Annotated in this window: 227 protein-coding genes, 1 pseudogene and 1 riboswitch (2 of these 229 cut by a window edge); of the genes and pseudogenes, 131 read left to right on the top strand and 97 right to left on the bottom strand. The window is 71.3% G+C overall.

The genetic code is table 11. From position 1 onward, the window contains the following. Both LXN57_RS09360 and LXN57_RS09355 read left to right on the top strand, forming a co-directional pair. On the top strand, window positions 1–109 hold the 3' portion of the coding sequence (locus LXN57_RS09360) for a carbohydrate ABC transporter permease (RefSeq protein ID WP_251797618.1). The gene continues 851 nt to the left of window position 1, outside the view; 109 of the gene's 960 nt are visible here — the last part of the coding sequence; the start codon falls outside the window, past its left edge; its stop codon occupies window positions 107–109. Further along, entirely contained in the window at window positions 106–990 is an 885-nt protein-coding gene (locus LXN57_RS09355; RefSeq protein WP_251797617.1) for a carbohydrate ABC transporter permease, read from the top strand. Before LXN57_RS09360 ends, LXN57_RS09355 begins: the two co-directional genes overlap by 4 nt. A 126-nt stretch (window positions 991–1,116) precedes the next feature. Here LXN57_RS09355 and LXN57_RS09350 read toward each other — a convergent pair whose 3' ends face one another. Together LXN57_RS09350 and LXN57_RS09345 are read right to left on the bottom strand one after the other, a co-directional pair. Beyond that, on the bottom strand, window positions 1,117–3,714 hold the full coding sequence (locus LXN57_RS09350) for an HD domain-containing protein (protein WP_251797616.1): 2,598 nt from the start codon (window positions 3,712–3,714) through the stop codon (window positions 1,117–1,119). A 258-nt stretch (window positions 3,715–3,972) separates the two neighbouring features. Next, window positions 3,973–4,833, bottom strand: coding sequence for a UbiA prenyltransferase family protein (locus LXN57_RS09345; protein ID WP_251797615.1), 861 nt, complete (start codon window positions 4,831–4,833; stop codon window positions 3,973–3,975). A gap of 50 nt (window positions 4,834–4,883) precedes the next feature. Here LXN57_RS09345 and LXN57_RS09340 point away from each other — a divergent pair, with 50 nt between their 5' ends. Beyond that, window positions 4,884–5,786 (top strand): serine hydrolase domain-containing protein, encoded by a 903-nt coding sequence (locus LXN57_RS09340; protein WP_251797614.1) that lies wholly within the window; start codon window positions 4,884–4,886, stop codon window positions 5,784–5,786. A gap of 14 nt (window positions 5,787–5,800) precedes the next feature. Next, window positions 5,801–6,292: a GNAT family N-acetyltransferase gene (locus LXN57_RS09335; RefSeq protein ID WP_251797648.1), complete on the top strand. Its 492-nt coding sequence runs from the start codon at window positions 5,801–5,803 to the stop codon at window positions 6,290–6,292. A gap of 255 nt (window positions 6,293–6,547) precedes the next feature. Here LXN57_RS09335 and LXN57_RS09330 read toward each other — a convergent pair whose 3' ends face one another. Continuing rightward, on the bottom strand, window positions 6,548–6,916 hold the full coding sequence (locus LXN57_RS09330) for an FKBP-type peptidyl-prolyl cis-trans isomerase (RefSeq protein WP_251797613.1): 369 nt from the start codon (window positions 6,914–6,916) through the stop codon (window positions 6,548–6,550). A gap of 110 nt (window positions 6,917–7,026) precedes the next feature. Here LXN57_RS09330 and LXN57_RS09325 point away from each other — a divergent pair, with 110 nt between their 5' ends. The 5 genes from LXN57_RS09325 to LXN57_RS09305 all read left to right on the top strand — a co-directional run bounded on the left by LXN57_RS09325 (window position 7,027) and on the right by LXN57_RS09305 (window position 11,102). Then, window positions 7,027–7,917: a lytic polysaccharide monooxygenase gene (locus tag LXN57_RS09325; protein WP_251797612.1), complete on the top strand. Its 891-nt coding sequence runs from the start codon at window positions 7,027–7,029 to the stop codon at window positions 7,915–7,917. A gap of 118 nt (window positions 7,918–8,035) precedes the next feature. Next, on the top strand, window positions 8,036–8,275 hold the full coding sequence (locus LXN57_RS09320) for a hypothetical protein (protein WP_251797611.1): 240 nt from the start codon (window positions 8,036–8,038) through the stop codon (window positions 8,273–8,275). An 11-nt stretch (window positions 8,276–8,286) separates the two neighbouring features. Further along, complete coding sequence (locus LXN57_RS09315) at window positions 8,287–9,681, top strand: DUF4331 domain-containing protein (protein WP_251797610.1); 1,395 nt, start codon at window positions 8,287–8,289, stop codon at window positions 9,679–9,681. Continuing rightward, window positions 9,678–10,058 carry a phospholipase gene (locus tag LXN57_RS09310; protein ID WP_251797609.1) on the top strand — a complete coding sequence of 127 codons (381 nt, stop codon included), beginning with the start codon at window positions 9,678–9,680 and terminating at the stop codon, window positions 10,056–10,058. The genes LXN57_RS09315 and LXN57_RS09310 overlap by 4 nt, the downstream gene beginning before the upstream one ends. A 27-nt stretch (window positions 10,059–10,085) precedes the next feature. Continuing rightward, window positions 10,086–11,102, top strand: coding sequence for an AraC family transcriptional regulator (locus tag LXN57_RS09305; RefSeq protein WP_251797608.1), 1,017 nt, complete (start codon window positions 10,086–10,088; stop codon window positions 11,100–11,102). Window positions 11,103–11,146: 44 nt separating this feature from the next. Here the strand turns inward: LXN57_RS09305 and glgC are convergent, their stop codons facing one another. Next, window positions 11,147–12,379 carry a glucose-1-phosphate adenylyltransferase gene (gene glgC, locus LXN57_RS09300; protein WP_251797607.1) on the bottom strand — a complete coding sequence of 411 codons (1,233 nt, stop codon included), beginning with the start codon at window positions 12,377–12,379 and terminating at the stop codon, window positions 11,147–11,149. 185 nt (window positions 12,380–12,564) lie between these two features. On the opposite strand from glgC, the gene glgA reads away from it, so the two are divergent. Next, window positions 12,565–13,764 (top strand): glycogen synthase, encoded by a 1,200-nt coding sequence (glgA, locus tag LXN57_RS09295; protein WP_251797606.1) that lies wholly within the window; start codon window positions 12,565–12,567, stop codon window positions 13,762–13,764. On the opposite strand, the gene LXN57_RS09290 is transcribed toward glgA, so the two are convergent. Continuing rightward, entirely contained in the window at window positions 13,709–14,689 is a 981-nt protein-coding gene (locus tag LXN57_RS09290) for an NAD(P)/FAD-dependent oxidoreductase (RefSeq protein WP_251797605.1), read from the bottom strand. The two genes, glgA and LXN57_RS09290, sit on opposite strands and share 56 nt — an antisense overlap. Before the next feature lie 349 nt (window positions 14,690–15,038). On the opposite strand from LXN57_RS09290, the gene LXN57_RS09285 reads away from it, so the two are divergent. Next, the gene (locus LXN57_RS09285) at window positions 15,039–16,658 is read left to right on the top strand and encodes a glycoside hydrolase family 10-like protein (protein WP_251797604.1); all 1,620 of its coding nucleotides are present in this window, start codon (window positions 15,039–15,041) and stop codon (window positions 16,656–16,658) included. A 75-nt stretch (window positions 16,659–16,733) separates the two neighbouring features. On the opposite strand, the gene LXN57_RS09280 is transcribed toward LXN57_RS09285, so the two are convergent. After that, the gene (locus LXN57_RS09280; protein ID WP_251797603.1) at window positions 16,734–17,636 is read right to left on the bottom strand and encodes an SDR family NAD(P)-dependent oxidoreductase; all 903 of its coding nucleotides are present in this window, start codon (window positions 17,634–17,636) and stop codon (window positions 16,734–16,736) included. Window positions 17,637–17,696: 60 nt separating this feature from the next. Here LXN57_RS09280 and LXN57_RS09275 point away from each other — a divergent pair, with 60 nt between their 5' ends. Beyond that, the gene (locus LXN57_RS09275; protein WP_251797602.1) at window positions 17,697–18,614 is read left to right on the top strand and encodes an AraC family transcriptional regulator; all 918 of its coding nucleotides are present in this window, start codon (window positions 17,697–17,699) and stop codon (window positions 18,612–18,614) included. 40 nt (window positions 18,615–18,654) lie between these two features. Here the strand turns inward: LXN57_RS09275 and LXN57_RS09270 are convergent, their stop codons facing one another. Further along, entirely contained in the window at window positions 18,655–19,026 is a 372-nt protein-coding gene (locus LXN57_RS09270; RefSeq protein ID WP_251797601.1) for a VOC family protein, read from the bottom strand. A 175-nt stretch (window positions 19,027–19,201) separates the two neighbouring features. Between LXN57_RS09270 and LXN57_RS09265 the strand changes: the two genes are divergently transcribed. Then, window positions 19,202–19,801, top strand: a complete 600-nt coding sequence (locus LXN57_RS09265; protein WP_251797600.1) for a TMEM175 family protein — start codon at window positions 19,202–19,204, stop codon at window positions 19,799–19,801. Window positions 19,802–19,946: 145 nt separating this feature from the next. On the opposite strand, the gene LXN57_RS09260 is transcribed toward LXN57_RS09265, so the two are convergent. Further along, entirely contained in the window at window positions 19,947–20,831 is an 885-nt protein-coding gene (locus tag LXN57_RS09260; protein ID WP_251797599.1) for a hypothetical protein, read from the bottom strand. 132 nt (window positions 20,832–20,963) lie between these two features. Here LXN57_RS09260 and LXN57_RS09255 point away from each other — a divergent pair, with 132 nt between their 5' ends. From LXN57_RS09255 to LXN57_RS09245, 3 genes are read left to right on the top strand one after another with little or no spacing between them, the layout of a single operon-like run. After that, window positions 20,964–23,294: a PEP/pyruvate-binding domain-containing protein gene (locus tag LXN57_RS09255; protein ID WP_251797598.1), complete on the top strand. Its 2,331-nt coding sequence runs from the start codon at window positions 20,964–20,966 to the stop codon at window positions 23,292–23,294. Continuing rightward, window positions 23,291–23,899: a hypothetical protein gene (locus LXN57_RS09250; RefSeq protein WP_251797597.1), complete on the top strand. Its 609-nt coding sequence runs from the start codon at window positions 23,291–23,293 to the stop codon at window positions 23,897–23,899. Before LXN57_RS09255 ends, LXN57_RS09250 begins: the two co-directional genes overlap by 4 nt. A 4-nt stretch (window positions 23,900–23,903) precedes the next feature. Further along, entirely contained in the window at window positions 23,904–24,581 is a 678-nt protein-coding gene (locus tag LXN57_RS09245; protein WP_251797596.1) for a TetR/AcrR family transcriptional regulator, read from the top strand. Between the two features lie 128 nt (window positions 24,582–24,709). On the opposite strand, the gene LXN57_RS09240 is transcribed toward LXN57_RS09245, so the two are convergent. Then, the gene (locus LXN57_RS09240; RefSeq protein WP_251797595.1) at window positions 24,710–25,606 is read right to left on the bottom strand and encodes a helix-turn-helix transcriptional regulator; all 897 of its coding nucleotides are present in this window, start codon (window positions 25,604–25,606) and stop codon (window positions 24,710–24,712) included. 202 nt (window positions 25,607–25,808) lie between these two features. Between LXN57_RS09240 and LXN57_RS09235 the strand changes: the two genes are divergently transcribed. The 8 genes from LXN57_RS09235 to LXN57_RS09200 all read left to right on the top strand — a co-directional run bounded on the left by LXN57_RS09235 (window position 25,809) and on the right by LXN57_RS09200 (window position 34,444). Further along, window positions 25,809–28,742, top strand: a complete 2,934-nt coding sequence (locus LXN57_RS09235; protein ID WP_251797594.1) for a family 78 glycoside hydrolase catalytic domain — start codon at window positions 25,809–25,811, stop codon at window positions 28,740–28,742. Window positions 28,743–28,761: 19 nt separating this feature from the next. Further along, window positions 28,762–30,087, top strand: coding sequence for an ABC transporter substrate-binding protein (locus tag LXN57_RS09230; RefSeq protein ID WP_251797593.1), 1,326 nt, complete (start codon window positions 28,762–28,764; stop codon window positions 30,085–30,087). A 2-nt stretch (window positions 30,088–30,089) separates the two neighbouring features. Then, the gene (locus LXN57_RS09225; protein WP_251797592.1) at window positions 30,090–30,998 is read left to right on the top strand and encodes a carbohydrate ABC transporter permease; all 909 of its coding nucleotides are present in this window, start codon (window positions 30,090–30,092) and stop codon (window positions 30,996–30,998) included. Beyond that, window positions 30,995–31,846 (top strand): carbohydrate ABC transporter permease, encoded by an 852-nt coding sequence (locus LXN57_RS09220; RefSeq protein ID WP_251797591.1) that lies wholly within the window; start codon window positions 30,995–30,997, stop codon window positions 31,844–31,846. The genes LXN57_RS09225 and LXN57_RS09220 overlap by 4 nt, the downstream gene beginning before the upstream one ends. Window positions 31,847–31,907: 61 nt before the next feature. Further along, the gene (locus LXN57_RS09215) at window positions 31,908–32,870 is read left to right on the top strand and encodes a zinc-dependent alcohol dehydrogenase (RefSeq protein ID WP_251797590.1); all 963 of its coding nucleotides are present in this window, start codon (window positions 31,908–31,910) and stop codon (window positions 32,868–32,870) included. 178 nt (window positions 32,871–33,048) lie between these two features. Next, window positions 33,049–33,498 carry an HNH endonuclease gene (locus LXN57_RS09210; RefSeq protein ID WP_251797589.1) on the top strand — a complete coding sequence of 150 codons (450 nt, stop codon included), beginning with the start codon at window positions 33,049–33,051 and terminating at the stop codon, window positions 33,496–33,498. Between the two features lie 103 nt (window positions 33,499–33,601). Continuing rightward, complete coding sequence (locus LXN57_RS09205; RefSeq protein WP_251797588.1) at window positions 33,602–34,108, top strand: hypothetical protein; 507 nt, start codon at window positions 33,602–33,604, stop codon at window positions 34,106–34,108. Window positions 34,109–34,144: 36 nt separating this feature from the next. Then, window positions 34,145–34,444: a DUF1905 domain-containing protein gene (locus LXN57_RS09200; protein ID WP_251797587.1), complete on the top strand. Its 300-nt coding sequence runs from the start codon at window positions 34,145–34,147 to the stop codon at window positions 34,442–34,444. 122 nt (window positions 34,445–34,566) lie between these two features. Here LXN57_RS09200 and LXN57_RS09195 read toward each other — a convergent pair whose 3' ends face one another. Both LXN57_RS09195 and LXN57_RS09190 read right to left on the bottom strand, forming a co-directional pair. Next, window positions 34,567–34,767 carry a hypothetical protein gene (locus LXN57_RS09195; protein WP_251797586.1) on the bottom strand — a complete coding sequence of 67 codons (201 nt, stop codon included), beginning with the start codon at window positions 34,765–34,767 and terminating at the stop codon, window positions 34,567–34,569. Window positions 34,768–34,854: 87 nt separating this feature from the next. Further along, on the bottom strand, window positions 34,855–35,199 hold the full coding sequence (locus LXN57_RS09190) for a MerR family transcriptional regulator (RefSeq protein ID WP_251797585.1): 345 nt from the start codon (window positions 35,197–35,199) through the stop codon (window positions 34,855–34,857). 51 nt (window positions 35,200–35,250) lie between these two features. On the opposite strand from LXN57_RS09190, the gene LXN57_RS09185 reads away from it, so the two are divergent. The 3 genes from LXN57_RS09185 (at window position 35,251) to LXN57_RS09175 (ending at window position 42,292) form a co-directional block, all read left to right on the top strand. Then, window positions 35,251–36,246 (top strand): oxidoreductase, encoded by a 996-nt coding sequence (locus tag LXN57_RS09185; protein ID WP_251797584.1) that lies wholly within the window; start codon window positions 35,251–35,253, stop codon window positions 36,244–36,246. Window positions 36,247–36,287: 41 nt separating this feature from the next. Continuing rightward, window positions 36,288–40,841 carry a PDDEXK-like endonuclease domain-containing protein gene (locus tag LXN57_RS09180; RefSeq protein WP_251797583.1) on the top strand — a complete coding sequence of 1,518 codons (4,554 nt, stop codon included), beginning with the start codon at window positions 36,288–36,290 and terminating at the stop codon, window positions 40,839–40,841. Window positions 40,842–40,903: 62 nt separating this feature from the next. Then, complete coding sequence (locus LXN57_RS09175; RefSeq protein WP_251797582.1) at window positions 40,904–42,292, top strand: WD40 repeat domain-containing protein; 1,389 nt, start codon at window positions 40,904–40,906, stop codon at window positions 42,290–42,292. A gap of 17 nt (window positions 42,293–42,309) precedes the next feature. Here the strand turns inward: LXN57_RS09175 and LXN57_RS09170 are convergent, their stop codons facing one another. Genes LXN57_RS09170 through LXN57_RS09155 form a run of 4 tightly spaced genes read right to left on the bottom strand, consistent with a single transcriptional unit; the run spans window position 42,310 to window position 45,032 of the window. Further along, window positions 42,310–42,930 (bottom strand): L-threonylcarbamoyladenylate synthase, encoded by a 621-nt coding sequence (locus LXN57_RS09170; RefSeq protein ID WP_251797581.1) that lies wholly within the window; start codon window positions 42,928–42,930, stop codon window positions 42,310–42,312. 9 nt (window positions 42,931–42,939) lie between these two features. Continuing rightward, window positions 42,940–43,101 carry a hypothetical protein gene (locus tag LXN57_RS09165; RefSeq protein WP_251797580.1) on the bottom strand — a complete coding sequence of 54 codons (162 nt, stop codon included), beginning with the start codon at window positions 43,099–43,101 and terminating at the stop codon, window positions 42,940–42,942. Between the two features lie 57 nt (window positions 43,102–43,158). Next, window positions 43,159–43,959 carry an arylamine N-acetyltransferase family protein gene (locus LXN57_RS09160; RefSeq protein ID WP_251797579.1) on the bottom strand — a complete coding sequence of 267 codons (801 nt, stop codon included), beginning with the start codon at window positions 43,957–43,959 and terminating at the stop codon, window positions 43,159–43,161. A gap of 2 nt (window positions 43,960–43,961) precedes the next feature. After that, the gene (locus LXN57_RS09155) at window positions 43,962–45,032 is read right to left on the bottom strand and encodes a LacI family DNA-binding transcriptional regulator (RefSeq protein WP_251797578.1); all 1,071 of its coding nucleotides are present in this window, start codon (window positions 45,030–45,032) and stop codon (window positions 43,962–43,964) included. 73 nt (window positions 45,033–45,105) lie between these two features. Between LXN57_RS09155 and LXN57_RS09150 the strand changes: the two genes are divergently transcribed. From LXN57_RS09150 to LXN57_RS09140, 3 genes are read left to right on the top strand one after another with little or no spacing between them, the layout of a single operon-like run. Continuing rightward, the gene (locus LXN57_RS09150) at window positions 45,106–45,663 is read left to right on the top strand and encodes a GNAT family N-acetyltransferase (RefSeq protein WP_251797577.1); all 558 of its coding nucleotides are present in this window, start codon (window positions 45,106–45,108) and stop codon (window positions 45,661–45,663) included. A gap of 12 nt (window positions 45,664–45,675) precedes the next feature. Further along, window positions 45,676–45,909: a hypothetical protein gene (locus tag LXN57_RS09145; RefSeq protein WP_251797576.1), complete on the top strand. Its 234-nt coding sequence runs from the start codon at window positions 45,676–45,678 to the stop codon at window positions 45,907–45,909. A gap of 23 nt (window positions 45,910–45,932) precedes the next feature. After that, window positions 45,933–46,436, top strand: coding sequence for a DUF1707 SHOCT-like domain-containing protein (locus LXN57_RS09140; protein ID WP_251797575.1), 504 nt, complete (start codon window positions 45,933–45,935; stop codon window positions 46,434–46,436). On the opposite strand, the gene LXN57_RS09135 is transcribed toward LXN57_RS09140, so the two are convergent. Next, on the bottom strand, window positions 46,437–47,858 hold the full coding sequence (locus LXN57_RS09135; RefSeq protein ID WP_251797574.1) for a peptide MFS transporter: 1,422 nt from the start codon (window positions 47,856–47,858) through the stop codon (window positions 46,437–46,439). A 58-nt stretch (window positions 47,859–47,916) separates the two neighbouring features. Here LXN57_RS09135 and LXN57_RS09130 point away from each other — a divergent pair, with 58 nt between their 5' ends. From LXN57_RS09130 to LXN57_RS09115, 4 genes are all read left to right on the top strand, one after another. After that, entirely contained in the window at window positions 47,917–49,344 is a 1,428-nt protein-coding gene (locus LXN57_RS09130; RefSeq protein WP_251797573.1) for an NAD-dependent succinate-semialdehyde dehydrogenase, read from the top strand. Next, a complete protein-coding gene (locus LXN57_RS09125) occupies window positions 49,341–50,033 on the top strand; it encodes a class I SAM-dependent DNA methyltransferase (protein WP_251797572.1) in 693 nt (230 codons plus the stop codon). The genes LXN57_RS09130 and LXN57_RS09125 overlap by 4 nt, the downstream gene beginning before the upstream one ends. Window positions 50,034–50,074: 41 nt before the next feature. Further along, window positions 50,075–50,674: a mycothiol-dependent nitroreductase Rv2466c family protein gene (locus LXN57_RS09120; RefSeq protein ID WP_251797571.1), complete on the top strand. Its 600-nt coding sequence runs from the start codon at window positions 50,075–50,077 to the stop codon at window positions 50,672–50,674. A gap of 410 nt (window positions 50,675–51,084) precedes the next feature. Next, window positions 51,085–52,242 (top strand): sugar ABC transporter substrate-binding protein, encoded by a 1,158-nt coding sequence (locus LXN57_RS09115; RefSeq protein WP_251797570.1) that lies wholly within the window; start codon window positions 51,085–51,087, stop codon window positions 52,240–52,242. Between the two features lie 24 nt (window positions 52,243–52,266). Here LXN57_RS09115 and LXN57_RS09110 read toward each other — a convergent pair whose 3' ends face one another. The 4 genes from LXN57_RS09110 to LXN57_RS09095 form a co-directional block, all read right to left on the bottom strand. Beyond that, window positions 52,267–54,495 carry a hypothetical protein gene (locus tag LXN57_RS09110; RefSeq protein ID WP_251797569.1) on the bottom strand — a complete coding sequence of 743 codons (2,229 nt, stop codon included), beginning with the start codon at window positions 54,493–54,495 and terminating at the stop codon, window positions 52,267–52,269. A gap of 83 nt (window positions 54,496–54,578) precedes the next feature. Beyond that, complete coding sequence (locus LXN57_RS09105) at window positions 54,579–54,902, bottom strand: putative quinol monooxygenase (protein ID WP_251797568.1); 324 nt, start codon at window positions 54,900–54,902, stop codon at window positions 54,579–54,581. 48 nt (window positions 54,903–54,950) lie between these two features. Next, complete coding sequence (locus tag LXN57_RS09100) at window positions 54,951–55,088, bottom strand: hypothetical protein (protein WP_251797567.1); 138 nt, start codon at window positions 55,086–55,088, stop codon at window positions 54,951–54,953. Between the two features lie 49 nt (window positions 55,089–55,137). Next, window positions 55,138–57,261 (bottom strand): MMPL family transporter, encoded by a 2,124-nt coding sequence (locus LXN57_RS09095; RefSeq protein ID WP_251797566.1) that lies wholly within the window; start codon window positions 57,259–57,261, stop codon window positions 55,138–55,140. Window positions 57,262–57,449: 188 nt separating this feature from the next. Here LXN57_RS09095 and LXN57_RS09090 point away from each other — a divergent pair, with 188 nt between their 5' ends. The 5 genes from LXN57_RS09090 (at window position 57,450) to LXN57_RS09070 (ending at window position 61,230) form a co-directional block, all read left to right on the top strand. Further along, a complete protein-coding gene (locus LXN57_RS09090) occupies window positions 57,450–57,713 on the top strand; it encodes a hypothetical protein (RefSeq protein WP_221379478.1) in 264 nt (87 codons plus the stop codon). Window positions 57,714–57,728: 15 nt separating this feature from the next. After that, a complete protein-coding gene (gene smpB / locus LXN57_RS09085; RefSeq protein WP_251797565.1) occupies window positions 57,729–58,214 on the top strand; it encodes an SsrA-binding protein SmpB in 486 nt (161 codons plus the stop codon). 7 nt (window positions 58,215–58,221) lie between these two features. Further along, window positions 58,222–59,250, top strand: a complete 1,029-nt coding sequence (locus LXN57_RS09080; protein ID WP_438872852.1) for an LLM class flavin-dependent oxidoreductase — start codon at window positions 58,222–58,224, stop codon at window positions 59,248–59,250. A gap of 25 nt (window positions 59,251–59,275) precedes the next feature. Next, entirely contained in the window at window positions 59,276–60,352 is a 1,077-nt protein-coding gene (locus LXN57_RS09075; protein WP_251797563.1) for a 5'-methylthioadenosine/S-adenosylhomocysteine nucleosidase family protein, read from the top strand. A gap of 110 nt (window positions 60,353–60,462) precedes the next feature. Further along, window positions 60,463–61,230, top strand: coding sequence for a class I SAM-dependent methyltransferase (locus LXN57_RS09070; RefSeq protein WP_251797562.1), 768 nt, complete (start codon window positions 60,463–60,465; stop codon window positions 61,228–61,230). Window positions 61,231–61,270: 40 nt separating this feature from the next. Here LXN57_RS09070 and LXN57_RS09065 read toward each other — a convergent pair whose 3' ends face one another. Then, window positions 61,271–62,353 (bottom strand): cellulose binding domain-containing protein, encoded by a 1,083-nt coding sequence (locus LXN57_RS09065; RefSeq protein ID WP_251797561.1) that lies wholly within the window; start codon window positions 62,351–62,353, stop codon window positions 61,271–61,273. A gap of 202 nt (window positions 62,354–62,555) precedes the next feature. On the opposite strand from LXN57_RS09065, the gene LXN57_RS09060 reads away from it, so the two are divergent. Continuing rightward, the gene (locus tag LXN57_RS09060) at window positions 62,556–64,700 is read left to right on the top strand and encodes a rhamnogalacturonan lyase family protein (RefSeq protein ID WP_251797647.1); all 2,145 of its coding nucleotides are present in this window, start codon (window positions 62,556–62,558) and stop codon (window positions 64,698–64,700) included. Between the two features lie 318 nt (window positions 64,701–65,018). Here the strand turns inward: LXN57_RS09060 and LXN57_RS09055 are convergent, their stop codons facing one another. After that, the gene (locus LXN57_RS09055) at window positions 65,019–65,864 is read right to left on the bottom strand and encodes a phosphotransferase (RefSeq protein ID WP_251797560.1); all 846 of its coding nucleotides are present in this window, start codon (window positions 65,862–65,864) and stop codon (window positions 65,019–65,021) included. Window positions 65,865–65,929: 65 nt separating this feature from the next. After that, window positions 65,930–66,385, bottom strand: coding sequence for a glycine-rich domain-containing protein (locus LXN57_RS09050; RefSeq protein WP_251797559.1), 456 nt, complete (start codon window positions 66,383–66,385; stop codon window positions 65,930–65,932). A gap of 47 nt (window positions 66,386–66,432) precedes the next feature. Between LXN57_RS09050 and LXN57_RS09045 the strand changes: the two genes are divergently transcribed. Then, window positions 66,433–66,630: a hypothetical protein gene (locus LXN57_RS09045; RefSeq protein ID WP_251797558.1), complete on the top strand. Its 198-nt coding sequence runs from the start codon at window positions 66,433–66,435 to the stop codon at window positions 66,628–66,630. Window positions 66,631–66,939: 309 nt separating this feature from the next. After that, the gene (locus LXN57_RS09040; RefSeq protein ID WP_308206604.1) at window positions 66,940–67,314 is read left to right on the top strand and encodes a VOC family protein; all 375 of its coding nucleotides are present in this window, start codon (window positions 66,940–66,942) and stop codon (window positions 67,312–67,314) included. Window positions 67,315–67,348: 34 nt separating this feature from the next. On the opposite strand, the gene LXN57_RS09035 is transcribed toward LXN57_RS09040, so the two are convergent. The 3 genes from LXN57_RS09035 to LXN57_RS09025 all read right to left on the bottom strand — a co-directional run bounded on the left by LXN57_RS09035 (window position 67,349) and on the right by LXN57_RS09025 (window position 71,403). Beyond that, window positions 67,349–68,740, bottom strand: coding sequence for a (Fe-S)-binding protein (locus LXN57_RS09035; protein ID WP_251797557.1), 1,392 nt, complete (start codon window positions 68,738–68,740; stop codon window positions 67,349–67,351). After that, complete coding sequence (locus tag LXN57_RS09030; protein ID WP_251797556.1) at window positions 68,740–69,858, bottom strand: FAD-binding oxidoreductase; 1,119 nt, start codon at window positions 69,856–69,858, stop codon at window positions 68,740–68,742. The genes LXN57_RS09035 and LXN57_RS09030 overlap by 1 nt, the downstream gene beginning before the upstream one ends. A gap of 96 nt (window positions 69,859–69,954) precedes the next feature. Continuing rightward, window positions 69,955–71,403 carry an FAD-linked oxidase C-terminal domain-containing protein gene (locus LXN57_RS09025; RefSeq protein WP_251797555.1) on the bottom strand — a complete coding sequence of 483 codons (1,449 nt, stop codon included), beginning with the start codon at window positions 71,401–71,403 and terminating at the stop codon, window positions 69,955–69,957. A gap of 142 nt (window positions 71,404–71,545) precedes the next feature. Here LXN57_RS09025 and LXN57_RS09020 point away from each other — a divergent pair, with 142 nt between their 5' ends. Then, window positions 71,546–72,241 (top strand): hypothetical protein, encoded by a 696-nt coding sequence (locus LXN57_RS09020; protein ID WP_251797554.1) that lies wholly within the window; start codon window positions 71,546–71,548, stop codon window positions 72,239–72,241. A 173-nt stretch (window positions 72,242–72,414) separates the two neighbouring features. Here LXN57_RS09020 and LXN57_RS09015 read toward each other — a convergent pair whose 3' ends face one another. Then, window positions 72,415–73,590 carry a cytochrome P450 gene (locus tag LXN57_RS09015; protein WP_438872851.1) on the bottom strand — a complete coding sequence of 392 codons (1,176 nt, stop codon included), beginning with the start codon at window positions 73,588–73,590 and terminating at the stop codon, window positions 72,415–72,417. A 242-nt stretch (window positions 73,591–73,832) separates the two neighbouring features. On the opposite strand from LXN57_RS09015, the gene LXN57_RS09010 reads away from it, so the two are divergent. Further along, window positions 73,833–74,243 carry a helix-turn-helix domain-containing protein gene (locus tag LXN57_RS09010; RefSeq protein ID WP_221379466.1) on the top strand — a complete coding sequence of 137 codons (411 nt, stop codon included), beginning with the start codon at window positions 73,833–73,835 and terminating at the stop codon, window positions 74,241–74,243. Here LXN57_RS09010 and LXN57_RS09005 read toward each other — a convergent pair. Both LXN57_RS09005 and LXN57_RS09000 read right to left on the bottom strand, forming a co-directional pair. Then, the gene (locus tag LXN57_RS09005) at window positions 74,176–75,249 is read right to left on the bottom strand and encodes an MAB_1171c family putative transporter (protein WP_251797553.1); all 1,074 of its coding nucleotides are present in this window, start codon (window positions 75,247–75,249) and stop codon (window positions 74,176–74,178) included. The genes LXN57_RS09010 and LXN57_RS09005 overlap by 68 nt on opposite strands. Further along, on the bottom strand, window positions 75,246–75,713 hold the full coding sequence (locus tag LXN57_RS09000; protein ID WP_251797552.1) for a hypothetical protein: 468 nt from the start codon (window positions 75,711–75,713) through the stop codon (window positions 75,246–75,248). Before LXN57_RS09000 ends, LXN57_RS09005 begins: the two co-directional genes overlap by 4 nt. Window positions 75,714–75,903: 190 nt before the next feature. Between LXN57_RS09000 and ppdK the strand changes: the two genes are divergently transcribed. Beyond that, window positions 75,904–78,594, top strand: a complete 2,691-nt coding sequence (gene ppdK, locus LXN57_RS08995; RefSeq protein ID WP_251797551.1) for a pyruvate, phosphate dikinase — start codon at window positions 75,904–75,906, stop codon at window positions 78,592–78,594. Window positions 78,595–78,742: 148 nt separating this feature from the next. Beyond that, window positions 78,743–79,153 (top strand): VOC family protein, encoded by a 411-nt coding sequence (locus tag LXN57_RS08990; RefSeq protein WP_251797550.1) that lies wholly within the window; start codon window positions 78,743–78,745, stop codon window positions 79,151–79,153. 42 nt (window positions 79,154–79,195) lie between these two features. Here the strand turns inward: LXN57_RS08990 and LXN57_RS08985 are convergent, their stop codons facing one another. From LXN57_RS08985 to LXN57_RS08970, 4 genes are all read right to left on the bottom strand, one after another. Then, window positions 79,196–79,579, bottom strand: coding sequence for a DUF732 domain-containing protein (locus tag LXN57_RS08985; protein ID WP_251797549.1), 384 nt, complete (start codon window positions 79,577–79,579; stop codon window positions 79,196–79,198). 216 nt (window positions 79,580–79,795) lie between these two features. Continuing rightward, a complete protein-coding gene (recQ, locus tag LXN57_RS08980; RefSeq protein WP_251797548.1) occupies window positions 79,796–81,832 on the bottom strand; it encodes a DNA helicase RecQ in 2,037 nt (678 codons plus the stop codon). Window positions 81,833–81,931: 99 nt separating this feature from the next. Beyond that, window positions 81,932–83,833 (bottom strand): SpoIIE family protein phosphatase, encoded by a 1,902-nt coding sequence (locus LXN57_RS08975; protein ID WP_251797547.1) that lies wholly within the window; start codon window positions 83,831–83,833, stop codon window positions 81,932–81,934. A 33-nt stretch (window positions 83,834–83,866) separates the two neighbouring features. Next, window positions 83,867–84,508, bottom strand: a complete 642-nt coding sequence (locus tag LXN57_RS08970; RefSeq protein WP_251797546.1) for a GTP cyclohydrolase II — start codon at window positions 84,506–84,508, stop codon at window positions 83,867–83,869. A gap of 158 nt (window positions 84,509–84,666) precedes the next feature. Between LXN57_RS08970 and LXN57_RS08965 the strand changes: the two genes are divergently transcribed. Then, the gene (locus tag LXN57_RS08965) at window positions 84,667–85,359 is read left to right on the top strand and encodes a RibD family protein (protein WP_251797545.1); all 693 of its coding nucleotides are present in this window, start codon (window positions 84,667–84,669) and stop codon (window positions 85,357–85,359) included. A gap of 78 nt (window positions 85,360–85,437) precedes the next feature. On the opposite strand, the gene LXN57_RS08960 is transcribed toward LXN57_RS08965, so the two are convergent. From LXN57_RS08960 to LXN57_RS08940, 5 genes are all read right to left on the bottom strand, one after another. Further along, on the bottom strand, window positions 85,438–86,517 hold the full coding sequence (locus LXN57_RS08960) for a lysylphosphatidylglycerol synthase transmembrane domain-containing protein (protein WP_251797544.1): 1,080 nt from the start codon (window positions 86,515–86,517) through the stop codon (window positions 85,438–85,440). 61 nt (window positions 86,518–86,578) lie between these two features. Continuing rightward, a complete protein-coding gene (locus tag LXN57_RS08955) occupies window positions 86,579–87,346 on the bottom strand; it encodes a class I SAM-dependent methyltransferase (RefSeq protein ID WP_251797543.1) in 768 nt (255 codons plus the stop codon). Next, window positions 87,343–88,488 (bottom strand): glycosyltransferase family 4 protein, encoded by a 1,146-nt coding sequence (locus tag LXN57_RS08950; protein WP_438872857.1) that lies wholly within the window; start codon window positions 88,486–88,488, stop codon window positions 87,343–87,345. Before LXN57_RS08950 ends, LXN57_RS08955 begins: the two co-directional genes overlap by 4 nt. 83 nt (window positions 88,489–88,571) lie before the next feature. Continuing rightward, window positions 88,572–88,970 (bottom strand): 6-pyruvoyl trahydropterin synthase family protein, encoded by a 399-nt coding sequence (locus tag LXN57_RS08945; RefSeq protein WP_251797541.1) that lies wholly within the window; start codon window positions 88,968–88,970, stop codon window positions 88,572–88,574. A gap of 3 nt (window positions 88,971–88,973) precedes the next feature. Beyond that, entirely contained in the window at window positions 88,974–89,948 is a 975-nt protein-coding gene (locus LXN57_RS08940) for a zinc-dependent alcohol dehydrogenase (RefSeq protein ID WP_251797540.1), read from the bottom strand. 102 nt (window positions 89,949–90,050) lie between these two features. On the opposite strand from LXN57_RS08940, the gene LXN57_RS08935 reads away from it, so the two are divergent. Beyond that, window positions 90,051–90,821 carry a CDP-alcohol phosphatidyltransferase family protein gene (locus tag LXN57_RS08935; RefSeq protein ID WP_251797539.1) on the top strand — a complete coding sequence of 257 codons (771 nt, stop codon included), beginning with the start codon at window positions 90,051–90,053 and terminating at the stop codon, window positions 90,819–90,821. A gap of 271 nt (window positions 90,822–91,092) precedes the next feature. On the opposite strand, the gene LXN57_RS08930 is transcribed toward LXN57_RS08935, so the two are convergent. Then, complete coding sequence (locus tag LXN57_RS08930; protein ID WP_251797538.1) at window positions 91,093–91,977, bottom strand: ABC transporter substrate-binding protein; 885 nt, start codon at window positions 91,975–91,977, stop codon at window positions 91,093–91,095. A gap of 347 nt (window positions 91,978–92,324) precedes the next feature. On the opposite strand from LXN57_RS08930, the gene LXN57_RS08925 reads away from it, so the two are divergent. Then, the gene (locus tag LXN57_RS08925) at window positions 92,325–92,915 is read left to right on the top strand and encodes an HAAS signaling domain-containing protein (protein WP_251797537.1); all 591 of its coding nucleotides are present in this window, start codon (window positions 92,325–92,327) and stop codon (window positions 92,913–92,915) included. A 198-nt stretch (window positions 92,916–93,113) separates the two neighbouring features. On the opposite strand, the gene LXN57_RS08920 is transcribed toward LXN57_RS08925, so the two are convergent. Continuing rightward, window positions 93,114–93,977: an alpha/beta fold hydrolase gene (locus tag LXN57_RS08920; protein ID WP_251797536.1), complete on the bottom strand. Its 864-nt coding sequence runs from the start codon at window positions 93,975–93,977 to the stop codon at window positions 93,114–93,116. Between the two features lie 140 nt (window positions 93,978–94,117). Here LXN57_RS08920 and LXN57_RS08915 point away from each other — a divergent pair, with 140 nt between their 5' ends. Next, window positions 94,118–94,384 carry a hypothetical protein gene (locus LXN57_RS08915; RefSeq protein ID WP_251797535.1) on the top strand — a complete coding sequence of 89 codons (267 nt, stop codon included), beginning with the start codon at window positions 94,118–94,120 and terminating at the stop codon, window positions 94,382–94,384. A gap of 198 nt (window positions 94,385–94,582) precedes the next feature. Here the strand turns inward: LXN57_RS08915 and LXN57_RS08910 are convergent, their stop codons facing one another. Together LXN57_RS08910 and LXN57_RS08905 are read right to left on the bottom strand one after the other, a co-directional pair. Next, window positions 94,583–94,945 (bottom strand): hypothetical protein, encoded by a 363-nt coding sequence (locus LXN57_RS08910; RefSeq protein WP_251797534.1) that lies wholly within the window; start codon window positions 94,943–94,945, stop codon window positions 94,583–94,585. A gap of 58 nt (window positions 94,946–95,003) precedes the next feature. Continuing rightward, a complete protein-coding gene (locus tag LXN57_RS08905) occupies window positions 95,004–95,777 on the bottom strand; it encodes an alpha/beta hydrolase (RefSeq protein WP_251797533.1) in 774 nt (257 codons plus the stop codon). 53 nt (window positions 95,778–95,830) lie between these two features. Here LXN57_RS08905 and LXN57_RS08900 point away from each other — a divergent pair, with 53 nt between their 5' ends. The 12 genes from LXN57_RS08900 to LXN57_RS08845 all read left to right on the top strand — a co-directional run bounded on the left by LXN57_RS08900 (window position 95,831) and on the right by LXN57_RS08845 (window position 106,913). After that, entirely contained in the window at window positions 95,831–96,595 is a 765-nt protein-coding gene (locus LXN57_RS08900) for an alpha/beta hydrolase family protein (RefSeq protein ID WP_251797532.1), read from the top strand. Window positions 96,596–96,773: 178 nt separating this feature from the next. Continuing rightward, on the top strand, window positions 96,774–96,983 hold the full coding sequence (locus LXN57_RS08895) for a hypothetical protein (protein WP_251797531.1): 210 nt from the start codon (window positions 96,774–96,776) through the stop codon (window positions 96,981–96,983). Window positions 96,984–97,032: 49 nt separating this feature from the next. Further along, window positions 97,033–97,341 carry an ArsR/SmtB family transcription factor gene (locus tag LXN57_RS08890; RefSeq protein ID WP_251797530.1) on the top strand — a complete coding sequence of 103 codons (309 nt, stop codon included), beginning with the start codon at window positions 97,033–97,035 and terminating at the stop codon, window positions 97,339–97,341. After that, the gene (locus LXN57_RS08885) at window positions 97,338–97,862 is read left to right on the top strand and encodes an SRPBCC family protein (RefSeq protein WP_251797529.1); all 525 of its coding nucleotides are present in this window, start codon (window positions 97,338–97,340) and stop codon (window positions 97,860–97,862) included. Before LXN57_RS08890 ends, LXN57_RS08885 begins: the two co-directional genes overlap by 4 nt. A gap of 38 nt (window positions 97,863–97,900) precedes the next feature. Further along, window positions 97,901–98,392 (top strand): SigE family RNA polymerase sigma factor, encoded by a 492-nt coding sequence (locus LXN57_RS08880; protein ID WP_251797528.1) that lies wholly within the window; start codon window positions 97,901–97,903, stop codon window positions 98,390–98,392. Then, on the top strand, window positions 98,389–99,630 hold the full coding sequence (locus LXN57_RS08875) for a hypothetical protein (RefSeq protein ID WP_251797527.1): 1,242 nt from the start codon (window positions 98,389–98,391) through the stop codon (window positions 99,628–99,630). The genes LXN57_RS08880 and LXN57_RS08875 overlap by 4 nt, the downstream gene beginning before the upstream one ends. 33 nt (window positions 99,631–99,663) lie before the next feature. Beyond that, window positions 99,664–101,226 (top strand): gluconokinase, encoded by a 1,563-nt coding sequence (locus tag LXN57_RS08870; RefSeq protein ID WP_251797526.1) that lies wholly within the window; start codon window positions 99,664–99,666, stop codon window positions 101,224–101,226. A gap of 66 nt (window positions 101,227–101,292) precedes the next feature. Then, window positions 101,293–101,418: riboswitch (cobalamin riboswitch) on the top strand. Between the two features lie 57 nt (window positions 101,419–101,475). Next, window positions 101,476–103,725 (top strand): VWA domain-containing protein, encoded by a 2,250-nt coding sequence (locus tag LXN57_RS08865; RefSeq protein ID WP_251797525.1) that lies wholly within the window; start codon window positions 101,476–101,478, stop codon window positions 103,723–103,725. Continuing rightward, window positions 103,725–104,324 carry a cob(I)yrinic acid a,c-diamide adenosyltransferase gene (cobO, locus tag LXN57_RS08860; RefSeq protein ID WP_251797524.1) on the top strand — a complete coding sequence of 200 codons (600 nt, stop codon included), beginning with the start codon at window positions 103,725–103,727 and terminating at the stop codon, window positions 104,322–104,324. Before LXN57_RS08865 ends, cobO begins: the two co-directional genes overlap by 1 nt. Continuing rightward, window positions 104,318–105,667: a cobyrinic acid a,c-diamide synthase CobB gene (locus LXN57_RS08855; RefSeq protein WP_251797523.1), complete on the top strand. Its 1,350-nt coding sequence runs from the start codon at window positions 104,318–104,320 to the stop codon at window positions 105,665–105,667. Before cobO ends, LXN57_RS08855 begins: the two co-directional genes overlap by 7 nt. 25 nt (window positions 105,668–105,692) lie before the next feature. Beyond that, a complete protein-coding gene (locus LXN57_RS08850; protein ID WP_251797522.1) occupies window positions 105,693–106,091 on the top strand; it encodes a cobalamin biosynthesis protein in 399 nt (132 codons plus the stop codon). 27 nt (window positions 106,092–106,118) lie between these two features. Further along, window positions 106,119–106,913 carry an alpha/beta fold hydrolase gene (locus LXN57_RS08845; RefSeq protein WP_251797521.1) on the top strand — a complete coding sequence of 265 codons (795 nt, stop codon included), beginning with the start codon at window positions 106,119–106,121 and terminating at the stop codon, window positions 106,911–106,913. Between the two features lie 16 nt (window positions 106,914–106,929). Here the strand turns inward: LXN57_RS08845 and LXN57_RS08840 are convergent, their stop codons facing one another. After that, window positions 106,930–108,408: a glutamate-cysteine ligase family protein gene (locus LXN57_RS08840; protein WP_251797520.1), complete on the bottom strand. Its 1,479-nt coding sequence runs from the start codon at window positions 108,406–108,408 to the stop codon at window positions 106,930–106,932. 206 nt (window positions 108,409–108,614) lie between these two features. On the opposite strand from LXN57_RS08840, the gene LXN57_RS08835 reads away from it, so the two are divergent. Next, window positions 108,615–109,940 carry a GDSL-type esterase/lipase family protein gene (locus LXN57_RS08835; RefSeq protein WP_251797519.1) on the top strand — a complete coding sequence of 442 codons (1,326 nt, stop codon included), beginning with the start codon at window positions 108,615–108,617 and terminating at the stop codon, window positions 109,938–109,940. Here the strand turns inward: LXN57_RS08835 and LXN57_RS08830 are convergent. Beyond that, the gene (locus LXN57_RS08830) at window positions 109,937–110,458 is read right to left on the bottom strand and encodes a hypothetical protein (RefSeq protein ID WP_251797518.1); all 522 of its coding nucleotides are present in this window, start codon (window positions 110,456–110,458) and stop codon (window positions 109,937–109,939) included. The genes LXN57_RS08835 and LXN57_RS08830 overlap by 4 nt on opposite strands. A gap of 221 nt (window positions 110,459–110,679) precedes the next feature. Here LXN57_RS08830 and LXN57_RS08825 point away from each other — a divergent pair, with 221 nt between their 5' ends. After that, window positions 110,680–113,136 (top strand): hypothetical protein, encoded by a 2,457-nt coding sequence (locus tag LXN57_RS08825; RefSeq protein WP_251797517.1) that lies wholly within the window; start codon window positions 110,680–110,682, stop codon window positions 113,134–113,136. A 165-nt stretch (window positions 113,137–113,301) separates the two neighbouring features. Continuing rightward, window positions 113,302–114,450, top strand: coding sequence for a SigB/SigF/SigG family RNA polymerase sigma factor (locus LXN57_RS08820; protein WP_438872856.1), 1,149 nt, complete (start codon window positions 113,302–113,304; stop codon window positions 114,448–114,450). A gap of 13 nt (window positions 114,451–114,463) precedes the next feature. On the opposite strand, the gene LXN57_RS08815 is transcribed toward LXN57_RS08820, so the two are convergent. The 3 genes from LXN57_RS08815 to LXN57_RS08805 form a co-directional block, all read right to left on the bottom strand. Beyond that, entirely contained in the window at window positions 114,464–115,198 is a 735-nt protein-coding gene (locus tag LXN57_RS08815; RefSeq protein ID WP_251797515.1) for an ATP-binding protein, read from the bottom strand. Window positions 115,199–115,278: 80 nt separating this feature from the next. Further along, complete coding sequence (locus LXN57_RS08810; RefSeq protein WP_251797514.1) at window positions 115,279–117,144, bottom strand: CheR family methyltransferase; 1,866 nt, start codon at window positions 117,142–117,144, stop codon at window positions 115,279–115,281. A gap of 50 nt (window positions 117,145–117,194) precedes the next feature. Further along, window positions 117,195–117,935, bottom strand: a complete 741-nt coding sequence (locus LXN57_RS08805) for an ATP-binding protein (RefSeq protein WP_251797513.1) — start codon at window positions 117,933–117,935, stop codon at window positions 117,195–117,197. Between the two features lie 120 nt (window positions 117,936–118,055). Between LXN57_RS08805 and secA2 the strand changes: the two genes are divergently transcribed. From secA2 to LXN57_RS08780, 5 genes are all read left to right on the top strand, one after another. Next, window positions 118,056–120,347, top strand: a complete 2,292-nt coding sequence (secA2, locus tag LXN57_RS08800; RefSeq protein ID WP_251797512.1) for an accessory Sec system translocase SecA2 — start codon at window positions 118,056–118,058, stop codon at window positions 120,345–120,347. A gap of 376 nt (window positions 120,348–120,723) precedes the next feature. Continuing rightward, the gene (locus tag LXN57_RS08795) at window positions 120,724–121,320 is read left to right on the top strand and encodes a winged helix-turn-helix domain-containing protein (RefSeq protein WP_251797511.1); all 597 of its coding nucleotides are present in this window, start codon (window positions 120,724–120,726) and stop codon (window positions 121,318–121,320) included. A 9-nt stretch (window positions 121,321–121,329) separates the two neighbouring features. After that, complete coding sequence (locus LXN57_RS08790) at window positions 121,330–121,962, top strand: nucleoside/nucleotide kinase family protein (RefSeq protein WP_251797510.1); 633 nt, start codon at window positions 121,330–121,332, stop codon at window positions 121,960–121,962. A 164-nt stretch (window positions 121,963–122,126) separates the two neighbouring features. Next, entirely contained in the window at window positions 122,127–122,543 is a 417-nt protein-coding gene (locus LXN57_RS08785; protein ID WP_251797509.1) for a TraR/DksA family transcriptional regulator, read from the top strand. Window positions 122,544–122,621: 78 nt separating this feature from the next. Beyond that, complete coding sequence (locus tag LXN57_RS08780) at window positions 122,622–123,491, top strand: DUF72 domain-containing protein (protein ID WP_251797508.1); 870 nt, start codon at window positions 122,622–122,624, stop codon at window positions 123,489–123,491. Between the two features lie 3 nt (window positions 123,492–123,494). On the opposite strand, the gene LXN57_RS08775 is transcribed toward LXN57_RS08780, so the two are convergent. Next, on the bottom strand, window positions 123,495–124,286 hold the full coding sequence (locus LXN57_RS08775) for an aminotransferase class IV (protein WP_251797507.1): 792 nt from the start codon (window positions 124,284–124,286) through the stop codon (window positions 123,495–123,497). Beyond that, complete coding sequence (locus LXN57_RS08770) at window positions 124,268–125,062, bottom strand: DUF72 domain-containing protein (RefSeq protein ID WP_251797506.1); 795 nt, start codon at window positions 125,060–125,062, stop codon at window positions 124,268–124,270. Before LXN57_RS08770 ends, LXN57_RS08775 begins: the two co-directional genes overlap by 19 nt. Window positions 125,063–125,151: 89 nt before the next feature. Here LXN57_RS08770 and LXN57_RS08765 point away from each other — a divergent pair, with 89 nt between their 5' ends. Next, window positions 125,152–125,403: a BatC protein gene (locus LXN57_RS08765; RefSeq protein ID WP_221379418.1), complete on the top strand. Its 252-nt coding sequence runs from the start codon at window positions 125,152–125,154 to the stop codon at window positions 125,401–125,403. Window positions 125,404–125,405: 2 nt separating this feature from the next. After that, window positions 125,406–126,656 carry a cupin domain-containing protein gene (locus LXN57_RS08760; RefSeq protein WP_251797505.1) on the top strand — a complete coding sequence of 417 codons (1,251 nt, stop codon included), beginning with the start codon at window positions 125,406–125,408 and terminating at the stop codon, window positions 126,654–126,656. Here LXN57_RS08760 and LXN57_RS08755 read toward each other — a convergent pair. The 7 genes from LXN57_RS08755 to LXN57_RS08725 all read right to left on the bottom strand — a co-directional run bounded on the left by LXN57_RS08755 (window position 126,653) and on the right by LXN57_RS08725 (window position 133,373). Next, a complete protein-coding gene (locus LXN57_RS08755) occupies window positions 126,653–127,357 on the bottom strand; it encodes a hypothetical protein (protein WP_251797504.1) in 705 nt (234 codons plus the stop codon). The two genes, LXN57_RS08760 and LXN57_RS08755, sit on opposite strands and share 4 nt — an antisense overlap. Next, window positions 127,357–129,984, bottom strand: a complete 2,628-nt coding sequence (locus tag LXN57_RS08750) for an FtsK/SpoIIIE domain-containing protein (RefSeq protein WP_251797503.1) — start codon at window positions 129,982–129,984, stop codon at window positions 127,357–127,359. The genes LXN57_RS08755 and LXN57_RS08750 overlap by 1 nt, the downstream gene beginning before the upstream one ends. A 33-nt stretch (window positions 129,985–130,017) precedes the next feature. After that, the gene (locus LXN57_RS08745) at window positions 130,018–130,905 is read right to left on the bottom strand and encodes a hypothetical protein (RefSeq protein ID WP_251797502.1); all 888 of its coding nucleotides are present in this window, start codon (window positions 130,903–130,905) and stop codon (window positions 130,018–130,020) included. A 4-nt stretch (window positions 130,906–130,909) separates the two neighbouring features. Further along, the gene (locus LXN57_RS08740; protein ID WP_251797501.1) at window positions 130,910–131,170 is read right to left on the bottom strand and encodes a hypothetical protein; all 261 of its coding nucleotides are present in this window, start codon (window positions 131,168–131,170) and stop codon (window positions 130,910–130,912) included. A gap of 250 nt (window positions 131,171–131,420) precedes the next feature. Continuing rightward, window positions 131,421–132,629 (bottom strand): MFS transporter, encoded by a 1,209-nt coding sequence (locus LXN57_RS08735; RefSeq protein ID WP_251797500.1) that lies wholly within the window; start codon window positions 132,627–132,629, stop codon window positions 131,421–131,423. Between the two features lie 150 nt (window positions 132,630–132,779). Further along, window positions 132,780–132,962 carry a hypothetical protein gene (locus LXN57_RS08730; protein WP_251797499.1) on the bottom strand — a complete coding sequence of 61 codons (183 nt, stop codon included), beginning with the start codon at window positions 132,960–132,962 and terminating at the stop codon, window positions 132,780–132,782. Between the two features lie 30 nt (window positions 132,963–132,992). Further along, window positions 132,993–133,373, bottom strand: a complete 381-nt coding sequence (locus tag LXN57_RS08725; RefSeq protein WP_251797498.1) for an NYN domain-containing protein — start codon at window positions 133,371–133,373, stop codon at window positions 132,993–132,995. 137 nt (window positions 133,374–133,510) lie between these two features. On the opposite strand from LXN57_RS08725, the gene LXN57_RS08720 reads away from it, so the two are divergent. Further along, window positions 133,511–136,054 carry an ATP-dependent Clp protease ATP-binding subunit gene (locus LXN57_RS08720; RefSeq protein WP_251797497.1) on the top strand — a complete coding sequence of 848 codons (2,544 nt, stop codon included), beginning with the start codon at window positions 133,511–133,513 and terminating at the stop codon, window positions 136,052–136,054. Between the two features lie 45 nt (window positions 136,055–136,099). On the opposite strand, the gene LXN57_RS08715 is transcribed toward LXN57_RS08720, so the two are convergent. After that, window positions 136,100–137,089 carry a LysR family transcriptional regulator gene (locus LXN57_RS08715; protein ID WP_251797496.1) on the bottom strand — a complete coding sequence of 330 codons (990 nt, stop codon included), beginning with the start codon at window positions 137,087–137,089 and terminating at the stop codon, window positions 136,100–136,102. 100 nt (window positions 137,090–137,189) lie between these two features. Beyond that, window positions 137,190–137,777 (bottom strand): hemerythrin domain-containing protein, encoded by a 588-nt coding sequence (locus tag LXN57_RS08710; protein WP_308206603.1) that lies wholly within the window; start codon window positions 137,775–137,777, stop codon window positions 137,190–137,192. Between the two features lie 69 nt (window positions 137,778–137,846). Between LXN57_RS08710 and LXN57_RS08705 the strand changes: the two genes are divergently transcribed. Next, the gene (locus tag LXN57_RS08705) at window positions 137,847–139,154 is read left to right on the top strand and encodes a M20/M25/M40 family metallo-hydrolase (protein ID WP_251797495.1); all 1,308 of its coding nucleotides are present in this window, start codon (window positions 137,847–137,849) and stop codon (window positions 139,152–139,154) included. 22 nt (window positions 139,155–139,176) lie between these two features. Next, window positions 139,177–139,851: a hypothetical protein gene (locus tag LXN57_RS08700; RefSeq protein WP_221379406.1), complete on the top strand. Its 675-nt coding sequence runs from the start codon at window positions 139,177–139,179 to the stop codon at window positions 139,849–139,851. Window positions 139,852–139,900: 49 nt separating this feature from the next. Here the strand turns inward: LXN57_RS08700 and LXN57_RS08695 are convergent, their stop codons facing one another. Next, entirely contained in the window at window positions 139,901–140,092 is a 192-nt protein-coding gene (locus LXN57_RS08695; RefSeq protein ID WP_221379405.1) for a DUF5703 family protein, read from the bottom strand. A 172-nt stretch (window positions 140,093–140,264) separates the two neighbouring features. Next, window positions 140,265–141,260, bottom strand: a complete 996-nt coding sequence (locus tag LXN57_RS08690) for an aldo/keto reductase (protein ID WP_251797494.1) — start codon at window positions 141,258–141,260, stop codon at window positions 140,265–140,267. Between the two features lie 136 nt (window positions 141,261–141,396). On the opposite strand from LXN57_RS08690, the gene LXN57_RS08685 reads away from it, so the two are divergent. The 6 genes from LXN57_RS08685 (at window position 141,397) to LXN57_RS08660 (ending at window position 146,552) form a co-directional block, all read left to right on the top strand. Continuing rightward, the gene (locus tag LXN57_RS08685) at window positions 141,397–142,449 is read left to right on the top strand and encodes an LLM class F420-dependent oxidoreductase (RefSeq protein ID WP_221379400.1); all 1,053 of its coding nucleotides are present in this window, start codon (window positions 141,397–141,399) and stop codon (window positions 142,447–142,449) included. Then, entirely contained in the window at window positions 142,449–143,132 is a 684-nt protein-coding gene (locus LXN57_RS08680) for a histidine phosphatase family protein (protein WP_251797493.1), read from the top strand. Before LXN57_RS08685 ends, LXN57_RS08680 begins: the two co-directional genes overlap by 1 nt. A gap of 109 nt (window positions 143,133–143,241) precedes the next feature. After that, window positions 143,242–143,847 carry a DUF3090 domain-containing protein gene (locus LXN57_RS08675; RefSeq protein ID WP_221379398.1) on the top strand — a complete coding sequence of 202 codons (606 nt, stop codon included), beginning with the start codon at window positions 143,242–143,244 and terminating at the stop codon, window positions 143,845–143,847. Next, window positions 143,844–144,659: an SCO1664 family protein gene (locus tag LXN57_RS08670; RefSeq protein WP_438872850.1), complete on the top strand. Its 816-nt coding sequence runs from the start codon at window positions 143,844–143,846 to the stop codon at window positions 144,657–144,659. Before LXN57_RS08675 ends, LXN57_RS08670 begins: the two co-directional genes overlap by 4 nt. A gap of 52 nt (window positions 144,660–144,711) precedes the next feature. Next, on the top strand, window positions 144,712–145,950 hold the full coding sequence (gene mshC, locus LXN57_RS08665) for a cysteine--1-D-myo-inosityl 2-amino-2-deoxy-alpha-D-glucopyranoside ligase (protein WP_251797492.1): 1,239 nt from the start codon (window positions 144,712–144,714) through the stop codon (window positions 145,948–145,950). Window positions 145,951–146,249: 299 nt separating this feature from the next. Continuing rightward, window positions 146,250–146,552 (top strand): hypothetical protein, encoded by a 303-nt coding sequence (locus LXN57_RS08660; protein ID WP_251797491.1) that lies wholly within the window; start codon window positions 146,250–146,252, stop codon window positions 146,550–146,552. Window positions 146,553–146,705: 153 nt separating this feature from the next. On the opposite strand, the gene LXN57_RS08655 is transcribed toward LXN57_RS08660, so the two are convergent. Together LXN57_RS08655 and LXN57_RS08650 are read right to left on the bottom strand one after the other, a co-directional pair. After that, the gene (locus tag LXN57_RS08655; RefSeq protein ID WP_251797490.1) at window positions 146,706–147,497 is read right to left on the bottom strand and encodes a GntR family transcriptional regulator; all 792 of its coding nucleotides are present in this window, start codon (window positions 147,495–147,497) and stop codon (window positions 146,706–146,708) included. Between the two features lie 370 nt (window positions 147,498–147,867). Further along, window positions 147,868–148,356, bottom strand: a complete 489-nt coding sequence (locus tag LXN57_RS08650; protein WP_251797489.1) for a nitroreductase/quinone reductase family protein — start codon at window positions 148,354–148,356, stop codon at window positions 147,868–147,870. 115 nt (window positions 148,357–148,471) lie between these two features. Between LXN57_RS08650 and LXN57_RS08645 the strand changes: the two genes are divergently transcribed. Next, window positions 148,472–148,903, top strand: a complete 432-nt coding sequence (locus LXN57_RS08645) for a MarR family winged helix-turn-helix transcriptional regulator (protein WP_251797488.1) — start codon at window positions 148,472–148,474, stop codon at window positions 148,901–148,903. A 94-nt stretch (window positions 148,904–148,997) separates the two neighbouring features. Here LXN57_RS08645 and LXN57_RS08640 read toward each other — a convergent pair whose 3' ends face one another. Continuing rightward, a complete protein-coding gene (locus LXN57_RS08640) occupies window positions 148,998–149,867 on the bottom strand; it encodes a PAC2 family protein (RefSeq protein WP_221379392.1) in 870 nt (289 codons plus the stop codon). Between the two features lie 10 nt (window positions 149,868–149,877). Continuing rightward, window positions 149,878–150,471, bottom strand: coding sequence for a hypoxanthine phosphoribosyltransferase (gene hpt, locus LXN57_RS08635; protein WP_251797487.1), 594 nt, complete (start codon window positions 150,469–150,471; stop codon window positions 149,878–149,880). A gap of 110 nt (window positions 150,472–150,581) precedes the next feature. On the opposite strand from hpt, the gene LXN57_RS08630 reads away from it, so the two are divergent. Continuing rightward, a complete protein-coding gene (locus LXN57_RS08630; protein WP_251797486.1) occupies window positions 150,582–151,394 on the top strand; it encodes a CDP-alcohol phosphatidyltransferase family protein in 813 nt (270 codons plus the stop codon). Between the two features lie 11 nt (window positions 151,395–151,405). On the opposite strand, the gene LXN57_RS08625 is transcribed toward LXN57_RS08630, so the two are convergent. After that, a complete protein-coding gene (locus tag LXN57_RS08625; protein WP_251797485.1) occupies window positions 151,406–151,840 on the bottom strand; it encodes a GNAT family N-acetyltransferase in 435 nt (144 codons plus the stop codon). A 48-nt stretch (window positions 151,841–151,888) separates the two neighbouring features. Between LXN57_RS08625 and LXN57_RS08620 the strand changes: the two genes are divergently transcribed. From LXN57_RS08620 to LXN57_RS08610, 3 genes are read left to right on the top strand one after another with little or no spacing between them, the layout of a single operon-like run. Beyond that, a complete protein-coding gene (locus LXN57_RS08620) occupies window positions 151,889–152,440 on the top strand; it encodes a hypothetical protein (RefSeq protein ID WP_251797484.1) in 552 nt (183 codons plus the stop codon). A gap of 43 nt (window positions 152,441–152,483) precedes the next feature. Continuing rightward, window positions 152,484–153,485, top strand: a complete 1,002-nt coding sequence (locus LXN57_RS08615) for a helix-turn-helix domain-containing protein (protein ID WP_251797483.1) — start codon at window positions 152,484–152,486, stop codon at window positions 153,483–153,485. Beyond that, the gene (locus tag LXN57_RS08610; RefSeq protein ID WP_251797482.1) at window positions 153,482–154,201 is read left to right on the top strand and encodes an SDR family oxidoreductase; all 720 of its coding nucleotides are present in this window, start codon (window positions 153,482–153,484) and stop codon (window positions 154,199–154,201) included. Before LXN57_RS08615 ends, LXN57_RS08610 begins: the two co-directional genes overlap by 4 nt. A gap of 23 nt (window positions 154,202–154,224) precedes the next feature. Here LXN57_RS08610 and LXN57_RS08605 read toward each other — a convergent pair whose 3' ends face one another. Together LXN57_RS08605 and LXN57_RS08600 are read right to left on the bottom strand one after the other, a co-directional pair. Beyond that, complete coding sequence (locus LXN57_RS08605; RefSeq protein ID WP_251797481.1) at window positions 154,225–154,494, bottom strand: YggT family protein; 270 nt, start codon at window positions 154,492–154,494, stop codon at window positions 154,225–154,227. Between the two features lie 47 nt (window positions 154,495–154,541). After that, the gene (locus tag LXN57_RS08600) at window positions 154,542–154,727 is read right to left on the bottom strand and encodes a hypothetical protein (protein ID WP_251797480.1); all 186 of its coding nucleotides are present in this window, start codon (window positions 154,725–154,727) and stop codon (window positions 154,542–154,544) included. A gap of 92 nt (window positions 154,728–154,819) precedes the next feature. On the opposite strand from LXN57_RS08600, the gene LXN57_RS08595 reads away from it, so the two are divergent. Together LXN57_RS08595 and LXN57_RS08590 are read left to right on the top strand one after the other, a co-directional pair. Next, complete coding sequence (locus tag LXN57_RS08595) at window positions 154,820–155,302, top strand: NADPH-dependent FMN reductase (RefSeq protein WP_251797479.1); 483 nt, start codon at window positions 154,820–154,822, stop codon at window positions 155,300–155,302. A gap of 18 nt (window positions 155,303–155,320) precedes the next feature. After that, a complete protein-coding gene (locus LXN57_RS08590) occupies window positions 155,321–156,097 on the top strand; it encodes a class I SAM-dependent methyltransferase (protein ID WP_251797478.1) in 777 nt (258 codons plus the stop codon). Here LXN57_RS08590 and LXN57_RS08585 read toward each other — a convergent pair. After that, window positions 156,094–156,834 (bottom strand): YqjF family protein, encoded by a 741-nt coding sequence (locus tag LXN57_RS08585; protein WP_251797642.1) that lies wholly within the window; start codon window positions 156,832–156,834, stop codon window positions 156,094–156,096. The two genes, LXN57_RS08590 and LXN57_RS08585, sit on opposite strands and share 4 nt — an antisense overlap. 203 nt (window positions 156,835–157,037) lie before the next feature. Here LXN57_RS08585 and LXN57_RS08580 point away from each other — a divergent pair, with 203 nt between their 5' ends. Then, entirely contained in the window at window positions 157,038–157,697 is a 660-nt protein-coding gene (locus LXN57_RS08580; protein WP_251797477.1) for an HAD family hydrolase, read from the top strand. On the opposite strand, the gene LXN57_RS08575 is transcribed toward LXN57_RS08580, so the two are convergent. The 3 genes from LXN57_RS08575 to LXN57_RS08565 all read right to left on the bottom strand — a co-directional run bounded on the left by LXN57_RS08575 (window position 157,694) and on the right by LXN57_RS08565 (window position 159,241). Next, window positions 157,694–157,837 carry a hypothetical protein gene (locus tag LXN57_RS08575; protein ID WP_251797476.1) on the bottom strand — a complete coding sequence of 48 codons (144 nt, stop codon included), beginning with the start codon at window positions 157,835–157,837 and terminating at the stop codon, window positions 157,694–157,696. The genes LXN57_RS08580 and LXN57_RS08575 overlap by 4 nt on opposite strands. 1 nt (window position 157,838) lies before the next feature. Then, on the bottom strand, window positions 157,839–158,651 hold the full coding sequence (locus tag LXN57_RS08570) for a DUF4097 family beta strand repeat-containing protein (RefSeq protein ID WP_251797475.1): 813 nt from the start codon (window positions 158,649–158,651) through the stop codon (window positions 157,839–157,841). 71 nt (window positions 158,652–158,722) lie between these two features. Further along, a complete protein-coding gene (locus LXN57_RS08565) occupies window positions 158,723–159,241 on the bottom strand; it encodes a hypothetical protein (RefSeq protein ID WP_251797474.1) in 519 nt (172 codons plus the stop codon). Window positions 159,242–159,442: 201 nt separating this feature from the next. Here LXN57_RS08565 and LXN57_RS08560 point away from each other — a divergent pair, with 201 nt between their 5' ends. Together LXN57_RS08560 and LXN57_RS08555 are read left to right on the top strand one after the other, a co-directional pair. Continuing rightward, the gene (locus tag LXN57_RS08560) at window positions 159,443–160,180 is read left to right on the top strand and encodes an ABC transporter ATP-binding protein (protein ID WP_221379377.1); all 738 of its coding nucleotides are present in this window, start codon (window positions 159,443–159,445) and stop codon (window positions 160,178–160,180) included. After that, window positions 160,180–162,708, top strand: coding sequence for an ABC transporter permease (locus LXN57_RS08555; protein WP_251797473.1), 2,529 nt, complete (start codon window positions 160,180–160,182; stop codon window positions 162,706–162,708). Before LXN57_RS08560 ends, LXN57_RS08555 begins: the two co-directional genes overlap by 1 nt. Before the next feature lie 57 nt (window positions 162,709–162,765). Here the strand turns inward: LXN57_RS08555 and LXN57_RS08550 are convergent, their stop codons facing one another. Further along, window positions 162,766–163,470, bottom strand: coding sequence for a response regulator (locus LXN57_RS08550; RefSeq protein ID WP_251797472.1), 705 nt, complete (start codon window positions 163,468–163,470; stop codon window positions 162,766–162,768). A gap of 47 nt (window positions 163,471–163,517) precedes the next feature. Continuing rightward, window positions 163,518–164,495 carry a RecB family exonuclease gene (locus LXN57_RS08545; protein ID WP_251797471.1) on the bottom strand — a complete coding sequence of 326 codons (978 nt, stop codon included), beginning with the start codon at window positions 164,493–164,495 and terminating at the stop codon, window positions 163,518–163,520. Between the two features lie 153 nt (window positions 164,496–164,648). On the opposite strand from LXN57_RS08545, the gene LXN57_RS08540 reads away from it, so the two are divergent. From LXN57_RS08540 to LXN57_RS08490, 11 genes are all read left to right on the top strand, one after another. Then, window positions 164,649–165,758, top strand: coding sequence for a site-2 protease family protein (locus tag LXN57_RS08540; protein ID WP_438872855.1), 1,110 nt, complete (start codon window positions 164,649–164,651; stop codon window positions 165,756–165,758). Continuing rightward, a complete protein-coding gene (locus LXN57_RS08535; protein WP_251797470.1) occupies window positions 165,758–166,735 on the top strand; it encodes a tRNA (adenine-N1)-methyltransferase in 978 nt (325 codons plus the stop codon). The genes LXN57_RS08540 and LXN57_RS08535 overlap by 1 nt, the downstream gene beginning before the upstream one ends. Before the next feature lie 93 nt (window positions 166,736–166,828). Next, complete coding sequence (locus LXN57_RS08530) at window positions 166,829–167,419, top strand: hypothetical protein (RefSeq protein WP_221379373.1); 591 nt, start codon at window positions 166,829–166,831, stop codon at window positions 167,417–167,419. Window positions 167,420–167,800: 381 nt separating this feature from the next. Then, window positions 167,801–169,582 (top strand): proteasome ATPase, encoded by a 1,782-nt coding sequence (gene arc, locus LXN57_RS08525; protein ID WP_221379372.1) that lies wholly within the window; start codon window positions 167,801–167,803, stop codon window positions 169,580–169,582. Between the two features lie 60 nt (window positions 169,583–169,642). After that, complete coding sequence (locus LXN57_RS08520) at window positions 169,643–170,866, top strand: acyltransferase family protein (RefSeq protein ID WP_251797469.1); 1,224 nt, start codon at window positions 169,643–169,645, stop codon at window positions 170,864–170,866. A gap of 47 nt (window positions 170,867–170,913) precedes the next feature. Next, window positions 170,914–172,431: a depupylase/deamidase Dop gene (gene dop / locus LXN57_RS08515; RefSeq protein ID WP_369077272.1), complete on the top strand. Its 1,518-nt coding sequence runs from the start codon at window positions 170,914–170,916 to the stop codon at window positions 172,429–172,431. A gap of 80 nt (window positions 172,432–172,511) precedes the next feature. Continuing rightward, window positions 172,512–172,727 carry a ubiquitin-like protein Pup gene (locus LXN57_RS08510; protein WP_215787104.1) on the top strand — a complete coding sequence of 72 codons (216 nt, stop codon included), beginning with the start codon at window positions 172,512–172,514 and terminating at the stop codon, window positions 172,725–172,727. 12 nt (window positions 172,728–172,739) lie between these two features. Further along, a complete protein-coding gene (locus LXN57_RS08505) occupies window positions 172,740–173,426 on the top strand; it encodes an endonuclease VII domain-containing protein (protein WP_251797468.1) in 687 nt (228 codons plus the stop codon). Continuing rightward, window positions 173,345–174,184 (top strand): proteasome subunit beta, encoded by an 840-nt coding sequence (prcB, locus tag LXN57_RS08500; protein WP_251797467.1) that lies wholly within the window; start codon window positions 173,345–173,347, stop codon window positions 174,182–174,184. Before LXN57_RS08505 ends, prcB begins: the two co-directional genes overlap by 82 nt. Window positions 174,185–174,238: 54 nt before the next feature. Then, window positions 174,239–175,105 (top strand): proteasome subunit alpha, encoded by an 867-nt coding sequence (prcA, locus tag LXN57_RS08495; protein WP_251797466.1) that lies wholly within the window; start codon window positions 174,239–174,241, stop codon window positions 175,103–175,105. Between the two features lie 35 nt (window positions 175,106–175,140). Then, the gene (locus tag LXN57_RS08490; protein WP_251797465.1) at window positions 175,141–175,863 is read left to right on the top strand and encodes a TspO-related membrane protein; all 723 of its coding nucleotides are present in this window, start codon (window positions 175,141–175,143) and stop codon (window positions 175,861–175,863) included. Window positions 175,864–175,884: 21 nt separating this feature from the next. On the opposite strand, the gene LXN57_RS08485 is transcribed toward LXN57_RS08490, so the two are convergent. Beyond that, the gene (locus LXN57_RS08485; protein WP_251797464.1) at window positions 175,885–176,313 is read right to left on the bottom strand and encodes a GDP-mannose 4,6-dehydratase; all 429 of its coding nucleotides are present in this window, start codon (window positions 176,311–176,313) and stop codon (window positions 175,885–175,887) included. Between the two features lie 64 nt (window positions 176,314–176,377). Between LXN57_RS08485 and pafA the strand changes: the two genes are divergently transcribed. Then, on the top strand, window positions 176,378–177,736 hold the full coding sequence (gene pafA, locus LXN57_RS08480; protein ID WP_127503492.1) for a Pup--protein ligase: 1,359 nt from the start codon (window positions 176,378–176,380) through the stop codon (window positions 177,734–177,736). Between the two features lie 49 nt (window positions 177,737–177,785). Here the strand turns inward: pafA and LXN57_RS08475 are convergent, their stop codons facing one another. From LXN57_RS08475 to LXN57_RS08460, 4 genes are read right to left on the bottom strand one after another with little or no spacing between them, the layout of a single operon-like run. Continuing rightward, complete coding sequence (locus tag LXN57_RS08475; protein WP_251797651.1) at window positions 177,786–178,196, bottom strand: VOC family protein; 411 nt, start codon at window positions 178,194–178,196, stop codon at window positions 177,786–177,788. A gap of 4 nt (window positions 178,197–178,200) precedes the next feature. Continuing rightward, on the bottom strand, window positions 178,201–178,704 hold the full coding sequence (locus tag LXN57_RS08470) for an SAM-dependent methyltransferase (RefSeq protein WP_251797463.1): 504 nt from the start codon (window positions 178,702–178,704) through the stop codon (window positions 178,201–178,203). A 16-nt stretch (window positions 178,705–178,720) separates the two neighbouring features. Further along, on the bottom strand, window positions 178,721–179,038 hold the full coding sequence (locus LXN57_RS08465; RefSeq protein WP_251797462.1) for a hypothetical protein: 318 nt from the start codon (window positions 179,036–179,038) through the stop codon (window positions 178,721–178,723). Window positions 179,039–179,061: 23 nt separating this feature from the next. Continuing rightward, window positions 179,062–179,268: a hypothetical protein gene (locus tag LXN57_RS08460; protein WP_251797461.1), complete on the bottom strand. Its 207-nt coding sequence runs from the start codon at window positions 179,266–179,268 to the stop codon at window positions 179,062–179,064. Window positions 179,269–179,330: 62 nt separating this feature from the next. Between LXN57_RS08460 and LXN57_RS08455 the strand changes: the two genes are divergently transcribed. Then, window positions 179,331–179,972: an O-methyltransferase gene (locus tag LXN57_RS08455; RefSeq protein ID WP_251797460.1), complete on the top strand. Its 642-nt coding sequence runs from the start codon at window positions 179,331–179,333 to the stop codon at window positions 179,970–179,972. Between the two features lie 21 nt (window positions 179,973–179,993). Here the strand turns inward: LXN57_RS08455 and LXN57_RS08450 are convergent, their stop codons facing one another. Further along, window positions 179,994–181,073 (bottom strand): DUF3866 family protein, encoded by a 1,080-nt coding sequence (locus LXN57_RS08450; RefSeq protein WP_251797459.1) that lies wholly within the window; start codon window positions 181,071–181,073, stop codon window positions 179,994–179,996. A gap of 10 nt (window positions 181,074–181,083) precedes the next feature. Continuing rightward, window positions 181,084–182,082: a cation diffusion facilitator family transporter gene (locus LXN57_RS08445; RefSeq protein WP_438872854.1), complete on the bottom strand. Its 999-nt coding sequence runs from the start codon at window positions 182,080–182,082 to the stop codon at window positions 181,084–181,086. A 134-nt stretch (window positions 182,083–182,216) separates the two neighbouring features. Between LXN57_RS08445 and LXN57_RS08440 the strand changes: the two genes are divergently transcribed. The 8 genes from LXN57_RS08440 to LXN57_RS08405 all read left to right on the top strand — a co-directional run bounded on the left by LXN57_RS08440 (window position 182,217) and on the right by LXN57_RS08405 (window position 188,748). Then, window positions 182,217–183,197, top strand: coding sequence for a helix-turn-helix transcriptional regulator (locus tag LXN57_RS08440; protein ID WP_251797458.1), 981 nt, complete (start codon window positions 182,217–182,219; stop codon window positions 183,195–183,197). After that, window positions 183,194–184,153, top strand: a complete 960-nt coding sequence (locus LXN57_RS08435) for a helix-turn-helix transcriptional regulator (RefSeq protein WP_251797457.1) — start codon at window positions 183,194–183,196, stop codon at window positions 184,151–184,153. The genes LXN57_RS08440 and LXN57_RS08435 overlap by 4 nt, the downstream gene beginning before the upstream one ends. A 15-nt stretch (window positions 184,154–184,168) precedes the next feature. Beyond that, window positions 184,169–184,399 carry a hypothetical protein gene (locus LXN57_RS08430; RefSeq protein ID WP_251797638.1) on the top strand — a complete coding sequence of 77 codons (231 nt, stop codon included), beginning with the start codon at window positions 184,169–184,171 and terminating at the stop codon, window positions 184,397–184,399. 134 nt (window positions 184,400–184,533) lie between these two features. Further along, the gene (tatA, locus tag LXN57_RS08425) at window positions 184,534–184,863 is read left to right on the top strand and encodes a Sec-independent protein translocase subunit TatA (protein WP_251797456.1); all 330 of its coding nucleotides are present in this window, start codon (window positions 184,534–184,536) and stop codon (window positions 184,861–184,863) included. A gap of 9 nt (window positions 184,864–184,872) precedes the next feature. Further along, complete coding sequence (tatC, locus tag LXN57_RS08420) at window positions 184,873–185,835, top strand: twin-arginine translocase subunit TatC (protein WP_251797455.1); 963 nt, start codon at window positions 184,873–184,875, stop codon at window positions 185,833–185,835. A 30-nt stretch (window positions 185,836–185,865) separates the two neighbouring features. After that, on the top strand, window positions 185,866–186,786 hold the full coding sequence (locus tag LXN57_RS08415; RefSeq protein ID WP_251797454.1) for a diacylglycerol/lipid kinase family protein: 921 nt from the start codon (window positions 185,866–185,868) through the stop codon (window positions 186,784–186,786). Between the two features lie 42 nt (window positions 186,787–186,828). Next, window positions 186,829–187,038 (top strand): hypothetical protein, encoded by a 210-nt coding sequence (locus LXN57_RS08410; RefSeq protein ID WP_251797453.1) that lies wholly within the window; start codon window positions 186,829–186,831, stop codon window positions 187,036–187,038. A 66-nt stretch (window positions 187,039–187,104) separates the two neighbouring features. After that, window positions 187,105–188,748 carry an alkaline phosphatase D family protein gene (locus tag LXN57_RS08405; protein ID WP_251797452.1) on the top strand — a complete coding sequence of 548 codons (1,644 nt, stop codon included), beginning with the start codon at window positions 187,105–187,107 and terminating at the stop codon, window positions 188,746–188,748. A gap of 4 nt (window positions 188,749–188,752) precedes the next feature. Here the strand turns inward: LXN57_RS08405 and LXN57_RS08400 are convergent, their stop codons facing one another. Then, on the bottom strand, window positions 188,753–189,085 hold the full coding sequence (locus tag LXN57_RS08400) for a winged helix-turn-helix transcriptional regulator (RefSeq protein ID WP_221379350.1): 333 nt from the start codon (window positions 189,083–189,085) through the stop codon (window positions 188,753–188,755). 73 nt (window positions 189,086–189,158) lie between these two features. Between LXN57_RS08400 and LXN57_RS08395 the strand changes: the two genes are divergently transcribed. After that, the gene (locus LXN57_RS08395) at window positions 189,159–189,644 is read left to right on the top strand and encodes a group II truncated hemoglobin (RefSeq protein ID WP_251797451.1); all 486 of its coding nucleotides are present in this window, start codon (window positions 189,159–189,161) and stop codon (window positions 189,642–189,644) included. On the opposite strand, the gene LXN57_RS08390 is transcribed toward LXN57_RS08395, so the two are convergent. Then, window positions 189,636–190,376 carry an HAD family hydrolase gene (locus LXN57_RS08390; RefSeq protein WP_251797450.1) on the bottom strand — a complete coding sequence of 247 codons (741 nt, stop codon included), beginning with the start codon at window positions 190,374–190,376 and terminating at the stop codon, window positions 189,636–189,638. The genes LXN57_RS08395 and LXN57_RS08390 overlap by 9 nt on opposite strands. 64 nt (window positions 190,377–190,440) lie before the next feature. Between LXN57_RS08390 and LXN57_RS08385 the strand changes: the two genes are divergently transcribed. From LXN57_RS08385 to LXN57_RS08375, 3 genes are all read left to right on the top strand, one after another. Further along, window positions 190,441–193,191 carry a DEAD/DEAH box helicase gene (locus LXN57_RS08385; RefSeq protein WP_251797449.1) on the top strand — a complete coding sequence of 917 codons (2,751 nt, stop codon included), beginning with the start codon at window positions 190,441–190,443 and terminating at the stop codon, window positions 193,189–193,191. Window positions 193,192–193,273: 82 nt separating this feature from the next. Next, window positions 193,274–193,615 (top strand): YciI family protein, encoded by a 342-nt coding sequence (locus LXN57_RS08380; RefSeq protein WP_251797448.1) that lies wholly within the window; start codon window positions 193,274–193,276, stop codon window positions 193,613–193,615. Then, entirely contained in the window at window positions 193,612–194,862 is a 1,251-nt protein-coding gene (locus LXN57_RS08375) for an RNA polymerase sigma factor (RefSeq protein WP_251797447.1), read from the top strand. The genes LXN57_RS08380 and LXN57_RS08375 overlap by 4 nt, the downstream gene beginning before the upstream one ends. 464 nt (window positions 194,863–195,326) lie before the next feature. On the opposite strand, the gene LXN57_RS08370 is transcribed toward LXN57_RS08375, so the two are convergent. Continuing rightward, complete coding sequence (locus tag LXN57_RS08370; RefSeq protein WP_251797446.1) at window positions 195,327–196,544, bottom strand: MFS transporter; 1,218 nt, start codon at window positions 196,542–196,544, stop codon at window positions 195,327–195,329. Further along, entirely contained in the window at window positions 196,541–197,116 is a 576-nt protein-coding gene (locus LXN57_RS08365) for a winged helix-turn-helix domain-containing protein (RefSeq protein WP_251797445.1), read from the bottom strand. Before LXN57_RS08365 ends, LXN57_RS08370 begins: the two co-directional genes overlap by 4 nt. Window positions 197,117–197,267: 151 nt before the next feature. On the opposite strand from LXN57_RS08365, the gene LXN57_RS08360 reads away from it, so the two are divergent. Genes LXN57_RS08360 through LXN57_RS08350 form a run of 3 tightly spaced genes read left to right on the top strand, consistent with a single transcriptional unit; the run spans window position 197,268 to window position 198,941 of the window. Continuing rightward, window positions 197,268–197,918: a hypothetical protein gene (locus LXN57_RS08360; protein ID WP_251797444.1), complete on the top strand. Its 651-nt coding sequence runs from the start codon at window positions 197,268–197,270 to the stop codon at window positions 197,916–197,918. A gap of 10 nt (window positions 197,919–197,928) precedes the next feature. Then, window positions 197,929–198,411 (top strand): GNAT family N-acetyltransferase, encoded by a 483-nt coding sequence (locus tag LXN57_RS08355; RefSeq protein WP_251797443.1) that lies wholly within the window; start codon window positions 197,929–197,931, stop codon window positions 198,409–198,411. Then, window positions 198,408–198,941, top strand: a complete 534-nt coding sequence (locus LXN57_RS08350) for a nucleotidyltransferase domain-containing protein (RefSeq protein WP_251797442.1) — start codon at window positions 198,408–198,410, stop codon at window positions 198,939–198,941. The genes LXN57_RS08355 and LXN57_RS08350 overlap by 4 nt, the downstream gene beginning before the upstream one ends. Here LXN57_RS08350 and LXN57_RS08345 read toward each other — a convergent pair. Further along, entirely contained in the window at window positions 198,917–199,438 is a 522-nt protein-coding gene (locus LXN57_RS08345) for a GNAT family N-acetyltransferase (protein ID WP_438872853.1), read from the bottom strand. The two genes, LXN57_RS08350 and LXN57_RS08345, sit on opposite strands and share 25 nt — an antisense overlap. A 35-nt stretch (window positions 199,439–199,473) precedes the next feature. Between LXN57_RS08345 and LXN57_RS08340 the strand changes: the two genes are divergently transcribed. Further along, window positions 199,474–200,469: an NADP-dependent oxidoreductase gene (locus LXN57_RS08340; RefSeq protein ID WP_251797440.1), complete on the top strand. Its 996-nt coding sequence runs from the start codon at window positions 199,474–199,476 to the stop codon at window positions 200,467–200,469. A 232-nt stretch (window positions 200,470–200,701) separates the two neighbouring features. After that, window positions 200,702–201,439 carry a class I SAM-dependent methyltransferase gene (locus tag LXN57_RS08335; RefSeq protein ID WP_251797439.1) on the top strand — a complete coding sequence of 246 codons (738 nt, stop codon included), beginning with the start codon at window positions 200,702–200,704 and terminating at the stop codon, window positions 201,437–201,439. A gap of 273 nt (window positions 201,440–201,712) precedes the next feature. Here the strand turns inward: LXN57_RS08335 and LXN57_RS08330 are convergent, their stop codons facing one another. The 8 genes from LXN57_RS08330 to LXN57_RS08295 form a co-directional block, all read right to left on the bottom strand. Next, a complete protein-coding gene (locus LXN57_RS08330; protein ID WP_251797438.1) occupies window positions 201,713–203,233 on the bottom strand; it encodes a class I SAM-dependent methyltransferase in 1,521 nt (506 codons plus the stop codon). Between the two features lie 244 nt (window positions 203,234–203,477). After that, entirely contained in the window at window positions 203,478–203,912 is a 435-nt protein-coding gene (locus LXN57_RS08325) for a DUF8189 domain-containing protein (protein ID WP_507185026.1), read from the bottom strand. Window positions 203,913–203,964: 52 nt separating this feature from the next. Continuing rightward, entirely contained in the window at window positions 203,965–204,558 is a 594-nt protein-coding gene (locus LXN57_RS08320) for a bifunctional 4-hydroxy-2-oxoglutarate aldolase/2-dehydro-3-deoxy-phosphogluconate aldolase (protein WP_251797436.1), read from the bottom strand. Beyond that, complete coding sequence (locus LXN57_RS08315) at window positions 204,555–205,643, bottom strand: sugar kinase (protein WP_251797435.1); 1,089 nt, start codon at window positions 205,641–205,643, stop codon at window positions 204,555–204,557. The genes LXN57_RS08320 and LXN57_RS08315 overlap by 4 nt, the downstream gene beginning before the upstream one ends. Continuing rightward, window positions 205,643–206,479 carry a hypothetical protein gene (locus tag LXN57_RS08310; RefSeq protein ID WP_251797434.1) on the bottom strand — a complete coding sequence of 279 codons (837 nt, stop codon included), beginning with the start codon at window positions 206,477–206,479 and terminating at the stop codon, window positions 205,643–205,645. The genes LXN57_RS08315 and LXN57_RS08310 overlap by 1 nt, the downstream gene beginning before the upstream one ends. Beyond that, window positions 206,473–207,621: a galactonate dehydratase gene (gene dgoD, locus LXN57_RS08305; RefSeq protein WP_251797433.1), complete on the bottom strand. Its 1,149-nt coding sequence runs from the start codon at window positions 207,619–207,621 to the stop codon at window positions 206,473–206,475. Before dgoD ends, LXN57_RS08310 begins: the two co-directional genes overlap by 7 nt. Next, on the bottom strand, window positions 207,602–208,333 hold the full coding sequence (locus LXN57_RS08300; protein WP_251797432.1) for a FadR/GntR family transcriptional regulator: 732 nt from the start codon (window positions 208,331–208,333) through the stop codon (window positions 207,602–207,604). The genes dgoD and LXN57_RS08300 overlap by 20 nt, the downstream gene beginning before the upstream one ends. 40 nt (window positions 208,334–208,373) lie before the next feature. Next, complete coding sequence (locus tag LXN57_RS08295) at window positions 208,374–209,123, bottom strand: SDR family NAD(P)-dependent oxidoreductase (RefSeq protein WP_251797431.1); 750 nt, start codon at window positions 209,121–209,123, stop codon at window positions 208,374–208,376. A gap of 101 nt (window positions 209,124–209,224) precedes the next feature. Here LXN57_RS08295 and LXN57_RS08290 point away from each other — a divergent pair, with 101 nt between their 5' ends. The 7 genes and pseudogenes from LXN57_RS08290 to LXN57_RS08260 all read left to right on the top strand — a co-directional run. Beyond that, complete coding sequence (locus LXN57_RS08290; RefSeq protein WP_251797430.1) at window positions 209,225–210,505, top strand: ABC transporter substrate-binding protein; 1,281 nt, start codon at window positions 209,225–209,227, stop codon at window positions 210,503–210,505. Window positions 210,506–210,552: 47 nt separating this feature from the next. Beyond that, window positions 210,553–211,401: a carbohydrate ABC transporter permease gene (locus LXN57_RS08285; protein ID WP_251797429.1), complete on the top strand. Its 849-nt coding sequence runs from the start codon at window positions 210,553–210,555 to the stop codon at window positions 211,399–211,401. A gap of 28 nt (window positions 211,402–211,429) precedes the next feature. Further along, a complete protein-coding gene (locus LXN57_RS08280; protein ID WP_251797428.1) occupies window positions 211,430–212,308 on the top strand; it encodes a carbohydrate ABC transporter permease in 879 nt (292 codons plus the stop codon). Window positions 212,309–212,322: 14 nt separating this feature from the next. After that, on the top strand, window positions 212,323–213,519 hold the full coding sequence (locus LXN57_RS08275; RefSeq protein ID WP_251797427.1) for a cellulase-like family protein: 1,197 nt from the start codon (window positions 212,323–212,325) through the stop codon (window positions 213,517–213,519). Between the two features lie 11 nt (window positions 213,520–213,530). Then, window positions 213,531–215,627: an alpha-galactosidase gene (locus tag LXN57_RS08270; protein WP_251797426.1), complete on the top strand. Its 2,097-nt coding sequence runs from the start codon at window positions 213,531–213,533 to the stop codon at window positions 215,625–215,627. Between the two features lie 161 nt (window positions 215,628–215,788). After that, entirely contained in the window at window positions 215,789–216,895 is a 1,107-nt protein-coding gene (locus LXN57_RS08265) for a sensor histidine kinase (protein WP_251797425.1), read from the top strand. Between the two features lie 113 nt (window positions 216,896–217,008). Next, window positions 217,009–218,268, top strand: a pseudogene (locus LXN57_RS08260) (M14 family metallopeptidase); the annotation flags it as partial. A gap of 44 nt (window positions 218,269–218,312) precedes the next feature. On the opposite strand, the gene LXN57_RS08255 reads toward LXN57_RS08260, so the two are convergent. Then, window positions 218,313–218,774 carry a VOC family protein gene (locus LXN57_RS08255; RefSeq protein WP_251797424.1) on the bottom strand — a complete coding sequence of 154 codons (462 nt, stop codon included), beginning with the start codon at window positions 218,772–218,774 and terminating at the stop codon, window positions 218,313–218,315. Beyond that, a complete protein-coding gene (locus LXN57_RS08250) occupies window positions 218,771–219,298 on the bottom strand; it encodes a DinB family protein (protein WP_251797423.1) in 528 nt (175 codons plus the stop codon). The genes LXN57_RS08255 and LXN57_RS08250 overlap by 4 nt, the downstream gene beginning before the upstream one ends. 41 nt (window positions 219,299–219,339) lie before the next feature. On the opposite strand from LXN57_RS08250, the gene LXN57_RS08245 reads away from it, so the two are divergent. After that, window positions 219,340–220,290 carry a helix-turn-helix transcriptional regulator gene (locus LXN57_RS08245; protein ID WP_251797422.1) on the top strand — a complete coding sequence of 317 codons (951 nt, stop codon included), beginning with the start codon at window positions 219,340–219,342 and terminating at the stop codon, window positions 220,288–220,290. Window positions 220,291–220,318: 28 nt separating this feature from the next. Continuing rightward, window positions 220,319–221,065 carry a PIG-L deacetylase family protein gene (locus LXN57_RS08240; RefSeq protein WP_251797421.1) on the top strand — a complete coding sequence of 249 codons (747 nt, stop codon included), beginning with the start codon at window positions 220,319–220,321 and terminating at the stop codon, window positions 221,063–221,065. Window positions 221,066–221,160: 95 nt separating this feature from the next. Here the strand turns inward: LXN57_RS08240 and LXN57_RS08235 are convergent, their stop codons facing one another. Together LXN57_RS08235 and LXN57_RS08230 are read right to left on the bottom strand one after the other, a co-directional pair. Continuing rightward, window positions 221,161–221,796 (bottom strand): cupin domain-containing protein, encoded by a 636-nt coding sequence (locus LXN57_RS08235; RefSeq protein ID WP_251797420.1) that lies wholly within the window; start codon window positions 221,794–221,796, stop codon window positions 221,161–221,163. 389 nt (window positions 221,797–222,185) lie between these two features. After that, complete coding sequence (locus LXN57_RS08230) at window positions 222,186–222,770, bottom strand: TetR family transcriptional regulator (protein WP_251797419.1); 585 nt, start codon at window positions 222,768–222,770, stop codon at window positions 222,186–222,188. 64 nt (window positions 222,771–222,834) lie between these two features. Here LXN57_RS08230 and LXN57_RS08225 point away from each other — a divergent pair, with 64 nt between their 5' ends. Then, window positions 222,835–223,558: the 5' portion of an SDR family NAD(P)-dependent oxidoreductase gene (locus LXN57_RS08225; protein WP_251797418.1), read on the top strand. The gene runs 71 nt beyond the window's last position; the window shows 724 of its 795 coding nt (coding positions 1–724); the start codon lies at window positions 222,835–222,837; its stop codon lies off the right edge, out of view.

The following is a 223,558-nucleotide window of genomic DNA, read 5'->3' as shown; positions in this document are numbered from 1 at the left end:
CGGGCGGGCGTCCGCGGCCGCCGTGGTGGTCGTGATCGGCACCATCATCATCGCGACGTTCGCCCTGCGTACGGTCTCGTCGCTCTTCAAGCAGGAGGCCGGCCGATGAGCATCACCGACACCGCACCGGTTCCGGCCGCCCACGACGAACGCGGCCGCCCGGTCAAGAAGCGCCGCGAGGGCGCGAACGTCTGGCTGTCCCTGCTCGCCTGGATCGTCGGCATCCTGTTCGTGCTGCCCGTCGTCTGGATGGTCCTGACCTCGTTCCACTCCGAGTCCAACGCGGCCACCAACCCGCCCTCGGTCTTCGCCCCGCTGACCCTGGAGGGCTACCGCGAGTTCTTCTCCGGCGGCGCCAGCCCGTGGCCGCCCCTGCTCAACTCCCTGACCGCGAGCGTCATCTCGACCCTGATCGTGCTGCTGCTGTCCCTGCCCGCCGCCTACGCGCTGAGCATCAAGCCGGTCAAGAAGTGGACCGACGTCCTGTTCTTCTTCCTGTCCACCAAGATGCTCCCGGTCGTGGCGGGCCTGCTGCCGTTGTACCTGTTCGCCCAGAACACCGGCCTGCTCGACAACATCTGGCTGCTGATCCTCTTCTACACCTCGATGAACCTGCCCATCGCCGTGTGGATGATGCGCTCGTTCCTGTCCGAGGTGCCCGTCGAGATGCTCGAGGCCGCCCAGATGGACGGGGCCAACCTGACCAAGACCCTGCGCTCGGTCATCGCTCCCGTCGTCACCCCCGGCATCGCCGCCACCGCGCTGATCTGCTTCATCTTCAGCTGGAACGAGCTCCTGTTCGCCCGCGTGCTCACGGCCACGGTCGCGGAGACGGCCCCCGTCTTCCTGACCAGCTTCGTCACCAGCCAGGGCCTGTTCCTGGCCCAGCTCTGCGCGGCCGCCTTCGTGGTCAGCCTGCCCGTCCTGGTGGCCGGTTTCGCCGCCCAGGACAAGCTGGTGCAGGGGCTGTCCCTGGGCTCGGTGAAGTAAAAGCGTCAACTCCGCCCCCGATGAAAGGTGGCCGGTCCATTGCCGGGACCGGCCACCCATCTGTCTCCGGGCTTCTTGCAACCCCTGACGATAGCTGGCGCGAATCCGGTCGTCGGGCAGCGCATCTTATAGACCGTTGATCGGTTGAGGACGTTGCAGGCGAATCATCTCGACTTTCTCGGAGCCGCCCCCGACGACGGGAACGTCACAGCGGGCGTCGCGGCCGTCCTCCAGATGCAGAGGCTCCATGAGCTCCAACAGCTCGGGGATGTCGATCCCCCATTCCTCGGAGATTGCCCGTACGACCAGGCCGACAGATCCAAAATTGCCGGAGTCGTACCACCACGCGCGTGAGTTCCACCCGGTCTCCGCCAGCTCGATGTCGGCAAATCGGTCGTCCTTCGGTGACGGAAGCACCTCTTCCGGAAATTGCCAATCTGGATAGAGGCTCAGTATCAGGCAGTTTTCGCTGAACAGAAGCTCCTGGTGCCCGAACGAAATGAACCACGGTTTGTTCCTATCGCGAAAATGCACGTGGAATGATTCGCCGACAAGAAATATGAGGTCACGGCCGGCCACCCACTGGTGGATGGCCGGAACGTCCAACTCGCCGGTGGCTGTCAGCGCGCAGGGGAGCCGCTCGGCCTTGGCGCCCAGCGCTCTCGCCACTCCGCCAAGAATTTCTCTCGAGAAGGGGTCCGTCTCGTCGAGCAGTTCTGCTTGTGATTCTGCCCAAGCAGTCAATCGCTCCGCGTCGATGTCGGGAAAAGCCCGCAAGCGGTCCGCGGTGAGTGGGCGTCCCGAAAATACTCCGACCGACTGCTGTAGCGTTCCTGAGCGAAGACCGCCGACGTATATGTGTGAAACGCAATTCATGTACCAGCCGGATCCTTCAAGAGCCTCCCAGTTGGATGCCATCATCGCGCGCCCCGCGATGCGGCCGTCCTCGTCCCGTAACAAGCGGGCGCGCTGCAGGAAACGCTTGCAGAACACATCAAGGGCAAGCCGCCGTTTGTAACTGTCGTCCGGTTGCCGGTAGACGCGGTCGAAGAGTTCGGTTTCGGAGATGACCACCCAATCGTCGGCCGACACCAAGCGCACAGGCCTCGCGTCGTCCGGCCCTTGGACATCAATGTTCACGCGGGACAGTGCGCACAGCGGTAGCACCAGTGCGTGCAGATGCTCGGTGTGACTGAGCCGTCGGCTGTTGTTTCTGAACAGTCCTTTGACGGAGCGGGGGTCCACTCGAAGGCGAGCGGTGACCACAGTGCCTGCACTGCGTAACCGCTCGTTTGGCTCCGCCGTCCGTAGCAGCGGACGGACGGCAAGCCCGTCGGTGAACTCCAGGACGTGTGTGTCCCGCGGTGCCTCATCCAGGGCGAGGCTGTACACGCTGACCTCGTCCGCAACCATGAAGACCGCGAAGAATCCGATGCCGAACCGGCCGATCGGCTCGAAACCAGCCAGCTCCGGATGTTCGGTGAGCGTGTCCGCCGATCGCCACCTCGAATTTCCGAAGTCGGTCAGCGACGACACCAGCGTTTCGGGGCGCATACCGATGCCTTGATCAATGACTGTGAGCAACCACCCAGCCGGCTCCTGGGACAGGCCGATGGTGACAGTTCCGGGTGTCGTTGCCTCCCGGGATGCCCTGGCCAGAGTCGCATCGCTGGCGTTCGCGACCAGTTCCCGGAGCGCGATGTCAGGCCGATTGCCGTAGAGCTTGTCACCCCCAAGATTGCCGACCACCTTGCCGACGTCGGTGACCCGAATCCGAGCATCAACAGGATGCCAGCGGTCGGTCTGCAGGTAGTCCGCAAGCCGGTCGGGTGCGTCCGCGCCGGCCACCGAGCGCACCGGAAATCGAGGCCGGCCGAGGTCCGCGAAGAGTGCGTCGACCCGTCGCAATTCGGTGTCGACCATCTTGATCGTGTCGTAGGCGAGCCACCAGGCCGCTGCCTCATTGCTCGTGAACCGACGGGTGGAGGTGTAGACGAGCCTGTCGTCCTGAACGTAAGGACGCATGAGGCGTTCTTGGAAGCTCCAATGTTCCGCTGCAGTGCCGGAAGGGCGTCGGAAAGCCCGGACCAAGCTCGGAGCTCGTCTGCTGTCGATGTGCGCAGCGTCCGCGAGCCGCAGAATACAGGCGATCTTGAGTTTGTCGACCGTCCACTCGCGGGGATGATCGGGCCGGGATCCCTTCGGGCCGTCGAACTCGCGCAAATTTGCCACATCCCACCAGTGGCTCTCCGCGATCTCGCCGATCATGGCTCCGTAGTCGAGTCGGAAGCCAAGGTCCGGAAGAAGGTAGAACGGACTTCCGTCCGACGCCATGAACGATGTCCGCAGTAGTTCCGGCGCGCGTTCGGCGTGGCGGCGACGTAGTACTTCGACCAAGGCCTCCTCCCCGGCCCGTTTGGCTCTCGGCTCGGCGTCGGTCGCGGGCTCTAGCTCCGAGATTCGTTCCTCGGCCAAGGCGAGCAGGCCGGCGTAGGCGGGATCGGACCTCACCTGCTCCGCGCCGTCCGGATACGCGCAAAGTCCCATCCCCAGGTCATGCATGAGGAACGCGCCACCGAGCACAAAGGCCTCGGCCGGATTGATCTTGAATTCGTCTCCGCAGATGATCGAGGCCGTGTCCCACAGAGCGTCGATGTGTTCGATCGAATGGTTGGTGAACATGGGCATTGAGAGGACGATCTCGTTCGCAAGGGGAACGATCATCTCTCGAAACTGCCGGTACGCATCTCGGAGCTTTTCCCGTTGCCCATGCCACGGATCATCTGGTACCTCGCCCAGAGTTCTACGCCACAGCGGGGTCGTCTCGAATGAGTTCTGTGTGAAGGCGTCGGGCAACGCAACTCCTCGTCAGTCACGGGGAGACCAACCTTATTGGACCGACGGGATGGGGGCGACTTCCACTTGGTCGATGTTCGGCACCAAGCGGCCATCACGATGAACGACTATGTGATCGTGTTTCGGTCACCCAGTTGTGGCGAGGGCGAAGCCGGCTGTCGGGATGGCGAAGAACAGGGACAGGACGGCCAGGCGGGGGATCGTGGGGCGGCGGGTCAGGATCGCGTACGCGGTCAGGAGCACGGGGATCGTCAGGAGCTGGCCGGTCAGCGTTGTGCGGGGGACTACCACGTCGGCGGCGGCGCAGGCCAGGCTGAGGGCCAGGGCGCCGGCCCACAGGGTGAGGCCGGTGCGGTACGTCGTACGGGCTCCGAAGCGTACGGCGAAGGTCCGGTCTCCCGCGCCCTCGTCGGCCGGCAGGTCGGTGACTGTGGTCGACACGTAGAGGGCGGCCGCGAAGAGCAGGCCGATCAGACCCAACTGCCAGGGGAAGTGCCACGGGTCGCGGGTGATCGACCAGCCCGCGGCCGGAGAGACGACGCCGACGACCAGCGCGTTCACGGTGACATCCCAGCCCGGGCGGGTCTTCAGGCGCAGCGGGGGAGCGCTGTACGCCCAGCCCAGCAGCAGCATGCCGGCCACGCCGAGCACGAACAGCGGGCCGACCAGGATGGCGGCGACCAGGCAGGCCAGGGCGCTGCGGCGGTACCAGGACCGCAGCGTGGCCTCGTTGACGGCGCCGGTGACCAGGGGCGCGGTCGACTTGCGGGGGTTGGCGCGGTCGCTGGCCAGGTCGTGGAGGTCATTCTGGGCGAGCACGGCGCCCCAGACCAGCGGGCCCAGCACAAGCAACGCGACCAGCGCGCGAGGCAGGTCGGCGGGGAGCCATTGCCCCTCGGCAAGCACCGTGCCGAGATGGGCGGGCACCCACGACACGGGCCAGAACCAGGGCCGCGACACGGCGACCACAAGGGTGGCGGCTGTCATGACCGGATCCTCGGCCGTCGCCGCTGACAGGGCGCTGAGAACATGTCCCCATGAGGCATCGCGTGGAACGGACGGCGTCGCTGCTCGGGCACAAGCGGGACCGGGTGGTCGTGGCCGCGATTGCCGGGGACACCGTGGAGATCGCCGGGGACGCGGACGCGGTCCACGAGATCGGCTCGCTCACCAAGGTGTTCACGGCGCTGGCCCTGAGCCGCCTGACCCTCGACGGGGTCGTCGGGCTCGACGAGCCGCTGGCCGATCTGCTTCCGTCCGCGCCGCCCCGGATCCAGCTCCAAGAGTTGGCCACGCACACGTCCGGGCTGCCCCGCCTGCCGACGGGCATGCTGCTGTCGGCGCTGCTGAACCCCGGACAGCCCGACCCGTACGCCCGTTGTGATGCCGACTTCCTCGAGGCGGCCCTCAGGCGTACGCGATTGAAGGCTTCTCGCTTCCGCTACTCGAACTTCGGCGCCGGGCTGCTCGGGCTGGCCCTGTCCCGGCGGACCGGCCTCGGGTACGACGACCTGCTGCGGCCGCCCGGCCTGAAGTCCACCGGTCTCAGCGTGACGCCGATCCAGGGGCACAACGCTCGTGGCAAGCCCGTACCGCCGTGGCATCTGGCCGACCTGGCCGGGGCCGGCGGGCTGCGCTCGACCGCCGCCGACCTGGTGACGTTCCTGCGCGCCCAGCTCGCCGCCGAGGACGAGGCCATCCGGTTCACCCGCTCGGTGCGGCACGACATCAACCCGTACGCGTGGGCGCATCTCGGCTGGATGGGCCGGCGCCTCCCCGGTGGTCGTGAGCAGCTGTGGCACAACGGTGGCACCGGCGGCTTCTGCTCGTTCGCGGGCCTGGAACCGGCACGCGGCGTGGCCGTGGTGGCGCTGACCGACACGGCGCGCCTGATGGACCGCCCCGCCCTCGAACTCCTCACCGCGATGGGGGAAGACTGAGTAACGTGCGCATCGTGCAGATCCGGCAGTTCACCGAGTCCGACTGGCCCCAGGTGTGGGAGATCGTCAGGTCCGTGGTCCGCGCGGCCGACACGTTCACCTACGACCCGGCGATGACCGAACGCGAAGCCCGCGCGACCTGGCTCGAGTCCCCACCGGGCGAGACAGTGGTAGCCCTCGACGGCGACGAGGTGCTGGGCACGGCCAAGGTCGGAACGAACCGCCCCGGCCCGGGCGCCCACGTGGCCACGGCCAGCTTCATGGTCGCCCCCGTCAGCCGCGGCCGGGGCGTCGGCACCGCGCTGCTGCGCTACGCGCTCGAATGGGCCCGCCACAACAAGTACGCGGGCATGCAGTTCAACGCCGTCGCCGAGTCCAACCGGACCGCAGTCGACCTCTACCTGCGCGAGGGCTTCACCATCGTCGGCACCGTCCCCGGCGCCTTCGCCCACCCCACCCAGGGCCGCGTCGGCCTGCACATCATGTACGCCCACCTGTCCCACTGAAACGACCGTGCTCCACCGCTACGGCCGCGACCCTGATCGCCCGGGCCGCAGCCGCCGATTTCCCCTTCGACGGCCGCTGGACAGACTTCCGTCCCGACCCCGCCTGGCCCCCGCTCGCGCTGCCATCCACCTGGGACGCCCCGCACCTCGCTTGACCCGCAGCGGCTGGGCCGCTTACCTCGCGGCGCACGTGTCACCGCGGCGCTGCCCGGAAGCAACGCCGCGGCGGATGTCACGCGCTTATGGCCAAGCGGGTCACTGCACGCCGAGGAGATCGACCACGAAGATCAAGGTCTCGTTCGGCTTGATCACGCCGGGGGCGCCCTGGGTGCCGTAGCCCAGGTGCGGCGGGATGGTCAGCTTGCGGCGGCCGCCGACCTTCATGCCCACCACGCCCTGGTCCCAGCCGCCGATGACCCGGCCGCCGCCGAGCGGGAAGGCGAAGGGCTCGCCACGGTTGTAGGAGGCGTCGAACTCGCGACCGGTCGAGTGCGCCACGCCCACGTAGTGGACGCTGACGTTCTGGCCGGGCGTCGCCTCGGGCCCCTCGCCGACGGTGATGTCCTCGATCACCAGATCGGCCGGAGGCGCGCCCTCGATCGGACCGACGTCGGGCTTGTCCATGGGAACTCCATTCGTTGACTTCTCGAGCCCCGCCATGCAATCACACGGCTCGTCACACCCGGTGGCGGACGTGCTGAACGACTCACGCGAGTTATCCGTATTGCACGGACGTGAGGATTCATCGTCTGGCCGCGGCGGCACTGGCAGTGACCGCCGCCGCCGCGCTCGCGCCGGCCCGGGCCGAGGCGCACGGGTCGCCGACCACGCCGATCAGCCGCACCACGGCGTGCGCGTCGGGCGGTCAGCGGACGGACAGCGCGGCGTGCGAGGCGGCTCGGAAGGCCAACGGCCGCAGCTTCGGTACGTTCGACAACCTGCGCATCGCCGCCGTGAACGGTAAGGATCGCCAGGTCGTGCCGGACGGGAAGCTGTGCAGCGGCGGCCTGGCCGCGTTCCGGGGCCTCGACCTGCCGCGCGACGACTTCCCGGCCACCAAGGTCACGGCGGGCCGGACGCTGACGATCCGCTACCGGGCCACGATCCCGCACGCCGGCGAGTTCAGGATCTTTCTGACCAAGCCCACGTACGACCCCAGCCGGCGCCTCACCTGGGCCGACCTCGGCAGCAAGCCGCTCGCGGCGGTCACCGACCCCGCGCTCGAGGACGGCGCGTACGAGTTGAAGGCGAAGCTCCCGCAGCGGGCCGGCCGCCACATCCTCTACATCGTGTGGGAGACGTCGAGCACGCCCGACACCTACTACTCGTGCTCGGATCTGTCCTTTCCGGCGGCCGGAAAACCGGCAGTCGTGACAAAAGCCGCAAAACCTCCGAAAACGAAGGCCACGACGAGTGCGGCCCCCGCGATCGTCAAGGCGACCTCGAAGCCCTCCGCGGCGACGACCTCGCCGGCGCCGGTGCCGCAAGCCATCCAACCGGTGAGTGACAACAGCCAGGTCACGCTGGGTCATTGGGTTGTCGCCGGAGCCCTGGTTGTGGGCGTCGGCGCAGCGGTCTGGGCAGGCCTCGGCGGAATTCTTCGGAGACGACGCGAAAACCGTTGAACCGCAACGGTTCGCGCCTCGTACTGATGGGCGTCGACATCGCAAGCAGGTCCGTTTCTCCCCCCAAGGAAACACGAAAGGCCGAGCAATGAGGCGAGTTCGTTACGGTCACCAAGGAGTGAACCGCCGTCGCGTCCTGGCGATCGCCGCCACGGCGGGTGTCGGTGTCTCGGTGGCCGGCGTGGCCGGTCTGAGCCTGGCCGGCGAGTCCGCGGAAGCCCCCAAGGGCGCCGGGCCGCTGGTGTTGTCGCTGCGTGATGCCGAGAAGGGCACGTTCGACGTCTTCGTCGGCGGCTCCAAGAGCACGCTCACCGACAAGAAGCTCGCCGCCAAGCTGCTCAAGTCGGCACAGGGCTGAGGGAGAGAACCATGTCATCACATCGTGAAGCTCCCGAGATCAGCAAGGATCCGGTGGCCGACAGCTCCGACCTGTACGCGTTCGTCAGCCCGGACGACCCGGACACCGTGACGATCATCGCGAACTACGTGCCGCTCCAGCTCCCGTCGAGCGGCCCGAACTTCTTCGAGTTCGGCGACGACGTCCTCTACGAGATCCACATCGACTCGAACGGCGACGCCCGGCCCGACCTGACCTATCAGTTCCGGTTCCGCACGGAACTGCGCAACGAGAAGACGTTCCTCTACAACACCGGGCCGATCGACGCGCTGGACAGCGAGAACTGGAACCGGCGCCAATTCTTCTCGGTGACCAAGGTCGACGCGTACGGCAAGAGCACCGTACTGGCCAAGAAGTTGCCCTGCCCGCCGTGCAACGTCGGCAAGCTGTCGATCCCCGACTACGACGGTCTCGCCGCCGACGCGGTGGCCAAGTTGAAGACGGGCGAGAAGGTCTTCGCCGGCCAGCGCGCCGACGCGTTCTTCGTCGACCTGGGCGCCATCTTCGACCTGGGCACGCTGCGCCCCTTCCAGGACAAGCACCTGGTCGGGCAGACGCTGTTCAACTACGCGGGCAAGGCGGTCAACGCGACCGACAAGCTCAACGTGCACAGCATCGCGATCCAGGTGCCGCTCTCGGCCGTACGCCGGGACGGCAAGAAGAAGGTGCGCGGGCGCGACCCCGAGGCCGTGATCGGCGTGTGGACGTCCGCCAGCCGGCGCCAGGTGCAGGTGCGCAACGGCGACAAGAAGAACGACGACGTCGTGGTCGGTCCCCAGGTGCAGGTCTCCCGCCTCGGCAACCCGCTGTTCAACGAGGTCATCGTGCCGATGGCCGAGAAGGACAAGTGGAACAGCCTGCCCCCGGCCGAGGACAAGCGGTTCGCCCAGTTCGTCGAGAAGCCCGAGCTGCAGACCCTGCTGCCGGTGCTCTATCCCGGGTTGTTCGACAAACTGGCCGCCCGCGACAAGGAGGACAAGCCCCGCGCCGACCTGGTCGCGATCCTGCTGACCGGCATCCCGGACGGGATCATCGAGAACTTCCAGAACAACACCGGCGAGGTGCAGGCCGACATGCTGCGGCTCAACACCGCGGTGCCGCCCGCGAAGGAGCCGAGCAAGTTCGGCATCCTCGGCGGCGACCTGGCCGGCTTCCCGAACGGGCGCCGCATCGCCGACGACGTGGTGTCGATCTCGATCCGGGCCATCGCGGGCGTGACTCTGCCGCTGGTCGAGAAGGACTTCGAGCCGGACGCCGCGGCCGCGCTGGTCGAGCAGGGCCTGAGCATCAAGGACGCGAGCGCCGGCCTGCTCAAGAAGTTCCCCTACCTGGGTACGCCCTTCGACGGATTCGGCAACCCCTCATGACAGACACGCACGAGCGCACACCTGGGCACACGCACGAGCACGCCGACCACTCCTGGCACAGCATGACCCCGTCCGGCCAGGGTACGGTCATGCTGAACATCGGCGCCGGGATCGGTGCGCTGATCATCAACACCCCGGGCGGCATGCACGGCCGGGAGATCGAGGTCAGCCCGGTCGAAGACCCTTCCCGCCGTACGCACGCGGCAGTGCGCGCCCGCTACGTGTGGGGCGGCGTGTGCTTCAGCGTGGTGCTCGACAGCCTGCCCGAGGGCCGCTACACCGTCTGGGACGACCCGGCCACGCCGATGGGCGAGGTCGAGGTGCCGGGCGGGGCGGTCGCCGAGTTCACCTGGCCGGTGGCTTCCCTCGTGGCGTAGGCGGCGCGCGGGTCTACCCTGGACGCCATGGCCGGCGTCCCACTGACGACTCGTCCGGGCACTCCCGGAGCAGACGCGCCCGTCCATTTCTCGCTGACCACGGCCGATGTGGACGAGGCACGGGCCTTCTGCCGCCGCATGTTCTACGGACCGTTGCGGGTGGACCCGGTCGGTGACCGCACCGGGTTCGCCTTCCACGGTGATGTGGTGTCGCTGGGCCCGATCACGGTCGGCGAGATCAGCTACGGCAGCGACATCCACCTCACCATCGCCGACCTCGAGACGTCTTACCACGTCCTGGCGCCGCTGTCCGGCACGCTCCGGTCGTGGCACCGGGGCGCGGCGGTGCTGGCCGACCAGACCCGGGCCGCGGTCTACCGCCCGGTCGGCGACATCGCGCTCGACTGGCCGGGCACCTGCCGGCTGCTGAGCGTCAAGGTCGAACGGGCCGCCCTCGAGCGTGAGCTGGACGCGGCCCTCGACCAGCAGATCGTCAGCCCGCTGCTGCTGGGCGACAGCTTCAACCTGCTCGAGGCGCCGGGGCGTACGTGGGTGTCGCTGGTGCGGTTGTTCTTCGGGGAACTGATGCGCGGGCAGGGCCTGGCCGCGCAGCCGCGGATGGCCGGCCGCTGGCGCGACATGGTGGTCAGCGGCCTGGCGCTGACGGTCGAGCATCCGTACGGCGAAGAGCCGGCCGGCATGCGGGGCCCCAACCGGCCGCGGACGGTCAAGCGCACGCTGGACGCCATGCACGCCGAGCCGTGGCGTCCGTTCACCGCCACCGACCTGGCCGGGATCGCCGGCGTCGGCGTGCGAGTGCTGCAAGAGTCGTTCCGCCAGCACGTGGGCATGTCGCCGCTGACCTACCTGCGGCGATTACGGCTCGACGGGGTGCACGCCGAACTGTCGCGTTCGGACCCGTGGCAGGTGAACGTGTCCGAGGTGGCCTACCGCTGGGGATTCACCCACCTCGGACGGTTCGCCGGCGCCTACCGGGACAGATACGGCGTCTCCCCGTCCCAGACCCTGCGCGAACGGCGCTGACCGCTCCCGGTCCGGCCACCCCGGCCGCCACACCTGAACCGGAATCAGAGCTCTACTTTTTGGCCCTTGCCGATCACGACGACCCCGTTGTCCGAGACCGTGTAGAGCTTGCGGTCGCGATCGAGGTCGACACCGATCTGGGCGCCCTCGGGCACGATGACGTTCTTGTCGAGGATCGCGTTGCGGATGACCGCGCGCCGGCCCACCTTCACGCCTTCCATCAGCACCGAACCCTCGACGTGGGCCCACGAGTTGACCCGCACGTTGGGCGAGATCACCGAACGTTCGACGAGCGCGCCCGACACCACGACCCCGGGCGAGATCATCGACTCGATGGAGCGGCCCTGCCGGTCGTCGAAGCCGTGCACGAACTTGGCCGGCGGCCACGAACCGTAGTTCGTGAAGATCGGCCAGTCGTGGTTGTAGAGGTTGAAGATCGGCTCGGTGGCGATGAGGTCCATGTGGGCCTCGTAGAACGAGTCGAGCGTTCCCACGTCGCGCCAGTAACCGCGGTCGCGGTCGCTGCTGCCCGGCACCAGGTTGTCGCGGAAGTCGTAGACGTTGGCCTCGCCCCGCTCGACGAGCATGGGGATGATGTTGCCGCCCATGTCGTGCTTGCTGTCGGGGTCCTGCGCGTCCTTGGTGACCGCCTCGCACAGCGCCCGCGTGGTGAAGATGTAGTTGCCCATCGACGCGTAGATCTCGTCGGGGGCGTCGGGCAGGCCGTCGACCTCTTTCGGCTTCTCGCGGAAGGCCTTGATGCGCTTGCCGTCCTCGGCCACGTCGATGACGCCGAACTGGTCGGACATCGACTTGGGCTGCCGGATGCCGGCCACCGTGACCGAGGCGCCCGAGGCGATGTGGTCGTTGACCATCTGCTTCGGGTCCATGCGGTAGATGTGGTCGGCGCCGAACACGATCACGTAGTCGGGCGACTCGTCGTTGATCAGGTTGAGGCTCTGGTAGATGGCGTCGGCCGAGCCGGCGAACCACCGCGGGCCCAGCCGCTGCTGGGCGGGCACCGGCGTGACGTAGTTGCCGAGCAGGGTCGACATGCGCCACGTCTTGGAGATGTGCCGGTCGAGCGAATGGGATTTGTACTGGGTCAGGACGACCATCTTGAGATAACCGCCGTTGGCAAGATTCGACAGCACGAAGTCGATCATGCGGTAGATGCCGCCGAACGGGACGCCGGGCTTTGCCCGGTCCGCCGTCAGGGGCATCAGGCGCTTACCCTCACCACCGGCCAGAACGATCGCAAGCACCTTGACAGCCATGGAAGGACGCTAACTTTCCGCCAGCCGGAGCGCCAGCCGAAGAAGGGAACTCGCCGTGGTCATCGCGGCGACGGCCAGGCTATCTGATCTTGCCTCCCGGGCGCGAGGGAAGTCTCGTTCCTCAAGGCGAGGGAAGTGCCTGCTCCCCGAGGGCGAGGGAACGGATCAAGGTTTAGGCTGCGGGCGTGACCGAGAGACTGCGCGTGGACCTCATCAGCCGGGAATACCCGCCGGAGGTGTACGGCGGCGCCGGGGTGCACCTGGAATACCTCACCCGCGACCTCCGTGCCCTGGCCGACGTGCGGGTGCACTGCTTCGGCGCGCCGCGCGACGAGCCCGGCGTCACCGCCTATCCGGAACCGGCCGAGCTGGCCGGGGCGAACGCCGCGTTGCGCACCATGGGCGTCGACCTCGAGATCGCGGCCGGCGCCGAGGGCACCGACATCGTGCACAGCCACACCTGGTACGCCAACTTCGCCGGGCACACGGCCAAGCTTCTGTACGGTGTTCCGCACGTCGTCACCACGCACAGTCTCGAGCCGCTGCGGCCGTGGAAGGCCGAGCAGCTCGGCGGCGGTTACGCCCTGTCGTCGTTCTGCGAGCGGGTCGCGATCGAGAACGCCGACGCGGTCATCGCCGTGTCCGGCGGCATGAAGCGGGACGTGCTGACCGCGTACCCGTCGGTCGACCCCGACAAGATCCAGGTCGTCTACAACGGCATCGACACCGAGCTCTACGCGCCCAACCGCGGCGCCGACGTCATCGAGCGCCTCGGCATCGACCTGAACCGGCCCAGCGTGGTCTTCGTCGGCCGCATCACGCGCCAGAAGGGCCTGCCCTACCTGCTGCGCGCCTGCCGCACGCTGCCCCCCGAGACCCAGATCGTGCTGCTCGCGGGCGCGCCCGACACCAAAGAGATCGCGGCCGAGGTCGAGGCGCTGGCCGACGAGCTGCGCGCCGCCCGCGACGAGCACGGCGTCGTCTGGGTGCAGGAGATGCTGCCCAAGCACGAGGTCATCCAGGTGCTCACGCACGCCACCGTCTTCGTCTGCCCGTCCGTCTACGAGCCCATGGGCATCGTCAACCTCGAGGCGATGGCCTGCGAGACGGCGGTCGTGGCCACGGCCACCGGCGGCATCCCCGAGGTGGTGGCCGACGGCGAGACCGGCCTGCTGGTGCCGATCGAGCAGGTCCAGGACGGCACGGGCACCCCGGTCGACCCCGACAAGTTCGTCGCCGACCTCGCGGCGGGCATGACCGAGCTGATCCAGGACCCGGCCCGCGCCCGCGAGATGGGCCTGGCCGGCCGCCGCCGCGCGGTCGAGAAGTTCAGCTGGTCGCGGATCGCCGAGGAGACGATGGCGGTCTACCGCTCCGTGCTCTGAGAATGTCCTCGGCCACGGCCCGGCCGCTCAGCCAGGCGGTCTGCACGCGCGGGCGGCCGAAGACATCGCCGCACAGATAGACGTTCCCGCTGCGGGCGAAGTCGCCCGGCAGCGGGCGCGGTTGGGCGTACGGCCACAGGCGGTACGCCGTTTCCGGCGCCTCCTCGATGCCGAGCACCCCGTTGACGGCCGTCACCATGGCGTCGCGTGCCCCGCCACGACCCACCTGCGGCCTCTCGCCCCGCGCGATCCCGCCTTGCGCGAGACGAGACGTCTCGTCTCGCGAGAGCCGGGAGGCCTCGTCGCGGGCGAATTGTGGTGTTGAGTGGGCCACCAGCACGGGCGCCCGGTCGCCGCGCCGGTCGCCGTCGTCGCAGATGGTGGCGACCGCGGGGTGGTCGTTGACGAACATGCCGCCGAAGTCGTCCCATGAGCGGCGGGGATAGGTGAGCACGGCCGTCAGCACCGGATCCCACGACTGGTCACGGGCCGCGGGCAGGTCGGCGATCCTCAGCGCCTCCGGACCGGGCATGGCCAGCACCACGTACTCGGCCTCGGGCAGCTCGGTGACCTCGGTGCCGTACGTGATGTCGACCCCGGCGGCCAGGCTGTGCGCCAAGCTGCGCAGGCCCGCCGGCGCCGACCAGCGCATCGGGCCCGGGCCTTGCTGGCCGCGGAACGTGTCGGTCCACGGCCGGGCCAGGCCCTCGATGCGCCAACTCTGCAGCCGGCCCTGGAACGAGGCGTCGTCGGCGGTCACATGGGCCGCGCCGACGTCGGCGAACCGGCCGTCGAGAAACACGCTGGCGAGGCGCCCTCCCGGTTCGCCGCTGCGCTCCAGCACCCGCGCCGGCACCCCGGCGTCGCCCAGTTCGCGAGCGCAGGCCAGCCCGGCGATCCCCGCTCCCACCACGACGACCGTCACCCGGACGACTCTACGACCGCGCGTCGTGATCCGGGCGCTCTCCCGGCGACCGCGGTGTGAGGGCTTCTCCGGGTGCTGGGTGGTGCCGGGCTCTTCCGGCGACGAGCGGTGTGAGGGCTTCTCTGGGTGGTGCCGGGCTCTTCCGGCGACGAGCGGTGTGAGGGCTTCTCCGGGTGCTGGATGGTGCCTGGGCTCCTCCGGCGACGAGCGCCGCCTGGGCTTGTCCGATGATCGGTCGTGCCGGCGCTTCCGCGGCGACGAGCGGGGTCAGGACCTTCCCTGCGATTCGTGGTGCCGGGGCATCTACGGTGATTCGTCGGGATCGGGGCGGCAAGGCACACTGGTCCCCATGCTCCGCGTCCCTCGCCCGTCCGTACGGCTGACTCTCGTCGTTGTTTCGGTGTTCTTCGCGACCTCGGTCCTGGGCGTCAGCCTGCTGCGGGCGGCCAACTATCGGCCCGGCGCGACGGCCGGTGCGCCTTGGCCGTCGGCGTCGCCGTCAGCGGCGCCCGGCGTCGAGGGCCGGTGCGGCACGGTGCCGATCAAGGCCGTCCGTCAGCTGCGGGGCATGTGGCTGACCACGGTCACCAACATCGACTTCCCGAGCCGCCGGGGGCTGACCCAGGCCCAGGTCAAGGCGGAATACCAGCGCTGGCTCGACCTGGCCGTGGCCCAGCGCCACAACGCGATCTTCGTGCACGTTCGGCCCAGCGGCGACGCGTTCTGGCCCTCGGCGTACGCACCCTGGTCGGAATGGCTGACCGGCAAGCGTGACGGCAAGTCGCCCGGGTGGGATCCGCTCGACTACATGGTTCGCGAGGCGCACGCCCGCAACCTCGAGTTCCACGCCTGGTTCAACCCCTACCGCGGCACCCAGCCCGGCCCGGTCGGGCCCGGCGCCGACTTCGCCAAGCTCGCGCCCAACCACCCGCTGCTGAAGCACCGCGACTGGGCCATCTCGTATCCGGCGGGCAGGAACGGCCGGCTCTACTTCGACCCCGGCATCCCCGAGGCGCGCAAGTTCGTCGAGGACGCGATGCTCGAGGCGGTGCAAAAGTACGACATCGACGGCGTGCACTTCGACGACTTCTTCTACCCCTACCCGCAGGCCGGCCAGGACTTCCCGGACGACGCCAGTTTCGCCCGTCACGGCGCCGGCAAGTCGCGGGCCCAGTGGCGGCGCGACAATGTGGACACGCTGGTCCGCGAGATGCACGAACGGATCCAGCAGCTCAAGCCGTGGGTCAAGTTCGGGATCAGCCCGTTCGGCATCTGGCGCAACAAGACCAGCGACCCGGCCGGCTCCGACAGCAAGGGACTCGAGGCGTACGACGCCATCTACGCCGACACCCGCAAATGGGTGCAGCAGGGCTGGGTCGACTACATCGTGCCCCAGCTCTACTGGCACCTCGGCTTCGAGAAGGCCGACTACACCAAGCTGTTGCCGTGGTGGACGGCGCTCACCAAGGGCACGGACGTGCAGCTCTACATCGGGATGGCCGATTACCGGATCGGCGAGGACGGCGCGTGGAGCGACCCGGGCCAGCTCGACCGGCAGATGACGCTGAACGAGAAGAGCGGCGGCGTCCAGGGGCAGGTGCACTTCAGCGCCAAGCAGATCCGCGCCGACCGCCTGGGCGCCGTGACGCGGTACAAGAACAAGCACTACGCGTCGCCGGCGCTGGTGCCCCGGATGGCCCGGCTGCCCGCCGCCCCGCCCGCGGCGCCTCGCCTGGTCGCGGCGGCCCGCTCCGGCGCGGCGATGAAGTTCGAGGCGTCCGCGTCCGGCGCCACCAGCTGGGCGCTGTACCGGGTCAGTGGCGACTCCGCGGCGCTGGTGGCCACGGGCCGGGCCGGCTCCGAGGTCATCGACCCGGCGGCGCCCGCCGGCCCGGCCACCTACTGCCTCAGCGGACTCGACCGCTCGGGCAACGAGGGGCCGGTGAGCCCGCCGATCGCCGCTTCCTGAGCCCTCCAGCCGGCACTCACCGCCCAGCGGGCCGCGAATGTGCCGTGCCGGCCGTGGTCGATCAGCTGCGGTCAATCAGCCTTGGCCGGCCGGGGGTCGGTGGGAATCGACGGCTGCTTCGGCCATCTTCCAGAGGCGGTCGGCGGCGGCCGGGTCGACGGACCACTCGGCAACCCCGGCCATCGGCTCCGGACCACCCGGCACGACCTCGGCCTCCTGGTTGTCCTGGTCGAAGTAGCGGCCGGTGACACCTCCCAGCAGCGGGGACGCGGCCAGCATGACCTCGGCGGCGGCGCCCTGCTCCGGGGTCTTGTAGCCGTCGGGGTGGATCAGGTCGCCGTCCTCGTCCATCGCGCCCAGCGCCCGCATGGTCGCCCGGTCGATGTGGCGCTGCAGGTTGGTGTGGATGCTGCCGGGCGCGAGGGCGTTGGCCGAGACCGCGCCGAGATGCCGGCTGATGCCCACCGCGAGCAGGACGACCGCGGACTTCGACTGGCTGTAGGCCGTCCACGGGTCGTAGGGGCGCCGCTCGAAGTGCGGGTCGTCGAGGTCGACGCCGGCGCGGAGCTGGGCCCCGGAACTCACCAGGACCACGCGCGCGCCCGGCGTGTAGTGCTCGCGCAGGCCGGTGATCAGCGCGAAGTGGCCGAGGAAGTTGGTCGCGAGCTGCAGCTCCCAGCCGTTGGCGGCCGTGCGGCGCTCGGGCACGGCCATGATGCCGGCGTTGGCGATGACCGCGTCGACCGGCCCCCTCCAGCCGGCGGTGCAGGCGCGGACCGAGTCGAGGTCGGCCAGGTCGAGCTCGCTGCGGGTCGGGGCGACGACCTCGGCGCCCGCGTCCCGCAGCGCGTCGGCGGCGGCGCGGCCGAGCCCCGAACCGCCCCCGGTGATCAGAATGCGCCGACCGGTCAGGTCGATTCCGGCGAGCACCTCGGCGGCGGTGGACCGGGCGGTGAACGGCGTGTGGATCCTTGTCATGGCTACCACTGTGCGGCGGTCCACGTGGATCCTGAATGGTTCAGAGTCCAGGATAGTTGCGTGACAGTCCAGACGGATCCGCTCGACGACGTCCTCGCCCTCGTTGGCGCCACCAGCAGCCTGTCGGCGGGCCTGGTGGCCGGCGGCGAGTGGGCGGTGGCCTTCGAGCCGCCTCCGGCGGTCAAGTTCAATGCCGTACGCCGGGGGAGCTGCCTGCTGCTGGCCGACGGCAACGTCTTCGAGCTGCGGACCGGCGACTGCTTCCTGCTGACCCGCCCGGTGGCGTTCACGCTGGCCAGCGGCCCGGACGTGACCCCCGAACCGGCGCGGCCGCTCTTCGTGGCGGCCGGCGAGGACGGCACAGCCCGGGCCGGCCAGGGCGACGACGTGTTCCTCATCGGCGGCCGGTTCGGCTTCGGCGAGCGTGCCCAGGAACTGCTGCTCGACGCGCTGCCCCCGGTCGTGCACGTGCCCGGGGGCAACACGGCGGCGGCCGCGGTGCGGTGGGCGCTGGAACAGATCGACGCCGAGCTGCGTGACCGTCCACCCGCGTCGACGCTGCTCACCGAACACCTGGCTCTGGTCATGCTGATCCACCTGCTGCGCCTGCACCTGGCGGCCGCGCCCCCGGCCGCGGGCTGGCTGGCCGGCCTGGCCGACCCGGTGGTCGGCGCCGCCCTGCGGGCGATGCACGGCAAGCCCGCGTACGCCTGGACGGTGGCCGACCTGGCCGCGGCGGCCGCAGTCTCGCGCTCGACCCTGGCCGCCCGCTTCAAACAGGTGGTCGGGCAGGGCCCGCTCGACTACCTGACCCAGTGGCGCATCGAACTGGCCGGGGCCCGCCTGCGCAATGGCGACCACACCGTGGCCACGATCGCCCGCGAGGTCGGCTACGGCTCGGAAAGCGCTTTGAGCACAGCCTTCAAGCGCGTGACCGGCCAATCGCCCCGCGCCTACCGAGCCTCCCGCCCCGCCTGAGGACTGTGCCGACCGCGTGGCCCGCCACGCCGCGGCACCGTCAGCCGTTGGGGCGCGTTTCCATCGCCTGGAGCGACCAGTTGTTGCCGTCGGGGTCGCGGAAGTAGACGAAGTTGCCCCAGGCCTGCTTGTCGACGTCGCTGGCCTCCACGCCCGCCTCGACCAGGCGGGCGCGGGCGGCCTCGGCATCCGCCACGACGCACTGGATCTCTTGCGTGCCGGGCGTCTTCTCGGTGATGCCCTCGCCGATGACGATGGAGCACGCCGAGCCCGGCGGCGTGAGTTGCACGAACCGCAGGCCCGGCTGTACGAGATGGTCGTGGTCGGCGTTGAAGCCCACGCGCTCGTAGAAGGCCTTCGCGCGGTCGACGTCGGTGACGGGCACGGGGATGAGCTCGATCTTCATGTCCATGGCCTCACGGTAGGCCGTGAGTACGACACTTCCCGGGGTCGTCGAGCGTGATTCGGTGGGCCCGGCCGCCGTGGCGCTCTGGTCGGGAGGTTTGTGACTTCGGGTTCGTCACAGTTCCGGGGGCTGTCCGGTCTTGCCGGACGAAGCAGGCCATCGGAGGAGGAAGGCGGTCGCGATGCGTACCAGTCGGCTCGAGGCGTTCAGTGACGGCGTGCTCGCCATCATCATCACCATCATGGTGCTGGAGTTGAAGATCCCGGAGAGTCACGATCTGTCCGGCCTCCTGCACGACACCGCCGACGGGTTGCTGACCTATCTGCTGAGCTTCGTCTGGATCGGCATCTACTGGGTCAACCACCACCACATGTTCCACCTCGTGCGGCGGGTCGGGGGCGGCGTGCTGTGGGCCAACCTGGCGCTGCTGTTCACGCTCTCGCTGCTCCCGTTCACCACGGCCTGGATGGACGAGTCGGGCTTCGCGCGTACGCCGGTCGTCGTCTACGGACTCGACCTGACCGCCGCGGCACTCGCCTACCTCGTCCTGCAGAAATTGATCATCCAGCAGCAGGGACCGGAGTCACCGCTGCGGCAGGCCGTGGGCGGCGACCTCAAGGGCAAGATCTCGCCGTTCTTCTACCTGGCCGGCATCCTTACCGCTCTGCTGGTCGACCGAGCCGCGATCGCCGTGGCGTTCTTCGCCGCCTGCGCCCTGCTGTGGTTCATCCCGGACCGCCGCATCGACCGCGTAGCCCGGGAGCTGGAGCCGGTGGACTAATTGCGGCGCCCGCCGCGGGGCGCGGTCAGTGCGGGGCGGCAGCCCTGGCGGGCCGGACCGGACTCAGTCCGTTCCGGCCCGCGATCGATTCCGTCGTCCCCCGCGACGTCGTCGCGGCCGGAATCGAACGGCTCCCCGAGAGGAGTCATCGGTTTCCCTTGAACTGCGCGCAGCCCTTCTCGTCGGGCAGCAGCGGCCGGAAGGTGATCAGGTATTTCGCACCGTCGGCGGTCCACGGGGTCAGCTGGTTGGCCTTCTTGGCCGCGGTCAGCACCTTGTCGGCGTCGGCGCCGCTCACCACCACGCAGCCGATCTTGAAGGCGGGGTTGAGGTAGTCACCGGGCAGGGCCGGGCCAGGCCAGGCGATCTCGGGCTGGGCCGGCTGTTCGGCGCCCTGCTTGACGTACGGGCGGGCCAGCACGGCCAGGGACTCGGCCGCGTAGGGGCCGGTCTCGCTCGGGTCGCCGCCCGCCGCGAGGTCGGTGAGCTTGTCGACGTAGGCGGCCAGCGCGGCCCGTGCCGCCTCCTGCGGGGCGGTGAGCATCGGGTCGTCGGCCTGGGCCTCGTTGAGCGCCTCGACCGCGACCGACTGGGTGCCCTGGGCGGTGTTGACGGTGACCCGGGTGGTGGGCGCGTCGGCCACATTGGGGCGTCCGAAGTCGGTGCCCGGGCGTACGCCGGCGTCGGTGGCCTCTTTCCGCAGCTGCTGCACCTTGTCGGGGCCGATCTTGACCACCTGGAGGTTGGGCAGCGCGGGCCCGGGATAGATGGCGGGCACCGGGCCCTCGGTGATCATGCGACCGTCGGCGTAGACGCTGATCGCCGGCAGGGTGCCGACAGTGCGGTCCGGCGGCACGAAGCCACCGGACGACTCCACCCGTACGACAAGTTCGTCTCCGCCCTGGGGATAGGGGGAGGCGCTTTCCCGGGAGTCCGGCGCGCCCGCGCCGGTGGCGCTGGGCTGCGCGCAGGCGGCGAGCAGGAACAGGGGAACGGCGGCGGCCATCAGGGTGCCGCGGAGACGAGTCATGCCCCTTCAGACGATTTGGGGCCGTCTGCGGTTCCGGCCCCGGGCGGAATTTCGCCCTTCCCGCCTTCGCATTGCAGTCGTATTGCCAACCAGGTAGCATGCATTGCAGTCGTATTGTTTCCGGGAGGGGCGATGCCGATCTTTGACCTGCACGACGTCTCGGCCGCTGCGGTCGACCGGGTCGGTGGCAAGGCCGCGGCCCTGGGCGAACTGCTCCGCGCCGGCGAGCGGGTGCCGCCCGGCTTCTGCCTCACGGCCGAGGCCGGCCCCCTGCCCGTAGGCGAGATCATTGCGGCGTACGAGCGATTGGGCGGGGGAGCGGTGGCCGTGCGATCGAGCGCCACGGTCGAGGACGCTCCCGACGCCAGCTACGCCGGCATGTTCGACACGGTTCTCGACGTCCACGGTCCCGAAGCCCTGCTCGCCGCGGTCGAGACGTGCCGCGCGTCCGCGTCCAACGCCCGGGTGAGGGCCTACGGCCAGGGCGAGATCCGCATGGGCGTCGTCATCCAGCGCATGACCGCTGCCGAACGGGCGGGTGTGCTGTTCACCGCGAACCCCCTGACCGGGCGCCGCACCGAGATGCTGGTGGAATCGGCCGAGGGCAACGGCTCCACGGTCGTCGACGGCCGGCACGACGTCGATCGCCGGCTGGTCGGGCAGGACGACCCGTTGTGGGCCGTGGGGCAGCGGCTCCAGGCGCTCTTCGGCTCGCCGCAAGATGTCGAATGGGCGATCGACGAGCACGGCGAGCTGTGGATCCTCCAGTCCCGGCCGATCACCACCCTCTTCCCGCCGCCCCCGCCGGCCGACGGCCCGCCCCGGGTCTACCTGGAATTCGGGCACGTCCAGGGCATGCTTCAGCCGGTTACGCCGATGGGCATGAACACGCTCCAAGAGCTGATCAAGGCGATGCTGGCGCCGCTCGGGCTGCGGGTCGAGATCGTCGACATCGGCGGCCGGCTCTACGGCGACCTCAGCGACCTCGTCCGCGACCCGGTCGCCCGGCGGCGGCTGGTCCCGCTCATGGCGGTCGACTTCGGCCCGCGCGCCCAGGCCGTGATGCGCCACGTGCTCGACGACCCGCGGTTCGCACCCCGGAAGGGCCCGCGGAAGAAGCGGGACGGCGGGCTGCCGCCGATCGGCCGGGCCGTTCGCGGCATTCTCGGCGCCCTGGCCAACCCCGACCGGGCCCGTGCCCGCCTCGACGAGGCGGTCGAGCGCATCCGCCTCTCCTCGCGCGGTGACGCCGGCACCCCGACCACCGAGGAGCGACTGCGGCTCGTGCGCGAGCACGACCAGAGCGACAGCCCCGACGCGATCATCTGGCCCATCGTGGCCGGCATGCTGGCCAGTGCCCTCCCGCCGCGCCTGCTCGGCGACGTCGCGCGGCCGGGCGAGATCCACGCCGTGCTGGGCGGCATGCCGCACAACGTCACGATCGAGATGGATCTGGCTCTCTGGCGCCTTGCCCGGGACGCCGGCAGCCTCGACGACATCGACCTCGGCGATTTCCTCGACAGATACGGGCATCGCGCGGCGGCCGAGGTCGATCTCGGTGTCCCGCGCTGGTCGGAAGATCCGACCCCGGTGCGGGCGGCCCTGGCCAACCTGATGCGGGTCACCGACCCCGAGCAGGCGCCCGACCGCCGCTTCGCCCGTGCCGCCGAACGAGCCGAGGCCACGCTGCTCGAGCTGGGCGCGCGGGCCCGGCGGCACCGTCCGGTGCGCGGCCGGCTGGCGATCTTTCTGCTGGGCCGGGCCCGGCGGCTGGCCGGTCTGCGCGAGACCGGCAAGTTCGCGGGCCTCTACCGGCTGGCCGAGATGCGCCGGCACCTGCTGGCCGTCGGCGCCGATCTGACAGCGGCGGGGGTCCTGTCCCGGCCCGGCGACATCATGTTCCTGACCCTCGACGAGGCCGACAACGCGGCGCGGACTGCCCGCACGCTCCGGACCGGCGACGCCTTCGACGGTGATCCGGGCAGCGGCCACCGGCAGCTGATCGCCGACCGTCGTGCCGAGTACGACCGCGAGTCGCGGCGCCGATCGGTGCCCGTGGCGCTGCTGTCCGACGGCACCGACATCGAGGCTGTGCTGCCGAGTGCGGACGACCCCGGCGCGCTCCGAGGCGTGGGGGCGTCGGCCGGCCGCGCGACCGGGCCGGTCCGCGTCGTGCACGATCCGGCCACCGCCCGCCTCGAACCCGGCGAGGTGCTGGTCACCTCGACGACCGACCCCGGCTGGACGCCGCTGTTCCTCACCGCCTCGGCGCTCGTCACCGAGACCGGCGCCGTCATGGCGCACGGGCCCACGGTCGCCCGCGAATACGGCATCCCGGCCGTCATCTGCGTGCCCGGCGCCACCCGCCACCTCCGCACCGGCCAGATCGTCACCGTCGACGCCGCGGCTGGCACCGTCACCGTCGTCAGCGACGTCGCCGCCGTCGTGCAGGGATCGTCATGAGCGTTCTGCGGCGCGCTGCCGCGGCTGAGGCCGCCACCTGGCGCAATCTGGCCCTCTGGGTGAGCCGGCGGCCGGTCGAGCGGCACGGGGGCGAGCCCTTCGGGTATCTCGGGGTGGTCAAGCCGATCCTGGGCGTCTTCCTCGGCTTGTCGGTCGTGGAGATCCCGGTGCTCGACCTGATCGTCAAACATGTGATCCCGTGGGGGCCGGCCCGCTTGATCATGCTGGCGATCAGCGTGTGGGGCCTGCTGTGGATGATCGGGTTTCTGGGCGGCCTGACCCGCAATCCGCACCTGGTCGTGGCCGAAGGGCTGCGCATCCGGATGGGGCCGGGCATCGACATCACCGTGCCGTGGGCCGACGTCGCCTCGATCAGCAAGCGCTACCGGTCGTTGCCGTCCAGCAAGGCGGTGCAGCACGAGGACGGCGCGCTGCACATCGTGGTCGGCAGCCAGACCAGCATCGACGTGCGCCTGCGGCGGCCGCTCACCTTCGAGCTGCCCCGCGGGCGAAGCGACCCGGTCGATGAGGTACGTCTGTACGCCGACGACTCGGACGGCCTGGTGCGGTCCGCCCGGGCCCACCTCGAGGCGTACGCGGAGTGACATCATGCCCAAAAAGGTCGATCATGACGAGCGCCGCCGGCTCATCGCCGACGCCCTGATGCGGGTGGCCGCCGAGCAGGGCCTGGAAGCGGTCAGCCTGCGGCACGTGGCGGCGGCCGCCGGTGTCTCGGCCGGGATGGTGCAGCATTACTTCCGCACCAAGGACGAGATGATGTCGTTCGCCCTGTCCGCGGTGAGTGAGCGCAGCGAGGCGCGGGTCCAGGCCGCGGTGAGCGCGCTCGGCGCCGACCCGCCGCCCCGGCAGCTGCTGCGCACGATGATCGCCGCGCTGCTGCCGCTCGACGAAGCGACCCGCGAGGACGGCCGGGTCGCGCTGGCGTTCCTGGCCTACACGGCGGTGCGTCCGGCGGCGTCGGCCGAGCTGCACCCGACCACGGCCGAGTTCGTCCACTTCATCGCGAGTCGACTGCCGAGCGGCGAACCACACCAGGCGGCCGGTCTGCTGGCGCTGATGGAGGGTTTGGGCGTCTACCTGCTCGGCGGTCAATACGAAGCCGAGCAGGCGCTGGACGCCCTGGACGCGCAGCTCGACCTGCTGTTCGGGACGGTCCCGGGCGGTCGGGCCGGCGCATCGGGCTGGGAGGTCCGCACCGGCTTCGCGTCCGGCGGCGCACCGCTGGTCGAGGTCGGGGAAGAGTCCGAGGGGGTGGAACGGGCATAGCCGCTGGCCGCTGTCGGTGCGGCGCGCCCCGCTGGTGGAGGGCGCGGGTGCGTTCGAGGGGAGCGGGCGTTCGCTGGTGGCACGGGGCAGCGGCCTCGGGGGCCGGTTTCTTGCCGAGCGGGGCGGGGTCAGTGCTTTACGGCTCGGGTGAAGCGGGTGCGGTAGACCGACGCGCTCAGGCCGTAGTGGGACTTGAAGCGGCGGGCGAAGTAGTTCTGGTCGGGCCAGCCCACGGACTCGCCTATGCGGTTGATGGGCTGGTCGGTGTGGAGGAGGCGGGCGGCGGCCAGCTCCACGCGGAAGCGGGAGAGGTAGGCCATGGGAGGCAGGCCCGTGGCGGCCTTGAACAGGCGGACCAGGTAGCCGGGGGCGAGGTGGAGTTCGGCGGCCAGCTCGGTCAGGGTCCAGCTGTGGGCGGGGCGGTCCTCCATCTTGTGCATGGCGTCGAGGACGGCGGGGTGGATGCCGGCTGAGCCTCCGGTGATCTGGTCGGTTTCGGCCACGACGCGGGCCAGGCCACTGAGGAACAGCATCAGACGGCCCACCAGGTCGCCTCGGTAGTCGCCCGGGGGCAGGGTGCGCAGTTTCTGCAGGCCGTCCAGATGTTCCAGGCAGCCGGTCAGGGCGTCGTCGTGCAGGCGGGTGTGCAGGATTCCGCGACGCTGGCCGGTGTACGGGCCTGTCCAGAGAAGGTGGCCCAGCTGCGGGTCCTGCCTGGTCCAGGCGAGTTCGCGCTGGAGCAGCTCGGTGGAGAAGCAGCAGTTGTACAGATCGAGGCGGCGGCAGTTCTCGTAGCCGTGCCAGACGCCGGGGCGCAGCAGGATGGCGTCGCCCACGTGCAGCTCGCGGTGGCCGGCCAGACTGTGGTGGACGCCGGTGCCGGACATGACCACGGCGATCTCGACGAAGCTGTGCGTGTGCACGGGATGAGTGTCCTCGTGCAGGTAGTGGCCGGCGTACGCCACCGACCCGTCGATGAAGTGCAGCAGCGTCCGGGTGTTCTCGACCGGCGGGTCTTCGGTCATGCCCCACCGTAGGCCCCAGGTGAATTTCGTGCTACCTCCGGTTCATCACGGGCTATGTCGTGGGCCACACCGACCCAGAGGATCGGGTCACGGCGAAACGTTCTCGCCACGAAAACGAAACATCGGATCGCCTTCCCGTCGCATCGGTTCTTGAATCGTTTCACCGACGTCAGGCGATGCGTAACGCCCGCACAGGAGTGACATGCCGGACATCGCCCCACCCACCGCCCTCCGCTTCGAGCACCAGCCCGCCCCTGTGCTCGGCCTCGGCACCGCCACCCCGCGCCTCTCCTGGCAGGTGCCGGCCGCCCCGGACGCCTACACCCAGACCCGCTACGAAATCGAGGTCACCCGCCCCGCCCGGCCCGCCGGCCAGGCTGGCAGCGAGCGGGGCGCCAAGGTGGGGGACGTCGCCGGCCAGGCTGGCAGCGAGCGCGGCGCTGAGGTGGGCGACATCGTCGGCCAGGCTGGCAGCGGGCGCGGCGCCGAGGCAGGGCGGGAGGTGCGGGTATTCGCGGTCGCGTCGGGTGAGCAGGTGCTGGTGCCCTGGCCGGGAGCGCCGCTCGCGTCGCGGGAGGCTGCCGCCGTACGGGTGCGGGTCGGGGACGCGCAGGGCTGGAGCGACTGGAGCGAGGCGGCGACGGTGGAGACCGGGCTGCTGGAGCGGGGCGACTGGACTGCCCGTTTCGTGAGCCCGCGCGAGATCGGGGCGTGGGGCAGCCCGTCGCCGATTCTCACCGGCACGATCGAGCTGCCGGCGGGCGTCGTCAAGGGCCGGCTGTACGCCACCGCGCACGGGCTCTACGAGGCGAGGCTCAACGGCACGCGGGTCGGGGACGAGCAGCTCGCGCCGGGATGGACCGCCTACCAGCACCGGCTGCGCTACCGGTCCCACGACGTCACCACGCTGCTGACCGACGGCGTCAACCGGCTCGAGGTGCAGCTCGGCAACGGGTGGTTCCGCGGCTACCTCGGCTTCCGCGATCAGCACAGCCTCTACGGCGACCGCCTGGCGCTGCTCGCCCAGCTCGAGGTCGAGACGGCCGGCGGCCGGGTGCTCACCCTCGCCACCGACGGCTCCTGGACGGCCCGCGAGGGCGCTGTCGTCAGCGATGACATCTACAACGGTCAGCGCACCGACCTGCGCCGCGAGCTGGGGCCCGAGTCCACGGTCGACGTGCTCGACGCGGATCTCGGCCTGCTTGTCGCGCCCGACGGCCCGCACGTCCGCGTCACCGACGTGCTGCCGGCCGTCGAGGTGTTCACCTCGCCGTCGGGCCGGACGCTCGTCGACTTCGGCCAGAACCTGGTCGGCTGGGTCCGCCTCACCGCCCGGGGCGGACAGGAAGGCGACGTCATCCGGCTGCGGCACGCCGAGGTGCTCGAGGACGGCGAGCTGGGCGTACGACCGCTGCGCGAGGCCAAGGCCACGGACGAGTGGATCCTGAGGAACGCGGACGAGGTCGTTCTCGAACCGGGTCTGACGTTCCACGGATTCCGGTACGCCGAGGTCACCGGCGTCGAGAATCTGCGGCGTGAGGACATCGTGGCCGTCGTCGTCGGCTCCGGCCTGCGGCGTACCGGCTGGTTCTGTTCGTCGCACGAGCTGCTCGACCGCTTCCACGAGAACGTCGTCTGGGGCATGCGGGGCAACTTCGTCGACGTGCCTACCGACTGCCCGCAGCGCGACGAGCGCCTCGGCTGGACCGGTGACATCCAGGTCTTCTCACCGACCGCGTCGTTCCTGTTCGACTCGGCCGGCTTCCTCACCAGCTGGCTGGCCGACCTGGCCGCCGAGCAGCAGAAGGACGGCTCGGTGCCGCACGTCGTCCCGGACGTGATCCGCCAGCCCGGCCCGGCCGCCGCGGCCTGGGGCGACGCCGCCGCGATCGTGCCCTGGGTGGTCTATCAGCGCACCGGCGACGCCGGCCTGCTCGAGCGTCAGCTGCCCAGCATGCGGGCCTGGGTCGACCGGATCGCCGGGCTCGCGGGCGACGGCCTGCTCTGGGCGGGCGGCTTCCAGTTCGGCGACTGGCTCGACCCGGCCGCCCCGCCCGAGGACCCGTTCCGGGCCAAGGCCGACCCGGACGTGGTCGCCACCGCCCACCTGGCCCGCTCGGCCGAGATCGTGGCCCGGGCCGCCGAGGCGGTCGGGGACGGCGACGTGGCCCGCGAGTACGGCGAACTCGCCGAGCGGGTGCGGGCCGCGTTCGCCCGCGAGTACGTGACCGACGGCGGCCGGGTGCTCAGCGACGCTCCCACCGCGTACGCACTCGCCCTGCAGTGGGCCCTGCTGCCCACGGCCGGGCAGCGCAAGCTCGCGGGGGAGCGGCTGGCCGACCTGGTTCGCGCGGCCGGGTTCCGGATCAGCACCGGCTTCGTCGGCACACCGCTGATGACCGACGCGCTGGCCGACGCCGGGCACCCGGAGCTGGCGTACCGGCTGCTGTTGCAGACCGGCGTGCCGAGCTGGCTCTACCCGGTGACGATGGGCGCGACCACGGTCTGGGAGCGCTGGGACAGCATGCTCCCGGACGGCTCGATCAACCCGGGCCAGATGACCTCGTTCAACCACTACGCGCTCGGGGCGGTGGCGGACTGGCTGCACCGGCGTGTGGCCGGGCTGGCGCCCGGCGAACCCGGTTACCGCCGGATCGACGTGCGCCCCCAGCCCGGCCGGCGGCTCACCCATGCCGCTGCGAAGCACCTCACTCCGTACGGCGAGGCCTCGGTGTCCTGGCGTCGCGACGGCGGTGAGCTGCGGCTCGAGGTGGTGGTGCCGGTCGGTGCGACCGCCTCGGTGCTCCTGCCGGGGTGGAGCGAGCCGATCGACGTACGGCATGGCCGGCACGACTGGGCCGTCGAGGACCCGTACGCCTCCGAAGCCGCCCTGCCCGCCGAGCCGAGCATCCGGCAGCTGATGGACCACGCACCCACCTGGGACAAGCTCGTCGCCACGGCGCGCGAGGCGGGCGTCGCGACCGGCGAGGCCGACCTGGCCGACCGGCTCGCGCGCTACCTGGACGCACCCGCGACCGGCTTCGCCGACGCCGCCACCGCGCACGGCTTCATTCCCGGCGGCGACCAGCTCGCCGCCCGGCTGACCGCGCTTCTCTCCCCCTCTTCCGATCGATAAAAAGCAAGGGAGTCCCTCCATGACACGACGCCGCACACCACACCGCATAGCGCTAGCCGTGTTCTCCGCCGGCACCCTGGTCCTCGGCGCGTGCAGCGCCGGCAGCCTGGGCAGCAGCGAGGACGAAGGCGGTGGCGGCAAGGTCGCACTGTCCTTCCTGACCGACAACCAGCCCGAGACGGTCAAGATGGCGGAGGGCCTGGCCAAGGACTTCACGGCCAAGAATCCCGACATCACGGTGAACGTCGAGACGCGGCCGCAGGGCACCGAGGGCGACAACATCGTCAAGACCCGGCTCTCGACCGGCGACATGACCGACATGTTCATGTACAACTCGGGCTCGCTGATGCAGGCGCTGGCGCCGCAGAAGAACCTCACCCCGGTGGACGACTTCGCCGGTCAGCTCGACGAGAACTTCAAGAAGGCGGTCGGCTCGGACGGCAAGATCTACGGCGTCCCGTTCGGCAACTACATGGCCGGCGCGATCCTGTACAACAAGGAGGTGTACGACAAGAACGGGCTCCAGGTCCCGGCGACCTGGGACGAGTTCCAGGCCAACAACGCCAAGCTCAAGGCGGCCGGCGTCGACCCGGTCATCCAGACCTACGGCGAGACCTGGACCTCGCAGCTGTTCATCCTCGGCGACTACCACAACGTCGAGGCGGCCAGCCCGGGCTGGGCCGAGCAGTACACCAAGAACCAGGCCAAGTACGCGACGACGCCCGCCGCCAAGGCCGGCTTCGACCACCTGCAGCAGGTGCACGACGCCGGGTACGTGAACAAGGACTTCGCCTCGGCCAAGCTCACCGACGGCCTGAACAAGCTGGCCAAGGGACAGGGCGCGCAGTACCCGATCCTGTCGGCCATGGTCAGCCAGCTCATCGCCGACAACCCCGGCAGCGAGAACAAGATCGGCCTGTTCGCCATCCCGGGCGCCGACGCCGCCAAGAACGGCCTGACCGTGTGGGCGCCGAACGGGCTGTACATCCCGACCAGCACCACCGGTGACAAGCTGGAGGCGGCCAAGAAGTTCCTCGGCTTCGTGGCCGGCCCCGACGGCTGCGCCTCGATGGGCAAGGCGACCACCCCGACCGGCCCGTACGCGGTCACCGGCTGCAAGCTGCCCGACTCGGTGCCGCAGGCCGTCAAGGACATGCAGACCTACATCGACAAGCAGGGCGCGTCCAGCCTGGCGCTGGAGTTCCTCTCCCCGGTCAAGGGCCCGGCGCTCGAGCAGATCTGCGTCGAGGTCGGCTCCGGCATCCGCAAGGCCGACGCCGCCGCCAAGCTCTACGACGAGGACGTGAAGAAGCAGGCTCAGCAGCTGGGACTCGAGGGTTGGTAAGCGTGGAGGCCCGGCCGCGCACCAGCGTGGCCGGGCCGGCCCTCGCCGCCGGGCGCAGGCGGAGCCCGTACCCCTCCTGGTTCTACCTGCCGGCCGCCATCGTGTACGCGGTGCTGTTCCTGGTGCCGACCGTGACGTCGTTCTACTTCAGCCTGACCCGCTGGAGCATCTTCGACTCCCAGTTCATCGGGTTCGACAACTACGTCACGTTCTTCCGGGAGCCGGCGCTGGTCTCCGGCCTGTGGCACACCGTGGTCTACGCGGTGATCACCTCGGGGCTCAAGGTCGTGCTCGGCCTGGGCCTGGCCGTGCTGCTCACCTCGCAGATCATCGGCCGCGGCTACCTGCGCTCGGTGGTGTTCTTCCCGGTCCTGGTCAGCACGATCGGCGTCGGCCTGACCTTCACGATCCTCCTCGACCCGGAGGAGGGGCTGGTCAACGAGTCGCTGGCGCTGATCGGCATCCAGGGGCCGGGCTGGCTCACCGACCCCAGCTTCGCCCTGGTGTCGGTCGCCCTGGTCGACGTGTGGAAGGGCGTGGGCCTGGCCACGCTCATCTACATCGCCGGCATCGTGTCGATCCCCCAGGAGTACTTCGAGGCGGCCCGCGTCGACGGCGCCACCGCCTGGCAGAACTTCCGGAAGATCGTGCTGCCGCTGGCCCGCCCGGCGACGTTCACGGTCATCCTGCTGTCGCTGATCGGCGGCCTGCGCTCGTTCGACCTGGTCTGGGCCATGACCCGCGGCGGTCCCGGCTTCACGTCCGACGTGATCGCCTCGGTGATCTACAAGCAGTACCAGGCCGGCTTCTACGGCCTGTCGACGGCCGGCAACGTGGTGCTGTTCCTGCTGGTGACGGCGATCATCTTCCCGCTGTCGCGGTACCTGAACTCCAAGGAGGTGGACCTGTGACCGCCGCTGCCGGGGTGAGCCGGAAGCCGCGCAAGAACCTCGTGCTCAGCGTGGTGGCGATCCTGCTGTCCGTCGTGGTCTTCCTGGTGCCGTTCGCCTTCATCGTGCTGACCGCGGTGAAGAGCCGGCAGGAGGCCTCGCGACTCGACTTCTCGTGGCCGACGCAGTTCCACTTCGTGCAGAACTTCGTGGACGTGGTGCAGGCCCGCGACTACATGCTGATCATCGCCTTCATCAACAGCACGATCCTCACCGTGGCCTCGGTGGCGATCCTGGTGGTGCTGTCGGCGATGGTGGCCTTCGTGCTGCAGCGCCGCCGCACCCGGTGGACCGGCCTGGTCAACTTCCTGGTCCTCTCGGGTCTGATCATTCCGCCGGCCGTCGTGCCGACGATCTGGGTGCTGCAGAAGCTCGGGCTCTTCCGGACGATGCCCGGGCTCATCCTGATCGAGGTCGCGTTCGGCCTGTCGTTCTGCATCCTGCTGTTCCGGGCGTTCATCGCCACGATCCCGCGCGAGCTCGACGAGGCGGCGATCATCGACGGCGCCGGGCCGATGCGGCTGTTCTTCCGGGTGATCCTGCCGCTGCTGCGGTCGGTGATCATCACGGTCGTCGTCGTGCAGTCGGTGACGGTCTTCAACGACTTCGTCAACCCGCTGTACTTCCTGCCGGGCGACCAGAACGCCACCGTCCAGCTGACGCTCTACAACTTCTCGAGCGCCTACTCGACCCAGTACAACCTGCTCTTCATGGACATCCTGCTGATCACCATCCCGCCACTGATCATGTTCCTGTTCTTCAACAAGCGCATCGTCGCCGGCATGACGGCGGGCGCGGTCAAGGGGTAGGGGAGAGACTGGGGGTCGCGCTGTTGCCTCAGCGCGGCCCCCTCTTCGCGCGGAGGTCTGCATGCTCGTGTCCCGTCTTCATGCCGTCGGCGACGTGCGGCTGCACGACGAACCCACGCCGTCCGGCGACGGCGCCCTGGTCGAGGTGACCTCGGTCGGGATCTGCGGGTCGGATCTGCACTGGTTCACCGAGGGTGGCATCGGCGACGCCGTGCCGGCGAAACCGCTGGTGCTGGGGCACGAGATGGCCGGCGTCATCCGGGGCGGGCCCGACGACGGCGTACGGGTGGCGATCGACCCGGCCATCCCGTGCCACCACTGCGAGCCGTGCCTGTCCGGGTGGCCCAACCTGTGCCTGAACGTCGTCTTCGCCGGGCACAAGGCGGCGGACGGCGGCCTGCGCCAATACCTGACCTGGCCGGCCGATCGGCTGTTCCGGCTGCCCGACTCGCTCTCCGACGACGACGGCGCGATGCTGGAGCCGCTGGGGGTAGCGCTGCACGCGTACGACCTGGGGCATGTCCGGATGGCTTCCTCGGTGGCCGTCGTCGGATGCGGCCCGATCGGTCTGCTGCTGGTGCAACTGGCCTTCCGGGGCGGCGCGACCCGGGTGCTGGCAGCCGAACCGCTGCCGCACCGGCTGGCCGCGGCCAGCCGGCTGGGCGCGGCGCCGATCGAGGCGGAGGCCGCGGCCGACGTGGTCTTCGAGGTCTCGGGCTCGCCCTCGGCGGTGGAGGCGGCGCTGCGGGTGGCCCGGCCGGGCGCCCGGGTCGTGCTGGTCGGCATCCCCGACGGCGACACGACCACGTTCAGCGCGTCGATCGCCCGCCGCAAGGGGCTGACCCTGGTCACGGCCCGCCGGATGGGCGAGGTCTATCCGCGGGCGATCGCGCTGGCCGAGCAGAAACTGGTCGACCTGAGGTCGGTGGTGTCCGACGTCTTCCCGCTCAGCGCGGTGTCCGACGCGTTCGGGACGGCGGCCGCCCGTACGGGCTTGAAGGTGGTTGTCCACCCCAACGGTTAATCCATTGTCCTGGCGGCGGGCCGGACCCTACCGTAGAGATCACCAACTGGTCGGGAAACAGGGGAGAAGGATGCTCTTTCTCATGTCGTGCGGTGGCGTGGCCGCCGCGCGCCCCGACCACATATCCGGGTGACGCCGTGGGCGCTTCCCGGACGTACGTCGACAGGGAGGTGACCCGGTGAGTGATGTGCTGGTGCTGAACGCCGATCTGGGGCCGCTGCACCGGGTGAGCCTGCGGCACGCCGTCCGCATGCTCGTGCGGCAGGTGGCCGAGGTGCACGAGGCCCGCCCCGACGGCGTCATCGGTGTCTGGCCGGTGCCGACCGTCGTATGCCTGGTGACGTACGTCGTGACCCGCTGGCGCCACAGCCGGGGCCCGTCGTGGTCGCGCGCCGGCGTGCTGGCCCGCGACGGCCGGCGCTGCGCCTACTGTGGCCGCGCGGCCTCCACCATCGACCACGTGCTGCCCCGCTCGCGCGGCGGCGCCAACAGCTGGCCCAACACCGTGGCCGCCTGCTACGCGTGCAACCAGCGCAAGGGCAACCGCACCCCGGCCGAGGCCCGCATGCCGCTACGCGCCCACCCGGTCACCCCGACCTGGGTGTCGTTCGCCCATCACCGCTCCTGACGCCCATCACTCCTGAGGAACACGCTGATGGCTATAGCTCCTGGCTATGGTGTGCGCGAGAAGAATAGTTCTGCCCTCGCTCGGCGGCCGCCAGGCTCGACGCATGGATACGCATGTGCGGCTCGGTGTCGACATCGGGCGGGTCATCATCGACGGTGGTGGGCCGGGTGGGGGCGACACCCAGTTCTTCAGTGGGGACACGGCTCGGATGCTGGCTACTCCGGCCGTACCGGGAGCTTTGGAGACCTTGGCCCGGCTGGTGCCTCGCTTCGAGGAGGTGTGGCTGATCTCGAAGTGCGGCGAGCGGGTGCAGCGCAACACGTTGCAGTGGCTCGACCATCAGGAGTTCGCCGCCCGCACCGGGATCCCGCGCGGCAACGTGCGGTTCTGCCGGCGGCGGCCCGACAAGGCCGTCCACTGTGCGGAGCTGGGGATCACGCACTTCGTCGACGACAAACTCGACGTGCATCAGGCTCTGCGCGGCATCGTGGGGCACCGCTACCTGTTCGGGCCGCAGCGCTCTCCGGCCCCGGGCTGGCTGGTGCACACGCCGGCCTGGCGTGACGTGGAACGGCATATGACGCTGAGCGTGGCGCTTCGGCAGGCTTGACCGGGCAATGTCGTACCCCCGTGCCATGCTCTGGCGGTGGTGGTCGACTTCGAGAGCGAACTGTGGTTGTGGGAAGCGCGCAAGACCGAGAGCTGGACCTTCGTCAGCTTGCCGGTCGAGGCGTCCGACGAGATCCGCGACCGGACGGACGGGCTGCGCCGCGGTTTCGGTTCGGTGCGCGTCAAGGCCTCGATCGGCACCAGCCACTGGCTGACGTCGATCTTCCCCGGTGGTGACGGCGCCTACGTCCTGCCGGTCAAGCGAGCCATCCGCACGGCGCAGAAGCTCGAGGTCGGCGACGTAGCCGCTGTGTCCGTCGAACTGGTCGACCTGTGATGACTTCGGCCGGTGATGACTTCGGCCTGTGACACTTCGGCCTGTGACACTTCGGCCTGTGATGACGCAGTAGCCCCGGTGCACGCTGGCGCAGCGCACCGGGGCGGCTTGCGGCGGCCGTACTACCAGCGGCGGCGCTTCTTGTAGTGGCCGTGGTGGCGGTAGTGGCCGTGATGCTTGTAGTGGCCGTGGTGGCCGTAGCTGGGCGGCGGCCCATAGGCGCCGTGGCCGTAGCCGCCGGGCTGCTGGTAACCGTGATGGCCCCGCTTCTGCAGCTTCGACGCGATCAGCGACATCAGCAGTCTCTTGACGGAACCGCTCAAAGTGGCCTCCTCTACTGGTGACTACCACGGTAGGTGATTAAGTCCAGCACAGCCTGTGACCTGCCTGGCGGTTTGCTGAGACCGGGGCTACCGCACGCGGTATTCCTCGACCAGACCGGCCAGGATGTCCCTCGTACGGTGCAGGTCCTTGATCTGTTTGTGCACCCGATCGAGCTCGGACGTCAGGCGGTCGGCCAGCCACGGCGTCCGGATGGCCTCGTTGCTGATGCAGGGAAGCACGTCGTGGATGGCCGCGCTGTTCAGGCCGGCCGACAACAGCGACTGGATCAGCGAGACCCGCTCGACGGCCGTCGCCGGATAGTGCCGTTGCCCGCCGCCGCTGCGTGTGCTGGCCAGCAGGCCCTGTTCCTCGTAGTACCGCAACGACCGGGCGCTGGCGCCGGTCGCCGCGGACAGATCGCCGATACGCATTCTCGAAAGGTGCTTGACCCTCACACGGATGTCAAGTTTTACCGTGTCGGTATGACCACCACAACCGCCCTGATCGAGCCGGTCACCCTGGCCGGCCTGCCGCTGACCAGCCCGTTCGTCATGGCCCCGATGACGCGCGAGCACTCGCCGGGCGGCGTGCCGACCGCGGAGGTCGCCGCCTACTACCGCCGCCGCGCCGCCAACGGCGTGGGCCTGATCATCACCGAGGGCGTGCTCGTCGACCACCCCAGCGCCGGCCACCAGCGCGACGTCCCGCGGCTCACCGAGGGCGCGGCCGAGGCCGGATGGCGCCACGTGACCGCCGAGGTGCACGCGGCCGGCGGCCGGATCGCCGCCCAGCTGTGGCACCTGGGCAGCCTCTTCGAAGGCGACGCGTGGACACCGCGGACGATGTCGGGCGGCGACTTCGGCGTGCTGTTGCGCGCGTACGCCGAGGCCGCGCGCGTCGCCGTGCGGGCCGGCTTCGACGCGATCGAGGTGCACGCTGCCCACGGCTACCTGCTCGACGAGTTCCTCTGGCCGGTGACCAACCCGGGCGGCCGCCACCGCGACTTCCCGGCCCAGGTGGTGCGGGCCGTCCGGGCCGAGATCCCCGCGTGCATGCCGCTGATCGTCCGGTTCTCGCAGTTCAAGGAGCGCGACTACAGCGCCCGCATCGCCGAGACGCCGCACGAGCTGGGCACGATTCTCGAGGGCTTCCGGGCGGCGGGCGCCGACGTGCTGCACGCCTCGCAGCGCCGCTTCTGGGAGCCCGTGTTCGACGGCAGCGACCGGAACCTGGCCGGCTGGGCCAAGCACCTCACCGGCCTGCCGTCGATCACCGTCGGCTCGATCGGCCTCACCCGTGACTTCGCCCGCTCCGACCGGATGCGCGAGCTCCTCGACCGGCGGGCCCGCGGCGAGTACGACCTGATGGCGCTGGGCCGGGTGCTGCTGGGCAACCCGGCCTGGGTGAAGCTGGCCGAGGCGGGCCGCCTCGACGAGATCAACGACTACCGCAAGGAGGATGAGGAGCAGTACTCCTGAACTCCAGCGGGACCAGTGCTCGGCTTGGTGCAATTGTCGCCATGGGGGCAGAAACGCCGAGAGCGGCCGTACGTGCCTGGCGTGACGGCCTGGTCAACCTCGACGCCGCCAACCGGCTGCTGAACCACCGTCCGTCCGCGGCCGGCAGCCTGGCCATCACCGGCCCGGCCGTCCCGGAGGTCGTCGCGGCCCTGCGCGAAGGGCGGCCGTACGGCTTCCTGCCGGCCGGCGCCAAGCCTGCGCCCGGGAGCCTGTTCCGCACCGGGCTGGCGGCGGTTCCGCTCGGCACGACCCTGCGCCGCCTGCTGCGCCGGTCCCGGCAGGACTTCCTCGACCGGGGCGTGGTGACGCTGCACCTGGCCGTGGGGGCGCTGCACTGGCGGGGCGAGGAGGACACGCCGTACACCAGCCCGGTGTTGCTGCTGCCGGTCGAGCTGGTGGCGCGGGCGCCCGGGGAGGTGCCCCAGCTGCGCCTCCGTGACGACGAACCGGTCGTGAATCCGGCGCTGATCCTGCGGTTGCGCCGGATGGGGATCAGGGTGCCGGGGTTCGCCGACGGGGATGCGCCGGACGTGCGGGCGTATCTGGAGGAGCTGCGCTCGACGGTCAGCAACCTGGACTGGTCCGCGGACGAGAGCCTGGTTCTGTCGTGCTTCAGCTTTCACAAGGAGGCGATGTATCGCGATCTGCTCGACAACGAGTCGCGGATCGTGCGTCATCCGCTGGTGGCGGCGCTCGCCGGCGATCCGGGCGTAGCGCCGGTTCGGGACGTCGACGAAGTTGGCACCAACGCGGGCGGCGATGCCTGTGGACAACGGGTTGATGGCTCTTTCGGCGGCGTAAAATCGGCCACCACCGCCCCCTCCCACAGTGGGCGGGTCGTGTCCAGTCCGGCCGACCTCGAACTGCCGCTCGTTCTCGATGCGGATGCCACCCAGCGGGCCTGTGTGGAGGCGGCGGTCGCGGGGCGCAGCTTTGTGCTCGACGGGCCTCCCGGCACGGGGAAGTCGCAGACGATCGCCAACATGATCGGCTGCTTGATGCATGCGGGGAAGCGCGTCCTCTTCGTGTCGGAGAAGGCGGCCGCTCTCGAGGTCGTGCGTAACCGGCTGGCGGCGGTGGGACTCGATCCGTACCTGCTGGAACTGCACAGCCACAAGGCGACCCGCAAAGAGGTGGCCCACGCGCTGGCCGAGTCGGTCGATGCGAAGGCCCCGCCTGCGGCAGCGGGGCTGGTCGACCGGGTGCGGCTCGAGGAGCTGCGAGGGCGCCTGGACGGCTGTGCCCGGGCGATGAACGAGCGCCGCGAGCCGCTGGGCCGCACACTCCACGAGGCGCTGGGGGAGTGCGCCCGGCTGGGGGATCTGCCGGCCGCGCCGATGCCGCCGGCCGTCGTGGAGGGGCTCGATCCGGAGCGCCTGAGGCGGATGCTGGACGCCGCCGACGAGCTGGCCCGATGCCGCCGGGCGGCCGCCGACGACTTCGCCTGGCGGGATGTCGTGGCGACGCAACCGATGCACGACACGATTCACCGGGCCCGGGCGGCTCTGCGGGCGTTCGAAGAGGCGATCCGGCCGTACGAGGACATCGCGCCGGCGTACGGCCTGAGTCTCCCGGCCGACGCCGGAGCGCTCGCCGCCCTGGTCACGCACGCGGCGAACCGGCCCGCCACGGTGCCCGACGAGTGGCTGACCGCGCCCGCCCCGGACGCGATCGATCGCGCCGACGAGCAGCTCCGGAGTTTCGCCGACGCTGCCCGGCAGGTGCGGGAAGCGGCCGGCGTCGAGTGGGACGAGCTGCCCGAAGCGCACCCGCCCAACCTCGAGCAGTCCACCCTGACTGCCGCCGCCGCTGAAGCCGCGGCCCGCCGTCACACCGTGGAGGCGGACGCCCTCGACGACATGCTGCGGGAGGCGGGTCCGCTCGCCGTCCGGCTCGGCCTGCCCGAGGTGATCACGTTCGCCGACCTGGCCCGGTTCGCCGCCGTCGCCGAGCCGGCGGCCCGCGCCAACCGGCCCGAGCCGTTCTGGTTCGGGCCGGGCGTGCTGACCGGGGTCGCCGAGGCGGCTGCCGTGCTACGCCGGTGCGCCGAGGCGGTGGCCACGACCGGGGCCGAGTGCCGCCGGTGGTTCCTCGACGCGATCGTCGACCAGCCCGTGGAGCAGCTGGCCGACCGGCTCACCCATGAGCACCGTGGCCTGCGCAAGCTGCTGCCCGCGTACCGCCGTGACTGGGATACCGTCGCCGGGTTCGCCCTGCCCACGGTGTCACCGGCCGACGCCGTCGCCCACCTCGGCGCGGCTGTGGCCTGGCAGCGGGCGCTGCGGGAGCGGGCGGCGGCCGAACGGCGGCACGCTCCGCTGCTCGGCCGCTACCGGCGGGGCGAGCCGGCGGTCGAGGACGCCCTGCGGACCGCGGCCGACCTGATCCGGCTCAGCCCGCCCGGCGCCCTGCCCGCCGCGGCCGACCTGATCTGCCGTACGGCGCCCGATCCGGCCCTGGTGCGGCTTGCTCCGCAGGCCCGCATCGTCGCCGAGTGGGAGCCGCCGACGGAGACTCTGAGCTCCGCCGCAGCCCGTCGCCGGGCCGCCGTCGGGCCGCTCTCCAAGGCCGCCGAGGCCCTCGACGCCTTCGACCGGGTGCTCGGTCGCCACGTCGATCTGGCCGAGGCCGCCCACCTGGCCCGGCTGCGCAGCACCGCCGTCTTCCACGCGACCGACGTCGACGCCGACGCGATCGCCTGGGCGCGGGAAGCACGGGGGAAGCCGCTCATCGACGGTGACGGCCGAGCGCTCACCGAGTGCGTCGGCGCCTGGCAGGAGGCCCGCGATGCCGTGGCCGCGGCCTTCGCGTCGCCCCGCGAGATCGACGGCGACCTGCTGGCGCGGCTGCTCGACGACCCGCACGGGCAGCAGGAACGACTCGGCTACGACCACGCGCGCAGCCTGCTCCCCGACGAGACCGCCGACTTCTGCCGGGAGCTGCCGGCCGAGCAGATCCGGCCGGTGGTCGAGCGTGCTCTGTGGACAGCGTGGGCCGATGCCGTGCTGCGCGACGACGAGCGCCTGCGCCCGGTCGACGGCCTCGAGCGCGACCGCCTGGTCGAGGAGTTCCGCGTCCTGGACGCCGCCCTGGCCGTCGAGGCGCCCGCCGTCATCAGCGCCGCCGTCGAGGCCCGCCGGCCGGATCGGCCGGACGAGGTCGCCCTGCTGCGGCGCGAGGGCCGCAAGCAGAACCGCCACCTTCCCGTACGCGACCTGATCGGCCAGGCCCGCGAGACCGTCCAGGCCGCCAAGCCGTGTTTCCTGATGTCCCCGCTCGCGGTCAGCCAGTACCTGCCGCCCGACCTCACCTTCGACGTCGTCGTCTTCGACGAGGCGTCCCAGCTCGCGCCGGCCGACGCGATCAACTGCGTCTACCGGGCCGATGCGATGATCGCGGCGGGCGACGACCGCCAGCTGCCGCCGACCTCGTTCTTCTCGACCCGGGCCGACCGCGACGACGGCACCGACGTCAACGACTTCCAGTCGGTGCTGGAGCTGGCCGAGGCCTGCGGCGCCTTCCCCGGACTCGGCCTGGGCCGGCACTACCGCAGTCGGCACGAGGCGCTGATCGCCTTCGCCAACCACCGTTTCTACCAGGGCCGGCTGCTCACCTTTCCGAGCGCCGGCGCCGATCCGGAGACCGGCGTCGAACTGGTGCCGGCGGCCGGCGTCTACCGCCGCGGCGGCGCCCGGGACAACCCGGTCGAGGCGGAGGCGGTGGCCGGGCGGATCATCTCGTGCCTGACCACCCGGCCCGAGCTGTCGCTGGGCGTGGTCACGTTCTCGGTGGCGCAGGCGGAGGCGATCGAGGCGGCCGTCGAGCGGGCGGCGGCCCGCCATCCGGGGCTGGAACGATTCCTCGACGGGGACCGGCTCACCGGCTTCTTCGTGAAGAGCCTCGAGTCGGTGCAGGGCGACGAGCGCGACGTGATGATCTTCTCGATCGGGTACGGCCGCGACGAGCGGGGACGGGTCAGCAGCAACTTCGGCGCCCTCAACCAGCCCAACGGCTGGCGGCGGCTCAACGTGGCGATCACCCGGGCCCGGCGCCGCGTCGAGATCATCTCGTCGATCCGGTCGCGCGACATCCCGGAATCGGCCAACCCGGGCGTACGGCATCTCGCCGCCTACCTGGATTTTGCCGAGCGCGGCCTGGCCGCCGCCCCGGCCCCGGCCGCGGCCGCCGACCCGTTCGTGTCCTCAGTGCTCGAGACGGTGCGGTCGTGGGGGTACGAGGCGAACGCCGGCGTGGGCGGTCAGGGGTACCGGTTGGACATCGGCGTGCGGCATCCGACGCCGGGCCACGGCTACGTGCTCGGCGTCGAGTGCGACGGCCCGTTCTACGGCTCGATGGGCGCGGCCCGCGACCGGGACCGGCTCACCGCCGCCGTGCTCACCGGGCTCGGCTGGCGGTTGCACCGCCTGTGGGGAACGGCGTGGCACCACGACCGGGCGGGTGAGGAGGAGCGGTTGCGCAGGGCGATCACCGCAGCGATGGGGTCGCTGCCCGGCCGCCGCCCGGGTCTGCTGAGACTTCAACCGGCCGGCTGACCGACCGCTAAGGACCGACTACGGTATTGACTCATTGCTGCGGGGTGTCCAGCATATGTCGCGTGAAAGCAGGGAGCGCTCCGGCGCCGGCCGCGCCGGTCAACTGCGTTGCCTTCCGGGCCGACGGCCGGCGGCTGGCGAGCGGTGCCCAGGCGGGCACGGTGACCGTGTGGGAGACCAGCGACCCTGCCCGTCCCGTGACCCTGACCGAATTTGCCCATCAGTCGGCCGTGCTGGCCGCGTCCTGGAACCCGGGCGCGTCCGATCTGCTGGCCACCGGCTCGGCCGACGGCACGGCCGCGGTGTGGCGGGTCGTCGACGACCGCCCGCCCCACCTCATGAAGGTCCTCGGCGGTCACCCGGCCGCGGTCACCGGCGTCTCGTGGATGCCCGACGGCCAGCACCTGCTCTGCCTGCTGGCCGACGGGCGGGCGGCCGTGTGGCAGGCGTTCGGGGAGACGTACCTGGGCGAGATCGACGACTGTCTGCGCCTCGACGTGAGCGCGAGCGGCCTGGTGGCCACCGTCGGCGCGAGCGGCTTCGTCGCCGTCCGCGACCTGGCTCAGGACAGATCCCCGCTGGCCGGCCGGGCCGCTCCCGCCGTCGAGGCCTGCGCGTGGTCGCCCGACTCGTCGACCCTGGCCCTGGCCCGCCGCGACGGCGCGATCGAGCTGCGCAACGCCCATCTCGACCCGATCCGCACCCTGCGCGCGGGCGACGCGCCGCTGCGCTCGGTCACCTGGTCGGCCGACGGGCGGCATGTGCTGGCGGGCGCGTACGACGGAGCGGTCTTCGCCATCGACCCGTCGAGCCGTCCGGTGTGGCGGCTGACCGACCCGACGATCCGCACCTGCTCGCTCGCCGTGGGCGGGCCGGTGCTGGCCACGGCCACCTTCGCGACCCGGCCCTACCTGCTCGACGGCACCTCCGGCGTACCGCTGACGCCCGGGCTGTCGCTGCCCGCGTTGCCCGCGCCGACCCGGCCGTTCCGCAACGGCGTGCTGGCTGCCGAGGGGCGGGTCGTCACGGCCGGCCCGCCCGGCAACCGGTCGGTGGTCGTCGAGCACGACCTGCGCGTCGGCGCCATCGACGCGCTGGGCGACCGGGTCATCGCGTCGGCCGCCCACCAGGCCGTGCGGGTGGCCCGCCTCGACCCGGTGGGCTTCGAGGTGGAACGCGGCATCACGCTGCGCGCGCCTGAGCCCGTACGCACGGTGGCCCTGCTCGGCACGGCCGAGAGCACGGTCGTGGTCGCCGCGTCGTACGAGTTCCGGCTCTTCTCGTGGACCGTCGACTGGACCGGCCCGCCGGTCGGCCCGACGCTCGCCGGCGAGTTCGGCGCGGGCATCGCGTCTCTGCAACGCCTCGACGAGCATCGCCTGACCGCCACCGACCACCGCGGTGAACTGGTCATCCTCGCCCTGGGCGCGGACGGCGCGCTCTCGAGCTGACCGCTGGAACCGGCTGACTACTCGAACCGGGCCGGGTCGCCCGCGCCCACGCGCAGGATCTCGGGCCCGCCCTCGGACAGGTCGACCACGGTCGTGGGCTCGACACCGCCCTCACCCGAGTCGACCACCGCGTCGACCACGTGGTCGAGCGTCTCCTTGATCTCCCAGCCCATCGTCATCGGCTCGTCCTGACCGGGCAGCAGCAGGGTGGTCGACAGCAGCGGCTCACCCAGCTCGGCCAGGATCGCCTGGGCCACGACGTGGTCGGGGATGCGCGCGCCGACGGTCTTCTTCTTCGGGTGCAGCAGCCGCCGCGGCACCTCCTTGGTGGCGGGCAGGATGAACGTGTACGGGCCCGGGGTCGCCGACTTCACCGCGCGGAAGGCCGCGTTGTTGATCTGCACGAACTGGCCCAGCTGGGCGAAGTCGCGGCACATCAGCGTGAAGTGGTGCCGGTCGTCCAGATGCCGGATCTCGCGGATCCGGTCGAGGCCGGCCTTGCTGCCCATCCGGCACCCCAGCGCGAACAGCGAGTCGGTCGGGTAGGCGATCACCCCGTCGCCCCGGACGATGTCGACCACCTGACGGATGGAACGCGCCTGCGGGTTGTCCGGGTGCACGTCGAAGTACTTCGCCACCAGCGCAGCCTAGTGAGTCGGCTCTCCGAAGGCGTGCACAACCGCCGCCATGTCCGCCTCGGCGTGACCGGAGATGGCCGCCGCGGCGTACAGGTCGCGGCAGACGTCCAGCAGCGGCAGCAGGTCCGCGTCCACCCCGTGCCCCGCGGCGAAGTGAAACCCCACGGTCATGCGGCTACCGTAGAGCCGCCGCCCCGCTCGCGAGGCAGCCAATTCGTGGCTCGTGGCTCACAGCGTCGCGGTCAGCATGCGCACCTCGGCCGGCTCGAGCCGCAACGCGAACTCGGTGCGAAGCGCGGACGCGAAATCCTGGTCGCTCAACGTCTCGCGCCGTGCGGGCCGCCCCGGCCGCTCGACGCTGTACTCGCGGCCGATCAGACTGTGCACCGCGCCCGCGTTCTTGCGCATCACGATGCAGCGCTGGGTGAACGGCGACCGCGGGTTGGTCGACGTGTCGTAGTTGGCCACCTCGACGTCCACCGGGTACTGCGGCTCCTCGGTGAACGTCTGCACGGTGCGCCACGTGCTCTCGGCCCCCTCGCGCAGCCGCCACGCCCCGTCCGGCCCGACCACCAGCTCGTACTCCCAGGCGCCCTGCCGACGGCGCTGCCCGGCCGCGAGGGGGAGTGGTTCGAGCAGCCCGCTGCCGAAGCCCACGTCGGCCAGCCACACCTCGTCGCCGGCGGCCACCCGCAGCGTCATGTGCGAGCGCGGCCGCGGCTCCTCCAGCGGATCGCCGGTGCGGGCGAGCAGCCTGTCCACCCGGAAGCCGATCGCCTGCAGGACAGCGCCGAACAGGGTGGCGTGCTCGTAGCAGTAGCCGCCCCGGCCCCGCTGCACCAGCTTCTGTTCGACGGCGGCGAGGGTGACGTCGATCGGGCGGCCCAGCATCACGTCGAGATTCTCGAAGCGGATCGCGGCCACGTGCGCGCGGTGCAGGCGGTTCAGTGTCGCCGCATCCGGACGCACCGGCGCCGTCTCGCCGATGCGCTCGAGGTAGGCGTCGAGGTCGACCTCATCGGACCACATCGTCACTCTCCCAGCCGTACGGAGGGGGCCGGCCCGGTGCTGCGGCGGACGACCAGCTCGGTCGGCAGGGTGATCCGCCCCCGTTCCGAGTCCGGGTCGACCAGCATGCGTCCCATCAGAAAGCCCTTCCGGTGTACGGGCTGACGCACCGTGGTGAGGCCGAGCTCGGCCGCCACCGGCTGGTCGTCGAACCCGGTGAGCGAGAGCCCGGCCCCCAGCCAGAGACCGCGCTCGCGAGCCACCCCGGCGACGGCCGCGGCCAGCACGTCGCTGTCGGCGGCGATGGCCGTCGGCCTTTCCGACCCCCGCAGCACAGCCCGGGCCGCCACCTGCCCCGCGAGCGCGGAGTTGCTGCCCCCGCTGATCACCCGCAGCCGGGTATCGGCCGGCAACGACTCGCGCAGCCCGGTCAGGCGTAGCCGCGAGTACGGGAAGAGCGGCGTCTGTTCGGTCACCTCGACCACCCGCCCCGGCTCGTGCGGCGTGGCTACCAGGGCCACGATGTCCCGGTGCCCGAGCCCGGCCAGGTGCCGGCCCACATCCCGCCCGGCCTGCCGGTCGTCGATCACCACCGACGGCCCGGCGGCGGTCTCGTTCGAGCGCACCAGGGGGATGCCGCGCTCGGCCAGCACCCGGACGGCCGGGTGGTCGTCGTCGAGCCCGTCGGCCACCGCGCCGTCGATCATCGCGCGGTGCACCGCGTCGACCGACCGCCGCACCTGGTCGGGCGCCATGCCCGCGCTCACCTCGCCGAACGGGATGAACATCAGGCTCGTCCGGCTCGGCTCCAGCGCCTCGGCCAGGCCCGCGAGCATGGCCGTCACGTACGGGTCGGTGAACGCGTACGTCAGCCCGGTCGTGAAGATGACGCCGACGGCGCCCGTCCGCCCGGTTCGCAACGAGCGGCCCTTGGCGTCCGGACCCGCGTAACCCAGTTCCCCGGCCACCGCCAGCACCCGCGTCCGGGCCTCGGCCGAGACCCGGTCGGGCCGGCTGAACGCGTACGACACGGTGGCCGTCGACACCCCCGCCGCTTCCGCCACCGACCGCAGGGTCGGCTTCCGCACACCCATCGTTCCTCCCCGTGTTAATCGATTAACACCATGCGCCTGGACCTGGACCCTGTCAAGCGGGTTGGATCGGGGAGTGACTCTCACTCATCGACTGGCGACGCCGGATGATCTCGGCGCGCTCCGGGCACTGGTCGACCTCGCGATCGCCGAGCTGCTGAAGGGATTTCTCACCGACGAGCAGATCCGCAGCAGCGCGGCCATCATGGGGCTCGACACCCAGCTGATCGACGACCGGACGTACTTCGTGATCGAGTCCGACGGCGTGCTCGCCGGGTGCGGCGGGTGGAGCCGGCGGGCCACGCTCTACGGCGGCGACCACTCCGCGACCCGCGACACCTCCCTGCTCGACCCCGCGAAGGACCCGGCCAAGGTGCGGGCCATGTACACCCACCCCGCCTTCACCCGCCGCGGGGTCGGCCGCCTGATCCTGGGCCTGTGCGAGCGGGCCGCCGCGGCCGAGGGCTACACCCGGCTCGAGTTGATGGCCACGCTGTCCGGCGAGCCGCTCTACCGCAGCTACGGCTTCCAGGAGGTGGAACGGATCGAGGACGACCGCGGCGGCGCCCCGGTCCCCATCGTGCGGATGGTTCGCACCATCCGAAACGAGCCCGGCGTGCACAGTGGACCGTGAGATGCTGCGGGCATGCCCGTCTCGGTGAACCTGGACGCCCTGCTCGACGAGCCCTTCCGTGACCTACCGCTGGCCGACCTGGTCAACGCCCCCGTGGCCGCCCTCTCCGGCGTCAGCGACGAGGAGGCCGAGGGCCTGCGCCTGGCCTTCGGCATAGCCACCATCGGCGACCTGGCCGCCAACGACTTCGTCCGCGCCGCCACCGCCATCGCCCGACTGGCCGAGGCCTCCGTCCCCCCGACGTAGCCGGCCGCCGCTACGCTGTGGCCGTGACGGTGGCGGGGTACGACGTACCGGATGATCGCAGCCCGGATGATCGCAGCCCCATGCCCGACCGGCTGATCGGCACTCCGGAAAGGGCGTCGGCCCGGCAGGCGCTGCAAGCGCATCTGGCCGAGAAGCGGCTCGACCCGGCTGAGTACGAGCGGCGCCTCGAAGCCACGAGCCTGGCCCGCACCCAGTCCGAGCTGCTGCGGGTCTTCGCCGACCTGCCGCTCCCGCATCCCCAGCTGCCGCCCGAAACCGCGCCACCGGTCGCCGCCCCGGATGACGAGCCGCCGGCGGTCTTCTTCGCCGGCTGCCTCACCCTCGGCCTCGGCCTGCCGGTGGCGGTGGTGCTGGGTTTCGCGTACGGCATCTGGTGGTCCCTCGCCGTGCCGGTCGTCGTCACCGTCGCGATGGCCTACATCGAGCACCTCCGCACGCCCCGCCCGCCGCAGCGCAACGAGCCGCAGGGCGACGAGCCGCGCGGGCCGCAGGGCGACGAGGCGTAGTCACTTCACGCCGCCCATCAGGCGGCGCAGCATCGGGGCCAGGGCCAGCAGGGCGGCGCCGAGCACGATGGCGATCGCGCCCAGGGCGCCGAAGTACAGCACCTCGTTGTCCTCGCTGTAGTAGCCGGCCAGGGTGCCGGACAGCGCCGTGCCCAGGGCGACCGACAGGAAGAACAGGGCGACCATCTGGGTGCGGAAGGCTTCCGGCGCCAGCTTGGTGGCGAGCGACAACCCGACCGGGGAGAGCAGCAGCTCGGCGATCGTGAAGACGAGCAGAATGCCGGTCAGCCCCAGCAGGGGCACGCTCGCGGTTCCCGCGAACGGCAGGAAGAGCAGGAACGCCACGCCCATGACGGCGGTGCCGGCGGCGAACTTCACCGGGGTCGAGGGCTGGCGGTCGCCGAGCCGGGTCCAGATCGCGGCGAAGACGCCGGACAGGATGATGATGAAGACCGGGTTGATCGACTGGACCCACGAGACGGGCATCTCCCAGCCGAACAGGTCGCGGTCGAGCCGCTTGTCCGAATAGATCGTCACCACCGTGAACTGCTGCTGGTAGAGCGACCAGAACGCGGCGCTGGCGATGAACATCGGGATGAAGGCCAGCACCCGGTTGCGCTCCAGGCCGGTGATCCGGCGGCTGGCCAGGATCACCACGAAATAGGTGACCGCGGCCAGGATGCTCAGCGCCACCACGATGTTCGACAGCCAGTCGGCCCGGACCACCCCGGTCAGGGCGAGCACCACCACGAGCGCGACCACCAGGGCGGCCACGCCGAACACCAGCGGGCGACGGGCGGCGGGCAGGGGGTTCGCGATCTCGTGCGTCTCGGGCGGCAGGCCGCGCCGGCCGAACGCGTACTGGGTCAGACCGATCGCCATGCCCACCGCGGCCAGGGCGAAGCCCCAGTGGAAGCCGGCCTCGGACTGCAGCAGCCCGGTCAGCAGCGGCCCGGCGAAGGCGCCCAGGTTGATGCCCAGGTAGAAGATCGAGAATCCGGCGTCGCGGCGCTCGTCGCCCGGCTCGTAGAGCAGGCCGACGATGGTGGTCGCGGTCGCCTTGACGCCGCCGCTGCCCAGCGCCACCAGCACCAGGCCGGCCGCCACGCCGGGGATGCCGGGGATCAGCGCCAGCGCGATGTGGCCGGCCATCACCAGCACAGCGCTGCCGAACAGCACCCGTTCCGGCCCGAAGAGCCGGTCGGACAGCCAGGCGCCGATCACCGTGGCGAGATAGACCGATCCGCCGTACGCGCCCACGATGCTCGTCGCCGTGGCCTCGTCGATGCCCAGACCGCCACGGTCGGCCTCGTAGTAGAGGTAGATGAGCAGGATGCCCTGCATGCCGTAGAACGAGAACCGTTCCCACAGCTCCACGCCGAAGACGGTGGCCAGCTGCCGTGGCTGCCCGAAGAAGGTCATGCCGCGCCGCTTACCCACAACCGTGGCGCCGAAAAGCGACCTGGACCATGCTGGAAGCGTGGAAACTGAACTCTTCATCGGCGGTAAGTGGGTTCCCGCGTCGTCCGGGAGCCGTTTCGACGTGCTCGACCCCGCGAGCGGCGAGGTGATCGCCTCGGTCGCGGACGGCGGCGAGAGCGACGCCGTCGCGGCGGTGGACGCGGCGGCGGAGGCCGGCCCGGCCTGGGCCGCCACCCCTCCCCGCGTACGGGGGGAAGCCCTGCGCCGGGCCTGGGAGCTGATGACCGAGCGGGCCGACGAGCTGGCCAAGCTGATCAGCCTGGAGAACGGCAAGGCCCTGGTCGATGCCAAGGGCGAGGTCACGTACGCGGCCGAGTTCTTCCGGTGGTTCGCCGAAGAGGCCGTCCGCGGCGCCGGCGAGCTCGCGACCGCTCCCTCGGGCGCCAACCGCATCCTGGTCACGCGGCAGCCGGTCGGCGTGTGCGTCTTGGTCACGCCGTGGAATTTCCCGGCCGCGATGGCCACCCGCAAGATCGGCCCGGCGCTGGCCGCGGGCTGCACGGTCGTGCTCAAGCCGGCCAGCGACACCCCGCTGACCGCCCTGGCCATGGCGGCGATCCTGGCCGAGGCCGGGGTGCCCTCGGGCGTCGTCAACGTGCTGCCGTCGCGCAGCTCGGGCAAGGTCGTCGGGCGGATGCTGAAGGACCCGCGGGTGCGCAAGCTGTCGTTCACCGGTTCCACCGAGGTCGGCCGGCTGCTGCTCGCCCAGGCCGCCGAGGGCGTCGTGAACACGTCGATGGAGCTGGGCGGCAACGCGCCGTTCCTGGTCTTCGCGGACGCCGATCTGGACGCGGCCATCGAGGGCGCGATGATCGCCAAGATGCGCAACGGCGGCGAGGCCTGCACGGCGGCCAACCGGTTCTACGTCGAGGCGCCGGTCGCGGCCGACTTCTCGCAGCGGCTCGCCGCGCGCATGTCGCAGCTGCGGGTGGGTCCCGGCACCGAGGAGTCGACGCAGGTCGGCCCGCTGGTCAACGAGGACACCGTGGCCAAGGTCGACTCGCTCGTCAAGGGCGCGCTCGAGGCGGGAGCCAAGGCCGAGACCGGTGGCAGCCGTCCCGAGGGGGCCGGCTTCTACTACCCGCCGACCGTGCTGACCGGCGTCGCGCCCGACTCGGCGATCCTCCGCGAGGAGATCTTCGGCCCGGTCGCCCCGATCGTCACGTTCACCGGCGAGGACGAGGCCGTGCGGCTGGCCAACGACACCGAGTACGGCCTGGTGGCGTACGTCTACACCGGCGACCTGGCCCGCGGGCTGCGGGTCAGCGAGGCGATCGAGGCCGGCATGGTGGGCCTCAACCGGGGGCTGGTCAGCGACCCGGCGGCGCCGTTCGGCGGGGTGAAGCAGAGCGGCATCGGCCGGGAGGGCGGGCACGAGGGTCTGCTCGAATACCTGGAGTCGAAGTACATCGCCGTCAACTGGTGACGGCCTTGTTCTCGCCCCGGGGTCCCTCGCTGCGCGAACTGTGCGTGCAGGCGCTGTCATCGGTCGAGCGCGGCTACGACCTGCTCGCTCCCAAGTTCGACCACACCCCGTTCCGTACGCCCGACAGCATCCTCGACGCCACGGCCGAGGCGCTGTCGGGCCTCGGCCCGTTCGACGCGGGACTGGACGTCTGCTGCGGCACCGGCGCCGGCATGTCCGTGCTCGCGCCCCGGTGTGAGCGGATCACCGGCGTCGACTTCAGCGCCGGCATGCTCGCGCAGGCCCGGGCGGCGCAGCCGGCGGCCACCTTTGTGCGGGCCGACGCGCGGGCGCTCCCGTTCGCCGAGGGCTTCGACCTCGCCGTCTCCTTCGGCGCGCTGGGCCACTTCCTGCCGGCCGAGCGGCCCGCCCTCTTCGCGGGGGTGTGGCGCGCGCTGCGGCCGGGCGGGTTGTTCGCGCTGGCCGTCGGCGAGCCGCCGCCGGTGCTGTCGGTCTCGCACTGGGCCACGGTCGGCTTCGACCTGGCCATGCGGGTGCGCAACGCGGTGTGGCGCCCGCCGTTCGTCATGTACTACCGGGCCAGCCCGCTGCCCGCGGTCGTCGCCGACCTGACGGCGGCCGGCTTCACCGTGAGCACCGTTCCGGGGCTCGTGCTGGCTCGCAAATTGGCCCACTCGGATCACCCCTGATTGGTGTCCGGCTCGGGCCGATCGCCTCGTACCGTGGAGACGTGACGAAAGTTGATTTCTATTTCGATCCCGCCTGCCCGTTCGCCTGGATCAGTTCCCGCTGGATCCTCGAGGTCGAGAAGCAGCGCGACCTCGATCTGCGCTTCCACGTGATGAGCCTGTACGTCCTGAACGAGGGCCGCGACCTGCCCGAGTGGTACCGCGACCTGGTCGACCGTTCGCTGGGCACGGTCCGGGTGGTCACCGCCGCCGCCCAGCAGCACGGCGATCAGGTGCTGCGCGACCTCTACACCGCCCTCGGCACCCGCATCCACAACCACGACAACAAGGACTTCGAGCAGGTCGTACGCGAGGCTCTGGCCGAGGTGGGCCTGCCGGCGAGCCTGGCCGGCGCGGCCACCAGCACCGAGTACGACGAGGCGCTGCGCAAGAGCCACCACGAGGGCATGGACCCGGTCGGCGACGACGTCGGCACCCCGACCATTCACATCGACGGCGTCGCGTTCTTCGGCCCGGTGCTCAGCAGCATTCCGCGCGGCGACCAGGCAGCGAAGATCTTCGACGGCGCCGTGGCGCTGGCCGGCTACCCCGACTTCTTCGAGTTGAAGCGGACCCGCACCGGCGAGCTGAACTTCACCTGACCTCGGCGCGACGCCGGCACGGCGCCGTTCGTGGCGGCGTCCGGCTCCGGTCGCCGCCACACCGTCCGGATCGTTCTGCCCGGCTGCGCGAGGCCGGGGCCCGCCGTTGTGGCAAGCAATGTCGTCCTGACGGCCGCCCGGGTGGCACGACCGTACAGATTCGAATCGTCTCTTTCGCTGCCGGTCGGCGGCGGCCGGGCCGGCGGGTACCCTCGCCGACGAAGGTTGACCAGGCAAGATCGCCAGGTTGTGCACAGTCTGTGATGCCAGTGTGCTCACGGACGGGAAATGAACTATTTTTCTTCCCGGTGCCGTACCCCTGTCGGGCGCGCCCGGGTCTGCCTGATACTTGGTCGGCCCTTCGCCAGGGCCGGACAGGTCGAGTTTCATCGGAGAGGACGACCCACCAAATGCGCAAGAAACTGTTGGCTATCGCCGCCGTCGGCCTGATGGCGACGGCCACCATGACTGCGTGTGATGACTCCGGTGATTCGGGTGACACGGGTAGTGGCAGCGGCAACACCTCGTCGGGGAACGGCAAGGCCCGCGTCGGCGTGATCCTGCCCGACACCGAGAGCTCGACCCGCTGGAAGAACGAGGACCCGAAGTACCTCAAGGCCGCGTTCGACGAGGCGAAGGTGCCGGTCGAGATCGTGAACGCCCAGGGCGACCGGGCCAAGTTCGTCCAGATCGCCGAGTCGATGGTCAACAGTGGCGTCAAGGTGCTGATCATCGCCAACCTCGACTCGATCAGCGGCAAGGCCGCCCTCGAGAAGGCCCGGGCCAAGAAGGTCCCGACGATCGACTACGACCGCCTCACCCTGAACGGCGGGGCCGACTACTACGTCAGCTTCGACAACAACAAGGTCGGCAGTCTGCAGGCATACGGCCTGATCAAGTGCCTGGAGTCCAAGGGCGTCCAGAACCCGGTCATCGCGCAGCTCAACGGCTCGCCGTCGGACAACAACGCCCACCTCTTCAAGGAGGGCTACGACGTGCCGCTGAACGAGAAGTACGACGCGGCCGAGTTCACCAAGGGCCCCGACCAGTGGGTGGAGGACTGGGACCCGGACAACGCCACCAAGATCTTCGAGCAGATGCTGTCGCAGGCGCCGAACATCCGCGGTGTGCTCGCGGCCAACGACGGCATCGGCGACGCCGTCATCAAGGTGCTGCGCAAGAAGAAGCTGAACGGCATCGTCCCGGTCACCGGGCAGGACGCGACCGTCGAGGGCCTGCAGAACCTGCTGACCGGTGAGCAGTGCATGACGGTCTACAAGGCCACCAAGCTCGAGGCGGTCAACGCGGCCAACCTCGCCGTCAAGCTCTTCAACAACGAGAAGCCGACGGTCTCGAACACTCTGAAGGACCCCGAGTCGGGCGCGTACGTGCCGTTCGTGAGCCTGCCGCCCGAGGCGATCACCCTCGAGAACATCAACAAGGTCGTCGCCGAGGACAAGTACATCCCGCAGGCCACCCTGTGCAAGGGCAAGTACCTGGCGCTCTGCAAGCAGCACGAGGTCGGCACGTTCGTCAAGGCCGACAAGGACGAGGACCAGGACCGCTGAGCCGCCGTCACCTGCTCCTGTTCCCTAGCGCCAGGAGCAGGTGACGTCCCGGTACGGGGGAGCGGCCACCGCGATCGCCTGGCCCCCGGTGAGGCTGCGCCGGATCGTCTCGCCGCGGTTCAGCGTCTTGCCCGCCCACGTCCAGCGGGTCTCGGTGGTCCGCGCGCCGACGATCGCGCCGGTGGCCGGATCCCGGTCGAAGACCGAGCCCGCCTCGACGAGCTCGGGCCGGCCGTCGTGGTCGAGGTCCGAGCAGCCGAGGCCGGCCGTGCGGACCAGCGAGGACGCGGTGGTGAACTCGTTGTCGACCAGCACCAGGCCCGCTGCCTCGAGCGAGAGCAGCCGCAACGCCGAGCCGGTCCGGAGCACCACCTCCTCGCCGGCCTGACCGTCGAGGTCGAGCTCGCCCGCCGGAACCGGCTTCTCGTTCCGCCCGTACGGCAGCGCGAGGTCGAAGACCCGGCCGGCCGTGAGAACCGCCCGCGCCGTCCAGCTCCCGGCCCGCTGATAGACCAGCAGGGTGTCCGTCCGGCCGTCGCCGTCGAGGTCGGCCCGCGCCGAGCTGCGGCACCCGGCGTCGGCCGGGACGAACGCGCCGCCCAGGTCGGGCCGGCACTCGCCCGGTCCCATCGCGCCCACCCGCGTCGCCTCGTCCGACGGGAAGCCGCCGGCCGGCAGGTCGTGGGTGAGTGACGTCCAGGTGCCGTCCAGGGCGATGCACAGCCGGTGGTCCCGGCCGCCCGCGGCGGTCTGCCGCACGATGCCGACGTCCTCGGGCGGCAGGCCCAGGTCGGTCAGCCGGGCCGGATAGGTGAGCAGGTCGGGGTCGGCCAGGCCGTAGACGTAGCCGTCGCGGGCGGTCTCGTCGCACGGCCAGCGCAGCGGCGGCGTGGTGACCAGGGCGGCCACGGCTCCGGTGACCCGCCGGCCGGAGAGCGTCGTGTTCGACCACACGAGACCGGCCGGGGGCAACGCCTCCGGCAGCGCGTCCCGCAGCGCGGCCGCGTACAGCCTCTCCTGGGTCGCCACCACCGAGGCCGGGATGGCGCCCCCGGGCTCGTTGAGGGCCTTGCGGGGGATCACCGGGCTGCGCTCGGCGACGACGCGCCAGCCGGCGTCGTCGCCGTCGTTCCCCCGCCCGGCGACCGCGGCGGGCAGGCCGCGGATCGCTGTCAGCACGGCCTGGTTCATGCCGTCACGGTTCTGCCGGGCCAGCTTCTCGTCGGTGACGGCCACCGCGCCGGGCAGGATCCGCTCGGTCGCCAGCGCCCCGGTCACGCACGCGAGCACCTGGTTCTCGCGGGCCAGGGCGGCCGCGGGCAGGGCGAGCACGCACCGTACGGCCTGCACCGTCACCGCGGCCGGGACGAACGCACGGCTCATGACCTCGACGACGTACTCGGCGACGGTGACGTCGAGGCCGGTGCGGGTGACGAAGTCGATCGTGCGGTAGCCGCCCGGCAGCGACAGGTCGATCGTGCCCTTGCCGGGCAGGAACGTGTGGTCGCGGTCGGCCTCGGCCACCCCGCGCCAGACCGCGCCGGCCAGGCTCGGTCCGCCCGGCTGGGCGATCGTCATCGGCGGGTAGTCCCCGAGCTCGGCGAACTGGCCGGACGCGCGGTTGCTGGCCACCCGCAGCAGGGCCGGCCGGTCGGCGGCGCCCGCGGCCACGCAGGTCTTCACGGCGCCGCCCTCGGCCCGGGCGGTCCAACGGTCGGAGCGGGTGGTGCCGCACTCGGGGTCGGCGGCGTCGTACGCGCCGGCGCCCGCCGACAGGCCGGGGCCCGGGACCCTCGTCCGACCGGCCGACAGGATCGAGAGATGCCCGACGATCGTGCTGATCGTGCCGTTCGCCGGGTCGACCATGCCACCCTGACCGGTCCACACCCCGTCCTCGCCGCGCGACACCACCGTGGTCAGGCCGTCGCCGTCGCCCGCGGGGCCGCGCAGCGGGAGCCGGAGGGTGGCCGACGTCAGCAGGCGCGCGTCGCCGAGTTCGATGTCGACCGGCTCGGTGAGCCAGGTGAGCCCGTGCGGCGCCGCGATGCTGGGCCGGGGGACGACGCGGACCTCGGTGTCCTCGCTCAACGCGCCGGGCGCGAACCGCACGGAGACACCCTCGTCGGTGGTGACCGTGCCGCCACGCGTCGCGCTGACCTGGACGGCCGTCACCGGCGAGCGGAGCGTCCACACAACGACGCCGCCGACCGCCAGCAGCACGGCCGCCACCACCGCGGCCAGGGCCACACGCACGAATCTCCTCCTGGGTCCCGGGGGACCCACGGTAGGAAGAGCGCTCAACCGCGGTGAACCTCCGGTCGGGCACGACCGTGCGCCTATTCGACGGCGAGCTCCCCCAGTTCGGACCAATCATCCTGATCAACAGTCTGACTCACGATCTTGGGAGTGGCTCGCAGGTACTGTGGCAGGTCCCGCTGTGCCTGCTTGAAGTGGGCCGACCCGACGTGGGCGGCGCCCGCGTCACCGTCCCGGAACGCCTCCACCAGCACGTACTCGGTCGGGTCGTCGAGGCTGCGGGACCAGTCGAACCACAGGCAGCCCGGCTCGCCCCGCGTCGCCGTGGTGAACGGGCCGGCGATCTCGGGCCAGCGGTCCGCGAACTCGGGCCTGATCGGGAACTTGGCGGTAATGAAGATCATGTCGGGGTCCCTCTCGCGCGATCAGTCGACGGTCTTCCACCATCTCTATCAGGGCCGCAGGCTGGGGTGATGAACAAGGGCACCGGGGTTCTGCAGTCCGTCGAACGGGCCCTGCGCGAAGTCGAGCACCGGAACGTCGTCGATCGAGGGTCGCTTGCCATAGGAGTGAACACGGACAGCCGTCATCGGCTATGCCTCCTCAGTTCGGACGTGATGAGGATGCGCGGCCGGAGGCTCAGTGCGTAAGTTCGGGTTCAGATGACGACAACGGCGTTCCGGGCTGGTCGCCCGGTTCGTCGAGCTTGTGGCTCAGCCGGCTCGGCCACCACATCCAGCGGCCGACGTCGAGGTTGAGCGCGGTCACCAGCACCGAGCGGACGATCAGCGTGTCGAGCAGGACGCCGAACGCCACCGCGAAGCCGATCTGCACGAAGGCGACCAGCGGCAGGCTGGCCAGCGCGGCGAACGTGCCGGCGAGCACGATGCCGGCCGAGGTGATCACGCCGCCGGTCGCGGCCAGGCCGATCAGGGCGCCGCGCCGGGTGCCGTGGGTCGCCGCCTCCTCCCGTACCCGGGTCATCAGGAAGATGTTGTAGTCGATGCCCAGGGCGACCAGGAAGACGAAGACGAACAGCGGGAACGACGTGTCCTCGGCCGGGAAGTCGAGCAGGTGCCGGAAGACGAGCACGCTGACGCCCAGCGCCGCCGCGAAGGAGAGCACGACCGTGCCGATGAGGATCAGCGGCGCCACCACCGCCCGCAGCAAGAGGCCGAGGATCACCAGCACGACCAGCAGGACGAGCGGGATGATGAGCCGGTTGTCGTGGTCGTTGGCCGTGTTGATGTCGAGCAGGATCGCCGTGCCGCCGCCGACCTTCGCGTCCGCGCCCGGGATGGCGTGCAGAGCGTCTCGGGCCCGCTCGACCGTCTCTTGCGCCGCCCTGCTGTCGGGCGCACTGGCCAGCGTGCCGTCGATGAGCGCCAGATTCCCGCGTACGACCGGCTCGGCGACCTCGCTGATGCCGGGCACCGCGGCCAGGCCCCGGCTGACCTCAGTCGCGCTCGCCGCGTTGGCGATCACCGTCACGGGCTGACCGCCGCCGGCCGGGAAGTGCCGGGCCAGGGCCTCTTCGGCGACCGTCGAGGGCTGCTCGGTGGTGAACTGGTCGGCCTGGCTGAGCCCGGTCGCGTTGAGCTGCAACAGCCCCAGCGCCATCGCGCCGAGCACGACCGCCGTGGTGATCCACACCCGCCGCGGCCGGCGGGCGATGCGGCCGCCGAGCCGGGCCCAGAGGCCGGTGGCGGTGGGCTCGGGCGTGCCGAACCGGGGACGCACCGGCCAGAACAGCCAGCGGCCGAAGACGACCAGCAACGCCGGCAGCAGGGTGACCATCGCGGCCAGTCCGACCACGATGCCGAGCGCGGCGACCGGGCCCAGCCCGGCGGTCGAGTTGAGCTCGGCCAGGGTCAGGCACGTCATGCCGATCGCCACGGTGGCCGCGCTCGCGATGATGGCCGGGCCCGCGCGGTGCAGGGCGAATTGCATCGCCTCGTGTCTGTCCTTGTGGCGGCGCAACTCCTCGCGGTAGCGCGCGACCAGCAGCAGGGCATAGTCGGTGCCGGCGCCGAAGACGAGCACCGTGAGGATGCCCGCGCTCTGCGCGTTGACCGTCAGCCCGGCGTGCTCGGCCAGCAGATAGATCAGCGCCTGGGAGGCGGCCAGGGCCACGCCCGCGGTCAGGATGGGCAGCAGCCAGAGCACCGGGCTGCGATACGTGATGAGCAGGATGATCGCGACGACGGTGAGCGTCGTGTAGAGCAGGGTGCCGTCGATGCCGGCGAAGGCGCCGGCCGAGTCGGCCGCGACGGCGACCGGGCCGGCCAGGTAGACGTCGAGGCCGGCGGGCGCGCCCTCCTCGGCGGTGTTCTTGACACCCTCGGCGATGTCGGGCAGGGCCTCCCAGCCGTCGCTGTCGATCCGGATGGGGACGATGATCTCGAGGGCCGCCTTGTCCGGCGACTCGATCGGACCGGCGATCTGGCCGCTGACCCCCTCGGTGCCGGCCAGGGCCCGCGCGTCGTCGGCGGCCGCGGCGCGGTCGGCGCCGGTGAGGCCGCCCGTACGCTCGTAGACGACGATGGCCGGCGCGATGTCGTCCGGCTGGAACTGCCGTTGCAGCTCGGCCACCTGGGTCGACTCGGCGCCGCCGGGCAGCCAGGCCGAGTTGTCGTTCTCCTGCACCTCGCCGAGCTTGCCGGCCAGCGGCCCGGCCAGGCCCAGCACGACGACCCACAACGCGAGCACGACCCACTTCGACCAGCGGCCGCAGACCAGCCTCGCCACCCCACCCGTAGCCATGCGTTCCCCCCGAACGTGGTGTCAGACTGGCGGAGCGTAAGCCCGGACGTGAGGTCACCTGAATCCTACTCAGGGTGATTTCAGGGTGACCCCTGACACGTTCCGTCCACAATGGCCGAGGATGGCAGGGAACGTCCCTTGGGCCGCTCAGGTCGCGGGGGCCAAGGTCATTTCGGCATAATCCACTGGTGACCAATTGGGAATACGCGCGGCTCGAATACCGCGCCGCGGGCACGCTCGGCGCCGACCGGTTCATGGACTGGACGGCCACCTTCCACCACCCCGGCGGTACCCTGCGCTGGGGCACCGACGAGCGCTTCGACGATCTGCGCCACCTCAACCGGGCCGGCGCGGCGGGCTGGCAGGCGTTCGATCGCGCCGCCATGCACGTCCACAACGAGCCCCACCGGCTGAGCAGCGTCACTTATTCGATGCGGCGGCCGGTGCCGTAAAGCTATCGTTCCTGCGTGAGCAGGGAGACCGGACGCAAGATGATCGCCTCGAACAAGAAGGCGCGGCACGACTACGCGATCCTCCGCACGTACGAGGCGGGTCTCGTGCTGGCCGGCACCGAGGTGAAGTCGCTGCGCGAGGGCCGCGCGTCGCTCGTCGACGCGTTCGCCGGCGAGCACGAGGGCGAGATCATGCTCTACGGGCTGCACATCGCGGAGTACGGCTACGGCAGCTGGACCAACCACGCGCCGCGCCGCACCCGCAAGCTCCTGCTGCACAAGTCCGAGATCCTGAAGATCCTGGCCCAGCTGCGCGACGGCAACGGGCTCACCCTGGTGCCGCTCTCGATGTACTTCAACGAGGGCTGGGCCAAGGTCGAGCTCGGGATGGCGCGCGGCCTCAAGTCGTACGACAAGAGGCAGGTGCTGGCCGAGCGCGACGCCCGGAACGAGATCGCGCGCGAGATGGGCCGCCGGTTGAAGGGCCGGCCGGCTCGGTAGAGTGATCATGGTGGAATTCGGACTCGACACCTTCGGCGACGTCACCGTCGACGAACACGGCCAGAAGCTTCCGTACGCGCAGGTGATCCGCAACGTCGTCGAGCAGGCCGTGCTGGCCGAGCGGGTCGGCGTCGACGGGTTCGGCCTCGGCGAGCACCACCGCGACGACTTCGCGGTCTCCGCACCCGAGATCGTGCTCGCCGCCATCGCCGCCCGCACCGAGCGCATCCGGCTCGGCACCGCGGTCACCGTGCTCAGCTCCGACGACCCCGTGCGCGTCTTCGAGCGTTTCGCCACGCTCGACGCCGTGTCGCACGGCCGCGCCGAGATCATCCTGGGCCGGGGCTCGTTCACCGAGTCGTTCCCGCTGTTCGGCTTCGACCTGCACGACTACGAGCGGCTGTTCGAGGAGAAGGCCGACCTCATGGTCAAGCTGCTCGACGAGGGCCCGGTGAGCTGGGAGGGAACGGTCCGCCCGCCGCTGAACGGCCTGCAGGCCTACCCGAAGACCGAGTCCGGGCGCATCCGCACCTGGATCGGCGTCGGCGGCAGCCCCGAGTCGGTGGTCCGGGCCGCGCGCCACGGTCTGCCGCTGGTCCTCGCGATCATCGGCGGCGAGCCGGTGCGCTTCGCGCCGTACGTGGAGCTCTACCAGCGCGCCCTCGAGGAGTTCGAGCAGCCGTCGCAGCCCGTGGCCGCGCATTGCCCCGGTTTCGTCGCCGAGACCGACGAGGAAGCGGTCGAGACGCTCTGGCCGCACGCCCGCACCATGCTCAACCGGATCGGCCGCGAACGGGGCTGGCCGCCGCTGAGCCGCGACCGCTTCGAGAACGACGTCCGCGACGGCGCGTGGCACGTCGGCTCGCCCGAGACGGTGGCCCAGAAGGTCGCGCACACCATCAAGCACCTCGGCATCCAGCGCTTCGACCTGAAGTACTCCGCCGGCACCCTGCCGCACGACAAGATGCTGACCGCGATCGAGCTGTACGGCACGAAGGTCGTTCCCCGCGTGAAGGAGCTCCTCGCCGAGGCCTGATCGCGGCCGCCGGTATCGTGGCGGCATGGCGTACGTCGATGTGCTGATCATTGCGGCGCTGAAGGAAGAGTTCGACGCCGCACGGGCCGCGGCCGGCGTCGCGTGGACTCCGCACGAGGCGGACGGCGGTGATCCGTACGTTCGTGGCGATTACCGCTGTGCCGATGGACGGGTCCTGTCGGTTGCGCTGGCCCGGCCCGTCCGCATGGGCGGCCGCAGCGCCGGGCCGCTCGCGACCAGCCTGACCGGTGAACTGCGGCCGGGCTGTCTGGCGATGTCCGGGGTGTGCGCGGGCAACCCGTCCGTGGTGGCGCTGGGCGACGTGGTCGTCGCCGAAGTGGCGTACGAGCACGACGAGGGCAAGCAGACGCCGGCGGGCTTCACGCCGGATCACCGGCAGTACCGGCTGGACGCCGACTGGTTCCGGGCGGCGCAGGAATTCGACCCGGCCGGGCTGCCGAGTCACGGCGTGGCCACCGAACAGGAGTCCCGGCTCTGGTTCCTCGAGCGGCTGATGGCCGGGCAGAATCCGAGGGAGCATCCGGCGCGCGGCCGCTACTTCCCGCCCGGCGCCTGGCCGGCCCGCCTGTCGGCGATGGAGTCGGAAGGCCTGGTCGGATGGGCTCAGGACAGCCTGGCCCTCACGGATCGGGGCCGATCGGTCATCACTCGGGCGCTCTACGACGACGTGGACGGTCCCGGCACACTGCCGTACGCGGTGGTGGCCGGGCCGGTCGCCAGCGGCAGCGCCGTCGTCGGTGACGGCGCGACCTGGTCCAGGCTGAAGGCGTCAGGCGTACGCACGGTGGCCGGCCTCGACATGGAGGCGGCCACCATCGCCACCGTGGCCGAGGCCCAGAAGACGCCGCGGTGGCTGGTCGTCAAGGGCGTCGTGGACCACGCCGACGCCGACAAGGACGACCGCTACCGGCGGTTCGCCGCCCGGGCGTCCGCGGAGGTGCTGTTCGCCCTGCTCGATCGGCTGGCCGCCCGAGCCGAGACGCGCCACGATCCACCGGCGGGCCGGTACGTCGTCCATGCCCAGGACGTACGCGGCCTGGTGATCGGTGACGGCAACGTGCAACACAACACCTTCACCTGACGCCGCCTTCGCCCGGGCATGGGCTTCTCGCGACGATTCGCGGAAACCGGCAGACCGGCGGGTCCGCCACCGGACTGCCGCCCGGTGGCTCGGCGGTGTCTGCTGGGGTGATGAGCGAGCACACGTACGCCCTCTCGGCGGACGCCGCCGAGTTCTACGAAAGCACCTTCGTCCCCGCGCTCTTCGCCGGTCTGGCCCGTCGCCTGATCGAGGCGGTCGCGCCGGACATCGAGGAGTCGATGCTGGACGTGGCCTGCGGCACCGGCGTCGTGGCGCGTGCCTCGACGGCCGGGCGAGTGATCGGGCTCGACCGCAATCCCGCGATGCTGACGGTGGCCCGGCGCGAGCGGCCCACCCTGAACTGGTGCGTGGGCGATGCCTCGGCCCTGCCCTTCGCCGACAACGCGTTCGATGTGGTGGTGTCGCAGGCGGCGCTGATGTACTTCGCCGACGGGGTGGCCGCGCTGCGCGAGATGGCCCGGGTGGGCGGGCGGCTGGGCCTGCAGGTGCCGGGCCGGCTCGCGGCGAGCCCGGGCTACGTGGCGCTGGCCGAGCTGGTCGCCCGCCACGCCGTCCCGTCGGCGAGCGAGGTGATCGCGGGCTACTTCGCGGCCGGCGACCCCGACCGGCTGTCCGCGCAGTGCGAGGAGGCAGGCTGGCGGATCGACCACCTCACCACGTGGACGAGCGCCACCCGCCTGCCCACCATGGACGCGTTCATCAAGGCCGAGCTTCTTCCCCTGGCCGGCCATGTGGACGACCAGGCCCGCCGGCGCATCGTCGCCGACAGCCGGCAGGCTCTGGAGCCTTTCGTGACCCCGGAAGGCGAGGTAGCCGCACCGCTCGAGATCCAGCTGGTGGTCGGCCGAAGCCGATGAACTGGTCGGCCGCTGGAACAGACGCTGGATCCAGCTGCGGTCAGCCGAGGGCGGCGGAGAGAGCCGGGTACCAGCGGTTGGCGATCTTCGCGTTGCCGGCGTCGTTGGGGTGGACTCCGTCGTACGTGTCGGTGGCGGGGACGAACCCGGTGAACTGGTCGGCGACTGTGATCGGGGAGGTGGCTGTCGAGAGGCCGGCGGCCCAGGCCGGGATGGCCGCGTTCAGGTCGACCACGCGCTGGGCGCAGTCGGCGCAGTTCGAGGCGTTCATGGGGATGATCTGGGCGACCAGGATCCTCATGGCCGGGTTGGACGCCCGCATCTGGCCGACCATGCGGGTGAACGCGGCCAGGATCGTCGACGGGGGCAGGTTGTTCCAGACGTCGTTCGTGCCGAAGTGCATGAGGACGATGTCGGGGTCGGTGGCCGCGAGCCAGCCCACGAGCTGGTTCTGGTTGGCGACGTTCGTGGCGAGGAAGCCGCCGTGGCCCTCGTTATCCCCGTCGTACGGGAAACCGCAGCCCTGGCCGGGCAGGGTGCCCACGAAGTCGACCCGGGCGGCGGGCAATTTCTGCCAGAGCAGGGCCCGCCAGCAGCCGGGGGAGCCGGTGATCGAGTCACCCAGCGCCATGATTTTGACGGGGGAGCCGGCCGGTGGCGTGGTTGGGGGAGTGGTCGCCGGTGGTGTGGTGCTCGGCGGGGGCGTGCTCGGCGTCGGGCCGTTGCACACGGCGCCGTTGAGGGCGAACGCTGTGGGGATCGGGTTGCTGCCGGTCGAGGAGCCGTTGAAGCCGAAGGACACCGTCCCGTTGGTCGCCAGCGCGCCGTTCCACGAGGCGTTGCGTACGGTGACCGCCGCCCCGGACTGGGTTGCCGCGCCGTTCCAGAGCTGGGTGACCGTCTGGCCCGCGCCGAACGAGAACGTCAAGGTCCACGCGGCCAGCGGGTCGCCCAGGTTGGTGATGTCGACGGCGGCGCCGAAGCCACCCGGCCAGGAACTCGAGACGGCGTAGCGGACCTGGCAGCCGGCGGCGGCCGAAGCCGGGCCCGCGGCGGCGACGGCGACGGAGCCGGCCGCGAGGGCGGTCGCAGCAACGAGAACGGTCAACCTTCGTCTGGGCATCGGGCGCTCCGGCGGGGGGATCGATGAAAGTGGATGAAGGCACTATCCCATGGGAGCGCTCCCAATCCAACCTTGACCGAAACGTCGCGATACTCCACCCTGGGAACGCTCCCATTCATGTCCCTCGATCTAAGGACCGCTCGTGGCCAGAAGAGGAAAGATCGCGGCCGTCCTCGCCGTCGTCACTGCCGGTGCGGGCGTCATGGTGGCGACCCGGGCCGATGCCGCCGCCGGCTGCCAGGTGCGCTACGCCGTCACGAACTCCTGGCCCGGCGGCTTCGGCGCCACCGTCGACGTGACCAACCTGGGCGACCCGCTCAACGGCTGGACGCTGGGCTTCGCCCTGCCCGGGGGTCAGACGATCACGTCGTTGTGGAACGGCGCGGTCACCCAGTCCGGTTCGGCCGTGACGGTGCGCGACGCCGGCTGGAACGCCGCGCTCGCCACGAACGGCACGGCCGGATTCGGCTTCAACGCCAACGGCGACGCCGCCACACCGGGAACGTTCACTTTGAACGGCGTCGCGTGCACGGGAGCGACACAGCCGACCACGCCGCCGCCCACCACGACACCGCCCCCGACTACGACGCCCCCGACCACGACGCCACCGACCACGACGCCGCCGCCCACTACGCCGCCGCCGACCACGACGGCGCCCGCCGATGGCAAGCAGCGCGAACGCCTCGACCGCGGCGTGATCAGCGTTCGTTCGGGCTCGGCCAACCTGGTCAGCTGGCGCTGGCTGGCCACCGATCCGGCCGGGATCGGCTTCAACGTCTACCGCGGCGCCACCAAGGTCAACGGATCGCCGCTGACGACGTCGACCAACTACCTGGACGCCGGTGCGGCCGCCAACGCCGCGTACACCGTACGCGCCGTACTGAACGGGGTTGAGCAGGCGGCCGACGGCCCGTCCCTGACCTTCGGCAACGGCTATCTCGACGTCCCGATCCAGAATCCCAACAGCTCCCTGTACGCCGCGAACGACGCCTCCACCGGCGACCTCGACGGCGACGGCCGGCTCGACCTGGTGCTCAAGTGGGAGCCGTTGAACGCCAAGGACAACTCGCAGTCCGGCGTCACCGATCCGGTGTACGTCGACGCGTACAAACTCGACGGGACCCGGCTCTGGCGCGTCAACCTCGGCCGCAACATCCGGGCCGGGGCGCATTACACCCAGTTCCAGGTGTACGACTACGACGGCGACGGCCGGGCCGAGGTGGCCATGAAGACGGCCGACGCCACCGTGTCCGGCACCGGCCAGGTGATCGGCACCTCGAGCGCCGACCACCGCAACTCCTCGGGCTACGTGCTCAGCGGCCCCGAATACCTGACGATGTTCGACGGCCGCACCGGCGCCGCGCTGTCCACCGTGAACTACGAGCCGGCCCGCGGCACGGTCAGCAGCTGGGGCGACTCGTACGGCAACCGGGTCGACCGCTTCCTGGCCGGCACCGCCTACCTCGACGGCAGCCGGCCCAGCCTGATCATGGCGCGCGGCTACTACACCCGCAGCGTGATCGTCGCCTGGGATTTCCGCAACGGCGCGCTGACCCGTCGCTGGACGTTCGACAGCAACAGCTCCACCAACAGCGGCACCGCCGGGCAGGGCAACCACCAGCTCTCGGTGGCCGACGTCGACCGGGACGGCCGCGACGAGATCGTGTACGGCTCCCTGGCGATCGACGACAACGGCGCGAAGCTCTGGAACACCGGGCACGGCCACGGCGACGCCCTGCACGTCGGTGATCTCGACCCGTCCCGTACGGGCCTCGAGGTCTTCAAGGTCGACGAGGACGCCAGCAAGCCGTCGTCGTGGTTCGCCGACGCCCGCACGGGTCAGATCCTGTGGAGCACCCCGGCCAGCGGCGACAACGGACGCGGCGTCTCGGCCGACATCTGGGCCGGCAGCCCCGGCGCGGAGAGCTGGTCGTCGGCGGTCGACGGCGTGCGCGGCCCGTCCGGCTCGGTGGTGTCGAGCCGCAAGCCGAGCTCGGCCAACTTCGTGATCTGGTGGGACGGCGACCCCCAGCGCGAACTGCTCGACCAGACCCGCATCGACAAGTACGGCACATCGTCCGACACCCGCCTGCTCACCGCGAGCGGCGTCCACTCCAACAACGGCACCAAGGCAACCCCGTCACTGAGCGGCGACCTGCTCGGCGACTGGCGCGAGGAGGTCATCTGGCCGACCGCGGACAACACCGCCCTGCGCATCTACTCGACCCCGATCCAGACCGACCGCCGCGTGCTCACGCTGCTGCACGACATCCAGTACCGCGAGGCCCTGGCCTGGCAAAACACCGCCTACAACCAGCCACCCCACCCCAGTACAGCAATTTCGTAGATCGTTCACCGGCTGGGGCGGTCTGGGCGGTCCGGGCCGTCGGCCCCTCCGGGCCGCAGGCACGCGCCCGCCGGGAGCAGGTTCGACTACAAACCGCGGCGATGTTCAGAAGTCGGCGACACGGCCGAATGTTCACAAGACCGTCACGCCGGCCGGGCCGGTCATCGACCCCGCCTGCTCTACCGGGTCCCGCAGAACACCGGCCGCAAAGGCGAGCCGAAAAGCCTCACCGATGACTACTTCGCCGCCCCAACTCGACGCGTGTCATACCGCGTGGGTGTCCACGCGTGCGACAACTTCCAGCACGGCAGGTTTTGCTTACTGCATACGCGCAGGACTCGGCACCGATCGGGGCCTATAGCGTTGTAGGAGGCGGTGCTGTAACCACGCGTCGCTTGCTGTAGCCATCTCGGCCAGATGAGGCGCATCAGTGCTGTTGTCGCGTAGCCGGCGTGACAGCTTGGCCAGGGCGGCGGCGAACGCATCGACGGCGTCGGGGTTGGCGTGGGCCCAGGTCGGCAGCTGGGCGGCCCAGGATTCGGCCTGGGTAGGGGAGTGCCCGGCGCGGATGAGCCGGACCAGCATGCGGGCAGTGTCGAGCCAGACCGCACCCCGGCACGGCATGGACCAGTCCACCACCTGCGCACGGCCGTCGGTGATCAGGAAGTTGTTGTGGGTCATGTCGGTGTGCAGCAGGGTGTCTCCGTCGACCAGAGAGGGGTCGAGCAGACGTCCCCAGCGAGCGGTGGCTGGTTGAATGTTGACCGGTGGACATGGCGTGAGTGCCGCAGCCATGCGGGTCAGGGTGGCGGCGACGACAGGTAAGTCCGGCGAGCCGGGCCGCAGGTCCGCGCACACGCCAGGGGCGTGATCGAAGACGGCGACCAACCACCCTGCCGTTTCGGCATGCCAGCGCAGCCTGGGGGCCAGGTCGCCGGGCAGGTGCTGGTTGAGGCGAATCTCGTTGCGCAGGAAGCCAACCCGGTCGGTGTCAAGCTGAGCGCCTTTGCAAAATAACCGGCCGACGTCGTGGACGCCGAGAGTCGCTGCGAAATCGCCGATTGAGCCGGCGCTCGCGTCGTGGACGTGCTCGATCGGGCCACATCGGGCGGTGATCGCGTCGCGTACCGCTGCGGGGAGCTGTTCCCACTGCTGCCGGGCCATGACGCTCTCCGTCCACACGTTGGTGCCGGGGACCAGCGTACGGTCCCGGCACCAACGTGTGCGGATCAGCGGGTCGGGCTGTCGGTGCATCCGGCATGGCACTGGGTGCACTTGCTGCTGCAGTCGGCCGCTCGATGCCAGAGTTCGGCGTCGAGAGCGAACCCGGCCGCGCGGATCGCGGTCACGGTGTCCGTGAGGGTGGTCGGGATGGTCGGCGGGGTACCGCCCTGGTCGTTGGGGTCGTCGTCGGGGACGTGGTGGATGAACCGGCCGGCCACCCGCTCGCAGAACGCGGCGTAGTCGACGGTGTAGAGGATGAAGGTGTGCCAGCCGATGTCGACCAGCTCGGACGGGCCGAGCGGCTGGGTCGCGGTGGCACTGGTGCCGAGGAAAGCGAGCGCCTGGTCGAGGATCCGATGCGGCATTCCGTCGTCGAGGTCCGGGTGTTCGGTAGTGATCCGGCGAGTCAGCCGGTCGAACAGGTCGGGGGCGACCAGGGTGCGGCCCTGGACGAGGCGCAACCGGGCCGATCCGGCCCCTGATCTACACCCAACCCTCACCCGGCATCATGACCTCGCAACACCACATTTTCCGTGCAGACCGCGCCGAACACATCGGCGATCCCGAGGACGCCTTCGAAAGCGACCGGATCGACTGGATTCCCCTCGACGACATCCGCAGCTTGATCGACAAGCAGCACATCGTGGCCGGCACTACCCTCGTCGCCCTGCTCCTGGTCCTGACCGACCGCGAGCGGCGAACCTGAGAGTCCAGCCACCATCCCTCGCAGATTCGAGTCTTCGGGTCCGCAGCTCCACAGACTGCGATGGCGCCGAGCGCAAGCCCATGAGAGTCGCCGAGGCCCGTATCACTCTCGGCGTAGCCGCCGCCCGAGCCGGAGATCTCGGCGAAGCCGTCGCCTCCGGCCAACAGGCACTCGACGGCGAACGGAAATCCCTGCCATCCCTGACCATGGCTGCGCTGCGGTTCGGAATGACCTCTCCTCTGTATCATTCCTCAGCGACACGTCCGGCGTCGTCGAACGTCAATGCGTGCCTCCCATTAGTCTCTGACCATGATTCTTCGACACCTGACGGTCGACAGCTCCGAGCCGTACGAGCTGGCCCGTTTCTGGAGCGAGGTCACCGGCTGGCCGCTGAGCGACGAGGACGTGCCCGGCGACGACGAGGTGCTGGTGGAGGCTCCTTCGCCCGTGCCCGGCCTGCTGTTCATTCGCGTGCCTGAGGCCAAGTCCGCGAAGAACCGCCTGCACATCGACTGGGTGCCCGACGAGCGCACCCGCGACGAGGAGGTCGACCGGCTCACCGCTCTCGGCGCCAAGCTCTTCGAGGACCACCGCACCCGTGAGGGCATGGGCTGGGTGACAATGCAGGACCCCGAGGGCAACGAATTCTGCATCGAACGCAGCACGATCGAGCGCAACGCCTGAGCCAGCGCGGGCACGCGCTTCGCGCAGGACTCGGTCAGGAGCGCAGCGCGGCGGCGCCGAGGTTGCGGATCGAGGCGTCCAGGACCTGGGCGGTGTGGGCCATCGCCATCGTGGCGCCCTGGCGGTTGAGGGCGGCGGTCACCTGCATCATGCAGCCGGGGTTGGCCGTAACGAGCAGGTCGGCGCCGGTGGCGAGGACGTCGGCGGCCTTGCGGTCGCCGAGTTCGGCCGCGGGGACGGGGTTGAGGATGTTCCAGATGCCGGCCGAGCCGCAGCACAGCTCGGGGTCGGCGATCTCGCGCAGCCTCAGCTCGGGAATGCCGCGCAGCAGCGCACGCGGCTGGGCGCGGATGCCCTGGGCGTGACCGAGGTGGCAGGCGTCGTGGTAGGCCACCGTCAGCGGCAGCGGGTGGCGCTGGGCGACCGGGCCCAGGGCGTCCAGCAGCTCCGCGAGGTCGCGCACCTTCGCGGCGAAGGCTGCGGCCCGCACCTTGTACACAGGGTCGTCGGCCAGCAGCTCGCCGTACTCCTTCAGTGAGGAGCCGCAGCCGGCCGCGTTGACCACGAAGTAGTCCATCCCGGTGTGCTCGAACGTGTCGATCAGGCGGCGGGCGAAGCCGAGCGCCTCCTCCCGGCGTCCGTTGTGGACGCTCAGGGCGCCGCAACAGCCCTGGCCGGGCGGGATCACGACCTCGCAGCCCTCCGCGGCGAGGATGCGTACGGTCGCGGAGTTGACCTCGGGGAAGAAGGCGCCCTGCACACACCCGGTCAGCATGCCGACGACCGCGCGCCGGGCGCCGCGGGCGGGCACCCGGCGCGGCGGGCGCGGGACCTTGTGCAGGCGCGGCGCGAGCGATTCGAGGGTGGTCAGCGTCGGGCCCAGCCTCTCGAGCAGGCCGCTGCGAGCCACGAGCCGCTGCAGACCCGATTTCTGGTACGCCCGCAGGGGGCCCCGCAGCAGGCGGAGCCGGCGCGGGTACGGGAAGAGCGCGAAGATGGCCCGCCGCAGCAGGGCGTCGCCGCGGTCGCGGGTGAAGCGCCGCTCGACCTGGGCCCGCGTGTCCTCGATGAGGCGGTCGTACCGCACGCCCGACGGGCACGCGGTCACACACGACATGCAGCCCAGGCACTTGTCGAAGTGTTCGACCATCGAACCGCTCAGCGGCTCGCCGTTGACGCCCTCGTTCATCAGATAGATGCGGCCGCGCGGCGAGTCGGCCTCGGCGCCCCACAACACGTACGTCGGGCAGGCCGGCAGGCAGAAGCCGCAGTGCACACAGTCGGCGATCAGGTCGGCCCGGGGCGGATGATGATCGTCGAAGGCCCGCCCGTCATCAACCGGCCCGAGCACGTCACGCGGCGCCCCGCCGGCGCCCCGGGCGTTCCCGTCGTCGGCTGGGCCGGTGCCCCAGGTGGCGTCGACCATCAGATGCCTCCCACGAAGCGTCCCGGCGCGAACCGGTGCTCCGGATCGAACTGATCCTTGATCCGGCGCATCACCGCCAGCCCCGGCACCGGACCCCACATGTCGAGGATGTCGCGCACCTCGGCCGGCGCGGTCAGCACGACGGCATGCCCGCCGCCGCGCACGCATTGGGCCCGCAGCCGTTCGACCTCGGTGATGTCGCGCGCCGCGGCATAGAGCACCCCGGCGCCGGCCGATCCGCGCAGCGCCGACCCCAGCCCGACGAGCGCCGGCACCTTCGAGAGCGGCACCGACAGCTTCATCCCGATCTCGTCGGCCGCCCACGGGTCGCGGCCCCACCATCCGGGCGCGGCCTCGCTGACCTCGCCGGCCAGCAACTTCTCGATCAGGGCCGACCTTTCCCGTACGCCGGCGGGCGTGCCCTCGAGCAGCACGGTCAGCTCGCCCGTGGCGGTGTCGAGCTCGATCGCGGTCGGCGCGACCTGCGCGGCGAGGATCGCGGGCACGGCCTGGGCCGGGGCGGTCGAGCGCACGTACACGGAAGCCGCCGGCCGCGGATGCAGGCGGAACACGCACTCGGTGATCAGCCCGAGCGTGCCGTACGACCCGGTGTAGAGCTTGCCGAGGTCGTAGCCGGCGACGTTCTTGACCACCTTGCCACCCGCCTTGGCGACCACCCCGTCGGGCCGGACGACCGTGATGCCGATCAGAAGGTCGCGTGCCGTGCCGTATTGCAGCCGCCGCGGCCCGCTGGCGGCGGTCGCCACCACCCCGCCGGCCGTCGCCCCGGCCGGCGCGTCCAGTGCCAGCTGCTGGTCGCCGAGCGCGAGATCGCCGAGCGGGGTGCCCGCCCGGAGCACCGTGATCAGGTCGCCCGCCGCGTGCTCGACGACGCCGGCCAGCCGCCGCGTGTCGATGATCAGGTCGAGCGAGCGCGGGGGCGGGCCCCAGTGCACCTTGGTGCCGCCACCCCGCACCACCACCGCCAGGCCCCGGGAAGCGGCCACCACCGCCGCCGCCTCGCCGGTCGAGGCCGGCGTGGCGACCAGCCGGGCCGGCATCCCGCCGACGTGGTCGTCATCGCAGGCGGGCCGAGTCAGCTCATCGAGCGCGCCCATCAGAGGACCACCCCCCGAGGGGCAGAAGCTGCGAGCGCGCCCATCAAAAGACCACAACCCGCAGAACAGGAACGGCGGCAACGGCGAGCGCACCCATCAGAAGACCTCCACGCCCGGGAAGCGCGCGGCGATGTCGCTGCCCGGCCGCTCGCCACACAGCCGCGGCGTGGGGAAGATCTTGCCGGGGTTGGCCAGGTGGGCCGGGTCGAACGCGCAGCGCACCAGCTGCATCGTCTCGAGGTCGTCGTCGCTGTACATGCGGGGCATGTATTTCGCCTTGTCCATGCCGACGCCGTGCTCGCCGGTGATCGAGCCGCCGTACTCGACGCAGAGGTCGATGATCGCGCCCGAGACCGTCTCGGCCCGCTCGGCCTCGCCGTCGACCCGGGCGTCGAACAGCACCAGCGGGTGCAGGTTGCCGTCGCCCGCGTGGAAGACGTTCGCCACTCGTACGCCGTGGGAGGAAGCCACCTCGCCGATGCGCCGCAGCACCTCGGGCAACGCCGTCCGCGGGATCACGCCGTCCTGCACGATGTAGTCGGGGCTGATGCGGCCCACGGCGGCGAAGGCGGACTTGCGGCCCTTCCAGAACAGGGCCCGCTCGGCGTCGTCGGCCGCGATGCGGATCTCGAACGCACCCTCGCCGCGACACAACGACGTGACCTCGGTGAACTGGGCCTCGACCTCGGCCGACGGCCCGTCGAGCTCGACGATCAGCACGGCCGCCGCGCCCGGCGGATAGCCGCAGGCGACCGCCGCCTCGGCCGCCTCGATGGCGAGCGCGTCCATCATCTCGATCGCGGCCGGCACGACGCCGGCCGCGATGATCGCCGAGGTGGCCGCGCCGGCGGCGTCGATGCTGGGGAAGGCTGCGAGCAGCGTGCGCACCGATTCGGGCAGCCTGGTCAGGCGCACGGTCACCTCGGTGGCGACGCCGAGGGTGCCCTCGGAGCCGACGAACGCGCCGATCAGGTCGTAGCCCGGCGGGTCGGGCGCCCGGCCGCCGAGCCGCACCAGGTCGCCGTCGGGGGTCACGATCTGCAGGCCGGTGACGTGGTTGGTGGTGAAGCCGTACTTGAGGCAGTGCGCGCCGCCCGAGTTCTCGGCGACGTTGCCGCCGATCGAGCAGATCTGCTGGCTGGACGGGTCGGGCGCGTAGTAGTAGCCGTGCGGGGCGGCGGCCCGGGTGACCTGGAGGTTGATGACGCCGGGCTCGACCACGGCCCGCTCGTCGGCCGGCGCGATCTCGACGATGCGGCGCATCTGGGCCGTGACGATCAGGACGCCCTCGGCATGCGGCAGGGCGCCGCCGGACAGCCCGGTGCCGGAGCCGCGGGCGACGAACGGCACCCCGGCTTCGGCGCAGGCCCGGACCACGGTGGCGACCTGACCGGCGGTGTGCGGCAGCACGACCAGGGCGGGGATGACCTTGTAGTGAGCGAGGCCGTCGCACTCGTAGGTGCGCAGTTCCTGCCGGTCGGTCACGACCTGCTCGGAGCCCAGGTCGGAGCGCAGCCGCCGGGCGAGCGCGCCGATGTCTGCCATGCGACCCTCCTCGCCGTTCACCTCGGGGACAACCTATCCCGAGGGTCCGACATTCGTCACCGAGAGTCTCCCGCCCTGTGCCGGTGGGTAGTAGTTCCGGCACCGCCGCCGGCCCCGCTCACCGGTCTGGGAGGATGGCCCGATGTTCGTGACCGGAAGAGTCGCCCGACTGGCCGCGATGACGGTTTGTGCCCTGCTCACGGCGGCCGGCTGCTCGTCGGACGACGAGCCCTCGCCGGAGCCGACCGGGCTGATCGACGTCACCACGATGCGGGGCGCGCTGCTCCAGGCGGCCGAGATCGGGCCGGCCTGGCAACCGCCGGCCCAGAGCCCCGACACCACCAAGCTGGTGAGCATCTGCGGCGGCACGACAGCCGCCCCGAGCGTGCCGCCCGGCGGCGACGTGGTGGCGTCGTCCTTCGTGGACGAGGGACAGAAGGGCGCGCAGACGCTCGACCAGACAGCGCTGGTCTTCGGCGACGTGACGCTGGCGGCGGCCGCGCAGACGGCGTTGCGGGCCGTCGCCGACGGCTGTGAGCCCAAGCTGTCGGTCCCGGCCACGGTCAACGACAACAAGGCGGAACCGGCGTACACCGAAACCGTCGAGATCAAAACGTTGGACGAGGGCGGGTGGAAGGGCTTCGTGGTGATCCGGCACAAGACGTACGACAAGGCCCACCCCGGCTCGGCGGACACCGCCGTCGCCGTCCTGAACAGCCGAAACGTCGTTCTGGTGGACCAGTACGCGCTCTACCGCCTCGGCGCCTCCAGCGCCGCCTCGAGCTTCGACGCCGACTGGCAGAAGCTCGTCGGCACCGTCGTGCAACGTGTCGGATAGCCGGGCGGGATAGACACGACGGCCTGCTGTCGTCTAGTGTTCCGAGTGCGCCGTTGCGAGTTCTTCCCCCGTGGAATTCGCAGCGGCGTCTTACTGTGCCGATCCGATTACTGCGCTGGCCCGATTACTGCGCTGATCCGTTTAGTGTGCTGGTCCGCATTGAGTGCCGGGGCTCATCTCGTCGAGACCGGCAGGGCGTCGAAGCCGCGGATCGTGAGGCTGTTCCGCCGCGCGGCCCCCTCCGTCCGCCGCAGACCCGGCAGCCGCTCGAAGAGCCGCGGAAAAGCGATCTGCGCCTCGAGCCGGGCCATCGGCGCCCCGAGGCAGTAGTGCATGCCCCCGCCGAACGAGAGCGACGCGTTGTCGGCCCGGCGGAGATCGAGCCGGTCGGGGTCGGTGAAGCGGCGGGGGTCGCGGTTGGCGGCGCCCGTGTACGCCACGATCCGCTGCCCCGGTTCCAGGCTCACTCCGGCGACAGTGGACGGCTCCAGCACGGTACGGTCGATGTTCTGCACCGGCGAGTCGAAGCGCAGCAGTTCCTCGACGGCGGCCGCCGGGTCGGCGAGCAGCGCATCCCGCTGCCCCGGGTGGTCGAGCAGCGCCGCCAGCCCGTTCGAGAGCAGGTTGGTGGTGGTCTCGAAGCCGGCCGCGAACAGCAGCCCGGCCATCGTCAGCAACTCGTCGGAGGTGAGCCGGTCGCCCGCCTCCTCGTGTTCCACCATGGCACTCATCAGGTCGCCGCGCGGGTGCCGGCGCCGCTCGGCGGCCAGCTCGCCCAGATAGTCGCGGACCGCCTGGGCCGCCGGATCGGCCTTCAGCAGCACCTCCGGCGTGATCTCGTCGAGCACCGCCGACCAGTCCTGCACCAGATGCTGGAACTGGGCGCGGTCGGCCTCGGGCACGCCCAAAAGCTCGCTGATCACGTTGCAGGGCAGGGGAAAGGCGAACGCCGAGACGAAGTCGGCGGCGCCCGCGGCGGCCATCGTCTCGATCATGTTGTCGATCATGCGGGTGGTGGCCGGTCGCAGCTCCTGCACCCGGCGGCCGGTGAACCCGGAGCTGACCAGCCGCCGCAGCCGGGTGTGGTCGGGCGGGTTGATGCCGAGCAGGCTGGTGAAGTAGCCGTAGAGGGCCGGGTGCTCGGCCCAGTCGGCCAGGCCCAGGTGCGGCAGCAGCTCGACCGGCATCTTGCCGAGCTTGTGATCACGGGAGACGGACTGGCACTCGGCGAACCGGGTCACGATCAAGGTGCCGTCGGCGTCACGCAGCACGGGGCCCAGCTCGCGGAGCCGCGCGTAGTGGCCGTAGGGGTCCTCGCGTCCCACCATGGTGGTGAGCTCGTCCAACACGGACGTAACTTCGCGACCTTCCACAATGCTCGCCACAGCTTGGACGATACAAGTTCGCGGCTGCGAGCAGTACAAGGCGACTTCTCGCAGCCCTTGAGCAGCGGGATCCGGTGTTCTAGGCTTCATCGGGTCCGTCAACGTCAGTTTATGGCGCCGGCATCGGGGGATGTGCATGGACGAGAGGCTCGCGTCCCTGCTCATGGCGTCGTAGGCTGCGGGGTGACCAACGGGGAGGGGGGCGGGTGGGCGCCTTCTCCATCGCCGGCCGCTTGGACAGATTGTTCAAACAGCTGCGGCCCGAGCCGAGTTACATGGCCGTGGCTGAGGCCGTCCGGTCCGAGCAGGGTGTGTCGATCTCGCACACCTACATCTGGCAGCTCCGCACCGGGCGGCGCGACAACCCGACGATCCAGCATCTGACCGCGCTGGCGACCTACTTCGGCGTGCCCGTCGCGTACTTCATCGACGACGACCACACGACCCGCATCGATGCGCAGCTCGACCTGCTGCGGACCATCCGCGACGCCGGGGTCACCGAGCTCGCCCTGCGGGCGGCCGACGTGTCGCCGCGCGGCCGCGACACGATCAGCGAGCTGATTCAGAGGGTGTGGGAGTCCGAGAAGGGGCTGCGAGACCGCGGCTCACCCGGCTGAGCCAGGCCACCTCGTCGGCCATCGCGGGGCCGACCGGCGCCCACGAGCCGGGCTCGGTGAGCGGGGCGCCGGACGCACGGCGGCGCAGGGCGTCCACGATCGCGGTCGCCTCCTCGGCCGGCGACGAGCCGTGCGGGGCCGCGTACGGGCGAAGCGCCAGCATGCCGTCGCGGATCTCGATGACCCGGCGGTAGAGGCGCAGGTGCACGTCGTCGACGCCGGCCAGCTCGATCACCGCGCGGCGCGGGGTGAAAAGGATCACCTCGGGAAAGGCGTCGCGCATCGCCTTCCAGAGCGGGCGCAGCACGAGCAGGGAGCGATAGGCCTCGTACGCGGCCCGGGCCCGCCTCGTCGCCGGCGCCAGCAGTCCGGCGATGGTCAGGATGAGCCCGCTCGTCTGCGCGGTGCGGCCGATCGGCTCGACGGTCGAGAAGGCGACGTCCGTGCCGAGGGTGTGGGCGAGCACGAGGCTGCCCTTGACCGCCGCGTAGCAGGCCACCAGGGCGGTGCCGATCGACGTCACCCGCAGCCCGGCCCGGGGGAGCCCGGCCGGCGCCCCGCCGCTGATCCGCCAGAACAGCATCGAGGTGGTCACCAGCACCGTGCCCAGGTAGGCCTCGAGCACCACCCAGTACGCCGCGACGGCCCAGCCCTGCTCGGTGGCCAGCAGCTCGGCCTCGGTGTCGATGCCGTGGGCGACCAGGTCGAGGACACACAGGGCCACGAGCACCGCGACCAGCAGGGCCAGCTGCCGGGCGCGGACGCCGGTGTGGGTCACCAGCGCGATGAAGCGCAGCAGGAAGTAGGCCGAGGTGACGCCGAGCAGGTGCGGCACGATCGGCACGTCGAGCTGGGCCGCGATCGGCGCGAACGACACCGTCTTGGCCAGCGCGATCGCGCACACGGCGGCCCACAGCGCGCGTTGCCGCTGGTCACGCCAGAGCGTCGGGATCCGTACGACGGTCGCGCCCCACAGCAGTGCCAGGAGCGCGACGTCGAGGATCATTCGAAGCCCAGCGCGTCGGCCACCCGGCCGAGCGTGGTGCGCGGCCCGCGGGCGGAGCGGCCGCGGATCAGCGACGCCATCATCTCGGCCTCGCGTTCCTGCGCGTCGGTGTAGGCGACCCGGCCCAGCATGCGCCGCACGGCGCCCGGCTCGAGGTCGGGGAAGAGCCGCGCGAGCGCCGTGTCGGCCCCCGAGTGTCCGCAGAGGATGTGTGACAACTCGTGCAGCACGATGTGCTCGGCGTGCAGCGGCGAGGTGCCGGGGTCGAAGAAGACGTGATCGGCCCGCTCGGTGCCGATCCACAGCCCGCAGGGCGCCTCGGCGCTGAGCCCGGGAACCGGCCGCCGGATCAGCGGCCGGCCGCGGCGGGCGGCCACCTCGTCACAGAATTCGTCGAGGTCGAAGGGGTCGGGCACGCGCAGGCCCCGCAGCTTCGCCTCGCAACGCCGTCGCAGTCCCTCCACCGCGGCCACGCTACTCGACGGCCCCGCTGCGCGGAACTGCGCGGAGAAAGCGCTTACCGAACAGGGGGTGTCGAACACCTGTGGAATACCCCACCGGACTGTTAACTATTCGGCCATCCTCTGCATAGCCTTACGAACCTTGGGGCAGAAACCAGTTCGGCCGAGGAATCAAAACCGGAGGTGACTGGCGATGGCAAAGTTCGTCTACGACTTCGCCGAGGGGAACAAGGATCTCAAAGACCTTCTCGGGGGCAAGGGCGCCAACCTCGCGGAGATGACCAATCTCGGCCTGCCGGTTCCGGCCGGCTTCACCATCACCACCGAGGCCTGCCAGCGTTTCCTGGCCGAAGGCTCGCATGTCGACGGTCTCGACGACGAGATCGACCGGCATCTGGCCGCGCTCGAGGCGGCGATGGGCCGCCGGCTCGGCGATCCGGCCGATCCGCTGCTGGTCAGCGTGCGGTCGGGCGCGAAGTTCTCGATGCCCGGCATGATGGAGACCGTTCTCAACGTCGGTCTCAACGACGAGTCGGTGGCCGGGCTCTCGCGCCAGGCCGGGGGCAACGACCGTTTCGCCTGGGATTCGTACCGCCGGCTCATTCAGATGTACGGCAAGACCGTGTGCGACGTGCCCGGCGAGGAGTTCGAGGACGCGCTGCACAAGGCGAAGGAGGCCAAGGGCGTCCGGGACGACGTGCAATTGGACGCCGACGATCTCAAATCGCTGGTCTCGGCGTACAAGAAAGTCTTCGTCAAGCACGTCGGGCACGATTTCCCGCAGGACCCGCGGCAGCAGCTCGACCTCGCGATCGAGGCCGTTTTCCGATCCTGGAACGCCGACCGGGCCGTGCTCTACCGCCGGCAGGAACGCATCCCGGCCGGCCTCGGCACCGCCGTCAACGTGGTGGCGATGGTGTTCGGCAACCTCGGGCCCGATTCCGGCACGGGCGTCGCGTTCACCCGCGACCCGGCGACCGGCGAGAGCGGCATCTACGGCGACTACCTGCAGAACGCGCAGGGCGAGGACGTCGTGGCGGGCATCCGGAACACGCTTCCCCTGGCCGACCTCGAGAAGATCGACAAGAAGTCGTACGACGAGTTGCTGCAGATCATGGCGACGCTCGAGGGGCACTACCACGACCTGTGCGACATCGAGTTCACGATCGAGCGCGGCAAGCTGTGGATGCTGCAGACCCGGGTCGGCAAGCGCACCGCGGCGGCGGCCTTCACCATCGCCGCGCAACTGGTCGAGGAGGGCATGATCGACCTCGACGAGGCGGTCACCCGGGTCAGCGGCGCCCAGCTGGCCCAGCTCATGTTCCCGCGGTTCGACCTCGGCGGCGACCCGGCGTCCCTGACTCGCGGCGTCGGCGCTTCGCCCGGCGCGGCGTACGGGTCGGTCGTCTTCACCTCGGCCCGGGCGGTCGAGCTGGCCGCGGCGGGGGAGAAGGTCATTCTCGTACGCCGGGAGACGAACCCCGACGACCTGCCCGGCATGATCGCGGCGCAGGGCATCCTCACCGCGCGCGGCGGCAAGACGTCGCACGCGGCCGTCGTGGCCCGCGGCATGGGCAAGACCTGTGTCTGCGGCGCCGATCAGATGGAGGTCGGCCGCGACCAGTTCACCGTGCACGGCCAGGTCGTGCGCGAGGGCGACGTGATCTCGATCGACGGCACGACCGGGCGGGTCTACCTGGGCGAGGTGCCGGTGCGGCCGTCCGAGGTGGTGCAGTACTTCGAGGGCGACCTCGACCCCGCCCTGGCCAACGAGCCGCTGGTCGCCGCCGTGCACCAGCTGATGACCCACGCCGACGAGCGGGCCCGGCTGCGGGTGCGGACGAACGCCGACACCGGTCCGGACGCGGCGCGCGCCCGGCGGTTCGGGGCGCACGGCATCGGTCTCTGCCGTACCGAGCACATGTTCCTGGGCGACCGGCGTGAGCTGGTCGAACGGCTGATCCTGGCCCACAACAAGACCGAGCGCGACGACGCGCTGGCAGCGCTGCGGCCGTTGCAGCGGAACGACTTCCTGGAGATCTTCCGGGAGATGAACGGGCTGCCGGTCACCGTCCGGCTGATCGACCCGCCGCTGCACGAGTTCCTGCCGTCCCTGGAGGAGCTGGCGGTGCACGTGGCATTGGCCAAGGAGCGTGGCGAGGAATCCGAGGAGGCGGAGCGCGACGAGCGGATGCTGGCGGCCGTGCGGCGCATGCATGAGTCGAACCCGATGCTCGGTCTGCGCGGCGTACGCCTGGGACTGGTCATCCCGGGTCTGTTCGCCATGCAGGTGCGGGCGATCGCCGAGGCCGCGGTCGCGCTGGCCGCCGAGGGCGGCCGGCCGCGACCCGAGATCATGGTCCCGCTGGTCGGGGCGGTGCAGGAACTCGAGACCGTACGGGCCGAGGCCGAGAAGATCATCGCCGAGGTGGTCGGTGACTCGGGTGTCGAGGTGCTCATCGGCACGATGATCGAGGTGCCGCGGGCGGCGCTGACCGCCGGGCAGATCGCCGAGGCGGCCGAGTTCTTCTCGTTCGGCACGAACGACCTGACCCAGATGGCGTGGGGCTTCTCGCGCGACGACGTCGAGGGCGCGTTCTTCTGGCGCTACCTGGAACTCGGCATCTTCGGCATCTCGCCGTTCGAGTCGATCGACCGCGACGGCGTGGGGCGGCTGGTGCGGATCGCCGGCGAGGAGGGCCGGGCCACCCGTCCCGGCCTGAAGCTCGGCGTCTGCGGCGAGCACGGCGGCGACCCGGAGTCGGTGCACTTCTTCCACGAGGTCGGGCTCGACTACGTGTCGTGCTCGCCGTTCCGGGTGCCGATCGCCCGCCTCGAGGCGGGCCGGGCAGCGGTGGAGTCGGCCGGCTCCGATCATCGCTGACCGGGCGCACGGCCCGCATTTCGTCGGCTTCGCCCGGGATGCGGGCCACTGTTCGGGTGCTGATCTGGCCGGAGGCCCGTTTTTGTCGGAGGGCGGGTCTAGCGTCGAGGTCGTTCAGCAGCCGATCCAGCAGCCAAGGGAGTCTGTGATGGCGTCTCAGCTCAACCCCTACCTGACCTTCGACGGCAACGCCCGCGAGGCCATGGAGTTCTACCACTCGATCCTCGGCGGCGAGCTCAGGGTCAACACGTTCGGCGAGTTCGGCGCGCCCGACCCGGCGATCGCCGACAAGGTCATGCACGCGATGCTGACCAGCGAGAAGGGCTACCTGCTGATGGCCTCCGACACGGCCCCCGGCATGCCCTTCAACCCGGGCAACACGATCACGGTCAGCCTGAGCGGCGACCCCGGCGAGGGCCTGGAAGAGGTCTGGGAGAAGCTGGCCGACGGCGGCACCGTGCAGTTGCCGTTCGAGAAGCAGATGTGGGGCGACCTCTACGGCCAGCTCACCGACAAGTTCGGCATCCCCTGGATGATCGACGTCGTGGTCCCGCAGTGACGGCACACGGCCGGGCGCGACGGCGCCCGGCCGGCCGACTGGTCAGCTGCCCTTGGACGCGGAGGGCTTGCACAGGTTGGTCTTGGCGATGGCCACGATCTTCTGGCCCTTCTTGGCGTCCACCTGGAACATGTCGATCGCGTCGATGACGGTCTCGCTCGCCGTCATGCCGTTGGTGAAGTCGGTGCACAGGTTGTAGCCGTTGTCGAGCGCGGCCTTCTTGTCGGCGGTCAGCTTGGCGTCCACCGCCGTCAGCGCCGTGAGGTACGTCTGTTCGTCGCCCTTGGGCAGGCCTGCCTCGGCCGCCTGCTTCTCCGCCTCGACGAAGGCCGCCTGGTCCGGCTTGTCGTCCGAGCAGGCGCTCAGTGTCCCCAGCCCGGTCAGAGCGACCAGAACGGTGCCCACCACGGCAAGACGTGCCCCCACGTTGCGTCCCCCTCGTTCGCGCCGAAGCGATCTTCACGCTCCGTACCGCAGGCACGGTACGGGGCCCGTGCCAGCCCCGGCCACCGACCTCCGGCCGACTTTCCCGGCCAACCGGCCAGCACCGGACAGACCGGCGGCCGACGTCGCCCTGTCCGGCTCGCTGAGCCTGCTTTCTGGCGCTCGCCGAGCTTGCTTTCTGGCGCTCGCCGGGGCGGATCAGTCGTAGTCGGGCGGCGGAGGCTCGTCGTCGTAGTCGGGCGGCTCCTCGTCGAAGACGAAGGCGTGGGCGGGCTCGTCGTCGCCGGAGCGGGAGGCGACGCCGGGTTTGCGGGCGGGTGGCGCGGGCGGGGAGCCGTCGCCGGGTTTGCGGGCCGGTGATGCCGGCGGGGTGACATCGCCGGAGCCGCCGTGCAGGGTGTCGAGCACCTGCTGGCCGAATTTGGTCAGCTTGCCCTGGCCGACGCCGCTGACCGTGCCCAGCTCGCCCAGGGTCTTCGGATTCAACGCGGCGATCGCCCGCAGGGTGGCGTCGTGGAAGATGACGTAAGCGGGCATGCCCTGTTCCTTGGCCACCGACGCCCGCCAGGCCCGCAGGCTCTCGAACGTCGAGGCGGCCGCGGGGGAGAGGTCGGCCGCGGGTGCCGCAGCGCCGGCCGCGGCCCGCTGCCGGGGCGCCTTCACCTTGGCCGGGGCCTCGCGGCGCATCATCACCTTGGTCTGGCCCCGCAGCACCTCGGCGCTGGCGTCGGTGAGGACCAGGGTGCTGTATTCGCCCTCGACGGCCAGCAACCCCTCGGCCAGCAGCTTGCGCACGACCCCGCGCCACTCGGCGTCGCGCAGCTCCTTGCCGATGCCGAAGACCGACAGCTCGTGGTGTCGGAAGCGCTGGACCTTGTCGGTCTCCTTGCCGAGCAGGATGTCGATGGACTGCCCGGCGCCGAACTTCTGCCCCCGCTCGCGCTGCAACCGCAGCACCGTCGACAACAGCTTCTGGGCCGGGACAGTGCCGTCCCACGATTCCGGCGGGACCAGGCAGGTGTCGCAGTTGCCGCAGTTCTCGCCGGCGGCGACCTGTCCGAAATAGTTCAGCAGCTGCGACCGCCGGCACGTCACGGTCTCGCACAGCGCCAGCATGGCGTCGAGATGCCGGCCCGCGTTGCGGCGGTGGGCCACGTCGCCGTCGGAACCCTCGATCATCTTGCGCTGCTGCACGACGTCCTGCAGGCCGTAGGCCAGCCAGGCCGTCGACGGCAGCCCGTCGCGGCCGGCGCGGCCCGTCTCCTGGTAGTAACCCTCGACGGACTTCGGCAGGTCGAGGTGGGCCACGAAGCGGACGTCGGGCTTGTCGATGCCCATGCCGAAGGCGATCGTCGCCACCATGACCAGACCGTCCTCCCGGAGGAAGCGGGACTGGTTGGCCGCGCGCACGCGGTTGTCGAGCCCGGCATGGTAGGGCAGCGCGTTGATCCCGTTCTGCTGCAGGAACTCGGCGGTGCGCTCGACCGACGCGCGGGACAGGCAGTAGACGATGCCCGCATCGCCCGGATGCTCGGTGTGCAGCAGCTCGAGCAGCTGCTTGCGGGGCTCGTTCTTCGGCACGATGCGGTATTGGATGTTGGGCCGGTCGAAGCTCGCCGTGAAGTGCCGCGCGTCGGTGAGCTGGAGCCGGGTGGCGATCTCGTCGCGCGTGGCCGACGTCGCGGTGGCCGTGAGCGCGATGCGCGGCACGTCGGGCCAGCGCTCGTGCAGCATCGACAGGCCCAGGTAGTCGGGCCGGAAGTCGTGGCCCCACTGCGACACGCAGTGCGCCTCGTCGATCGCGAACAGCGAGATCTTGCCGCGGTCGAGCAGCCGCTGGGTGGCCGGGACGCCCAGCCCCTCGGGCGCCACGTAGAGCAGGTCGAGGTCGCCGTTGACGAACTCGGCCTCGACCAGGCGGCGCTCGTCGTAGTCCTGCGCGGAGTTGATGAAGTTGGCACGGACGCCCGCCGTGCGCAGCGCGTCGACCTGGTCCTGCATCAGCGCGATGAGCGGCGACACGACCACCCCGGTGCCCGGGCGCACCAGCGCCGGGATCTGGTAGCACAGCGACTTGCCCCCGCCGGTCGGCATGAGCACGAGCGCGTCGCCGCCACCGGCCACGTGCTCGATGATCTCGTGTTGCTGCCCGCGGAAGGACGGGTAGCCGAAGACGCGGTTGAGGACGTCGACGGCGGCCGAATCGCCGACGGGAACCTGGGAAGCCGAAGTCACCCCGCGACAGTACAGAGAAACGCGACTCCGGTGCGAAACCCTGTGGACAACGGCGAATTGTGGATAACCCGCAGGCGGTACGCCGGCCGGAGGAGGCTGTCAGCGTGCCGGCAGCAGGGCCACCAACGCCAGAATCACCTGTGCGGGCGTGCCCGGCGCGGCATCGAGCACGAGAGGAGCGTCCTGAGTCGCATGCTGACCCGCGATGTGATGCAGCGCCGACACCCCGGCGCTCGACAGATGGGTGACCCCCGACAGATCCACCGTCATCGGTATCGTGCCGCCCCGGCTGCGCCGCAGCAGTTCCCGCCGGGCGAGGGCCGCCGTGGTCAGGTCGAGCGGCCCTTCCACCCGCACCCGGGTCTCGTCGCCGCCCGCCTGCTCGACGATCCGGAACGGGGGTTCGCCGTCCGCCGCCACCACCGGGCCCGCGGTCGAGAGGTCGAGCAGCCGGGCCGGCCGGCTCAGCGGCTTCGCCAGCCGGGCCACCGTGCCCGTCGCGTCGTGGTCCACCTTGAGCCGCGAGACGAGCTGGGCCGCCATGGCCAGCCCGCGTCCGCGGTTCACCTGCCGCTGCGGCTCCTGCCACTGCCCGCCGTCGGTGACCGAGACCATTACCACCCCGGCCGGGTTCAGCGTCGCGTCGAGCGTGACGGCCACCTCCGGCGCCGTGCCGGCGTGCTCGACGGCGTTGGCCAGCAGCTCGCCCACCGCGTGCTGCAGCGCGAAAGTGTCCTCGCCGGTCGCGCCGATCTGCCCGAGCCATTCGCCCAGGCGCTGCCGGGCCGCCCGCAGCTCGCCCGGCTGCGCCGGCAGTTCGAGGGCGAGGTCGGCCACGACGGGAACGCGCTGAACCGCGAGCAGGGTGATGTCGTCGGTGTGCCCGGCGGCCCGCACCAGCAGTTCGACCGTCTGCGAGCAGACCCGTTCGACCGGGGTCGCCGCCGGTTCGTGCAGGGCCCGCCCGGCCGCGCTGTCGGCTGCCACCTGGGCCAGTTCGGCGGCGCTCGACAGGTGGTCGCGTCCGGGCCGTTCGAGAATCCCGTCGCTGTAGAGCAGCAGCAGGTCGCCGGGGCCGAGGTTGTCGTGGCGCACCGGGAAGGCCCCGCCCGTCCCCAGCGGCGCCCCGTCGGTCAGCGGCAGGTATCGCGTCGTGCCCGCCGGCCCGATCACCAGCGGCGCCGGGTGCCCGGCCGTGCAATAGGCGACCTCCCCGCTCACCGGGTCGAGCACCACCAGCGCCACCGTTGTCGCGTGCGCGGCCGGCGCCCGGGCGGCGAAGCGGTCGGCCGCGGTCAGCGCTTCGACGATCCCGGCGCCTTCCTCGAGCCTGTCCTGCAACACCGCGCGCAGCTGGCCCATCACGCCCGAGGCGGTGACCCCGTGCCCCACCACGTCGCCGACGATCAGCGCGATCCGGCCGTCCCGCTGGGCGACCGCGTCGAACCAGTCGCCGCCCGCGGCCGTGTCGACCTCCGCGACCAGATAGCTGGCCGCGAGCTGCGCCCCTGGCAGCACGGGCAGACCCGCCGGCAGCAGCTCACGCTGCAGCGCGGTGATCACCTCGCGGCTCTCGGCGTACCGGCGTTCCAGGTGGGCCGTCCGTTCGGCGGCGGCCTGTCGCTGCCGCACCGCCTCGGTGACGTCGAAGCCGATCCCGATCACGCCGCGCCGCTCACCGCCGACGGTCCACGGCGCGATCGTGAAGTTCGCGAACATCTCGTGCACCGATCCGTCCGGCGCCGTGATGTGGGCCCGCCACTCCCGGCCGTTGATCGGCTCCCCGGTGCGGTAGACGTCGTGGTAGGCGTCGACGAACTGCTGCCCGGCCAGGTCGCTGAGCACCTCGCCGATGGGCCGGCCGCTGAACTCGCGGCCGGCCAGCACCGAGCGGGTGGCCGCGCTGAGCGTGAGCACCCGCAGGTCGGGGCCCTCGCACACGGCGAGGATGAAGGGCACCTGGTCGACCGCGGCCAGCACCAGCGAGGGGTCGTCCACCATCAGCCCATCCTGCCCGACGGCGGGCCGTGAACGTCACTCGGCCAGGGGTAGCTCAATCGTGTGAGCCGTGTGCGAGGCCTTCGTGGCCAGGTAGCGCACGTTGGCGGCAGACATGTGCACCCCGGTCGGCACCCGCTGGTCGACCTCGATGCCGCATTTCTCCAGTTGGAGCGCCTTGTCGGGGTTGTTGCTCAGCAGCCGGATCCGGTCGGCGCCCAGGGCGAGCAGCATCTGGGCGGCGGCAGTGTAGTCGCGCTCGTCCTCGCCCCGGCCCAGCGCCACGTTCGCCTCGTAGGTGTCCAGGCCGGCGTCCTGCAGGGCGTAGGCGTCGAGCTTGGCGTACAGGCCGATGCCACGACCCTCCTGCCGCAGATAGAGCAGGAAGCCGCCCTGCTCGGCGATCCGCTCGACCGCCTCGCGCAGCTGCGGGCCACAGTCGCAGCGCTGGCTGCCGAGGACGTCGCCGGTCAGGCATTCGCTGTGCGGCCGCACCAGGGGCGCCCGGCCGCCCGCCGCCGATTTCTTCAGCGCGCGCTGCCAGTCGCCCAGCCCGAGGGCCAGATGCTCCTTGCCGTCGACCAGCCCGTCGAAGGTCATCACCCGTGCGGTCGTGGCGTAGCCGTCGCCGAAACGCAGTGGAACGGTCACCTGCTGCCGCAGCGTGGCTTCTAACATCGGTCCTCCTCGTTGGTTCCCCGTTGATCCGCTATACCCGCCGACGGAGTCACCGCACCGCAACAGACCGCGAACGTGCCAGTAATCGTGTCGCGGATTATCTTGGACGCAACTTATCGACCCGGGTGACGATCGTCGCTCTACTGGAGGCGTCATCAGTGGTCCTGCGTCCTTACACCTTGCTGAGCTGCGGCATGTCGATCGACGGATATCTGGACGACGCGGCGCAGGAACGGCTGCTGCTTTCCAACGAAGCCGATTTCGACCGCGTTGATTCCGTCCGTAGCAGTTGTGACGCGATCCTCGTGGGCGCGGCGACCATCCGGCAGGACGACCCGCGCCTGCTGGTGCGCTCGGCCGAGCGCCGCGCGGCCCGGGTGGCCCGCGGCGAGCCGGCGAACCCGCTGAAGGTCACCGTGACCGGCCGGTGCGACATCGACCCCGCTGCACGGTTCTTCACCGTAGGGGACGTCGACAAGCTGGTGTATTGCGCCTCGTCGACATGTGAGTCGGCCCGCGAGCGGCTCGGCGCGGTGGCCACCGTGATCGACGGCGGCGACCCTCTCGACCTGCACCGGGTGTCGGCCGACCTGGCCGGGCGCGGTGTGCGCAGGCTGATGGTCGAGGGTGGCGGCACCATGCACACCCAGTTCCTCACGGCCGGGCTGGCCGACGAGTTGCAGCTGGTGGTGGCGCCGTTCTTCGTGGGCGACTCGCGGGCGCCGCGCTTCGTCAGCGACGGCGACTTCCCGTGGGGGCCGGGCCGTCGCGCCACGCTGGCCGAGGTGCGCCAGATCGGCGACGTCGTCCTGCTGCGTTATGCCCTGTCCGACCGCTTCGACCCGAACTGACCGGCCAGGCGCCGGGAGGGGAAGAGGCGCCGGCCCCCGGTTGCGGGCCGGCGCTGAGGGAGAGCTGTTGAGCATGCGTCAGGCGCCGGCACGGACCAGTTCGCGGCCGACCGGCGCGACCGGGACCAGCGCGGGCTCGACCAGCGCGGGCTCGACCAGCAGGGCCGGGGCGGCCGGGAGGCCGTAGGGCACCGGGGAGATCGGCGCGGCCAGGCGGACGGCGGCAGCGGTGCGCAGGCGGCTCAGGGCCCGGACGATCAGGACCGCCGCGCCCGGCAGGGCGGCGACGAAGGCGAAGACGCCGTACACCACCGCTGTGGTCAGGCCCTGGGTGGCGCTGAGGCCGGCCGCGCCGAACGCCCACGCCGTGACGGCCTCGCGCGGGCCCCAGCCGCCGATGTTCAGCGGCAGCGACATCGCCAGCAGGGCCAGCAGCATCAGGGGGATCAGGCGAGTCAGCGACGCCGCCGAGCCGGCCGCGCGGGCCGCGACCACGAACGTGGCCAGGTGGCCGAGCACCACGACGACCGAGGCCAGGGTCACGCCCGGCCAGTTGCGGCGGGCCAGCAGGCCGGTGCGGATCTCGGCCAGACCGGTGCGAATGCCGGCCGCCACCCGCGAGCCGCCCTGCCGCAGCCTGCGGAAGGCCAGCAGCAGGATCACCGCGGCCAGCGCCACGGCGAGCAGGACGGTCGCGACGACGAAGCCGTGCCGCTCGAGCACCGTCAGGACGGGGGAGGGGACGGTCAGCAACACGGTCACGGCGATGACGAGGAACACCAGCTGGCCGGCCGTGCGCTCGAGCACCACGGCCCGGACGCTCTTGGCCACGTCGCCCTCGTCGCGGCCGTGCTGCACGGCGCGATCCACGTCGCCGAGCACCCCGCCCGGCAGCGCGGCGTTGAGGAACAGCGCCTTGTAGTAGTCGGCGATCGCCGCCGGGAACGAGAGCCGCAGACCGAGGCCGCGCGCCACCAGGCACCAGCGCCAGGCGCTGAAGACGGTGGTGGCGGCCCCGATGCCGAAGGCCAGGCCCAGGGCGGGGAGCGAGATCACCCGCAGGCCGTCGAGGAACGCGCCGGTGCCGAGCCGCCACAGCAGGAAGGCCAGGATCCCCACCCCGCCCAGGATCCGTGCCCAAGCCCAGATTCGCCCCACGTCGCCGTTCCCTTCATGTAGCCCGTCTTTCCCCTAGTACGCCGGGGCGGGCACAAAGGGTTCAGCCGAAGATCGCCAAAAGATCGACATGTCCGACCGAAGCGCTGGGCAACCGCTCCAGACGGGCGGCGAGGTAGCCGTCCCCGCCGACCTCCGGGCGTTGCTCCTGAGCTGCGGAGACCCAGCCCCGCAGCCACTCCGCGGTCAGCTCCGGCAGCTGTGGCCCGAGCTGCCACACGCTCGGCCGGGTGACGACCGTCGCGCCCGCCTTCTCGAAGGCCTGAGCCGCGTACGCCGGAGCGTCGGGCCCCAGCAGCCGGCGCCCGTCCACCACTCGTCGCTGGTGCTCGTCGAACGCCCCGGCCACCGCGGCGTCCTCGGGGCGGACCGGATCGAGGCTGACCTCCCCGGCCACGGACAGCGTGAACAGGGCCGTGACCCGGGCCGAGGCCAGCGTGGCGACCAGCGAGTCGATCTCCGCCTCGGTCAGCAGGTCGAGCAACGCCGAACACGTCACCAGGTCGGTGCCGTCCAGGTCGGCCGCGGTCAGCGCGGTCACGTCGCTGAGCGCGCCCTCGACGCTGACCTCGGGCAGCCGGACGTGCGAGGTGGCGTAGTGCAGCAGCTTGGGGTCGAGGTCGGCCAGGATCCAGTGCTGCGGCGTGGCCAGCTGGGGCGCCAGCCAGCGCGCCATCGAACCGGTGCCGCAGCCGAGGTCACGGATCACGTGCACCGGCTTCGGCAGCATCTCCACCAGGTCGGCGGCGCGGGCCTGGGCGTCGGCGGGCTCGCGCAGGCCGAGCCACGACTCACTGAACTCTCCGGTCATTGGGGTTCTCCTGTGCAGATGGCGGACAGCAGGCGTGCGGTTCCGGCCCAGGTCGGGAGGGTTTCCCGCCGGGCCCGGGCGGCGGCGCGCAGGCTTTGGCGCAGCGCGTCGTCGGTGAGCCAGGCGCGGATCGCGGCGGACAGCGCGGCTCGGTCGTCAGGGGGGATCAGGATGCCGGGCAGCGTGCCGGGCTGCGTGACGCCGCCCACCGGGCCGTCGAACGCTGCGGTGTCGAACGGAGCGGTGTCGAATGGTGCGGTGTCGAATGGTGCGGTGTCGGGCGCTGTGGTCTCAGGCGCTGCGGTGTCGAACGCTGTGGTGTCGGCCACGGTGCCGAGGGCTTCGGGCACGCCGCCGACGGCCGTGGCGATCACCGGCAGGCCGCGGGCGAGGGCCTCGGTGACCACCATCCCGTACGTCTCGGCCCGGGACGGCAAGATCAAAACATCGGAATCCCGGTACGCGCCATCGAGCTCAGCCGGAGGCAGTGCTCCCACGAATCGCAGCCGGCGGTCGTGGTGCGGGACGGGCCGGACCAGCGCTCCCGCGAACGTGCACTCCCAGTCGAGTTCCGCCAGGTCGTCCTGCAGGGCCGCGACCAGCAGATCTTGTCCCTTGCGGGGGCTGACCGAGGCGACGCACAGCAGCCGCCGGCCGTCCGCCCGCGGTTCGGTCAGTTCGGCCCGGTCGACTCCGGGCGGCGCGACCTCGACACGGGGCAGGCCGTGCATGGTCGCCACCCGCTCGGCCGCCGCCTCGCTGGTGGCGACGACGGTGGTGGCGAGGTGCAGAGCCCGGCCCTCCTTCGCCCGCAGCTCCTCGGCGAGGTCGGGGTCGAGTCCCGTCTCGTCGCTGAGCGGCAGATGCACCAGAACGATCAGGCGTAGCCGCAGGGCGTGCGGCGCGAGGATCTCCGGCACGCCACACCCGACCAGCCCGTCTACCAACACATCGGACTTATCCGGAATGTCGGCGAGAGCGGCCGAGAGGGCGTGACGGGCCGCCGGCTCCGGGTTCGGCCAGGAACCGGGTACAGCGATCTCGTGCACATCGGGCAGCAGCGACAGCACCGCCCGGTCGTACCGGTTGCCCCCGCTCGGCGCCGCCGGATCGTCGATGCCCCCCGGCAGCACCGCCCACAGCGGCGAACTGCCGCGGGCGGCGTTACCGTCCGTAGTCGACGGGCCGCGCGCGCCGGCGTCGGGCGCCGGGAAGGAGCCCGAGGTCACAGATCGCGCTCGTACGAGGCCCAGGCGATGTGGGACTCGTGCAGGGTGATCGTGAGGCCGGTCAGGCCGGCGGCGCCCGGGCCCAGGTCGCCCGCGGCGATTCTGGCCGCCAGGCGGTCGGCGATCACCTTGGCCAGGAACTCGGTGGACGTGTTGATGCCCAGGAAGTCGGGCTCGTCGTCGAGGTTGCGGTAGCTCAGGCCGCCGCAGATCGCGTGCAGCTCCTGCGAGGCCAGGCCGATGTCGACCACGATGTTGTCGTTGTCCAGCTCGGGCCGGCGGAACGTCGCGTCCACCACGAACGTCGCGCCGTGCAGCTTCTGGGCCGGGCCGAAGACCTCGCCGGAGAAGCTGTGGGCGATCATGATGTGGTCGCGGACGGTGATGCTGAACAAGGGCTACTCCTCGGGATAGTCGATCACGTGGCAGAGGGCGCGAAGGCTACCGTCCGTGAGGCGCGGCAACACCTCGGGCAGCTCCGCGAAGGGCGAGTGCCCGGTAACGAACGCGTCGAACCGTTCGTCCTTCAGCAGCTCGAGCGAGAGCGCCAGCCGGTCGGCGTACGAGCGCCGGCGGCCGGGCACGATGCCGCCCACCTGACTGCCCCGGATGGTCAGCCGCCGGGAGTGGAAGAACTCGCCCAGCGGCACGCTGACCTGCTTGTCCCCGTACCAGCTGAGCTCGACCACGGTGCCCTCGGCCGCCACCAGCTCGAGCGAGCGTTTCAGGCCGGCCGAGGTGGCGCTGGCATGGATCACCAGGTCACAGTCGCCGAGCGCCTCGTCGGGGGTGGCGAAGCCGGCGCCCAGGCGAGCGGCCAGCTCGGCGCGCCCGGCATCGACGTCGACGAGCTGCAGCCGTACGCCGGGAAAGCGCGCGAGAATCGCCGCCGCGCACCCACCCACCATGCCCCCGCCCACGACGGCGACCCGGTCGCCGACCATCGGCCGCGCGTCCCAGAGGGCGTTCACGGCGGTTTCCACCGTTCCGGCCAGCACCGCCCGGGCGGCGGGCACGTCGTCGGGCACCACAGTGACAGCCGTTTCAGGTGCGATAAAGCGGGATTGGTGGGTATAGAGACTGAAGACGGTGCGTCCGAGCAGTTCGGGCGGGCCCTGCTCGACCCGGCCGACGTTGAGGTAGCCGTACTTCACCGGGGCCGGGAAATCACCCTCCTGGAAGGGGGCCCGCATCGCCGACCACTGGCTCTCCGGCACCCGCCCGGAGAACACGAGGGTCTCGGTTCCCCTGCTCACGCCCGTGTGCAAGGTGCGGACGAGCACCTCGTCCAGGCCCGGCTCACCCAGCGTCACCGGGCGGATCTCACCCCGCCCCGGCTCGGTGATCCAGAACGCGTACGCGTCACTCGACATGGTTGTTCCCTCCGCCCGCTGAACCGAACGCCGCCCGGGCGCGTGTTAAGCGCTGACGACGGCAACCATACGCGGCGGCCGATCTTGGACATGGAGGCCACGGTGACTTCAGTAACCGCACCCACCAGCGACTCCTCCCGGGCGCCGGTGGTCGGCCTGGCCGCCCAGCTCGGCCTGCTGGCCCTCCTCGGCAGCACCCTCGGGCTCACCGCCACCGGCCTGATCGCCGGCGCAGCGTACGGCCTGGTGCTCTGCGGACTGCTCGGCGCCGGCCTCGACCGGGCCCGGATGCACCAGATCGGCGCCGCCAACGCGGTGACCCTCTCCCGCGCGATCCTGGTCGGCGGCGTGACCGCGATGGTCGTCACGTCGTTCGCCCACCCGGTCAGCACGCCCGCCCTGGTCGCGATCGCCGGGGTCGCGCTGGCCCTTGACGGCGTCGACGGCCAGGTGGCCCGCCGCACCGGCACCACGACGGCTCTCGGCGCGCGCTTCGACATGGAGGTCGACGCGTTCCTGATCCTGGTGCTGAGCGTCTACGCGGGCGACCGCTTCGGCTGGTGGTGGGTGGCGATCGGCGCCTTCCGGTACGCCTTCGTGGTCGCCGCCTGGGCGCTGCCGTGGCTCAACGCGGCGCTGCCCCCGCGGTTCTCGCGCAAGGTCGTCGCCGCGCTCCAGGGCATCGTGCTCGCCCTGGTCACCGCCGACCTGCTGCCGGCCGCCCTCACCACGGTCGTCCTGACGGTGGCCCTGGCCTCGCTGACCTGGTCGTTCGGCCGCGACTCGATCTGGCTCTACCGCGCATCCCGCATCCGTGCGGCGGCTCGTGAGCGCTGGGCGGCACCGCACCGTCGCCCCGCACTCGTGCACTGAGCCGACCGCTTCCCGCGCCCGCCGCGCTTGGTTCCCGCGCGGCGGGCGCTCTCTGTCCTCAGCAACTCCGCCGCCCGGCCCGCCGGGTTTCGGCTGTGCGAGGCGTCCGTGGACGCGGCCGGTTTCGCCGCTCGGCCCGCGGGGTTTGGCTGTGCGAGGCGTCCGTGGACGCGGCCGGTTTCGCCGCTCGGCCCGCGGGGTTTGGCTGTGCGAGGCTGAGTGGACGCGGCCGGTTTCGCCGCTCGGCCTGCCGGGTTTGGCTGTGCGAGGCTCAGTGGACGCGGGCGATGGCTCCGGGCGGTGGTGACGGCACGGCCGCGGGATGCAGGATCGCGGCGATCGCTTCGACGCCGTCGACCAGGCGGGGGCCGGGGCGCACGATCAGACCGTCGGCGTCGAGTGCCCACACCTGGGCGCCGGGGAAGTGCGGGACCACTCGGCGGGCCTGTTCGATGGCGCCCTCCAGGTGGAAGCCGCACGGGGTGACCAGCACGATCTGCGGCGAGGGCGCGGCGAGTTCGGCGAAGGTGGTTTCGACCGAGCGCTTGCCCCCGCTCGCCGCCACCGGGTCGCCACCGGCCGCGGTCACCAGGTCGGGCACCCAGTGGCCGGCGGTGAACGGCGGATCGACCCACTCGACGACCGTCACCCTCGGCCGGGGCCGTCCCGCCACGGCTCGGGCGACGCTCTCCAGGCGAGCGCGCAGGCTCGTGATCAACTTGTCGGCGCGGTCCTGAACCGAGGCGGCCTCGCCCACCGCGCGGATCGTGCCGAACACCTCCTCCAAGGTGTACGGGTCGAGCGAGACCACGTCGGCGCGGCACCCCAGGTGGTCGAGCGCGTCGGTCACGTGACCCGACGGCAGCGCACACACCCGGCACAGGTCCTGCGTGAGGATCAGGTCAGGCGCGAGGCCGGCCAACGCGTCGGCGTGCAGCGTGTAGAGGTCGCCGCCCTCGGCGAGGCGCCCCCGCACGTACGCGTCGATCTGCCCCGGCGTCATCGCCCGCGTGTCCTTGCCGCCCACCACGACGGCCTTCTCGGCGCGGGCGGCCGCTGGCTCGTCGCATTCGAAGGTCACGCCGACCAGGTCGTCGCCCAGCCCAAGGGCGTAAACGATCTCGGTAGCGGACGGCAGCAACGAAACGAGGCGCATGCCCCCATCCTGCCCCACCGTCCGCCGCGTACCGCCTGCTCGGTGCCGCTGCTGCCTGTTGTCTGCCGCGGCCGGTTTGCCGCTCAACGCCTGCTCGCCGCCGCTCGCCGCTGGTCGTCGAGGCCCTTCCGCTGCCGTCTCCGTTCTGTTGCTGGTTGACGTGCATGGCGGGCCGCCAGTGCCGCATGGTGCTGGCCGGTGGCGGCGTGGTGAGTGGTGGTGGGTCGGGGTGGCGGGTCGGCCGAAAGTCGTAGGCGGGGGATGGGATCCGGTCCGGGGGCTGATGTTGTGGGGGCGGCTCTTGTCGATGCTGGTTCTACCGCGCCGAACAGCCAGGGGAGACAGGGATGACGACCGCACCGCTCGCTCATACGGACGTGATCGTCCTCGACTATCTGGCCGCGCTCTGGGCTCAGAGTGAGGATCTTGCGCCCGAGTTGCGCGATGACCTGATGACGACCGTGGCCGACTACATCTCCATGCGGCGCACCTCGCCGGCCTCGCCGATCGAGGACCCGGCTGAGATCGTGCGCCGGTTAGGGCCACCGGAAGCCCTCGTGGCGGCGGTGCGGCGCGGGCATCTGCCGCCACACATCCGGTTGCCCGCCCTGGTCCCGCCTCCCCCGCCGGCCGCCACCGGTGGGGGAGCGGCTGAATACACGGCCATCGGCCTGATCACGGCCGGGGCGTTCGTGCTGCCGGGCGTCGGGCCGGTGGCCGGCATGCTCATGGCCAGCGCCTCACCGCACTGGACGCCGGCCGAGAAGGCCGCCAGCTGGTTCCTGGTCCTCGGGTCGGGAGCGGCCTCGTTCGCAGCCGCCTTCTTCTTCGCGGTGGCCGGCGCGGGAGAGGCCGCGGCGCTGTTCCTCTGCTACCTGATCGCGGTCGGCGGCTCGGTGCTCGCCGGTAAGCGATTGATGGATGGCCTACGCCGTTGACCCACGCGGATCCGGTTGGGCCGCGCAGACCCGGCGGAGGTTGCCGCACGCCCGCACGCGCCTGACCCGGCCGCGGTTCAGCTGTTGTCGCCGTTCGACCCGCTGATCATCCAGCGACGGCGATGGTGCGCGACTTCCAGCGGGCGTTGAGAGCTTGTTCATGTTGACTGCATCAATATTGACGTCAACATTGATGGGTCAGGCGGGCTGTGTGCGGCGGCCGGCCTGACCCATGATCTCGTCGATCACCTGCGCCCAGACCGCCGCGGGTGGGAACTCGTGTCCGACGCCCTCCAGCCAGACCAGTCGGGCGCCCGGGATCTCGGCGCACAGCGCCTCGGCGTGTGGCGGCGTGAAGAACGGGTCCAGCGTGCCGTGCAGGATCAGGGTGGGCGCGGTTATGCCGTGCAGGCGGTCGCGGACCGGCGGGCCCTCCGCGCAGATGTAGTGGTTGGTCTGCGACGCGGTCATATCGTGCGTGCGGTCGACGACGCGCTGGGCGAGCCGGCGCAACTGCAGGATGTCGGCGGTGAAGGGTCCACCCAGGCGTCGCGCCGAGGACACGAGCCCGTCGATGGCGGATCGCCGGTCGGTCCAGTCGGTCGGCTTGTCCTCGGAATCGGACGCGCCGGCGTCGTCGGCGGGGAACGACAACTCGAAGGCCGGCGGGGATGTGCTCGTCGACATCAACGTCAGGGACAGCACGCGGTGCGGGCGGTCGACGGCGATGCGCTGGGCCAGCATGCCGCCGATGGACAAGCCGACCAGGTGGGCCCGGTGGACGCTGAGAGCGTCGAGCACGCCGAGCGCGTCGTGCGCCAGGTCCACATCGGAGTAGGGCGGGTCGCCGGCCGGGAACGACGTCGACCGGCCGGTGTCCCGGTGGTCGTAGCGGATGACGAACCGGCCGCCGGCGGCCAGGCGGCGGCAGAACTCGTCGTCCCACCAGTCCATCGAGCTGGCTGCTCCTGCGATGAGGAGCAGGGCGGGGTCGCCGGGCTCGCCGAACGTCTCCACACACAGCTCGATGCCGTTGACCGGCATCATCGTCTCGGTCACCATCCGCTCATTGTCAAACATCACACTTGACGCGCGGGTTAAAACTCTGTGTGGCGACGTGGTTTGATGATCACGTGCTGCCTGATTTGAGCGGGTATACGCCGCATCGAACCGTCCTCGACGCCCCCTTTGAGGGCGTTCCCGTGCCGGGACTGAGGGCCGACTTCTTCCGCCGGGCCGAGGGCGACCGGGTCGCGACCGTCGGGTGCTACTCGCTCGGCGACCGCGAGCTTCTGATGGCGTGGGGCTATGTGGACGAGGAGCACTGCCGGCACAACGCTGTGCGGGATCCCGGCGGTGGCTGGCACGCGCCCGCCGACGGCTGCCCGGACGTCGAACTCGTGCGCGACGGCCACACCGTGGTCGGTCTGGCCGTACGCGCGCCGGACGGCGAGTGGATCAAAGCTTGACCGCCAGGGCGGCCGACTGCCCGGTCGGCGAGTGGATCAAAGCTTGACCACCAGGGCGGCCGACTGCGCCGGTCGGCGAGTGGATCAAGGCTTGACCACTACGGTGGCCGCGCCGACGACGTGCACCGGCCGTGAGCGGATCGAAAGCTTGACCGCCACGGCGGCCGCGCGGAGGACGGCCGCCGGACGGCAAGGGGATCAGGGTTTGACTGCCACGGCTGTCGCGCGGGCCTGGCCGCGGACGAAGCGCAGCGAGACGCCGGTGAGGACGATGGCGATCGCGAACAGGGCCAGGTGCAACCAGGGGCTGGGGATCGGCACGAAGCCGATGATCGCGACCGGGATCTGCACGACGGCGATGAGGGCGGCCAGCCACCAGCGGCTGCCACCGCTCCACAGCAGCGCCGTCCAGACGGGGGACGAGACGACGACCAGGGTCAGCCCGTCGAGCAGGGCGTGCAGCGCGGAGTTGTGGACGGCGTTGTGGGCGAAGGCCTGCGCGGGCGTGGCGACCCACAGGCCGGCGAGGACGAGGGTGAGTACGGCGGCGGCACGACGCATGGGAATCCTCCAGCGTGGTTGGACCGTTGCTCTGGGTAACCACGGTACGGACGTGACTTCAGCCCCGTAAAGCTTCACTCACGAAGTCCATCCCGGCGGGGAGGCAGCGCGACCAGTAGCCGAAGTTGTGCCGGCCCTCGGTGAAGCTGCCCGCCGCGGGTGGTTCCGGGAGGGCCTCGGCCAGCGCCTGGACGTTGTCGAGGAGCCCGTCCTGGCGTCCGCACCACAGGCCCACCGGTGTGCCTCGCAACTGCCCGGCGGCGGTGAAGATCTCGTCCCCCGGGCGTACGGCGGGGGAGAGCGCGACCACCGCGCGGGCGAACCCGGGGTAGGCCTCGGCGAGCAGCAACGCCCCGTACCCGCCCATGGACCAGCCGAGCAGGGCGACGCGCGCCGGGTCGAAGCCGCGCTGCCGGCACCAGCGCGGGATCTCCTCGTGGACCATGCGTTGCGGGTCGTCGCCGCCGTCCGGGCGCCACCAGAGGCGGTCGCCGGTCGCGCCGGCCAGCACGAACGGGGGCTTTCCCCGCCGTACGGCATCGGTCAGGAACCGGCCGAAGCCGAGCGCCGCGAAGTCGGCCGCCGTCTTGGAGCCGCCGTGCAGGATGATGCAGACCGGCAGGCCCCGGCCGGTGCCGTGACCCGCCGGCACCGCGGTGTAGAAGTCCACCAGCCGCCCCCGGGCGTCCGACTCGCGCCTTTCGAGCCGCTCGTCACCCACCGGGGCATGCGGGATGACCGGTTCCAGTTGGCCCGATCGGCTGTGGTATCCCACCATTCCGGCGACGCCGGCGGTGGTTGCTCCGAGGGCCAGGAGTGTTCGTCGTCTCATCGTCACCCACAACGGCGATCGACCGCATTGCGTGACGTTCATACGCTTCCGGCGTGCGCAGAATCGGGGCAGTGCTGTTGGTGGTGGCGCTGCTGCTCGACGGGTTCGGCCCGGCCCGGCCGGCGTCGGCGCAGGGGCCGGTGGTGAGCCGGGTGCTCCAGCTGACGCGCGGTGCGGACCGTCCCCTGCCGACCACGCTCTGGTACCCGTCGGCGCTCACCGGGCGTCACCCGATCATCCTCTTCAGTCATGGCCTGGGCGGGTTGCCGCAGCAGTTCGCGCCGCTTGTCGCCGGGTGGGCCGAGGCGGGCTACGTGGTGGCGGCGCCGGCCTACCCCCACACGAACGCGCGGGTGCGGGTCGACCGCCGGGACATCCCTCGCCAGCCGGCCGACGCGGCGTTCGTGATCGAGGCGGTGCGGGCGCTGGACGGGGTGCCCGGGGACGCGCTGGCCGGGCACCTCGACATCGGCCGGGTGGCCGCCGTCGGCTTCTCGGCCGGCGGCACCACGACGCTCGGCCTGTTCGGGCCGGGGCATCCGTCGTACCTGCGGGCCGGGGTCTCGATCAGCGGCCGGCGCCCGTCGGTGGAGTTCGGCGGTTCCGCCGTGCCGTTGCTGTTCCTGCACGGCGACCGCGACCGGGTCGTGCCGATCCGGGCCGGGCGCCAGGCGTACGCGCTGGCGCCGCCCCCCAAGCAGTTCGTGACGATCCCCGGTGCCCGTCACGGTGAGTTCCTGCGCCCCGGTGACGGCCGGTACCCGCGGACGGCCGGCCGGATTCTCGCCTTCCTCGCCGCGAACGCCCCGGTCGCCTGATTCGTCGGACCTTAGGTGTTCTACCCAGAGTGACACTGTCGGCCATGATCCTCGTCCGTTCGGCCAGATGAGCACCGTCGGTGAAGATGACTAGGCTGCTGAGGTGCATGTTTCCCACGTGGTAGTGGCAGCGACGGTTACTCTCAGTGTTTCTGCCGTTTGTTACTCACAGTTCGACATGAAGAAGGCCGAGCGGCAGGCGCGCACCGTCGCCGCCGAGGCCACGTGCCGCTCGGTCGACTCCGCGATCCTGGCCTATGTCGGCGTCCACGGCGACGCGCCGACGACGGTTGCCCAGATCGCCGGCTATCTGGACGGCGACATCACTGCGTACCGCATCGTCCGCGGCCGAGCCGCGGGCCCCGGCTGCTCGCCGGCTGCTCGCTGATCTTCGTATGCCTTGACGGTTATATGCCTCGGGTGGCATGTTGGGGGGCATGGACGCCCTGGCCGCGCTGGCCGAACCGACCCGGCGGCGCATCGTCGATGTGCTGCGGGTGCGCGAGCGCACCGTTTCCGAGTTGGTGGCCGCGGTCGGCATGAGCCAGCCCGCGGTCTCCAAGCATCTGCGGGTGCTGCGCGAGGCCGGGCTCGTCACCGCGCAGACCCGTGCCCAGCAGCGGGTCTACCGGCTCGAGCCGGGGCCGTTCCGGGAACTCGACGCCTGGCTGGCGCCCTACCGCCGCATGTGGACGCACCACCTGGCGGAACTGGAACGCCACCTCGACCGCAAGGAGGAGTCATGACTCTGGACCTGGGAACTGCCGGCGGCGCTCGCCTCGAAGGGCAGGGGGAACCGTGGACGCTCGTCTTCATCCGGGAGCTGCGGCAACCGCCGGCCGTGGTGTGGGAGGCGCTGACCGACCCGGCCGAGCTCGACCAATGGGCGCCGTTCAGCGCTGCCCGAAATCTCAACGAGCCCGGGGCCACCACGCTCACCATGGTGGACGGTGACGAGAAGCTCGACACCCCGGCCGAGATCCGGGTGGTGGAGCCGCCGGCTGTGCTGGAGTACTCGTGGGGTGCGGACCTGCTGCGGTGGGAGCTGGAGGCGGCCGGCAGCGGCACCCGGCTGACGCTGCGGCACACGCTGGTCGAGCCGTCCGGCCACGCCTCGGTGGCCACCGGGTGGCACGTCTGCGTCGTTGTGCTGCAGCACCTGCTGGACGGCGAGCCGCACGGCGTGGTCCGGGGCATGGCAGCCAAGGAGCACGGCTTCGACGAGCTGCGGGAGGAGTACGCGAAGCTGCTCATGCAACCTTCCTGAGGCCTCCGTTGTCCTGATGGGTGACGGGGGGAGACGGGATGGGGTTCGACGACTTCGTGCGAAGTCGATCGACCGGGTTGTTGCGGGTCGCGTACCTGCTCACCGGCGATCGGCACGCCGCCGAAGACCTGCTGCAGGAGGTGCTGGAGCAGATGTACGTGCGCTGGCGGCGTATCCACGGAGCCCCCGAGGCGTACGCCCGCCGGGCCCTCGTCAACCGGGCCACCAACCGCTGGCGGTCGCGTGCCCGCCGGCCCGAGACGCCGCTGGACGCGCACCACGAGCAGCCGGGGCCGGACCACGGCGAGGACGTGGCGGTGCGTTCGGCCGTGCTCGGCGCGCTGCGCGAACTGCCCGCGAAGCAACGGGCCGCGGTCGTGCTGCGGTATCTCGACGACCTTCCGGTGCACGAGGTCGCCGCCGCGCTCGGGTGCAGCGAGGGGACGGTCAAGAGCAACGCGTCCCGCGGGCTCGACCGGCTCCGGCAGGTGCTCGGGCCGTCCCTGATCCCCGAAGGGGTGGAGCTGTGACCGATACCGAGATCCGGGACGTGCTCAACCGGGCCGCGGGCGACGTGAGCCCGGCGCCCGACCTGCTCGACCGGGTGCGCGCGGGTGGTCACCGCCGGGTGATCCGGCGGCGGGCGGCCATCGGCGGGGCGCTCGCCCTCGTCGCCGGCGCGGGGCTGGCTCCGCTGGCTCGGCGCGGTCGCGGTCCGGCGCCCGCCGACGACCGTGTCCGCGGGGACCTGGCGGGCGACCTCGAGCTGGTCCGGCGCGTCCAGAAGGCGTACGGGCCGGGGACGAAAGTCCGCTGGATCGGGCGCACCCCGGGCGGGCCGGTCGCCGCGGTCACCGGTCCGTCCGGGATGCGGGACGGATACGACCTGCAGAGCTTCATCGAGGTCGTCGGCGGGGAGCCCCAGGCCGTCGAGAGCGCCGAGCTGGTGCCGGAGGGCACGGTGCAGCCCGGGGCCATGATCGCCGGGCCCGACCGCGACGTCCTCGTGGTGTTCACCGGCGGGAGCGACGTGATGTTCTCCGGCAAGCTCCGAATCGACGCCGAGGGCCGCGTCGAGCGGACGTTCGAGCCGCTTTCCGAGGTCGACGGGGCCGTCGTCCGGCGGATCCCGGATCCGGGCCGGTTCGTTCCGTTCGCGTTGCGGTCGGGGGAGGCGCCGGACAAGGTGTGGCTGGCCAACCTGAACGCCGTGGCCGACGACGGCAGCAACGCGCAGAACCTGATGCCGGAGCGGATCGACCACCTGCTGCCCGGCCGCGAGAAGGCCTGGGCGAACGAGCCGACCGGCTCCGAGAAGGACTGGTGGGACGTCGGCGCGCAGCAGGCCTACCTCGATCCGTACGGCTACCACAGCTGGACCGGCCCGACCCAGTGGCGGCTGAGCGGTGCGACGGCCGACGGGCGCCGCCTGGTGGTGCAGACCCTCGCGCTGGACGGCCGGGCCCGGGCCTTCTGGATGGCGGCCCGCGCGGGCGAGAAGCCCCGGGTCAACTATCTGGGCCGGCTCGAGGACGGCCTGTCCAGCGACGGCACCGACAACATCGGCCAGTCCTACCCGATCCTGCACGCCCGCCTGCCGCAGCAGCTGGGCGTGGCGGTGGCCGCGCTCAACTGCCAACTGCTCTACCGCGTACGGGACGGGGCCTGGCTGCCGGTTGCCGGGCAGGCCGCCGTGATCCCGGCCGCCGCCACCCATCTGGAGGTGCGTCCCCGGCAGGGCCGAGCGGCGCGCGTCGCCCTGCCTTAGGTTTGAGGGCAGCCGGACGCTGGGAGGACACGCATGGACGTCGTGATCGGGATCGACACCGGAACCACCGCCACCAAGGGGGTGGCCGCCGGGCCCGACGGCACGATCCGTGCGCTGACCAGCGTCCACTACCCGCTCGTGGTGCCCGGGCCGGGGCGGGCCGAGCTCGACCCGGCCGCGCTGCGCGACGCCGCGGTCAAGGCGCTGGTCGACGTCGCCGAGGCCTGCCGCGCGAACGGCGACCGGGTGATCGCCGTCGGGCTCAGCGCCTTCCTGCACGCGATCGTGCCGATGGACGGCGACGGCGCGCCGCTCGGGCCGCTGGTCACCTGGGCCGACGCCCGCGCCGGGGAACAGAGCGAGCGGATCGTGGCCGAGGGCCGGGGCAAGCGCTTGCAAGGGCGTACGGGAACGCCGGTCCACCCGATGTCGCCGCTGACCAAGCTGGCCTGGTGGCGCGACAACGACCCCGAGACCCTGCGCAAGACCCCGCGCTGGGGCGGCGTGAAGGAGCTCGTGCTGGCCGCTCTGGCCGACGCCCCGTACGCCGTGGATCTGTCGATCGCCAGCGGCACGGGGCTCTACGACATCCACGAGCGGCGGTGGGACCCGGAGGCGCTGGACATCGCTGGAGTGACCGCCGGGCAACTGGCCGAGGTGCTGCCGACGACCACGGTCCTCAAGCTGCGGCCCGGCGTCGCCCGGGCGGCGGGGCTCGACCCGGCCACCCCGCTGGTCATCGGCGCGGCCGACGGACCCCTGGCCAACCTGGGCGTCGGAGCCACCCCGGCCGGGGTGGCGGCGGTCTCGCTGGGCACCAGCGGCGCGCTCCGGACGGTGGTCGACCGGCCCACCGCCGACCGGGCGGGGCGGCTGTTCTGCTACGCGCTCACCGAGGACCGCTGGGTGATCGGCGGGGCGGTCAACAACGCCGGCTCGGTGGTGCGCTGGGCCGGGCAGAGTTTCGCGGCCGGGTTCGAACGGCCGGGCGCCGAGGGGGAGGACGCCGACGAACGCGACGCCGCCCTGCTCGTGGAGGCCCAGGGGGTGGCGGCCGGCAGCGACGGGCTGCTCTGCCTGCCGTACCTGCTCGGCGAACGGGCGCCCTGGTGGAAGCCCGGTCTGCGCGGCGCGTACCTGGGACTGCGGCGGGAACACGGGCGCGCCCACCTCGTCCGGTCGGCCGTCGAAGGCGTGTGCCAGCAGCTGGCCCTGGTCCGGGACTCGTTCACGGCCGAGGGGATCGCGGTCACCGAGGTGCGGGCCACGGGCGGGGCGGTTGCCTCCGAGCTGTGGGTCGGTGTGCTCGCGGCCGCGCTCGACGTGCCGGTCGCGGTGGCCGACACCCCGGAGGGCACCGCGCTCGGCGCGTGCCTGCTGGCCCGGCACGCCCTCGGCGAGCTGCCCGACCTCGATCAGGCGGCGTCGCTCGTGCCGCTCGGCGAGCCGACCCGCCCCGATCCGGCCAACGCCCACCTGTACGCCCGGCTGCGGCCGCTCATCGAGTCTTCGGCGCTGGCCGTGCTCGAGGTGGTGAAGGAACTCGACCGGATCGCCCCGCCGGCCCTGCCCACGACGGAGAAGGCCGTGTCGTAGGGGTCACCTTACCCCGCGTTGACGGGGTGGGCGGGCGTGAGAAAGCATGGCGGGCGAGCGGTAGCGGAGGAACCCGGTGCGTAATCCGGGACGGTCCCGCCACTGTGACCGGGGAGCGACCCGCCACCAGAGGCCACGGCACCTACAGCCGGAAGGCGCGCGGGGAGCGACGATCCGGGAGTCAGGAGACTCCGGCCGCTCGTGACAACCGCCGCGCGGGCGTGGACACCCGCGCAGAGAGGGACTCCCGTGACGCCGTACCCGTTCTCGGCCGTGGTCGGCTTGGCCGATCTGCGCCTCGCCCTGCTGCTGACCGCCGTCTCGCCCGCTGTGGGCGGGGTTCTGGTGCGTGGCGAGAAGGGCACCGCCAAGAGCACTGTCGTGCGCGCCCTGGCCGCGCTGCTGCCCGAGGTGGCTGTGGTGCGCGGTTGCCGCTTCGCGTGTGACCCGTCGAAAATGGATCCGCTCTGCCCCGACGGCCCGCACGCCGCCGACAGTCCGGTTCACCACCGGCCCGCCTCGCTGGTGGAGCTGCCGGTCGGCGCGACCGAGGACAGGGTGGTGGGCACGCTCGATCTGCAGCGGGCGCTGGCCGACGGGGTCAAGGCGTACGAGCCGGGACTGCTGGCGGCGGCGCACCGCGGGGTGCTCTATGTCGACGAGGTCAACCTGCTGCCCGACCACCTGGTCGACCTGCTGCTGGACGCGGCGGCGATGGGCCGGGCCCACGTCGAGCGGGACGGGGTGTCGGTCAAGCACGCGGCCCGGTTCCTGCTGGTCGGCACGATGAACCCGGAGGAGGGCGAGCCGCGGCCGCAGCTCGTCGACCGGTTCGGTCTGGTGGTCAACGTGTCCGCGCCGCGCGACGCCAAGGACCGGGCCGAGGTGGTGCGGCGGCGGCTGGCCTACGAGCTCGACCCGGACCGGTTCGCGGCGCGGTTCGAGGGCGACGAGCGGGAGCTGGCGGGCCGGATCGTGGCCGCCCGGGACCTGCTGCCGGCCGTTGTGCTGCCGGACCGGGAGCTCGACCGGATCGCGCTGGTCAGTCTCGCGTACGGGGTGGACGGGATGCGCGCGGACATCGTGGTGGCCCGCTGCGCGGTCGCCCTGGCGGCCTGGCACGGCCGCGAGCTGGTCACTGCCGATGACGTACGCGATGCCGCGCGCCTGGCGCTGCCGCACCGCCGCCGCAAGGATCCCCTCGACCCGCCCGGCACCGACGAGCAGCGCCTCGAGCAAGCCCTGAAGGAAGCGGACGCGCAGCTCGGGGACGACGACCCGGACGACGCCCCGCCTGCTGGTGGCCCCGAGGACGGCGGCCCGGACGGGGGCGGCCCGGACAGCAGCGGCTCGGACAGCAGCGGCTCGGACCGTGGCGGCCCGGACAGCGGTGGCGGCGATGGGGGATCGGCTGACGGCGGCCCGGAAGGCGCCCGCGGCTCCTCGGACGACGGCGCTTCTCCGACGTCGCAGTCCTCATTGCCCAGTCCGGAAATGACGGATAAATCGGCCGCGGACCAGCAATCCGATGAGGACGGCGGGCGCGGCGAGAATCGGGTAGCCGGAGCGGCGGCGGTCGCGCCGGGTTCTGCCTATCGAACGAAGACTCTGAGCATCGCGCGTCGTGGGGAGGGCGGCCACGCCGGTCGTCGTTCGCTGTCGCTGTCGCGGCGTGGACGCGTTGTCGGCTCTCGGATGCCGACCGGTCGGCTGGCCGGGGCGCCGCACCTGCCGGCCACCCTGCGCGCGGCTCTGCACCGTGCGGGCACTGAGCGGTCACGGATCGGCCAGGGGCGCGAAGGAGCAGTCCCAAATCGGGTACGCACCGGGCAGGCAGAGGTGGGAGGGGCGCGTGACTCGAGCGCTGCCGGGCCTCAGTCGGACGGCGAGCGGGGCCAGGTGCACCGCGCGGGCGATGCGCCCGTGGATGCGGGTTGGCGGCCGATGGTGCTGCCCCGGGATCTGCGGGAGGCGGTGCACGTCGGGCGGGAGTCGAACCTGGTGCTCTTCGTGGTCGACGCCTCGGGGTCGATGGCGGCCCGCAAGCGGATGACGGTGGTGAAGACGGCGGTGTTGTCGCTGCTGCGCGACGCCTATCAGCGGCGGGACCGGGTGGGGATGATCACCTTCCGGGGGCACGAGGCCGAGCAGGTGCTGCCGCCCACGTCCAGCCATGAGGTGGGGGTGCTCCGGCTGGCGGGTCTGCGCACGGGGGGACGTACGCCCTTGGCCGCCGGCCTCCGGACGGCCGCCGCGACCATCGCGACCGAGCGTCGCCGTGACCCGCGCCGGCGGCCGCTGTTGATCGTCGTCACCGACGGCCGGGCCACCAGCGGACCCGACCCGGCCACCGTGGCGCCGGCGCTCGCAGGGGTGTCCACTGTGGTGGTCGACTGCGAATCCGGGCCGATCCGGTTGCGGCTCGCGGCCCGGCTCGCTGCCGCGCTCGACGCCGACCTGATGCCGGTGGAGGGCCTCGAGACGGGCCGGGCCGCCTGATGCCGCAGGGAAAAGTCACCTCCGTGCCGGACGACGGCCTCACCACCCGCCAGCGCCGGCGCCAGGCCGTGCTGGCCGTCCACACCGGACACGGTAAGGGCAAGTCGACCGCTGCCTTCGGGATGGCCCTGCGCGCGTGGAGCGCGGGCTGGCCGGTTGGCGTCTTCCAGTTCGTGAAGTCGGAGAAGTGGCGGGTGGGCGAGGAATCCGCGCTCAAGGCGCTCGGCGCCACCGGGGGAGCGCCGGTCACCTGGCACAAGATGGGCGAGGGCTGGTCGTGGATCCAGCGCGCCGGCGCCGAACGCGACCACGCGGCCGAGGCGGCCGAGGGCTGGGCTCAGATCAAGCGGGACCTGGCCGCCGAGACCCACCGGTTCTATGTGCTCGACGAGTTCACGTACCCGATGAAGTGGGGTTGGGTCGACGTCGACGAGGTGGTGGCCACGCTGGCCGAGCGTCCGGGCAACCAGCACGTCGTGATCACCGGCCGGGACGCGGCGCCGGCGCTGCTCGAGGCGGCCGACCTGGTCACCGAGATGACGAAGGTGAAGCACCCGATGGACGCGGGCCGCAAGGGGCAGCAGGGCATCGAATGGTGACCATGCCGCGGGTCGTCATCGGCGCGCCCGCCTCCGGACACGGCAAGACCACGGTGGCGACCGGACTGCTGGCCGCGTTCGCCCGGCGGGGGCTGCCGGTCGCGCCGTTCAAGGTCGGGCCGGACTACATCGACCCCGGCTACCACGCGCTCGCCGCCGGGCGGCCGGGCCGCAACCTCGATTCCGTGCTGGTGGGGGAGGACCTGATCGGGCCGCTGTTCGCGCACGGCTCGCAGGGCGCGTCGCTGGCCGTGATCGAGGGCGTGATGGGGCTGTACGACGGGCGTACCGGCGCCGGCGAGACGGGATCGACGGCCCAGGTGGCCGGGCTGCTCGAGGCGCCGGTGATCCTGGTGGTCGACGCGGCCGCGCAGGGCCGCTCGATCGCCGCGCTGGTGCACGGGTTCCGCAGCTTCGGCAGCGTGCGGATGGCCGGCGTGATCCTGAACCGGGTCGGCTCCGACCGGCACGAGGCGATCCTGCGCGAGGCCTGCGAGGAGGTCGGCACGCCGGTGCTCGGCGCGCTGCGGCGGGCCGATGCCGTGGCCGCGCCGTCCCGCCACCTCGGCCTGGTGCCCGCGGCCGAGCGCCGCGCCGAGGCCCGGGAGTCGGTCGACGCCCTGGCCGCGCTGATCGAGTCGTCGGTCGACCTGGCCGAGGTCATGGCGATCGCCCGGTCGGCCCCGCCGCTCGACGCCGAGCCCTGGTCGCCGGTCGCCGCCGATCCGGCGCCCGGGCGGCCGGTGGTGGCGCTCGCGGGCGGGCCCGCCTTCTCGTTCGCGTACGCCGAGACGGCCGAGCTGCTGGCCGGCGCGGGCGCCTCGGTCGTCACGGTCGATCCCCTGCGCGACGAGGCGTTGCCCGAGGGCACGCGCGGTCTCGTGGTCGGCGGGGGCTTTCCCGAGGTGTACGCGTCGGAGCTGAGCGCCAACGAGCCGCTGCGGAAGTCGGTGGCCGCCCTGGCCGCCTCCGGCGGGTCGATCGCGGCCGAGTGCGCCGGCCTGCTCTGGCTGTGCCACACCCTGGACGGCGCCCCGATGTGCGGGGTGATCGACGCCGAGGCCGCGATGACCCCGACCCTGACGCTCGGCTACCGCGACGCGGTGGCGCTGACGGACAGCCCGCTGGCCCCCGCCGGCACACGGGTCACGGGTCACGAGTTCCACCGGACGACCGTGCATCCGCGGTCGGGCCTGTTGCTCTCCCCGGCCGGCGGCGCGGCCTGGGCCTGGCGCGGCGCCGACCCGGAGGGCTTCGCCACGGCGTCGATCCACGCGTCCTACCTGCACCTGCACTGGGCGGGTAACCCAGGCTTCGCGTCCCGGTTGGTCACCGCGTTGTGACCGTCCCCGAAGATGCCGTTGCCTGATGGTCGTTGTCGGGATCGGCGCCCGGGCCGGGGTGGCGGCCGCCGATCTGTGCGTGGCGGTGGACGCGGCCCTCGCGGCGGCGGGCCTGACCGTCTCCGACGTGACCGTGCTGGCCACCGCCGACCGCCGGGCCGCCGAACCCGCCATACGGGAAGTGGCTCTCGACCGCGGTTGGCGCCTGGTCGCCCTGCGGGCTGCCGAGCTGGCCGGCCAGGACGTGCCGAACCCGAGCCGGGTCGTTGCCGCGGCGGTCGGCACGCCCAGCGTCGCCGAGGCCGCCGCCCTCCGTGCCGTCGGCCCGGCCGGCTCGCTGATTCTGCCCAAGCAGAAGCACGCCGGGATCACCGTGGCGATCGCCCGCCTCGGGCCGCGAACGCGAGATTGGCCCGTTCCCTGATCGGGAGCGTTCACTAGCGTCGATCCCATGGGCACAGCGGAGGTCAACGGAATCACGATCGGCTACGACGACGCCGGCGCGGGCCGGCCCTTGGTGCTGGTGCACGGGCACCCGTTCGACCGCTCGATGTGGGCCCCGCAGGTGGCGGCGCTGACCGGCTCGGGGTGGCGGGTGATCACAGCCGACCTGCGCGGCTACGGCACGACGGCGGTCGTCGAGGGCAGCACGCCCCTGCCCGTGTTCGCCCGGGACGTCGCCGCCCTGCTCGACCACCTGGGTCTGGACGACGTGGTGCTGGGCGGCCTGTCGATGGGCGGCCAGATCGTCATGGAGTGCTACCGCCAGTTCCCGTCCCGGATCCGGGCCCTGCTGCTGGCCGACACCTTCCCCCGGGCCGACACCCCCGAGGCCAGGTCTCACCGGCGGGCGACAGCCGGTCGCCTCGAGGCCGAGGGCATGACCGGCTACGCCGAACAGAACCTGGCCAAGATGATCGCTCCCTACAACGTCGAGGCGATGCCGGCCGTGGCCGACCACGTGATGACGATGATGCTCGGCGCCCCTCCAGCCGGGGCTGCCGCCGCGCTGCGGGGCCGGGCCGACCGCCCCGACTACCGCGATCTGCTGACCGGGGTCACCGTTCCCACCCTGATCGTCGTGGGCCGGGACGACGAGTTCACCCCCGTGGCCGACGCCGAACAGATGCACGCCCTGATCCCCGGCTCGGCCCTGGCGGTGATCGAACGCGCCGGCCACCTCCCCAACCTGGAGCAGCCGGTCGCCTTCAACAACGTCCTCGACACGTTCCTGGCCGGCCTGTGACGAGCCGGGCTGACGCTCAGTCGGGGTAGGGCCACTCGTGCACGGGGAGGTTCTCGTGCATGAGGGGAAGGTAGCGCCGCAGCATCTCGTGCAGGGCGTCCTGGCGGTCGACACCGTCGGCCTCCAGGGCGTGCAGGGTCTGCACCTGCCAGGCGGCGCCGTTGCGGTGGGTCAGGCAGCGCTGCTCGATGATGCCCAGCAACCGGTCGCGCTCGCCCTGCGAGACGCCCCACCGTTCGAGCCCCTGGTGGGCCATCGGCAGCAGGCGGCGGAGCACCAGCTCGGTGACCTGGATGTAGCCCAGACCGGGCCAGAACACGGTGGCGTCGATGCCGTGCCGCGCGCAGGTGTGGAAGTTCTCCTCGGCCGCGCTGAAGCTCATCTGCGTCCACAGCGGACGTTCGGCCTCGGCCAGGGTGCGGATCAGGCCGTAGTAGAAGGCGGCGTTGGCCATCGTGTCCACAACGGTCGGTCCGGCCGGCAGCACCCGGTTCTCGACCCGCAGGTGCGGACGGCCCTTGACGACGTCGTAGATCGGCCGGTTCCAGCGGTAGACGGTGCCGTTGTGCAGCCGCAGCTCGCTCAGCTCGGGCACCTCGCCCCGTTCCAGGATCTCGGCCGGGTCGAACTCGTCGCAGATCGGCAGCAGGGCCGGGAAGTAGCGGACGTTCTCCTCGAACAGGTCGAAGACGCTGGTGATCCAGCGTTCGCCGAACCACACCCGCGGGCGTACGCCCTGGGCCCGGATCTCCTCCGACCGGGTGTCGGTGGCCTGTTCGAACAGGGGGATGCGCGTCTCGCGCCACAGCTCCCGGCCGAACAGCAGGGGCGAGTTCGCGCCGAGGGCCACCTGAATGCCGGCGATGACCTGGGCCGCGTTCCAGTAGGCGGCGAACTGGGCCGGACTGACCTGCAGGTGGAACTGGGTGCTGGTGCAGGCCGACTCGGGCGCGATCGTGTCGGTGGTGACGGCCAGCCGGTCGACCCCGTCGATCCGGATGTCGAGGTCCTCGCCGCGGGCCGCGAAGATCTGCTCGTTCAGCAACTTGTAGCGGGGATTGGCGGAGAGCGCGTCGTCGGTCATGTGCTCGCGCTTCAACGTCGGCAGGATCCCGATCATCACCGTGTGCGCGCCGACCGTACGGGAATGCTTCTCGGCGTTGTTGAGACTGGCCCGCAGCGTACGTTCCAGATCGGCGTTCTCGTCACCCGCCAGGCGCCGCGGGGGCACATTGATCTCGATGTTGAACTGCCCGAGCTCGGTCTGGAAGTCGGGATCGGCGATCGCGCCCAGCACCTCGGAATTGCGCATCGCCGGGTCGCAGTTCTCGTCGACCAGATTGAGCTCGATCTCCATGCCGGTCAGCGGCCGCTCGAAATCGAAGCGGGACTCGCGCAGCATGGCCGCGAACACATCCAGGCTGCGGCGGATCTTGTGCCGGTACCTGGCGCGGTCCTCACGGGTGAAGTTGGCCTGATCGACGTCCTCGCCCACGGCGCACCACCTCTCTGCACTTCCCTCACAGTCACACACGGCAGGCAGCCGCGCCAGGCGACACCAAAGCATGAGATCGCACCCGCTGTCCTTCTCCTGCGGCATCGATCCGATGGAAGGTGAGACCGGCGGGCACGTCCGATGCGGTACCCCTCCGCAGCGGATTTCATCCGGATCTGCACCCTCGGGAGGGCAAGATCTTGAACGTGCGGCGGTTGCTGATCGGTGTCGTGGTGGCCTCGGTGCTGACCACGGTCCTGACGGTCACGTGGACGGCGCTCGGTCCGCTGCGGTCCGGTGCGCCGTCCCCGCAGGCGTCGGCTCAGGCCGCGCCGGCCTTGTTTCCCTCCCGGCCGTCCCTGCCGTCCTGGTCGACCGCGTGGTCGGCCGCGCCGTCGTCGGCGAGCCGAGCCGGACTGCCCGGGCACACGGTGCGCAACGTGGTTCACACGACGATCGGCGGCCCGCGGGCGCGCGTCCGGCTCAGCAACCGGTTCGGCGTCGAGCCGGTGCGCTTCGGGCGGGTGACGGTGGCGCTCTCGGCCCACGCCGGCGGCCGCCGCGACGGTTCCGCCGACCCCAGCGACGGTACGGCGGTTCCGGGCTCGATGCGGGAGGCGGCGTTCGGCGGCCGCGGGGAGGTGACCGTGCCACCGGGCGGCGACGTGCTCAGCGACGCGCTGCCGCTCGCCGTCCCGCCCGACGCCGACCTGCTCGTGAGCGTCTGGACCCCGCGCCGGCCGGCCGCCGCCACCCTGCACGCCGCGCCCAAACAGCGGTCGCTGGTCAGTCCCGGCCCGGCCGACCACGCGGGCGACGAGACCGCCGCGGCGTTCACCCGGGGCGTCTGGGCCTGGTTCTACGTGACGGCGGTCGAGGTGACCGGCGCACCCGGCACGATCGTGGCGTTCGGCGACTCGATCACGAACGGCGCCGCCTCCACCCCGGGCCGCAACCGGCGCTGGACCGACCTGCTGGCGGCCCGGCTGGCGGCGGCTCCCGACCCGGACTACGGCGTGGCCAACGCGGGCATCAGCGGCAACCGGATCCTGCTGGACGCGCGCTACCCGCGCTACCGGATCACCGCTGTGGCCGGCCGTTCCGGGCAGGCCCGCTTCGCCGAGGACGTGCTGGAACGCTCGGGCGCCCGCGCCGTGATCCTGCTGGCCGGCATCAACGACATCATGCAGGAGCCCCGCCAGACCGACCCCGCGCGGCTCGCGCTGGGCCTGGCCGGGCTGGCGGCGCGCGCCCGGGCCGAGGGGTTGCGGGTCGTGGCGGGCACGATCACGCCGTGGCAGGGCTACCACTCGTACACGCCGGCCGCCGACCGGGTGCGCCAGCGCGTCAACGCGTGGATCCGCTCCGGGGGCGGCGGCGCCTTCGACGGCGTGGCCGATTTCGACCGCGCGCTGCGGGACCCGCTCCAGCCGCTGCGGCTGAACCCGCGCTACGACGGGGGCGACCACCTGCACCCGAACGACGAGGGAATGCGGGCCCTCGCCGACGCGGTGCCGCTGAACGAGCTCTAGCTCATCCAGAAGGCCATGATCGCGGCAACGACCACGATGCCGAGCACGGCCTGGAGCAGCAGGGCCGGACCCAGGTGCGACCACATCGTCGGGATGCGCGGGGTCAACGGCTGCATCGTGGTCAGGTTGACCACCCGCACGAGGCGCACGGGAAGCGTCGGGTCCTTCTGCGGGGTCGTCGTGACCTGCACGAGGTCGCCGCGCCGCAGGGCCGACTGGGGTAGCTGACCGTGCATCTCGACCTCGTAGGTCTGGCCCAGGTCGTCGCGCAGCCGCACGGGCGTCACCAGGAACTCGGGGCCCTTCTTGAGTTCCTTGAAGCTGCGGCGGCTGGGCTTCATGCGCAGGGCCGCGCCGAGCATGTGGAACACGCTCGAGGCGAGGAAGACGGCCATGACCAGGGGCTGGCCGATGCGAACCTCCCGGGTGTACGAGGCCAGGAAGCCGGCGAAGCGACCGGTGATGATGGGACCGACATGCCGGAGGATCTGCTCACGATGCAGGTCGAGGTCATCCATGGGGGCACCTCCTGAGGGATTCTCATATCGTACGGAGAGTCAACCGACAAGCACCGTGAGTGAATACGTGAGCACGGTAGGCGGCGAAGATGAGCATCTTGCTCGTTTGCCACCTGCGTCGCCGAAATGCTGAAAACCGCGCGAATCGCCACCGATCGGCGGTCAACTGGTCCGGTGTCGGCGAGGCGATCGTCTCGCAGCGGAATTTGGGGGCGGCTGACGTGGCACCGACGAGGGCCTTCGTGGATCCGGACAGCATCCTGGCCCGTACGGCGCGCGAGGTGCTGGAGGCGCACGCCGGTGGACACGGTCCCGGCGAGGGGCTGACCGTGTGCCCGGCCTGCGGCGAGCGCCTGCCCTGCGCCGCCGGTCAGGCCGCGGCCGAGGTCGTGGTGGCAGCCGGCCTGGCCGAGGAGTCCGGGCTGGTGGCCGCGTCCCGGCGCGGCCTGGGGGAGCCGTACGGCGAGGCGGCCTCGCTGCCGCCGCTCGGCCCGCCCATGGGGTTCGGCTCCGCCGGCGCCCGCGAGCCGTCGGACTTCCGTGCTTCGGACGCAGACGGACCGTCGACCGCGTTCGGCTCCGCGGACGACTATGGGCCGTCGACCGCGTTCGGCTCGGCCGACGATCATGCGCCGGTGACCGCGTTCGGTTCGCCCGACGTCGTCGAGACGCTGGACGCCTCCGCATCCGCGTTCGCGTCGGCTGCCGGCCGGCGGTCGCCCACGGCGTTCGGGTCGCCCGTCGTGATGACGTCCGACGACGAGCCGGTGCGTTCCGAGTACGTGGCCCGCCGCGCCGCGCCCGACGACGGCAGCCCGTCGACCGGTCCCGGCTATGGGGAGGCCCGGCACGAGACGCCGGTCGACATCTCGTTCGTCGCGCCCGTCGCGCTGCCATCCGACCCGGGCTCAGCGTCGGTGCGGCTGCCCGGAGGCGACGCGGCGATGTCATCGGAGCCCGACTCGCCGTCCGTGGTGCGATTGACGCCCGACTCGGTGTCCGAGGTGCAGCCCGGGCGGGCGTCCGCCGGCCCGTCCGACCGTGTTTCGCTGCCTGCGCTGCGGCCGGAGAACGGATCGCCCGTGATACCGCCGGAGCATCGCCTGACGTCTTTGACACCGCCCGAAGCTGTGCCCGCGCCGGTGGACCTGGCCCAGGAGAGCGGGCTGCGCTCCTCCGCGGAGGAGCCGAGCGGACCCCGCCTGGCGATGAGCTTCCGCACCAGCATGGAGGAGCCGCCCAAGACCGGCTCGCCATTCCGTCAGCACGACGCTCCGGCCACAGACAGCGCCCGAACGGCCGTGCCGGTCGACGACACCGGCTCGGCGGGGAGCACTCCGGCCGCGCCGGCTGCCGGGCCGGTTGCTGATGTCGGCTCGGCTGGGAGCGCGTCGGTTCCGCCCACTGCCGGGCCGGTAGCTGATGCCGGCTCGGCTGGGAGGGCGTCGGCTGCGGCCACTGCCGGGCCGGTGGTTGATGCCGACGCAGCCGGAAGCGCGTCGGCTCCGGGGGCGACGGCTGACCTCGGCAGCAGCCCGCCGGCTGCGGTTCGCCCGGCCGGCGGCATGCCGGACGCCGGGCTGGATGCCGCCGCTCGCCCCACCGGGATGGCGCCGGCGGCGCCGGTTGCCGGCGAGGCGCCGGCCCAGCGCGAGCCGGCCGCGTCGCCCCTCCCGCCGAACTGGCACCAGACCCGGCCGCTCGACGCCCCCAAGTTCGTCCCGGCCCGTCCCGTCGCGCCGCGAGCGCCCGGCATGCCCGGCGGGCCGGCCACACCGCCGGCCGAGGTCGCCGGTCGGCCCCAGTCGCCGGCCCGGCCGTTCGCCGATCCGTCCCAGCCCACCCCGGCCGCCGGACCGATGACGCCCGAGCCGGTTGCCGAAGCGATGACGCCGCGGCCGGTCACCGACCTGCCCGTTCCGCAGCCCGCGATGCCGCAACCCGTGGCGGCCCGCGAGACGACCCACCCGGCTGCTTCCGAGGGCGAGGGGCTTTCGGGCCTTGGCGCTCACCTTGGTGCTCCTGCCCCGGCCCCGGCCCCGCCTGCTCCGGCGAGCGAGCCGTCCGGTCTGTCCGGCATGCCCTCCGGCCAGGTGCCGTCCGGCCTCTCGCGGACCGGCGCAGTCCCCGGGGCGCCGGGCGGCCCTACCGCGCCGGGCGGCCCTACCGCGCCGGGCGGCCCTACCGCGCCGGGCGGTCAGGCCGTGCCCAGCATGCCGGCGGGCGTACCCGGCGACCCGGCTGCGGGAGGCCCGGCGGCCAACGGTCACGAGCCGTCCGGCCTCGGGCAGGCTCCCGGATACTCCGGGCAGGCGCCGGCCGCCCATCCCGGCCCGGCCGGTCCGACCGGGGAGGAGCCGTCCGGCCTGCCCGGACGTCCCGCCCAGGCCCCGGCCGTACTTCCCGGCCTGGGCAACGCCTCCGCCCATTTCGGCGCCACCACGCCCGAGCAGAACTCAGCGCCCCGCGCCGCGATGATGAATCCGAGCCGCCCGCCGCCCGAGGCCCCGAGCCAGGCCAATCGCCCGCCGGCGGTCGGTCAGCGGACCACCCCGCCCCAGGCGGCCAACGCGGGTCCCGCTGAAGCCGGTCCGCGCCCGTCCCGGCCCAAGCTCGAGGCGCCCAACATGGGTCAGCTCAACAAGCCGCTCAACGACAAGGATCGCCCCGATCAGTGAATTTCGGAATGACATTCCGACTTGTTTGAGCGCCGGTCGAACCGGGCAGTACGGTCGGGCAAGGGCGGTCAGGGTCGTAAATCCGGGTCGCCCTGGTACTTGTGGCGTTCACCTTGTTCCGGGCCGTCGCCGCTGAAGGGAGAGCCGATGTCCGATCACGGCGCCTTGCAGTCGCAGGCCGCGCAGCGTCCGGGCGCGCCCACCGTGGACGACGGGCTCGAAGACCTGGACGCGGCCGCGCTGGCCTACTCCGAGCGCTCCCTGCAGTCCGACCCGGCCGAGCGTGCCGCGCTGCGTGAGGATCTGACCCGGCTCTGCCTGCCGTTCGCCGGGCGGCTGGCCCGGCGCTACCGCGGACGCGGCGAGACCTTCGAGGACATCGAGCAGGTGGCACGGCTCGGGCTGGTCAAGGCGATCGACCGCTACGACCCGGAGCGGGGTTCCTTCACCGCGTACGCCGTCATCACCATCTCGGGCGAGATCAAGCGCCACTTCCGCGACAAGACGTGGGGTGTCCACGTGCCCCGGCGGGTGCAGGATCTTAGCCTCGAGGTCGGGCACGCCACCATGGTTCTGACCAGCATCCTCTCGCGTACGCCGACCGCCGCCGAGATCGCCGAGCGGCTGGGCGCCCCGGTCGCCGCCGTGCTGGAGGCGCAGGAGTCGTCGGCCGGCTACTCACCCTCGTCGCTCAACGCGCCGGTCGGCGGGGGTGACGGCGCCGTCGAGTTCGGCGAGCTGCTCGGCGGTCTCGACAGCGAACTGGAACTGGTCGACGACAAGGTCACCGTGGGCGACCTGTTGCTCCGCCTGCCGCCCCGGGAGCGCCGCATGCTGGCCATGCGCTTCTACGGCAACCGCACCCAGGCCGAGATCGCCACCGAGCTCGGCATCTCCCAGATGCACGTGTCGCGCCTGCTCAGCCGGGCGCTGTCCTGGCTGCGCGAGGCGATGCTGAGCGACACCCCGCCGCGCTGGGAGGGCCCCGAGGGCCGCTTCGAGCGTCACCCCATGGTGGTCGAGGCGGTGCGCGAGGACGACGTCGTGGTCGCCCGGGTCCGCGGCGAGGTCGACCGGGACACCGCCGAGCGCATGCGGATCGGCCTGCGACACGCCATCGGCCTGGCCGGGAACGACCCGGTCGTGGTCGACCTGTCCGGGGTGCCCCTGCTGGACGCGGCCGGTGTCGCCGTGCTGATCGACGCGGCGTCGGCTGCCGCCGTGGCCGAGATCTCGCTGACTCTCACCCGGGCCCAGCCCTACGTGGCCAGCATCCTGTCCGTGACCGGCCTGGCGCGCCTGCTCGCCAAGTGACCCGCCCGCCAGGTCAGCCCGCGCGGCGCAGGCTGGCCCACACCACTTTGCCGTCAGCGGAGGGCAGGCAACCCCAGGAGTGCGCGGTCGCGTCGACCAGCAGCAACCCGCGCCCTCGCCGGGCGTCCAACGGCACCTCTCCCGGCGGCTTCACCTCCACCGGCGAGCCGTCCCGCACCGCGACAGTGAGATAGCGCGGCCGCAATGACAGCCGCAGGGTCATCATCGTGTGCACGTGGTCGACCACGTTGCTGACCAGCTCGTTGGCGATCAGGCTGGCCGGCCCGGCGAGACCAGGCAGGTCCCACCGCAGGCAGGCGTCGGTGGCCAGATCGCGGGCGTGCCGGGCGGCGCCGCGTACCGGCAGCAGCTCGTCGGAGACCGACGCCCGGCCGCTCTCCGGATCCGTGGCCAGCTGGGCCCGCGCGGCGTCCAGGCTGTCGACGATGCTCAGCTGGTGGAAGACGCGCTTGGCGAAGAGCTCACTGGTAAGCGGCTTGAGACTGTAAAGCAGAATGGGGGTGCCGGGCCAGCGCGCCGCCTGCCGGGCGACGGCATTGAAGACCGTGAGCGCCAGCGGGTCGACGACGTCGAGCGCGGTGAGATCCAGCAGTAGGGCGGCGGGCTGTTCGGCGAGCGATTTGAGCAGGCTCACCTGCAGCGACGGGACATCGACCAGGCGCAGCGAACCGGCGACGGAGCCGATCAGGCCGCCGTTGTCGGCACCGACCTCGTACGTGATGGGCATTTCGCACCGCCCCTTTTCGCTTCCCTGGCGCCTCCGAGCCCGGCCCGCATACCCGCTCACCGGGCCCGCAAACAGATGGGTCAGACCGGCTCCGCCGAGCCGGTCTCTGTCACCCCAGCTTCCATCACGATGATCGCTCCGTCGGACCGGGCGCCATTCTCCCGGCGCCGCAGCGGCGTGCACGCCACCCGCACCGAGATCGTCCGGCCGCGCCGGTTGACCGCGTCGACCAGCAGCTCCGAGCCGCTCGCGTCGGCGCCGAGCGCGGCCCGCAGGATCGGCTGCAGGTGTTCGATCGGCAGGCCGATGTCGAGGTTGAGGAAGTGCTGGCCGATCACCTCGGCCGAGCGCAGGCCCCACAGGTCTTCGGCCCGGCGGTTCCACATGCGGATGCGCAGGTCGGGGTCGACCACCGCGACGCCCGCCTCCATGCTGGTCAGCACCGTCTCGAGGAAGTCGTTGGCCTCGTCGAGCTGGGTGCTCGAGACGCGCAGCTGGTCGTTGATGCTCTGGAGCTCGTCGTTGGTGGACTGGAGCTCCTCGTCCATCGTCTCGAGTTCCTCGTTGGTGGACTGGAGCTCCTCGTTGGTCGTTTCCAGCTCCTCGACCGTCGACTGGAGCTCCTCGTTGGTCGTCTCGAGCTCCTCGTTGGTCGACTGCAGTTCCTCATACGCGGCCTCGAGTTGCTGGTTGGCCTGTTCGAGCTCGTCCTTGAGCCGCCGGGCCGCGGTCACGTCATGGAAGATGATGTTGACGCCGAGCAGGCTGCCGTCGCCGCCCACGAGGGGGCTGATCTGCACCTCGACGGTGAGCCGGTCGCCGCCGTGCAGGACGTCGATGTCGGCGATGCGCATCGTCCGTCGTTCGAGTTGCACCTGTTCGATGTAGCGGCGCAGCTCGACCGGGCGGTACGACAGCTCGAGGTCTCGGAACGGCCGGCCGATGTCGCGCGACGACACCCCGAACAACTTGTCGAGCTGCCGGTTCGAGAGCGCGACGAGCCCGTCGGAGGTGAGGGAGAGCTGCGCCAGCGGGCTCGACGCGAACGCCTCTTTGCGCAGCTCGTCGATCCCGGTCATCGGCGGCTCGTCGGGCGGCGGCGTGTCGGCGAAGGCGACGCCGGGGCGGGAGTAGAGGCGGGGGACCCGGCGGAAGACCCGGCGCTTGAGGTCGATCGGTGTGAACAGGCTGGTGTGGCTGAGCAGCATCTCGGCCTTACCGAGGAAGAGCACGCCGTCGTCGCGCAGCGCGAAGTGGAACCGGCCGAGGATCTTGGCTTGGGTCTCGGCGTTCAGGTACATCAGCGTGTTCCGGCAGGTCAGCAGGTCGATGCGCGAGATCGGCGCGTCCTGCACGAGGTCGTTGCGGCCGAAGATGACCGACCGGCGCATGTCCTTGCGGAAGGCGAACCGTCCGTTCGACGGCTCGAAGTAGCGCTCGGCGAGTTCGAGCGGCACGGCCTCCAACTCGCGTTCGCCGTACGTCGCCTGGCGCGCCTCGTTGAGCTGTTCGTCGTCGACGTCGGTGGCGTAGATCTTGACCCGGTCCTTGAAGGCCTCGAGACCGAGCACTTCGGAGAGCGCCATCGCCAGCGTGTAGGCCTCTTCGCCGGACGCGCAGCCCGCGCACCAGACCCGGATCGGCGAGCCCGTCGGCTTGGCCGCGATCATGGGCCCGAGCACGTCCTTGCTCAGGCAGTCCCAGGCCTCGGGGTCGCGGAAGAAGCCCGTGACGTTGATCAGGATGGTGTTGAACAGCGCGGTGAACTCGTCCGGGTGGACCTGCAGATAGTCCACGTACTCCTGGTAGTCGGAGATGTCGACCTGGCTCATCCGCCGGTTGACCCGGCGGATGAGGCTCGACCGTTTGTACCCGGTGAAGTCGAAGCCACGCGCCTCTTTGAGATAGGCGAGGAGCGCTTCGAATTCCGGGTCCGTCGGCTGCACAGGCAGACGTTATCGCACCTGGTGGCGCACCGCCGCCGATGCGCCAGGGGTCAGAAGGCGTCCGCGCACAGCCGGGTCCAGACGACCTTGCCGTCGGTCACCGGCAGCACACCCCAGGCATCGGTCAGGTCGCGCACGAGCCGCAGGCCGCGGCCGCCCGGGTCGGACAGGCCCGCGTCGCTGGGTTTGGGCATCCGCCGGCTGTGGTCCCGCACGGTCATGCCCAGCCGGCCGCCCTGCAGCGGGCGCAGGGTGAAGTCCATGGTGGTGTGCGCGTGCCGCACGACGTTGGCGACCAGTTCCGTGGCGATCAGCGTCGCGGTCGCGGTCAGCCCGGATCGTTGCCAGGCCGTGCAGGCCTGGGTGACCAGGTGGCGCACCTGGCGGCAGGCGTCGGGCACCGGGCGCATCCGCACCCGGATGCGCGGCGGGACGGTCTCGGCGCGGGCCGCCGCCACCGCGGCCGTGAAGTCGTCGGCGTACCGCAGTCCCGCGCAGTCGGGCGCGTCCGTGATCATGGTCAGGGTCGGCCGGTCGGCGCCGCACAGCACGACCGGCACGTCCGGCCACTCCTGGGCCTCGCACACGGTCGCGCTCAGCGCGGACAGGCCCACCGGGTCCCCGATGCGCAGCCCGGCCACGTCGAGCAGCAGCACCGTCGGCTGGTCGGCCAGGCGCAGTCGCACGGCCTGCTGGAGCGCGTCCCCGGTGACCTGATCGAGGGTGCCGCGGACGCGCAGCGCGGCCACCGGGAAGCCCCGTTCCGGCCGGCACACGAGCTGACTCGGCACCCTGCCTCCTTCACTACACGATCTGCCGGCTCAACGTGCCCGGCCGGACACCGACACAAACGCGTCGAGCACCGACAGTCGTGACCAACCACTCAGGGAAATGAAGTACCGTTGCGCGCCATGGGTGTGTCGCAGCGGCTGAAGAGCCGGTTCCGCAAGTTTTTGCAGCGTCCGGGCACGACGGTCGACCTCGCGCCGTTCAGCAAGCGTCTGCCGGCCATCGACGCGCGTGAGGAAGCGCTGCGCGAGCTGGACGACGAGGCGCTGACCGCGGCGGCCGGCGAGGCGTCCGACTTCACCGAGATCTGCGCCGTCGGTCGCGAGGCGGCCCGCCGGGCCCTCGAGCAGCGGCCGTACGACGTCCAGCTGCTGGGCGCGATGGCCCTGCTCTCGGCCAAGGTCGCCGAGATGGCCACCGGTGAGGGCAAGACGCTCACCGCGGTCGTCGCCGCCTACGGGCACGTCCGCCTGGGCAACGGCCCGGTGCACGTCCTGACCGTCAACGACTATCTGGCCCGCCGCGACGCCGAGTGGATGCAGCCGGTCTACAAGCTGCTCGGCCTCAGCGTCGGCTGGGTCACCGAGACGTCGACCCACGAGGAGCGCCGCGAGGCCTACCTGGCCGACGTCACGTACGTCTCGGTCAGCGAGGCCGGCTTCGACTACCTGCGCGACCAGCTGGTCACCGACGTGGAAGACCGGGTGCAGCGCGAGCTGGCCACGGCGATCGTCGACGAGGCCGACTCGATCCTGATCGACGAGGCCCGCGTGCCGATGGTGCTGGCCGGCAGCATCGCCACCGAGGCCGACCCGGTGCACGACGCGGCCGAGCTGGTACGCGAGCTCAAGGCGGGCAAGGACTACGAGGTGGCCGAGGACGGCCGCAGCGTGGCGTTCACCGAGGCCGGGCTCAAGAAGATGGAGGAGCAGCTCGGCATCGACCTCTACGCCGACGACCAGGTGCAGCAGCTGTCCGCGGTCAACGTGGCCCTGCACGCCGAGGCCCTGTTGCGGCGCGATGTCGACTACATCGTGCGCAACGGCTCGGTCGAGCTGATCGACGAGATGCGCGGCCGGGTCGCCCAGCGGCGCCGCTGGCCCGACGGCCTGCAGGCCGCTGTGGAGGCGAAGGAGGGCCTGACCGCCACCGCCGAGGGCGAGGTCCTCGACACGATCACTGTGCAGGCGTACATCGCGCTCTACAAGACGGTCTGCGGCATGACCGCCACCGCGGTGCACGTCGGCGAGCAACTCCGCGAATACTTCAAGCTCGAGGTCGCGGTCATCCCGTCGAACGCCGAGAACATCCGCGACGACGAGCCCGACCGCATCTACTCGGCGCACGAGACGCGCGACGAGGCGCTGGTCGAAGAAATCAAGATCGCGCACGAGAAGGGCCGGCCGGTGCTCGTGGGCACCCTCGACGTGAAGGCGTCCGAGCTGCTGGCCAAGCAGCTGGCCGCGGTCGGCGTGCCGTCGAACGTGCTGAACGCCAAGAACGACGCCGAGGAGGCCCGGATCATCGCCGAGGCGGGCGCGCTGGCCGCGGTGACCGTCTCGACCCAGATGGCCGGCCGCGGTGTCGACATCCGCCTCGGCGGCAGCGACGAGGCCGACCGGGACGCGGTGGTCGAGCTCGGCGGCCTCTACGTCATCGGCGCGGGCCGCCACGACAGCCGCCGCGTCGACGACCAGCTGCGCGGCCGGGCCGGCCGCCAGGGCGATCCCGGTGGCTCGGTCTTCTTCGTCAGCCTCGAGGACGAGCTGGTCACCCGGCACGCCGGCGACATCCTGCCCGCCTCGCCGCGGATGGACATGGACGGCGTCGTCCACGACGAGCAGGTCGACTACGCGGTCGAGCACGCCCAGCGGGTGGCCGAGGGCGTCAACCACGAGATCCACCGCAACACCTGGCGCTACAGCGTGGTGATCGAGCAGCAGCGGGTGGCGATGGCCGAGCGCCGCGAGCGTCTGCTCACGTCCGAGGTCGCCGCGATCATGCTGCTGGAGCGGTCGCCCGAGAAGGCCAAGGAACTCGACGAGGACGTGCTCTCCGACGCGGCGCGGGCCATCGCGCTGTTCCACCTCGACCGGCTGTGGGTGGAGCACCTGGCCGAGCTGTCCGAGGTGCGTGAGGGCGTGCACCTGCGCGCGCTGGGCAAGCTCGACCCGCTCGACGAGTTCCACCGGGCCGCCGTGCCAGCGTTCCAGAAGGTGCTGCTCGAGATCGAGAAGCGGACCATCGAGACCTTCGAGGAGACCGACTTCAGCGAGGGCTGGGAGCCCGACCGCGCCAAGATCGTCCGGCCCAGCGCCACGTGGACGTACCTCGTGCACGACAACCCGTTCGGTTCGGAACTCGATCGGCTCATCGCCGCCGTCGGTCGCCGGCTGGTCGGCCGGAGCGAGTAACAAAGGGCAACTGTCATCCGGGCGTTCCTTCGGGAACGCCCGGATTCTTTTTGCACCGGCAACGAAGAATCGTGTGTCGCTCGTCTCAGAATGCCACCGAGATCGTGTCGTGATAGGGGCCGCGAGCAGCGGAAACGCTGTTCTCGGTTGATATGGCCGACACGCCATGCGTTCGGCAACGCGTAATCAGTCTGACAGAATCTGTTACCGGAATGCATTTTCCGCGGTGGAACGATTTTCCCACAGTGTGGTTGACGGGTTGACCCCGCAACTCCCCTGGCGGAAATATCATCCGCGGCTTTACGGAGGGTGATCGGACGTATTCGATTACCGACACGCCTATTCAGGTGCGCCAGCTTTCAGGGGGATCAACTAAATGCCGGCCAGTGCGCTTTCACCACGGCTCGCCAGACATGCCACCGGACCGGGCCGCGGCTCCGCTGCCGCCCGTCGCCCGTCGGAACCCGCCCTGACCGTCACCGTCGCGATCCCGCTGACCGGTGACTCCATCTCGCCGCAGGCCCACAAGCTCATCGAGGCCGTCCGCGAGCTGGTCGAGGTCAGCCACGGCACGGTCACCATGGAGGCCGCCGCCGCGCCGGGCGAGATGTCCGCGGGCGACGCGGCCGCGGGCGACCTGGCGCCGCGCGAAGCCGACCTGGCCGCCGGTCCCGAGGTGCGGCTGCTCACCGGCACCCGCCAGGTGATCGTCGACGGTCAGCCGCTGCCGCTGACCCGCCTCGAGTTCGACCTGCTGCTCTTCCTGGCCGAGCGCCCGCGCCGCGTCTTCACCCGCGCGCAGCTGCTGACCGGCGTCTGGGGCTACGACCACACCGGCGAGCGCACCGTCGACGTGCACGTGCGGCGTCTGCGCCTCAAGCTCGGCGGCACGGCGCCGCTGATCACCACCGTCTACGGTGTCGGCTACCGCCTCTCCGACGACGCCCACGTCGTGATCAAGTCCAACGAGTAACGTCGACGGGTGCGTGTCCGCCCCATCTCCACCGACGTCCTCGTCGAGGAGCTTGCCGATCTGCTGACAAGTCGGGAATCCGACAGTTACCTCCGGGTCGCCTTCGACGGCGCCCCGGCGACCGGCCCGGGGGCGCTGGGCGATGCCCTGGTCGGCCCGCTGCGGGCCCGGGGCCGTCCCGCCATGCGGATAGACGCGGCCGACTTCCTGCGACCCGCGTCACTGCGCCTGGAATTCGGCCGCAACGACCCGGACTCGTACTACCAGGGCTGGTTCGACGAGGCCGGCCTGGCCCGCGAGGTGCTCGATCCGGCCGGTCCCGGCGGCTCCGGGCGGGTGCTCGCGCGGCTTTGGGACGCCACCGCCGACCGGGCCGTCCGTGAGTCCTACGCCGAGCTTCCGGCGGGCGCGATTCTGCTGGTCAGCGGCCCCCTTCTGCTCGGTGGCGGGCTCGCCTTCGATGTCACGGTGCACCTCGAGATGTCGGCCGCCGCGCTGCTCCGCCGGACCCCCGCCGAGGACGCCTGGACGCTGCCCGCTTTCGGCCGGTACGCCGAGGAGGTGGGGCCCGCCTCGTTGGCCGACGTGGTCCTGCGCGTCGATGATCCACGTCGTCCGGCGATGGTCCTCGAACGTTCATGAAGCGAGTCTGTAGCGGAACCCACCACTGACAGTTATGCTCCGGTTACTTTTTCAGCGGAGGCCCCGTTTGGGATCTTCGGCGGTGGGTATCAGGCGGCACCACGGTGCGTTGGCGTCGGCTTCGGGGGCACCACCGGCAGGGGCAGAGGAAGGGCAGGGAGCGCATGCTCGTCAATCAAGCGGTCATCACGGGCAAGAGTGCCGCGAAGGGGCGTACGCCGGAGGAGATCGACCAGATCCGGGCCGTCCTGCGCAGCCGGTTCAACGACCTGAACAGCGAGTACGAGGCGGCTGTGGTCGAGAACCACAACCTCCGGCTGGTCGAGATCGGCGACTCCGCCGGCGACGACCAGGCCGACAGCGGCTCCAAGACGGCCGAGCGCGACGCGGCGACCTCGCTGCTGCGCACTCTGCTCGACCGGCGCACCCAGGCTGAGCACGCCATGGCGCGCCTCGACGAGGGCACGTACGGCAACTGCGAGGCCTGCCACAACCCGATCCCGTGGGAGCGGCTCGAGATCTTCCCGTCCGCCACCACGTGCGTCAACTGCAAGCAGAATCGCGAGCGCCGAGCCGGCTGACCCGCCCGCTACCCCGAGACGTCCGGGTCCGCCGCCTGATCGCGGCGGACCCGCCGTATCAGCGTTAGCGTGCAGTACATGGGCACGATCGACGTGGGCACGGCGTCCTGGACCGACAAGACCCTGCTCGACTCGGGCTGGTACCCGGCAAGCGCCGACAACCCCGAGAAGCGGCTGGCCTACTACGCCCGGCAGTACCGGGTGGTCGAGGTGGACTCGACGTACTACGGCCCGCCCGCCGAGCAGACGACCCGACTCTGGGCCGAGCGGACGCCGGCCGGCTTCACCTTCAACATCAAGGCGTTCAGCCTGCTGACCGGCCACCCGACCCGGGTCTCGGCGATCTACAAGGATCTGCGGCCCGAGACCGACAAGAAGAACGTCTACCCCGGCGACCTGCCCGCGCAGTCGTACGAGGAGGTTTGGAGCCGTTTCCTCGCGGCGCTCGACCCGCTCGCCGAGGCCGGCAAGCTCGGCGCGGTCCTCTTCCAGTTCCCGCCGTGGTTCGGCATCCGCCGCTCCAACAAGGACTACGTGCTCGAGGTGGCCGCCCGGTGCAAGCCGATCGTCCCGGTCTTCGAGTTCCGCAACGCCTCCTGGTTCGACGGCGCCAACCAGAACGAGACGCTCGACTTCCTGCGCGCCCACAAGCTCGGCTTCGTTGGCGTCGACATGCCGCAGGGCCACAAGTCGTCGGTGCCGCCCGTGCTGGCCGCCACCTCGGGGCTGGCCGTCGTGCGCTTCCACGGCCACAGCGACAAGTGGACGAGCAAGGACATCCACGAGAAGTTCGGGTACGAGTACTCGCGCCGGGAGCTGTCCGAGTGGGCGCCGCGCCTGCGCGCGCTGGCCGACGACGCCGACACCACGCACGTGCTCTTCAACAACTGCTACCGGGATTACGCCCAGCGCAACGCGACCGAGATGCTGAGCCTGCTGGAGCTCTAAATGCTAGAGGGCGTCGTAGGGGACCGAGGCGTACGCCTCGCCCAGCAGCTCGGCCAGCTTGTCGCCGGCCGAATAGGTCAGGTCGTCGATCGAGGCGATCTCCTGCCGGACGATGCGCGAGTTGACGGCGACCGCGGCGGTGAAGTCCAGCAGCTCGGACATGGGCACCGGACGCATCGTCCACGGCACGCCCCGCATGGTCAACGCGATCTGCAACAGCACCATGGTGACGCCCCGCAGCATCGGCGCCTGCGGCCAGATCACCTGATCGCCGGTGAAGAACGCGACGTTCCAGACCGTGCCCTCGCGCACCAGCCGGTCGGGGCCGACCGACAGCGCGTCGTCGTAGCCGGCCGACCGGGCCAGCCGCTGCGCGCGGAACAGGCTCATCGTGGCGGAGTGCTTGTGCTCGGGCCACTCGCGCCGGAAGTCGGGGTCGATGCGCACCCGCAGCGGCGGGGACGGCTCGTCGGAGGCCGGCTCGGACACGGCCACCACCACGTCGGGCGGGCCGGCCGGGTCGGCGCCGGGCACGTAGGACACCCGTACCGAGGCGTCCCGGGCGTCGCCCAGCGCCCGCAGGATCAGCTCGCGCAGCCGGTGCTCGTCATCGAGCTCGGCCCGCCAGCCGAAGAACTCCTCGTTGGCGTCGGCCAGGCGGGCGAAGTGCAGCCCCAGGCCGCGCACGGACCTGTCGCGGACCTGCATCGACGTGAAGTGGCCGTAGTTGACCGAGGCGAGCCGGTGAATCTCGGCGAGGTCGGGCGTCCGGCCGTTCAGCTCGATGTTGCGCACGGTCTCACCTTAAGGCGGGGCACCCGGGTGATCGCCAGGCCCCGCCGCTCGGCGGCGGCGGCCAGCACGCCGGCGTCGATGACCGCCGCGCCTCCGGGGTCGTTGTTGAAGAACACGAAAGCATCCCGTACGCAGGCCAGACGCTCCGCCCACGACCGGAGCGCAGTCCGTCCGTAGCGCGGCCACGGTTGCGCCCGCCCCTCATGCAGCCGCAGGTAGACGAAGTCGGCGGTGTCCCACCGGGGAGTGACGGGCCGGCTCAGCCGGTCGGCCCAGCACAGCGCCGCCCCGTGCTTCGCGAGCAGCCGCCGGCAGTCCTCGGTCCACCACGTGTCGTGCCGTGGCTCCACCGCGACCCGGACACCGTCCGGGAACAGGCTCAGCGTCTCGTCGAGCGCGCCCAGATCGGCTTTCAGGTTCGGCGGCAGTTGCAGCAGCACCGGCCCCAGCTTGTCGCCGAGCGCGGTCGCCCGTTCGAAGAACCGTGCCACCGGCTCCTGCGGCTCCTTCAGGCGCTTGATGTGGGTCAGGTAGCGGCTCATCTTCACCGCCACACAGAAGTCGTCCGGGGTGCGCTGCCGCCACTGCTCGAAGGTCGAACGCTCCGGCAGCCGGTAGAACGCGTTGTTGACCTCCACGGTCGCGAAGCGTTCGGCGTAGTGCTCCAGCCACAGCCGCTGGGGCAGCCCGTCCGGATACAGGTAGCCGGTGTCGTCCCCGCCCCGCCCCGGCCGCCAGTCGCGGTACTGCCAGCCCGACGTCCCGATCCGCAGCATCCCCCCGGGATACCCCGGTCACACCGGGTTAGACCGGTTGATCACCGGGTACCACGCGGTCGCTGTCCTCCACCGAAGAAGGAGTTTCCATGTCTCTGAGCGACAACGACATCACCTCGACCTCGGGCCCCGGCGCCGGTGAGGGTCCGGCCGACGGCGGCGCGAACCCGGGTGGGCACGACGGCGGCGCCGACGGCAGCGCGGGCGAGGGCCCGGCCGACGGCGGCGCGAACCCGCAGGGCCACGACGGCGGAGCGGACGGCAGCGCGGGCGAGGGCCCGGCTGACGGCGGCGCGAACCCCGGTGGGACCGACGGCGGCGCCGACGGCACCGCGTCCTGACAATGTCCGGCACGACGAACGAGGCGCCGGGCGGCTCCCGCCCGGCGCTGTCCCGTGCCGTGGCCGTGGAGCCCGGCAAGTTCGCCGCCGGGTACTGGGGCAAGGCGCCGCTGCTGTCCCGCGCCGGCGAGCTGGCCGGGCCCGACGGCTTCGCCGACCTTCTCTCCCCGGACGCCGTCGACGAGCTGCTGAGCCGGCGCGGCCTGCGCACCCCGTTCCTGCGGGTCGCCCAGCAGGGCAAGGTGCTGCCCGCGGACCGCTTCACCGGCGGTGGCGGGGCGGGCGCCGAGATCACCGACCAGGTCCTCGACGACCAGGTCATGCAGCTGTACGCCCAGGGCGCGACCCTCGTGCTGCAGGGCCTGCACCGCCTCTGGCCGCCCCTGATCGACTACAGCCGCCGCCTCGGCGCCGAGCTGCGCCGCCCGTTGCAGGTCAACGCGTACCTGACCCCGCCCGGCAGTCAGGGCTTCAGCACCCACTACGACACCCACGACGTGTTCGTGCTCCAGGTCGACGGCACCAAGCGCTGGCGCCTGCACGAGCCCGTCCTGGCCGACCCGCTCGAGAAGCAGGCGTGGGGCGGCCGGGCCGACGAGGTGTCGGCGACCGCGCAGGGCGAACCCGACCTGGACGTGGTGCTCGCCCCGGGCGACGCCCTCTACCTGCCCCGTGGCTGGCTGCACTCGGCCGAGGCGCTGGGTGCCCGCTCGCTGCACCTGACGATCGGGGTGCGGGCCCTGACCCGCTACGCGCTGGTCGAGGAGCTGCTGGCCCTGGCCGCGGACGACGCCCGGCTGCGGGGCACCCTGCCGTACGCGGTGGACGTGGCCGACCCCGACGCGATCGAGCCCGAGCTGACCGAGACGGTCGAGGCCCTGCGCGACTGGCTGACCACGGTGGAGCCCTCCGAGGTGGCCGCCCGCCTGCGTGCCCGCGACTGGCCGTCGGCCCGCCCCGAGCCGGTCAGCCCGCTGGCCCAGCTCGACTTCGCCGCCGGCCTCGACGCCGGCGACGAGATCCGCGTCCGTGAGGGCCTGCGCTGGAGCCTGGCCGACGACGGCCCCGAGCACGTCGTGCTGCGCCTGGTCGGCCGCACGATACGTTTCCCGTCCTACTGCGCCCCGGCCCTGCGTGTCGCGCTGGCCGGCGAGCCGCTGCCGGTCGGCGACCTGCCCCTCGACGACGCCGCCGACCGCCTGGTGCTGGCCCGGCGCCTGCTCAACGAGGCCCTCGTCGTCCCGGCGCGCTAGACGGTGCGCAGGCCGGCGACCAGCAGGCCGGCCGTGACCAGGCCGGTGATCAGCACGGTGGCGACCGTCGTGGCGTCCAGCCCGCTGCCACGGCGGTCGGCCACCCGCTTGGCGGCGACGACGGCCAGCACCGGGCAGGCCAGCAGGGCCAGCAGTGCCAGCACGGGTAACGCGTCCTGCCAGGTGCCGTCCGTGGTGGTGTCGCCGGCCTGGCGCAGCACGTGGTTGAGGATCGCGCCGGCCACCCCGCCCAGGAAGCCGAAGACGGTGAACAGCAGCTTCACGCCGCCGGTGATGGGCCGGGCCGGCGCGGTGTACTTCACCTTCGTGGCCACCTCGTCGAGGTAGTCGGCGGCGTCCCGGTCGCTGCGCTGGCGGGGGATCGAGGCGGGCGGCATCATCCGGCCGTAGCGCTCGGCGACCGGGCCGACCTTGTGCACGTACTCCGACCAGAGCCCGGCCGCGCGGGCGTCGACCTCTTCGACCGTGCGCTGGGCGGCCGCGACAGCCCGCTTCGCCTCCTGGACGGCCCGGCCCGCCTCTTCGACCGCTTGGTCGGCCGCGGCGAGCCGGCCGTCGTGCCAGCGGACGGCCTCGGCCCGCTGGGTGGCCGCCTCGTCGTCCAGAGTGGTGAGCCGCCGCAGCACGCTGCGGTAGTCGGCCGTGGCGAAGTCGGCCGGTCGCAGTCCACTCTCGTTCATCAGGTCACTCCGTACGGAATGATGACCGCGGCCCCGCGGTGCACCGAGCGGTCGAAGTGCAGGGCCCGCCACGGCCGTGGATACCAGGTCGGCGTGGTCGTGCCCGGGTAGAACGGGGCCAGCTCGCTGCCGTGCACGTCCAGCGCCACCCACGAGCCGATCGGGTCGGTGCGCGACGCCGGGCCGCCCAGCGCCTCGCGCAGCAGGGCCGCGCCCCGCCACCAGCCCAGCACGTGGATGCGCCGTTCCGGCCCCTGCCGCAGGATCGTCCGCAGCTGGTCGGCCGCGCTCTTGCCGCCGGGCAGCCCGTCGGCCGCGTAGATCAGCAGGAAGTGCGGACGGTCGGCGGGCCAGGACGCCTCCGACTCGGCCGCGGCGTCCTCGAGCACCCAGTCGGCGTTGTCGTGCTCGTACCAGCCGCAGTCGGGCAGCTGGGCGCAGAGCGCGGCCGCGGCGGGCCGGGCGTCGGGGTCGAGGCACAGGATCGAGTAGCGGGCGCCCTCGGGCGGGAACTGCGCGGCCAGCGACAGCGCGGCCGTGGCGAGCACCGCGCACGCCTCCTCGGTGCGGGTGCCCAGCACGGCCAGGTTGCGCCCGGGGGCGCGGCGCAACACCGTACGCGCCGAGCGGGCCTCCACATCGATCGTTTCGCCCAGCAGCACCACCGGGGCCGGCATCTGTTCCGCCGGCGCCAGCCGCCGGAAGTCGGGGCTGTCGGCCAGTCGCGGCACGACGTCACCGTCGAACAACCGCGGCGGCCGGTCGTCGGGCCGGCGCCGCCACAGCCGGTGCTGCAACGCGTTCCACCGCTCCCGGTCGCCGGCGGCCGGCACCCGGACGACCCGGTTGGCCTCGACCGCGCCCGAGTCGGCGTTGACCACCGCGTGGTAGCGGGGCAGCGACTCCGCCGCCGTGTTCTGCTCGGCCAGCACCCGGCGGGCCCGGGGCAGCGCGATGCGCAGCGAGAACTGCGCGACCAGGGCCGGCCGCCCCCACAGGGCCTCGATGCCGGACACGTCCTGGCTGGCCAGGATCATGTGGATGCCCTGCGAGCGGCCCCGGCGGGCGAGGTCTTCGAGCAGGTCGACGGCTTCCTTCTCGACCGCGTCGCGGCCCGAGAGCAGCACCTGGAACTCGTCGATGACGGCGACGATCCGTGGCCACGAGCCCTCCGGGTCCTCGGCGCGCAGCTCGGCCAGGTTGGTCACCTCGTACCGTTTGGCCGCGTCGGCCCGGCGGCGCAGCTCTTCGCCCAGGAAGCGCAGCAACGCCAGCCCGAACTCGCGGTCGGTGTTGACATTCACGCCGACCAGCCGCACGTGCGGCAGCCAGGTCTGGTCGCGGCGGCCCGGCGCGAACCGGGCGAACGACACGCCCTCCTTGAAGTCGAGCAGGTAGAAGGCCAGCTCGGCGGGGGAGTAGCGAGCGGCCAGCGCGCCCATCCAGGCGTAGATGAGGTTGGTCTTGCCCGTGCCCGAGGGCCCGGCGATCAGGGCGTGCGGCGGATAGTCCGACAAGGTCACCGGCACGGGCACGCCCAGGGGGCTGTCGCCGAGCGGCGCGGTCAGCCCGGCGGCCGAGTTCTCCTGCCATTCCACCTGCGGCAACAGGCTGTCGAGGGCCACCGGCGCGGGGCCGGCGGCGACGGCCTCGGCGATCCGGCGACAGGTCGCGGCGACCACCGGCTGCGGCGGGCCCCCGTCCAGCCGTACGGGCAGAGCGCCGGCACTGCTCATGTGGGCCCGGTCGCCGGGGGCAGCCGTGATGAACTCGACGCCCTCGGTGGCCGGCACCGGCAACCCCTGGATCACCAGGTGGACGCCGCACGCCGCGCCGGTGCGCAGCAGCCGCACGAGTTGCGCCTGCTCGGCCCGGCTGAGGTCCCCGGCGCCGAGCAGCACGGCGATGCGCCACGGCTCGGGCCGCCGGTGAGTGGCCACGTTCAGCTCGCGCAGCGACGTGTACTCGCCCGCCAGCACCGTCTCGTTGATCCGGCGCACCTGGCCGGTGAGGTCGTCGAGCAGCGAGCCCAGCCCGCCCGGCCCGACGAAGGTGAGCACGTTGACCGGGGCCAGCGAGGCGAACCGGGCCAGCCCGCCGCCGAGGTGCTCGGGGTCGTACCCGATGATCTGCACCCCTCCGGGCGGCGCCGTGCCCAGGGCCCGCAGCAGCAGCCCGGCGACCACCTCGTCGCCGGCCGCCCGGTCGCCGCGCACCACCACGTGACCGCGGTCGAGCAGCGGCACCAGGGCCGGCACGTCCTCGGGGTGCGGCAGCAGCAGCCGGCCGATCCGCAGCTCGGCCGCCCGGTCGAGCGGGGTGGGCTGCCAGTCGTCCCAGGGGTCGCCGGCCGCGCCCGGGGCCGCCCGGTCGGCCGCGGCCGCGGCGGCCTCGGCGTACGCCGCGAGGTCGGTCTTGTGTTGCTCGTCGATCTCGGCCAGGCGCGTGTCGCGGGCCGCGGCCACCTTGTGCCGGCGCGCCTCGGCCGCCTCGGTGACCCGGCGCAGACGGTCGACGGCCCGGGTGTAGCCGGCGCGCGCCGCGTCGAGGGCGGTGGATGCCGCACCGAGGGCGTGCGACAGCCCGGCTCGGATGTCCATCACCTGCTGCGAGGTCGAGTCAGGCATGGCGGGGCCCGTCGGCAGTCGTGATCAGGGACCTCATCGCTGGTCGGGAGCCTCGGTGGGGCGGCGCACCGGGTCGGGCGCGGAAGCGTCGAGCGTGCCGGCGTCGCGGCCGAGGCGCGCCAGCAGCACGCCGGTGAGAACGCCGGCGGTGACCGCGCTGTCGGCCGGATGGGTCGCCGGGGTGTTCGGAGCGCCCTGCGTGGGGACCCGGCAGATGCGGGCGATCAGGGTTTCCAGCACGGCCGGGGAGGTGCCGGGCAGCAGCGACTTGACCCGGCCCTCGGCCGCCGAGCGCAACCGGGGAACGTCCTCGGGCCGGGGCTCGTGGCCGAGCAGGTCGCCGGCGAGGCGGCTCAGCACCGGCGAGCTGACCGCCGAGAGGGCCAGGCCGGTCGAGGCGTTGACCCCGTGCAGCTCCCGCCCGAGACGGGCGCGGTCGCCGGCCCGTACGCCCGAGGCGACCCGCCGCAGCAGCTCGGCGGTGTCCGGGCCCTTCTCGCCGTCGCGCTGTTCGGGCGCCGGTTCCCCGGTCAGCTGGGCGACGCGCTTCTGCCACCACGGACCCAGCTGCTCGGGCGGGGGAGCGGCCTCCGACTCCTCCGGCTGCGCCCGGTCGGGCTGCTCGAGGCCGGCCTTCCAGTCCCGGTCGGGCGGTGCGGCGGCGTCCCCGGTCAGGCCGATGCTCGCCAGGTAGCGGGCGATCGAATCCTGCGCCAGGCGCAACGCGGCGGCGGCCCGCTCGGCGTGCTCGGTGGCGTTGCCCAGCTGCGGCACGCCGACCGGGTCGACCGAGGTCTCGCGCACCCACATCAGCAGTTCGGTGGCGCTGCGCAGCTTCTCGAGCGCGACGGTGAGCTGGCCGGTGGGCAGCTCCTCCGAGGTCGCGCGGAGCTGGGCGCCGAGGTCCTGGATCAGTGACATCTCGTCAGAGCTGCGCCGTGTAGGTCTGCGCCTGATCGATCGCCTGCAGCGTCGCGCTCAGGCAATCCTCGAGCGACTGGTCGGCCTGCGACAGCGAGGCGTGCGCGGTGCTCACCGCGTCGTTCCCGCTGCCGTCGAGCGCGGCGGCCAGGCTCTGCTGCGCCTCGCCCAGTTTCTCGCGGGCGGCCTGGACGGCCTGCTGGCCCTCGGAGACCTGCTGCAGTGCAGCGTCCACAGCCGCTTTGACCTCAGCGACACTCGCCACCGCCGTTGTGCCTCCTGCTAAGTGGAACCCGACTCTTCACGCCAGACTACTGCCCGCCCTTTCCCGGCTGCTCGGGCCGCCCCCGGCGTCGACGGCTCGATCGTCCCTATTGGAAAGGGGTCATACCCGTACCGATCAGCGCCGGCCCGCAGGTCCGGGATCCGACCGCTGACTGAACAGGAATGAATCCTGAGAGTTACTGCCCACGGGGCCCGAGCGAAACCGTAAGCCCAGCTCAAGAGCGATCTTTTCACCCCTCCGAGCGTTGGTCGCCGGGCGCGGGCCGCGGGCGGGCAAGCAGGTGGACGCCGGCGGCCATGGCGGCGATGGCAGGCAGGGCGATCAGCGGGGCGAAGGCGAAGCCGGTGCGGACGCCCGCGTCGGTCAGGGGACCGGCGGCGGCCGCGCCCAGGGCGCTGCCGACGCTGAAGGCGGTCATGATCCAGGCGAAGGCCTCGACGGCCGTGCCGGGCGGGGCCAGGCGGTCGGCGTTGAGGAAGACGGCGGTGAGCAGCGGGGGCAGCATGACGCCGCTGAGGATCAGCAGGGCGGTCATGGCCGCGGTGCCGGGGACCAGCAGGAGCGGCAGGTAGCCGGCGGCGAACAGCGCGGCCAGCACCGGCAAGCGGCGTGGGGTGCCGGGGGTCGCCCGGGTGTAGAGCAGGCCGCCGGCCAGCGCGCCGCCGGCCTGGGCGGCCAGCAGCCAGCCGGTCAGCGACCGGTCGCCGGCGGTCTCGGCGTAGCCGGTCAGCACCACCGGGATGCTGCCGACGGCGGCGCCCGCGAAGGCCACGCCGGCCACCATGACGGCCAGCCTGCGTTCGCGCAGCGGGCCCAGCCAGTGGCGGTGGGCGCGGGTTCCGCGCCACTGCCGTACGGCCGGGGCGCGCACGAAAGCGACCACGCCGGCCAGTTGGAAGAGGGCGGCGGCGTAGAGACCCGCGGACGGCCCGCCGAGCGCCACGGCGGCCAGGGTGACCAGTGGCCCGGCCACGAAGATGACCTCTTGCAGTGCGATGTCCAGGGCGTACGCGGCGTGCACGGTGTTCGGCGGCACGAGAACCGGCCAGAGGGCGCGCAGGCAGGCCTCGAGCGGCGGCGTGCCCAGCCCGGCCAGCGCCGCGCCCAGGCCGATCACCAGCGGGCGGCCCGGCGCGAGCGAGACGATCACGTAACCGACGGCCGACACGACGGCCGAGCCGTAGAGGATCGGCGGCTGTCGCCGGCGGTCGACCGCGCGGGCCAGGACGGGCGCCCCGACGGCCATCCCGGCGGTGAAGACGGCGACGAGCGCCGCCGCCACGACGAGGCTGACCGACTCGCGGGCGAAGAGCAGCAGGGCCAGCGGCGAGGCGCCCAGCGGCAGGCGGCCGACCTGGCTGGCGGTGAGGACGAGAGGCACGTACGGCCGGCGCAGGACGGCGCGCGCACCGGCGCGCTCCGCGGAGGGTGCGGACATGACGGTTCACTCCGGAGGTCGAGAGGCCGGCCGGCTACGGCGGGGTCGCCGCCGGCGGTCGGGGACGCCGCCCACAGACGGGGCGGGCCAGATGCCACCAAAGAAAGGGCGGGCCGCCCGGAAAGGGCGAGCGGTTGGGCGGAACGGTGCTCAGGCGGCGGGGGCGGGAGCCCACGGGGGCCAGAGCGGCGGAGGCGCCCAGAGCGGCAGATCGCGGAGTGAACGGGCGGGGGCGAAGTCGCGGCGCTCGTGATCGTCGCCGTACAGCGGCAGCGCGGGGGTGATCCAGCTCCCGGCGGGAGTCCAGGAACGGGTCACCGAGCGTGCGATCACGCTCACATCCTAGGGCACATCTGGTGCGCCCTAGCGGCGCGGGACGCTTGTGGGGCCCCTCACCTCGGCTCCGAATGCGGTGACCCGGTCGCGCAGCCCACGGTCGGCGGTGATCACCACGACCCGCCGGCCGGGAGCCGAGTCGCGCACCAGCTCGGCGATCGTGTCGTCGCCCGAGCCCTCGGACCGAACGACCGTGATGCCGTTGCCGGACTGCTCGATGTTCCTGGCCTTACCCTCGACGACCAGCGCGATCTCGATCGGGGCGGCAAGATCGGGGAGACCGGTGGCGAGCACCGGCGCCAGGGCGTCGCGCAGGCGGACGGCCGCCCCGGCGCGGTCGCGCCACCACCCGTCGGGCACCGATCCGACGACGTTCGCCCCGTCGACGACCACCAGCGGTACGGTCATGAAGTTGAGCGTACCCGAGTCAACTTTTCGCGGGAATCGGGAATGGAGGGCTGGCACACAACGCTGATACGGGGCGTGCGCGGTGGGTACGCGCCTGCCACGGACGAAGGCTACGTAAAGAAGAGAAGAGAAGACGTATGAGCATCGGACCGATCGGACCGACTGGTCCCGGCCAGTGGGACGACTTCTTCGCGCGCTTCTTCGGTGCGGCGGACCCGCGCCGTTCGGCGCGCATCGACATCACGAAGTACATGAGTGGCGACGCCCGTGAGGTTCTCTCCGGCGCCGCCCGCCGCGCGGCCGAGCTGGCCGACCCCGACCGGCCGATCGCCGATCTGGACACCGACCACCTGCTGTGGTCCGTGCTCCAGTTGGAGCCGATGAAGCAGACCGTGCGCCGGGCCGGCGCCGACCCCGATTCGCTGCTGGCCGCCCTCGGCCGCCCGGCCGGGGTCCGCGAGGAGCTGCCGGCCCAGGTCGCGCTGACCCCCGCCGCGAAGCGCGCGCTGCTCGACAGCCTGCAGCTCTCGCGGGCGCTGGGCTCGTCGTACGTCGGTCCCGAGCACATCCTGATGGCGCTCGGCCTCAACCCCGACTCCGCGGCCGGACGCCTGCTCGCCGGCAAGCTCGACCCGCAGGCGCTGCAGCAGCAAGGCTCGCAGGAACCGGGCCCGGGCCGGGGCGGCCCTGGCGGTCGTGGCGGCAACACCGGCGGCGGCAACACCCCCACCCTCGAGCAGTACGGTGTGGACCTCACCGAGCTCGCCCGCCGCGGCGAGATCGACCCGGTGATCGGCCGCGCCGACGAGATCGAGCAGGCCGTCGAGATCCTCTCCCGGCGCACCAAGAACAATCCGGTGCTGATCGGTGAGGCCGGCGTCGGCAAGACCGCGATCGTCGAGGGCCTGGCCCAGCGCATCGTGGACGGTGACGTGCCGCTGACCCTGGAGGGCAAGCGGGTCATCCAGCTCGACCTGGCCGGCCTGGTCGCGGGCACCCGCTACCGCGGCGACTTCGAGGAGCGCCTGCGCAAGGTCATCGACGAGATCCAGAACGAGGGCGACGGCCTGATCGTCTTCCTCGACGAGATCCACACCCTGGTCGGCGCCGGTGGCGGCGGGGGCGACGGCGGCGGCATGGACGCGAGCAACATGCTCAAGCCGGCGCTGGCCCGCGGTCAGCTGCGGGTGGTCGGCGCGACCACGCTCGACGAGTACCGCAAGCACATCGAGAAGGACGCCGCTCTGGCCCGGCGCTTCCAGCCGGTGCTGGTGGGCGAGCCCTCGGTCGAGGACACGGTGGCGATCCTGCGCGGCCTGCGCGACAACTACGAGGCGCACCACCAGGTGCGGATCACCGACGAGGCGCTCGACGCCGCGGCGGTGCTGTCCGACCGCTACATCACCGACCGGTTCCTGCCCGACAAGGCGATCGACCTGATCGACCAGGCCGGGGCGCGGGTACGGCTGCGGGTCAAGACGCCCGACGCCGGCGTGCGTGAGCGTGAGCGCCGGCTCGACGAGCTCTCCCGCGACCGCGACCAGGCGGTGGCGGCCGAGAACTACGAGAAGGCCTCGGCCCTGCGCGACGAGATCAACCAGCTCAAGGCCGAGATCGAGCAGGGCGGCGCCGACGACGGCGGCGTGCCCAACGTGACCGAGGCGGACATCGCCGAGGTCGTGTCGCGGGCCACCGGCATCCCGGTCGCGCAGCTCACCGAGGAGGAGCGCGAGCGTCTGCTGCGCCTGGAGACGCACCTGCACGAGCGGGTGGTCGGCCAGGACGACGCGGTCGAGGCCGTGGCCGAGGCGGTGCGCCGCTCGCGCGCCGGGCTGGGCGATCCGGACCGTCCCGTGGGCAGCTTCCTGTTCCTGGGCCCGACCGGTGTCGGCAAGACCGAGCTGGCCCGTTCGCTGGCCGAGGCGCTGTTCGGCGACTCGGACCGGATGATCCGGCTCGACATGAGCGAGTTCCAGGAGCGGCACACCGTGTCGCGGCTGGTCGGGGCGCCTCCCGGCTACGTCGGCTACGACGAGGCGGGGCAGCTGACGGAGGCGGTCCGCCGCCGCCCGTACAGCGTGGTGCTGCTCGACGAGATCGAGAAGGCCCACCCGGACGTCTTCAACATCCTGCTGCAGGTGCTGGACGACGGCCGGCTGACCGACAGCCAGGGCCACACGGTGAGCTTCAAGAACACCGTCCTGATCATGACCAGCAACATCGGCTCCGACCTGATCAACGGCACCCGCCGCAGCGTCGGCTTCGGTGCGGCCGGCGGCCCCTCGCCCGACGAGGAGCTGCGTGAGCGGCTGGACCGGCGGCTCAAGGAGCAGCTGCGGCCCGAGTTCATCAACCGGATCGACGAGATCATCGTCTTCCGGCAGCTCGAGCAGGAGCAGGTTCGTCAGATCACCGAGCTGATGCTCGACGAGACGCGGCGCCGGCTGCACAACCAGGACGTCACCCTGGAGATCACCACGGCGGCGGTCGACCGGCTGGCCGAGAAGGGCTTCCAGCCCGAGTTCGGCGCCCGCCCGCTGCGCCGGGTCATCCAGCGTGAGCTGGACAACCGGCTGTCGACCATGCTGCTCGGCGCCGACCTGGCGCCCGGCCAGACGGTCAAGGTGGACGCGGTCGACGGCAAGCTGACCTTCCAGGTCGCCTCGCCCGTCAACGCCTGACGACCCACAGAGGAAAGGGCCCGGCATCGCCGCCGGGCCCTTTTTCTACTTCTCCTGCGCTGCCGTCAGGCTGCGGACCACGCCCAGGTGCGGATGGCCGGCCATCCAGTCGACGAAATCGGGGTTGCGCATCACGACCTCCTGGTAGGCCTCCTGCGCCATCTCCATCAGCTTGCCGGCGCCGAGGGAGGCGGGCGAGTCGGGATGCCAGCCCAGCACCAGCCGCCAGCGCAGCGGGGCGCCCCGCAGCGGCCGGGACGTCAGTCCCCGCGGCGGCCGGAACGTGCCCTGGCAGAGCGCGAGGGCCATCCCCGACTCGACCATGTCTATGCAGCCGCGCACGTCGCTCTCGAGCATGCGCCGCGGGGTGAAGCCGGCCCGCGCGCAGGCCGCGGCGAAACAGTCGCCGAAGCACCCGTCGCCGGTCGAGGCCACCCACGACTCCGAGGCCAGCTCGGCCAGGTCGACGTCGGCCTTCTTCGCGCCCGGGTGGTCGTCGGGCATCAGCACGCAGATGCCGTCGACCGCGATGGTCTGCCAGACCAGGCCGTAGTCGGCTGACGGGATGGCGTCGCCGCACACGCCCACCTGGGCGTAGTCGAGCTTGCCGGCCAGCACCATGTTGGCCAGGTCGTCGACGTAGTACGACGCGTGGGTGGTGATCTGGGCATCGGGCTGGGCCAGCGACAGCCGGGACACCATGCCACCGATGATCGGGCCGCCCAGGGCGCCGATCCGGTAACGGCTCATGGTGTCGGCCCCGGTCGCGCCGGCCATCCGGGCCGCCTCGTCCTGCAGGCCCTTCATCGCCGGCAGCAGCACCCGGGCCCGGGCGAGCACGAGCTCGCCCAGCGCCGTGGGCCGGGCGCCGCGACGGTCCCGCTCGAACAGCGGGCCGCCCAGGGTGCGTTCGATGCGCTGCAGCTGCGCGGTCAGGGCCGGCTGGGCCAGCCCGAGCTGCGATGCCGCCTTGGTGACGCTGCCGGTCTCCGCGATGGCGCAGACCACCTTGAGATGCCGGAGCTCCAGGTTCATAACGTGACGTTAGGACCAAGAAGACATCGAAGGCTAGCCCTATGGCGCGGTGAAACATCCCGCACTTGTGACAAATGGGTTAACCAATCCGGTGTAATGCCTACAAATCCTTGGCGTACGTTGTCCGGCGGGTCACGGCATCGCGCAGTTTGTCCACAACGGCCACGGCGGGGTCCACCACTTTGTTCCAAGGTGGCGTCGACGGTGTGCCGGGGTGGGGGCGGGTCGGCGCCGCTTCCTCGGCCGTCTCGAACCGGTTGCCGACCCGGATCAGATCCTCGATCGGCACCATCTGCACGAGAACGGGCAGGAGCTCCTCCGCGTCCGCGTCCACGTGACGGCGTACGGCCACAGCGACCTCCCGCACACGCTCCGCCGACAGGTCCTTCTGCAGTTGTTGCAGGGTGATCAAGAGCTCCCGGTCCTCGGCCAGCTCGCGCGCGGTCAGCTCCTCGCCGCCGGGCACGGTGCGCCGCACGGCGGGGTAGAGGTACTGCTCCTCGGCGCTGAGGTGACGGGACAGCTCGGCGATCAGCACGCCGGCCAGCCTCTTGTCGGCCGGCTCGGCCAGCAGACGGTCGCACAGCTCGAGCAGCTCGCGGTGCTCCTCGGTAATCACGTCGACCACGTTGCGTCCGGTGGTCTCGCCGCCCATCGGCGGCAGCGGGGGAAGATTCAAGGAAGACACGGCGGCCGCAGTACCCCAGGCAGGCGTCCGGATAAACCCCGCGCAACGATCTCCTGGTAAGAAGGGCGGATGGAGACCACCGCCGCCGACGAGGTCGTTGGCATCTGCCGCGACCTGCTGCGCATCGACACCACCAACACCGGCGACCCGCGCACCACGGTCGGTGAGCGCGTCGCCGCCGAGTACGTCGCCGGCAAGCTCGGCGAGGCCGGCATCGACGTCGAGCTGCACGAGTCGGCGCCCAAGCGGGCCAACCTGATCGCCCGCATCCCCGGGGCCGACCGCAGCCGCGGCGCGCTGCTGGTGCACGGCCACCTCGACGTGGTTCCGGCCGACGCGAGTGAATGGTCGGTCGACCCGTTCTCGGGGGAGGAGAAGGACGGCTACCTCTGGGGCCGCGGCGCGATCGACATGAAGGACTTCGACGCGATGATGCTCGCGGTGGTCCGCGACTGGGCCCGGACGGGCTACGTGCCCCCGCGCGACATCGTGCTCTGCTACACCGCCGACGAGGAAGCCGGCATGCAGTACGGCTCGCAGTGGCTGGTCGACAATCACCGCGAGAAGTTCGAGGGCTGCACCGAGGCCGTCGGCGAGGTCGGCGGCTACTCCTACACGGTGAACGACGACCTGCGCCTCTATCTGGTCCAGACCGCCGAGAAGGGCCTCGACTGGCTGCGCCTGCACGCCACCGGCCGCCCCGGGCACGGCTCGTTCATCCACGACGACAACGCGGTCACCAACCTGGCCGACGCGGTCGCCCGGGTCGGCCACCACCGCTTCCCGACCGTGGTGACGCCGACCGTGCGGACCTTCCTCGAGCAGGTCGGGGACGCGCTGCAGATCGACATCGACCCGGCCGAGCCCGAGCTGGCGATCGCCAAGCTGGGACCGATCGCCAACCTGATCGGCGCCACCATCCGCAACACGGCCAACCCGACCCGCCTCGAGGCCGGCTACAAGGACAACGTGATCCCCGGCCGCGCCTCGGCCACCATCGACTGCCGCACGCTGCCCGGCGAGGCCGATCAGTTCCTGGCCACCCTGCGCGAGCTGATCGGTCCCGACATCGAGATCGAGCACGTCCACCAGCAGCCCGCCGTCGAGACGTCGTTCGACGGCGCGCTGGTCGACGCGATGGGGGCCGCGCTGCGCGCCGAGGATCCGGGAGCGCGTACCGTGCCCTACCTGATGTCCGGCGGCACGGACGCCAAGGCGTTCGCGACCCTCGGCATCCGGTGCTTCGGGTTCGCCCCGCTGCGGCTTCCCGCTGACCTGAACTTCGCCTCGTTGTTCCACGGCATCGACGAGCGGGTCCCGGTCGAGGGGCTAAAGTTCGGCGTGCGTGTGCTCGACCGTCTGCTCCGGAACAGCTGACCTGTTGGAAGGATCCATACCGATGACCGACCAGAACCAGGAGCTCGACGCCGCCCTCGAACGGGTGATCGAGGCCTCCCGGGCGCACCTCGCGGCGGTCAAGGCGGCCGAGGGCCGTGTTGACGACGACGGTGTGTGGCAGGCGTACGTCGACCTGAACAACGCCTCCTTCGCGTACGACGAGAAGCTGCTCGACGCGTTCGGCGAGGTGACGCCGTGGGACGTGGAGTCGATCGACCCCAACGAGGCCGACCAGCGCTTCGGCCTGGGCGTCGAGGGCCTCGACGGCGCCGGTTCGGGTGACCCCTACCCGCAGGTGCTGTCGGTGCGCCAGCGCCGCGACTACCGGGTGCCCAGCGTGTCCGCCCTGCTGCGCCGGGCCGAGGACGCCCGCCGTTCCTCCGTGCCCGAGGACGAGGACGCCGGCCCGGTCGAGAGCGTGGGTGAGGCCGTGCTCGAACTGCTGCAGGCCGGTGACGGATCGCTCTCGTCGCTCGACGTGCCCGAGCTGGAGCCGCTGGACGGCCTGCTCACCGTCAGCGAGATCGCCGAGCCGCTCGACCTCGAGGAGTTCGAGGACTCCGACGGTGACGGCCCGTTCGCGCCGAAGCAGGGCGACCTGCTGGTCGGCCGCCTCGACGAGCACCCGTTCCTGCCCGACGAGGACGACCACGACCACGCCGGGCACCACCACTGAGTGGCGCCCTGAGGTGTGCGAAGGGCCCGTCCGTGCGGACGGGCCCTTCTCAGTAGCTCAACCCGGGCTGCGGGCTGGGCTGCACACGACGGCGGAGCATCACCTTGCGGCTGCCGTCCCGGAAGAGCTGGACGCGGGCCAGCTCCCACCCCGAGAACTCCGCCTGAATGGCGAGCTGCGCCGCGGCGGTCAACCGATCGACGTTCGAGGGCAACCGCAGCGGCGCGTATTCGTAGTCCATGGGGTCTAATATGCTCCCGTTTCCGCCCGGGACACCAGTCCCGCGCCGCGGTCTCCCCGATCGCAGTTACCGCAGGCCGGACGCCACCGGAGGTGGTACGCGAGGTGGCCGCGCCGAGGAGCAGGAAGACCGCCCGCCGATGGGCGGTGGCGCTGATCAGCGGTCGCGGCATTCAGCCTTCGCCGTCCGGATAGCCGGCACCCTCGCGCTCGGGGTAGCCGACATCGATCGCCGAGACGTCGTCGAGCGCGTTGGCGATCTCGGTCGGCAGGGTCAGATCCTCGCTCTGCAGGGCGCCCTGCAACTGCCCGGCCGTGCGGGCGCCCAGGATCGGCGCGGCCACCCCGGGCCGGTCGCGGATCCAGGCCAGCGCGACCTCGACCGGGGAGACACCCAGCCCCGCGGCGGCCGTGACGACCGCCTGCACGATGCTGGAGCTGCGCGGCTCGAGATAGGTCTGCACGAACGGGGCCAGATGCTCGGTGGCGGCGCGCGAGTCGAGCGGGCGGCCGTTGCGGTACTTGCCGGTCAGCACGCCGCGGCCCAGCGGCGACCAGGCCAGCACGCCGAAGCCGAGCGCGGCCGAGGCGGGCAGCAGCTCGCGTTCGATGCCCCGCTCGAGCAGCGAGTACTCCATCTGCGCGGCCACGATGGGCGCCCGGCCGGGGTACGCCGACTGCCAGGTCGAGGCCCGGGCGGTCTGCCACGCCGCGAAGTTGGAGACACCCACATAGCGCACCCGGCCGCTGTTCACCGCGTGGTCGAGGGCCCCGAGGGTCTCGTCGAGCGGGGTCATCGGGTCGTTGCCGTGCACCTGCCACAGGTCGACGTAGTCGGTGCCGAGCCGGCGCAGCGACGCGTCGAGCGAGCGCAGCAGGTTGCCGCGCGAGCCGTCCCGGCGGCGGAAACCGTGCGGGGTGAGACCGGCCTTGGTGGCGATCACCACTTCGTCGCGGGGCACCAGATGGTCGAGCAGCGAGCCGATCACGTCCTCGGCGTCGCCGTCGCCGTACACGTCGGCCGTGTCGAGCAGCGTGCCACCGGCCTCCAGGAACAGCTTGAGCTGCGCCGCCGCGTCGTCGGGGTCGGTGTCCCGGCCCCAGGTCATGGTGCCGAGAGCGAGCCGGGAAACCGCCAGCCCGCTACGGCCGAGCGGTCGTTGCAGCATGAGTGAACCTTATTCAGCAAGCGCACATAGCGAAATGCCCGCGTCCGCGTCAACCCCGTCGGTAACCGGACCGAAATCGCTCAGGGCGCGGTCAGTAGTCTTCAGGTGACGTTGTTCATGGGCGGAGGGGGACATCGTGCGGCTCGGGCTGAATCTCGGTTATCAGGCGGCGTGGACCACGCCCGCCGATCATCTGGCGATGGCGCAGGAGGCGGACCGGCTCGGCTATGCCGTGGTGTGGTCGGCCGAGGCGTACGGGTCGGACTCGGTGAGCATGCTGGCCTGGATCGCCGGCCAGACCCAGCAGATCGACCTGGGCGCGGCGGTGATGCAGATTCCCGCGCGTACGCCGGCGATGACCGCGATGACGGCGGCCACCATCGACACGTTGTCGGGCGGCCGCTTCCGCCTGGGCCTGGGCGTCTCCGGCCCGCAGGTCTCCGAGGGCTGGCACGGCGTGCGCTTCGCCAAGCCGCTGTCGCGCACCCGCGAGTACGTCGAGATCGTGAAGATGGCGATCGCCCGGCAGCCGGTGTCGTACCAGGGTGAGCACCACACGCTCCCGCTTCCCGACGGGCCCGGCAAGGCGCTGCGGCTGGGCTTCCACCCGCCGCGCGACGCCGTGCCGATCTATCTGGCCGCCGTCGGCCCCAAGAACCTCGAGCTGGCCGGTGAGATCGCCGACGGCTGGCTGGCCATCTTCTTCGCGCCCGACGCGGCCGGTGAATACCTGCAGCACATCGAGCGCGGCCGGGCCAAGCACGGCCTCGGGCTGACCGGTTTCGACGTGGCGCCCAGCGTGCCCGTGGTCCTCGGCGACAACGTGGCCTGGTGTGCCGACGTCATCCGGCCCTACGCGGCGCTCTACGTGGGCGGCATGGGCAGCCGGGAGCAGAACTTCTACAACCAGCTGGCCGTACGCATGGGCTACGCCGACGAGGCAGCCCGGGTGCAGGACCTCTACCTCAGCGGCAAGAAGGCGGAGGCGGCCGAGGCCGTGCCGCAGGACTTCATCGAGCGCACCTCGATCCTGGGCAACAAGATCCAGGTCAAGGAACGGATCAAGCAGTACGCCGCGGCCGGCGTCGGCACGCTCTCGATCAGCCCGTACGTGGGCGATCTGAAGAGCGGCATCGACACCCTGCGGATCGTCGCCGAGGCGTACGAAGAGTCCGGCGTGGCCGAGTAGTGGCCACCGTCCTGCTGTTGCGCCACGGGCGTACGACGGCCAACGCCACCGGCGAGCTGGCCGGCCGCCGTCCGGTGGAACTCGACGACACCGGCCGCGCCCAGGCCGGGCGGGCCGGCGAACGACTGCGCGCGCTGCCGCTGGCCCGGGTCGTCACCAGCCCGCTCGTCCGCTGCCGCACCACCGTCGAGCTGGCCCTGCCCGGCAGCTCGCCGGTGGTCGACGAGGGGCTGACCGAGTGCGGCTACGGCGACTGGGAGGGCCGTCCGCTCAAGGAGCTGTCCAAGGAGCCGCTCTGGCCGGTCGTCCAGCAGCATCCCAGCGCGGCCGTCTTCCCCAACGGCGAGGCGATGGCCGCGATGTCGGCCCGCGCGATCGCCACGATCCGGCGCTGGGACGCGTCCGTCTCGGCGGAGTTCGGGCCCGACGCCCTGTGGCTCGCGTGCAGCCACGGTGATGTGATCAAGGCCATCGTGGCCGACGCGATGGGCCTGCACCTCGACCAGTTCCAGCGGATCGTGGCCGATCCGGCCTCGATCAGCGTCATCCGCTACACGCCGACCCGGCCCTTCGTCGTACGGCTGAACGACACCGCCGACCTGCAGTCGCTCATTCCGCCGCCGTCGGCCGACGCGGAGCGCTCCGACGCCGCGGTCGGCGGTGGAGCGGGCGGCGGCGCCTGACTGCACTGTGTGACCGGCGTGTTACCGCAGGCTGGTGTGCGTTGCGCCCTCGGCGAACCCGGCCGTCCGGGACGCGCAAGCCCTACCCTTCGCGGATAGGGTTGTTCGCATGACCCACCAGGTGCACTCGTTCGAGCCGCCGGAGCGGTTCGTCGCCGGGACGGTGGGCGAGCCCGGCGACCGGACCTTCTTCCTCCAGGCCCGCGGTGGCGGCCGGGTGGTCAGCGTCGCGCTCGAAAAGGTCCAGGTGTCGCTGCTCGCCGAGAAGCTCGAGGAACTGCTCGTCGAGGCCAACAAACGCTTCGGTGTCTCGCTGCCCGAGGCGCCCGTGCTCACGGTGCACGACAACGAGCCGCTCGACACCCCGGTCGACGAGGAGTTCCGCGTCGGCACCCTGGGCCTGGCCTTCGACGTCGACACGAGCACCGTGGTCATCGAGGCCATCGAGGCCGGCGAGACCGAGGTCGAGATCGAGCTGGGCGCCGAGGACGACGACGACGTCCCCGTGACCGACGACGACGAGGACGACGCCGACGACGAGCCCGACGACGACCTCGACCGGCTCCGGGTGCGGCTGACCCCCGAGGCGACGCGCGCGTTCATCGACCGTGCCCGTCGGGTGGTGGCGGCCGGTCGCCCGCCGTGCCCGCTCTGCGGCCAGCCGCTCGACCCGGCCGGCCACCTCTGCCCCCGGCACAACGGCTACCACCGGTGACCACCGAGCCCGCCGCGGCGCTGGCCGAGGCCGATGCCCTCGAACTGCTCAGCCGCGGCCGGCTCGAGATCGAGGGCCGCCTGGTCGACGCCTCGAACACCACGCTGCGGGCCGAGATCACCCTCGACGGGCTGACCCGTCGCTGCGTCTACAAGCCGGTGCAGGGCGAGCGCCCGCTGTGGGATTTCCCCGACGGCACCCTGGCCGGGCGTGAGGTGTCGGCCTATCTGGTGTCCCGGGCGACGGGGTGGGATGTTGTTCCGCCCACGATCCTGCGGGACGGCCCGCTCGGCGTCGGCGCGCTGCAGCTGTGGATCGACGAGCCCGCGACGGCCGAGTCGCTGATCGGCTTCGTGCCGGCCTACGACGTGCCCGAGGGCTGGCTGCCGGTGGCCAACGCGCGCGACGAGGACGGGGACGCGTACGCCCTGGCCCACGCCGACGACCAGCGCCTGGCCCGCCTGGCCGTGTTCGACGCGGTGATCAACAACGCCGACCGCAAGGGCGGCCACGTGCTCTACCCGGCCACCGGCTCGGTGCACGGTGTCGACCACGGCGTCAGCTTCCACGTCGAGAACAAGCTGCGTACGGTTCTCTGGGGCTGGACCGGCGAGCCGCTGATCCCCGAGGCCGCCGAGGTGCTGCCGGCACTGCTCGCGCAGCTCGACGGAGCGCTCGGGGAGGCGCTGGAAGATCACCTGACGATCACCGAGGTCCAACAGGTTCGGCTGCGGGCCAAGCGCCTGCTGCGCCGCAGCCGGTTCCCCGATCCGCCGCAGGACTGGCCCGCGATCCCCTGGCCACCTGTGTAGTTTTGTTCACGCCGCCGGGCTTGCGTGACCACCGCTGGATAGTGTTCTGAGCATGGATTCATGGACCGGGCACGACGTGCCGACCCTGCCGGGAACGGCATCGTTGCCGCGCCTCTACGACTCGGCCCGCCGCGAGGTCGCTGTTTCTGATCCCGGCTCGAGGGCGACGATGTACGTCTGCGGCATCACGCCCTACGACGCCACCCATCTGGGCCACGCCGCCACGATGATCACCTTCGACCTGGTGAACCGGGCCTGGCGCGACGCCGGTCTCGACGTCGACTACGTGCAGAACGTGACCGACATCGACGACCCGCTGCTCGAGCGCGCGTCCCGCGACGGGGAGGACTGGATCGTGCTCGGCATGCGCGAGACGGCCCTGTTCCGCGAGGACATGGAGGCCCTGCGGATCATCCCGCCGGCCCACTACGTCGGCGCGGTCGAGTCGATCCCGGCCATCGTCTCGCACGTGGGCGATCTGATCGAGGCCGGCGCGGCGTACACGCTCGACGACGGCACCGGCGACGTCTACTACTCGGTCGCCGCGGCGCCCCGGTTCGGCTACGAGTCCAACCTCGCGCGCGACGAGATGATCGTGTTGTCGCGCGAGCGCGGCGGCGACCCCGACCGCGAGGGCAAGCGCGACCCGCTCGACCCGCTGCTGTGGCGCGGCGCCCGCGACGGCGAACCGGCCTGGGACGGCGGCGACCTCGGTCCCGGCCGCCCCGGGTGGCACATCGAGTGCACGACGATCGCCCTCGACCGGCTGGGCGAGACGATCGACGTGCAGGGCGGCGGCAACGACCTGGTCTACCCCCACCACGAGTGCTCGGCCGCGCACGCCGAGACCCTGACCGGCCGGGCGCCGTTCGCGCGGCACTACGTGCACGCCGGCATGATCGGCCTCGACGGCGAGAAGATGTCGAAGTCCAAGGGCAACCTGGTCTTCGTCTCCCGCCTGCGGGGCGACGGGGTCGACCCGATGGCCGTACGCCTGGGGCTGTTGTCGAGCCACTACCGCGGCGACCGCGAGTGGACCGACGAAGTGCTCAAGACGGGCGAGGAGAGGCTGGCCCGCTGGCGGTCGGCGGCGGCCGCTCCGGCCGGCCCGTCGGGGGAGGGGCTGGTGGCCGCGGTGCGCGAGGCCCTGAGCAGCGATCTCGACTCGCCCGCGGCGCTTGCCGTGGTCGACGCCTGGGCTGAAGCGGCACTCTCCGGCGCCGGTGACGACGATCAGGCGCCCGCTCTGATGGCGCGGACGGTGGACGCCCTTCTCGGCGTCCGTCTCTGACCGGTTCCGCAACCGGGCGTCCCTCTTCGGGGGCGCCCGGTTTTCGCTGGGCTCTCGCTCACTGCGCGGCCGTCTGCCGGCTTCTCGCGCTGTGTGCCGCTTCGGCCAAGTTGCGGGGCCGCGCTTCGGCGCGCGCGGGCTGAGGGTCGCCCGGCGAGGACCTTAGACGCTTGATCACGGTTACTGGGCGGTTCGGGAACATTCCATGCGGTTGGCTGGACTCAACCGAAATAAGCCACAATTCGGTCACGATTCCGCCAGACTTTCCCTGGTCCTGAAATCGTCCGAAAGGAAACACCATGCGTCGTCCGGTCCTCTACATCGCCGGCCTCATGTTCGCCACCGGCGCCAGCTTCGCCTTCGCGGGCACCGCCAGCGCCGCCGTCTCGCACGACGGCCAGGCGTCGGCTGTCGCCTACCACCCGCACGGCGGCGACTACGACTACGACCTCGACTACCGTTCGTACCGGAACTCGAGCTACGACCTCGACTACCGCTACTCGGACAACAACGACGAGTACAACCAGTTCGCCCTGCTGAACGTGCTCAGCCCCAACGGCCAGGGCAACACCGGCCTGGACCTGGGCCTCTTCGGCCGCTAAACACCACCGAAGACCCGAGGCGCCCTTCGCACAGGGCACCTCGGGTCTTCTGTATTTCCGGTCTTCCTCCGCCGGCCGCGCCGTGACGCCCGGGCCCGGCCCGTGTCGCCGGCCGCGCCGTGACGCCCGGGCCCGGCCCGTGTCGCCGGCCGATCAGGCGAGGGCCAGCCCCGGGTCCGGGTCGGGGGCCGGCGCCGGGGCCGGAATCTTGTACTCCTCGGTCAGGGTGGTCATCGGGCCGGGCCAAGTCGCCTGGGCCACCTCGATGGGCTTGCGGGTCTCGTCGAAGGCCACGTGCAGCAGGTGCAGCACCGGGGTGTCGGGGCGAATCTGGAGGATCTCGGCCTCCTCGCGGCTGGGCTGCCGGGCGCTGATCGTGTCGGTCGCCGAGGCGTAGCGCTTGCCGAGCACCTCCTCGGCCTCCTGATAGAGCGGCCGCCCGAACGCCTCGGCCCGTTCGAGCGAGGTGCCGCTGACGTCGGTCACCCGGAACCACGAGGCGCCGACCTCCACCGCGGCGTCGTCGGCGCGCACGATGTGCCGGCGGACGAGCATCTCGGTGCCGTCGCGCACGCCGAACGCGTCGGCCACCTCCGGCGGTGCGGCCTCCCGCCGTACGGAGACCAGTTGCTGCCGATACCGGGCAGCGAGATCGGCGTGGTACCCCCGATGCGCGCCGTACCGTCCGCGCGAGAGCCGGTTCAGGCGGCGCCGCGTGCCCCGGACGTACGTGCCGGAACCCGGCTTGGTGATCAGGATGCCCTCGACCCGCAGCTGGTCGACGGTCCGCTGCACGGTCTGCTTGGCGACGCCGAACATCTCAGCCATCGCGGGAATGCTCGGCAGTCGTTCCCCCGGCTGCCAGTCCCCGCGCCGGATGCGTTCCTTGAGCTGACTAGCGATCTGCCGATGCGGAAACTCAGCCGCCCCCGGATTGATCGTCATGCCGACCTCCTAGACCCTAGGTTCCTAGGATGCCTGACGCACTGTGTCGCACCTCGCAGCGACACGCCCGCAACGAACGCCACACGCGATGGCCAGAAGCGACGAACAAGCCCCGCACGTCCGGTTCCTGATCTTCAACGAGGGGTACGCGAGCAGCGCTGTGAGGCCGTCCCTCTCGGGCGAGTCCGCTCGCGTTCTGTGCACGGGCGGGACGACTGTGACGACCGTGTTCGCCGGGCGAGTCCGCTCGCCTTTGTGCGCCGGCCGGGACGACCGTCACGAGTCGCGTTCGTGCACCGGCCGGGACCGCTGTGACGACCGTGCTGCACCGCTCGCGTTTTGTGCACTGGCCGGGACGACCGTCACGAGTTCAGCGGGGCCCGTCGGCCCGCGGCTTGCCGGCCTCGCGTGAGGTCAGGCGGATCACGGGGAGTTCGCGGTCGGTCTTCTTCTGGTACTGCGCGAACCGGGCCGAGCCGGACGTGATGCTGCGCCAGGCCGACTCGCGGTCGGCGCCGGTCAGTTGCTCGGCGGTCACCGGGATCTCGCGGTCGGCGAGCTCGATGCTCACCTGGCCGGGGTGGGCGGCGAGGTTGTGGAACCAGGCGGGGTTGCCGGCCGCGCCCGCGGCGGAGGCGACGATCAGCCAGCTGTCGGGGCCGCGGTCGCCGGGGAAGTAGGTGACCGGGTTCTGCCGCTCGACGCCGCTCTTGCGCCCGATGGTGGTCAGCACGAGCGTGCTCGCCCCGACGCCCTTGCCGGTTCGGATGCGGCGCATCATCCACCGGTTCACCCATGTCAGCAGGCGGCCGCCGGGTTGCCGTGCGCCGCGCGTGCCCCGACGGGTCTCGAACGCCATGTCTGCTCCCTCGCCCGATGAAGTTCATGCCGTGAACCAAAGTAGTTCACGGCGTGAACTTGAGCAAGGCCCTGTTAGTTCACGGCATGAACTTCAGCAAAGCTAGGATGTCGGCGTGGACAACCACGGATTCGGCAACGCGCTGGTCGCGCTCTCGATCGTGATTCAGCGGCGGTTCGTGCAGATCTGCGGCGACCACGACCTCACGCCCGCCCAGGGGCAGCTGCTGTGCAGCGTCAAAGACCGGCCCCGGCGCATGGCCGAGCTGGCCGCGGCGATGGGCATGGCGAAGAACGCGCTCAGCCAGCTGGTCGATCGCACGGAACGCCGCGGCCTGGTTCAGCGGGAGAGCCCCGGCAGCGACCGGCGCGTGATCACGCTCTACGCGACGGCCGAGGGCAAGCTGATCGCCGACGCGCTCTACGTCGACATCGCCGAGCGTCTGCCCGACATCGCCGGCGACCTCAGCCCGGACGACCAGCAAGTCTTCCGGCAGCTCGCCACCGCGATAGCCACCGCGCGCCTGCCCAACTGCCCGGCCTGCTGACAACCGGCTTCAACGGCCCGGCGTGCTGACAGGCGGCCCGGGGTGCTGACGAGCGGCCCGGGGTGCTGACGAGCGGCCCGGCCTGAAGGGTCGGTTACCAGGAGCCGGCGGTGGGACCCGCGGAACCGCCGCGGCGGCGCAGGTACTTCTCGAACTCGCTGGCGATCTCGTCGCCGGTCAGCGGCTGGATTCCCTCGTCGCCGACCCGCTCCTCGAGTTCGCGGACGTATTCACCCAGCTCGGCGTCCTGCTCGGCCGCGGCGCGGACGCGCTTCTCCCACTCGTCGGCCTCTTCGGCGAGGTCGGCCAGGGGAACGGGCAGGTCGAGAACGTCCTCCAGGCGGCTCAGCAGGGCCAGCGTCGCCTTGGGGCAGGGCGGGTTGTTCGCGTAGTGCGGCACGTGCACCCAGAACGACAACGCGTCGAGGTCGGCGCGGCCGGCCGCCTCGTGCAGCACGCCGACGATGCCGGTCGGGCCGTCGTAGCGGGTGGGGACGACCTTGTATTTGTCCTGCGCCTCGCGGTCGTTGGCCGAGCCGCTGATCGGCAGCGGGCGGGTGTAGGGCACGTCGGCCAGCAGGGCGCCCAGCAACACGATCCGGTTGACCTCGAGGCTGTGGCAGACCTCGAGCACCTGCTCGCAGAAGGTGCGCCAGCGCATGCTGGGCTCGATGCCGCGGATCAGCACGACGTCGCGGTCGGCGCCGGGCGGGCTGGCCACGGTGAAGCGGGTGGTCGGCCACTCGATCTTGCGCGTCTCGCCCTCGGCCATGGTGATCGTCGGACGGCTGACCTGGAAGTCGTAGAAGTCCTCGGGGTCGATGGTGGAGATCTCCCGCGCCTGCCACACCTGCTCGAGGTGTTCCACGGCCGCGGTCGATGCGTCCGCCGCGTCGTTCCAGCCCTCGAAGGCGGCGATCGCCACGGGGGAACGGAGCACCGGGAGGCCGTCGAACTCAGTCATGGGTAACAGCCTACGTGCGGCCGTGCGGCGCCACCCGTCGGCCGCGCCGCGCCGCGTACACCGCGGGCGCGAGCACGGCCGCGCAGCGCAGGTTGCGGTAGTGGCCCTCGTGATCCAGCCCGTAGCCGACGATCAGGCCCTCGCCGACATCGAAACCGACGTACGTGGGGGTGCCGGCCTCGACGTGGGCGGTCTCCGGCTTGCGCAGCAGGGCGCATACCGTGATCGAGGCCGGTTCGCGCTGGGCCAGGTTGGCGATCAGCCACGACATGGTCAGGCCGGTGTCGATGACCCCGTCGACGATCACGACGTCGCGCCCGGTGATGTCGATGTCGAGGTCCTTGAGCAGCCGCAGGGAGCCGGACGCGCGGTTGCCGGTGCTGTACGACTTGGCGGCCATCCAGCCGATCTCGACCTGTCCGGGGTAGGCGCGGGCCAGATCGACCGTGAAGGTGGCCGCCCCGCCGAGCACGCCCACGAGCACCGGCGTACGGGAACCGAAGCGCTCGTGCAGTTCGGCGGCGAGCTCGCCGACCCGGGCGAGAATCTGTTCCTCGGTCAGGATCACGCTCTCCAGGTCGTCCGCGACATGACTGGCGTCCACAGGCTTGGCTCCGTCCGTTTTGTAGCCGACGTCCTTTGCGGGGTGTTCAACTTCTAGTAAGGTCCGCGCGGTTGATCGTTCACGTTTTCGGTAAAAGCAGGAGATTCGGGATGACGCAGCGGTTCCCACTTGAAGTGATCCGCGATCGCACGTACAAGCAGCGGGACGCTTGGTGGACCGTCGGGCTGGTCGACCCGCTCGCCTCCCGCCTGGTCTGGCTGGTCTCGCCGTGGCGTGCGGTGACGCCCAACCGGCTGACCGTACTGGCCTTCGTCGTCGGTCTCGGCAGCGCCTACTCGTTCTGGCGTGCCGACTACCCGTGGCTGCTGCTCGGGGCCCTGCTGTTCCACCTCAGCTTCGTCCTGGACTGCATGGACGGCAAGATCGCGCGCCTGAACGGGACGGGTTCGGCCTTCGGGTCGTGGCTCGACTACGTGTTCGACCGCCTGCGGGTGGCTGCGTGCGCGGTCGGGCTGTTCGGCGGGCAGTACGCGGCGACGGACAACCGGACCTACCTCTGGGTCGGCGGCGTGGTCGTCTTCCTCGACATGTTCCGGTACCTCAACGCGCTCCAGATGGGCAAGGTACGCGCCGACCTCAACCAGGGCGCGGTCGTCATGACCGACGAGGACGCGCCGGCCGGCCCGGTGGTCGTCGCCGAGTCCACCGGCAACGAGTCCGCGGTGTGGCGCCTGCGCAACTTCCTGGTGCGGCACCGGATCCGTCCGCACCTGTTCAGCGGCATCGAGTTCATGATGTTCGTGTTCATCCTCGGTCCCGTCGTCCAGCAGATCATCGCGGTCGCGATCCTGTCGTCGGTGCTCATGGTGGCGTTCGAGCTGCTGCTCATCTACCGCCTCTACGCGTACACCCGGACCAAGGCCCGCCGGCCCGAGGAGGATCGCGTGGCGGTGCCCGCCTAGGCGGTGCCCGTCTAAAGGACGCCGTCCATCACGGTCACTTCCGGCACGGCGGCGAAACCGGTCCGGGCGTAGAGCTCGATGGCCCGTACGTTGTCGGTCTCGGTCTGCAGTGAGAGGCGGTGCGCGCCGCTGGCGCGCGCCTCCTCCGCGACCGCGGTCAGCAGCGCCCGTGCGACCCCGCGGCGCCGGGCCGCCGGCCTCACGTAGAGGTCGCGCACCAGCCACACCGTGCGGAGAGTGAGCGCGGCCGGCACCACGGCGACGGTGCAGATGCCGTCCGCCTCGCCGGCCAGATACACGCGGGCGCGGGCCGACTCGATCTGCTCGCGCAGCCACGCGCCCACGGCTTCGGGCGCCGGGTTGGCGCCGTAGTGCTGGCGGTACTGGTCGAGCAGATCGGCCGCGGCGTCGATGTCACCCAGGCTGCCCAAGCGCGTGACGGTCACCCCCTCATAATTGCCCACAGCTGCTACCAATCAGGGCATAATTCCATCGTGACACACATCGACGAGGTGCTCGGACCCGACGACGACACGGTGACGTTCTTCCAGCCCCGCGCGATGGTCTTCGTCACGATGCTGTGGGTCGTGGCCGCCGTCTGGATCACGTCGCTCGGCCTGTTCACCCTGCTCCGGCTGGCCGCCGGCGACACCCCCACAACCGGCGACCTGGTCCTCTACGTCGAACTGGCCCTGATCGTTCCCGTCGTGGTGACCGCGCTGATCCTGCTCGTCGTCTGGAACCGCCTCGGCTGGCTGCACAGCTCGATGCGCGGCCTCGACTTCGCCGCCACCGGCCGTCGCCCCGTGCACATTCCGTGGGCCGGCGTCGGCGAGGTGGCGCTGCGTTACCGCGGCCCCTTCACCGAACTGCTCATCACCCCGGTCGACGACGACTTCGCCGAACCCCTGCACGGTGCCGGCCGCCCCCCACGCACCCGCCGCCGCAACGGGCAGGTGGTCTATCTGGTCGATGTGGGCCTGATGTCGCCCGCGCCCGAGGTGCTGCTGGCCGAACTGCACCGCAGGCTGCCCGCCAAGGTCTGACGGGGTGCTTGACCGGCCTGGGGGCGGCGGCGAGGCTGGCGGCATGGGGGCGCAGATTCACTCCGTGCCGGCGGTGGTCTCGGAGCAGCCGTGCGAGGTTGCGGTCCGGGCTGTGCCGGGGTGGCTCCGGCCGTACGTCATCGGGTTGTCCGGTTTCCGGTCGGGGTCGGGGCTGCCCGTCGCTCATCTGGTGCTGCCGCTTGCCTCCACGACGGTGATCGTCGACTTCGGATCGCCGTCGGGGCTGGTGTCCGGGGCTCGGGAGGTGGCTACGACCCGTGGTGACACGTGGTGGGGACACGGCGTCAGCTTCGGGCTCACGCCGTTGGGAGTGGGGGTGCTGTTCGGGGCGCCCATGCGGGAGTTCGGCGGTGGCGCAGCCGGTCTGCCCGATCTGCTGGGGCCTGCTGCCACGGAGCTGCCGGGGCTGCTGGGTGCGGCTGCGGGATGGGAGCAGCGTTTCGACCTCCTGGAGGCGATGCTCAGATCCGCGATACTCCGGGCGGAGCTCGCGAGCACCGGTTTCGACGCGGAGCTCGCGGATACCGGGCTTCGGCGGGCGACGGGAGTTGCCACGCCGACTTCGGCTGGGCGAGGCGCCGCCGCCTGTCCTGAGCGACACATCGCCGCGATCGGAACGAGCCTGGTTCGCGGTTCTGCTGTGCGGCCGGATCCGGCGGTGACGGCGGCCTGGTGGCGGCTTCGGCGCGGTGACCGCCCGCGGATCGGGGTGCTCGCGGACGAGCTGGGGGTCGGCCGGCGGCGGTTGGAGCGGGGATTCCGGCAGCACATCGGGATGTCGCCCGCCACCGTGGCGCGGATCGCGCGCTTCCAGAGGGTGGTGGGCCGGTTCGGGGCGGGTGCGGCGCCGGCGGAGGCCGCGGCCGGGAGCGGCCTGGCCGACCAGTCGCATCTGGCCCGCGAGACCCGCGCGCTGGCCGGGATGACGCCGTCCGCGCTGGCCGCCCATCTGCGGACGCCGCCGGTCCTGGCGTCGCAAACTTCCAAGACGGCGGGGCGGGGCGGACCTAGCGTGCGGGCATGACGCTGACTGGCAGGACCGCGCTGGTGACCGGGGGATCACGGGGCATCGGGCGGGCGATCGTCGAAGAGCTGGCCGCAGCCGGGGCCCGGGTCGTCTTCACCTATCGGCAGGACGAGGCAGCCGCTGCCGAGGTCGTCGCCGAGGTGCGCGGCACGACGGCCGTGCGTGCCGACCAGGAAGACATGGGCACGCTGGCCGCGATGTTCGACCCGGTCCGCGACGGCCTCGACATCCTGGTCAGCAACGCGGGCATCGCCACCGCGGCGCCGATCGACCGGCTCACGCCGGCCGAGTTCGACCGGGTCTTCGCGGTGAACACGAAGTTTCCGCTGTTCGCCATCCGGGAGGCGGCGCCGCTGCTGCGCGACGGCGGCCGGGTCGTCACCATCTCGACGCTCAACACGGTCTCGCAGGCGCCGGGCCTGGCCCTCTACTGCGCCAGCAAGGCTGCCTTGGAGCAGATCACCGCGGTCGCGGCGCGCGAACTCGGCCCGCGGGGGATCACCGTCAACGCGGTCTCGCCGGGCGCCACCGACACCGACCTGCTGCGCTCGGCCAACCCGCCGGAGGCGCTGGAGACCGCGGCGGCCATGACCGCCCTCGGACGTCTCGGCCGGCCCGCCGACGTCGCCGCCGTGGTCGGCTTCCTCTGCTCGCCGCAGGGCGGCTGGGTGACCGGCCAGAACATCCGGGCCACCGGCGGCCTGATGATCTGACGCCGGCGGCCCGGAGCCCGTGACTAGATGATCGCGCGGATGACGACGATGCCGAAGAAGACGATGAGGAAGGCGACGTCGATCGCGGCGCCGCCGAGGCGCAACGGCGGGATGACGCGGCGCACCGGGGCCAGGATCGGCTCGGTGACGGTGTAGACGCCCGACATGAGGCGCGCCCGGAAGCCACCGGCCTGGGCGGGGCCGGCCAGCACGGTGCTCCAGTCGAGCAGGGCCCGTGCGACCAGCAGCAGCTGCACGAGCAGGAGGAGGAAGTCGACGAGAGCCAGGATCAAGGGGTACCTCCGGTACCGAAAGAAGTGACCCCTCTACTGTGCGTCGACTAACTGTGTGAACGCTGTGTGGTCTCTGCGAGGAGTCGGCGGACCATCTCGTGCATCGACCGCTGCTCGTCGTCGTTGAGGATTCCGTCCAGCATTTCGGCCAGGGTGGCGTCGTAGGTGACCGTGGCGGCGGCCAGGCTCGGTCCTCGACAGAACCGGGTCAGCGGCAAGGTTGCCGTCGTCACGAGTGGCGGAAAGTAGTCAAGCGTTCGACGTATGGCAATCTTCGAGGCCGGGGTCGATGATGGCGGGAGGTTGATACGACGAGGAGGCGCCCATGCCGGACGTGGTTGTCATCTCCGGCCACCCGAGTCCCGCCTCGCGGACGTTGCGGCTGGCCACCGCGCTGGGGGAACGGATCTCCAGCAGCCGGGGCGGCGGCGCGTTCGTCACGGTCGACGTGGCCGAGCTGGGGCCGGGGCTGCTCACACCGGACGACGGCGCCACCGGGGCGGCGCTCATGGAGGTGCAGGACGCCGCGTTGCTCATCGTGGCGACGCCGACCTATCGCGGCACGTTCTCCGGGGCGTTGAAGGTGCTGCTCGACCAGTTGCCGCCCAACGCGCTGGCCGGCGTGCTCGCCGTTCCGGTGGTCACGGCCGAGGTGCAGTCGCAGGCCGAGACGGCCGAGGCGTTCCTGGCCCGGCTGCTGCGCGAGCTGGGCGCGGACGTCGTCGACTTCGGGCTGACCGCGACCGGGGCCGAACTGGCCGATCCGGCCGCGATCGCCGATCAGTACACGGCAGCGCTCATCGCCTGACGCCGGTACGTTGACCCGATGCGCGAACGGGGCACGGTCTTCGGCGAGGTGGCGGACGAGTACGACCGGATCCGGCCGGGCTATCCGCCCGTGCTGGCCGAGGAACTGCTGGCCGCGGCCGGTCCCGGTCCCGTCCTCGAGGTCGGCGCGGGCACCGGCAAGGCGACCCGCCTCTTCGCCCGTACCGGCGTGGACCTGACCTGCGTCGAGCCCGACGAGCGCATGGCCGGCGTGCTGCGGCGCAACGTGCCGGGCGCCACGGTGATCACCAGCACCTTCGAGGACTGGCAACCCCCGTCCGCGTACGGGCTGATCGTGAGCGCCCAGGCCTGGCACTGGGTCGACCGGGACCGTCGTGCCGACCTGGCCTTCGACGCCCTCGCGCCGGGCGGTCTGTTCGCGCCGTTCTGGAACGTCTTCCTGGTCGCCGATCCGGGGCTGCACGCCGCCCTGGCCGAGGTCGACGCCCGCCACGGCCTGACCGATCAGACGTCCCATCGCCGGAGCGCCACCGCCCAGCTCCCGCTCGGCCCGTTCGAGCAGGAGTGGTCGGAACTGAACCTGACCGACGGCCGCTTCACCGAGCTGCGCAGCCTGCGGTACGAGTCGGCACTGTCGTACAGCTCGAAGCTCTACCGCGACTACCTGCTGTCGACCTCGCTGTACCGCCTGCTCGACCCGATCACGGCCGAGATCGTGCTGGACGACACGATCGCCGTCGTCGACGCGCACGGCGGCACGATCGACTTCGTCATCCACACCGACGTCGCGCTGGCCCGCCGCCCCGCTGCCTAGGTGGGAGCCAGCGCGTGGGTCCGGCCGAACGCCACCGCAACGCCCGGCGAGTACAGCACGCTGACCGGCGGGTCGGACGGCTGAGGCAGTCCGGCCGCCCCGATGAGCGTGTCCGAGAGCGACAGCAACTCGGCTCGGTGCAGCGGCCACGGCGGGTGCTCGTTGGCCAGATGCCGGGTGCGGCCCCAGGCCGTCGTGTGCAGGCCCCAGCGGGCGGTCAGGAAGCACTCCAGCGGCGTCGGCTCAACGATCGGGCCACCCACCCGGATCGCCATGTGGCTGGTGGCTGTGCGCGGGCCGGGCCAGCGGCGGCGCGACGAATAGGTCAGCACGTCGCCCGAGCGCGTGATCCGCATGCGCGCCCACATGTACGGCAGCCGCAGCGACGCCCGGGCGGTCAGCACCGGCAGCAGGCGCTCCGCTTCGAGGGACCGGAAGACCACCGCCCGGCGCCCCCGTGCATCGACGCTGTAGAGGCGCACGTTGGTCTCGGCGAACGTTCCCAGGTACGGCACCCCAGGCCCGGAGAGGAAGCCGACGCCCTCCATCCGGAAGCCGATCAACCCGACGTAGGTGACGCCGTCCAGCGTGTCGGGCACCGTGCCCGCCGGCAGCAGCGGGGCGACCACAGCCGGGTCGACCGGCCAGTGCAGGAACGCCAGGTCGGCCCAGCGCTGCACGAGCACGGACCGCCGCACCGGCCGCGGCGTGCTGACGGTCACCGCTTCGGCGTTCAGCACACGACCTCACTCACGGCGTCGTCCGTGCGCCCCGCGAGCGATACGCGTCTCATGCCGCCGAAGTTACGCCTGCCCACGGGCGTCTGCCGGGACAGTGATGGAGTTAACGGCCGCGCGGTACCGGTCCCACGGGGGACAATGGGACCGACGCTCACCTCGAACGACGGAGGCTCATCCTGAACGCGCGACGACCGGCCGCGGTGCTCTTCGACATGGACGGAACGCTGGTGGACAGCGAGAAGGTGTGGGAGATCGCCCTGCACGAGCTGGCCGTGCGGGCCGGGGGCACGCTCTCGCCGGCCGCCCGGCACGCCATGATCGGCAGCAGCATGGCGAACAGCATGCAGATCTTCCGCGACGACCTCGGCCAGCCCGGCCGTCCCGAGGCGCCCGACGTCGAGTGGCTGACGAGCCGGGTGTTCGAGCTGTTCGGGGCGGGCCTGGTGTGGCGACCGGGCGCTCAGGCCCTGCTGCACGCTGTGCGATTCGCCGGCCTGCCCACCGCCCTGGTCACCTCGACCGGCCGCCGGCTGGTCGAGGTCGCCCTCGAGACGCTCGGCCGCGAGAACTTCGACGTCATCGTCTGCGGCGACGAGGTGGCGATGCCCAAGCCCGACCCCGAGCCCTACCGGGCCGCGGCCAAGCTGCTCGGCGTCCCCGTCGAGGACTGCGTGGCCATCGAGGATTCCCCGACCGGCGTCTCCAGCGCGCTCGCCTCGGGTGCGGCGGTGCTCGCCGTCCCGTCCGAGCTGGAACTCCCGCCGACCGACGGGGTCCACCTCCGCACCTCGCTGGTGGGCGTGGACCCCGACTATCTGGCCGACCTGCTGATCCATCGCGGCCTGCTCGAGCCTTCCTAGCCGTCGCGACGGGGGTTGGGTGTCGGGCCCCGGCTGACGGGCCACTCCGGCGGGGCGAAACGGTCGGTGCGCTTGCGCAGACCGGCCTTGAGGCGGCGGCGGACGGAGTTCTCGAGTCCGTAGCGGTTGTCGGGCAGCATCTCAGGCAACCTTCCTGTCGGTGGCGCGGTGCAGGTGGATGTCGCCGCTGGCGGTGCGGACGGTCAGTTCGACCGCCGGGCCGTCGGCGGCGGGCGGGGCGGCGCCCTGCTGGGTCAGGTCGGTGATCGTGCGGCCGGAGGCGGTGCTCACGTCGAGCCACACGCCGGCGCCGGCCTCGATGCCGACCTGGACGTCGCCCGAGGCGGTCTTGATCTCGCTGCGGCCCTCGCGGAGGCGGCCGATCCGGACGTCGCCGGACGCGGTCGAGACCCGCAGCCGCCCGTCGACCGCGTCGAGGCGCATGTCGCCGCTCGCCGACTTCGCGCTGACGTCACCCGTGACGTCACCGACCCGGATGTCGCCGGACGCGGCGCCGATGCGCAGCGAGCCGCCGACCCGGCTGACGGACAGGTCGCCGCTGGCGCTGTCGAGGGCGGCGTCCCCGGCGATCTCGTCGATCTGGACGTCGGCCGAGGCGACGTCGAGCTTCACCGTCTGCCAGGGGCCGGTGGCGGCGACGTCGGCCGAGGCGCTCTTGCCGGCCAGGGAGCTGCCGGCGGGCACCCGGGCCGTGATGGCCAGCTTCGGCGTCCGCCGCAGCGACCACGAGACGGTGTCGCGCTCCCCGATGACCAGGGTGTCGCCCTCGAGCAGGACGGGCGTGCTCTCGGCGGCCTCGCGGCCGCTGTCCTTGCCGTCCATCGGCTCGACCGTGACCTGGATGTCGTCGCGGTCCTCGGCGTGGAGCCGGACGACGCCGTTGCGGGCGTGCAGGGCGACGGTGACGGGTTGCGGGTGCGGGAACTCGTACATGAGGGTCTCCTGAAAAGGGCATGAGGGTAGGCAAACCCCTCACCGAGGGGCAGGGTCAAGAGGGAAGCGGCTCAGGCCTGGAAGTAGCCCGTCACGCGCTTGGGGTTGCGGCCGCCGCCGCCCGGGAAGGGCGGGGGCGGGAACGGCGGGGGCATCGGCGCGTTGACGGCCGCCGTCACCGCGCGCACCAGCCAGGCGTTGACCGAGATGCCCTCGGCGGCCGCGGTCTGCTCGACGTGGGTCTTGAGCGACTCGGGCATGCGCAGGGTGAGCCGGGTCAGGTCGCCGTCGGGTGGCACGGGCGCCGCCGGTGGGGCGGGCGGGGCCGGCGGCTGCGGCGGCTCGGGAGCGTGGTGGTTGACGACCAGGTCGGCGTCGCGACCGCGCAGGCGCACCTCGACGCTGGCGTCGGGCAGCCGGGTGGTGATCTCGGCCGCCGCGTCGGACAGGGCCTCGAGCAGCGCCAGACGGGCGGACGATTCGAGCGAGTGCCCGAGCAGTTCGGCGGCCCGCGCGGTCTCCGGGCCGGCCGGCGCCGCGGCGGCCGTGAGGTCCGCCCGGAGTGTTTCGAGGTACGGCGTCAAATCCATGACACCACTATGGCGTCACTCATGACGTCAGTCAAGTGTCAGCGCGCCGTCATCCTGACATCTCAGGGTCGACCCTGAGAAACCCCTGGGTGCTTCCCGTACCCGAATCTCCGCGTACGAGTACGCCGCTGGGCTGACGTCATCACGCTGTCACACCGAAACACTGGCCCCAGCAGAATCCAATTCCAGGGGGCTTTGACAATGATCGGGACGAACGCGGCACGCGCCGACGATGTCTGGAAGGTCTACGGCAAGGAAGAGGCGCGTGTGGTGGCGCTGCGCGGCGTGAGCGCCAGCTTCGAGCGCGGCAAGTTCACGGCCATCATGGGACCCTCCGGCAGCGGCAAGTCGACGCTGATGCACTGCCTGGCCGGCCTCGACACGGTGACCCGGGGCACGGTGCACATCGGCGGCACCGAGGTCACCGGCCTCGGCGACAAGGCGCTCACCCGGCTCCGGCGCGACCGTGTCGGCTTCATCTTCCAGCAGTTCAACCTGCTGCCGACCCTGACCGCGGCCGAGAACATCCGGCTGCCGCTCGACATCGCCGGCAAGAAGCCCGACCCGCAGTGGTGGGACACGGTGATCGGCACGGTCGGCCTGGGCGACCGGCTCGGGCACCGCCCCAGCCAGCTGTCCGGCGGCCAGCAGCAGCGGGTGGCGTGCGCGCGGGCGCTGATGAGCCGCCCCGACGTCATCTTCGCCGACGAGCCCACCGGCAACCTGGACTCGAAGGCCGGCGCCGAGATCCTGGCCTTCCTGCGCAGCAGCGTGCTCGAGCACGGCCAGACCATCGTCATGGTCACGCACGACCCGGTCGCCGCCAGCTACACCGACCGCGTGGTCTTCCTGGCCGACGGCGAGATCGTGGCCGAGCTCGAGAACCCGACCCCCGAGTCGGTGCTCGAGCAGATGAAGGCCGGGGAGGTGCTCGTCTGATGCTGCGCGCGACGCTGAAAAGCCTGCTCGCCCGCAAGCTGCGACTGGTGCTCTCCGGTCTGGCCGTGGTGCTGGGCGTCATGTTCGTCGCCGGCGCCTTCGTCACCACGGACACCCTGGGGCGCACGTTCGACAAGCTGTTCACCGAGGGCTACGCGACGACCGATGTGGCCGTCAAGGCGAAGCCGAAGATCGCCGTGTCCGAAATGGACGGCGAGCAGGTCGAGACACCCCTGCCCGCGTCGGTCGTCGACACCGTGCGCCAGGTGCCCGGCGTGCGCCAGGCCACCGGCGTGGTGGCCACCGACGGCGCCCGGGTCATCGGCTCCGACGGCAAGGTCGTGACCAGCTACGGTCCGCCCCGCATCGGCATGAACTGGGTCGGCACCGACGACATCATGGAGATGCGCCAGGGCCGCGGTCCCGACAAGGACACCGAGATCGCGGTCAACGAGGCCGTCGCCAAGGCGGCCGGCATCAAGGTCGGCGACCGGGTGGGCGTGCTCACCCAGCAGCCCAAGAAGACGTTCACGCTGGTCGGCGTGTGGGGCTACACCGACAACCGGGACAGCATCGGTGGCGTCCAGGAGGTCGCCTTCACGACGCCCGTGGCCCAGCGCTTGATGCTGGGCGAGCCCGGCGTCTTCACCCAGGTCACCGTGCGCACCGACGACGGCGTCGAGGCTTCCGGCGTACGGGACCAGATCGCCACCCGGATGGGCAGCGGCTACGACGTCAAGACCGGCGAGCAGCTGGCCGCCGAGAGCTCCGCGCAGTTCAAGGAGGCGCTCGGGTTCTTCAACAACATCCTGCTCGGCTTCGCCGGCGTGGCCCTGTTCGTCGGCACGTTCCTGATCCTCAACACGTTCTCGATCATCGTGGCCCAGCGGACCCGCGAGCTGGCGCTGATGCGCGCGCTCGGCGCCGGCCGCCGCCAGGTGATCAACTCGGTGCTGATCGAGGCGCTCGTGATCGGCCTGATCGCGGCGGTGCTCGGCCTGGGCGCCGGCGTCGGGGTGGGCGCGTTGCTGGTCACCCTGTTCGGCTCGATGAGCGGCGGGCTCGACCCGGCCCCGGTGGGCGTGCCGCTCGCCGCGATCCTCAGCTCGCTGATCGTGGGCGTGGTGGTGACCGTGATCGCGGCGGTGCTGCCCGCGCTGCGCGCCTCGCGGATCTCGCCGATCGCCGCCATGCAGGACGTCGCCACCCCCGACCGGCCGCTGACCAAGGTCACGGTGACCGGCGCGGTCATCGGCGCGGCCGGCGCCACCATGCTCGGCGTCGGCCTGTACGGGACGAGCTCGTTGTGGCTCATCCTGGCCGGCGTGCTGGTCACGTTCATCGGGGTCGCCCTGCTCACGCCCCTGATCTCCAAGCCGGTCGTGTCCGGGCTGGGACGGTTGTTCTCGTGGTCGGTGCCGGGCCGGTTGGGCCGGCTCAACTCGGGGCGCAACCCGCGGCGTACGGCGATCACCGCGGCCGCCCTGATGGTCGGCATCGCCCTGGTCACCGGCGTGACCGTGGTGATGGACTCGGCCAAGCAGAGCATCGCCGCGCAGGCCGAGAACACGGTCAAGGCCGAGATCGTCATCGGCGGCGACCAGAACGGGCCGCGTCCGCCCACCTTCGACGAGGCAGTGCTGCCCCGCACGGCGGCGATCCCCGGCGTGCGGGCGGCGGCCGGCTTGTGGAGCGACCAGGCGCTGGTCAACGGGGAACGCACCTACGTCGACTCCACCGACAACCTCGCCGAGCTGGCCGAGGCGTTCGGGCAGACGACCCTGTCGCCCCTCAAGAACGACCAGATGGCGATCAGCGCGCAGGAGGCCGCCGAACGCAACCTGACCGTCGGCAGCGTGGTGAAGGTGCAGCTGCCGCGCGGTGAGGAGCACAGCTACACGGTCGTCGCGACCTACGACGAGGACGCGATGCCCGGCACGTACTTCCTGCCGGCCGCCGCGTCCAAGGAGTTCGGCATCACCCAGCCGGTGCTCGCCTTCGTGCGGCTAGCCGACGGCGCCACCATGGCCCAGGTGCTGCCGCAGGTCAAGGCGCTGGTGGCGGACAGCCCCGAGGTCAACGCGACCGACCGCAGCAGCTACATCAACCAGCAGGTCGGCACGCTGGACACGGTCATCACGATGGTGCAGGTGCTGCTCGGCCTGGCGATCCTCATCGCGGTGCTGGGCGTGGTCAACACGCTCGCGCTCTCGGTGCTGGAACGCACCCGCGAACTGGGCCTGCTGCGCGCCGTCGGCCTGGGCCGGGCCCAGACGATGCGCATGGTGACGGTGGAGGCGGTGGTCATCTCGGTCTTCGGCGCCCTGCTCGGCGTGGTCGTCGGCGCCGGCCTGGGCTCGGCCGTGGTGCAGGCGCTGGACGGCGAGGGCATCACGGACCTGGTGCTGCCCTGGTCCCAGATGGGCCTCTACCTGGTGCTGGCCGCCCTGGTCGGCATCCTGGCGGCGGTGCTGCCCTCGATCAAGGCAGCCCGCCTCAACGTCCTGGCCGCCATCGCCCACGACTGACAGCAGGAGGGGGACCCCGGCCCGCGGCTTTCGAGCTCGCGGGCCGGGGCCGTGCAGTCAGGCGCCCGGCTTGACCAGGCCGGTCTCGTAGGCGAGAACCACCGCCTGGGTACGGTCGCGCAGGCGGAGCTTGGTCAGGACGTGGCCGACGTGGGTCTTGATCGTGGTTTCGCTGACCTGCAGGGCGGCGGCGATCTCGGCGTTGGAGTGGCCGCGGGCCACGTGGACCAGGACCTCGCGTTCGCGGTCGGTCAGGGCGTCCAGCTTGGACGCCGTGGTGGTCTCGGGAGCGGGCAGGGCCTCAGCCACGCGGACGAGGATGCGGTTGAGGACCGCCGGCGTGATCACGGCGCCGCCGGCGGCGACGGCGCGCACGGCCGCGACAAGCTCGTCGGCCGGGGCGTCCTTGCGCAGGTAGCCGGCGGCCCCGGCGGCGATCGCGGCCAGCACGTCCTCGTCGGTGTCGTGGTCGGTCATGACCAGCACCCGCACCGGCAGGCCGGCCTGGGCAATGGCCCGCGTGACACCCAGACCGTCGACCCGGGGGAGGGCCAGGTCGGTGATCACCACGTCCGGCGACAGCCGCCGGGCCAGCTCGACCGCCTCGCCGCCGTCGCCCGTCTCGCCGGCCACCACGATCTCGCTGCCGCCCGGCGCCCCGGCGGTGAGCACGGCGCGCAGGCCCGAGCGTTGCATGGGGGCGGCGTCGGCCAGCAGAACGCGCAGCGGACGCGTCGTGGCGGCCGGGGACGCCGGGGTCATAGGGACGCCAGCGGGCGGATGCGGGGCATGGCCGCCACCCTAGGGGGTCAGGCCAGGCGGTCGTCGTCGGCGGTGCCGGACTGGGGCTGCTCGGTGCGGGCGACGGGGTAGGGCGGGGGCGTGCCGCCGAATTCGGGGCAGACGGACTGGTGGCTGCACCAGCCGCACAGGCGGCTGCGCTTGGGCAGGAACGTCTGGTCGCGCTTGGCCCGCTCGATGGCCTGGGAGAGGGCGACCAGCGTGCGCTCGAAGCGTTCCAGCTCTTCGGCGTCGGGGCTGTAGTCGCAGATCTCGGTGTCTTTCAGGTAGACCAGGCGCAGCACGCGGGGGACGACGCCGCGGGTGCGCCACAGCACCAGCGCGTAGAACTTCAGCTGGAACAGGGCGCGGCCCTCGAAGGCCTCGCGCGGGGCGCCGCCGGTCTTGTAGTCGACCACGCGCAGGTCGCCGGCGGGGGAGATGTCGAGCCGGTCGATGTAGCCGCGGATCAGCAGCTCGTCGTCGACCAGGGTGGACACCAGGGTCTCGCGCTCGGCGGGCTCGAGGCGGCGCGGGTCTTCGAGCGCGAAATAGCCGGGCAGCAGCGCCTGGGCGCTGGACAGGAAGGCGGCCAGGCGGGCTTGCTCGCCGGCCGAGGGGTCGACGCCACCGGTCGCGTCGGCCTCGGCGTCGGTCGCGGCGGCGTCGATCAAGGTCGCGGGCCGGGGGTCGGGCTGCGTGGCGGCAGCGAAGATCTCGGCCAGCTCGGGCTCTTCGGTGAGCAGGCGCTGCCAGGACGGGGCGACCAGGGCGGCCGCGGCCTCGGGGGTGCGCTCGGCGGCGGGCAGGTCGAACAGCGCCTCGAGCACGGCGTGGACCAGCGTGCCGCGTACCTGGTCGGCGGTGGGCTGCTCGGGCAGGCGGTCGATCGTGCGGAAGCGGAACAGCAGCGGGCAGGTCTTGAAGTCGGCCGCGCGCGACGGTGACAGCGAGGGACCCGTGTGCGGGGCCGGGGAGTCAGCGGGGGAGACCGTCGGTGCTGTCATGGGGAAAAGGCTAGGGCAGGGGTGCGACAAAACGTGCTCCGGGACTTCCCAGTTCGACTCCGTAGCATCAACGCCGTGAATGACAGCGCGGCGGGCAGCGACGGAGCGCGGCAGCGGGGCCGGACGGGGCGCGCCGCGCGTCCGGTGGGCCGCGTGCTCGGCATCCCGATCTTCGTCAACGGGTCGATGATCCTGCTCGCGGTGCTGGTCACGGTCGTCTACGGCAACTACGTGCGGGGCCAGCTCGACCTGCCCGGCCCGATCGCGTACCTCGTGGGCTTCGGTTTTGTGGTCTGCCTGCTCGGCTCGGTGCTGCTGCACGAGCTGGGGCACGCGCTCACCGCCCGCCGCTTCCGGATCGGCGTCCGCGGAATCACCCTGGAACTGCTCGGCGGCTGGACCGAGATGGACCGCGACGCGCCCACCCCGCGTGTCGACGCGCTGGTCAGCCTGGCCGGCCCGGCCGTCAGCCTGCTCCTGGGCGGCGTCGCCACGGCCGCGTTCCTCACCCTGCCCGACCGGACGATGGCCGGCCAGATCGCGTTCCAGCTGGCCGCCAGCAACATCCTGGTGGCACTGTTCAACGTGCTGCCGGGCCTGCCGCTCGACGGCGGCCGGGCCCTTCGCGCGGGCCTGTGGGCGATGCTCAAGGACCGCAACCGCGCCACCGAGGCGGCCGGCTGGGCGGGCCGCCTGATCGCGTTCGGCACCGGCATGACCGCGTTCTGGTTCTACCGGCTCGGCACGATCACCCTGCTCGGGCTGTTGTTCGTGCTGCTGGTCGTGTTCACCCTCTGGCAGGGCGCCGGCCAGTCGATCCGGCTGGCCCGGATGACCCGCCGATTCCCGCTGGTCGACCTCGGCCTGCTGGCCCGCCCGCTGCTCACCGTGCCGGCCGGCACCCCGCTCGGCGAGGCCCAGCGCCGCCGCTCGGAAGACCCGAGACCCAACGTGGTGCTCGCCGTGTCGGACTCGGCCGGTAATCTCACGGCACTGGTCGATCCGGTCGCCGCCGAGCGCGTCCCGGTCGACCGGCGCCCGTGGGTGGCGGTCGACAGCGTCTCCCGTTCGCGTGACGCCGTGCCCGCGCTGCCGCTGGGACTCAGCGGCGAGCAGGTCGTCCGCGCGTTGCAGGCCCACCCGGCCGCGCAGTACGTCGTCACCTCGGGCGAGGATGTGGTGGGGGTTCTGCGGGTGGGTGACGTCGCCCAGGTGCTGGAACCCCGCCGCGCCGGCCCGCCCGTGAAGCAGAAAGAGAAGTAGTGACCATTTCGCCAGTCACCGCCGTCGTCGACGAGTCGCAGCCCGCCCATCGCGGGCCTTTCCGGGCGGGTGACCGCGTCCAGCTCACCGACCCCAAGGGTCGCATGCACACCATCGTGCTCGAGCCGGGCAAGTCGTTCCACACCCACCGCGGCGCGCTCGAGCACGACGCCCTGATCGGCCTGCCCGACGGCAGCGTCGTGACCTCCACGGGCAGCACGGCCTATCTCGCGCTGCGCCCCCTGCTCAGCGACTACGTGCTCTCGATGCCCCGCGGCGCCCAGGTCATCTACCCCAAGGACGCGGCGCAGATCGTCGCGATGGGCGACATCTTCCCCGGCGCCAAGGTGCTCGAGGCCGGTGTCGGCTCGGGCGCGCTGACCTGCTCCCTGCTGCGGGCGGTCGGCACGAGCGGGGAATTGCACTCGTACGAACTGAGGGACGACTTCGCGGCGATCGCCCGCAAAAATGTCGAATCGTTCTTCGGCGGCCCGCACCCGGCCTGGCACCTGCGCTCCGGCGACGTCGCGAGCAACCCCGAGACCGGTTTCGACCGGATCGTCCTCGACATGCTGACCCCCTGGGAGGCGCTCGACATGGTCGAGAAGGCGCTCGTGCCGGGCGGCGTGTTCATCGGCTACGTGGCCACCACGCCGCAGCTGTCCGAGCTGGTCGAGGCGCTGCGCGAACGCGGCGGCTGGACCGAGCCGCGGGCCTGGGAATCGCTGGTCCGCGACTGGCACGCCGAGGGCCTGGCCGTCCGCCCCGACCACCGCATGATCGCGCACACGGCGTTCCTGGTCTCGGCGCGCAAGCTCGCGCCCGGCGTCACCGCGCCGCCGCGCCGCCGCAAGCCCAGCAAGGGCGCCGAGGCGTACGCCCTCAAGCGGGCCGCTCAGGCCGCGCTGGCCGCCGCCGCGGAACCCGCCGCCGAGCCCGCCGAGGAGGCCCCGGACGACCGCTCACCGATCGAATGACGCCTCCTGGCTCGTGGATGTGACGCGGCGCTCAACGTTCGGGTAGCTTCCAGTTCGGCAGTGGCACGGCTCGGGGAGGATCGGGTGGGCGCGATGAGTTCTCCGCCGTTCGGTGGCAGCAACGAGATGCCGGCAGTCTTCCCCGACTGGTCGCCCTACCAGGATCTCGACTCCGCCGCCCGGGCCTATCTGCGCGATCCCGAGGTGGCGCTGGACGCCCTGTTCGGCGTGCTCCGCGGCGCCTCGGTGCTGTGCTTCACGCTCGAGCGCTTCGTCAACGAGGTCAACGGCGTCTGGCAGGAGGTCGTCATCTGCGACGGCAGCCGCCTCGTGCTCTGGCACGGTGAGGATGTGGCGCCCGGCGACGGCCCGGTCGGCTCGATGACCTCGTCGTTGCGGGTGGTGCCGCTGTCCACGGTCACCGAGGTGGGCTGCCGGCGGCGGCTGACCCGCACCTCGAACGGCCAGGCGCGGGTCGACAGCATCGACGTCTACCTGCTGCTGAGCTCCGTCGACGACGCTGTCCCGCCGCCCGGCATGGACGAGGGGGAGTCGCGGGCGACCATCCGCCACGACGCGCTGCGCTTCGGCAAGACCCTCGACGACGGCGGACCCGGACAGATCGCCCGGCTGGAGGAGTTCTCGCGCGTCGTGGCCTCGTTGGTGGGCCGGCCGACGCTGTAGGGCGCGACACACATTTCGCGCAGGTGACTTTTTTCGGCGCTCCGCCGATCCGTATCGACGTCGCTGAGACGAGCGTCGCATTCCCGCGGAACGGCTCCGGCCCGGCTGCGCAAGGGGCTTACGGTGGGCCGTCCGGGCCTCGTCGCGGCCGTAAAGCCCCTGATCGGCCGGGATCTGCCGGCCGGCGGCCGCAGTGGGTGCGCACAACGTGTCCGCCCCGGAGCCGAACCCGCCCGACCGTACCGGAATGCACCGACAAACTCCTTGCGCACACCGGCCGAATGGATCAAGACTCGGTGACGAGGGTGTTGCATGGGTCGAAATCCGGTCCGCAGCGGCTAGTGTTATCCCAAGACGTTCGAGCCCCCGGGGAGGTGGGACGTGGCACGCAGCGACGAGGCGGACAACCGCGCCGCACGTTGGGAAAAAGAGGCCAACGATCTCTCCAGCCAGGTCGCGTTCCTTCAGGAGGAACTCGCACTTGTCAGGCGGAAGTTGACCGAAAGCCCACGACACGTCCGGCAGCTCGAGGAACGGCTCGCGGCAACGCAGGCGCAGCTGGCCCGACTGACCGAGAACAACGACAGGCTCGTGGCGACCCTCAAGGAAGCCCGAGCTCAGATCGTCACTCTCAAGGAAGAGATTGACCGGCTCGCCCAGCCGCCCAGCGGTTACGGCGTATTCCTCACGGCACACGAGGACGGCACCGTCGATGTCTTCACCGGCGGTCGCAAGCTCCGCGTGGCGGTCTCCCCGTCCCTCGAGGTCGAGGAGCTCCAGCGCGGGCAGGAGGTGCTGCTCAACGACGCGCTCAACGTCGTCGACGCGTTCGGCTTCGAACGCAGCGGCGAGGTGGTGACGCTCAAGGAGGTCCTCGCGGGCCCCGACGGCCAGCGTGGCGACCGGGCACTGGTCGTCTCGCACGCCGACGAGGAACGCATCGTCCTCCTGGCCGACTCGCTCGAGATCAGCAAGCTGCGCGCCGGCGATTCGCTGATGATCGAGCCGCGGTCGGCCTACGCCTACGAGCGCATCCCCAAGAGCGAGGTCGAGGAGCTCGTTCTCGAGGAGGTTCCCGACGTCGACTACACCGACATCGGCGGCCTGCACTCGCAGATCGAGCAGATCCGCGACGCGGTCGAGCTACCGTTCCTGCACGCCGACCTGTTCCGGGAGCACCAGCTGCGCCCGCCGAAGGGCATCCTGCTCTACGGCCCGCCCGGCTGCGGCAAGACCCTGATCGCCAAGGCGGTCGCCAACTCGCTGGCGAAGAAGATCGCCGAGCGCCGCGGCGAGGAGAAGCACACCAGCTACTTCCTCAACATCAAGGGTCCCGAGCTGCTCAACAAGTACGTGGGTGAGACCGAGCGGCACATCCGCCTGGTCTTCCAGCGGGCTCGCGAGAAGGCCGGCGAGGGCACCCCGGTGATCGTGTTCTTCGACGAGATGGACTCGATCTTCCGCACCCGTGGCTCCGGCGTCTCCAGCGACGTCGAGAACACGATCGTTCCCCAGCTCCTCAGCGAGATCGACGGCGTCGAGGGCCTCGAGAACGTCATCGTGATCGGCGCCTCCAACCGGGAAGACATGATCGACCCGGCCATCCTGCGCCCCGGCCGTCTCGACGTGAAGATCAAGATCGAGCGTCCGGACGCCGAGGCGGCGAAGGACATCTTCGGCAAGTACATCCTGTCCGACCTGCCGCTGAGCACCGACGACCTGAACGAGCACGGCAACGACCGTGACATGACGGTCGCCGCGATGATCGAGGCAGTCGTGCTCCGGATGTACACGGAGACCGAGGAGAACCGCTTCCTCGAGGTCACCTACGCCAACGGTGACAAGGAGGTCCTGTACTTCAAGGACTTCAACTCCGGCGCGATGATCCAGAACATCGTCGACCGCGGCAAGAAGATGGCCATCAAGGAGTTCCTCACCTCCGGCAAGAAGGGGCTGCGCCTGCAGCACCTGCTCGACAGCTGTGTCGACGAGTTCCGCGAGAACGAAGACCTCCCCAACACCACCAACCCCGACGACTGGGCCCGCATCTCCGGCAAGAAGGGCGAGCGGATCGTCTACATCCGCACGCTCGTCTCCGGCGGCAAGGGCGCCGAGGCCGGCCGCTCCATCGAGACGGCCAGCAACACCGGTCAGTACCTGTAAGAGACGGTTGTCAGCGCGGGCCGGGGGTTTCCCCCGGCCCGCGCTTTCGTTGCACTGCGCATGAGACGCCTCGACTGGCTCGATGCTCTTCGGGGCCTGGCCGCGATCACGGTCGTGCTGTTCCACCTGAGCCCGCAGGTGATCGGCGACGACGCGCACCTCGCGGTCATGCGGCAGATCAACCTGGGCAAGTACGCGGTCCTGCTGTTCTTCGTGGTCAGCGGATACGTGATACCGATGTCGCTGGAGCGGCACGGGTCGCTGCGGCGGTTCTGGATCGGGCGGCTCTGCCGCGTCTACCCGGCCTACCTGGTCACCATCGCCCTGTTCGCGCTGCTCGCCTCGGCCGGGCTGCTGCACTGGCAGGCGTCGCTGCGGGCCGAGACCGGCGCCGGTGTGCTGGCGCACATCACGATGATGCCCGACCTGGTCGGGGTGCGCGGCGTCGTGCGGGTGTTCTGGACGCTGTCCTACGAGATGGTGTTCTACCTGGTCGTGGCGGGGCTGTTCGCGTGGCGGGCGCACCGCCACAGCGCCTGGTACGCGGCTGCGCTCGGCCTCGTCGCGGGGCTGGCCGGGCCGTACCTGCCGGACGCGCTGTTCGGGAGCTCCTGGTCCGAGCGGCGCCTGCTGGCCGCCGTACTGGTGCTGCTGGTCGGGTTGACCTTGATCTTGCAGGTCAAAGCATCGGCGGCGGGCGCGATCGGCGCCGGCTTCGTGCTGCTGCCGGCCCTCAACGGGCACCCGAGCCCGGCCAGCACGGTCACCTCGTCGGGGCAGGGGCTGCTGCTCCTGGCCGTCATGTTCGCCGGGACGGTCGTCTACCGGTGGCAGCACGGCCAGACCGGGCGGGTCCCGGCCGTCGCGGCGCTGACCGTCGTCGCCGGCGCCCTCATCGCCGATCAGGGCCTCACCACGGCTCTCGCCGTCATCGCGACATTCCTTTTGGCGTACGTTTTTCGCACACGCGCGATGCCGCCGGGGCTCACGTGGCTCGGCCGGATCAGCTACTCGCTGTACCTGCTGCACGTCATGGTGCTGTTCATGATCCCGCGCGTCGTCCCGGATCTCGGGACGCAGGCACTGCCCATCAGGGCCGCGGCCGGGGTGGCGTACGTGATCGTCGTACTCGTCCTGGCGGCGCTCTGCTACCGCATGGTGGAACAGCCGGGCCAGGCGCTCGGCCGCCGGCTGATCACGAAGATCGACCCTGCTCTCTGCGTCGCCACCCAGCGTGCCGCGCCGGGCACCGGGCGGGGCGATAACACGCGTGAGAGCGTCTAGGCTCAATACATGAGCAACAGGGGCAACGTGGCGGGCGGGATGGTCGTATGAGCGTTCGACGAATCATGGGCACCGAGGTCGAGTACGGCATCAGCGTCCCCGGGCAGCCCGGCGCCAACCCGATGGTCACCTCGTCGCAGGTGGTCAACGCCTACGGGGCACGCCCCGAGCTCAACCGCAACGGACGCGCCCGCTGGGACTACGAGGAAGAGTCGCCGCTGCGCGACGCGCGCGGCTTCACCTACTCCGGCGCCGCCTACGACCCGGCCGACGCCCTCGCCGACGAAGACCTCGGCCTGGCCAACGTGATACTGACCAACGGCGCCCGCCTCTACGTCGACCACGCACACCCCGAATACAGCACCCCCGAGTGCACCAACCCGCTCGACATCGTCAAGTGGGACAAGGCCGGCGAGCGGGTCATGGCCGAAGCCTCCCGCCGCGCCGCCACCATCCCGGGCACCCACCGCATCCAGCTCTACAAGAACAACACCGACAACAAGGGCGCCTCGTACGGGTCCCACGAGAACTACCTGATGCGGCGCCAGACCCCGTTCGCCGACATCGTCGCCCACCTCACGCCGTTCTTCGTCACCCGGCAGATCTTCACCGGCGTCGGCCGCGTCGGCCTCGGGCAGGACGGCTCCGGCTCCGGCTTCCAGATCAGCTCCCGCGCCGACTTCTTCGAGGTCGAGGTCGGCCTCGAGACGACACTCAAGCGGCCCATCATCAACACCCGCGACGAGCCGCACGCCGACGCCGACAAATACCGCCGGCTGCACGTCATCATCGGCGACGCCAACCTCTCCGAGATCGCCACCTACCTCAAGATGGGCACCACCTCGCTGGTGCTCAACATGATCGAGGAGAAGGTGTTCAGCGGCGACCTCGGCATCGCCGACCCGGTCAGCGAGCTCAAGGCGGTCAGCCACGACCCGTCCCTGCAGCACCTGATCCGGCTGCGCGACGGCCGCAAGCTCACGGCGCTCGACCTGCAGTGGGCCTACTACGAACGGGCCCGCGAGTTCGTCGACCAGCGTGAAGGCGACGACACCGACGAGCAGACCAAGGACGTGCTCGACCGCTGGGAGGACATCCTCGACCGGCTCGGCCGCGACCCGATGGAATGCGCGGACACTCTCGACTGGGTGGCCAAGCTGCGGCTGCTCGAGGGCTACCGTGAGCGCGAGAACCTCGGCTGGTCCTCGCCGAAACTTCAGCTGGTCGACCTGCAGTACGCCGACGTCCGCCCCGAGAAGGGCCTCTACCACCGGCTGGTCGCGCGCGGCTCGATGAAGACGCTGCTCGAGCCGGACGCCGTGCAGCGGGCCATGTCCGAGCCGCCGGAGGACACACGGGCCTACTTCCGCGGCCGGTGCCTGGCTCAGTACGCGTCCGAAGTGGTCGCGGCCAGCTGGGACTCGGTCATCTTCGACGTCGGCCGCGAGTCGCTCGTACGGGTGCCGATGATGGAGCCCGAGCGCGGGACGAAGAAGCATGTGGGCGCGCTGTTCGACAAGTGCGAGAGCGCCAAGGATCTGCTCGAAGTCATCACCGCGCGCTGAGTGGTTTTGTCACAGGCGCGAGGTAGGTTTTTTCTCAACCCGCAGGCGCAGGCTTCGGGTGGTTCAGAAGGGGGACACCGATGGCAACTCGGGACACCGGCGGGCAGTCGCAGTCGGGCAAGGGCCGGCAGGACGAGCAGATCGACGAGACCACTACTGAAGCCAACCCTGAGGTAGCCGAGCGGCACGCCGAAATCACCGAGGACGTCGACGACCTGCTCGACGAAATCGACTCCGTTCTCGAAGAGAACGCAGAGGAATTTGTTCGCGGATATGTACAAAAGGGCGGAGAGTAGGGCAAAACGGACATGCCTCTCCCGAGCGACGATGAGGACGGGCGGCGACGCTGCCGCGATTGCGGTGAGTGGAAGCCGCTCGACCTTTTCTCCGCCAACAGCAAGCGACCGTCGGGTCGCGGTAGCTATTGCAAGGACTGCTTCAACGTGAGGTCCAAAGCCAGCTACGCCAAACGGCTGCAAGAGAAGTACGGGCGGGAGGTGCAGGTCCAGCGCTCGGTCCCTGACGGCCACCGGTACTGTCCCGACTGTGGGGAAATCAAAGAGCTAGACGATTTCCCCCGTAGCCGGAACGACTCCGGTGGCCGAGGTCGTTATTGCAAGCCTTGCCACAACGCTCGCGGCCACGAGACCAGGCAGCGCTTGTATGGAGGCTCGCGGGAGTACCACCTGCGAGCCCGGTATGGCATCGGCCAGGTTGAGTTCGACGACCTGTTGTGGCGGCAGGGCAACGTGTGCGCGATCTGCCGCGCGCCGGATCCTCAACACGTCGATCACGATCATCGCACCGGCGCTGTGCGCGGGATATTGTGCTTCAACTGCAACGGCGGCCTGGGACAGTTCCGGGACAACCAGGACTACCTTGCCGGCGCGATCGAGTATTTGAAGGGAACCACGTGGCAAAGGACTTTGATCCATCCGGGCGTGTACCGGATTACTACGTCAATGCGGGAACGTCCTCCTTCACGCAGTTCCTGACGCACGCTTCCCCCGAACTGCTGCCGGGCCGCCGGCCGTTGCCGCCGGGCTTGTCGGCCGACATCGCGCCGCACGGCACGACGATCGTCGCGATCGCCACCGCTGAGGGTGTCGTGATGGGTGGCGACCGGCGCGCGACGATGGGTAATCTCATCGCCAGCCGGGACATCGAGAAGGTGCATCCGGCCGACTCGTACTCGCTGATCGGCATCGCCGGGACGGCGGGTATCGGCATCGAGCTGATGCGGCTGTTCCAGGTCGAGCTGGAGCACTACGAGAAGATCGAGGGCACGATGCTCTCGACCGACGGCAAGGCGAACCGGCTGGCCGGCATGGTGCGGGGCAACCTGGGCGCGGCGATGCAGGGGCTGGCCGTGGTGCCGCTGTTCGCGGGCTACGACCTGTCGCCGCACGACCCGGCCAAGGTGGGGCGCATCTTCAGCTTCGACGTGGCGGGCGGGCTCTACGAGGAGACCGGCTACGACGCGATCGGTTCGGGTTCGCTGTTCGCGAAGTCGGCTCTGAAGAAGAAGTACCGGGCGGGTCTGAGCACCGATGCCGCGGTGCGGCTGGCGGTCGAGGCGCTGTACGACGCGGCCGACGACGACACCGCGACCGGCGGTCCCGACCTCACCCGCAAGATCTTCCCGGTGGTGATGTCGGCGACGGCGAACGGCACGCACCGTCTGACCGAGGCCGAGATCACCGCGGTGGCCGAGCAGGTCGTGGCCGGGCGCATGGAGAATCCGGGCGGCTGAGTCCGGTTGTTGGTAGCAGCCGAATTCACCAGGGACGAGAGGGAGTAGCCACCCGTGGCCATGCAGTTCTATGCATCACCCGAGCAGGTCCAGCGCGACCGTTCGGAGTACGCCCGTAAGGGCATCGCCCGCGGCCGTTCCGCCGTGGTGCTGACGTATGAGGGCGGCATCCTGCTGGTCGCCGAGAACATCACGACGCTGCGCAAGATCAGCGAGATCTACGACAAGATCGGGTTCGCCGCGGTCGGCCGGTACAACGAGTTCGAGAGCCTGCGCCGGGCCGGCATCCGGATGGCCGACGTCAACGGCTACAGCTACGACCGGCGCGACGTGACCGGGCGGTTCCTGGCCAACGCGTACACCCAGACGCTGGGCGCGATCTTCACCGAGACGCAGAAGCCGTACGAGGTGGAGATCTGCATCGCCCAGGTGGGGTCCTCGCCCGAGACCGACGAGCTCTACCGCATCACGTACGACGGTTCGGTGATGGACGAGCCCGGGTTCATGGCGATGGGCGGCCAGGCCGAGGCGATCTCGAACGTGCTGCGCGAGCGGCACGAAGCGACCGCCGAGTTGCCGGCGGCGCTGGCGCTCGCGGCGCAGGCGCTGGGCAGTGTGGGCGGCGAGAACGGTCAGACGCGCAAGCTCGACCAGAAGCAGCTCGAGGTCGCGGTGCTCGACCGGCGGCGTAAGGGCCGGGCGTTCCGGCGTATCCACGGCCCGTCGCTGATCCAGTTGCTCGAGGGCCTGGAGGACGTGCTGGACAAGGATCTGGGCGATGTGGACGCCGCTCCGCCGCCGGCCGCGCCCGACAGCAAACCCACGGTGTCCGCCGCCGCCGAGCAGGACACGGCCGACAAGCCGTCGACCGGCACCGACCCGGCCGAGCCGGCAGACGGCGTCAACGGCGACGGTTCCTGACGTGATCATGCCCCCCGGCGGGTATGCCGGGGGGCATGACTGACACCGTTCGTGCTGTCGCGCTCGCTTCTTCCTGCGCTGCTTTCGTGGCCGTGCCGTGCCTGGGGGCGCTACTCGGCCGGGGCGAGCAGACCCAGCGCTACGACACCGTGATCACTCCGCCCGACTACGCGTTCGCGGTCTGGGCCCCGATCTTCGCCGGCTGCGCAGCCTCGACGGTGGCCCAGTGCCTGCCCGGTGGCCGGGGCGATCCGATGAGCCGCCGGACGGGCTGGCCGCTGGCCGGCGCCTACGCGGTCAACGCGGCGTGGTCTCTGGCCGCGCAGACGGACCGGTTCGGCCTCACGCCCCTGTTGCTGCCGGTCGCTACCGCCTTCACCGCCGCGGCCTACGGCCGTGCGCAGCGCGTCCACTCGACGTCCGCGCCGTCCACGGTGACACCCGCGAGCACCGGCTTGCTGCTCGGCTGGACGGCCCTGGCCAGCACGGTCAACCTGGCGGCGGGCGCGGTGGCCGCCGGTGTGAAGAAGAGCGATTCCCGCCTGGTCGGGGCCTCGACGGCAGCCGTCCTGCTCGCCTCGGCCGCGGTTGCGGGGGGAGTGGCGCGTTCCCGTAGGGGCGCGTTTCCGTTGGGTCTGGCGTCCGCGTGGGGCCTGGCCACAACCGCGCTGACACGCAGCCGCCCTGCCGCAGTGCGTCTGGCCGCGGCCGCCGGCTCAGCGGCCATCGCGACCGCAGCTGCCGCCGGCCGCGTCTGAGCGTCGCTTGTGCCTGCGGGTCTACTGCAGCAGGGGGCGCCACGCGTCGGGGTTGTCCCGGTACCAGCGGACTGTGCTGTTGAGGCCGGAGGCGAACTCGACCCGGGGATGCCAGCCCAGGTTCTGGCGGATCTTGTCGTCGTCCAGGATGTTCGAGGTCACGTCGTGCTCGACGTTCGCGGTCACGTCGTGCTCGGCGGCGAAGTGGACGATCGCGTCGTGGCGGCGGACGACGACCTCGGCCAGGGCGGCGTCGGCCACGTCACCGGGGACGAAGTCGAGCCACTTGTCGTGGGCGACCGCGCCGAGGTTGGCGAAGTTTCCGGCGTGCGCCAGCTTGTCGAGAACGGTGACCCGCGCGTCCTCGAGGCCCGGCAGGCGGCCGGCCAGCATCGCGCGCACGAAGTGCGAACCGATGAAGCCGGCGCCGCCGGTGACCAGAACGTTCATCCGTAACGACTCTACCGGCGTCGGGTGACTGCCAATGGATGGCTTATGCGGCTAGTGTTTCGTCATGGAACGGCGAATTTTCGGCCTCGAGACCGAGTACGGCGTCACGTGTACTTACCGGGGGCAGCGGCGGCTGTCTCCCGACGAGGTGGCCCGCTACCTGTTCCGCCGAGTGGTGTCCTGGGGACGCAGCAGCAACGTTTTCCTCCGTAACGGCGCCCGCCTCTACCTCGATGTCGGTTCCCACCCCGAGTACGCGACCCCCGAGTGCGACTCCGTGACCGATCTCGTCGCCCACGACCGGGCCGGCGAGCGGATCCTGGAGGGCCTGCTGGTCGATGCCGAGAAGCGGCTGCACGACGAGGGCATCGCGGGCGAGATCTACCTGTTCAAGAACAACACCGACTCCGCCGGCAACTCGTACGGCTGTCACGAGAACTACCTCGTGTCGCGCCACGGCGAGTTCGGCCGGCTCGCCGACGTCCTCATTCCGTTCCTCGTGACCCGTCAGCTGATCTGCGGCGCCGGCAAGGTGCTGCAGACCCCGCGTGGCGCCGTCTTCTGCCTGTCGCAGCGGGCCGAGCACATCTGGGAGGGCGTCTCCAGCGCGACGACCCGCTCCCGTCCGATCATCAACACGCGCGACGAGCCGCACGCCGACGCCGAGCGCTACCGCCGCCTGCACGTGATCGTCGGCGACTCCAACATGAACGAGGTGACGACGCTGCTCAAGGTGGGCAGCGCCGACATCGTGCTCCGCATGATCGAGGCCGGCGTGGTCATGCGCGACCTGTCGCTCGAGAACCCGATCCGCGCGATCCGCGAGGTCAGCCACGACATCACCGGCCGCCGCAAGATCCGCCTGGCCAACAACAAAGAGGTCAGCGCCCTCGAGATCCAGCAGGAATACCTGGCCAAGGCGACCGAATTCGTCGAGCGCCGCGGTGGCGACCAGACGGCCAAGCGGGTCGTCGAGCTGTGGGGCCGGGTGCTCAACGCGATCGAGAGCGGCGACCTCGACCCGGTCTCGCGCGAGATCGACTGGGTGTCGAAGTACAAGCTGATCGAGCGCTACCAGGCCAAGCACCAGATCCCGATGAGCCACCCGCGCATCGCCCAGCTCGACCTGGCTTACCACGACGTGCGCCGGGGCCGGGGCCTCTACGCGCTGATGGAGAAGCGCAAGCAGGTCGACCGCATCTCCAACGACCTCGAGATCTTCGAGGCCAAGGAGACGCCGCCGCAGACGACCCGGGCCCGCCTGCGGGGCGAGTTCATCCGCCACGCGCAAGAGAAGCGCCGCGACTTCACCGTCGACTGGGTGCACCTCAAGCTCAACGACCAGGCGCAGCGCACCGTGCTCTGCAAAGACCCCTTCCGCGCGTACGACGAGCGGGTGGAACGGTTGATCGCCAGCATGTGAGTCCGCTGGGGCGGGGGCTGCGGCTCCCGCCCCAGCAGTGAGCCAGGCGTTAGGCTGGTCGGGTCATGGACGGGCCCGACCAGCAACCACGCTCCCGGGCCGACCGTAAGCGCGACCGCATCCGCGCCGAGGTCCGGCGCAACCGCGAGGGCGGCCACCGCGTCCCGACGTGGGTGCTGGCCGCGATCCTCGGCGTGATTCTGCTCGGCTGGCTCGTTCTGGTCGTCACCTCGTAGGGCTTCGTCACCTCGTAGGGCACAGTGCGTCGTCGATCAGCGCAGCCACGGACGCCGCCTGGGATGGTCTCGCCCTCGGTGAAGCCGTAGTTGCCGGCCTCGGAGACGGGATCGGCCACGGGGCCGCCGGTGGTGAACTGCCAGCCGAAGAGCTCCCCGTAGTAGCCGCGCAGGGCGGCCGGGTCGGTCCCGATGATCTCGAAGTGCTCTACCGGCTGGGCCATGCGGTCATTCTGCCGGTCCTGCGCACCCTCGGGCGAGCCGCGAGCTCGGGTGCCGCCGGGTTCGTGCGGACGAATCCGGGGCCGGCGGTCGGATCGGGAGCTCGCGCAGTGGGCTGCCGCCGTCGACGAACAGGCGGGCGCCGGGGCGGGTGGCTCGGGCCAGGTGCTCCATGACGCGTACGCCCAGGGCGGGGTGGCGGCCGTCGAGCGCTCCGACGCGGACGGCGAAGACCAGGTCGTACGGCTGCTCGCCGGGTTCGAGGACGAAGTCTTCGGCTGCCACGTGCCGGACGCTCAGGCGGCCGGACGCGATCTCCGTGGCTGAGCCCGCGGTGGCCTGGGCGACGGCGGCCGCCGAGCGGTCGATGGCCAGGATGTGCCCCGTGGTGAGGCGGGCGGCGACCAGCCGCGCGGCTACGCCGGGGCCGCAGCCGATCTCGAGGACGCGGAGACCCGGCTCGAGGGGCAGGGCATCGACGATCGCGAGCAGGCGGGACGAGGCGGGCACGGTCCCACGTTAGCGTTCAGCGACGGGTGGCTCGCTCGTGCTGCAGTTCGGCGTCGATGGCGTCGGGGGCGCCGCCGAACTCGTCGGCTACTTCGCCCTCCACCGCGGGGGCGCCGGAAGCCAGGCGCCGGTCGGCCTCGGTCAGCGTGCGGTGGCTGGTGGCCAGCACCAGGACGCCCAGCAGGACGGCTACCGCGCCGGCCACGAAGGGGACGTGGATGTTCCAGCGGTCGACCATCTTGGCGATGAAGAGCGCGTTGCCCAGGCCCCACCCGGCCCGGAAGCCGACGATGCCGCCGATCGAACCGGACAGGCCGGCCAGCGCCGCGAACACGACGATGACGGCCAGGCCGGTGATCAGGGTGCGCTTCGGGCGAGCATGGCGATCGCGGTGACCACCAGATAGCTGGTGAACAGCAGGCTGACCTGGCTCGGTCCGGCATGCAGCTGGGACGACAGGGCGGGCAGGATCGGGTCGACCAGGCCGATGCCCATGAAGCTGACGACGCAGGCGAACGCGACCGCGTAGACGGCCTTGGGCTGGTGGCGGAGAGAAGCAGGCACGTCAGGATCATAAGTGCCTTATGCATCCTGCCGCAAAGCGTGAGACGTACGAGACTGGCCGGATGGACATCATCGAACCGGCTGTCAGCGACTACCTGCTCGAGCACTGCACCCCGGCCGACGACGTGCTGCGGGATCTCGCGGCCGAGACCCGCGACGCGTTCCCCGACGCCGCCGGCATGCAGATCTCGCACGACGAGGGCGAGCTGCTCACCATGCTGGTGCGGCTCACCGGCGCCCGGCTCGCGGTCGAGGTGGGCGTGTTCACCGGCTATTCGTCCGTCTGCGTCGCGCGCGGGCTGCCCAAGGACGGACGCCTGATCGCGTGCGACGTCTCCGAGGAGTTCACCAACGTCGCCCGGAGGTACTGGGCACGGGCCGGGGTCGACGACCTGATCGAGCTGAACCTGGGCCCGGCCCTGGAGACGCTGCGGGCGCTGGACCGCGACCCGGTGGTCGACTTCGCGTTCGTCGACGCCGACAAGATCAGCTACCCCAAGTACTACGACGAGCTCGTGCCGCGGCTGCGCCCGGGCGGCCTCATGGTGATCGACAACGTGCTGCGCGCCGGGCGGGTCCTGCACCCCGAGGGCGAGTGGGACGTGGCGGTCAGCGACCTCAACGACCGGATCGTGACGGACGACCGGGTCGAGTCGGTCATGCTTCCCGTACGGGACGGGGTGACGCTGGTCCGCAAGCGGTAACCAGGCCGAGGCGGGCCGCTATCAGATCAGGGTGGCGGCGAACCGGCCCGCGGCGGCCGCGGCGAGGAAGTAGGCGTAGTCCTGGTCGAGCTTGCGGCCCATCGTCGACAGCGGCGCCGGGCTCGCGCGGAGCGCCTCGTCGAGACCGTCGACCGGCACGCGCGGCAGGCGGTGCCTCGCCGCCAGCGGCGCGAGCGCCGCGTCGATCTCGGCGGCCAGGTAGGGGTCGAGGCCTTCGGGCACGGGCAGGTCGGCGGGGAGCAGGGCCACTTTCCCGTACGCGGTGAGGCTGTGATGCGACAGGCCGCGATGCCGGGGCCGTCCGTCACCCGTCGAGATCCGCAACGAGCCGACCGGCCGGCCTCCGAGGGTGCCCGTGGCGTTGACCGCCTCGCCCAGCGCCACCCCGGAGAACCCCCAGGTCGTGCCCGTGCCGAGGTTGCCCGGGCCCTGCGTGACGACCGTGACGTCGGCGCGCAGCACGTGCCGCGCGGCCAGCAGGCCGGTGTGCACGGTGCTCGCCTCGAGGTCGCCGCCGAACGCCTGCCCGGTGGTCACCGTGCCCACCAGGTGGTCGCGCAGACCGTCCAGGGTGCGTGAGAACCACGCCGGCAGCGCCCCGCCGTCGGTCATGACGTACGCGATCCGGGCCCCGGGCCGGTCGAGGCGGACAGCGGCGACGATGGCCGGCAGCGCCGAGTGCAGATCGGCCAGGACCACCGGCATGCCGTCGAGCGAGGTGGCCGCGGCCATCACCGCGCGGTGCGGCGAGGCCTCCTCGTCGACGCCGAGCCGGATCGCCTGCAGCGGCGTGTAACGGGCCTTGACCAGGTGGCCCGAGTCACGGTTGGCGCCGTCCTCGGGCGGATCGGCCGGCAGCCGGTCGGGCAGCGCCACCACCAGCGCGTAGCCCCCGGTGCCGAGGCCCATGACGAGCGCCCCGACGTTGAGCAGCACGCGGTCGCCCGGCTCGGGCTCGCCGGTGAGGGCGGGGTAGGCGAGCGCCTTCAGTGGCCCGTCGTCCGTCGTGACCTCGAGCTCGACCGCGCCGTTCCACCGGCGCCGGATCGCCTGGACTGTTCCGGACCGCCACCGCACCATGGCCGGAACCCTATTCGACGCCGCCGTCGACGTGGTTGCGGCCCGCCGTGCCGCGCGTCGGGTCGAGGAAGACGTACCGGATGCCGGGGTAGCGGGCCCGCAGGCGGCGCTCGGCCTCGTCGCTGGCCGCCTCGATCTCGCCCCCGCGGACGTCGTCCTGGAAGTCGACCTTGGCCGCGACCAGGATGTCGCCCGGGCCGAGCTGCATGGTCAGCAGCGTCGGCACGGCCACCACGATCGGGATCGAGGCGAGGTCGGCGGCGATCTGGTTGTGCACCCGGCGCGGCACCGCCCGGCCCACGAGCAGCGAGGCGTTGCTCTGGGCGAGGACCGCGGCCACTCCGAAGAGCAGCAGGCCGATCGCGATCGAGGCGATGCCGTCCCACATGCCGTTGCCGGTGAGCTCGGTCAGCACCAGTCCGGCGCCCGCCAGGATCAGGCCGATCAGGGCGGCCGAGTCCTCGAAGTAGACGGCCTTGACGGTGGTGTCCGGGGTCAGCCGCAGGAAGCGCGACGGAGTGACGCCCCAGCGCCGCGACGCGCCCGCGACCTGGCGCCGGGCGCGCAGGAACGAGGTGCCCTCGGCGGCGAACGAGACGGCCAGCACGAGGTACGACCAGAGGAAGTCGCCGGTCTCCTCCCCGCGCACGATCGTCTCGATGCCGTGGTAGATCGAGAAGCCGGCGCCGCCGACGAAGGTGAACACCGCGGCGATGAACGCCCAGACGAAGCTCTCCTTGCCGTACCCGAACGGGTGTTCCTCGTCGGCTGGGGTGGCGCCGCGCCGCAGGGCGACGAAGAGGAACACCTCGGTGATGGTGTCGGCGAAGGAGTGCGCCGACTCGGACACCATGGCCGCCGAGCCGGAGACCATGCCGGCGACCAGCTTGGCGACCGCGATGGCCAGGTTGGCCAGGCCGGCCACGATGACCGTGCCCACACTCTCGTTCTGCGGTGCTTCGGACTCATCGGACGAATCGCCCGTCGGGAGGGGCCCGGCGGCGGCCAGACCGACCGGGAGCTGCTCTTCCGGGGTTTCTGCGGTGCTCACCCGGGCCTACCTTTCCGCTGCGCCCCCGCGGGAAACGGCCCGGGCATAGCGCGTACGTCACGTCGGCGTCCACCCTGCTAGCGTTGCCAATCGTGTCGCGCACCCGCACCGAGCGCCTGGTGAACCTGGTGATCTGCCTTCTGTCGACGCGTCGGTTCCTGACCGCCGCGCAGATCGCCGCGACGGTGCCCGGCTACGAGCACGACCCGGAGGATCCGCGCGACCACGAAGCCTTCCAGCGCAAGTTCGAGCGCGACAAGGCCGAGCTGCGCGATCTGGGCGTCCCGCTCGAGACCGGTACGGCGAGCGTCTTCGATCAGGAACCGGGCTACCGCATCGCGCACCGCGAGTACGCGCTGCCGGCCATCCGGCTCGAGCCCGACGAGGCCGCCGCGGTGGGCATCGCGGCCCGGCTCTGGCAGCACGCCGGCCTGGCCGCGGCCGCGTCGTCCGGCCTGGCCAAGCTGCGCGCGGCCGGGGTCGAGGTCGACCCCCAGGCCACCCTCGGGGTCGAGCCGGTGGTCACCGTCGACCCGGCGTTCGGGCCGCTCACCAGCGCCGCCCGCGACCGCCGGGCGGTCAGCTTCAGCTACCGGGTGCCCGAGGTCGACGACCCGGCCACCCGCCGGCTCGAGCCGTGGGGCGTGGTCTGCTGGCAGGGCCGGTGGTACGTGGTGGGTCACGACCGCGACCGGGACGCGACCCGGTGCTTCCGGCTGTCGCGCATCGTCGGCGCGGTCAAGGTGCTGGGCCGGCCGGGAGCGTTCGCTCCGCCCGAGAACGAAGACCTGATCAACCACGTCGCCAAGTGGTCGGGGCCGGTGCCGCACAACGGCCGGGCCACCGTCACCGTGCGGCCGGGTCGGGCGGCCGGGCTGCGGCGCTGGGCCGTCGAGTCACAGCCCGGCCCGGACGGGGACACGCTGACCATCCCGTACTCGGACGCCGAGCGGCTGGCCGCGACGATCGTCGGCTACGGGCCGGACGTGCGGGCCGAGGGGCCGCCCGAGGTTCGCGAGGCCGTGATCCAGCTGCTCAAGGAGGTCGTGGCGCGACACGAGGTGGCGGCATGACGGGCCCGCGGCAGAGCGCCGACCGGCTCGGACGGCTGCTTCTGCTCGTCCCGTATTTGCTGGCCCGGCCCGGCATCCTGGTCGCCGAGGCGGCCGCCGACCTGGGCGTCAGCGAGCGCCAGCTCCGCGAGGACCTGGAACTGCTGTGGGTGTGCGGCCTGCCCGGCTACGGCCCGGGCGACCTCATCGACATGGCGCTCGACGGCGACCGGGTCACGATCAGCCACGACGCCGGCATCGACCGGCCGCTGCGCCTCACCCAGGACGAGGCGCTGGCCCTGGTGGTGGCCCTGCGGATGCTGGCCGAGACGCCGGGCACCGGCCACCGCGACGTCATCGAACGCGCCCTCGCCAAAATCGAGAACGCGGCCGGCGACCTGGCCGGGGCGCCGGTGGCCGTCAAGCTGCCGGCCAACAGCAAGCGCGTCGACAACGTGCGAACGGCGGTCGAGAGCGGGCACGCGCTGCGGATGACCTATTACACGGCCGCCCGCGACGAGACGACCGAGCGCGTCGTCGACCCGATGCGGGTGCTGATGGTGGGCGGCAAGGCCTACCTGGAGGCGTGGTGCCGGCGGGCCGAGGCGACCCGGCTGTTCCGGATCGACCGCATCGACGACTTCGCCGAGCTCGACGAGCCGTCCCGCCCGCCGGCCGACGCGGTGCCGCACGACGTCAGCGACGGCGTCTTCCACCCCACCCCCGACCTGCAGCTGGTCACCCTGCGGGTGGGCCGCGGCAGCCGCTGGATCACCGAGTACTACCCGGTGGAGGAGGTGCGCCGGTCGGGCGACGAGTGGGTGGTGACCATGCGGGTCACCGACCTGGGCTGGGCGCAGCGGCTGCTGCTGGGGCTCGGGCCCGACGTCACCGTGCTCGGCCCGCCGGAACTGCTGCACCGGATCCGTGAACAGGCCACGGCGGCGCTCGACCAGTACAGCACCCCCGGCCGGTAGGGTGGCCCGGTGCTGATGTGGATCTGGATCGCCGTGGTCGTGGTCGCCGTGATCATCATGGGGGCGGCCGGTGTGCGGCTGCTCGGCCGGCTCGACGGGCTGCGCCGCGCGGCCATGCGGCTGCAAAGACGGCAGACCGAGGCGGCGAAACTGCAGGAAGCCGCGCTCGAGCTCCAGCAGACCGTGCTCGCGGTGCAGCAGCGCGCCGAACTCATCCAGGAGCACGCGATCCTCAAGCGGCGCTGACTGCGGCGTTCCTTCCCCGTTGTCCAAGGATTTGGGCGATGGTGGCAAACCGACGAGGGTCCGTGGTCCGCATCACCAGATTTGACACGTACGATGGACCCCGCACACCTGATCCGACCGACTGGAGTTAACCCATGGGCGCCCTCAAGCCATGGCACATCATCGTTTTTGTGGTCGTCCTCGTGCTGCTTTTCGGCGCGAAGCGGCTGCCGGACGCGGCGCGGTCGCTGGGCCGGTCGCTGCGGATCATCAAGGCCGAGACCAAGGGCCTGGTCGACGACGACAACAACGTCGCTGAGAAGGCCGAGCCGCAGGTCGCGCGTCAGCCGCTGCAGGGCGACGTCTATCCGCCCGCCGGAAATTCTGGTTACCAGCAGACTCCGCCGCCGCAGGGCTACCAGCAGCAGCCGCCGCCGGCTCAGCCGTACGTGGACCCGGTGCAGCAGCGCACCAACGACCGCTGATCCGCGGGCATGAAGCTAGCCCTTGGCCGTCAGGGGCCCAGCAAGTTCCAGCAGGCTTCCGACGGCTCCATGACGCTGATCGACCACGTCCGCGAACTCCGTAATCGGCTGTTCATCGCGTCGCTCGGCCTGATCGCCGGGTTGATCGTCGGCTTCATCGTGTCGCAGTGGGTGTTCCACCTGCTCGAGGCGCCCTACTGCGACCTGCCGTCGTCGATCGCCACCCGCGCCGACGGGACGCAGTACTGCGACTGGGTCGTCCTGAACGTCACCGACACCCTGATCCTGCGCCTCAAGATCGCGCTCTGGGTCGGTCTGATCGTCGGCTCGCCGGTGTGGCTCTACCAGTTGTGGGCGTTCGTCGCGCCGGGCCTGCACCGGCACGAGCGCAAGTGGGCGTACGTCTTCGTGGCCATCGCCGCTCCGCTGTTCGCCGCCGGCGGCGTCCTGGCCTACTTCGTGGTCGGCCACAGCCTGGCGTTCATCATGGAGTCCGGCGTCCTCGGCGAGGCCACGAAACTCGAGGTCTCGGGGTACATCGGGTTCGTGACCAACATGATCCTGATCTTCGGCGCGGCTTTCGAGTTCCCGCTGATCCTGCTCATGCTCAACTTCACCGGCGTCGTGTCGGCGAAGAAGCTGCTGGGCTGGTGGCGGATCGTGGTCTTCCTGTCGTTCGCGTTCGCCGCGATCGCCACCCCCGACCCCGGCCCGTTCGGCATGATTCTGCTGGCGCTCTGCATGGTCGTGCTCTATCTGATCGCGACCGGTGTGGCCGCGCTCAACGACAAGCGCAGGGGCCGCGGCAAAGAGATCTACGCCGAGCTCGACGACGACCAGCTGTCGCCGCTCGAGGACGACCGGGTGCCGGTCGGCGCGTCCGACCCGATCGAGGCGCCGAGCCCGATCGAGGCGCCCACGCCCGTCGCGCAGCCGCGCTCGATCGAGGGACGCTTCGACGACATGACCTAGGTCATAACCGGGGCAGTATGCTGCCCGGCTGTGACGAGCAATGAGATCGCGGTGCTGGCCAACCCCACAGCGGGGCGCGGCAAGCACCGCGATCTGCTGTCCGGGGTCCTGCGCCGGCTGGGCGATTCCGGGCATACGGTCCGGCTGCTGACCGCCCACAGCGGCGCGGAGGCGGAGCAGGCGTGCCGGGCCGCCGTCGACGGGGGCGTGGCCGCCGTGGTGGCCGTGGGCGGCGACGGCACGATCCACCGCGCGTTGCAGGGAGTGGCCGAGCGGCCCGTGGGGTTCGGCGTCGTCCCGGCGGGCACCGGCAACGACTTCGCGGCCGGCATCGGCATGCCGGCCGACCCGCTACGAGCTGCCGACGTCGTCGCCTCGGCGCTCGCCGACGGGCGCTACGTGCCGATCGACCTGGCCCGGGTCGTGTCCCGCGTCCCGGCTGAGTCACCGGTCGGGCGGGAGCCACGATGGTTCGGGGCGGTGCTCGCGGGCGGCTTCGACGCGCTCGTGAACGAGCGGGCCAACCGGATGCGCTGGCCGCGCGGGCCCCGGCGCTACGACCTGGCGATCCTGCTCGAGCTGGCCCGGCTCAAGCCGCGCAAGTACGCCCTCGAACTCGACGGCGAGGACCACAGCTTCGAGGGCATGCTGGTGGCGGTGGGCAACTGCGCCAGCTACGGCGGCGGCATGCGGATCCTGCCCGATGCCGACCCTGCCGACGGACTGCTCGACGTGGTGATCGCGACACCGTTCGGGCGGGCGGCCCTGGCCCGGCTCAAGCCCCGGTTGCGGCGGGGCACGCACGTCACCGACCCGCGGGTCACCGCCTTCCGGGCCCGGCACGTGCGGCTGCGCTCGGACGGGATCGTCGCCTACGCGGACGGGGAGCGCCTCGGCCCTCTCGACCTCGACCTGACGTGTGCGCCGGGTGCGGTTCGGTTGCTCCGCTGAATTCTTCATCAGATCGCCCGGAACCGGCCGATCGGGAGGGGCATGCAGATCAACTCGCTCAGCTCGCTGGTCACCTCCGCCTACGACACCGCCCGCTCGAACCTCAAGAGCATGGCCGAGTCGGCCGCCGCCACCGGCGCTGAGGTCACCCCCGTCCTGGCCAAGGCTCCGGAGCCGGCCGCCCCCGTCACCGAGGTTCCCGCGCCGGTTCCCGGCCAGCGCCAGGGCGTCAACCTCGACTCGTACGCTTAGGGTCTGTTTCGCGGCTCGTAAGGTCGGCAGCAATCTAATTCCATCTATGCCCGCGAGGCTGCGGGCATGGCACTCTCAAGAAGATCGCTTCTGCTGAGCTCGGCCGCCGCCGGTGTCGCGGGCGCCGCGACCACCTGGCCCCTGGCGGCCTCGGCGGCACCGTACCGGGGCCCGCTGCAGGCCGACCCGTTCACGCTCGGCGTCGCGTCGGGCGATCCGGAACCGGACGGGTTCGTGCTCTGGACCCGCCTCGCCCCCACCCCGCTGGCCGACGACGGCCTCGGCGGCATGCCGTCACGAGTCGTGCCGGTGGCCTGGGAACTCGCCGCCGACGAGCGTTTCCGCATGATCGTCCGGCGCGGTGTGACCGCGGCCCGGCCCGAGTCGGCGCACGCCGTGCACGTCGAACTGCACCACCTGCTGCCCGGACGGGAGTACTTCTACCGCTTCCGCGCCGAGCGCTACGTCTCGCCCGTGGGCCGGACCCGAACCGCCCCGCCGCTGTGGGCGACGGGCGGCACGCTGGCGATGTCGTTCGCCTCCTGCTCGCAGTACGAGCACGGCTACTTCACCGCCTACCGCCACCTGGCCGCCGACGAACCGGACCTGATCCTGCACCTGGGCGACTACCAGTACGAGTACCAGGCCGGCGTGTACACCATCCCCGGCGGCAACCCGCGCGACCACGCGGGGCCCGAGACCGTCACGCTGGCCAACTACCGTCAGCGGCACGCCCAGTACAAGACGGATGCCGATCTGCAGGCCGCGCACGCCGTCGCGCCCTGGGCCGTGGTGTTCGACGATCACGAGATCGAGAACAACTGGGCCGACGAGGTGCCCGAGGCGCCCGACCCGAACTTCCCGGCCCGGCGCGCGGCCGCGTTCCAGGCCTACTACGAGAACATGCCGCTGCGTCGCACCTCGATCCCGCGTGGCCTCGACATGCAGCTCTACCGGCGGCTGCGCTGGGGCCGGCTGGCAACCTTCCACATGCTCGACACCCGCCAGTACCGGGACGATCAAGCTTGCGGCGACGGCTACAAGGACTGCCCGGCCGCCTCCGACCCGGCCCGTTCGATCACCGGCGAGCAGCAGGAGAAGTGGCTGCTCGACGGGTTCCGCCGCTCGTCGGCCCGCTGGGACGTGCTGGGCCAGCAGGTGTTCTTCGGCCAGCGCGACAACAACTCGGGACCACAGGTCGTCACCAGCATGGACTCGTGGGACGGCTACGCCGCGTCGCGCGACCGGATCACCCGGGGCTGGGTCGACGCCGGCGTGCGCAACCCGGTCGTGCTGACCGGGGACGTGCACGCGCACTGGGCCGACGAGCTCAAGCTGGACTACGCCGACCCGGCGTCGCGGACGGTGGGGACCGAGCTGGTCTGCTCCTCGATCACCTCGACCGGCAACGGCACCGACGTCGCCTCCGGGCAGCACCCGTGGGCGGCCTGGAACCCGCACCTGCGCTTCTACAACAACCAGCGGGGGTACGTCCGTACGCGGATCACCCCGGGCAGCCTCACCGCCGACTTCCGCGTGGTGCCGTTCGTGACCACGCCCGGCGCGCCGGTGCACACCCGGGCGACGTTCGTCATCGAGGACCGGGTGGCCGGCCTGCAGCAGACGGCCGACAACCCCACCCCGTCGGCGCTGCGCACGGCCTCCGACCTGGGCGCGGAGACCGTACGGCAGGAAACCGAACGCCCCTGACGGCTCACGAACCGACCGGGACGCCGGTGCGGGCGGCGCGCTCCAGCCCCCAGTCGTAGAGTGCCTGCAGCACCGGCGTCAGGCTCCGGCCCTCGTCGGTCAGCCGGTATTCCACATGCGGTGGCACGGTCTCGAGGTCGTCGCGGGCCACCAGCCCGTCGGCCTCGAGCTCGCGCAGCCGCTGGGTGAGCATCTTGTCGCTGATCCCCGGCATCCGCCGGCGCAGCTCGCCGTAGCGGTGCACGCCCTCCTTGAGGCGGGCCAGGATCACCACCCGCCACTTGCCCCCGACCACGTCGACGGTGAGCTCGACCGGGCAGTGGTAACGCTTCGTCATCGTCGTCTCCGCGGGTCACGCACCGGAAAGTGCGTACTTGATCGGGGGCGGCCGCCGATGGTGGGCTTTCCCCGTGGCTGACGAGTACACCAGCAATGGCGCGGCGCCGCCGACCCTCTACGAGTGGGCCGGCGGCCAGAAGGCGCTGCAAGCCCTGTGCGAAGCGTTCTACCGGCGGGTTGTCGTCGACGACCTGCTGTCGGCGCTGTTCGCCGGGATGCATCCGGACCATCCGCGCTACGTGGCCCTCTGGCTGGGCGAAGTGTTCGGCGGGCCCGCCGCCTACACCGCCGGGCGCGGCGGCTACGGGGCCATGCTGCGGCATCACCTCGGCAAGGGGATCACCGAGCCCCAGCGGCGGCGCTGGGTCAACCTGATGATGGACGCCGCCGACGAGGTCAGCCTGCCGGACGACCCGGAGTTCCGGGCCGCGTTCGCGGGCTACCTGGAATGGGGCACCCGGCTCGCCCGGGAGAACTCGCAACCGGGTGCCGACCCGGTGCGTGAAGCGCCGGTGCCGCACTGGGGCTGGGGAGTTGCCCCGCCCTACCTAAGCTGAACAGCCGGTCAGGGCCAGGGTGGCGACCAGGCCGTTGGGGCGGCCGGGCTCGGCGGCCGGGAGCACCAGCGCGGCGCAGCCGGCCCCGACCGCGCCCGCGTCGGCCGGGGTGTCGCCGACCATGAGCGTGCGCTCCGGGTCGGCGCCCAGCATGCCGCAGGCGCGCAGGAAGATGGCCGGGTCGGGCTTGGTGCGGCCGAGCTCGTAGCTCAGCGCGTACGCGTCGATCAGCGCGGTCATGCCCCAGGCGTCGAACAGCGGGCGGATGTCGAAGCCGATGTTGCTGACCACCGCCACCTTGATGCCGGCGTCGTGCAGCGTACGCAGGGTGGGCTCGGTGTCCGGATAGGGCAGCCAGCCGTCCGGGGCCAGCAGCCGGTCGTACAGGGCGTCGGCCAGGCCCTCGACGTCGGTCGAGACCGTCGCGGCCAGGCCGGTGTAGGCGGCACGGTGGCTCTGGGCGTACAGGTCGCGGTCGGCCCAGTGCTCGGCCAGGCCGGGCGGCACCCGGTGGGGCACCGGGCCACCGGCCCGCCCGGCGGTGACCAGCCGGTCGGCCAGCACCGTGGCCTTGCCCCGGTCGAGCTCGCGCCCGCACGTCGCGGCGGCCGCCAGAACCCAGGTCACCGGGTCTTCCACCTGGGCCAACGTGCCGTGGAAATCGAACAGCACGGCGTCGACCTGACGGCGCGGCCGATGGGGAGGGTGATCGGTCGATGCAACATCCGGCACGGGTGCACCATACCGACCGTGCCCGTGCCCGCTGTTGTCACACCCACGACCTACGCTTGTGGTCATGACGAGTCCCGCCGAAAGATACGCAGCGTCCCAGCGGCGGGCGGCCCGGGTGGCCGAGTTTCCGGCGCTCGAGGATTTCATGCTCGACGTCGGCTTCGACCTCGACGATTTCCAGCGTTCCGCCTGTGAATCGCTCGAACGGGGCAGCGGCGTGCTCGTGTGCGCCCCCACCGGCGCCGGTAAGACGGTGGTCGGCGAGTTCGCGGTTCACCTCGCGCTGCGCGCCGGCGAGCGCAAGTGCTTCTACACGACGCCGATCAAGGCGCTCTCCAACCAGAAGTACCACGACCTGGTCGAGCGCTACGGCCCCGACCAGGTCGGCCTGCTGACCGGCGACAACGCCATCAACGGCGACGCGCCCGTGATCGTGATGACCACCGAGGTGCTGCGCAACATGCTCTACGCGGGCTCGCCCGCGCTCAAGAACCTGGCCTACGTCGTGATGGACGAGGTGCACTACCTGGCCGACCGGTTCCGCGGCGCGGTCTGGGAAGAGGTGATCATCCACCTTCCGTCCTCGGTGACCCTGGTGTCGCTGTCGGCCACGGTCAGCAACTACGAGGAGTTCGCCGACTGGCTGGTCACCGTGCGGGGCGAGACCGAGGTCGTGGTCAGTGAGCACCGGCCCGTCCCGCTCTGGCAGCACATGCTGGTCGGCCGCCGCATGTTCGACCTGTTCCACGACGCCGACGCGGCCCGGAAGCACGACGTGCACCCCGAGTTGCTGCGCTACACGCGCGAGATGCAGCGCCGGCTCGAGATGACCGACCGGTCGTACGGGCCGGGTCGCGGCGGCCGGTCGAAACGCTGGCAGCCCCCGCCCCGGGCCGAGGTCGTCGACCGGCTCGAACGCGCCAGCCTGTTGCCGGCGATCCTGTTCATCTTCAGCCGGGCCGGGTGCGACGCCGCCGTGCAGCAGTGCCTCAGCGCCGGGCTGCGGCTCACCAGCGCCGAGGAACGGGCCGCGATCCGCACCATCGCCGAGGCCAAGGTGGCTTCCATCCCGCGCGAAGACCTGTCGGTCCTGGGCTACTGGGAATGGCTCGACGGTCTCGAGCGGGGCATCGCCGCCCACCACGCCGGCATGCTGCCTGCCTTCAAGGAGGCGGTCGAGGAATGCTTCGTCCAGGGCCTGGTCAAGGCGGTCTTCGCCACCGAGACGCTGGCCCTGGGCATCAACATGCCGGCCCGCTGCGTCGTGCTCGAACGCCTGGTCAAGTTCAACGGCGAGGCCCACGTCGACCTTACACCCGGCGAATACACCCAGCTCACGGGCCGGGCCGGCCGCCGCGGCATCGATGTCGAGGGGCACGCCGTGGTGCTGTGGAGCCCCGAGGTCGACCCGCGTCTCGTCGCCGGCCTGGCCTCCACCCGCACCTACCCGCTGCGGTCCTCGTTCCGCCCGTCCTACAACATGGCGGTCAACCTGGTCGGCTCGGTCGGCGCCGACCAGGCCCGCGAGCTGCTCGAGTCGTCGTTCGCCCAGTTCCAGGCCGACCGCTCGGTGGTCGGCCTGGCCCGCCAGGTGCAGCGCAACGTCGAGACCATGGAGTCCTACGCCAACGACGAGGCCTGCCACTACGGCGACTTCGACGAGTACTTCGCGATCCGGATCGCGATCGCCGACCGGGAACGCGCCAACGCCCGGCAGGGGGTGGCGCAGCGGCGGGCGGCGGTGGTGACGTCGCTCGAGCGGCTGCGGGTGGGCGACGTCATCCGGGTGGCGCAGGGCCGCCGCGCCGGGCTGGCCGTGGTGCTCGAGGCACCGAGCGGTGGGTTCGGCGAGCCCCGCCCTCTGGTGCTCACGCAGGACAGGTGGGCCGGCCGGGTCAGCCCGGCCGACTTCGCGGGCGAGGCCGAGGTGCTCGAGCGCGTCCGCGTGCCCAAGCATTTCAATCCGCGCTCACCGGCCGCCCGCCGCGACCTGGCCGCCCAGATCAGCGCCACCGGGCACGACCGGCACGGCAACGGCCGGCGCCGCTCACGCGGCGGCACCGGCGAGGACCCCGAGATCGCGCTGCTCAAGGTGCAGATGCGGCAGCACCCGTGCCACGCCTGCCCCGAGCGGGAAGACCACGCCCGCTGGGCCGAGCGGCGGCACCGGCTGCTGCGCGACACCGACGCCCTGCGCGAAAAGGTGGCCGGGCGCACCAGCTCGCTGGCCCGCACGTTCGACCAGGTCTGCGCGGTGCTGGCCGAGCGCGGCTATCTCACCGAGGCCGGCGAGGTCACCGAGCCGGGCCGCATGCTGGGCCGCATCTGGTCCGAGGCCGACCTGCTGGTGGCCGAGTGCCTGCGCCACGGCGTGTGGGACGGTCTGGCCCCCGACGAGCTGGCCGCCGCGGTGTCCATGGTGCTCTACGAGTCGCGCCGCGAGACCGACGACCGCGCCTCGGTGCCCAAGGGCGCGATCACCGAGGCCGTCGACGCCTGCGGCAAGCTGTGGGGCGAGGTCGCCGGCGACGAGTCCGACCACGGGCTCACCCTGACCCGTGAGCCCGATCCCGGTTTCGTCTGGCCGATGTACCGCTGGGCGCGGGGCGAGCCGCTGGCCAAGGTGCTGGCGAGCGGGCACAACTACGACGCCGACATGCCCGCGGGCGACTTCGTCCGCTGGGCGCGCCAGGTGCTCGACCTGCTGGGTCAGCTGCGCGAGGCGTCGGCCGCCTCCGAGAGCCTGCGCGACACGGCCCGCAAGGCGATCACCGCGATCAACCGGGGGGTGCTCGCCTACCACGCCGGGCTCTGACGGTCCTCGCCTCGCTGTGGGGTGTCGAAAGCGGGGGCGCTCATTCGTGTAGGTGGTGAATGAGTAGCCACGAGGAGGAGCGATGAAGCAGTACCTGCTGAGCATCTACCAGCCCGACGGTGATCCGCCGCCGCCCGAGGTGCTCGAGCCCATCATGGCTGAGCTGGGAAAGCTGAACGACGAGATGAAGGCCGCGGGGGCCTGGGTGTTCGCCGTGGGACTGCACCCGCCGTCGACGGCGACCGTCGTCCGCGACCGGGACGGGGACGCGGTGCTCACCGACGGCCCGTTCACCGAGGGCAAGGAGCATCTGGGCGGCTTCACCGTCATCCGGGCGACCGACCTCGACGAGGCGCTGAGCTGGGGTGCCCGGGTGGCGGCGGTGCTGGCGCCGCTGGCGATCGAGGTCCGTCCGATCGCGTGACCGAGAACGGGATCGAGCAGGTCTACCGGGCGGAGTACGGCCGGGCGGTGGCCGTCCTCGTCGGGCACTTCGGCGACATCGACCTCGCCGAGGAGGCCGTGCAGGAGGCGTTCGCCGCGGCCTTGCCCCGCTGGGCCGAGGACGGCGTCCCGCCCAGCCCGGCCGGCTGGATCATCACCACGGCCCGGAACCGGGCGGTCGACCGGCTGCGCCGCGAATCGACCCGGAGCGGCCGGGAGGCGGCGGCGGTGCGGGAATGGGCGGCCGGGGTCGCCGTTTCGGCCGAGTCCGAGGCGTTGGCCGGCGGTGGGGCGACGGGAAAGCGGGTCGAGGACATGGCGGACGACCAATTGCGGCTCATCTTCACCTGCTGTCACCCGGCGCTGGCGCCGGCGGCACGGGTGGCGCTGACGTTGCGGCTGCTGGGCGGGCTGACCACGGGCGAGATCGCGCGGGCGTTCCTGGTGCCGGAGGCCACCATGGGGCAGCGGCTGTCGCGGGCCAAAGGCAAGATCCGGGACGCGCGCATCCCGTACCGGGTGCCCCGCGACGAGGACCTGCCGGACCGGCTCGGCGCGGTGCTGGCGGTGCTCTATCTGATCTTCAACGAGGGGTACGCGGCGAGTTCGGGGCCGGGGCTGACCCGGGACGACCTCGCGGGTGAGGCGATCCGGCTGACCCGCCTGCTGGTGGCGCTGATGCCCGACGAGCCCGAGGCGCGCGGCCTGCTCGCCCTGATGCTGCTGATCGAGGCGCGGCGGCCCGCCCGGGCGACCGCGGAGGGTGACCTGGTGTTGCTGGCGGATCAGGACCGTACACTCTGGAACCGCGATCACATCACCGAGGGTCAGGCGCTGCTGCGGGACTGCTTGCGCCGCGGCCGGCCCGGGACGTACCAGTTGCAGGCGACGATCAACGCCGTGCACGCCGACGCGGCTACCGCGGCCGCGACGGACTGGCCGCAGATCCTCCAGATCTACGACCACCTGACGGCTGTCGCGGGCGGGCCGGTCGTCGCGTTGCACCGGGCGGTGGCGGTGGCCGAGGTGCACGGGCCGGCCCTGGCGCTGGCCGTCGTCGACGGTCTCGAGGGGCTGGAACGCCACCATGTGTGGCATACGGTCCGAGCCGACCTGTTGCGGCGGCTCGGCCGGAAGGAAGCGGCCGTAGCGGCGTACGGGAAAGCCGCGGAACTGACGGCGAACGCGGCCGAGCGCCGATATCTCGAGTGGCGCGCGGCGGGCTGACGTCCGTCGTTGTGCGGATGGCCGAGGAAACGAACCCCGGCGCCTTTTTGGCAGCCGGGGGCCCTGCTGTGGCGTGGCTCGCATTCGCCGGGTGGCGTTCCGGCTTCGCGCATGGTCGAGCCGGGCGACCTCGACGTGCTGGTCAACACCTTTTCCCGGGCCAACCGCGGACGAGATCTGAACCGCGCCGCAGCCTGCCTCAGCCCGAAACAGTCGCTGGGGACATCTGGCGGATCACGCGGGCTGCGCCGTGGCCCAGCTCGCGCCTGACGGCCTCGCTCCCACGTGATCCACCGGATGTGCGTAGGTTCTGTTTCGTAGCTGAGGCGGGGCTGCGGCGAGGCCCAGATCCTGCCTGGCGTCCCGCGAAGCCCGGTTCCATCACCGGAAGCAGGGCTTCCACGGGTCACCACCAGACGAGATCTGGACCTCGCCTCGCTCTCACGTGATCCACCAGATACGCCCTAGGCTGCCGATACCGGGGTGGGGCGCTCGGCCCAGCGCAGGCCGGTACCGAGGGTGGCGATCAGGGCCGAACCGGCGACGGCGGCGGCGAAGAACAGGATCGCGGTGGCCGGGCCGCGCCAGGCCAGGATCGTGCCCGCGAGCAGCGGAGCCAGGGCGGCCAGTGAGGTCGCGGCGACCATGATGACGCTGATGACGCGGCCCTGAAGGCGGTCGGGGGTGATCGCGGCCTGGTAGCCGAAGAGGGCGGCGTTGGCCGCGGGGCCGAGAAAGACGGTCAGCCCCAGCGGGACGGCGGCGGCGATGCTCGACGGAAGCCGCGCGGCGGTGGCCAGCAGGGCGGCGGCGGTCCAGCACAGCGTGCGGACCAGGGGCACCAGTCGCAGGCGGCGCTGGATGGCGGGCGCGGCGAACGCGCCCAGCAGGCCTCCGGCGGCGACGACGGTCTCGGTCAGGCCGATGACGGCCGGGGTGGTGCCGTGGCGTTGCAGGGCGACGATCACCGTGAAGATGACGCCGCTGATGGCGAAGTTCAGCGGCGCGGCGACGAGCATGAGCGTGCGCAGGAACGGATGCGTCAGCACGAACCGGAGGCCTTCGGTCAGAGCCGCGCCGTACGCCTGGGGTTCTTCCTCGCGTGTCGCCTGCAACGGCTTGCGGATGAACAGGACCGCCACGATCGACACGAGATACGACACCAAGTTGGCGGCGAACGGGACGGCGTGGCCCAGGGTGAACAGGAAGCCGCCCAGGGGAGGCCCGGCCAGCGCGGTGCCGTACGACCGGGCCTCGTTGCGGGCGACCGCGTCCGGCAGCTGGCCGATCGGCACGATGCTGCGCAGGGACGCGTCCTCGGCTGTGGAGAAGACCGCGCTCGCGCCGGCGTCGACGACGGCGGCCACCAGGATCAGCTCGAGCCCGGCGCGGTCGGTGATGACACAGAATGTCAGGACGGCGAAAACCAGCAGACGTACGGCGTCACAGGCGATCAGCGCGTGCCGGCGGTCGACCCGGTCGACCAGGACGCCGGCGGGCAGCCGCAGCAGCAGACGCGCCGCCTGTGTGGCCGTGCCGACCAGGCCCGCGCTGACCGGCGAGCCGGTTTTCACCAGCACGAGCAGCGAGAGCGCGAGCGAGGCGATGCCGTCGCCCAGGTCGGACAGCGACTGCGAACCCCAGAGCAGGTTGAACTCGCGGTTGCGCCACAGGTTGGTCATCGCCGACCGCGCCGGGGATAGGTGTGCAGGACGACGACCACCGTCTCGGCGCCGGGTTCGGGGGCGTCGGCCTCACGGATCGCCTCGACGATCCGCTCGCGGAGGCGCTGGAGGCCGTTCGGGGTCGTGCGGATGACGTAGTCGCAGGTCGCGGCGGCGTCGAGCCACTCCGCGCTCCAGCGCTGGTGCGCGGCTTCCGCGTGGAACTGGTCGATCACCTGGTCGTAGACGGCGCGGGAGGCTCGGTTCGCGGCGGCGAGTTCCTCGGCGTCGGCGTCGTCCGCCCACAGGGTCGACTCGTGGGCGGCCTTCCACCACCGTTCGCGGCCGTGCGTGCCGCGACCCTGTTCGGGCGCCTCGATGACGAAGCCGTGCCGGGCCAGGAGGCGCAGGTGGTGGCTGGTCTGACCGGAGTCGGTGCCGAGACGGCGGGCCAGGATCGCCGAGGTGGCCGGGCCGTCGAGCCGCAGCGAGCCGACGATGTGCATGCGGAGGGGATGAGCCATCGCCCGCATCATGGCGGCGTCGGTCAGCACCACCTCGGACTTCTCTACCCTGGATTCGTCTGCCATGCCAGGGACGCTAGGCGGGGGCGTTCCGGGCCTGCAAGGGTCCTATGCATAGGCCCTCTGCACCGGAGCCTGCCCCTAAGACTAATTAATCAGCTCCCCGTCAAAAGAACAAGGCTTGTTTTTTGCGGGCAAAACGGGCAACTTGGTGGCCGTGGAATGGACGCTTGAGGGAACTGTGCGGAATGCGTTGTGGATCTGTGGCGGACAATGGGCCGGGAAGACCACGGTCGCGGGAATTCTCGTCGACCGGCTCGGCGTGACGCATTATCACTACGATTTTCATGCGGCACGGGGGCACGAGGACAGGCGCGTTGCCGCCCAGGTCCGGCGCGGCGAATACCACGGTGAGACGGACTGGGAATCGGTCTGGATCGGGCCGACGCCCGCCGAGATGGCGGTCACCGTGCTGGCCGGCTTCCCGGAACGGTTCCAGTGGGTGCTCGACGATCTGCGGGGCATCGTCTCGCCCCGGCCGGTTCTGGTCGACGGCTGGGGTTGCCGGCCCGAACTGGTCGCGGCAGTCACCGATCCGGCCCGGATGGTGGTGATGGCGCCGACCGACGAATGGCGGCTGAAGCAGGCGGCCCGGCTGCCCCGGGCGATGGCCGTCGGGCACCAGGTGAGCGACCCGGAAATGGCGTCCCGCAACCGGATCGAGCGGGACCGGCTGCTTGCCCTGGACGCGGTCGAACGCGCGCGCGAATGGGATATCCCGGTGATCGAGGTGGACGGAACGCGCCCGGCCGAGGCGATCGCCGACGAGGTGGCAAACCATTTCCGCCCGTTCCTGGCGGCCGTCTAGGCTCGCGTCCATGGGGGAGATCATCGTGCGCGAAGCGGGGCCGGCGGACCGCCCGACCGTCGTCTCGCTGCTCACCGGGTCGTGGGGCACCACTGTGGTCGTCGCGCACGAGGTCCGCTACGACGCGGCCGCCCTGCCGGCGCTGCTCGCCTGGTGCGACGGCGGCCCGGTCGGTCTGCTCACGTACACGATCGGCCCCGACGGCCTCGAGGTCGTCACGATCGACGCCGTGGTGCCGCACGCCGGCATCGGCACCGTGCTGCTGGCGGCCGCGGCCGAGAAGGCGTGGGCGGCCGGGGCGGAGCGGCTCTGGCTCGTCACCACGAACGACAACCTGGACGCGCTCCGCTTCTATCAGCGTCGCGGGCTGCGCCTGGTCGCCGTCCACTCCGGGGCGGTCGACCGGGCGCGGGCGCTCAAACCGGCGATCCCGCTCGTCGGCGCGCACGGCATCGAGATTCACGACGAACTGGTGCTGGAGCTGACCCGATGACGTATCTGATGACCGCGGGCGAAGCCGTCCGGCTCGTGCAGGTGTTCGGCAAGCACGGCGTGGACGTGTGTGTCGGCGGCGGTTGGGGAGTGGACGCCCTGCTGGGACAGCAGACCCGGGACCATGTCGATCTGGACGTCTGGCTGCCGGCCGGGCAATTCGAGAACGCCATGGTGGCGCTGGTCTCGGCGGGGGTCGACCGCATTCATCCCTGGCCGGGGGACAAGCCGTGGAATTTCGTGGTGCACGACGGCGGGCGTCACCGGATGGATCTGCACATTTATGAGACGCGCGCCGACGGAACCATTCATTACGGCTCGGCGGTGGCCGGGGAATCGTTCCCGGCGGCGGCCCTGGACGGCTCGGGAATCATCGCTGGGGTGACCGTGCGGTGCGAGGCGCCCGAATGGTCGGTGCGGTGGCACACCGGTTATGCGCCGCGGGACAAGGACCGGCATGATGTGCCGTTGGTGTGTGCGCGTTTCGGAATTGCGCTGCCCGCGGCCTACCAGACGTCGCCGTTGCGGTAGTCGCAGGTGAGGGTGCCGGTGCGGTCCAGCACGGGACCGCCGGGAACCGGGCGGACGAAGGTGCTGTCGTCGTCCTCGGCGGTGAACGTCAGGCCGTCGGGGGCGAGCACGGCTGTGCGGCCGAGCCAGGGCAGCCAGCCGCGGGCTACGTACAGGCCGCGGCCGGCAGCCGAGGCGGAGAGCGCGCCCAGGTCGTACGCCCGGTCGATGACGGACTCGGCGGCGCTCATGACCGCGGCGGCGAAGCCCTGGCCGCGCCGGTCGGGGTGGACGGCGACCGCCTCGACGTAGCCGCAGCGGTAGGCGCGGCCGCCGTGCAGAAAACTGCGCTGGACGACGGCGGCGTGCGCGACGAGTGTGCCGTGCTCCTCGACCAGGAAGTGCAGGCCGCCCAGCGCGTGATCGAAGTCGTCGTCGTCGAAGCCGCCCAGGAAGGCGAGATCCATCAGGTGGCGGATGCCGGTCCGCTGGTCGATCGACAGGCTGGCTGTCGGCATGGTGCTGGTCACGTCGCACCGTACCGTAGGCGTTTGTGAGAGAGATTCGGCTCGCCGCCCGGCCTGACGGGTGGCCCACGGACGACACCTTCGAGATCGCCGACGTGCCGATGCCCACGGCCGGGCCGGGGCAGGTGCTGATCCGCAACGTCTTCATGTCGGTCGACCCGTACATGCGCGGGCGGATGAACGACGCGAAGTCGTACGTGCCACCGTTCCAGCTCGGGGCGCCGCTCGAGGGCGGGGCGGTCGGCGAGGTGGTGGCCTCGGAGTCGCCGGACGTGCCGGTCGGGGCGTTCGTGGTGCACGGGCTGGGCTGGCGGGAGTACTCGGTGACCGAGGCGGCCCGCGTGCGGGTGGTCGACCCGGCGGCGGCTGACCTGTCGGCGTACCTCGGCGTGCTGGGGTTGACCGGCTTCACGGCGTACGTCGGTCTGCTCGACATCGCCCAGTTCAAGCCGGGCGAGACGGTCTTCGTGTCGGGGGCGGCGGGCGCGGTCGGCAGCGTGGTGGGGCAGGTCGCCAAGCTGCGCGGGGCGAAACGGGTGATCGGCAGTGCCGGCTCGGCCGAGAAGGTGAGCCACCTCGTGGACGATCTCGGCTTCGACGCCGCCTTCAACTACCGCGATTCCCCCGTACGCAAGCAGTTGCGCCAGGCCGCGCCGGACGGCATCGACGTGTACTTCGACAACGTCGGCGGCGACCACCTGGAGGCGGCGATCGGTTCGCTCACCAAGTACGGGCGGGTGGCGATGTGCGGTGCGGTCGGCGCGTACAACGAGACGTCGGCCCCGGCCGCGCCGCGCAACCTGGCGCTGGCGATCGGCAAGGAACTCAACCTGCGCGGCTTCATCGTGAGCAACCACAACCGGCGGATGCCCGACTTCCTGGCCGAGGTCGGGCCGTGGGTGCGCGAGGGCCGTCTGCAGGCCCGCGAGACGATCGTCGACGGCCTGGAGAATGCGCCGGCCGCCTTCATCGGTCTGCTCCGGGGCGAGAACACGGGCAAGATGCTGGTCCGGCTGAGCTGATCCGCCGGGCCGGGCGCTCGTCGGTGCCTGTTCGTTCGCCGCAGCGTCCGCCCCCGTTCGCCTGCCGCGCGTATCCGCTCGTCTGCTCGGTGTAGTGCTGTGCGGTGCCGTGGGCTCGCCGTGTTCGTCTGATCCGTGCCGCGCCGTCCGCTCGCCGTGCCTGTTCGTTCGGTGCCGTGCCGGTCGTTTGCTGGGCCCCGGCCGGCGAGCGGGCCGGGCCTACGATGCGGCCGTGACGACTCCCTCCGCGCATGCTCGTTCGCAGTATGCGTCGACCACCGGCAACCTGGCCGCTCGGATCGCGATCTACGACTACCGCACGAATCCGCAGGACTGGTATTCGTGGGCGGGAGAGCGATTGCCCCGGGACGGCCGAGTGGTCGAGGTGGGTGCGGGCACGGGAGCGTTGTGGAACCGAATCCAGCCGCCGGCGGGTTTGACCCTGGTCGATTGCTCGCCGGCCATGTGCGAGGGGCTGCGGGCGGTGGCGGGGGCTCGTGTGGTGCGGGGGAGTGCCGTGGAGCTGCCGTTCGCGGGCGGCAGTTTCGACGGTCTCATCGCCAACCACATGCTCTACCACCTCGACGACCCGGAGGACGGACTGCGCGAGTTCGCCCGGGTGCTGCGCGGCGGCGGCCGGCTGGCGGTCTCGGTGAACGGCCGCGATCACCTGGCCGAGATCGACGCGCTGCTACCGAAGAAGCGGTCGGTGGTCAACGGCGTCTCGGCCGAGAACATCGCTTCGTACGTCGGCTGCTTCTTCGGCGATGTCGTGGTCGACCGGTATCCCTGCGAGTTGGCGATCCCGAACGCCGAGCCGGTGCTCCGGTACCTCGCCAGCAGGAACCCGGCGGCCCTCACCGCCGAGGTCACGGCGAGCATCCGCGAGGTCGTGGCGGCGAAGGTGGCCGCTGAGGGCGCCTTCCACGTACGCCAGCACGCCGTCCTGGTGACGGCAACCGCCAGCTGATTGAACTATCCGTCATACGCCCGTCCACACGAGCTTCTTCACAACAGCTTGTCGGCAGCGGGCTTGTCGGCAGCGGGCCTGTCCATACGGGCCCTGTCCCATAGCGGGGTTGTCGACAGCGAGGCGTTGCATACGGCCCCTGTTCATGGCGGGCTTGTCGACAGCGAGCCTTTCGACAGCGAGCCTGTCCATACGGGTCGGCCCATTGCAGGCCTCTCGACATTGAACCTGTCGAGTGCGCCCCTCCACCGCGCGAGCGGTTATGGGCGTGGGTCAGCTGTTGTGGGGGCGGCGGGCCACGATGATCGCGTGGGTGGAAGGCCAGTCGAGCGGGGCTCCCTGGTCGTCGGTCAGGGACGCGGCGGGGGCGATGCGGTTGTCGATCACCCAGTCGTTGCGCAGGGGGTGGGAGGCGGGGTCGATGTCGAAGCCGGCTTCCGTGAGCAGCGTGCGCCAGTCGTCGAAGTCGAGGCCGCAGAACTGTTCCTGGGTCTCGGACAGCCAGTTGTCGGTGTAGTCCTTGCGGGTCAGGAAGTCCATGGCCTGTCCCAGGGCGATCCGCACAACGCCTTCGCCGGTGGATTCGTACTCGAAGGGGAAGGCGAAGTCGACCGCGAACTGGGCGAGTCTGGCCCGCGTCGACAATTCGCTCACGTAAGCGGCGACTTCGGCTGACGGCATCTCAGCCAAATCCGTACGGGGCTCGGCCGGGTTGACACCGTCGTCGGTCCGCAGCGTGAGCCGGACCGGGCGGAGGCGGTCGCCGGGGCCGCAGACGTCGCTGTTGATCCAGACGCCGCCGGGGGCGGTGTGGTCGTGGATACGGCGGGCGAAGGCCAGCAGGGAGTCGCGGCGATTGCCGTACGACCAGATCTCGTGGGTGAGCGCGAACGTCAGCGTCGTGTCCACCGAGCGGTCCGGCAGCACCGCGCCGCCGAGCACATTGCGCTGGTAGAAGTAGACATTGGCGTTGCGGAAGACGCCCTGCGCCTTCTTGTGCACACATTCCTGGTACAGGTGCCGGGCCACCTCGACGCCGATCAGGTCGCTCTCGTGCAGCGCGTCGTCCCGGTCGGCCAGTTCGAGCACCGCGCCGGCGCCGCAGCCGATGTCGACGATGCGTCCCGGCTGCACGTACTGGCGCACGGCGGTCCATTTGCGCGCGGCGGCGTCGGCGAAGGCTTCCACGTACGTCCGGTAGTCGCGCGTCGCGGTCAGGCCGCCCTCATCGCCGACGACCGGATCGTTGACCACGGACTGCACGGTTTCGCTCAGGCGATAGCGATCGAACACGTCAATCGTGCTCGAATGCGCAAGCTTGCGCCACAACTCGTCGCCGGCGGCCAGCCGCAGCAGCACATCCCACGGACGCTCCGGCACCGCGTCCAGCGCCGGGTCGGCCTCGACCAGCGCGATGCGAAACCCGAGTTTCTCGTACAGCGCCGCCACCTGCGGCGTCGAACAGGCGACAACGGTGTCTGCCGGGGTGAGCTCGAGCCCGGTCGCCACGGTGACGGTCTTGAGCGTGACCTGAGCGAACTGGTCGGTCGGCGCCGTGTCGAAAACCGGCACGACGACCGACCGCAAGCCGGTCACCACGCTGAACCGCTCGATCGCCGCTTCGCGCCGGTGATAGGGCACGGGGTTACGCTTCGTGTTGTCGTGGTTGGCCGAGGTCACCGCCCACACGATGGTGTCCGCGCCGTCATCCACGAGCCGCTGCAGATAGTCGGCCTGAAACTGGGTCAGCAGGTGGTGCCGCCCGGGAAAGAGCACGTAGCGAGCCGTCGTCACGGTGGATGATCTTAGCCGCGCCCGGCGTGACGCCCCTCGTCAGTTCGGTGGACCACCTCCCGACCGGCGCATGCCTGCCACGGTTCTTCCGAGCAACCAGCACTCGCCTGCCGGTTGGTTTGTCGAACCCGACCAGCCACCGTCTGCGCGGGCCGCCCCGGAATCACAGTCGGTTGTGCGTGATCCAGACGGCCCCGAAGTCGAGCCGCCGGGAGACCCGCTCCGGCGCGGCCCGCGTCTCTCGCTACAACGCCGTGCGGCGAACGCGGCCGTCGACGCCCAGCAGCACCACCGAGGCCGACCCGTCGGGGCCGGGCTCGGCGCCGATCGCGCCCTGGATCTCGGCGGTGGCGAACTCGGAGCGCGGGAACCAGCCGCCCCACGCGCCGGCGACGAAGTTGCACTGCCAGAGGCGGTTGTCGGCGGCCACCGCGAACAGGTAGATCCGGCCCGCTGCGGCCAGCAGCGTCGGGCTGCCGCTGACCGTGCCGCCCAGGTTCTGCCAGTCCGACCATGTGCCGTCGGCGTACACGCGCTCCCACACCTCATCGGTGCGGTGACGAACGGCCACGTGCACCGCTCCGGCCGCGTCGAGGGCCACGCCGGGCCGGCCGTGCACTCCGCGACCGTTCGGACCGCCGATGCTCGTCCAGCCGGTGTTCGGGCCGCGGGTGCGGATCAGGCCGTCGTTCCCGCGGGCGAAGACGGACCACTGCGACGGCTCGGAGCTGCTATGGCGTGAGGAGGTCGGTGATCTGGTCTCGTTGAGATGGGTCGGCCAGGGCGGCGCCGAGGGCGGTCACGCGGGCGCCGGCCTCGAGGAAAGAGGGGGCGGTGGCGACGGAGAGGCCGCCGGTGGCCACGAACTTCACGTCGGGGAACGGGCCGAGCAGGCCGGAGATCCAGGCCGGTCCGAGGGCCGCGGCGGGGAAGGCCTTGAGCCAGCGGCAACCGGCCAGCCACGCCTGCTGCACCTCGGTGGCGGAGCCGACGCCGGGCAGGTGCGGCATTCCGGCTCCCTGGCTGGCGGCGAGCACACCCAGGTCGAGCCCGGGGGCGACGGTGTACTGGGCCTCCGCCTCTGCTGCTGCCCGGACCTGTTCGGCGGTGATCACCGTGCCTGCGCCGACTCGCAAACCTCGCTCGTGAGCGGCGCTCGCCGCTGCACGCAAGGATGCGACGGCCTCCGGCTTGGCGATCGGGATCTCGAGGACGGTCACTCCGGCGTCCCACAATGCCCCCGCGACGCTGACCGTCTCGTGCGGTGACATGCCGCGCAGGATGGCCATGACCTTCCGGCCGGCGAAGATCTCGTCAAAACTCACAGCTTCTCCTTCAGAATCGCGACGTCACCGGTGCTGCGCAGGGCAGCCCCGGCAACACGATGACCCAGCCGAAGCCGCGCGGCTTCAGCGTTGTGCCGGGTGGCTTCCTCCGTATGCACGGGTTGCCTGCCTGGGAGCGGTACAAACAAGTGCCGGAACTCGCGTGCTGGCGCGGACGGCTCGGCTTCGGCGCTGTGCCCGGTGGCGTTGTCTGTGTGCAGGGCTGGCGCGGACGGCTTGGCTTCGGTTTTGTGTTCGGTGGCTCGGCCGATTTGCTGGGGCGGCCGTAGGCGGCCGGGTGAGGTTGGCCAGTTGCGCAGCAGGGCTGCCAGGTAGCCGGCAGCGAACGCGTCGCCGGCGCCGACCGGCTCGACCACGTCGACCGGGGGCGCGGGCTCGAACGTGGTGCCGCCGGGATGGAACGACGTGGCTCCGAGGGCGCCGTCCTTGACGACCAGCACGTCGGGGCCGGGCAGAAGGGCCCGCACGTCCTCGGGGCGGTCGGCGCCCCACAGCGTCTGCGCCTCGTCGAGCCCCACGAAGACGACTGCGGCCCGGTCGGCCAGCCTTCGCAGGACCGGTCCGGCTTCGCCGGTTGTCCACAGGCGTGGGCGGTAGTTCACGTCGAAGCTGCACGTTCGGGTGGACAGCAGCTCGTCCACAAGCAGCGCGCAATTGTCGGACAATGCCGGCGTGATGCCGCTCAGGTGCGTGATCCGGGCTTGCGGCACGGGTGTTCCGGGGCCCAGCTTCGAAGCGGCCGATCCCGCCCGGTAGTAGAAGACCCGGGTGACTGCCCCGGGATCTTTGAAGAACACGCCGGTCGGCGAATTCCCGTCAACCTCCACGTGCGTCGTGTCGACGCCGAGGCCCCGCAGCTGAGCCAGGATGAGTTCCCCGAGCGGATCGTCGCCGACCCGGCTGATCCAGGCCGGGCGCAGACCGAGCTGAGCCAGATAACAGGCCACAGTGGACTCCGCGCCCGCCACGTCGATCCGGGCCGGGCCGCCGAGGGCAAGGGGCGCCGGCGGGTCCGGCGTGACCAGCACCATGGCCTCGCCCACGCAGGCTACGTCGAAGGGCATCATCCGGCCGTCACCGTGAGGGTCCACTCGCAGACACCGGAAGGCGGCACGACCGCCGCATCGCCGGGCCCGGCCTCGGCCAGATCGAACACCCGCCCGAGCATGGGCTCGACCCCGATGCTCCGATACGGCGTCACGGCCAGTGAGTTGCCCGCTCCGGCGCCTCGGACGTTTGGGTGGTGCGGTTCGGTCGGCCAGCCGCGCAGGTTGCGCCACAGCGCCGTGGAGATCGGCTGGCCCGGCGCTTCGAGGGTGAAGGTCAGGCGTTCGCCGTCGGCCACGGTCGTGGCCGGGCAGTCGACCAGGATCGCGCCGATGGCCGTACCGTCGTCCGGTCCCAACTGTTCGAGTCCGACCGGCCAGGCCGCCGCTGGCCTGCCGTCGACGCGCGTCTCGGTGCCGTCCGGCGCCAGCAGCACCGCGTCCGGCGAGACGTCGAGCAGGGCGTGGGCGGCCCACAGAAAGCGCCACCCGGCCGCCGCCTCCAGGCGGTAGGACGCCTGAGACGACGTGATCTCGCGCCGCAGCGTGAAGTCCGGGCACCGCACGAAGGACGTGGTCGGAGAGACGACCGTCCAGGGCCGCGACCACGCGTCGCCGTGATCGGGGGCGCCGCGGATCGTGGGGATGCACTCCTCCAGACCGCCGGCATCCACGAAAGCGTCGCCGGGCCGCACCGACGCGCGGGCCGGATCGGGGCGGTGCCAGAGCCAGTCGCGGCGAGCGGTCGAGCAGGTGCGCGGGGATGAACCGGGCTGGGCTGTCCCCGCGTGACCCGCGGTGCGGAGGGAGGTCCAGCGGCCGCCCAGGGCCGGGTCCGTCGTGATGGTCACCATTCGGCGAACGAGCCGTCCTCGTGACGCCAGACCGGGTTGCGCCAGGCGTGGCCGGCGGCGTCGGCCCGGCGTACCGCGGCCTCGTCGATGGTGATGCCCAGGCCGGGCCGGTCCCATCGGGCGATGTGGCCGTCGACGATTTGCAGGGGGGCCGGATCGGCGACGTACGACAGCAGGTCGGCCTCGGCCGAGTGGTAGTGGATGCCCATGCTCTGTTCCTGGATGAGGAAGTTGGGGGTGGCGAACGCGACGTGCAGGCTGGCCGCCAGCGCGATCGGCCCCAGCGGGCAGTGCGGCGCCAGCAATGCGCCGAAGGTCTCGGCCAGGGCGGCGATCCGGCGTACCTCGGAGATGCCGCCCGCGTGGGACAGGTCGGGCTGCACCACGCTGACCCCGGCCTGCAGCGCCGGCAGGAAGCCGGCCCGGTCGTACAGCCGCTCGCCCGTCGCCACCGGCACCGGCGAGCACCGCACGAGGTCGCCCAGCAGGTGTGTCTGCTCGGGAACCAGCGGCTCCTCGACCAACATCGGGCGCAGCGGAGCCACCGCCGGCAGGATCATGCGCGCGGCCGGCAGGCTGGCCCGGCCGTGCAGGTCGATGGCCACGTCGCGGTCGTCGCCCAGGGCCTCGCGGGCGGCCGACACCCGGCGGACGACGTCGTTGACCTCGGCCGCGGTGGGCACGGGCGAGAGCCGTCCGCTGGCGTTCATCTTCACCGCGGTCATGCCGGCTTCCACGTGGGCGGCGATCGCGTCGGTGAGCTCGGCCGGCTCGTCGCCGCCGACCCAGGCGTACACCCGGGCCCGATCTCGCAAGGGGCCGCCGAGCAAGGCATGAACGGGCGCCCCGTACGCCTGACCCGCGATGTCCCAGAGGGCCTGATCGATGCCCGCGACGGCGCTGGAGAGGATCGGCCCGCCGCGGTAGAAGCCACCCTTGGTGAGGATCTGCCAGTGGTGCTCGATCCGAAGTGGATCCTCCCCGATCAGATACTCGGCGAAGACGTCGATCGCGGCCCGGACCACCTCGGCGCGTCCCTCGACCACCGGCTCGCCCCAGCCGACGATGCCCTCGTCGGTCGAGACGCGGCAGAACAGCCAGCGCGGGGGAACGAGAAAGGTCTCAATCCTGTCGATCTTCACGAGGCTCCCTCCGGGTCCGCTCCAGCCGGGCGACGTCCTCGACGGCCTGATCGAGCAGCTTGCCCATGGCCCGGGCGGCCTGGGCGGGGTTGTGCCGCCGGATCGCGTCCACCACGGCTTTGTGGCTGGGAACCGGGTCGTCGGCGCCGGCCGTGCCGTGCACCATGCGGTCGCGTTCGGCCAGGCCCGTCTCGATCACCACCTCCATGCGCTGGATCAGTTCGTTGTGCGTGGCCGCGAGCAGCGCGCGGTGGAAGGCGAGGTCGGCGGCGACCGCGGCGGCGGGATCGTCGCCGGCCGCGGCCATGTCGGCCAGGGCGGCGTCGAGCGCCTCGATGTCGTCGTCGGTGGCGCGCGCGGCGGCCAGGCTGGCGGCGCCGGGCTCGACGATGCCGCGCAGCTCGTGCAGATCGTCGAAGAGGCCGGGACGGTGCGGCGAGCGGGCGAACTGCCAGCGCAGCACATCCGCGTCGAGCAGGCTCCAGCTGGCGCGGGGGCGGACGAAGGTGCCGCGCTTGGGCCGGGCGTCGACCATGCCCTTGGCCGCGAGCACCCGCAACGCCTCGCGCAGCACCGTGAGGCTCACGTCGAACTCGGTCTGCAGCGCGATCAGGTCGAGGGTGGAGCCCTCGGGCATCCGGCCGTCGAGGATGCGCTGAGCGAGCACCTCGACCGTCTGTCCGTGCACCCCGCGGGCCGTGAACTGCTGCATCCGACTGTTCTCTTCTCTGTATGGATTCACGAGGTTCGGGTCACGAGGACGACTTCGTCGCGGTCCAGCCGCCGTCGACCACCAGGCTCGTGCCGGTGATGAAGGCGGCCTCGGGCGAAGCGAGGAAGGCCACCGCCGCGGCGACCTCCTCGGGTGTGCCGAACCGCCCGGCCACCGTCTCGGCGACGCTGAGCGCCTTGTCCTCTTCGGACACCCAGTCCCAGGCGGAGGTCAGGATCGGCCCCGGCAGCACGGCGTTCACCCGCAGCGCCGGACCATATTCGACCGCGAGCTGCCGGGCCAGCGCGACCAGCCCACCCTTGGCGGCGGCATAGGCGGGCCGCCCGGGCAATCCGACGAGCGCGTGCACCGACGAAACCACAACCACACTTCCCGCGTACGCCTGAAGGTCCGGCAGCAACGAGCGGAAGCCCAGAAACGTCCCGGTCAGGTTGACCGCCAGCTGCCGCTCCCACGAGGCGAGCGAGGTCTGGCCGGCGGGGGAGACGTCGACCGTGAACGCGTTGCTCACGAGCACGCCGACCGGGCCGTACGTGTCACGCGCCGTAGCGTTGATGAGCGCCCAGTCGTCCTCGCTCGACACGTCGGCGACCACCGCCCGCGCCCGTCCCCCGGCGGCCTCGATCAGCGTGGTCACGCCGTCGGCCGGACGAAGGTCGGCCAGCACCACCGACGCGCCCTCGGCGGCCAGCCGGACCGCGCAGGCGGCCCCGATGCCCGAGGCCGCACCCGTCACCACTGCCGTCCGACCTGCGAAGCGACCTGCCATGCACGCACCTCCGACGGAGACTCTTCATTAATTATGAAGATATGTTGACAGGCCTTCCACAGTGATGCAACCTTCTGGAAACACAAACCAGGAGGCTCAGCATGATCTCTGCTCCTCTCAGTCGCCGCGGGTTCCTGGCCGGTCTCGGTGGTGTCGGCGCAGCCTCACTGCTCGGTGCGTGCGCTACCGGCAGTGACGACAGCTCCGGCTCGGCCGCCTCCTCGACGCTGACCCTGCAATCGTCACTTTCCGACCCGGACCCCAAGGCCGCGCTGACGAAGGTGGTCGAGGGATACACGAAGAACAAGACGACGCTCAACACCATCGCGATCGAGACGTTCCGGGCCCAGCTGCCCACGTACCTGAACTCGGGCAACCCGCCGGATGTGCTGACCTGGTACGCCGGTTCGGTCGCCCGCGACTACGCGAGCAAGGGTTTCCTGCTCGACGTGTCCGACCTGTGGACGGGCAGCGGGCCGTGCGCGAACTTCTCGCCGGCGCTCAAGGAGCTGTCCACCGCCGAGGGCAAGCAGATCTTCATTCCGACCAACTACTACTGGTGGGGCGTGTTCTACCGGAAGTCCGCGTTCCAGGAATGGGGTGTCCAGGCGCCGACGACGTGGGACGAGTTCATCGCCGTCTGCAAGACCATCAAGAGCAAGGGCGTGGCGCCCCTGAGCATGGGCACCGGCTCCACCCCGTGGGTCGCCTCGGGCTGGTTCGACTATCTGAACCTGCGCGTCAACGGCGCCGAGTTCCACCGCGAGCTGCTCGCCGGCAAGCACAGCTTCGACAGCGCCGAGGTCAAGACGGTCATGGACCACTACCGGCAGCTCGTCGAATACATCGACCCCAAGGGCCGCTCGTATTCGTGGCAGGACGCGGTCACGCCGCTCGCCTCGAAGAAGGCCGGCATGTACCTCATCGGCGCGTTCATCAGCTCGGCGGTTCCTCAGGACCAGGTCGGCGACCTCGACTTCTTCCGCGTGCCGGTCATCGATCCGAGTGTGCCACTGGCCGAGGAAGCGCCCACCGACGGCTACTTCGCCAGCGCCAAGTCCCGCAATCCGCAGGGCGCCAAGGATCTGCTGACCTACCTGGCTTCCGCGCCGGCCCAGCAACAGTTCATCGAGCTGGCCAAGTCGTCGAACCTGCCGACCTCGCCGACGGTCGACACGACCAAGTTCTCGCCCCTCGTGCAGAAGGGCATCACCATGCTGAACGACAGCAAGGCCATCACCCAGTTCTTCAACCGGGACTCCAGCGACGAGTTGCAGACCACCGCCGACACCGCGCTGACCAAGTTCCTCGACCGCCCCGGTGACGTCAACAAGATCCTCACCGAGTGGCAGGCGTCGGCGAAGAAGGTCATCGGCTCGTGACCGCGGTGGCTATTGAGAAGCCGCACCGGAAGCGGAAAGTGCCCCCGGTGGTCTGGGCCTTTCTCGCCGTGCCCGCTCTCGTCGAGCTCGGAATGGTGTTCTGGCCGGCGCTCAACAGCTTCTATCTCTCGTTCACCGAGTGGAACGGGCTGGGCGCGGCCGAGCCGGTCGGGCTGGAGAACTTCCGCGACCTGGCTTCGGACGAGACGTTCCGGGGGGCGTTCCAGAACAACGTGATCTGGGCGATCGGCTTCGGCGGGCTGTCGGTGCTCGGCGGGCTTGCCCTGGCGGTCGCCCTCAACCGGCCCCGCCGCGGAGTCGGTCTCTACCGCAGCGCGATCTACCTGCCGATGGTGTTCTCGCTCGCGGTGACCGGGCTGTTCTGGCGGGTGCAGTACCAGCCCGACGGCACCATCAACACGCTTCTGGGCGCGATCGGCCTGGAAAGCCTCGAGAAGCAGTGGCTGGCGGATCCGGACACCGCGCTCTACGCGGTGCTGGTGGCCGCGGTGTGGCGCCAGGTGGGGTACGTCATGGTGCTGTACCTGGCCGGGCTGAAGAGCACGGATCCGTTGCTGGACGACGCGTCGGCGGTCGACGGCGCCTCACCCTGGCAGCGGTTCCGGTTCGTCACGTGGCCGCAGCTGCGCGGGGTCAACACGGTCGTGTTCGCGGTGACCGTCATCGACTCGCTGCGCACGTTCGACATCGTGTGGGCGATGACCCAGGGCGGACCCTACCACTCGTCCGAACTGCTCAGCACGTACATGTTCCAGCAGGGCTTCACATTCCTGAACCTCGGTTACGCGTCCGCCATCGCCGTGGTGATCTTTGCCCTCGCGCTGATCTTCATCATCACGTATCTGATGCGCGCCACGAAGGAGGAGGCCGCCTGATGGTCCCTTGTGAAGAGGGGGAGTTCCGATGAGCACGGCGACCCTTGTCCCACCGGCCGTCGGCGCGGCCGACGAGGCGCCGCTCAACCGGCGCAAGCGTGGCTGGGGCTTTCACGCGGTGATGGCGCCGCTCACCCTGATCTGGGTGGCGCCCATGGTGTTCGTGCTCGTCCTGGCGTTCCGCTCGTTCGACGACATCGCCGCCCATGGCACGGCCGCCTGGCCGGCGTCGTTCAGCTTCGACGGCTTCCGCGAGGCGATGGGCCGCGGCGCGATGGGCCGGGCCCTGTGGACGAGCATCCAGGTGACGGTGCCGGCTGTGCTCCTCAGCCTGCTGCTGGCCTCCTGGGCGGCGTACGCGCTGAGCCGTTTCGCCATCCCCGGCCGGCGCGTCATCTTGTTGACGATGCTCGCGGGCAACCTGCTGCCGCCGCAGATCCTGCTGATTCCGGTGTCGCGGGTGATGGAGTCGCTCGGCATCTACGACACGCTGCTCGCGCTGGTGATCATCCACGTCGGGTTCGGGCTCGGGTTCTACACGTTCGTGCTGCACGGCTTCATGCGGTCGATCCCGGCCGAACTGACCGAGGCGGCGCGGATCGACGGCGCCGGCCCGGTGCAGATCTACGCGCGCATCATCATGCCGCTGTGCCGCCCGTCGCTGGCGGCGCTGGGCGCGCTGGCCACGACCTGGATCTTCAACGACCTCATCTGGGCGATCACGGTCCTGCGTACGGAGGCCAAGCTCCCGGTCACGGCCGCGTTGCTCAACCTCCAGGGCGGCTACGTGAGCAACTGGAACGTGGTGGCTGCGGCATCCGTCATCGCCGCCGTGCCTACCGCGATCGTCTTCTTCGCCTTCCAGCGCCACTTCGTCTCCGGCCTCCTGATGGGTTCGACGAAATGATCCCTGCTTCCCCCATGACCATCAGCCTGTGGGACTTCACCTGGTACACGCGGACGGGGCCCGGACAGCCGTTCGAGGATCTCGACCGTGCTTTCCTGGAGGCCGTCGCTCGCGGCTATGACACGGTGCGCATCTGTGCCATGCCGCTCCTGCTCTTCCGCTCGGGACTGGACACGGCAGCGCTGCGGTTCGACGGGCTCGGCGGGGAGTTCGGGCAACGCACCCGCTGGTACGACGTGCCGCCGTCACCACCGGTGGACGGCCGGGCGCACCTGCTCGAGCTGTTCCGGGCGGCCCGCCGGCACGGCTGCCGGATCATCGTGTCGAGCTGGGAGTATCAGCAGTCGCCGTCGTTCGGGGTCGAACCCTCGTGGCACCGCGCGCTGCAGGCTGTTCCACCGAGCGAACGCGCGGGGGCACTCGCCGACGCCCAGGCCGACCTGATCGATGTCATCCGCGCCGAAGAGCTGGACGACGTGGTCGCGTTCGTCGAGCTGCACAACGAGGTGCAGTTCAGCGGCGTGCCCAACGACCAGGCGCAGCTGGAGTCCGCGATCGAGCGGTTCAAGCAGCGGCAGCCGGACGTTCCGGCAACGGTCAACTACGCGCATGTGCCCGTGGCCTGGATGCGCAAGCTGCCCCGCAACCTCGACGTCGCTGTCTTCCACCCGTATGTCTACGGCGTGCTCGGCCGGCTTGTGGACGAGTTCGCCCTGCGCGACCCGGCCCGAAGTTATCCCCAGGAGCGGGCGTTCGCCGAGCTTCTCCGCGACGGCGCCCCGAAACTCGAGGACTGGCGCCCACCCGAGTCGTGGAAATCGACGGCGACGTTCATCCCGCAACGCGAGATCTACACCCACGACTGGTGCGACCCCGGCAAGTGGGACCGGTGGCTCTACGACCGGTACGGCGAGCACCGGCGCGCGATGCGCGAAACGCTCGACCTGTGGCTCGACGCGGCCGCCGACTTCGCCGCGGCCCGCGGGATCCCGCTCGTGTTCGGCGAGGGCTGGGTCGGCTACACGCCCCTGCACGCGGGCTTCGAGGAGGGACCGGTGGGGGCCGAGATCTGTGAGCACGCCGTCCGCCGATCACGGGAGATCGGCGCGTGGGGCACGATCGTCTGCTCGAACGCGGCCCCGCATCACCCCATGTGGCAGGACATCGCGCTCCAGCGCCGCCTGAACGACGAATTCCGGGAGAACCGCTGACCATGTGGACGATGACCGGCGCCACCACCGAATACACCGTGGCCGCGGTGGGTGACCGCCTGGACCTGGTCGCCTGGGGCCCGGTCGGCGTCAGCGACGGCCCGTCCCCGTACGCCTTCCACGGCAAGGTGCAATACATGCTGCCGGGCGACGTGGCCGCCGTCGAGTACGCCCCCGACGGCCTGCGCCCGTTCCTCGGCGCCGACCTCGCGGTAGCCGGCCAGGTCCTCACCTGGAGACTCCGCTCGATCGGCCCCGCGGACACGCCGGACAGCACCGGCACCGGATCGGCCTCGGATGGTGGGCAGCACGACGGGATGGTGGGGGACGAGTCGCGCACCGGGGCCGGATCTGGGCTTCGTGCGGTGTTCGTGGATGACGTTGCCGGGGTCGAGGTCGAGCTTCGGTGGCGGTTCGCGGCGGGGACCGATGTGGTTGAGCGGTGGGCGACCGTGCGCAACGGCGGCGCTGAGGCTCTGACGCTGGTGCGGATGGGGTCGGCGGGGTTCAACGTTCCTACGCCGGAAGGGGCGGCTGTCTCGTATCTGTGGGGGCAGTGGTCTCAGGAGTTCACGCCGGCCTCCACCACGCTGAAGCGGGGACGGTTCGAGATCGGGAGTTCGCAAGGCGTTACGGGGCACCAGTTCTCGCCCACCGTGGTCGTCGAGAACGGGGTGGCCGCGTACGGTGTCGGACTGGCCTGGAGCGGGTCGTGGAGCATCGCGGTGGATGGGGACGTCGCGGGACTCACCCGGGTGCGGGCGGGGCGATCGCTGGACGGGGCGCCGATCAGGCTGGGGCCGGAAGAGTCGGTGGTCTCGCCGATCGCGGCCGGGGTCTACAGCGCGGACGGGGCGGACGGCGTTGCCCGGCAATGGCACGCCTATGAGCGGTTGCTCGCGCGGGATGTCTCGCCGCGGAAGGTCATCTACAACTCGTGGGAGGCGACGACCTTCGACGTCAGCGCGGCCGGGCAGCTGGCTCTGGCCGAGGTTGCGGCCTCGCTGGGCGTCGAGACCTTCGTCGTGGACGACGGATGGTTCGTGGGGCGGGGGAACGACCATGGCGGCCTCGGGGACTGGACTCCCGACCCGGCGAAGTTCCCCGGCGGATTCGGGGCGTTCGTGGCCGCCGTACGGGAAAAGGGTCTGGATTTCGGTCTGTGGGTCGAACCGGAGATGGTGAACCCGCAGTCGGCGCTGTATGCGGCCCACCCCGACTGGGTTTATCGGTCGGCCGGGCGGGCGAAAACGACGATCCGCAACCAGTACCTGCTTGATCTCGGCCGGGAGGAAGTCTTCGCGTTCGTGCGGGACACGCTCGACGGTCTGCTGACGGAGTACCCGATCTCGTACCTCAAGTGGGACTTCAACCGCCCCCGCACCGAGGCCGACCGCGGCGCGGCTGACCTGGACGGCTCGCACGTGCGGAACCTGTACCGGGTGCTCGATTTCCTGCGGGAGAAACACCCAGCCGTGACGATCGAGGGCTGTGCGGCGGGCGGCGCCCGCGTCGACCTGGCCATGGCCGCGCGCACCGATGTGCTGTGGCCCAGCGACAACACCGCACCGCTGGACAGGCTGCGCATCCAGTGGGGGTTCCTCAGCGCGCATGCGCCCCATCTGATGAGCTCGTGGGTCACCGACGCGGACGGGATGTTCGACGACCGGCCGCGCTCGCCGGCTTTCCGCTTCGTGCTCGCGAGCGCCGGGGTGCTCGGCATCGGCGCTGACATCACCCGATGGTCCGCCACGGAGCGCGCCGAGGCCGCAGAATGGGTGCAGCGCTACAAGGACGTGCGCGACGTCATCATGCGCGGCGAGGTGCACCGGATCGGCTCGCCGGATTCCTCGCGGTGCGCTGTGCAGTACACGCTCGGCGATCGCGTGGTCGTCTGCGCCTGGAACGCCGGCGGAATCGACGGCCGCGACGGCGTTCCCGCCCGCGACATCCGCATTCCGCTGCGCGGGCTCGATCCGGCTGCCCGCTACCGGCACAGGACCGCCGTGAAGGCCGACTACTCCGGTGCGCATCTGATGGCCGTGGGTCTGCCGGTCCGGTGGACGCCGGCTTATGACGCCGACCTCTTCGACCTGGAGCGGATGTGACCATCGCAGGGCTGCCGGACCGGCCGCGCCGGGGCCGGCCAGCATGTTCGAGGTCTTCGAGCGGCTGTCAGAATAGGCCGATATATGGTTAATAGGTAGACCGCATACGACCGATCCGCCTGCTGGGGACCGGGCCGCGCGCCGCGGCCCGGCAGGCCGGGGTGCTCCTGATCCTGGCCGGCTTCCTGGCCGTGCTCGGCACCGCGAGCGACCCCGTTCACGCCGGCCGGTTGCTGCTGGTGGCGGCCTGTGACGCCGTGCTCGCCGTCGTAGCGCTGGCGTTGCCCTGGGACCGGGGCGGGCCGTACACGTCCGCCTGGCTGGGGCTGCCGGCGTTCGCGGTGCTGGGTCTCTCGACCTGGTCGTTCGGCGGGGTGGCGAGCGGCACGGGGCCGTTCCTGGTGCTGCTCTACGCGTGGGCGGGGCTGCACTTCCCGCGGTGGATCCTGATGGCGTACGCGGTGCCGGCGACCCTGGCCTACGTGGTGCCCCTGATCGTGACCCATCAGCCGCCGCTCGTGCTGGGCAGCGCGTTCACCCTGATGCCGATCGCCGTCGTGGTGGCGCTGCTGATCGAGGCGCAGGCCCGCCACCTGCGCGAGGACAGGGAGCGCCTGGCCCGCGTCGAGCAGTGGCGCTCGGCCATGATGAGCACCCTCGCCCACGACGTGCGGTCACCCCTTTCCACCGTACGAATGGTGCTGGAGGAACTGAAGGGGCAGGCGCCTCCACAGATCGCCCGGATGCTCGACGCCGCCCTGCGCCAGACGGCCCGCATCACCCGGCTGGCCGAGGGGCTGCTCGACATCCAGCGCATCGACAGCTCGGGCGAGCTGAAACTGGACCGTCAGCCGCACAACGCCCGGGTGCTCGTGCACGAGATGCTCACGTATGTCCGCGACGGCGGCGACGTGACGGTCGAGGTCGACGAGGACCTGAGCATCTACGTCGACAAGCAGAGGTTCGAGCAGATCGTGGTCAACCTGGTCACGAACGCGGCCCGCTACGGCCGCCCACCGATCGTCATCCGGGTGTTCCCCGAGGGCCAGTTCGACCGCCTCGAGGTGCGCGACCACGGCGACGGCATCCCCGAGGCGCTGCGCTCGCGCCTGTTCACGCAGTTCGCCGTGGGCGGGCCGGACGGAGTCGGCCTGGGCCTATGGATCGTTCGCCAGCTGGCCGCCGCCCACGGCGGCCGCGCGGTGGCCGAGGCGTGCGACCCGGGCGTGGCCATGGTCGTCACCTTCCCGCGCCCCGTCGTCATCTGATGCGCGCTCATCACGTCGGTGAGAGGTACGGACTGGCATGACCTGATTGATTGCTATCAATACAGGCCGGTGGTGGGCTGAGGGGCACCATCCCCCCGACCCGGAGGTCGTTCATGAGACGACGACGCACCACCGCGGCCGCTCTCGCCGTCGCTGTGCTGGGCGCCATCCTCGCCGGCATGCCGGCCGACGCCGCGCCGACGGCGAGCGCCGAGCCTGCCCAGTACGAGATTCACGACGTACGCCATCAGGGGCAGCGCAACGTGATCGCCCGGACCGGCGTGGCCATCGACAGCGTCGAGCACGCCGTTGTCACCGTCACCGCCACGCCGGCCGAGGTGCGGGCGTTGCAGCGGCAGGGTTTCACCGTGCAGCCCGTGCTGAGCACGTTCGACTTCCCCCCGTCGGACGCGCCCTACCACAACTACAGCGAGCTGATCGCCGAGGTGAATCAGATCGTCGCGGCCAACCCGTCGATCGCGAGCAAGCGCACGATCGGGCGCACCTACGAGGGCCGCGACATCGTGGCCGTGAAGATCTCGGACAACGTCGGCGCCGACGAGAGCGAGCCCGAGATCCTGTACGACGCCAACCATCACGCCCGCGAGCACCTCACGGTCGAGATGGCGATCTATCTGCTGCACCTGTTCACCGACAACTACGCGAGCGACACCCGGATCCGCAACGTCGTGAACAGCCGCGAGATCTGGGTCATCCCGTCGGTCAACCCGGACGGTTCCGAGTACGACGTCGCGACCGGCAGCTACCGTTCGTGGCGCAAGAACCGGCAGCCCAACAGCGGCTCGTCGAACATCGGCACCGACCTGAACCGCAACTACGGCTACCGCTGGGGTTGCTGCGGCGGTTCGTCGGGCAGCACCTCGTCGGCGACCTACCGTGGGCCGTCGGCCTTCTCCGCGCCCGAGACCCGCGCCGTCCGCGACTTCGTCAACGGCCGGGTCGTGGGCGGCAAGCAGCAGATCCGCGCGGCCATGGACTTCCACAGCTACTCCGAGCTCGTGCTGTGGCCCTTCGGCCACACCACGGCGAACACCACGACCGGCATGACCACGGACGACTACAACACGTTCGCCACATTCGGCCGTCAGATGGCCGCGACCAACGGTTACACCGCCGAGCAGTCGTCCGACCTCTACATCACCGACGGTGACTCGCTCGACTGGCTGTGGGGGACGCACAAGATCTTCGCGTACACGTTCGAGTTGTACCCGCGGTCGGCGTCGGGCGGCGGCTTCTATCCGCCGGCCAGCGTGATCACGCGCGAGACCACCCGCAACCGTGAGGCGGCGCTGCTGCTGGCCGAGGTGGCGGACTGCCCGTACAAGGTGATCGGCAAGCAGGCCACGTACTGCTGATCCGCCGGCGGGAGCGTCGCCGCGACGCTCCCGCCCCGGCCTCAGTCGAGGCAGAACTCGTTGCCCTCGGGGTCGTTCATCACGATGAAGCCGTGGCTCATCGGGGGAGCGGGCTCGGCACGACTCACCCGCTTGCCGCCCAGCGCCACCAGCCGGTCGCATTCCTTCTCGAGGGCGGCCATCCGCTCGTCGCCTTCGAGGCCGGGCGCGTTCCGCACGTCCAGGTGCACCCGGTTCTTCGCGACCTTGTCCTCCGGCACCTGTTGGAAGAAGATGCGCGGGCCGTTGCCGTCCGGGTCCTCGATGGCCGAGGCCTGGTTGCGGGCCTCGGGCGGCACGCCGCGCTTCTCGAGGAAGACTTCCCACGCGGCCAGCGGATCCTCGCCCGGCGCGAGGGTGACCCCGGGCGGCCCGGGATGTACGTAGCCCAGTACGTCCCGCCAGAACGACGACAGCTTCGCGGGATCCCGGGCGTCGAAGGTGACTTGGATGTGACGGCTCATCGGCCGGCTCCTCTCGCATAGAGGTCGCGCAGCAGGCAGACCTCGGACAGATGATGAATCAGCTCGCGGTGGATGTGCAGCACCAGCGCGGCCATCGGCAGTTCGGGGTACGGCTCCTTGGCGCCGCACGGCTCGGCCAAGCCGGCCTCGCCCAGGCTGCGAATGCCTTCCAGCCACACGCCCAGCTGTTCCTCCACTTGAGACATGGCCTCCGCCGCGGTCCCGGCATAAGACCATTTCTCGTACGACACCTGGGGCGCCCCGAAATGGGCGGCGTTCCGCATCGCGAGCACCCCCACGACCACGTGCCCCAGCCGCCAGGCGATCGTGGTGAACGGGGGCGGGGTCGGCTGGGGGAAGGCGAAGTCGATACCGCCGGGCTCGTCCGGCCGTACGCTCCACGCCTCCGGCACCGGTGACCAGAAGTATTCGTCGTCGGTCAGCCCGTCGAGCCGCGACCGCAGCTGGTTGTCCCAGTGCCAGGTCCATTGCTCGCGCAGCGTCTCGTTCCAGTTGACGTCCATGAGCACACCCTGACACGGAACGAGGACAGGATCGGTCCGCTATGTCTGCGACACTGGGATCTGTGGACGACCGGGGCACGACCGAGCGGGTGCTGGCCCTGCTCGGCCTGCTCCAGCAGCGCCGGGTGTGGACGGGGCCGGAGCTGGCCGACCGGCTCGGTGTCACCACCCGCACCGTGCGGCGCGACGTCGAGCGGTTGCGCACCCTCGGCTACCCGGTGCACGCCGGACAGGGCGTCGGCGGCGGCTACCAGCTCGGCGCGGGCCAGGCCCTGCCACCGCTGCTGCTCGACGACGAGGAGGCCATCGCCACCGCGGTGGCGCTCCTGGCCGGCGCGGAGGGCGGGGATGCCGCTCTGAGCGCCCTCACCAAGCTCGACCGGGTGCTGCCGGTCCGGCTCCGCCACGAGGTGCAGGCGCTGGCCGGCGCGGTCGAGTCGTTCGGCGGCGGCCGTCCGCCGGTCCACTCCGAGGTGCTGATGGCGCTGGTCCGCGCCTGCCGTGACGAGGTCGAAGCGGGATTCACCTACAAGGGCGGGTGGCGCCGGGTCGAGCCCTACCGCCTGGTCGCCTCCGACCGGCGGTGGTACCTGCTGGCGTACGACCTGGAACGCGACGACTGGCGTACCTTCCGCCTCGACCGGATGAGCGACGTCGCCGCCCGCACCTGGCGGTTCCGCCCGCGCGAGGCCCCGGACGCCGCCGCGTACGTGCAGGAGAGCATTTCCAGCCGGGTCTACCGGCACCAGGCCCGGTTCCTGGTGCGCGCGCCCTTCGAGACCGTCCGCGCGCAGATTCCCGCCTCGGCCGCGCTCGTGCGGGAGCGCGACGGCGGCAGCGAGGTCGTCAGCGGCGCCGGCAGCCTCGACTTCGTCCTCCTGCACATCGTGCTGCTCGGGCACGAGTTCGAGGTGCTCGACCCGCCCGAACTGCGCGAGCGGTGCCGCATCCTGGCCGACCGGCTGCGCCGCGCCGGAACCGCCGGCTCCTGACGAGCGGTTTCCGGCGCATGATGGGCCCATGACCGATGACGTTCAGTGGCAGCCCGTCGACGAGAACTGGCAACGAGGGCTGGCGATCGTGGCCCACCCCGACGACCTCGAGTTCGGCGCCGCGGCAGCCGTCGCGCGGTGGACCGGGCAGGGCAAGGACATGGTGTACGTGCTGCTCACCAGCGGCGAGGCGGGCATCGACGCCATGGACCCGGACGAGGCGGGCCCGGTGCGCGAGGTGGAGCAGCGGGCGTCCGCGGCCCTCGTGGGGGTGCAACAGGTCGAATTCCTCGGCCTGCCCGACGGCGTGATCGAGTACGGCGTGACGCTGCGGAGCGTCCTGACCCGGGTGATCCGCGTGCACCGCCCGGAAATCGTGATCACCAACAACTTCCGCGACAGCTGGGACCCGGCCGGCGCCGCGCTCAACATGGCCGACCACATAGCCACCGGCAAGGCCGTGCTCGACGCGGTGCGCGACGCGGCCAATCGCTGGGTGTTCCGCGAACAGATCGACGAGGGCCTGGAGAAGTGGGGCGGCGTCCGCCAGGTCTGGGCGGCCGGTTCCCCACAGGCGAAGCACGGTGTGGACACGACCGCCACGTTCGACCTCGGTGTGCGCTCACTCGAGGCGCACGTGGCGTATCTGCGCGGGCTCGGTTCGGGCGACTTCGACGCCGAGGAGTTCCTCGAGGGCTTCGCTCGCCAGGCCGGCAGCAAACTGGGTACGAAGTACGCGAGTGGCTTCGAGGTCTTCCGTTTCGACCTCTACTGAGCGGCGCCGGCGCAACGGGCCGCCGCGGGATCGACTCAGCAGCGGCGCTGCGGGATCGGCTCTCGGCGGCGGGCCGCTGCGGGATGGGCCCTCGGTCAGTTCGAGGACGCGGTGTATGTCAGCTCGAGGACGAACCACTCGCCCGGGCCGGTCAATGTCAGCGGCCCGCCCGGGTGGAACGAGACGCCGCCGTGGGCGCCCGGATCCAGCGCGGCCACGACGTGCGGAAGGTCGGCCAGGTCGAGCTTGCGGCCCTCATCCACCGCGACTGTCCACACCTTGACGTGTGGGTGGTCGATCACCGGCAGGCGGCCGTCGGCCAGTTCCGGCCCCGGCCGCTCGCCCTCGACGCTGCGGTCGCCCGGCCCCACGTCCACCGGGGACGGCAGGTTCTCACCGAGGTCCTTCAATTCGACGAGCCGGTTCTGATAGAAGCGGCCCCCGATATTGGTGAGCCGGTGCACGGGCGACAGCGGACGATAGACCGAGCCGCCGCGATACTCGTTGAGAAAGCGCGGCTCGCTGCCGTCCAGCCAGTCCATGCGCGCCTTCGAGCCGGCCAGGCTCAGAACGACGTACGGGTTGTGGTGCAGGTGCCAGGGGTGGGTCTCCCCGGCTTCCAGGGACACGTCCCACACCCGTACGACCGGGTTGTCCAGCAACACCGTCTGACCGACGTCATCGAGGACGACTTCCTCACCGGCGGGCGAGTGCACGATCTGACCCTTCACGGGCACCACCCCACCATCCGAACCTGTCGATGTCAAAGCGGCGATGATTCCCGGTCGTGCCTGCGCAGTGCCGCGCGAAGCGCTGCGTCGCGCCGGCGATGCGCTGCACGGCAGGATGCCCGGATGTGGCGCACTCCTGATCGGGGCGCTGCAGGGAGCTCAAAGCGGCTTTCAAGCGCCTGTCGATCGCCCGGCACATGCCGCGCCTTGCCAGACGGTACGGCCGAGGGCGCGGCATGCTGCCCCGAAAGTCAGGTTGCAGCCGACGTGCTCGCGGCGCATCCGATCGGAAAATGGTCCGAGGAGCAGACGAAGGCGCTGGCCGAGGCGCGCGCCGTGCTGCAGCGGACGCAACGGGAGCACTTCGTGCTGCACGACGCGGTCGGGCGTCAGCGGGCGGCCTGTTGTACGGCGTCGAAGGCGTCGGTCAGCAGGTGGCTGAGGGGGATCTGGCCGCGCGATCTGGTCCAGATCTCGCCGGCGGCGTCGAGGCAGGCGACGGCGCTGGCGATCACGGCTGCGGCCTGAAGGTCGCCGGAGGCGGCGCCGAGGCGGCGTTTCACCTCGGGGAGCAGGTCGGACTGCCACTGCAGGTGCTTCTCGAGGCTGCGGGACCGGAGCGACGGGACGTCGTACATCATCTCGGAGATCTTGAGGAGACGCTCGCGGTCGCCGCCGCCGTCGTCGATCAGCAGCAGGACGTTGAGCAGGGCGGTCCACACCGGCTCGTCGTCGGGGCGCGCCTCGAGGGCTTCCAGGGCGAGCTTGCCCTCGTCGGCCAGGTGCACCAGGACGATGTCTTCCTTCGTGCCGAAGTAGCGGAACAGCGATCGCCGCGAGATGCCGGCCGCAGTGGCGATGTCATCGAATGTCGTCACCTCGAAACCGCGCTCCAGGAACAGGTCCATCGCGATCGCGCTGATCTCGGCGATCGCCGCCTGCCGGGTGCGATTCCACATCCCCTCGTTGGCCATTCGAGCAGTATAGGCGAGCAGTGACTGATTGACACTCAGTGCCAACCGGGCCTACCGTGACACCATGAAGCCGATCGAGTACCGCAACCAGACCGTTCTCGTCACGGGTGCCAGCTCGGGCATCGGCGCCGCCTTCGCCCGGGGTCTCGCCGCCCGCGGGGCCGACGTCGTGCTGGTCGCGCGCAGGCGCGACCGGCTCGAAGCGCTCGCCGCGTCGCTGCACGGGGTCCGGACGCATGTGATCGCGCTCGACCTGAGCACGCCCGGAGTCGGCGCCGCGCTCGACGACGAACTGAGCCGTCGCGGCATCGAGATCACCAGCGTCGTCAACAACGCCGGCTTCGCCACCCACGGCGCCTTCCATGAGGAGGACCCGGAGCGGCTGCGCCAGGAGATCGCGGTCGACGTGACGAGCGTCGTCGACATCAGCCGTACGTTCATCGAGCGCCTGCGCCACCGGGGCGACGGCTTCCTGATCAACGTGGCGAGCATGGCGGCCTATCAGGGCAACCCGACGATGGCCGTCTACGGCGCGACCAAGGCGTTCGTGCTCAGCTTCACCGAGGCGCTCTGGTACGAGTCGCGCGGCACCGGCCTGCGTGTGCTCGCCCTGTCACCGGGTGCCACCGAGACCGAGTTCTTCGACGTCGCGGGCGGCGCCGCGGACGGTGGCAGCCGCCGGATGACCGCCGAGCAGGTGGTCGAGACCGCTTTTGAGGCGCTGTCCCGCCGCAACGGGCAACCCAGCGTCATCGCCGGCCGGGCCAACCGCTTCCTGGCCGCGGCCG

It is taken from the genome of Paractinoplanes hotanensis (genome assembly GCF_023717965.1).
Lineage (GTDB): Bacteria > Actinomycetota > Actinomycetes > Mycobacteriales > Micromonosporaceae > Actinoplanes > Actinoplanes polyasparticus.
Note: the sequence above shows the minus strand (reverse complement) of the source record. Positions and strands in the feature narration are given on the sequence as shown.

Excerpts from the sequence above, each read along its gene's own strand:
- LXN57_RS09355 (WP_251797617.1), top strand. The coding sequence starts at position 106 with ATGAGCATCACCGACACCGCACCGGTTCCGGCCGCCCACGACGAACGC.
- LXN57_RS09350 (WP_251797616.1), bottom strand. The coding sequence starts at position 3,714 with ATGATCGTTCCCCTTGCGAACGAGATCGTCCTCTCAATGCCCATGTTC.
- LXN57_RS09345 (WP_251797615.1), bottom strand. The coding sequence starts at position 4,833 with ATGACAGCCGCCACCCTTGTGGTCGCCGTGTCGCGGCCCTGGTTCTGG.
- LXN57_RS09340 (WP_251797614.1), top strand. The coding sequence starts at position 4,884 with ATGAGGCATCGCGTGGAACGGACGGCGTCGCTGCTCGGGCACAAGCGG.
- LXN57_RS09330 (WP_251797613.1), bottom strand. The coding sequence starts at position 6,916 with ATGGACAAGCCCGACGTCGGTCCGATCGAGGGCGCGCCTCCGGCCGAT.
- LXN57_RS09315 (WP_251797610.1), top strand. The coding sequence starts at position 8,287 with ATGTCATCACATCGTGAAGCTCCCGAGATCAGCAAGGATCCGGTGGCC.
- LXN57_RS09310 (WP_251797609.1), top strand. The coding sequence starts at position 9,678 with ATGACAGACACGCACGAGCGCACACCTGGGCACACGCACGAGCACGCC.
- LXN57_RS09305 (WP_251797608.1), top strand. The coding sequence starts at position 10,086 with ATGGCCGGCGTCCCACTGACGACTCGTCCGGGCACTCCCGGAGCAGAC.
- glgC (WP_251797607.1), bottom strand. The coding sequence starts at position 12,379 with ATGGCTGTCAAGGTGCTTGCGATCGTTCTGGCCGGTGGTGAGGGTAAG.
- LXN57_RS09285 (WP_251797604.1), top strand. The coding sequence starts at position 15,039 with ATGCTCCGCGTCCCTCGCCCGTCCGTACGGCTGACTCTCGTCGTTGTT.
- LXN57_RS09280 (WP_251797603.1), bottom strand. The coding sequence starts at position 17,636 with ATGACAAGGATCCACACGCCGTTCACCGCCCGGTCCACCGCCGCCGAG.
- LXN57_RS09270 (WP_251797601.1), bottom strand. The coding sequence starts at position 19,026 with ATGGACATGAAGATCGAGCTCATCCCCGTGCCCGTCACCGACGTCGAC.
- LXN57_RS09265 (WP_251797600.1), top strand. The coding sequence starts at position 19,202 with ATGCGTACCAGTCGGCTCGAGGCGTTCAGTGACGGCGTGCTCGCCATC.
- LXN57_RS09260 (WP_251797599.1), bottom strand. The coding sequence starts at position 20,831 with ATGACTCGTCTCCGCGGCACCCTGATGGCCGCCGCCGTTCCCCTGTTC.
- LXN57_RS09255 (WP_251797598.1), top strand. The coding sequence starts at position 20,964 with ATGCCGATCTTTGACCTGCACGACGTCTCGGCCGCTGCGGTCGACCGG.
- LXN57_RS09250 (WP_251797597.1), top strand. The coding sequence starts at position 23,291 with ATGAGCGTTCTGCGGCGCGCTGCCGCGGCTGAGGCCGCCACCTGGCGC.
- LXN57_RS09245 (WP_251797596.1), top strand. The coding sequence starts at position 23,904 with ATGCCCAAAAAGGTCGATCATGACGAGCGCCGCCGGCTCATCGCCGAC.
- LXN57_RS09240 (WP_251797595.1), bottom strand. The coding sequence starts at position 25,606 with ATGACCGAAGACCCGCCGGTCGAGAACACCCGGACGCTGCTGCACTTC.
- LXN57_RS09235 (WP_251797594.1), top strand. The coding sequence starts at position 25,809 with ATGCCGGACATCGCCCCACCCACCGCCCTCCGCTTCGAGCACCAGCCC.
- LXN57_RS09230 (WP_251797593.1), top strand. The coding sequence starts at position 28,762 with ATGACACGACGCCGCACACCACACCGCATAGCGCTAGCCGTGTTCTCC.
- LXN57_RS09215 (WP_251797590.1), top strand. The coding sequence starts at position 31,908 with ATGCTCGTGTCCCGTCTTCATGCCGTCGGCGACGTGCGGCTGCACGAC.
- LXN57_RS09205 (WP_251797588.1), top strand. The coding sequence starts at position 33,602 with ATGGATACGCATGTGCGGCTCGGTGTCGACATCGGGCGGGTCATCATC.
- LXN57_RS09190 (WP_251797585.1), bottom strand. The coding sequence starts at position 35,199 with ATGCGTATCGGCGATCTGTCCGCGGCGACCGGCGCCAGCGCCCGGTCG.
- LXN57_RS09185 (WP_251797584.1), top strand. The coding sequence starts at position 35,251 with ATGACCACCACAACCGCCCTGATCGAGCCGGTCACCCTGGCCGGCCTG.
- LXN57_RS09180 (WP_251797583.1), top strand. The coding sequence starts at position 36,288 with ATGGGGGCAGAAACGCCGAGAGCGGCCGTACGTGCCTGGCGTGACGGC.
- LXN57_RS09165 (WP_251797580.1), bottom strand. The coding sequence starts at position 43,101 with ATGACCGTGGGGTTTCACTTCGCCGCGGGGCACGGGGTGGACGCGGAC.
- LXN57_RS09160 (WP_251797579.1), bottom strand. The coding sequence starts at position 43,959 with ATGTGGTCCGATGAGGTCGACCTCGACGCCTACCTCGAGCGCATCGGC.
- LXN57_RS09155 (WP_251797578.1), bottom strand. The coding sequence starts at position 45,032 with ATGGGTGTGCGGAAGCCGACCCTGCGGTCGGTGGCGGAAGCGGCGGGG.
- LXN57_RS09145 (WP_251797576.1), top strand. The coding sequence starts at position 45,676 with ATGCCCGTCTCGGTGAACCTGGACGCCCTGCTCGACGAGCCCTTCCGT.
- LXN57_RS09135 (WP_251797574.1), bottom strand. The coding sequence starts at position 47,858 with ATGACCTTCTTCGGGCAGCCACGGCAGCTGGCCACCGTCTTCGGCGTG.
- LXN57_RS09115 (WP_251797570.1), top strand. The coding sequence starts at position 51,085 with ATGCGCAAGAAACTGTTGGCTATCGCCGCCGTCGGCCTGATGGCGACG.
- LXN57_RS09105 (WP_251797568.1), bottom strand. The coding sequence starts at position 54,902 with ATGATCTTCATTACCGCCAAGTTCCCGATCAGGCCCGAGTTCGCGGAC.
- LXN57_RS09100 (WP_251797567.1), bottom strand. The coding sequence starts at position 55,088 with ATGACGGCTGTCCGTGTTCACTCCTATGGCAAGCGACCCTCGATCGAC.
- LXN57_RS09095 (WP_251797566.1), bottom strand. The coding sequence starts at position 57,261 with ATGGCTACGGGTGGGGTGGCGAGGCTGGTCTGCGGCCGCTGGTCGAAG.
- LXN57_RS09080 (WP_438872852.1), top strand. The coding sequence starts at position 58,222 with ATGGTGGAATTCGGACTCGACACCTTCGGCGACGTCACCGTCGACGAA.
- LXN57_RS09075 (WP_251797563.1), top strand. The coding sequence starts at position 59,276 with ATGGCGTACGTCGATGTGCTGATCATTGCGGCGCTGAAGGAAGAGTTC.
- LXN57_RS09070 (WP_251797562.1), top strand. The coding sequence starts at position 60,463 with ATGAGCGAGCACACGTACGCCCTCTCGGCGGACGCCGCCGAGTTCTAC.
- LXN57_RS09065 (WP_251797561.1), bottom strand. The coding sequence starts at position 62,353 with ATGCCCAGACGAAGGTTGACCGTTCTCGTTGCTGCGACCGCCCTCGCG.
- LXN57_RS09060 (WP_251797647.1), top strand. The coding sequence starts at position 62,556 with ATGGTGGCGACCCGGGCCGATGCCGCCGCCGGCTGCCAGGTGCGCTAC.
- LXN57_RS09055 (WP_251797560.1), bottom strand. The coding sequence starts at position 65,864 with ATGGCCCGGCAGCAGTGGGAACAGCTCCCCGCAGCGGTACGCGACGCG.
- LXN57_RS09045 (WP_251797558.1), top strand. The coding sequence starts at position 66,433 with ATGACCTCGCAACACCACATTTTCCGTGCAGACCGCGCCGAACACATC.
- LXN57_RS09040 (WP_308206604.1), top strand. The coding sequence starts at position 66,940 with ATGATTCTTCGACACCTGACGGTCGACAGCTCCGAGCCGTACGAGCTG.
- LXN57_RS09035 (WP_251797557.1), bottom strand. The coding sequence starts at position 68,740 with ATGGTCGACGCCACCTGGGGCACCGGCCCAGCCGACGACGGGAACGCC.
- LXN57_RS09030 (WP_251797556.1), bottom strand. The coding sequence starts at position 69,858 with ATGGGCGCGCTCGATGAGCTGACTCGGCCCGCCTGCGATGACGACCAC.
- LXN57_RS09025 (WP_251797555.1), bottom strand. The coding sequence starts at position 71,403 with ATGGCAGACATCGGCGCGCTCGCCCGGCGGCTGCGCTCCGACCTGGGC.
- LXN57_RS09020 (WP_251797554.1), top strand. The coding sequence starts at position 71,546 with ATGTTCGTGACCGGAAGAGTCGCCCGACTGGCCGCGATGACGGTTTGT.
- LXN57_RS09005 (WP_251797553.1), bottom strand. The coding sequence starts at position 75,249 with ATGATCCTCGACGTCGCGCTCCTGGCACTGCTGTGGGGCGCGACCGTC.
- ppdK (WP_251797551.1), top strand. The coding sequence starts at position 75,904 with ATGGCAAAGTTCGTCTACGACTTCGCCGAGGGGAACAAGGATCTCAAA.
- LXN57_RS08990 (WP_251797550.1), top strand. The coding sequence starts at position 78,743 with ATGGCGTCTCAGCTCAACCCCTACCTGACCTTCGACGGCAACGCCCGC.
- LXN57_RS08975 (WP_251797547.1), bottom strand. The coding sequence starts at position 83,833 with ATGGTGGACGACCCCTCGCTGGTGCTGGCCGCGGTCGACCAGGTGCCC.
- LXN57_RS08970 (WP_251797546.1), bottom strand. The coding sequence starts at position 84,508 with ATGTTAGAAGCCACGCTGCGGCAGCAGGTGACCGTTCCACTGCGTTTC.
- LXN57_RS08955 (WP_251797543.1), bottom strand. The coding sequence starts at position 87,346 with ATGACCGGAGAGTTCAGTGAGTCGTGGCTCGGCCTGCGCGAGCCCGCC.
- LXN57_RS08940 (WP_251797540.1), bottom strand. The coding sequence starts at position 89,948 with ATGTCGAGTGACGCGTACGCGTTCTGGATCACCGAGCCGGGGCGGGGT.
- LXN57_RS08930 (WP_251797538.1), bottom strand. The coding sequence starts at position 91,977 with ATGCGCCTCGTTTCGTTGCTGCCGTCCGCTACCGAGATCGTTTACGCC.
- LXN57_RS08925 (WP_251797537.1), top strand. The coding sequence starts at position 92,325 with ATGACGACCGCACCGCTCGCTCATACGGACGTGATCGTCCTCGACTAT.
- LXN57_RS08920 (WP_251797536.1), bottom strand. The coding sequence starts at position 93,977 with ATGGTGACCGAGACGATGATGCCGGTCAACGGCATCGAGCTGTGTGTG.
- LXN57_RS08910 (WP_251797534.1), bottom strand. The coding sequence starts at position 94,945 with ATGCGTCGTGCCGCCGCCGTACTCACCCTCGTCCTCGCCGGCCTGTGG.
- LXN57_RS08905 (WP_251797533.1), bottom strand. The coding sequence starts at position 95,777 with ATGAGACGACGAACACTCCTGGCCCTCGGAGCAACCACCGCCGGCGTC.
- LXN57_RS08895 (WP_251797531.1), top strand. The coding sequence starts at position 96,774 with ATGAAGAAGGCCGAGCGGCAGGCGCGCACCGTCGCCGCCGAGGCCACG.
- LXN57_RS08890 (WP_251797530.1), top strand. The coding sequence starts at position 97,033 with ATGGACGCCCTGGCCGCGCTGGCCGAACCGACCCGGCGGCGCATCGTC.
- LXN57_RS08885 (WP_251797529.1), top strand. The coding sequence starts at position 97,338 with ATGACTCTGGACCTGGGAACTGCCGGCGGCGCTCGCCTCGAAGGGCAG.
- LXN57_RS08880 (WP_251797528.1), top strand. The coding sequence starts at position 97,901 with ATGGGGTTCGACGACTTCGTGCGAAGTCGATCGACCGGGTTGTTGCGG.
- LXN57_RS08870 (WP_251797526.1), top strand. The coding sequence starts at position 99,664 with ATGGACGTCGTGATCGGGATCGACACCGGAACCACCGCCACCAAGGGG.
- cobO (WP_251797524.1), top strand. The coding sequence starts at position 103,725 with ATGCCGCAGGGAAAAGTCACCTCCGTGCCGGACGACGGCCTCACCACC.
- LXN57_RS08855 (WP_251797523.1), top strand. The coding sequence starts at position 104,318 with ATGGTGACCATGCCGCGGGTCGTCATCGGCGCGCCCGCCTCCGGACAC.
- LXN57_RS08850 (WP_251797522.1), top strand. The coding sequence starts at position 105,693 with ATGGTCGTTGTCGGGATCGGCGCCCGGGCCGGGGTGGCGGCCGCCGAT.
- LXN57_RS08845 (WP_251797521.1), top strand. The coding sequence starts at position 106,119 with ATGGGCACAGCGGAGGTCAACGGAATCACGATCGGCTACGACGACGCC.
- LXN57_RS08830 (WP_251797518.1), bottom strand. The coding sequence starts at position 110,458 with ATGGATGACCTCGACCTGCATCGTGAGCAGATCCTCCGGCATGTCGGT.
- LXN57_RS08815 (WP_251797515.1), bottom strand. The coding sequence starts at position 115,198 with ATGCCCATCACGTACGAGGTCGGTGCCGACAACGGCGGCCTGATCGGC.
- secA2 (WP_251797512.1), top strand. The coding sequence starts at position 118,056 with ATGGGTGTGTCGCAGCGGCTGAAGAGCCGGTTCCGCAAGTTTTTGCAG.
- LXN57_RS08795 (WP_251797511.1), top strand. The coding sequence starts at position 120,724 with ATGCCGGCCAGTGCGCTTTCACCACGGCTCGCCAGACATGCCACCGGA.
- LXN57_RS08785 (WP_251797509.1), top strand. The coding sequence starts at position 122,127 with ATGCTCGTCAATCAAGCGGTCATCACGGGCAAGAGTGCCGCGAAGGGG.
- LXN57_RS08780 (WP_251797508.1), top strand. The coding sequence starts at position 122,622 with ATGGGCACGATCGACGTGGGCACGGCGTCCTGGACCGACAAGACCCTG.
- LXN57_RS08770 (WP_251797506.1), bottom strand. The coding sequence starts at position 125,062 with ATGCTGCGGATCGGGACGTCGGGCTGGCAGTACCGCGACTGGCGGCCG.
- LXN57_RS08765 (WP_221379418.1), top strand. The coding sequence starts at position 125,152 with ATGTCTCTGAGCGACAACGACATCACCTCGACCTCGGGCCCCGGCGCC.
- LXN57_RS08760 (WP_251797505.1), top strand. The coding sequence starts at position 125,406 with ATGTCCGGCACGACGAACGAGGCGCCGGGCGGCTCCCGCCCGGCGCTG.
- LXN57_RS08755 (WP_251797504.1), bottom strand. The coding sequence starts at position 127,357 with ATGAACGAGAGTGGACTGCGACCGGCCGACTTCGCCACGGCCGACTAC.
- LXN57_RS08750 (WP_251797503.1), bottom strand. The coding sequence starts at position 129,984 with ATGCCTGACTCGACCTCGCAGCAGGTGATGGACATCCGAGCCGGGCTG.
- LXN57_RS08745 (WP_251797502.1), bottom strand. The coding sequence starts at position 130,905 with ATGTCACTGATCCAGGACCTCGGCGCCCAGCTCCGCGCGACCTCGGAG.
- LXN57_RS08735 (WP_251797500.1), bottom strand. The coding sequence starts at position 132,629 with ATGTCCGCACCCTCCGCGGAGCGCGCCGGTGCGCGCGCCGTCCTGCGC.
- LXN57_RS08725 (WP_251797498.1), bottom strand. The coding sequence starts at position 133,373 with ATGACCGTACCGCTGGTGGTCGTCGACGGGGCGAACGTCGTCGGATCG.
- LXN57_RS08720 (WP_251797497.1), top strand. The coding sequence starts at position 133,511 with ATGAGCATCGGACCGATCGGACCGACTGGTCCCGGCCAGTGGGACGAC.
- LXN57_RS08715 (WP_251797496.1), bottom strand. The coding sequence starts at position 137,089 with ATGAACCTGGAGCTCCGGCATCTCAAGGTGGTCTGCGCCATCGCGGAG.
- LXN57_RS08705 (WP_251797495.1), top strand. The coding sequence starts at position 137,847 with ATGGAGACCACCGCCGCCGACGAGGTCGTTGGCATCTGCCGCGACCTG.
- LXN57_RS08700 (WP_221379406.1), top strand. The coding sequence starts at position 139,177 with ATGACCGACCAGAACCAGGAGCTCGACGCCGCCCTCGAACGGGTGATC.
- LXN57_RS08695 (WP_221379405.1), bottom strand. The coding sequence starts at position 140,092 with ATGGACTACGAATACGCGCCGCTGCGGTTGCCCTCGAACGTCGATCGG.
- LXN57_RS08690 (WP_251797494.1), bottom strand. The coding sequence starts at position 141,260 with ATGCTGCAACGACCGCTCGGCCGTAGCGGGCTGGCGGTTTCCCGGCTC.
- LXN57_RS08675 (WP_221379398.1), top strand. The coding sequence starts at position 143,242 with ATGACCCACCAGGTGCACTCGTTCGAGCCGCCGGAGCGGTTCGTCGCC.
- mshC (WP_251797492.1), top strand. The coding sequence starts at position 144,712 with ATGGATTCATGGACCGGGCACGACGTGCCGACCCTGCCGGGAACGGCA.
- LXN57_RS08660 (WP_251797491.1), top strand. The coding sequence starts at position 146,250 with ATGCGTCGTCCGGTCCTCTACATCGCCGGCCTCATGTTCGCCACCGGC.
- LXN57_RS08655 (WP_251797490.1), bottom strand. The coding sequence starts at position 147,497 with ATGACGATCAATCCGGGGGCGGCTGAGTTTCCGCATCGGCAGATCGCT.
- LXN57_RS08650 (WP_251797489.1), bottom strand. The coding sequence starts at position 148,356 with ATGGCGTTCGAGACCCGTCGGGGCACGCGCGGCGCACGGCAACCCGGC.
- LXN57_RS08640 (WP_221379392.1), bottom strand. The coding sequence starts at position 149,867 with ATGACTGAGTTCGACGGCCTCCCGGTGCTCCGTTCCCCCGTGGCGATC.
- LXN57_RS08630 (WP_251797486.1), top strand. The coding sequence starts at position 150,582 with ATGACGCAGCGGTTCCCACTTGAAGTGATCCGCGATCGCACGTACAAG.
- LXN57_RS08615 (WP_251797483.1), top strand. The coding sequence starts at position 152,484 with ATGGGGGCGCAGATTCACTCCGTGCCGGCGGTGGTCTCGGAGCAGCCG.
- LXN57_RS08610 (WP_251797482.1), top strand. The coding sequence starts at position 153,482 with ATGACGCTGACTGGCAGGACCGCGCTGGTGACCGGGGGATCACGGGGC.
- LXN57_RS08595 (WP_251797479.1), top strand. The coding sequence starts at position 154,820 with ATGCCGGACGTGGTTGTCATCTCCGGCCACCCGAGTCCCGCCTCGCGG.
- LXN57_RS08590 (WP_251797478.1), top strand. The coding sequence starts at position 155,321 with ATGCGCGAACGGGGCACGGTCTTCGGCGAGGTGGCGGACGAGTACGAC.
- LXN57_RS08575 (WP_251797476.1), bottom strand. The coding sequence starts at position 157,837 with ATGCTGCCCGACAACCGCTACGGACTCGAGAACTCCGTCCGCCGCCGC.
- LXN57_RS08570 (WP_251797475.1), bottom strand. The coding sequence starts at position 158,651 with ATGTACGAGTTCCCGCACCCGCAACCCGTCACCGTCGCCCTGCACGCC.
- LXN57_RS08565 (WP_251797474.1), bottom strand. The coding sequence starts at position 159,241 with ATGGATTTGACGCCGTACCTCGAAACACTCCGGGCGGACCTCACGGCC.
- LXN57_RS08560 (WP_221379377.1), top strand. The coding sequence starts at position 159,443 with ATGATCGGGACGAACGCGGCACGCGCCGACGATGTCTGGAAGGTCTAC.
- LXN57_RS08555 (WP_251797473.1), top strand. The coding sequence starts at position 160,180 with ATGCTGCGCGCGACGCTGAAAAGCCTGCTCGCCCGCAAGCTGCGACTG.
- LXN57_RS08550 (WP_251797472.1), bottom strand. The coding sequence starts at position 163,470 with ATGACCCCGGCGTCCCCGGCCGCCACGACGCGTCCGCTGCGCGTTCTG.
- LXN57_RS08545 (WP_251797471.1), bottom strand. The coding sequence starts at position 164,495 with ATGACAGCACCGACGGTCTCCCCCGCTGACTCCCCGGCCCCGCACACG.
- LXN57_RS08530 (WP_221379373.1), top strand. The coding sequence starts at position 166,829 with ATGAGTTCTCCGCCGTTCGGTGGCAGCAACGAGATGCCGGCAGTCTTC.
- LXN57_RS08520 (WP_251797469.1), top strand. The coding sequence starts at position 169,643 with ATGAGACGCCTCGACTGGCTCGATGCTCTTCGGGGCCTGGCCGCGATC.
- dop (WP_369077272.1), top strand. The coding sequence starts at position 170,914 with ATGAGCGTTCGACGAATCATGGGCACCGAGGTCGAGTACGGCATCAGC.
- LXN57_RS08510 (WP_215787104.1), top strand. The coding sequence starts at position 172,512 with ATGGCAACTCGGGACACCGGCGGGCAGTCGCAGTCGGGCAAGGGCCGG.
- LXN57_RS08505 (WP_251797468.1), top strand. The coding sequence starts at position 172,740 with ATGCCTCTCCCGAGCGACGATGAGGACGGGCGGCGACGCTGCCGCGAT.
- LXN57_RS08490 (WP_251797465.1), top strand. The coding sequence starts at position 175,141 with ATGACTGACACCGTTCGTGCTGTCGCGCTCGCTTCTTCCTGCGCTGCT.
- LXN57_RS08485 (WP_251797464.1), bottom strand. The coding sequence starts at position 176,313 with ATGAACGTTCTGGTCACCGGCGGCGCCGGCTTCATCGGTTCGCACTTC.
- pafA (WP_127503492.1), top strand. The coding sequence starts at position 176,378 with ATGGAACGGCGAATTTTCGGCCTCGAGACCGAGTACGGCGTCACGTGT.
- LXN57_RS08475 (WP_251797651.1), bottom strand. The coding sequence starts at position 178,196 with ATGGCCCAGCCGGTAGAGCACTTCGAGATCATCGGGACCGACCCGGCC.
- LXN57_RS08455 (WP_251797460.1), top strand. The coding sequence starts at position 179,331 with ATGGACATCATCGAACCGGCTGTCAGCGACTACCTGCTCGAGCACTGC.
- LXN57_RS08450 (WP_251797459.1), bottom strand. The coding sequence starts at position 181,073 with ATGGTGCGGTGGCGGTCCGGAACAGTCCAGGCGATCCGGCGCCGGTGG.
- LXN57_RS08435 (WP_251797457.1), top strand. The coding sequence starts at position 183,194 with ATGACGGGCCCGCGGCAGAGCGCCGACCGGCTCGGACGGCTGCTTCTG.
- LXN57_RS08430 (WP_251797638.1), top strand. The coding sequence starts at position 184,169 with ATGTGGATCTGGATCGCCGTGGTCGTGGTCGCCGTGATCATCATGGGG.
- tatA (WP_251797456.1), top strand. The coding sequence starts at position 184,534 with ATGGGCGCCCTCAAGCCATGGCACATCATCGTTTTTGTGGTCGTCCTC.
- tatC (WP_251797455.1), top strand. The coding sequence starts at position 184,873 with ATGAAGCTAGCCCTTGGCCGTCAGGGGCCCAGCAAGTTCCAGCAGGCT.
- LXN57_RS08410 (WP_251797453.1), top strand. The coding sequence starts at position 186,829 with ATGCAGATCAACTCGCTCAGCTCGCTGGTCACCTCCGCCTACGACACC.
- LXN57_RS08405 (WP_251797452.1), top strand. The coding sequence starts at position 187,105 with ATGGCACTCTCAAGAAGATCGCTTCTGCTGAGCTCGGCCGCCGCCGGT.
- LXN57_RS08400 (WP_221379350.1), bottom strand. The coding sequence starts at position 189,085 with ATGACGAAGCGTTACCACTGCCCGGTCGAGCTCACCGTCGACGTGGTC.
- LXN57_RS08385 (WP_251797449.1), top strand. The coding sequence starts at position 190,441 with ATGACGAGTCCCGCCGAAAGATACGCAGCGTCCCAGCGGCGGGCGGCC.
- LXN57_RS08380 (WP_251797448.1), top strand. The coding sequence starts at position 193,274 with ATGAAGCAGTACCTGCTGAGCATCTACCAGCCCGACGGTGATCCGCCG.
- LXN57_RS08370 (WP_251797446.1), bottom strand. The coding sequence starts at position 196,544 with ATGACCAACCTGTGGCGCAACCGCGAGTTCAACCTGCTCTGGGGTTCG.
- LXN57_RS08365 (WP_251797445.1), bottom strand. The coding sequence starts at position 197,116 with ATGGCAGACGAATCCAGGGTAGAGAAGTCCGAGGTGGTGCTGACCGAC.
- LXN57_RS08355 (WP_251797443.1), top strand. The coding sequence starts at position 197,929 with ATGGGGGAGATCATCGTGCGCGAAGCGGGGCCGGCGGACCGCCCGACC.
- LXN57_RS08350 (WP_251797442.1), top strand. The coding sequence starts at position 198,408 with ATGACGTATCTGATGACCGCGGGCGAAGCCGTCCGGCTCGTGCAGGTG.
- LXN57_RS08345 (WP_438872853.1), bottom strand. The coding sequence starts at position 199,438 with ATGCCGACAGCCAGCCTGTCGATCGACCAGCGGACCGGCATCCGCCAC.
- LXN57_RS08315 (WP_251797435.1), bottom strand. The coding sequence starts at position 205,643 with ATGCCCTTCGACGTAGCCTGCGTGGGCGAGGCCATGGTGCTGGTCACG.
- LXN57_RS08310 (WP_251797434.1), bottom strand. The coding sequence starts at position 206,479 with ATGGTGACCATCACGACGGACCCGGCCCTGGGCGGCCGCTGGACCTCC.
- LXN57_RS08300 (WP_251797432.1), bottom strand. The coding sequence starts at position 208,333 with ATGCAGCAGTTCACGGCCCGCGGGGTGCACGGACAGACGGTCGAGGTG.
- LXN57_RS08295 (WP_251797431.1), bottom strand. The coding sequence starts at position 209,123 with ATGGCAGGTCGCTTCGCAGGTCGGACGGCAGTGGTGACGGGTGCGGCC.
- LXN57_RS08290 (WP_251797430.1), top strand. The coding sequence starts at position 209,225 with ATGATCTCTGCTCCTCTCAGTCGCCGCGGGTTCCTGGCCGGTCTCGGT.
- LXN57_RS08280 (WP_251797428.1), top strand. The coding sequence starts at position 211,430 with ATGAGCACGGCGACCCTTGTCCCACCGGCCGTCGGCGCGGCCGACGAG.
- LXN57_RS08275 (WP_251797427.1), top strand. The coding sequence starts at position 212,323 with ATGACCATCAGCCTGTGGGACTTCACCTGGTACACGCGGACGGGGCCC.
- LXN57_RS08270 (WP_251797426.1), top strand. The coding sequence starts at position 213,531 with ATGACCGGCGCCACCACCGAATACACCGTGGCCGCGGTGGGTGACCGC.
- LXN57_RS08255 (WP_251797424.1), bottom strand. The coding sequence starts at position 218,774 with ATGAGCCGTCACATCCAAGTCACCTTCGACGCCCGGGATCCCGCGAAG.
- LXN57_RS08250 (WP_251797423.1), bottom strand. The coding sequence starts at position 219,298 with ATGGACGTCAACTGGAACGAGACGCTGCGCGAGCAATGGACCTGGCAC.
- LXN57_RS08245 (WP_251797422.1), top strand. The coding sequence starts at position 219,340 with ATGTCTGCGACACTGGGATCTGTGGACGACCGGGGCACGACCGAGCGG.
- LXN57_RS08240 (WP_251797421.1), top strand. The coding sequence starts at position 220,319 with ATGACCGATGACGTTCAGTGGCAGCCCGTCGACGAGAACTGGCAACGA.
- LXN57_RS08230 (WP_251797419.1), bottom strand. The coding sequence starts at position 222,770 with ATGGCCAACGAGGGGATGTGGAATCGCACCCGGCAGGCGGCGATCGCC.